The organism is Polynucleobacter sp. 30F-ANTBAC (assembly GCF_018882385.1).
Classification (GTDB): domain Bacteria; phylum Pseudomonadota; class Gammaproteobacteria; order Burkholderiales; family Burkholderiaceae; genus Polynucleobacter.
This window is the reverse complement of sequence record NZ_JACVON010000002.1, coordinates 288,358-519,043: the sequence shown is the minus strand read 5'-3', so window position 1 is coordinate 519,043 and position 230,686 is coordinate 288,358. Positions and strand designations below refer to the sequence as shown.

Annotated in this window: 205 protein-coding genes and 1 pseudogene (2 of these 206 running past the window's edge); 75 read left to right on the top strand and 131 right to left on the bottom strand. The window is 43.0% G+C overall.

Going from position 1 to position 230,686, the window contains the following annotated elements:
• The 4 genes in view from ICN28_RS08115 to ICN28_RS08100 are tightly spaced (at most 22 nt apart) and all read right to left on the bottom strand, a layout consistent with a single transcriptional unit that may run on beyond the window.
• Positions 1 to 337: the 5' portion of a hypothetical protein gene (locus tag ICN28_RS08115; RefSeq protein ID WP_216287709.1), read on the bottom strand. 611 nt of this gene lie to the left of the window's left edge; the window shows 337 of its 948 coding nt (coding positions 1-337); the start codon lies at positions 335 to 337; its stop codon lies off the left edge, out of view.
• Positions 334 to 1,635 (bottom strand): glycosyltransferase family 2 protein, encoded by a 1,302-nt coding sequence (locus ICN28_RS08110; protein WP_216287706.1) that lies wholly within the window; start codon positions 1,633 to 1,635, stop codon positions 334 to 336. The genes ICN28_RS08115 and ICN28_RS08110 overlap by 4 nt, the downstream gene beginning before the upstream one ends.
• 22 nt (positions 1,636 to 1,657) lie before the next feature.
• Positions 1,658 to 2,485 (bottom strand): GGDEF domain-containing protein, encoded by an 828-nt coding sequence (locus tag ICN28_RS08105; RefSeq protein ID WP_216287704.1) that lies wholly within the window; start codon positions 2,483 to 2,485, stop codon positions 1,658 to 1,660.
• A gap of 3 nt (positions 2,486 to 2,488) precedes the next feature.
• Positions 2,489 to 4,108: an HD domain-containing phosphohydrolase gene (locus tag ICN28_RS08100; RefSeq protein ID WP_216287702.1), complete on the bottom strand. Its 1,620-nt coding sequence runs from the start codon at positions 4,106 to 4,108 to the stop codon at positions 2,489 to 2,491.
• A 268-nt stretch (positions 4,109 to 4,376) separates the two neighbouring features.
• Here ICN28_RS08100 and ICN28_RS08095 point away from each other — a divergent pair, with 268 nt between their 5' ends.
• Genes ICN28_RS08095 through ICN28_RS08085 form a run of 3 tightly spaced genes read left to right on the top strand, consistent with a single transcriptional unit; the run spans position 4,377 to position 7,472 of the window.
• A complete protein-coding gene (locus ICN28_RS08095; RefSeq protein WP_216287700.1) occupies positions 4,377 to 5,504 on the top strand; it encodes an acyl-CoA dehydrogenase family protein in 1,128 nt (375 codons plus the stop codon).
• On the top strand, positions 5,501 to 6,676 hold the full coding sequence (locus ICN28_RS08090; protein ID WP_216287698.1) for an acyl-CoA dehydrogenase family protein: 1,176 nt from the start codon (positions 5,501 to 5,503) through the stop codon (positions 6,674 to 6,676). The genes ICN28_RS08095 and ICN28_RS08090 overlap by 4 nt, the downstream gene beginning before the upstream one ends.
• 16 nt (positions 6,677 to 6,692) lie before the next feature.
• On the top strand, positions 6,693 to 7,472 hold the full coding sequence (locus tag ICN28_RS08085; RefSeq protein ID WP_216287697.1) for a DUF2889 domain-containing protein: 780 nt from the start codon (positions 6,693 to 6,695) through the stop codon (positions 7,470 to 7,472).
• 17 nt (positions 7,473 to 7,489) lie between these two features.
• Here ICN28_RS08085 and ICN28_RS08080 read toward each other — a convergent pair whose 3' ends face one another.
• The 5 genes from ICN28_RS08080 to ICN28_RS08060 form a co-directional block, all read right to left on the bottom strand.
• Positions 7,490 to 8,248, bottom strand: a complete 759-nt coding sequence (locus ICN28_RS08080; protein ID WP_216287691.1) for a glucose 1-dehydrogenase — start codon at positions 8,246 to 8,248, stop codon at positions 7,490 to 7,492.
• Positions 8,249 to 8,296: 48 nt separating this feature from the next.
• Positions 8,297 to 8,773 carry a cache domain-containing protein gene (locus ICN28_RS08075; protein ID WP_216287688.1) on the bottom strand — a complete coding sequence of 159 codons (477 nt, stop codon included), beginning with the start codon at positions 8,771 to 8,773 and terminating at the stop codon, positions 8,297 to 8,299.
• A gap of 61 nt (positions 8,774 to 8,834) precedes the next feature.
• Positions 8,835 to 10,346 carry an amidase gene (locus tag ICN28_RS08070; protein WP_370626473.1) on the bottom strand — a complete coding sequence of 504 codons (1,512 nt, stop codon included), beginning with the start codon at positions 10,344 to 10,346 and terminating at the stop codon, positions 8,835 to 8,837.
• Between the two features lie 44 nt (positions 10,347 to 10,390).
• A complete protein-coding gene (locus ICN28_RS08065; protein WP_216287687.1) occupies positions 10,391 to 11,326 on the bottom strand; it encodes an electron transfer flavoprotein subunit alpha/FixB family protein in 936 nt (311 codons plus the stop codon).
• Positions 11,327 to 12,076: an electron transfer flavoprotein subunit beta/FixA family protein gene (locus ICN28_RS08060; RefSeq protein WP_216287685.1), complete on the bottom strand. Its 750-nt coding sequence runs from the start codon at positions 12,074 to 12,076 to the stop codon at positions 11,327 to 11,329.
• A 174-nt stretch (positions 12,077 to 12,250) separates the two neighbouring features.
• Here ICN28_RS08060 and ICN28_RS08055 point away from each other — a divergent pair, with 174 nt between their 5' ends.
• The 3 genes from ICN28_RS08055 to ICN28_RS08045 are packed head-to-tail and all read left to right on the top strand — an operon-like array spanning position 12,251 to position 15,134.
• Positions 12,251 to 13,402, top strand: coding sequence for a hypothetical protein (locus ICN28_RS08055; RefSeq protein WP_216287683.1), 1,152 nt, complete (start codon positions 12,251 to 12,253; stop codon positions 13,400 to 13,402).
• A 2-nt stretch (positions 13,403 to 13,404) separates the two neighbouring features.
• Positions 13,405 to 14,445 carry a phosphotransferase family protein gene (locus ICN28_RS08050; RefSeq protein ID WP_216287681.1) on the top strand — a complete coding sequence of 347 codons (1,041 nt, stop codon included), beginning with the start codon at positions 13,405 to 13,407 and terminating at the stop codon, positions 14,443 to 14,445.
• A gap of 2 nt (positions 14,446 to 14,447) precedes the next feature.
• Entirely contained in the window at positions 14,448 to 15,134 is a 687-nt protein-coding gene (locus ICN28_RS08045) for a hypothetical protein (protein WP_216287679.1), read from the top strand.
• A 4-nt stretch (positions 15,135 to 15,138) separates the two neighbouring features.
• Here the strand turns inward: ICN28_RS08045 and ICN28_RS08040 are convergent, their stop codons facing one another.
• The 16 genes from ICN28_RS08040 to ICN28_RS07965 all read right to left on the bottom strand — a co-directional run bounded on the left by ICN28_RS08040 (position 15,139) and on the right by ICN28_RS07965 (position 33,367).
• Positions 15,139 to 16,233: a Rieske 2Fe-2S domain-containing protein gene (locus ICN28_RS08040; RefSeq protein ID WP_216287676.1), complete on the bottom strand. Its 1,095-nt coding sequence runs from the start codon at positions 16,231 to 16,233 to the stop codon at positions 15,139 to 15,141.
• 25 nt (positions 16,234 to 16,258) lie between these two features.
• Positions 16,259 to 17,029: an SDR family oxidoreductase gene (locus tag ICN28_RS08035; protein WP_216287673.1), complete on the bottom strand. Its 771-nt coding sequence runs from the start codon at positions 17,027 to 17,029 to the stop codon at positions 16,259 to 16,261.
• A gap of 11 nt (positions 17,030 to 17,040) precedes the next feature.
• Positions 17,041 to 18,216, bottom strand: coding sequence for an acyl-CoA dehydrogenase family protein (locus ICN28_RS08030; protein WP_216287671.1), 1,176 nt, complete (start codon positions 18,214 to 18,216; stop codon positions 17,041 to 17,043).
• A gap of 31 nt (positions 18,217 to 18,247) precedes the next feature.
• On the bottom strand, positions 18,248 to 19,114 hold the full coding sequence (locus ICN28_RS08025; protein ID WP_255536193.1) for an alpha/beta fold hydrolase: 867 nt from the start codon (positions 19,112 to 19,114) through the stop codon (positions 18,248 to 18,250).
• Between the two features lie 31 nt (positions 19,115 to 19,145).
• Complete coding sequence (locus ICN28_RS08020; protein WP_216287670.1) at positions 19,146 to 19,994, bottom strand: SDR family NAD(P)-dependent oxidoreductase; 849 nt, start codon at positions 19,992 to 19,994, stop codon at positions 19,146 to 19,148.
• Positions 19,991 to 21,589 (bottom strand): AMP-binding protein, encoded by a 1,599-nt coding sequence (locus ICN28_RS08015; protein ID WP_216287661.1) that lies wholly within the window; start codon positions 21,587 to 21,589, stop codon positions 19,991 to 19,993. Before ICN28_RS08015 ends, ICN28_RS08020 begins: the two co-directional genes overlap by 4 nt.
• Positions 21,590 to 22,780, bottom strand: coding sequence for a CaiB/BaiF CoA-transferase family protein (locus ICN28_RS08010; protein ID WP_216287658.1), 1,191 nt, complete (start codon positions 22,778 to 22,780; stop codon positions 21,590 to 21,592).
• A 10-nt stretch (positions 22,781 to 22,790) separates the two neighbouring features.
• On the bottom strand, positions 22,791 to 23,738 hold the full coding sequence (locus ICN28_RS08005) for an OB-fold domain-containing protein (RefSeq protein ID WP_216287656.1): 948 nt from the start codon (positions 23,736 to 23,738) through the stop codon (positions 22,791 to 22,793).
• Positions 23,739 to 24,950, bottom strand: coding sequence for a thiolase family protein (locus ICN28_RS08000; RefSeq protein WP_216287649.1), 1,212 nt, complete (start codon positions 24,948 to 24,950; stop codon positions 23,739 to 23,741).
• A gap of 230 nt (positions 24,951 to 25,180) precedes the next feature.
• A complete protein-coding gene (locus ICN28_RS07995) occupies positions 25,181 to 27,502 on the bottom strand; it encodes a TonB-dependent receptor (protein WP_216287647.1) in 2,322 nt (773 codons plus the stop codon).
• A 166-nt stretch (positions 27,503 to 27,668) separates the two neighbouring features.
• Positions 27,669 to 28,847: an acyl-CoA dehydrogenase family protein gene (locus ICN28_RS07990; RefSeq protein WP_216287645.1), complete on the bottom strand. Its 1,179-nt coding sequence runs from the start codon at positions 28,845 to 28,847 to the stop codon at positions 27,669 to 27,671.
• Entirely contained in the window at positions 28,847 to 30,025 is a 1,179-nt protein-coding gene (locus tag ICN28_RS07985; protein WP_216287644.1) for a lipid-transfer protein, read from the bottom strand. Before ICN28_RS07985 ends, ICN28_RS07990 begins: the two co-directional genes overlap by 1 nt.
• A 15-nt stretch (positions 30,026 to 30,040) precedes the next feature.
• Positions 30,041 to 30,460: a MaoC family dehydratase gene (locus ICN28_RS07980; protein ID WP_255536192.1), complete on the bottom strand. Its 420-nt coding sequence runs from the start codon at positions 30,458 to 30,460 to the stop codon at positions 30,041 to 30,043.
• Positions 30,432 to 31,562 (bottom strand): acyl-CoA dehydrogenase family protein, encoded by a 1,131-nt coding sequence (locus ICN28_RS07975; protein WP_216287643.1) that lies wholly within the window; start codon positions 31,560 to 31,562, stop codon positions 30,432 to 30,434. The genes ICN28_RS07980 and ICN28_RS07975 overlap by 29 nt, the downstream gene beginning before the upstream one ends.
• Before the next feature lie 11 nt (positions 31,563 to 31,573).
• Entirely contained in the window at positions 31,574 to 32,557 is a 984-nt protein-coding gene (locus ICN28_RS07970) for a bifunctional MaoC family dehydratase N-terminal/OB-fold nucleic acid binding domain-containing protein (RefSeq protein WP_255536191.1), read from the bottom strand.
• A gap of 33 nt (positions 32,558 to 32,590) precedes the next feature.
• Positions 32,591 to 33,367, bottom strand: a complete 777-nt coding sequence (locus tag ICN28_RS07965) for an SDR family oxidoreductase (protein ID WP_216287642.1) — start codon at positions 33,365 to 33,367, stop codon at positions 32,591 to 32,593.
• 147 nt (positions 33,368 to 33,514) lie between these two features.
• Between ICN28_RS07965 and ICN28_RS07960 the strand changes: the two genes are divergently transcribed.
• A complete protein-coding gene (locus tag ICN28_RS07960; protein WP_216287641.1) occupies positions 33,515 to 35,137 on the top strand; it encodes a GMC family oxidoreductase in 1,623 nt (540 codons plus the stop codon).
• A 13-nt stretch (positions 35,138 to 35,150) separates the two neighbouring features.
• The gene (locus ICN28_RS07955; protein WP_216287640.1) at positions 35,151 to 36,566 is read left to right on the top strand and encodes a coniferyl aldehyde dehydrogenase; all 1,416 of its coding nucleotides are present in this window, start codon (positions 35,151 to 35,153) and stop codon (positions 36,564 to 36,566) included.
• Here ICN28_RS07955 and ICN28_RS07950 read toward each other — a convergent pair.
• From ICN28_RS07950 to ICN28_RS07935, 4 genes are all read right to left on the bottom strand, one after another.
• Positions 36,555 to 37,004, bottom strand: coding sequence for a nuclear transport factor 2 family protein (locus tag ICN28_RS07950; RefSeq protein ID WP_216287639.1), 450 nt, complete (start codon positions 37,002 to 37,004; stop codon positions 36,555 to 36,557). The two genes, ICN28_RS07955 and ICN28_RS07950, sit on opposite strands and share 12 nt — an antisense overlap.
• 20 nt (positions 37,005 to 37,024) lie before the next feature.
• Positions 37,025 to 38,665: an FAD-binding protein gene (locus ICN28_RS07945; protein WP_216287637.1), complete on the bottom strand. Its 1,641-nt coding sequence runs from the start codon at positions 38,663 to 38,665 to the stop codon at positions 37,025 to 37,027.
• A 22-nt stretch (positions 38,666 to 38,687) separates the two neighbouring features.
• Entirely contained in the window at positions 38,688 to 40,382 is a 1,695-nt protein-coding gene (locus tag ICN28_RS07940; RefSeq protein ID WP_216862394.1) for an FAD-binding protein, read from the bottom strand.
• Between the two features lie 75 nt (positions 40,383 to 40,457).
• Positions 40,458 to 41,645 carry an acyl-CoA dehydrogenase family protein gene (locus ICN28_RS07935; RefSeq protein WP_216287635.1) on the bottom strand — a complete coding sequence of 396 codons (1,188 nt, stop codon included), beginning with the start codon at positions 41,643 to 41,645 and terminating at the stop codon, positions 40,458 to 40,460.
• A gap of 230 nt (positions 41,646 to 41,875) precedes the next feature.
• On the opposite strand from ICN28_RS07935, the gene ICN28_RS07930 reads away from it, so the two are divergent.
• A complete protein-coding gene (locus ICN28_RS07930) occupies positions 41,876 to 43,168 on the top strand; it encodes an MFS transporter (protein ID WP_216287633.1) in 1,293 nt (430 codons plus the stop codon).
• Between the two features lie 7 nt (positions 43,169 to 43,175).
• Positions 43,176 to 45,305, top strand: coding sequence for an FAD-dependent oxidoreductase (locus tag ICN28_RS07925; protein ID WP_216287632.1), 2,130 nt, complete (start codon positions 43,176 to 43,178; stop codon positions 45,303 to 45,305).
• A gap of 2 nt (positions 45,306 to 45,307) precedes the next feature.
• On the opposite strand, the gene ICN28_RS07920 is transcribed toward ICN28_RS07925, so the two are convergent.
• From ICN28_RS07920 to ICN28_RS07880, 9 genes are read right to left on the bottom strand one after another with little or no spacing between them, the layout of a single operon-like run.
• Positions 45,308 to 45,835 (bottom strand): hypothetical protein, encoded by a 528-nt coding sequence (locus ICN28_RS07920; RefSeq protein WP_216287630.1) that lies wholly within the window; start codon positions 45,833 to 45,835, stop codon positions 45,308 to 45,310.
• Complete coding sequence (locus ICN28_RS07915; protein WP_216287628.1) at positions 45,828 to 48,005, bottom strand: 3-hydroxyacyl-CoA dehydrogenase NAD-binding domain-containing protein; 2,178 nt, start codon at positions 48,003 to 48,005, stop codon at positions 45,828 to 45,830. Before ICN28_RS07915 ends, ICN28_RS07920 begins: the two co-directional genes overlap by 8 nt.
• A gap of 14 nt (positions 48,006 to 48,019) precedes the next feature.
• Positions 48,020 to 49,228, bottom strand: a complete 1,209-nt coding sequence (locus ICN28_RS07910) for an acetyl-CoA C-acetyltransferase (RefSeq protein ID WP_216287626.1) — start codon at positions 49,226 to 49,228, stop codon at positions 48,020 to 48,022.
• Positions 49,229 to 49,230: 2 nt separating this feature from the next.
• Positions 49,231 to 50,940: a class I adenylate-forming enzyme family protein gene (locus ICN28_RS07905; protein ID WP_216287624.1), complete on the bottom strand. Its 1,710-nt coding sequence runs from the start codon at positions 50,938 to 50,940 to the stop codon at positions 49,231 to 49,233.
• Entirely contained in the window at positions 50,940 to 51,701 is a 762-nt protein-coding gene (locus tag ICN28_RS07900; protein WP_216287623.1) for an SDR family oxidoreductase, read from the bottom strand. The genes ICN28_RS07905 and ICN28_RS07900 overlap by 1 nt, the downstream gene beginning before the upstream one ends.
• Before the next feature lie 9 nt (positions 51,702 to 51,710).
• Positions 51,711 to 52,838 carry an acyl-CoA dehydrogenase family protein gene (locus tag ICN28_RS07895; protein ID WP_216287622.1) on the bottom strand — a complete coding sequence of 376 codons (1,128 nt, stop codon included), beginning with the start codon at positions 52,836 to 52,838 and terminating at the stop codon, positions 51,711 to 51,713.
• The gene (locus ICN28_RS07890; protein WP_216287621.1) at positions 52,838 to 54,052 is read right to left on the bottom strand and encodes an acyl-CoA dehydrogenase family protein; all 1,215 of its coding nucleotides are present in this window, start codon (positions 54,050 to 54,052) and stop codon (positions 52,838 to 52,840) included. The genes ICN28_RS07895 and ICN28_RS07890 overlap by 1 nt, the downstream gene beginning before the upstream one ends.
• A gap of 2 nt (positions 54,053 to 54,054) precedes the next feature.
• A complete protein-coding gene (locus tag ICN28_RS07885; protein ID WP_216287620.1) occupies positions 54,055 to 55,131 on the bottom strand; it encodes an MBL fold metallo-hydrolase in 1,077 nt (358 codons plus the stop codon).
• Positions 55,128 to 56,972, bottom strand: coding sequence for a long-chain-acyl-CoA synthetase (locus ICN28_RS07880; protein ID WP_255536190.1), 1,845 nt, complete (start codon positions 56,970 to 56,972; stop codon positions 55,128 to 55,130). The genes ICN28_RS07885 and ICN28_RS07880 overlap by 4 nt, the downstream gene beginning before the upstream one ends.
• 147 nt (positions 56,973 to 57,119) lie before the next feature.
• Between ICN28_RS07880 and ICN28_RS07875 the strand changes: the two genes are divergently transcribed.
• From ICN28_RS07875 to ICN28_RS07865, 3 genes are read left to right on the top strand one after another with little or no spacing between them, the layout of a single operon-like run.
• Positions 57,120 to 57,905: an enoyl-CoA hydratase gene (locus tag ICN28_RS07875; RefSeq protein WP_216287616.1), complete on the top strand. Its 786-nt coding sequence runs from the start codon at positions 57,120 to 57,122 to the stop codon at positions 57,903 to 57,905.
• A complete protein-coding gene (locus ICN28_RS07870; protein WP_216287615.1) occupies positions 57,883 to 58,689 on the top strand; it encodes an SDR family oxidoreductase in 807 nt (268 codons plus the stop codon). The genes ICN28_RS07875 and ICN28_RS07870 overlap by 23 nt, the downstream gene beginning before the upstream one ends.
• Positions 58,690 to 58,701: 12 nt before the next feature.
• Entirely contained in the window at positions 58,702 to 59,502 is an 801-nt protein-coding gene (locus ICN28_RS07865; protein ID WP_216287614.1) for an enoyl-CoA hydratase-related protein, read from the top strand.
• Here the strand turns inward: ICN28_RS07865 and ICN28_RS07860 are convergent, their stop codons facing one another.
• The 8 genes from ICN28_RS07860 to ICN28_RS07825 form a co-directional block, all read right to left on the bottom strand.
• Positions 59,503 to 60,570, bottom strand: coding sequence for an alkene reductase (locus ICN28_RS07860; RefSeq protein ID WP_216862393.1), 1,068 nt, complete (start codon positions 60,568 to 60,570; stop codon positions 59,503 to 59,505). It lies immediately after the preceding gene.
• 2 nt (positions 60,571 to 60,572) lie between these two features.
• Entirely contained in the window at positions 60,573 to 61,211 is a 639-nt protein-coding gene (locus ICN28_RS07855; protein WP_216287613.1) for a nuclear transport factor 2 family protein, read from the bottom strand.
• A 1-nt stretch (position 61,212) separates the two neighbouring features.
• A complete protein-coding gene (locus tag ICN28_RS07850; RefSeq protein ID WP_216287612.1) occupies positions 61,213 to 61,986 on the bottom strand; it encodes an SDR family NAD(P)-dependent oxidoreductase in 774 nt (257 codons plus the stop codon).
• A gap of 9 nt (positions 61,987 to 61,995) precedes the next feature.
• On the bottom strand, positions 61,996 to 62,820 hold the full coding sequence (locus tag ICN28_RS07845; protein WP_216287610.1) for an SDR family NAD(P)-dependent oxidoreductase: 825 nt from the start codon (positions 62,818 to 62,820) through the stop codon (positions 61,996 to 61,998).
• A gap of 96 nt (positions 62,821 to 62,916) precedes the next feature.
• On the bottom strand, positions 62,917 to 63,996 hold the full coding sequence (locus ICN28_RS07840) for a formylglycine-generating enzyme family protein (protein ID WP_255536188.1): 1,080 nt from the start codon (positions 63,994 to 63,996) through the stop codon (positions 62,917 to 62,919).
• Between the two features lie 8 nt (positions 63,997 to 64,004).
• Positions 64,005 to 65,462 (bottom strand): arylsulfatase, encoded by a 1,458-nt coding sequence (locus ICN28_RS07835; protein WP_216287608.1) that lies wholly within the window; start codon positions 65,460 to 65,462, stop codon positions 64,005 to 64,007.
• Between the two features lie 27 nt (positions 65,463 to 65,489).
• A complete protein-coding gene (locus ICN28_RS07830; RefSeq protein ID WP_216287606.1) occupies positions 65,490 to 67,073 on the bottom strand; it encodes an AMP-binding protein in 1,584 nt (527 codons plus the stop codon).
• 8 nt (positions 67,074 to 67,081) lie between these two features.
• Positions 67,082 to 68,101 (bottom strand): ferredoxin--NADP reductase, encoded by a 1,020-nt coding sequence (locus tag ICN28_RS07825; RefSeq protein ID WP_216287604.1) that lies wholly within the window; start codon positions 68,099 to 68,101, stop codon positions 67,082 to 67,084.
• 129 nt (positions 68,102 to 68,230) lie between these two features.
• On the opposite strand from ICN28_RS07825, the gene ICN28_RS07820 reads away from it, so the two are divergent.
• The gene (locus ICN28_RS07820) at positions 68,231 to 69,553 is read left to right on the top strand and encodes an MFS transporter (protein ID WP_216287602.1); all 1,323 of its coding nucleotides are present in this window, start codon (positions 68,231 to 68,233) and stop codon (positions 69,551 to 69,553) included.
• On the opposite strand, the gene ICN28_RS07815 is transcribed toward ICN28_RS07820, so the two are convergent.
• The 14 genes from ICN28_RS07815 to ICN28_RS07750 are packed head-to-tail and all read right to left on the bottom strand — an operon-like array spanning position 69,550 to position 82,960.
• Entirely contained in the window at positions 69,550 to 70,734 is a 1,185-nt protein-coding gene (locus tag ICN28_RS07815) for a helix-turn-helix transcriptional regulator (RefSeq protein WP_216287599.1), read from the bottom strand. The two genes, ICN28_RS07820 and ICN28_RS07815, sit on opposite strands and share 4 nt — an antisense overlap.
• A 48-nt stretch (positions 70,735 to 70,782) precedes the next feature.
• A complete protein-coding gene (locus tag ICN28_RS07810; RefSeq protein WP_216287598.1) occupies positions 70,783 to 71,985 on the bottom strand; it encodes an acetyl-CoA C-acyltransferase in 1,203 nt (400 codons plus the stop codon).
• A gap of 14 nt (positions 71,986 to 71,999) precedes the next feature.
• Positions 72,000 to 72,473 carry a MaoC family dehydratase gene (locus tag ICN28_RS07805; protein ID WP_216287596.1) on the bottom strand — a complete coding sequence of 158 codons (474 nt, stop codon included), beginning with the start codon at positions 72,471 to 72,473 and terminating at the stop codon, positions 72,000 to 72,002.
• Entirely contained in the window at positions 72,466 to 73,251 is a 786-nt protein-coding gene (locus ICN28_RS07800; protein ID WP_216288193.1) for an SDR family oxidoreductase, read from the bottom strand. The genes ICN28_RS07805 and ICN28_RS07800 overlap by 8 nt, the downstream gene beginning before the upstream one ends.
• A 10-nt stretch (positions 73,252 to 73,261) precedes the next feature.
• Positions 73,262 to 74,143, bottom strand: coding sequence for an SDR family oxidoreductase (locus ICN28_RS07795; protein ID WP_216287595.1), 882 nt, complete (start codon positions 74,141 to 74,143; stop codon positions 73,262 to 73,264).
• A gap of 12 nt (positions 74,144 to 74,155) precedes the next feature.
• The gene (locus ICN28_RS07790; protein WP_216287593.1) at positions 74,156 to 75,307 is read right to left on the bottom strand and encodes an acetyl-CoA C-acetyltransferase; all 1,152 of its coding nucleotides are present in this window, start codon (positions 75,305 to 75,307) and stop codon (positions 74,156 to 74,158) included.
• Positions 75,307 to 76,380, bottom strand: coding sequence for an acyl-CoA dehydrogenase family protein (locus tag ICN28_RS07785; protein WP_216287590.1), 1,074 nt, complete (start codon positions 76,378 to 76,380; stop codon positions 75,307 to 75,309). The genes ICN28_RS07790 and ICN28_RS07785 overlap by 1 nt, the downstream gene beginning before the upstream one ends.
• A 14-nt stretch (positions 76,381 to 76,394) precedes the next feature.
• Positions 76,395 to 77,570, bottom strand: coding sequence for an acyl-CoA dehydrogenase family protein (locus tag ICN28_RS07780; RefSeq protein ID WP_216287588.1), 1,176 nt, complete (start codon positions 77,568 to 77,570; stop codon positions 76,395 to 76,397).
• A 24-nt stretch (positions 77,571 to 77,594) separates the two neighbouring features.
• Positions 77,595 to 78,350 (bottom strand): enoyl-CoA hydratase family protein, encoded by a 756-nt coding sequence (locus tag ICN28_RS07775; RefSeq protein ID WP_216287585.1) that lies wholly within the window; start codon positions 78,348 to 78,350, stop codon positions 77,595 to 77,597.
• 2 nt (positions 78,351 to 78,352) lie between these two features.
• Entirely contained in the window at positions 78,353 to 79,438 is a 1,086-nt protein-coding gene (locus ICN28_RS07770) for a nitronate monooxygenase family protein (protein ID WP_216287583.1), read from the bottom strand.
• Positions 79,435 to 80,334, bottom strand: a complete 900-nt coding sequence (locus ICN28_RS07765) for an enoyl-CoA hydratase (RefSeq protein WP_216287581.1) — start codon at positions 80,332 to 80,334, stop codon at positions 79,435 to 79,437. The genes ICN28_RS07770 and ICN28_RS07765 overlap by 4 nt, the downstream gene beginning before the upstream one ends.
• A gap of 45 nt (positions 80,335 to 80,379) precedes the next feature.
• Positions 80,380 to 81,186 carry a CoA-transferase subunit beta gene (locus ICN28_RS07760; protein ID WP_216287579.1) on the bottom strand — a complete coding sequence of 269 codons (807 nt, stop codon included), beginning with the start codon at positions 81,184 to 81,186 and terminating at the stop codon, positions 80,380 to 80,382.
• An 8-nt stretch (positions 81,187 to 81,194) separates the two neighbouring features.
• Entirely contained in the window at positions 81,195 to 82,070 is an 876-nt protein-coding gene (locus tag ICN28_RS07755) for a CoA transferase subunit A (RefSeq protein WP_216287577.1), read from the bottom strand.
• Positions 82,071 to 82,075: 5 nt separating this feature from the next.
• A complete protein-coding gene (locus ICN28_RS07750) occupies positions 82,076 to 82,960 on the bottom strand; it encodes a VOC family protein (protein ID WP_216287575.1) in 885 nt (294 codons plus the stop codon).
• A gap of 135 nt (positions 82,961 to 83,095) precedes the next feature.
• On the opposite strand from ICN28_RS07750, the gene ICN28_RS07745 reads away from it, so the two are divergent.
• Both ICN28_RS07745 and ICN28_RS07740 read left to right on the top strand, forming a co-directional pair.
• Positions 83,096 to 84,055: a flavin reductase family protein gene (locus ICN28_RS07745; protein ID WP_216287573.1), complete on the top strand. Its 960-nt coding sequence runs from the start codon at positions 83,096 to 83,098 to the stop codon at positions 84,053 to 84,055.
• Between the two features lie 4 nt (positions 84,056 to 84,059).
• Positions 84,060 to 84,821 (top strand): SDR family NAD(P)-dependent oxidoreductase, encoded by a 762-nt coding sequence (locus tag ICN28_RS07740; RefSeq protein WP_255536186.1) that lies wholly within the window; start codon positions 84,060 to 84,062, stop codon positions 84,819 to 84,821.
• A 12-nt stretch (positions 84,822 to 84,833) separates the two neighbouring features.
• On the opposite strand, the gene ICN28_RS07735 is transcribed toward ICN28_RS07740, so the two are convergent.
• From ICN28_RS07735 to ICN28_RS07710, 6 genes are read right to left on the bottom strand one after another with little or no spacing between them, the layout of a single operon-like run.
• Positions 84,834 to 85,985, bottom strand: coding sequence for an MFS transporter (locus ICN28_RS07735; RefSeq protein WP_216287571.1), 1,152 nt, complete (start codon positions 85,983 to 85,985; stop codon positions 84,834 to 84,836).
• 1 nt (position 85,986) lies between these two features.
• The gene (locus ICN28_RS07730; RefSeq protein ID WP_216287570.1) at positions 85,987 to 87,003 is read right to left on the bottom strand and encodes a tol-pal system YbgF family protein; all 1,017 of its coding nucleotides are present in this window, start codon (positions 87,001 to 87,003) and stop codon (positions 85,987 to 85,989) included.
• Positions 86,987 to 87,412 (bottom strand): biopolymer transporter ExbD, encoded by a 426-nt coding sequence (locus tag ICN28_RS07725; RefSeq protein ID WP_216287564.1) that lies wholly within the window; start codon positions 87,410 to 87,412, stop codon positions 86,987 to 86,989. Before ICN28_RS07725 ends, ICN28_RS07730 begins: the two co-directional genes overlap by 17 nt.
• 13 nt (positions 87,413 to 87,425) lie before the next feature.
• Positions 87,426 to 87,851 (bottom strand): biopolymer transporter ExbD, encoded by a 426-nt coding sequence (locus ICN28_RS07720; protein WP_216287562.1) that lies wholly within the window; start codon positions 87,849 to 87,851, stop codon positions 87,426 to 87,428.
• A 15-nt stretch (positions 87,852 to 87,866) separates the two neighbouring features.
• Complete coding sequence (locus ICN28_RS07715; RefSeq protein WP_216287561.1) at positions 87,867 to 88,691, bottom strand: MotA/TolQ/ExbB proton channel family protein; 825 nt, start codon at positions 88,689 to 88,691, stop codon at positions 87,867 to 87,869.
• 27 nt (positions 88,692 to 88,718) lie between these two features.
• The gene (locus ICN28_RS07710; protein WP_216287560.1) at positions 88,719 to 89,291 is read right to left on the bottom strand and encodes an energy transducer TonB; all 573 of its coding nucleotides are present in this window, start codon (positions 89,289 to 89,291) and stop codon (positions 88,719 to 88,721) included.
• Between the two features lie 373 nt (positions 89,292 to 89,664).
• Between ICN28_RS07710 and senB the strand changes: the two genes are divergently transcribed.
• Positions 89,665 to 90,636, top strand: coding sequence for a selenoneine biosynthesis selenosugar synthase SenB (gene senB / locus ICN28_RS07705; protein WP_216287559.1), 972 nt, complete (start codon positions 89,665 to 89,667; stop codon positions 90,634 to 90,636).
• 10 nt (positions 90,637 to 90,646) lie between these two features.
• Here senB and selD read toward each other — a convergent pair whose 3' ends face one another.
• Positions 90,647 to 91,687 carry a selenide, water dikinase SelD gene (gene selD, locus ICN28_RS07700; protein WP_216287558.1) on the bottom strand — a complete coding sequence of 347 codons (1,041 nt, stop codon included), beginning with the start codon at positions 91,685 to 91,687 and terminating at the stop codon, positions 90,647 to 90,649.
• Positions 91,688 to 91,926: 239 nt separating this feature from the next.
• A complete protein-coding gene (locus ICN28_RS07695; protein WP_216287556.1) occupies positions 91,927 to 92,271 on the bottom strand; it encodes a thioredoxin family protein in 345 nt (114 codons plus the stop codon).
• A 27-nt stretch (positions 92,272 to 92,298) separates the two neighbouring features.
• Between ICN28_RS07695 and ICN28_RS07690 the strand changes: the two genes are divergently transcribed.
• Positions 92,299 to 92,664, top strand: coding sequence for a sirohydrochlorin chelatase (locus ICN28_RS07690; protein ID WP_216287555.1), 366 nt, complete (start codon positions 92,299 to 92,301; stop codon positions 92,662 to 92,664).
• Here the strand turns inward: ICN28_RS07690 and cobA are convergent.
• The 24 genes from cobA to rpsU form a co-directional block, all read right to left on the bottom strand.
• Positions 92,590 to 93,348 carry a uroporphyrinogen-III C-methyltransferase gene (gene cobA / locus ICN28_RS07685; RefSeq protein ID WP_216287554.1) on the bottom strand — a complete coding sequence of 253 codons (759 nt, stop codon included), beginning with the start codon at positions 93,346 to 93,348 and terminating at the stop codon, positions 92,590 to 92,592. The genes ICN28_RS07690 and cobA overlap by 75 nt on opposite strands.
• Positions 93,349 to 94,686: a sulfate adenylyltransferase subunit 1 gene (locus ICN28_RS07680; RefSeq protein WP_216287553.1), complete on the bottom strand. Its 1,338-nt coding sequence runs from the start codon at positions 94,684 to 94,686 to the stop codon at positions 93,349 to 93,351.
• On the bottom strand, positions 94,686 to 95,615 hold the full coding sequence (gene cysD, locus ICN28_RS07675) for a sulfate adenylyltransferase subunit CysD (RefSeq protein WP_216287552.1): 930 nt from the start codon (positions 95,613 to 95,615) through the stop codon (positions 94,686 to 94,688). The genes ICN28_RS07680 and cysD overlap by 1 nt, the downstream gene beginning before the upstream one ends.
• Before the next feature lie 5 nt (positions 95,616 to 95,620).
• Positions 95,621 to 96,349, bottom strand: a complete 729-nt coding sequence (locus ICN28_RS07670) for a phosphoadenylyl-sulfate reductase (protein ID WP_216287551.1) — start codon at positions 96,347 to 96,349, stop codon at positions 95,621 to 95,623.
• Complete coding sequence (locus ICN28_RS07665; protein WP_216287549.1) at positions 96,339 to 96,878, bottom strand: DUF934 domain-containing protein; 540 nt, start codon at positions 96,876 to 96,878, stop codon at positions 96,339 to 96,341. The genes ICN28_RS07670 and ICN28_RS07665 overlap by 11 nt, the downstream gene beginning before the upstream one ends.
• Entirely contained in the window at positions 96,871 to 98,583 is a 1,713-nt protein-coding gene (locus ICN28_RS07660; RefSeq protein ID WP_216288191.1) for a nitrite/sulfite reductase, read from the bottom strand. The genes ICN28_RS07665 and ICN28_RS07660 overlap by 8 nt, the downstream gene beginning before the upstream one ends.
• Before the next feature lie 18 nt (positions 98,584 to 98,601).
• Entirely contained in the window at positions 98,602 to 99,378 is a 777-nt protein-coding gene (locus tag ICN28_RS07655; RefSeq protein WP_216287548.1) for a ferredoxin--NADP reductase, read from the bottom strand.
• Between the two features lie 9 nt (positions 99,379 to 99,387).
• Complete coding sequence (locus ICN28_RS07650; RefSeq protein WP_216287547.1) at positions 99,388 to 100,356, bottom strand: sulfite exporter TauE/SafE family protein; 969 nt, start codon at positions 100,354 to 100,356, stop codon at positions 99,388 to 99,390.
• A gap of 351 nt (positions 100,357 to 100,707) precedes the next feature.
• Positions 100,708 to 101,778: a Fic family protein gene (locus ICN28_RS07645; RefSeq protein WP_216287546.1), complete on the bottom strand. Its 1,071-nt coding sequence runs from the start codon at positions 101,776 to 101,778 to the stop codon at positions 100,708 to 100,710.
• A gap of 423 nt (positions 101,779 to 102,201) precedes the next feature.
• Entirely contained in the window at positions 102,202 to 103,068 is an 867-nt protein-coding gene (locus tag ICN28_RS07640; protein ID WP_255536183.1) for a nucleotidyl transferase AbiEii/AbiGii toxin family protein, read from the bottom strand.
• A 74-nt stretch (positions 103,069 to 103,142) separates the two neighbouring features.
• Complete coding sequence (locus tag ICN28_RS07635) at positions 103,143 to 103,787, bottom strand: DUF6088 family protein (RefSeq protein WP_223146593.1); 645 nt, start codon at positions 103,785 to 103,787, stop codon at positions 103,143 to 103,145.
• Positions 103,788 to 104,143: 356 nt separating this feature from the next.
• Positions 104,144 to 105,061 carry a GIY-YIG nuclease family protein gene (locus ICN28_RS07630; RefSeq protein WP_216287543.1) on the bottom strand — a complete coding sequence of 306 codons (918 nt, stop codon included), beginning with the start codon at positions 105,059 to 105,061 and terminating at the stop codon, positions 104,144 to 104,146.
• Between the two features lie 16 nt (positions 105,062 to 105,077).
• Positions 105,078 to 108,056 carry a type I restriction endonuclease subunit R gene (locus ICN28_RS07625; protein WP_216287541.1) on the bottom strand — a complete coding sequence of 993 codons (2,979 nt, stop codon included), beginning with the start codon at positions 108,054 to 108,056 and terminating at the stop codon, positions 105,078 to 105,080.
• A 2-nt stretch (positions 108,057 to 108,058) separates the two neighbouring features.
• A complete protein-coding gene (locus ICN28_RS09680; RefSeq protein ID WP_216287540.1) occupies positions 108,059 to 109,366 on the bottom strand; it encodes a restriction endonuclease subunit S in 1,308 nt (435 codons plus the stop codon).
• On the bottom strand, positions 109,363 to 111,135 hold the full coding sequence (locus ICN28_RS07615; RefSeq protein WP_216287539.1) for a class I SAM-dependent DNA methyltransferase: 1,773 nt from the start codon (positions 111,133 to 111,135) through the stop codon (positions 109,363 to 109,365). The genes ICN28_RS09680 and ICN28_RS07615 overlap by 4 nt, the downstream gene beginning before the upstream one ends.
• Positions 111,136 to 111,393: 258 nt before the next feature.
• Positions 111,394 to 111,897, bottom strand: coding sequence for a hypothetical protein (locus tag ICN28_RS07610; RefSeq protein WP_216287536.1), 504 nt, complete (start codon positions 111,895 to 111,897; stop codon positions 111,394 to 111,396).
• 11 nt (positions 111,898 to 111,908) lie between these two features.
• The gene (locus ICN28_RS07605) at positions 111,909 to 112,529 is read right to left on the bottom strand and encodes a hypothetical protein (RefSeq protein ID WP_216287534.1); all 621 of its coding nucleotides are present in this window, start codon (positions 112,527 to 112,529) and stop codon (positions 111,909 to 111,911) included.
• Between the two features lie 364 nt (positions 112,530 to 112,893).
• Complete coding sequence (locus ICN28_RS07600) at positions 112,894 to 113,985, bottom strand: hypothetical protein (protein ID WP_216287532.1); 1,092 nt, start codon at positions 113,983 to 113,985, stop codon at positions 112,894 to 112,896.
• Positions 113,986 to 114,257: 272 nt separating this feature from the next.
• Positions 114,258 to 114,668, bottom strand: a complete 411-nt coding sequence (locus tag ICN28_RS07595) for a hypothetical protein (protein WP_216287530.1) — start codon at positions 114,666 to 114,668, stop codon at positions 114,258 to 114,260.
• Positions 114,643 to 115,536 carry a hypothetical protein gene (locus ICN28_RS07590; RefSeq protein WP_216287528.1) on the bottom strand — a complete coding sequence of 298 codons (894 nt, stop codon included), beginning with the start codon at positions 115,534 to 115,536 and terminating at the stop codon, positions 114,643 to 114,645. The genes ICN28_RS07595 and ICN28_RS07590 overlap by 26 nt, the downstream gene beginning before the upstream one ends.
• A 764-nt stretch (positions 115,537 to 116,300) precedes the next feature.
• Positions 116,301 to 118,838: an RNA polymerase sigma factor RpoD gene (gene rpoD / locus ICN28_RS07585; protein WP_216287526.1), complete on the bottom strand. Its 2,538-nt coding sequence runs from the start codon at positions 118,836 to 118,838 to the stop codon at positions 116,301 to 116,303.
• 116 nt (positions 118,839 to 118,954) lie between these two features.
• The gene (gene dnaG / locus ICN28_RS07580) at positions 118,955 to 120,808 is read right to left on the bottom strand and encodes a DNA primase (protein WP_216287522.1); all 1,854 of its coding nucleotides are present in this window, start codon (positions 120,806 to 120,808) and stop codon (positions 118,955 to 118,957) included.
• A gap of 40 nt (positions 120,809 to 120,848) precedes the next feature.
• A complete protein-coding gene (locus ICN28_RS07575; RefSeq protein WP_216287521.1) occupies positions 120,849 to 121,295 on the bottom strand; it encodes a GatB/YqeY domain-containing protein in 447 nt (148 codons plus the stop codon).
• Between the two features lie 89 nt (positions 121,296 to 121,384).
• Positions 121,385 to 121,597: a 30S ribosomal protein S21 gene (rpsU, locus tag ICN28_RS07570; protein ID WP_216287520.1), complete on the bottom strand. Its 213-nt coding sequence runs from the start codon at positions 121,595 to 121,597 to the stop codon at positions 121,385 to 121,387.
• A 78-nt stretch (positions 121,598 to 121,675) separates the two neighbouring features.
• Here rpsU and tsaD point away from each other — a divergent pair, with 78 nt between their 5' ends.
• The gene (tsaD, locus tag ICN28_RS07565; RefSeq protein WP_216287518.1) at positions 121,676 to 122,734 is read left to right on the top strand and encodes a tRNA (adenosine(37)-N6)-threonylcarbamoyltransferase complex transferase subunit TsaD; all 1,059 of its coding nucleotides are present in this window, start codon (positions 121,676 to 121,678) and stop codon (positions 122,732 to 122,734) included.
• Here tsaD and folE2 read toward each other — a convergent pair.
• The 4 genes from folE2 to xseB all read right to left on the bottom strand — a co-directional run bounded on the left by folE2 (position 122,726) and on the right by xseB (position 126,626).
• Positions 122,726 to 123,556 (bottom strand): GTP cyclohydrolase FolE2, encoded by an 831-nt coding sequence (gene folE2 / locus ICN28_RS07560; RefSeq protein WP_255536182.1) that lies wholly within the window; start codon positions 123,554 to 123,556, stop codon positions 122,726 to 122,728. The two genes, tsaD and folE2, sit on opposite strands and share 9 nt — an antisense overlap.
• Before the next feature lie 69 nt (positions 123,557 to 123,625).
• A complete protein-coding gene (gene dxs, locus ICN28_RS07555; RefSeq protein WP_216287516.1) occupies positions 123,626 to 125,506 on the bottom strand; it encodes a 1-deoxy-D-xylulose-5-phosphate synthase in 1,881 nt (626 codons plus the stop codon).
• Positions 125,506 to 126,405: a polyprenyl synthetase family protein gene (locus ICN28_RS07550; RefSeq protein ID WP_255536181.1), complete on the bottom strand. Its 900-nt coding sequence runs from the start codon at positions 126,403 to 126,405 to the stop codon at positions 125,506 to 125,508. Before ICN28_RS07550 ends, dxs begins: the two co-directional genes overlap by 1 nt.
• 2 nt (positions 126,406 to 126,407) lie before the next feature.
• Entirely contained in the window at positions 126,408 to 126,626 is a 219-nt protein-coding gene (gene xseB, locus ICN28_RS07545; protein ID WP_216287514.1) for an exodeoxyribonuclease VII small subunit, read from the bottom strand.
• A 153-nt stretch (positions 126,627 to 126,779) separates the two neighbouring features.
• On the opposite strand from xseB, the gene ICN28_RS07540 reads away from it, so the two are divergent.
• Complete coding sequence (locus ICN28_RS07540) at positions 126,780 to 127,889, top strand: aromatic ring-hydroxylating dioxygenase subunit alpha (protein WP_216287513.1); 1,110 nt, start codon at positions 126,780 to 126,782, stop codon at positions 127,887 to 127,889.
• Between the two features lie 9 nt (positions 127,890 to 127,898).
• Positions 127,899 to 128,735: a sulfurtransferase gene (locus tag ICN28_RS07535; RefSeq protein WP_216287511.1), complete on the top strand. Its 837-nt coding sequence runs from the start codon at positions 127,899 to 127,901 to the stop codon at positions 128,733 to 128,735.
• 10 nt (positions 128,736 to 128,745) lie between these two features.
• Here the strand turns inward: ICN28_RS07535 and ICN28_RS07530 are convergent, their stop codons facing one another.
• From ICN28_RS07530 to polA, 3 genes are all read right to left on the bottom strand, one after another.
• Entirely contained in the window at positions 128,746 to 129,534 is a 789-nt protein-coding gene (locus tag ICN28_RS07530) for a ZIP family metal transporter (protein WP_216287509.1), read from the bottom strand.
• Positions 129,531 to 130,436: a dienelactone hydrolase family protein gene (locus ICN28_RS07525; protein ID WP_216287507.1), complete on the bottom strand. Its 906-nt coding sequence runs from the start codon at positions 130,434 to 130,436 to the stop codon at positions 129,531 to 129,533. The genes ICN28_RS07530 and ICN28_RS07525 overlap by 4 nt, the downstream gene beginning before the upstream one ends.
• A 147-nt stretch (positions 130,437 to 130,583) precedes the next feature.
• The gene (polA, locus tag ICN28_RS07520) at positions 130,584 to 133,379 is read right to left on the bottom strand and encodes a DNA polymerase I (protein ID WP_216287505.1); all 2,796 of its coding nucleotides are present in this window, start codon (positions 133,377 to 133,379) and stop codon (positions 130,584 to 130,586) included.
• Between the two features lie 21 nt (positions 133,380 to 133,400).
• Here polA and ICN28_RS07515 point away from each other — a divergent pair, with 21 nt between their 5' ends.
• The 3 genes from ICN28_RS07515 to ICN28_RS07505 are packed head-to-tail and all read left to right on the top strand — an operon-like array spanning position 133,401 to position 135,619.
• On the top strand, positions 133,401 to 133,805 hold the full coding sequence (locus tag ICN28_RS07515; RefSeq protein ID WP_216287503.1) for a hypothetical protein: 405 nt from the start codon (positions 133,401 to 133,403) through the stop codon (positions 133,803 to 133,805).
• Between the two features lie 6 nt (positions 133,806 to 133,811).
• A complete protein-coding gene (locus tag ICN28_RS07510; protein WP_216287500.1) occupies positions 133,812 to 134,810 on the top strand; it encodes a homoserine kinase in 999 nt (332 codons plus the stop codon).
• Between the two features lie 14 nt (positions 134,811 to 134,824).
• Positions 134,825 to 135,619 carry a BPSS1780 family membrane protein gene (locus ICN28_RS07505; RefSeq protein WP_216287498.1) on the top strand — a complete coding sequence of 265 codons (795 nt, stop codon included), beginning with the start codon at positions 134,825 to 134,827 and terminating at the stop codon, positions 135,617 to 135,619.
• 84 nt (positions 135,620 to 135,703) lie between these two features.
• On the opposite strand, the gene ICN28_RS07500 is transcribed toward ICN28_RS07505, so the two are convergent.
• Positions 135,704 to 138,001, bottom strand: a complete 2,298-nt coding sequence (locus ICN28_RS07500) for a UvrD-helicase domain-containing protein (protein ID WP_216287496.1) — start codon at positions 137,999 to 138,001, stop codon at positions 135,704 to 135,706.
• A 40-nt stretch (positions 138,002 to 138,041) separates the two neighbouring features.
• Here ICN28_RS07500 and ICN28_RS07495 point away from each other — a divergent pair, with 40 nt between their 5' ends.
• Both ICN28_RS07495 and galU read left to right on the top strand, forming a co-directional pair.
• Positions 138,042 to 140,903, top strand: a complete 2,862-nt coding sequence (locus tag ICN28_RS07495) for a valine--tRNA ligase (protein WP_216287494.1) — start codon at positions 138,042 to 138,044, stop codon at positions 140,901 to 140,903.
• 1 nt (position 140,904) lies between these two features.
• Positions 140,905 to 141,777: a UTP--glucose-1-phosphate uridylyltransferase GalU gene (gene galU / locus ICN28_RS07490; protein WP_216287490.1), complete on the top strand. Its 873-nt coding sequence runs from the start codon at positions 140,905 to 140,907 to the stop codon at positions 141,775 to 141,777.
• Positions 141,778 to 141,912: 135 nt separating this feature from the next.
• Here galU and ICN28_RS07485 read toward each other — a convergent pair whose 3' ends face one another.
• Both ICN28_RS07485 and alaS read right to left on the bottom strand, forming a co-directional pair.
• The gene (locus tag ICN28_RS07485) at positions 141,913 to 142,152 is read right to left on the bottom strand and encodes a sulfurtransferase TusA family protein (RefSeq protein WP_216287489.1); all 240 of its coding nucleotides are present in this window, start codon (positions 142,150 to 142,152) and stop codon (positions 141,913 to 141,915) included.
• Entirely contained in the window at positions 142,149 to 144,776 is a 2,628-nt protein-coding gene (gene alaS / locus ICN28_RS07480) for an alanine--tRNA ligase (protein ID WP_216287488.1), read from the bottom strand. The genes ICN28_RS07485 and alaS overlap by 4 nt, the downstream gene beginning before the upstream one ends.
• A 128-nt stretch (positions 144,777 to 144,904) precedes the next feature.
• Between alaS and ICN28_RS07475 the strand changes: the two genes are divergently transcribed.
• The 3 genes from ICN28_RS07475 to ICN28_RS07465 are packed head-to-tail and all read left to right on the top strand — an operon-like array spanning position 144,905 to position 148,684.
• Positions 144,905 to 145,366, top strand: a complete 462-nt coding sequence (locus ICN28_RS07475; RefSeq protein WP_216287486.1) for a tripartite tricarboxylate transporter TctB family protein — start codon at positions 144,905 to 144,907, stop codon at positions 145,364 to 145,366.
• 18 nt (positions 145,367 to 145,384) lie between these two features.
• A complete protein-coding gene (locus tag ICN28_RS07470) occupies positions 145,385 to 146,887 on the top strand; it encodes a tripartite tricarboxylate transporter permease (protein ID WP_216287484.1) in 1,503 nt (500 codons plus the stop codon).
• A gap of 15 nt (positions 146,888 to 146,902) precedes the next feature.
• The gene (locus tag ICN28_RS07465) at positions 146,903 to 148,684 is read left to right on the top strand and encodes a glutamine--tRNA ligase/YqeY domain fusion protein (protein WP_216287482.1); all 1,782 of its coding nucleotides are present in this window, start codon (positions 146,903 to 146,905) and stop codon (positions 148,682 to 148,684) included.
• Here ICN28_RS07465 and ICN28_RS07460 read toward each other — a convergent pair.
• Positions 148,665 to 149,552, bottom strand: coding sequence for an SDR family oxidoreductase (locus tag ICN28_RS07460; RefSeq protein ID WP_216287480.1), 888 nt, complete (start codon positions 149,550 to 149,552; stop codon positions 148,665 to 148,667). The genes ICN28_RS07465 and ICN28_RS07460 overlap by 20 nt on opposite strands.
• Positions 149,553 to 149,587: 35 nt before the next feature.
• Here ICN28_RS07460 and ICN28_RS07455 point away from each other — a divergent pair, with 35 nt between their 5' ends.
• Positions 149,588 to 150,652, top strand: a complete 1,065-nt coding sequence (locus ICN28_RS07455; protein WP_216287478.1) for a 2Fe-2S iron-sulfur cluster-binding protein — start codon at positions 149,588 to 149,590, stop codon at positions 150,650 to 150,652.
• Positions 150,653 to 150,676: 24 nt separating this feature from the next.
• Positions 150,677 to 151,873 (top strand): acetylornithine transaminase, encoded by a 1,197-nt coding sequence (locus tag ICN28_RS07450; protein ID WP_216287476.1) that lies wholly within the window; start codon positions 150,677 to 150,679, stop codon positions 151,871 to 151,873.
• 71 nt (positions 151,874 to 151,944) lie between these two features.
• On the opposite strand, the gene ispH is transcribed toward ICN28_RS07450, so the two are convergent.
• Both ispH and ICN28_RS07440 read right to left on the bottom strand, forming a co-directional pair.
• On the bottom strand, positions 151,945 to 152,916 hold the full coding sequence (ispH, locus tag ICN28_RS07445) for a 4-hydroxy-3-methylbut-2-enyl diphosphate reductase (RefSeq protein ID WP_216287474.1): 972 nt from the start codon (positions 152,914 to 152,916) through the stop codon (positions 151,945 to 151,947).
• Positions 152,917 to 152,919: 3 nt separating this feature from the next.
• The gene (locus tag ICN28_RS07440; protein ID WP_216288186.1) at positions 152,920 to 153,384 is read right to left on the bottom strand and encodes a peptidylprolyl isomerase; all 465 of its coding nucleotides are present in this window, start codon (positions 153,382 to 153,384) and stop codon (positions 152,920 to 152,922) included.
• Between ICN28_RS07440 and radC the strand changes: the two genes are divergently transcribed.
• The 3 genes from radC (at position 153,271) to rpmG (ending at position 154,659) form a co-directional block, all read left to right on the top strand.
• Complete coding sequence (gene radC, locus ICN28_RS07435; protein ID WP_370626482.1) at positions 153,271 to 154,101, top strand: DNA repair protein RadC; 831 nt, start codon at positions 153,271 to 153,273, stop codon at positions 154,099 to 154,101. The two genes, ICN28_RS07440 and radC, sit on opposite strands and share 114 nt — an antisense overlap.
• Positions 154,102 to 154,246: 145 nt before the next feature.
• Positions 154,247 to 154,480, top strand: a complete 234-nt coding sequence (rpmB, locus tag ICN28_RS07430) for a 50S ribosomal protein L28 (RefSeq protein ID WP_216287469.1) — start codon at positions 154,247 to 154,249, stop codon at positions 154,478 to 154,480.
• A gap of 11 nt (positions 154,481 to 154,491) precedes the next feature.
• Entirely contained in the window at positions 154,492 to 154,659 is a 168-nt protein-coding gene (gene rpmG, locus ICN28_RS07425) for a 50S ribosomal protein L33 (protein ID WP_088813097.1), read from the top strand.
• Positions 154,660 to 154,758: 99 nt separating this feature from the next.
• Here the strand turns inward: rpmG and ICN28_RS07420 are convergent, their stop codons facing one another.
• The 3 genes from ICN28_RS07420 to purN form a co-directional block, all read right to left on the bottom strand.
• On the bottom strand, positions 154,759 to 155,958 hold the full coding sequence (locus tag ICN28_RS07420) for a fatty acid desaturase (RefSeq protein WP_216287468.1): 1,200 nt from the start codon (positions 155,956 to 155,958) through the stop codon (positions 154,759 to 154,761).
• A 147-nt stretch (positions 155,959 to 156,105) separates the two neighbouring features.
• Complete coding sequence (locus ICN28_RS07415) at positions 156,106 to 157,467, bottom strand: RsmB/NOP family class I SAM-dependent RNA methyltransferase (protein WP_216287467.1); 1,362 nt, start codon at positions 157,465 to 157,467, stop codon at positions 156,106 to 156,108.
• Between the two features lie 4 nt (positions 157,468 to 157,471).
• The gene (purN, locus tag ICN28_RS07410) at positions 157,472 to 158,110 is read right to left on the bottom strand and encodes a phosphoribosylglycinamide formyltransferase (protein WP_216287466.1); all 639 of its coding nucleotides are present in this window, start codon (positions 158,108 to 158,110) and stop codon (positions 157,472 to 157,474) included.
• 27 nt (positions 158,111 to 158,137) lie between these two features.
• On the opposite strand from purN, the gene ICN28_RS07405 reads away from it, so the two are divergent.
• Genes ICN28_RS07405 through dut form a run of 5 tightly spaced genes read left to right on the top strand, consistent with a single transcriptional unit; the run spans position 158,138 to position 164,131 of the window.
• On the top strand, positions 158,138 to 159,088 hold the full coding sequence (locus ICN28_RS07405; protein ID WP_216287465.1) for a bifunctional riboflavin kinase/FAD synthetase: 951 nt from the start codon (positions 158,138 to 158,140) through the stop codon (positions 159,086 to 159,088).
• Entirely contained in the window at positions 159,081 to 161,942 is a 2,862-nt protein-coding gene (gene ileS / locus ICN28_RS07400; RefSeq protein ID WP_216287464.1) for an isoleucine--tRNA ligase, read from the top strand. Before ICN28_RS07405 ends, ileS begins: the two co-directional genes overlap by 8 nt.
• A gap of 20 nt (positions 161,943 to 161,962) precedes the next feature.
• Positions 161,963 to 162,454: a signal peptidase II gene (lspA, locus tag ICN28_RS07395; protein ID WP_216287463.1), complete on the top strand. Its 492-nt coding sequence runs from the start codon at positions 161,963 to 161,965 to the stop codon at positions 162,452 to 162,454.
• A gap of 17 nt (positions 162,455 to 162,471) precedes the next feature.
• A complete protein-coding gene (coaBC, locus tag ICN28_RS07390) occupies positions 162,472 to 163,680 on the top strand; it encodes a bifunctional phosphopantothenoylcysteine decarboxylase/phosphopantothenate--cysteine ligase CoaBC (protein WP_216287462.1) in 1,209 nt (402 codons plus the stop codon).
• 1 nt (position 163,681) lies between these two features.
• The gene (gene dut / locus ICN28_RS07385; protein ID WP_216287461.1) at positions 163,682 to 164,131 is read left to right on the top strand and encodes a dUTP diphosphatase; all 450 of its coding nucleotides are present in this window, start codon (positions 163,682 to 163,684) and stop codon (positions 164,129 to 164,131) included.
• Between the two features lie 26 nt (positions 164,132 to 164,157).
• Here dut and clpA read toward each other — a convergent pair whose 3' ends face one another.
• Positions 164,158 to 166,467, bottom strand: a complete 2,310-nt coding sequence (clpA, locus tag ICN28_RS07380; protein ID WP_216287459.1) for an ATP-dependent Clp protease ATP-binding subunit ClpA — start codon at positions 166,465 to 166,467, stop codon at positions 164,158 to 164,160.
• The gene (gene clpS / locus ICN28_RS07375; protein ID WP_255536210.1) at positions 166,464 to 166,742 is read right to left on the bottom strand and encodes an ATP-dependent Clp protease adapter ClpS; all 279 of its coding nucleotides are present in this window, start codon (positions 166,740 to 166,742) and stop codon (positions 166,464 to 166,466) included. Before clpS ends, clpA begins: the two co-directional genes overlap by 4 nt.
• 208 nt (positions 166,743 to 166,950) lie before the next feature.
• Between clpS and ICN28_RS07370 the strand changes: the two genes are divergently transcribed.
• Positions 166,951 to 167,391: a DUF192 domain-containing protein gene (locus ICN28_RS07370; protein WP_216287455.1), complete on the top strand. Its 441-nt coding sequence runs from the start codon at positions 166,951 to 166,953 to the stop codon at positions 167,389 to 167,391.
• 3 nt (positions 167,392 to 167,394) lie between these two features.
• Here the strand turns inward: ICN28_RS07370 and ICN28_RS07365 are convergent, their stop codons facing one another.
• The 3 genes from ICN28_RS07365 to argF are packed head-to-tail and all read right to left on the bottom strand — an operon-like array spanning position 167,395 to position 169,907.
• Positions 167,395 to 167,700, bottom strand: a complete 306-nt coding sequence (locus tag ICN28_RS07365) for a pyrimidine/purine nucleoside phosphorylase (protein WP_216287454.1) — start codon at positions 167,698 to 167,700, stop codon at positions 167,395 to 167,397.
• Positions 167,701 to 167,716: 16 nt separating this feature from the next.
• Positions 167,717 to 168,946 carry an argininosuccinate synthase gene (locus tag ICN28_RS07360; RefSeq protein WP_216287453.1) on the bottom strand — a complete coding sequence of 410 codons (1,230 nt, stop codon included), beginning with the start codon at positions 168,944 to 168,946 and terminating at the stop codon, positions 167,717 to 167,719.
• Between the two features lie 34 nt (positions 168,947 to 168,980).
• Entirely contained in the window at positions 168,981 to 169,907 is a 927-nt protein-coding gene (gene argF, locus ICN28_RS07355; protein ID WP_370626470.1) for an ornithine carbamoyltransferase, read from the bottom strand.
• A gap of 104 nt (positions 169,908 to 170,011) precedes the next feature.
• On the opposite strand from argF, the gene ICN28_RS07350 reads away from it, so the two are divergent.
• Positions 170,012 to 170,320 carry a DUF3579 domain-containing protein gene (locus tag ICN28_RS07350; RefSeq protein ID WP_370626469.1) on the top strand — a complete coding sequence of 103 codons (309 nt, stop codon included), beginning with the start codon at positions 170,012 to 170,014 and terminating at the stop codon, positions 170,318 to 170,320.
• A gap of 54 nt (positions 170,321 to 170,374) precedes the next feature.
• On the opposite strand, the gene rpsT is transcribed toward ICN28_RS07350, so the two are convergent.
• Positions 170,375 to 170,641, bottom strand: a complete 267-nt coding sequence (gene rpsT, locus ICN28_RS07345; protein ID WP_216287452.1) for a 30S ribosomal protein S20 — start codon at positions 170,639 to 170,641, stop codon at positions 170,375 to 170,377.
• Between the two features lie 95 nt (positions 170,642 to 170,736).
• On the opposite strand from rpsT, the gene murJ reads away from it, so the two are divergent.
• The 4 genes from murJ to miaA are packed head-to-tail and all read left to right on the top strand — an operon-like array spanning position 170,737 to position 175,918.
• The gene (gene murJ, locus ICN28_RS07340; RefSeq protein ID WP_216287451.1) at positions 170,737 to 172,293 is read left to right on the top strand and encodes a murein biosynthesis integral membrane protein MurJ; all 1,557 of its coding nucleotides are present in this window, start codon (positions 170,737 to 170,739) and stop codon (positions 172,291 to 172,293) included.
• 10 nt (positions 172,294 to 172,303) lie between these two features.
• Complete coding sequence (locus ICN28_RS07335) at positions 172,304 to 173,146, top strand: SirB1 family protein (protein ID WP_216287450.1); 843 nt, start codon at positions 172,304 to 172,306, stop codon at positions 173,144 to 173,146.
• 13 nt (positions 173,147 to 173,159) lie between these two features.
• Complete coding sequence (gene mutL / locus ICN28_RS07330; RefSeq protein ID WP_216287449.1) at positions 173,160 to 174,947, top strand: DNA mismatch repair endonuclease MutL; 1,788 nt, start codon at positions 173,160 to 173,162, stop codon at positions 174,945 to 174,947.
• Complete coding sequence (miaA, locus tag ICN28_RS07325) at positions 174,929 to 175,918, top strand: tRNA (adenosine(37)-N6)-dimethylallyltransferase MiaA (RefSeq protein ID WP_370626481.1); 990 nt, start codon at positions 174,929 to 174,931, stop codon at positions 175,916 to 175,918. The genes mutL and miaA overlap by 19 nt, the downstream gene beginning before the upstream one ends.
• Positions 175,919 to 175,935: 17 nt before the next feature.
• Here the strand turns inward: miaA and purM are convergent, their stop codons facing one another.
• On the bottom strand, positions 175,936 to 176,988 hold the full coding sequence (gene purM / locus ICN28_RS07320) for a phosphoribosylformylglycinamidine cyclo-ligase (protein WP_216287446.1): 1,053 nt from the start codon (positions 176,986 to 176,988) through the stop codon (positions 175,936 to 175,938).
• A gap of 31 nt (positions 176,989 to 177,019) precedes the next feature.
• On the opposite strand from purM, the gene ICN28_RS07315 reads away from it, so the two are divergent.
• The 6 genes from ICN28_RS07315 to panB are packed head-to-tail and all read left to right on the top strand — an operon-like array spanning position 177,020 to position 182,295.
• Positions 177,020 to 178,039, top strand: coding sequence for an AI-2E family transporter (locus ICN28_RS07315; RefSeq protein WP_216287444.1), 1,020 nt, complete (start codon positions 177,020 to 177,022; stop codon positions 178,037 to 178,039).
• A gap of 16 nt (positions 178,040 to 178,055) precedes the next feature.
• The gene (gene hda / locus ICN28_RS07310; protein WP_216287441.1) at positions 178,056 to 178,826 is read left to right on the top strand and encodes a DnaA regulatory inactivator Hda; all 771 of its coding nucleotides are present in this window, start codon (positions 178,056 to 178,058) and stop codon (positions 178,824 to 178,826) included.
• A 14-nt stretch (positions 178,827 to 178,840) separates the two neighbouring features.
• Positions 178,841 to 179,521 (top strand): HAD family phosphatase, encoded by a 681-nt coding sequence (locus tag ICN28_RS07305; RefSeq protein ID WP_216287439.1) that lies wholly within the window; start codon positions 178,841 to 178,843, stop codon positions 179,519 to 179,521.
• A complete protein-coding gene (gene pcnB / locus ICN28_RS07300; protein ID WP_216287437.1) occupies positions 179,518 to 180,915 on the top strand; it encodes a polynucleotide adenylyltransferase PcnB in 1,398 nt (465 codons plus the stop codon). The genes ICN28_RS07305 and pcnB overlap by 4 nt, the downstream gene beginning before the upstream one ends.
• 39 nt (positions 180,916 to 180,954) lie before the next feature.
• Complete coding sequence (gene folK / locus ICN28_RS07295) at positions 180,955 to 181,458, top strand: 2-amino-4-hydroxy-6-hydroxymethyldihydropteridine diphosphokinase (RefSeq protein WP_216287436.1); 504 nt, start codon at positions 180,955 to 180,957, stop codon at positions 181,456 to 181,458.
• Between the two features lie 9 nt (positions 181,459 to 181,467).
• Positions 181,468 to 182,295, top strand: coding sequence for a 3-methyl-2-oxobutanoate hydroxymethyltransferase (gene panB, locus ICN28_RS07290; RefSeq protein ID WP_216287434.1), 828 nt, complete (start codon positions 181,468 to 181,470; stop codon positions 182,293 to 182,295).
• Positions 182,296 to 182,302: 7 nt separating this feature from the next.
• Here the strand turns inward: panB and dnaJ are convergent, their stop codons facing one another.
• The 5 genes from dnaJ to hrcA form a co-directional block, all read right to left on the bottom strand.
• A complete protein-coding gene (dnaJ, locus tag ICN28_RS07285) occupies positions 182,303 to 183,436 on the bottom strand; it encodes a molecular chaperone DnaJ (protein ID WP_216287431.1) in 1,134 nt (377 codons plus the stop codon).
• A 9-nt stretch (positions 183,437 to 183,445) separates the two neighbouring features.
• On the bottom strand, positions 183,446 to 185,368 hold the full coding sequence (gene dnaK, locus ICN28_RS07280; protein WP_216287429.1) for a molecular chaperone DnaK: 1,923 nt from the start codon (positions 185,366 to 185,368) through the stop codon (positions 183,446 to 183,448).
• Between the two features lie 64 nt (positions 185,369 to 185,432).
• Complete coding sequence (gene grpE, locus ICN28_RS07275; RefSeq protein WP_216287427.1) at positions 185,433 to 185,990, bottom strand: nucleotide exchange factor GrpE; 558 nt, start codon at positions 185,988 to 185,990, stop codon at positions 185,433 to 185,435.
• A 121-nt stretch (positions 185,991 to 186,111) separates the two neighbouring features.
• The gene (hemH, locus tag ICN28_RS07270; protein WP_216287425.1) at positions 186,112 to 187,218 is read right to left on the bottom strand and encodes a ferrochelatase; all 1,107 of its coding nucleotides are present in this window, start codon (positions 187,216 to 187,218) and stop codon (positions 186,112 to 186,114) included.
• A gap of 97 nt (positions 187,219 to 187,315) precedes the next feature.
• Positions 187,316 to 188,341, bottom strand: coding sequence for a heat-inducible transcriptional repressor HrcA (gene hrcA / locus ICN28_RS07265; RefSeq protein WP_216288183.1), 1,026 nt, complete (start codon positions 188,339 to 188,341; stop codon positions 187,316 to 187,318).
• Between the two features lie 43 nt (positions 188,342 to 188,384).
• On the opposite strand from hrcA, the gene ICN28_RS07260 reads away from it, so the two are divergent.
• Positions 188,385 to 189,290, top strand: coding sequence for an NAD kinase (locus tag ICN28_RS07260; protein ID WP_216287424.1), 906 nt, complete (start codon positions 188,385 to 188,387; stop codon positions 189,288 to 189,290).
• Positions 189,291 to 189,292: 2 nt separating this feature from the next.
• On the top strand, positions 189,293 to 190,960 hold the full coding sequence (gene recN, locus ICN28_RS07255) for a DNA repair protein RecN (RefSeq protein ID WP_216287423.1): 1,668 nt from the start codon (positions 189,293 to 189,295) through the stop codon (positions 190,958 to 190,960).
• Here recN and glnE read toward each other — a convergent pair.
• A complete protein-coding gene (gene glnE, locus ICN28_RS07250; RefSeq protein ID WP_216287422.1) occupies positions 190,949 to 193,744 on the bottom strand; it encodes a bifunctional [glutamate--ammonia ligase]-adenylyl-L-tyrosine phosphorylase/[glutamate--ammonia-ligase] adenylyltransferase in 2,796 nt (931 codons plus the stop codon). The two genes, recN and glnE, sit on opposite strands and share 12 nt — an antisense overlap.
• Before the next feature lie 52 nt (positions 193,745 to 193,796).
• Here glnE and ICN28_RS07245 point away from each other — a divergent pair, with 52 nt between their 5' ends.
• The 4 genes from ICN28_RS07245 to ICN28_RS07230 all read left to right on the top strand — a co-directional run bounded on the left by ICN28_RS07245 (position 193,797) and on the right by ICN28_RS07230 (position 201,507).
• Positions 193,797 to 197,867, top strand: a complete 4,071-nt coding sequence (locus tag ICN28_RS07245; protein ID WP_216287421.1) for a YhdP family protein — start codon at positions 193,797 to 193,799, stop codon at positions 197,865 to 197,867.
• Between the two features lie 9 nt (positions 197,868 to 197,876).
• Positions 197,877 to 198,698 carry a carbon-nitrogen hydrolase family protein gene (locus ICN28_RS07240; protein ID WP_216287420.1) on the top strand — a complete coding sequence of 274 codons (822 nt, stop codon included), beginning with the start codon at positions 197,877 to 197,879 and terminating at the stop codon, positions 198,696 to 198,698.
• Positions 198,699 to 198,705: 7 nt separating this feature from the next.
• A complete protein-coding gene (gene tldD, locus ICN28_RS07235) occupies positions 198,706 to 200,187 on the top strand; it encodes a metalloprotease TldD (RefSeq protein ID WP_216287419.1) in 1,482 nt (493 codons plus the stop codon).
• 195 nt (positions 200,188 to 200,382) lie between these two features.
• Entirely contained in the window at positions 200,383 to 201,507 is a 1,125-nt protein-coding gene (locus tag ICN28_RS07230; RefSeq protein WP_216287418.1) for a 3-deoxy-7-phosphoheptulonate synthase, read from the top strand.
• 48 nt (positions 201,508 to 201,555) lie between these two features.
• Here the strand turns inward: ICN28_RS07230 and ICN28_RS07225 are convergent, their stop codons facing one another.
• Positions 201,556 to 202,122, bottom strand: coding sequence for a cob(I)yrinic acid a,c-diamide adenosyltransferase (locus tag ICN28_RS07225; protein WP_216287416.1), 567 nt, complete (start codon positions 202,120 to 202,122; stop codon positions 201,556 to 201,558).
• Between the two features lie 57 nt (positions 202,123 to 202,179).
• On the opposite strand from ICN28_RS07225, the gene ICN28_RS07220 reads away from it, so the two are divergent.
• From ICN28_RS07220 to proC, 5 genes are read left to right on the top strand one after another with little or no spacing between them, the layout of a single operon-like run.
• Positions 202,180 to 203,673, top strand: coding sequence for an FAD-linked oxidase C-terminal domain-containing protein (locus tag ICN28_RS07220; protein WP_216287415.1), 1,494 nt, complete (start codon positions 202,180 to 202,182; stop codon positions 203,671 to 203,673).
• Positions 203,673 to 204,773 (top strand): glycolate oxidase subunit GlcE, encoded by a 1,101-nt coding sequence (gene glcE, locus ICN28_RS07215; protein WP_216287414.1) that lies wholly within the window; start codon positions 203,673 to 203,675, stop codon positions 204,771 to 204,773. The genes ICN28_RS07220 and glcE overlap by 1 nt, the downstream gene beginning before the upstream one ends.
• 1 nt (position 204,774) lies before the next feature.
• Positions 204,775 to 206,067, top strand: coding sequence for a glycolate oxidase subunit GlcF (glcF, locus tag ICN28_RS07210; RefSeq protein ID WP_216287413.1), 1,293 nt, complete (start codon positions 204,775 to 204,777; stop codon positions 206,065 to 206,067).
• Positions 206,048 to 206,761 carry a YggS family pyridoxal phosphate-dependent enzyme gene (locus tag ICN28_RS07205; RefSeq protein WP_216287412.1) on the top strand — a complete coding sequence of 238 codons (714 nt, stop codon included), beginning with the start codon at positions 206,048 to 206,050 and terminating at the stop codon, positions 206,759 to 206,761. Before glcF ends, ICN28_RS07205 begins: the two co-directional genes overlap by 20 nt.
• Complete coding sequence (proC, locus tag ICN28_RS07200) at positions 206,758 to 207,603, top strand: pyrroline-5-carboxylate reductase (protein WP_216287411.1); 846 nt, start codon at positions 206,758 to 206,760, stop codon at positions 207,601 to 207,603. Before ICN28_RS07205 ends, proC begins: the two co-directional genes overlap by 4 nt.
• Before the next feature lie 3 nt (positions 207,604 to 207,606).
• Here proC and ubiA read toward each other — a convergent pair whose 3' ends face one another.
• From ubiA to recG, 3 genes and pseudogenes are all read right to left on the bottom strand, one after another.
• Positions 207,607 to 208,458: a 4-hydroxybenzoate octaprenyltransferase gene (ubiA, locus tag ICN28_RS07195; protein WP_216288182.1), complete on the bottom strand. Its 852-nt coding sequence runs from the start codon at positions 208,456 to 208,458 to the stop codon at positions 207,607 to 207,609.
• Positions 208,458 to 209,375 (bottom strand): LysR substrate-binding domain-containing protein, encoded by a 918-nt coding sequence (locus ICN28_RS07190; RefSeq protein WP_216287409.1) that lies wholly within the window; start codon positions 209,373 to 209,375, stop codon positions 208,458 to 208,460. Before ICN28_RS07190 ends, ubiA begins: the two co-directional genes overlap by 1 nt.
• A gap of 12 nt (positions 209,376 to 209,387) precedes the next feature.
• Positions 209,388 to 211,493: pseudogene (gene recG / locus ICN28_RS07185) on the bottom strand (ATP-dependent DNA helicase RecG); the annotation flags it as partial.
• Here recG and queA point away from each other — a divergent pair.
• From queA to secF, 5 genes are read left to right on the top strand one after another with little or no spacing between them, the layout of a single operon-like run.
• On the top strand, positions 211,490 to 212,530 hold the full coding sequence (queA, locus tag ICN28_RS07180; protein ID WP_216287406.1) for a tRNA preQ1(34) S-adenosylmethionine ribosyltransferase-isomerase QueA: 1,041 nt from the start codon (positions 211,490 to 211,492) through the stop codon (positions 212,528 to 212,530). The pseudogene recG and the gene queA overlap by 4 nt on opposite strands.
• Positions 212,527 to 213,681, top strand: a complete 1,155-nt coding sequence (gene tgt, locus ICN28_RS07175) for a tRNA guanosine(34) transglycosylase Tgt (RefSeq protein ID WP_216287403.1) — start codon at positions 212,527 to 212,529, stop codon at positions 213,679 to 213,681. Before queA ends, tgt begins: the two co-directional genes overlap by 4 nt.
• A gap of 29 nt (positions 213,682 to 213,710) precedes the next feature.
• Positions 213,711 to 214,031 (top strand): preprotein translocase subunit YajC, encoded by a 321-nt coding sequence (gene yajC, locus ICN28_RS07170; protein ID WP_216287401.1) that lies wholly within the window; start codon positions 213,711 to 213,713, stop codon positions 214,029 to 214,031.
• 11 nt (positions 214,032 to 214,042) lie between these two features.
• Positions 214,043 to 215,899 carry a protein translocase subunit SecD gene (gene secD, locus ICN28_RS07165; RefSeq protein WP_216287399.1) on the top strand — a complete coding sequence of 619 codons (1,857 nt, stop codon included), beginning with the start codon at positions 214,043 to 214,045 and terminating at the stop codon, positions 215,897 to 215,899.
• A gap of 14 nt (positions 215,900 to 215,913) precedes the next feature.
• Positions 215,914 to 216,891, top strand: a complete 978-nt coding sequence (gene secF / locus ICN28_RS07160) for a protein translocase subunit SecF (RefSeq protein ID WP_216287397.1) — start codon at positions 215,914 to 215,916, stop codon at positions 216,889 to 216,891.
• A gap of 72 nt (positions 216,892 to 216,963) precedes the next feature.
• Here secF and aroQ read toward each other — a convergent pair whose 3' ends face one another.
• From aroQ to purB, 3 genes are all read right to left on the bottom strand, one after another.
• The gene (gene aroQ, locus ICN28_RS07155; protein ID WP_216287395.1) at positions 216,964 to 217,413 is read right to left on the bottom strand and encodes a type II 3-dehydroquinate dehydratase; all 450 of its coding nucleotides are present in this window, start codon (positions 217,411 to 217,413) and stop codon (positions 216,964 to 216,966) included.
• A 77-nt stretch (positions 217,414 to 217,490) separates the two neighbouring features.
• Positions 217,491 to 218,813 (bottom strand): 3-deoxy-D-manno-octulosonic acid transferase, encoded by a 1,323-nt coding sequence (locus ICN28_RS07150; protein WP_255536177.1) that lies wholly within the window; start codon positions 218,811 to 218,813, stop codon positions 217,491 to 217,493.
• A gap of 23 nt (positions 218,814 to 218,836) precedes the next feature.
• Positions 218,837 to 220,216, bottom strand: coding sequence for an adenylosuccinate lyase (gene purB / locus ICN28_RS07145; RefSeq protein ID WP_216287393.1), 1,380 nt, complete (start codon positions 220,214 to 220,216; stop codon positions 218,837 to 218,839).
• 80 nt (positions 220,217 to 220,296) lie between these two features.
• On the opposite strand from purB, the gene ICN28_RS07140 reads away from it, so the two are divergent.
• The gene (locus ICN28_RS07140; protein WP_216287391.1) at positions 220,297 to 220,908 is read left to right on the top strand and encodes a glutathione S-transferase family protein; all 612 of its coding nucleotides are present in this window, start codon (positions 220,297 to 220,299) and stop codon (positions 220,906 to 220,908) included.
• A 20-nt stretch (positions 220,909 to 220,928) separates the two neighbouring features.
• On the opposite strand, the gene mnmA is transcribed toward ICN28_RS07140, so the two are convergent.
• Positions 220,929 to 222,053 (bottom strand): tRNA 2-thiouridine(34) synthase MnmA, encoded by a 1,125-nt coding sequence (gene mnmA, locus ICN28_RS07135; protein ID WP_216287388.1) that lies wholly within the window; start codon positions 222,051 to 222,053, stop codon positions 220,929 to 220,931.
• Positions 222,054 to 222,207: 154 nt separating this feature from the next.
• Here mnmA and ICN28_RS07130 point away from each other — a divergent pair, with 154 nt between their 5' ends.
• The 4 genes from ICN28_RS07130 to ICN28_RS07115 all read left to right on the top strand — a co-directional run bounded on the left by ICN28_RS07130 (position 222,208) and on the right by ICN28_RS07115 (position 225,373).
• Complete coding sequence (locus tag ICN28_RS07130) at positions 222,208 to 223,341, top strand: Re/Si-specific NAD(P)(+) transhydrogenase subunit alpha (protein WP_216287386.1); 1,134 nt, start codon at positions 222,208 to 222,210, stop codon at positions 223,339 to 223,341.
• Positions 223,342 to 223,358: 17 nt separating this feature from the next.
• Entirely contained in the window at positions 223,359 to 223,673 is a 315-nt protein-coding gene (locus ICN28_RS07125) for an NAD(P) transhydrogenase subunit alpha (protein WP_216287384.1), read from the top strand.
• Positions 223,670 to 225,112 (top strand): NAD(P)(+) transhydrogenase (Re/Si-specific) subunit beta, encoded by a 1,443-nt coding sequence (locus tag ICN28_RS07120; protein ID WP_216287383.1) that lies wholly within the window; start codon positions 223,670 to 223,672, stop codon positions 225,110 to 225,112. The genes ICN28_RS07125 and ICN28_RS07120 overlap by 4 nt, the downstream gene beginning before the upstream one ends.
• Positions 225,113 to 225,178: 66 nt before the next feature.
• Positions 225,179 to 225,373, top strand: coding sequence for a hypothetical protein (locus tag ICN28_RS07115; RefSeq protein ID WP_216287382.1), 195 nt, complete (start codon positions 225,179 to 225,181; stop codon positions 225,371 to 225,373).
• A gap of 65 nt (positions 225,374 to 225,438) precedes the next feature.
• Here the strand turns inward: ICN28_RS07115 and groL are convergent, their stop codons facing one another.
• Both groL and groES read right to left on the bottom strand, forming a co-directional pair.
• Positions 225,439 to 227,091, bottom strand: coding sequence for a chaperonin GroEL (gene groL / locus ICN28_RS07110; protein ID WP_216287381.1), 1,653 nt, complete (start codon positions 227,089 to 227,091; stop codon positions 225,439 to 225,441).
• Between the two features lie 29 nt (positions 227,092 to 227,120).
• A complete protein-coding gene (groES, locus tag ICN28_RS07105; RefSeq protein WP_216287380.1) occupies positions 227,121 to 227,411 on the bottom strand; it encodes a co-chaperone GroES in 291 nt (96 codons plus the stop codon).
• Between the two features lie 272 nt (positions 227,412 to 227,683).
• On the opposite strand from groES, the gene ICN28_RS07100 reads away from it, so the two are divergent.
• The 3 genes in view from ICN28_RS07100 to ICN28_RS07090 are tightly spaced (at most 1 nt apart) and all read left to right on the top strand, a layout consistent with a single transcriptional unit that may run on beyond the window.
• Positions 227,684 to 228,535, top strand: coding sequence for a hypothetical protein (locus tag ICN28_RS07100; RefSeq protein ID WP_216287379.1), 852 nt, complete (start codon positions 227,684 to 227,686; stop codon positions 228,533 to 228,535).
• Positions 228,532 to 229,155 carry a response regulator transcription factor gene (locus ICN28_RS07095; protein ID WP_216287378.1) on the top strand — a complete coding sequence of 208 codons (624 nt, stop codon included), beginning with the start codon at positions 228,532 to 228,534 and terminating at the stop codon, positions 229,153 to 229,155. The genes ICN28_RS07100 and ICN28_RS07095 overlap by 4 nt, the downstream gene beginning before the upstream one ends.
• A gap of 1 nt (position 229,156) precedes the next feature.
• Positions 229,157 to 230,686 carry the 5' portion of an ATP-binding protein gene (locus ICN28_RS07090; protein WP_216287377.1) on the top strand. 54 nt of this gene lie beyond the right edge of the window, so 1,530 of the gene's 1,584 nt are visible here — the first part of the coding sequence; the start codon lies at positions 229,157 to 229,159; its stop codon lies beyond the right edge, outside the window.

The following is a 230,686-nucleotide window of genomic DNA, read 5'->3' as shown; positions in this document are numbered from 1 at the left end:
AGCTACTGACTCCAAGACTTGCCACACTTCCCAATCCAGATGCCGAGTTAATCGATCGCTGAACCAAGCTAACTTGTCCACCACTCTTAGCCCACTCAGGATTGGAATAGCGATTAGAGCTTGCTTGAATACCCAAATACTCTTGACCACTCTTATAAAAAGGAAGAAGGCCTGTTCCCACTTTAGTGACACTAAAATGATCGCTATCTTGAGAAGCAAAGATAGTTGGCGCCATCAAACCCCATGGTTCTTTTGCTTCTTCTGCCAGAAGTGACAGAGAGCTCAGAGATAACAGCAACCCCAACAGAAACTGAGGTGAGTTTTTAATGATGATCATTTTGTACCCCACACTTTTTTAAATCCTAAAAATTCAACAAAATACCCCAGCACTGCAGCTGGCTGCAAAATAATGTTGTAAGGGAGTAGATAGATCAGAAACCCAATAATATTTCTTCTGACATGCAAACCTTGCTCCATGAACATCTTACTTTCAGTTCGGAACATCAACCAATTAATCAGCAGTGCAATTGGAAATAAACTTAAGGTCATCGGTCCCACTATCCAATAGTGCCCCACTAATGCGAGCACCAAACCTGGCAAGAAGCCAAATGTAAATGCAATATCCATGAATGGGAAAAATAGATCCCACCAAATAAAGAAAGTCGATAGCTGCGGTTTTAGCAAAATTTTAGGATGATGCTTAAACGCTTCAATCATGCCCCTTGCCCACCTCTGACGCTGACGAACAAGGCCCATTAAAGTATTAGGAACAATTGTAAAAATAACAGCGTCTTCACAATAACCAACTCGATAACCCTTTTCCAATAATGCCCAAGTAAGGACAATATCCTCGCCAACCGTTCGTGGCCAGCCACCAATTTCATTTAATGCATCTTTGTCATAAATAGAGAAGCAACCCTGAGCAACCAAGGTGCCCTGATTGAGTGATTGAACGCGCTTAACTGTAGCAATTCCCTGGAAATAGTCCCACTCCTGAGATTGCGTTAACCAGTTGTCTCGTGAATTGCGAACCAAAGTTGTACCAGCAACAGCGCGTGTATGAGCAGGGTCACTCGCATAACGCTCTACAATCCTGATTAAGGCATCCTTAAACAAGAAAGAATCTGCATCAATCGTCACAATTTTGCTGTGCGTGGCTTTAGCTAAGCCAATGTTTAAAGCTGCTGCCTTACCTTGGTTGGCATTTAACTGAATTAACTTAACCCAGTTTCTATCCGTACTGAATGCTTTAACAATAGCACTGGTTTGATCGCGGGAGCCATCATCAATCACAATGACTTCAAGATTGCCGGGGTAGGCTTGCCTCTCAATACTATCGAGAGTTTCTAGAATATATTTTTCTTCGTTGTAACAGGCTATTAAAAGAGATAGATCTGGATATGTATCCAATTTCTTTCGCAATGGGCGCTTATCAAAAAGTAGGCTCGAGAACATAAATGCATTCATAAATCCGGGAACTATGGCAATGAATGCAATTAAGAAAGCCGCAATGGGTTGACCAACCAATAATGAAAGATCATCAAACCAATACCGACTTGCCCAAATAGAAAAAGAACACCACATCACCGCAATGAATAACGCAGATGAAAATTTAGACCTAACACTAACGTACATAGCTACCCCATTAATTTATAAATTACTCGTGCCAACATTTTGTTTGATTACGTCCTGCTTGTTTTGCCTGATACATAGCAAGATCCGCACGTCTGGAGTACTTTTTCATGATTTCATGAGCCAGACCTTCACGCTCTCCACCTGGCTGATAAATCGCAATGCCTAGACTGATTTGAATTGTTATATTTTGATCTTGCACTTGGGCACACACCAAATCTGAAACACCCTGACGAATCCGCTCAGCCACCACCAAAGCATCTTTCTGATTAGTCTCTGGAAGCATAATGAGAAACTCTTCACCACCTATACGGCCAAATGCATCAATCGATCGTAACTGAGACATGCAATAGAGGGATAGCTTTTTAAGAACCTGATCACCCACTGGGTGGCCAAAAGTATCGTTAACACGCTTAAAGTGATCAATATCTAACATCACAAACGCAATGGGGTGTTTAGTACGATCTGATTTTTTAATTTCTTGAATAATTTGGGACTCGATCTCTAGGCGACTTAAGGCGCCAGTTAAGTGATCGTGTTTGGAAATTTTTTCCAACTTTTCTCTTTGTTCATCTAAGGTGATAAATAGTCGCTGCAATCCAACTACGCCAAGCCACAGACAAACTGATATGGATAAGTAAAAAGAAGCATTTGTAAGGCTGAAATTATTTCGGATACAGCAATCCAACAAGTAATACAACTTATCACCAAGGATAACTAGTAGACCAAGAGGCATAAACATGATGCCAAAAGCAAAGGCTTTGAATTTTTTAAGTATCCAGAAAGATGAAATGATGCTGTATATCTGAATACAAATGGCAGCAATATAAAGACTAATAACAAAGTACTTCAATGCTTAATGCTCCAGAAGTTTTTTAATTAAAACCTGATCACCAAATAAATCCAAAGCCACTTGAACAACAGCTTCATCCAAACAAGTACCAGAGAGTCGTTTGACCTCATCAAAAGTCACCTCCAAGCTTCTGGCAGGTCGGTAGGGTCTATGGGATGCCATTGCTTCAATCGTATCGGCAACAGCCAAGATCTTCGCTTCCAAAAGGATTTGATCTCCTTTGAGTCCTAATGGGTATCCAGATCCATCAATGCGTTCATGATGCTGCCTCACCATATCGGCAATCGGCCAATGAAAGGGGACATCTTTTAATATTTGGTATCCAGATTCCACATGCCCCTGCATCATTTTTCTTTCTAAATCACTTAAGGCCGTTGGCTTGGTTAAAATTTCCGAAGGGATGGCCACTTTGCCGATATCGTGAACCATGCCAGCCATGTGAAGACCTTGCAAGCGATCCTGACTGAGCCCCATCTTTTCTCCAATTAATACAGCAATCTCGGCCACTCTTTTTTGGTGGCCAGCAGTATAGGGATCTCGCCATTCCATTGTTTTTGACATCGCTGCAATCGTTGACTCTAAGGCTAAAGTTAGTTGATGCTCTGCGGCCTGACGCTCTTTCATTTCAAGAGCTAAGTCTTGTCGATGCTTAATCGCTCGCAAGCCATAACCAACTTCATCTGCTAAATTTTCAAATAACTGAATTTCACTATCACTGAATGCGTTAGCAATTTTTGAATAGACAGCCAACGCACCAATTGTTTTAGTCTCGTCATGTATGGGTATTGCTACTACACACCTGATGCCATAGGTTTTTGCTCGGTCGCGCCAAGGAATAAACCGTGGATCTTCTTCGGTATCCAAAATAATTGTTGCCACGCCAGTTCGAATGCATTGCCCCACAGGCCCTTTGCCAGTTAGGGTTTTATCAGACCAACTAACTTGAATTCCATCGGCATAGGCCTTAGCAGAACCTTCCATACCAGCAACGCGCACAGTCATTTGCTCATCATGCTCCGCCATCCCCACCCAAGCCATCACATAAGGAGCTTCTTTCACAATAGCAGAGCAAACATCCTTAATAAGGGTTGCCTCATCGTCCGCTCTTGATAGCGCAATAGCAGCATGGGCATAAGCCAATACCGCCCAATTCTGTTTCTCCAATAGTGCTTTAGAAACCCTGAGCTCTTCCTCGGACTTTCTGCGGTCTGAAATATCTCTGATGTTGCATTGAATGACCGTATCACCGTTAACATGATAGGCATTGCTCACAAACTCAACAGCCAAAATTTTGCCATTCTTATGTTTTAGCGGTAAGTCCTCATAGCGAACATAACCCTTATCATGCAACTCTTTGAATGCTAACTTGGCCGCCTCTTTATCAACAAAAGGACCAATCTCCCATAACTGTTTGCCGATCAATTCCTCTTTAGAGTACCCAAGAAAGTCCGTTATGAAGGGGTTAGCGTCTTCGATGACCCCTGTTGCAAAATCAAGAATCAGAATGCCATCCTGGGCCGTTTCAAAAAGTCGCAAATATCTGAGGGATAAATCTGACTTTTGCCCTGATTGAGCACTTTTAGGAGGGCTAGGCTTAGATGGTATTTCTGGTTGATTTGACATAATCTAAGTTTACGCCTTTTAAAGAATTACCCCTAAAGTTCACATCTCCAATTTGATCAAATCAGGGTAAGGTGGCTTTAGCCCAGTTTGAATTGATAATTTAAATAAAAAAGAGTAGTTGACCGAGCTATTTAAGGTGCCAGCAGGCCCTTGTAGTCTGACTAGACGATGCCCAATTTACTCTTAAGATTAAGATAATTATTAAAGGCGCCATAATCATCTTGCAACTAAAAATAATCACTATAAATTTATCAACAATCCACCCATAATGAATCTAACACCAACGAGCGAACAACTACTCATTATCGATAGCGCCACTAGCTTCTTAGAAAAGCAAAGTGATATGAAAGCCGTTCGAAATATTAGTGAAAATAGCGACGGATTTGATCAAGATTTATGGGATCAAATGAATGAGCTTGGCTGGTGTAATTTATTACTACCCGATGATATTGGCGGCATGGGTATGGGCTATGTCGAAATGTGCCTACTTCAGGAAAAGCTGGGGCAGTATTTAACTTGCTCCCCATTCTTTGATAGTTCAGTTTTATCAACGATAGTACTTCTATCGCATTCAGACAAAAAGAGTTCGGCAGAGACCCTATCGGATCTTTCAGAAGGTAAAGCAATTGTTAGCTTTGCTCTTCCTCATTTAAATAAAAGTAGTAAAAATCAAGTTAAAAAAAGTGCAACCGGCTGGTTACTTAACGGGCAGTGGTCTCACATTGGATCTCTACCTAGCGCTGACAAAGTGCTATTAACAGCAAAAGATGAACAAGGTCAGGAGCATTTATTTTTAATAGATGCTTCATCCACAGGTTTTAATTCTGTAGAACAGAAGACTCTGGATTTGACACAACGTAATGGTTGTCTTTTTGCTGAAAATGCCAATCTACCTGAGACAGCGCATCTTGCAATGATGAATGCCCCAGATTACTTGCAACGCGATCTTTGTTTCGCCAGTATTGGTTTAGCTGCTGAACAGGTAGGCATTGCCCAAAAAGCACTTGATTTAACTCTAAAGTATGTTGGAGAGAGATCGCAGTTTGGTAAAACTATTTCGGGCTTCCAAGCCGTGAAACACCGTTGCGCTCAAATGTCAGTCGAACTTGAAAGCTCAAGATCTGCTGTTTACGGAGCTGCGTGCATGGCCGATACAAAGCCATCTAACGACACCCTCCTATTTTATGGGGCACAAGCATTTGTAGAAGCTACTAAGGCGGCCATATATTGCACCGAAGAATCGATTCAATTACATGGCGGCATGGGGTTCACCTGGGAATTTGACCTGCATCGATTGCTCAAAAGAGCCCAATATAACTCTCAACGTTTATTGCCTATCTCTTGGTGGCAAGAAAAAGTAGCTGCTTTATTACTGGATCAGGAAATTTCATTATGAATCTAGAAGAAACATCATCTGAAAAATTATTCCGTGAAGAAGTAAGATCTTGGATGGCATCTCATCTTTGTGATGAATATGAACAGTTAAGAAATGCTGCTGGTTTTGGCTATCCAGGCTTTGATGCCGATCTCGCGAAAAAATGGGAACAACAGCTGGCTTTAGGAAAATGGATAGGCCTAGGTTGGAAAAAAGAGTTTGGCGGAAGAGAGCTTCCTTTATCTCATGAAATTATTTTTCATGAGGAATATGTCCGCTGCGGAGGTCCGGGAAGAATTGGTCATATTGGCGAGCACCTGTTAGCTCCAACACTCATGGAGTACGGTACAGCTCTTCAGCAAGAGCGTTTTCTGCCAGGCGTTTTAAATGGGACAGCCTATTGGGCTCAAGGATACTCAGAGCCTGGTGCTGGATCTGATTTGGCAGCCATTAGAACTAAAGGCGAAATAGACCCTAACAATGGTGACTGGGTCATCAATGGCCAAAAGATTTGGACCTCCTGGGCTCACGAAGCCGACTGGATTTTTGTTTTAGCTCGAACTGAAGCCAATTCTGAGCGTCATAAAGGATTAACACTCTTACTCGTCCCATTGGATCAACCCGGAATTGAAATTAGGCCCATCAAACAAATTACTGGGGGCTCTGAGTTTAATGAAGTGTTTTTTGATAATGCTAGAACGGAAGGTAGTCTTCACCTTGGCTCTCCGGGAGATGGCTGGAAAGTAGCCATGGCATTGTTAGCCTACGAGCGTGGCGTTTCAACATTAGGTCAGCAAGCACAATTCAAAAGAGAACTTGGTCAATTAATTGAATTTGCCAAACATAATGGAATGGCCAACGATCCTATATTTAGACAAAAAATTGCTTCTTTGGCTCTTGGTTTAGAAACTCTTAGAAGTCATGCCTTAAGGGTTTCAGACCCAAACTCTGACGAAAGAGCGACCAGTATTTCTAAATACTTATGGTCAAACTGGAGAAGAGATTTAGGAAAACTTGCCATTAACGTCATTGGCCTAGAATTAGGTAGTCATGAGCAACCTAATCATCAGGCCATTAATTTAGAACAAATTTGGTTAAACAGTAAATCAGACACCATTTATGCTGGCAGCAATGAAATTCAATTAAATATTATTGCTGAAAGAAGCTTAAAAATGCCACGTGATGCCAGATAGATGTTAAAAAGACACTATGAATAACGTTTACCCTGAGACGATCTACAACCCTAACTATGGAAAAGCCATTTTTAGAAGATCTATCAAACTAAAAAAACAAGATCGTCTAGTTATTGCGGGTTTAGAAGATACAGTACACGCCTGTAAATTGTATGTACATCATGATGGTAAGTTGATTACTGATGTGCAAGCTGAGTGGTTCAGACACCCCATGAAAAAATGTCCCGAATCAGCAGCGCAATTGAAAAAATTTATTGGTCAAGAGTTAACAGTTGAAAGAGCTAAATTTAGAGCTTACCAAGACCCCAAATGGCAATGCACTCACCTGCATGATCTTCTTGGATTATCAGTTAGCCATGCGCTTGGGGAAGCTAATAATCGAACTTACAGCATTCAAATTCCTGACTTTAATGAAGGGCAAACTGTTGCTCAAGTAAAGCTGGATGGGCAAGTCATGCACGCTTGGCTAATCAACCAATCTAGCATTGTTGAACCTGCAGAAATGTCAGGAAAACCATACTTGGCTGGCTTTGGAAAATGGGCAGCAACTGCTTTTGATGGTGACTTTTTAGAGGCCGCATTTGTTTTACAAATGGGTATTTTTGTCTCTAATTCAGGAAGATATGACATGCAGGCTATGGCAAAGAAATATGCCACTATTCCTATTGTGGCGCCTGGTCAATTAGGTACTTGCTTTACTTTTCAAGCCGAGCATCAAAAAGATTCACTACCAACACATATCATCAAAGACTTCAGTTCAACACCCGATGAGATGTTGAAATTCTTAGATGATTAATTCATAGATCTAAATAATTAATCACCCATGATAAATTGACCACTGTCGATTCTTAGCTCGATACCATTAACACCCCTTGACTCATCGCTAGCAAGATACAAAATACCATTTGCAATATCAAGTGGTTGATGCATCCGATTCATAGGATCTATATCAATGGTGAATTGCGCAGCATCGACACCCTCAGGCATAGTGGCTCTCGTCATATCAGTCAAAATGCCATCAGGATGAACAGAATTACATCTAATTCGATACTTCATGGTTCTACAATAAGACGCAATACTTCGTGTTAATGCCGCTACAGCGCCCTTGGATGCACAATAAGCAGCAAATTGACTCATTCCAGCAATTGCGGCAAAAGAGGAGAGATTAATGATCGATCCACCACCCGTTGACTTCATGGCATTCACTGCATACTTAGAACCCAAAAAAACACTTTGGGCATTCACCGTCATAATTTTTTGAAAATTTTCTAGGCTTTCTTGATCAATAGGGTTTCTCATCAAAATACCAGCGTTATTAACCAATATGTTGACAGCGGAAAATTTAGCTATGGTCTGATCAAATATACTTTTCCAGTCATCTTCTTTCGTTACGTCACCTTTAATAAATATTGTCGATGAACCAAGTCTCTCAGCAAGGGCCTTACCTTTTTCCTCTTGAAGATCAACGATGGCAACTTTGGCGCCTTCTTTAACCATCAACTCAACTGTTGCTTGACCAACACCAACTGCTCCACCAGTCACAATTGCCACTTTGCCATCAAGACGCGCCATAACTACTCCTTTAAAAGATTACTAATGCACTATTCCGCTAAAACTAAATTAGTTATAAAAACCAACCGCAACAATATATTTACCTACAACCTCAAAACGAGTTGTTTTGGCTTGTAATTTATTAGATGATGGATTCTTCCAGACATAGCTAATTTGCCCGCTATCTTTTTGCTTAGCCATTGCCAACATTTCTTGGATAATAAAACGATTATCAGGATCTAATAACACTTTGGCATCCGTTCCAACGAGCCCTGCTGCAACACCATGCGCATAAAATAATCCATCCTCTTTACCAACCACAAACACATATAACTCGCCCTTAACAAACTCGCCTTTCGGGTTATTAATAGCTGGAAATGCGCCTTTACCCTCTTTACCAACTTTTTTAATAGCCTTTAAAAGCAGTTGCTCAGCATCTGCTCGTGATTCACTTGATGGACTGGGAACTTGAGCTTGAGCAACGGAATATAGACTGCTTATCAATACAAAGCTTGCTAGAAAAATTGATCTAATAAAACTCAACATATAACCACCTTTCATATCAATCGATAATTTGAATACTTGGCTATTCTCCCATATGGGTTCATCAGATATTGGGATATTTATTGATCCATGGCAAAGATAGCTCTAACTGTCTGGCTAATCTTAATAAAACATGTTCTTCGCCATACCTGCCAGCAAACATGGATCCAATTGGCAATCCTGATTGACTCCAAAACAAGGGTACTGACATGGCAGGCTGACCCGTTGCGTTATATAAACTTGAATAAGATGCAAATGCCATTGCGCCTTTGACAAAAGACTCAAATGGCTGATTGAGAGATAACTCTCCGAGCTTGGGGGTTAGGCTTGAAAATACGGGGGACAATATCAGGTCATACTTGACCATAAACTGATCCATTTGCAAACCAGTGATATCTAACTGCTGACGTGCATTGTATAAATCCACAGAGCCGGCCTGCTTGGCTTTTTCAACAGCCCGCATAGTCAAGGGCTCTAAATCATCAGGAGTTACAGCACGACCCAAAACCTTTTCTCGAGCTTTAACGGCACTCAACATACCGGCACCTGTCAAAAATCCAAAGCTACCTAAAAATCCTTGATAGTCGATGGGTAATCTAACTGGTTCTACAATATGTCCAATTGATTCGCATAATTTAGCCGTCTTTTGCATCGCAAGATCAACTTCAGGATCAACAGGTAATCCTAGTGGATTTTTATCAAGCCAACCAATTCTTAATTTTCTGTAATTTTTAGGATTAGAGATATCTTTTAAAAAAGAATTCACAAAATCCTTAGGTTGAACTCTCGAACCAAATTCTGGACCGTGAGAAATATCTAAAAACGCAGCAGAATCTCTCACAGTTCTGGACACAACGTGGGGTGCACTCAAACCCAACCAACCTTCAAGTGCATTAGGCCCCATCGGTAACCTAGCTCTACTTGGTTTAAGTCCAAATAAACCGCAACAAGCTGCTGGGATTCGAATAGAGCCGCCCCCATCCGTTGCGTGGGCAACTGGCAAAACTCCTGCAGCAACTGCTGCTGCGGCACCGCCAGAAGATCCCCCTGTGCTGTATTCTAAATTCCAAGGGTTTCTTGTTGCCCCCCATAAAACTGATTCCGTTGTTGGTGTTCCACCAAACTCTGGAGAAGCGGTTTTTCCGAAGAAAATCAAACCAGCTTTTTTGTAACGCTTAACCAATGTACTGTCCACATTTGATTGAACGTCATGGAAAAATTTAGATCCATTGCTGGTTTTTGTTCCTGCAAGATGCGTGTTGAGATCTTTTAATAAAAAAGGAACCCCAGCAAACACACCTTCTACTTTTTCAGTTAATTGTTTTCTAGCGTAATCCTCATGCCAATACGTAATAGCATTTAATTTGGGATTAACTTCCCTAGCGCGCTGCAAAGCAAGATCTAAAACAGCAGTTGGCGCAATTTCTTTTTTCTTAATGAGTTCAGCTAAAGCAAGAGCATCGAGTTTTCGATACTCCGCAAAAGACATGTGCGATGAAGATTTAGACCAAGATACTGGGGCTACAGTGGATAGTGAAACTAAACCACTTACCTGCAAAAATCTTCTTTTATTCACCGCACACTCCTTTGAGTGATTAATTTAAAAAACTGCTAAGTGTATTAACCCAACTCAGCAATTAATTCTGGTACCGCTGTAAATAGATCAGCCACCAAACCATAATCAGCAACGCTAAATATAGGTGCTTCTGGATCTTTATTAATCGCAACAATCACTTTTGAATCTTTCATGCCAGCCAAATGCTGAATAGCGCCAGAGATGCCAACCGCCACATAAAGTTGAGGAGCAACAATTTTTCCAGTTTGACCAACTTGATAATCATTGGGCACAAAACCAGCATCAACAGCTGCACGAGATGCACCCATAGCCGCACCTAATTTATCGGCCAAAGGCTCCATAACAGCTCTAAATTGCTCACTAGAACCTAAAGCACGTCCTCCAGATACAATAATTTTTGCCGCAGTTAACTCAGGACGATCCGACTTACTAACTTCCTTGCCAATAAAGCTTGATTGACCTGCATCAGCAACAACAGAACCCAGCTCAATAGTTGCTGAACCACCTGAAGCAGGTGCCGCATCAAATCCGGTTGTACGAACTGTAATAACTTTTACTGCATCAGTTGCTTGCACAGTAGCAATAGCATTGCCGGCATAAATTGGGCGCTCAAACGTATCAACAGATAAAACTTTTGTAACATCTGATATTTGCGCAACATCTAATTTTGCAGCCACTCTAGGTAATACATTTTTACCAATGGCCGTTGCAGGCGCAAGAATATGAGAATAAGTTGATGCAATAGCTAGGACTTGATTGGCCAAATTCTCACTGAGCTGATGTTCTAAATGTGCGGCATCAATGTGGATAACTTTAGTCACACCATTGATTTGTGATGCAGCTGTTGCGGCAGGACTAGCCTGATATCCAGCGACCAATACATGCACCTCTGCACCACAAGCGAGAGCAGCTGTCACTGTATTTAATGTGGCTGGTTTTAAAGATTGATTATCGTGTTCTGCGATTACGAGCGAAGTCATTTAGATCACCTTTGCTTCATTTTTTAGTTTTTCAACCAATGTCTTAACATCAGCTACCATCACACCTGCACTGCGCTTAGGTGGCTCTTCTACTTTAATAGTCTTAATACGGGGTGCCACATCAACACCTAAGTCTTCTGGCTTGACTGTGTCCAAAGGTTTTTTCTTGGCCTTCATGATGTTAGGTAATGTGACATAACGCGGTTCGTTCAAGCGCAAGTCAGTGGTTACCACAGCAGGCAATGTCAATGCCAAGGTCTCTAAACCACCATCAATCTCGCGAGTGACAGTCGCTTTTCCATCAGCAACTTGAACTTTTGAAGCAAAGGTAGCCTGAGGTAAACCTAATAAGGCAGCCAACATTTGACCGGTTTGATTGCTGTCATCATCAATTGCCTGCTTACCTAAGAACATTAATTGAGGCTGCTCTTTATCCACAAGAGCTTTTAAAATTTTAGCAACGGCCAAGGGCTGTAAATCAGCATCCGTCTCAACCAAAATACCTCTATCAGCGCCGATAGCCATAGCTGTTCTGAGAGTTTCCTGGCAAGCTGCAACGCCACAAGAAACAGCAATCACTTCGGTGGCCACTCCAGCCTCTTTCAGGCGAACGGCTTCTTCAACGGCGATTTCGTCAAAAGGGTTCATACTCATCTTGACGTTAGCAATATCAACACCAGTCTGATCTGATTTAACCCGAACTTTAACGTTGTAATCAACGACTCTTTTAACAGCAACTAATATTTTCATAATATATAAATTGTTTTAAATAATCAGTTCTTAGGATAAACCCTTAAAAGTCCGTTTTCATCATCCATTTAGACCATATTGAAGAAAAATTAAAAATTGTCCAAACTCCCCATTTACCCCCAAAAAATCATCAGCTATTCTACAAAAATGGAAAGCTCTAGGGAAAGTTGAAAAATGAATTCAGGGACTATCGGTGGACTAATCGCAGCAGATGAGGGCTTTACACATCAAATTGTTGATACTTTTTCAACTGTTTTACAAAGTGATTACTCATGGACGGAAAAGGTTTGTGGAACTTTAGGTGCCAAAGACGGTTCTTTACAGATTAGCTTTGGATTTGGCAAATACACAAACAGGAATGTTGTAGACGCCTATGCCGGGATCTCAAGAAATCTGGAGCAGTGGACAATCAGAGCTAGTAGATCACTCAATAGCGATGTTGACACCATTAATGTTGGTCCAATTAAATATGAAATTATTGAGCCACTAAATAGTATTCGAGTCACTCTCGAAAAAAACTCTGTTCACAACATTTCTTTTGATGTAACCCTAACCGGGGTTTTACCTTGTCAACTTGAGGAGCGGGAGGATCGAAGAGTTCTAAGTGGCATAAGGCATTCAGCCAATCAAATTCGTTACCATCAAATAGGCTTAGCCTCAGGTTGGGTAGAGATTGATCACCAACGGACAGAAATTAACCCAGACGACTGGTTTATGGTGAGAGATCATTCATGGGGCATAAGGCCTGGTGTTGGCAATCCAATGACAGATTTAGAAGAAGAAAATCCTGATGGTAATGCCAGCGTTGATATATTAGCCCTATGGAACCCCATGCTACTCGTCAATCGTGATGGTGAGTATTCAGGCCTATTTCAATACTACCTCCAGTACAGAAGCCCTCAATTTAAATTAGAAAAGTTGCAAGGTAATAAAGAATTTCAGAATCTACCCGCAGTTCAAATTAGCTCAATGAAGCCTCATCTGAAATTTAACCCCCATAATTTCAGATTATTGAATGGTCATTTTGACATCAACTTTACTGACGGCTCCACATCGAAGCTTAATTTTAAAAAAATCAGTGATACCGGCTTCCACTTAGGTGCAGGACTTTACTTAGGATTTGATGGCAAGCACCACGGATCTTGGCGTGGCCCGCTCCATATTGAAGGCGAGTATTTTGAGGATTGCTCAACGAAAGAGAATGCTCAGAGACTCAATCAATTTAGAGATTGTTTAATAGAAGTTTGGGATGAAGCATCCGGTCTAGAAGGCTGGGGTATCTGCCAAAGCTTTATCAAAGGGAACTGGCCTGAATTTGACATCTAACTATGCAAACAAAATTAACAAATTGGTTACAGTCGCAACTACAAGACAATACTTTAAAAATTATTGATTTCTCCAAGCCAACTGCTGGTGCATCAAATGAAACATTAATACTTAAAGTTAGTCATCAAGTTAATGGGGCTTTGGCAGAAAAAGGAATGGTTCTTAGACTGGCTAGTAGCGAAATCAGCTTGTTTGAGACATATGACCTAAATTTTCAGTATAAAGTTCAGCAGCATTTATCAAAAAGCAAACTTCCGATACCCAAATTAGTTGGGAATTTTGAAAGTGACCTAGACGTTCTTGGTAGAGAATTTTATGTCATGGAAATGATAGAAGGTCGAGTTCCTAATGAAAATCCTCTTTATCATTCTGAAGGCTGGCTTCATACACTAACACACAGTGAAATAGAAGATCTCTGGTTGTCTGGCGTAGGCATGACTGGAGAAATTAATGGGCTAGATTGGCGGCAATATGGTCTTGAGTTTCTACTTAAGGACACCCTTGAAAAAAATTTACTCCAAAGCAAACTCACAGAACTAGAGCGCTATCTTGATTGGACTGAAAGCTTAGCTAGACCTTACCCATCCATTAGGATGGGTTTAGACTGGTTAAAGTTACATCAGCCGTCTTCAGAACCGACTGCCTTATGTTGGGGTGATGCAAAGCTCGGAAATTGCTTATTTAAGGGAACAAAATGTGTTGCCGCTCTTGACTGGGAGGGTGCCAATTTAGGAAACCCTGTTAGCGACCTAGCTTGGTGGCTGATTCTTGATCATGCACTCTCCTATGGCTACGGCGTACCAAGACTAGCAGGTCTTCCAAGCAAAGAAATTACCATAAAACACTGGGAAAAGCACTCTGGGTTTGAGGCAAACCACTTACCCTACTATGAAATGTTTGCTGCCGTTAAGTTCTCAATCATTATGGCAAGGAGTGGAAAAATTTGGATGGACAAAGGGTGGATGAGCCATGAACTTGAGTTTGATATAAACAATGGGGCACATAAAGTGATGAGTGATTTACTATCATCAAAAGAAAAATAGCCATGGCCAGTCACTTAATCTACCTTCCCAAAAGGAATCCTAAGCTCTCCATCAATCAATTTATCACTGCTTGGAAAGAGCATTCTGAGCTCGGTAAATCATGTCTTAATGTTAGAAAATTGATTAAGAGTGCCAAGCAATGCGCTCGGATTGGCTACCCCACGATCGAGGGCGTAAGTGAAGCCTACGACGGACTAGCTATTTTAAGTCTGGCAGATGGGGTTCAATCATCGGATATCTGGGATGACTCTGAAGTTTTAAGCATCATGAAACCTGATGAGCTAAGAGTTTTTGATGACTATGTCAAAAACTTCACTCTTGAAGCCAACTGCATTTTTTCCAAATATCCACTGGAGCAATCTCATCAACACTGCCTGATTCAATTACTGACCCTCGATGAGTATCAATCATCTGAAGAGCTAACTCATGAATTACGCGCACACCTGATTCATCAATCCTCAAATAATGAATCATCTTTCATCAAGCAAAAGACAGTTTATTTAGTGACGCACCAACCATCACGCCAATTTAACTATGATGTTGTCATTGCAACATGGTTTGACTCAGAAAAAGATGCCCTACTCTTCGTAGATAAAAAAAATCTCTCAGCAAGTCATCTGTTTGCTGAGAGATTTTTAATTAAACAAGAAATCAAACTTTTACTGTCTGTAACCCACAACAGAACTTAATCACTTATTTGGCGACACCATCCGTATAAGGCGTTGCCCCCTGAGGAATGTAATACCCCTCTGAGCGATCAAGGAATTCTTGTTTATTGGCTCTTGGATTAAAGAATTGCTTGTACCAGAGACGAACTCGAGCAAATGGTCCGTCACTCGGAATAAACATACCATTCAAACAAGCTTCTTTATTAGCCCAAACCTCAAAGTCTTGCTCGAAAGCCAAGCGGCTAGCAACTTGGAATGCTCTCGCATCGATCGTATCAGTCACTGTTGCTTCCTTATTGGCAGACTTCACCATTAAAGCGTGCCACACCTTAATAACACCATCATCAACTGGCGTATGTGTAATCATCAGAATCGCCTCAGCATAACCCGTCATATCTGAAATCAACATGCCTGGACCGTGATAAGAAGTTAATGTGTGCAAAATAGGGCTAACGCCATCAGCACCCACTAGAGTTCTATGAGGCCCACACTGTCTTTGAGTCGCCACATGTCCCTTGAACTCATTCTCATACTTCTGAACCGTTGAACCATGAATAGGACTTAAATGACCATAATCGGCGATGTTATCAACCACTTCTTGGGGATGTTGGTTTAATAAACCCAAATGATCATATTGCCAACGAACCCACTGTGGATCATTCCACTCAGATCGAACAGGAAGATCCCACTCTGGCTCTCCATTTTCAGGGTCATACCAAATCCAAACAGCACCCATTTCTTCACGAACAGTCCAAGATTTTACGCAAGCAGCTTCTGGGATTGGGCCTGTGTGGTAAGGAATATCATCGCACTTACCGGCTGAGTTAAATCTCCAGGCGTGATATGGGCAACGAATAGAGTCGCCCTCAATATTGGTGCCGCCACCGTCAATCATGACGTACGAGGTTGTGTTCTTGGCCAAATGAGTTTTCATATGCGGGCAATAAGCATCTAATAAAATTGCTTTACCAGAAGCCTTGCCTCTATAAATCACAAAGTCACGCCCAAAAAATCGAACTGCAACAGCTTTCGGTTGATTTAACTCTTCAGAGTCAGCAATCATGAACCAACCACGTGGGTAGGTGAATTCACCCAAACGATATTCTTTTGTTGTTGCCATTTAGATCTCCAAAAATAATTAAAACTTAAAAGCTATTCGGGCGAATCATTGCATCCATACCGCCATCAATAAACAACATCGTGCCACTTATGTAACCAGCATCAGAGGAAAGCAAAAATTTAACCAATTTTGCAACCTCATCAACCTCTCCTACACGCCCTAGCGGAGGCACAAAGTTACGTATAGCCTCGCCATATTTTGGATCATCCATACCCGCTTGTAAAAGCGGCGTTTGAATGGCGCCAGGGGCAACAGCGTTAATTCTAACGCCCGCACGACCCCAAGGTATTGATTTGGATCTAACGTATCTTGTTAAGGCATTTTTAGAGCTGGCATAGGCCAAATGGCCAATATTTTGCGCATCCAATAGTTGACATACTTTTGCTTCATCATGCTTTGCATATTCCTCTAGAATTGGCAAATTAATCATGTCTGGCTGAGCAGCCGCCACTGAAGAGATCACAACGGCTGATGAATTTTTTGTTTTGGATAAAACATCAAATAAACCATCAATAAAAGCTGTTGCTCCGAAGTAGTTCACTTTGGCAATTAAGGATGGAGGATTAACACTTGAGCCAAGACCAGCGCAAAGAACCAATCCATCTAATTGGCCATTAGCCCATGCAATGGATGCATCAACACCTTTTTGACGACCTTCAGGCGTTGATAAATCAGCTGAAAAATCAGAGTTTTTCAAATCAATACCAAACACCTGATCACCATTAGCTTTGAGCATTTGAGCAATTTCAGCTCCCATGCCTGATCCAGCACCCGTAATTACAATTTTTCTCGACATAAATACTCCAATTAACCTAAGTAACCAAACTGTTTAGCTGCTAAATCCAACATAATTTCTTCTGAACCACCAGGTATTGCATTAGCTCTTACTTCACGATAAATGCGTTCAACCTTAGAACCCCTGATGTAGCTGGCACCGCCCAAAATTTGACAAGCCTCACGAGCACAATACTCGAGTGCTTGTGTTGCATGCACCTTGAGTAAAGCAATCTCACCGCCATGTGCTTTGCCTTTTTGCAAAGCCATTGTGCAACGATCAGACCAAACTTGAGTTGAGTAAATTTTCTGCGTCATCATGGCTAACTTTTGACGAATAACCTGATGTTGTACCAGCGGCTTACCAAAAGTTTCTCTCATCTTGGCCCACTCCAGCGCCTCTTCTAAACAGACCATCGAGAATGCATTGGAGGAGTTTGCAATACCCAAACGCTCTCCATTGAAGTTTTTCATCATTCCAAGGAATGCCCCACCTTCAGGACCAATTAAATTTTCCTCAGGAACTTCAACGTTATCAAAATAAAGAGTTGCCGTGTCAGAACAATGCCAACCCATTTTTTGTAATTTTGTATGCTCAAGCCCTTTCATTCCTTTTTCTAAAAGAAGTAAGCTAATGCCTGAAGGTCCCGGCCCGCCAGTTCGAACGGCAGTTACAAAAAAGTCAGCACGGGTACCACCCGTAATAAATGTTTTAGAACCATTAACAATGTATTTATTGCCTTGTTTAACAGCAGTTGTTTTCAATGCAGCAACATCAGAACCACCTGACGGCTCTGTAACGGCTAATGAAAGTAATTTCTCACCCGCTAAAACTGGAGGAATAACTCGTTTCTTTAAGGCCTCACTACCAATAGCCAAAATAGCCCCAACACCCACAGTAAAGACCAATAAACCAGCATGCAAGCCACCGGCACCAACAGCTGCTAATTCAAAGCCTGTGACGTTGTTATGAAAATGATCTATACCTTCAGAAATGCCACCGTACTCTTCGGGGAAGCCCAAACCCAAGATACCCACGTCTCCAGCCTTCTTAAAAAGCTCTAAAGGAAGTAGCTCATCTGCTTCCCATTGATCGATGTTAGGAGCAATTTCTTTAGTTACAAATTTTTTAACTGTATCCGCCCACTCTTCGTGGCTATCTGTATAGTAATCGCACTGAGCGCGCCAATCATCAAAAAACTTAGGCATTAAATTCTCCTAAAAAATGAAACGTGTTAATTTAAGAATTTGTTAAAAAGTCAACGCATTGTCTGTTGAACAAGTCTTTGTGTTCCAACATCACCCAGTGACCACAACGATTCATCATCACAAAATGTATTTTTTGACATCCTCTTAACATTTTGTCAGATCCTGTATAGGGATTGAATTTATCGTTGATACCCCAAAAGCCTAGGATAGGGCATTTGATCTCACCTAATCGAGGTTCCATATTGGCAACTCGCATTGTCGTAAATAGGTTTTTAGGTTGTATTAATGCAACCTCTAAACGTTGCTTTAATAAATCTTCTGGAATCAAACTAGCGTCATACATCTGAAGCGACATGACTTTGCGCATACTATCTAAACTCATTGGTCCAGCATTGAAGGTCTCAACCATTTTGCTAACACCTTCCATAGCAAAATAAGCTTCCCTATCTTCCACACCGCCAGGAGCCATCATGATCATGCGATCAACACCTTCAGGATACTTTAAGGTGTATGCAAGAGAAATAGCACCACCAAGAGAGTTGCCTAACAATGTGAAATTTTTAAGCCCTAGCTTATCAACAAACCCCTTAACAGCAGCGACAAAAAAATCATCTGTATATTCTGCATCTTCAGGTTTATCAGACCGACCAAACCCTGGAAAATCTAAGCCCAAACAACGAAATCCTTTTTCAACAAAATATGGGAAGTTTTGGCTAAAGTTTACCCAAGCACCAGCACCAGGTCCCGCACCGTGAAGAAAAATCACCACCGGGCCTGAACCCTGATCGTAATAGTGAAGTTTGAGCCCACTATCAAGCTCAACATATTTACCTTCAGGAATCATCATATCCCTTGCCACCTTTAGAAATTTGGATAAATAATCATGACCGATAGCCATCGAAAACTCATCGTCTTAACAGACTAAAGGACTACCAGTTGATGATTTTTTGTTCTAGCGCAAATGGCTGACATTCAATCATTTGTCTTTGAAAATCAATAGCTAAGGGTGAGCTTGCCAGCCATAAAATAACTGCTGCAGGCACCTCAGGCGGAGCACTGCCATATCGCTTAGCCAGCTCAGGATTACCCCCCATCGTTGCTAGTAGCGTATCGGTACTCACCACACCTGGATTAAGCGTAAAAGCTTGAATGCCTTGGTGCCCATGCTCCGTGGTGATGACCCCAGCCATTCGACCAAAGGCCGCCTTTCCAGCTCCATAGGCATAACCCCATCCACCTTTGCCAGCGGGTAAAGGTGGATCACGATGCCCGGCACCTGAGGTGATATTGATAATTCGTCCATTTTTCTGATGAATCATCTGCACCAGTATTTTTTGTGTCAGATAAACCTGAGCATGGATATAACCCTGAGCGACCCTATCCAAAGTACTCATCTGAATATCTAAAAACGGGAGATTAATATCGCTACCCTGATAAATAGCATTATTTACTAAAACATCCATTCTGGACGTGCTAGCCAGCGCCATCTCTGCAGCAGCTTTCACGGAGTCCATACTCAGCAAGTCCATCTTGATGACAACACACTCCGCCCCAGCTTGACGCACACTCTCAGCTGTACTATTCAAACTGCCAGATAGAGGGTGACCACTTACATCCGTCACTGAATAGTCATTTTTTTGACCCTCATACTCCGTTCTAGCAGTGATGATGAGATCAAATCCCGCTTTCGCAAAAGCTATAGCAGTGGCTCTTCCAATACCACGACTGGCGCCAGTCACCATGGCAACTGGTCGCTGACCAGATAGGGTCACAGTCATTTGGCGAGCATTTCAACAACTAAATTTTTTGCCCAGCGGTAATCTGCTTTGCCGTTAGCACCTCTGACAATTTCATCAATAAAGAGAATATTTTTAGGTACTTTGTAACCCGACAATTGCTTCCTAGCAGTTTCTATAATTTGTTCAGGTGTTACATCAAAACCCGGCTTTTTACTCACTAGAGCGACGACCTTATTGCCCCATCGCTCATCAGGAATACCCACCACATTCACATCTTTAACACCATCACAAGCTCGAACAACCAGCTCAACCTCCTCAACAAAAACTTTTTCTCCGCCGGTGTTAATGCATAGCGAATCTCTTCCTAAAATGGTGATACTGCCATCAGAAGAGCGCTTGGCCGTGTCACCCAATAAAACATAACGCTGACCATTAAACTGAACAAAGGTAGTGGCAGTTTTCTTCTCATCCCCCCAGTAGCCCAGGGGAATAGATCCTGTTTTAGCCAAAATACCTAACTCACCAACTTCGGCTTCACGAACACCATCCACAATCACTTTCAAAAATGGGTTAGGTGGCATTGTCATGAAACCATCGCCATCCTTTGGCTTTGCTCCAGCACCAATAACACCAGCTTCGGAGGATCCCATGCCATCTCCAATAACAGCTCCAGCTGGAAGATGCTTGAGGATGCGATCTTTAAGACGCTGTGATAAAACTGCCCCGCCATTTCCAAAATAATAGAGGTTAGGTAACTTCCAATGCCCAGGATTTGCATTCAACTCATCCAGTAAAGGCGCTGCCATCGCATCCCCTACAACATTCAGCATAGCTATTTTTTCTTGATCAATCAGATCCAAAATATGCTTGGGATTAAATTCTTTTTGGTCATTAAGTACTAGAGTGATACCTGATAATAGGCTGATAAAACTTGCCCAAAAAGCAGCACCATGCATCAGAGGGGCAATCGCCATATAAGGCCCAGATTGCACTTTAAGAATTCTCTCACCTAACTCTTCAGGCTTAGAAATCGGACCATCTTTAAAGAACATGGCGCCACCAGCAAAAGCCCCATAGAACAGGGCCTTATGCTCCCACATAACACCCTTGGGCATTCCGGTTGTACCTCCGGTATAAAGCAAAGAAATATCTTCATCCCTTAATTGAACCGGCACAAATGTCAAATCATTTGCACGAATATCTTCCATAGTTGGTCTATTGCTAAGACCCTTTTGGCCATCGATGACAGCCAGTGAAATCTGAGGATTCTTAAGGAGCACTTTCTCAACTCGCTCAGACAGCACATCAGAAAATATAATGACTTTAGCCTTTGAATCTTTGTATAGATAATCTAATTCATCTTCAAGGTAACGGTAATTAATATTAAATGGAATAGCCCCTAACTTACAGGCCGCTAAGTAGCATTCTACATAAGCCGTACTGTTATAAAGTTGTAGACCAACCGTGTCACCTCTTGTTACCCCTTGCGACTGAAACCAGGCAGCAATTTTATTAATGCGGTTAGCCATCACGTGATAAGTGACTCTATCTTGACCATAAACGATAGCGAGCTTATCTGGAACTGCTTGAGCTGCTATATCAAATAGATCAGCCAAACTAAAGGTTTTTAACATTTAAAATACTCCTGCTGATTTGAGTTGAGCTAAACCTTCCTCTGAATAGCCCAATTGTTTTAATAACTCGATAGTGTCAGTACCAAGCTCGGGTGCTTGACGTTCCAGTTCAAAATCGTACGAACTCATCTTTACTGGGAAGGCAAATTGTGTATAGGGGTGACCTAAGTCATCCACCGAATCAATCACCATCCCACGATCTTTCATAAGAGCTTGCTCTGTTGCTTCCTTGATATTTAATACAGGGGTTACACAGGCATCCACATCTTTAAATACATCAATCCACTCTGACAAGGTTTTTGTTTTGATCACACCGGCAATGTCTGCAATCACCTCATCCGAACTTTGACCATATAAATGACCTTTTGCTAATAAATCAGTTCTGTTAATAGTTTCACAGAAATTTTTCCAAAACTTGAACTCAATAGCTCCCACTGCTAACCAACGTCCGTCAGCTGTTGGATAAGTTTGATAAGCTGCAATACCACCGGTTAAGGTCGTTGTACCGGGCTTAGGTGGCTGTCCTGCCATTTTCCACGCCGCTAAATTCATGAGGGTTAACGACAACAAACTATCTGTCATCGATACATCAAGATACCTACCTTGCTGATTTAATTTTGCATCAACCAAAGCAGCGCAAATACTCATGGCAGCAGTAAGAGAACCCCCGGCTAAGTCTGCCGCTTGAAATCCCCCCGGAATAGGTTGGCCATTTTTTAGAGCTGTTTGCTCCAAAACGCCACTCAAGGCTTGGTAATTGATGTCATGCCCACCCATGAGGGCCATAGGGCCATCTTGACCATATCCAGAAATAGAGCAATAAACGATAGCCGGCTGAATTTTCTTAATGGTGTCGTAATCAAAACCTAATTTTTTGGCAACGCCAGGTCTAAAACCTTCAACCAATACATCCGCAGAAGCACACAGATCTTTGAGCGCCTGAAGGCCAGCTTCTGTTCGCAAATCCAATGCCACAGATTTTTTATTGCGATTCAGTGGCAAGAACATTGGAGCACGACGATTTGTGACGCCAGGAGGCAACTCCCTTGTCATGTCACCGCCATTAGCGCTCGCCACATCCTCAATCCGAATAACTTCAGCGCCCATGTCAGCCAGATGTAAAGTGCACATCGGACCAGGCAATAACTTTGTAAAATCAATAATGCGTATGCCGCTTAAAGGTTTTTTCATATGCGTATCTTTACATGTAAAGCATGACCAAATCATTGATGACGCTAGGTCTGTCATGACCCACAATATGCGTGCAAATCTCTAAAGTGACTTGCGTACCAGATTTAACTTGTGAAACTGTTTTAACCCTGGATCTTGCATGGATCTTGACACCACTTGGAACAGGGCTTGGGAAGCGCAAACGATCTGAGCCATAGTTCACAATATTATTAAATCCAGTCACTTCATAAGCCATAGGAATCTTTAAGCGAGACATCAAAATTTGAACCAAAGCTCCATGAGCAATGGTAGTACCAAATGGACTGTCCTTTTTTGATCTCTCAGGGTCCGTATGAATCCAATAATCATCACCGGACAACTTAGCAAATTCATTAATGAGATTTTGATCAACTGTTAATTGATTACTCCAAGGACTGAATTCCTCAGATATCAATGACTCCATCGCAGAGATATCATCAAAACGGATTTTCTTTAGCTCTGAGGTAACCGTTTCCCTCACTTCTTCAATTACTTCAGCAGTATCAAAATGTTTTAACTCAACATTTTTATCCACGCCGGTGAATTTCAATAAGGTTTTATCTGCAGTGACATGATGAAAAACCGGCTTCAACTTCATGCCGACCTTCACTTCATTCTCAGACAATCCTACCAAGACAGTGTTCATACGAACCCCCTCTTGCAACTCAACCACCGCTAACATTTGAGGCATTTCATCAGAGAACTCTGGCAAAGTTGGAACTCTAGAAATCGTATAGGTATACAAAGTAGCTTGCCCGCTAACTTCTTTAAAGCTAACGTGATTAGACCAACAATGTGTGCAATGTTTTCTTGGATAAAAAAACCAACCACCGCAATCATCACATTGTTGAATGAGTATTTTTTGACTATTTAATCCATTCCAAAAAGTTTCAGAAATGGGTGTTGGGTAAGGTAATGGTTTGATATAGCTTGTCGTCATTTAAGCCCCCTGCAAGATCAATGCGCCCTGCTCACTCATAACACCACCCGTTCCTGTAACAAATGCGTTATCGCATTTCTTTAATTGACGAGCGCCTGCTCGTCCCTGAATCTGAGTGACAGCCTCAATCACTTGAGACATGCCACCAGCTGAACCACTTTGGCCAAAGCTTAACTGGCCACCGTGTGTATTTAACGGGAAATCGCCTTGGTAAGTTAAGTTATGCTCTTTAACAAAACGGAAGCCCTCTCCTTTAGGAGCAAAGCCAGCATCTTCTAAACTCAATAACACTGTAATGGTGTAGCAATCATAAATTTGCGCACAATGAATATCAGAGCGAGAAAGGCCGGATGTTTTAAATGCAAAATCTGATGCCGGTCCAACTGGTGTATACAACATATCTTTTGCATAAGTTGGTGACTTGTAACCCAAATGCTCACCAAAGCCAGTGACAAACGCAGGACGGTTTTTAGATTTAGCAACCAATTCTTTGGAAGCCACAATCACAGCTGCACCTCCAGCAACTGGCATCACAATTTCTAATACATGCAATGGATCAGCCACCATACGACTCGCTAACACTTCATCCACTGACAACGTTTTACCGTAAAAAATAGCTTCTGGATTAGCTTGCGCATTAAAACGCTGATCAACTGCAATCTTAGCTGCAGCCGCCGCATCGTAACCATGCATGGCTGCGTAGCGTTGCGCAATCATGGCATAACCCGTGTTTTGACCCATATGACCATAAGGTAAATCAAATTCAGCTTCAGGTGCGCCATAAGCCGTACTATGTCCACCAAAACGCATGGCTTTCATCATCCAAGATGGATCTTCTTGAGGGCCTAAGGGTGCCATACGCATTGGAATCACGCATAAGACCGCTTGACATAAACCTGCCTCAATTGCCTTAGCAGCTCGCCAAATCATGGATACAGAGGTTGTACCGCCCATATCTACAACTTCGGCAAAATTAACCCGAATACCCAAGTACTCTGCTGCCATAGCAGGAACAAAGCTAGATGCCTCATGAAACTGCGGACCATTGATCACAAGACCGTCAATATCACTGGCTTTTAAACCGCTATCTCTTAGCGCTTGCCCAGCCAAATCAGCCACCTGCTCCAAATGAAACATTTGGGGAGCCGTTTGGTATTTTTCAGGTTTGTATTGCGCAAAGCCAACAATGGCTGCATCACCTTTGATTCCCATAAAGATCCTATTTTTGAATAATTAACTCTATTTAAAAGCACAACTGCCATTCAAGCATCATCACTTTGGACGATAAGTCGCCGCCAGGTTTAATGAATCCAAGAACAAAGCCCTATTAATGAAGGCTTATTTTCATCAAGTCACTCAGCATAAACTTGATTCAGAAATAAAAAAAGCGCCACTTGCGTGGCGCTTTAAATGGAGACACTTCTTTACGAATGACTACTTGATTACCACTTGTAGTTAAATGACGCACCAATTGTTCTTGGTGCTGACCAGTAACCAACTTGGTAGTAACCAGATACGTCCATCATGTTTTGCATAACTTGCTTATCAGTTAAGTTTTTAACCCATAATGAAGCTTCTGCTTTACCTGGACCACCTACAGGAATCTCAGCCAAACTCAAGCGCGCATTGATTGTTCCCAATGAAGGCATTTTTGAGTCTTCTGCATAGTTACCTGGCATGGCATTAGCAGCAGTCATAGACTTATTGGCTGTGTAGTTGTAGTAAGAAGCAACATATCTGTACTCAACCATACCTTTAAGCTTACCAAACTCAGTATTAGCAAGTTTTGTATCGGCATTGAGGTTAAAAGTATGTTTAGGGGCATAAGCAACAACTAAGTTACTAGCAGCATTAACAGTTGCTCCAGTAAGTCCAGCAGTCATGAATGTGTCGTACTCAGCATGTAAATAACCATAACCAGCGGTTAGCTTCGTATCGTTCGTTACACGCATTGCACCTTCCAACTCAATACCTTTATAAGTTGATGCGCCAGCATTGCTAATAATTGGAGATGTTGAACCAACTGGCAATGTTGAAACGTGTTGATCATCTAACTTAGCCAAGAATACGGTTGCAGCGTACGAAGCAGCACCATTGGCTCCCTTTGCACCCACCTCATAACTTGTGGATTTTTCAGGCTGGAATGGATCTGTTGGACCTTTTACACCTTGAGCTTGTTGAGCTGATGTTGGAATTGCTGCTTCCAGCGGGAATCCACCACTCTTGAAACCTTTTGCAATACGGCCGAATACCATATTGTTAGGGTCAAGTTTATAACTTAACGCAACAGTAGGAGTATAGGCAGTAAATTTAGCCTCGCCTGTGCCGGTCAAAGCAATAACTGGGGTATAAGGAGCACCATCAACATAGTTTTGGTTAGCGCCATTTGTTCTATCATATGAGCCAGTTTTAGTTTCTTCGGTATAACGCAAACCTGGGGTTATTGTCATATTTTCATTGATCTTAAAGTCAGCCTGTCCATAAACAGCCTTAGCTTCTGTACCTACGTTAAAGTTGCTTTGACCACGTTTAATCGATAATGGTGAGAATGAGTAAAATCCACCAATCTGGTTCTGAACAGTTCGACCATTATCTTTAAAGTAATACAAGCCCCCCACATAATTAATATCTTTAGCAGAGCCAATTAACTGAACTTCATGAGAATGAGTCTGATAATTTGTATCTCTAATACCAGCAAAAACGTTAACTGGAGTTCCGTCATAGTCAGCAACATCGTGGTAAGTCATATCACGATAGCTACCAATGTATTTAATTGTATTACTTGCATCGACTGCTGTTTCAGCAATCCAGGTATGACCAGTTACTTTTAAATTTTGATTAGGAATCAAACCTGGTGTAGACGAAGTTGATGCTGGCACACCAGACTGAAGATAAGGAGTCATTGCAGCACCCAAACCTGGGTTAAAGTAGGCTGGGTAACAGCCTGGAACGGTTACATACGAGCAATAGCCAGTTTTCTTTGTTAAGGACATTGGAGTCGTTGACTCATTGATATCACTACGATCTAATGAGTAGAAGAACTTTGTGTCTTTTGAGATATCAAACTTTGCATTAAGTTTGAAAGCTTCACGATCACGATTACCCCATTTTTCTGAGGCATTTGGGTTAGCCAACCAACCATCTTGCTTTTCTTTACGAGCAGCAATGGTTAAGCTTAATGTATTGTCGATTTTTGGCAAGTCAATAGAAACTTTCTCTACACGACGACCGTAATTACCCACTTCAAAACCAACGTTACCGGAGAACTCACCACTTGGCTGACGCGTCACAAAGTTAACCGCACCACCTGTTGTGTTTCTACCGAACAATGTACCTTGAGGTCCGCGCAATACCTCTACACGCTCCAAGTCAACCATGTCCAATAGAGAACCTTGGTTCTTACCAACGAATACACCATCTACGTAAATACCAACACCTGGGTCTGCCCAGATAGATGGCTGGCCACTACCAAGACCACGAATAGATGATGTTGAAATTAATCCTGAAACAGGAGCCGCTACCACGTTTAAGTTGGGTACTGCACCTTGCAAATCTGCCGCGCCTTCAATCTTACGATCTTCTAAGGCTTGACCTGAAATTGCTGTAATTGAAATAGGCACATCTTGAATACGCTCTGTTCTCTTCTGTGCAGATACAACCACCTCTTCCAATGCCTGTTGTGCAAATGCGTTACCTGCAAATGCTACAGAAATCAAGAAAGGAAGTGTACGTAATGTAAATTTCGTAACTTGCTGACTCTTCATTTATCTCTCCTAGGTTTAAAAAGGCGGTAAAACTTTTTCCGCACGTTGACAGTGTCTATTTCAACCCCCCCTATAACATCGTCCATTTGAGTTATACGAGGGGTGAATGTTGTTTTTTTGACTTAGGTATTTCCCTACTAGGGATACCACTTAGATGGTGTTGAATTTATCGAATTGTGCGAGGCATACCCAAGCCAAATTGGGCAATGAGTTCACGTTGAATTTCATTGGTGCCGCCACCAAAAGTTAACATCGGCGCGCCTCGTGTTTCGTAATCCAATTCACCATACAAAATTGCAGCAGCTGAATCAGAATTAATTAATCCCACACTACCAACGATCTCCATGAGCTTATGAAGCACGTCAATATTCGTTTCTGCCCCATAAACCTTGGTTGCAGAGGCTAGAGCCACATCCATTTTATTGTTTTCAAGATCATTAGCAATCCGGAAATTAATTAAACGCATCGCCTCTAATCGTGCATAGCATTCTGCAAGCGCAGCTCTAACCCATGGTTTATCAATAGCACGCTGACCATTTTCATCAGGAGCTTTTGCCCAATGGAATACTCTTGTATATGGCCCAAATACTTTATCTGACCATGAACCTAAACCTAGACGCTCATGATTTAACTGAGCTGTAATTAATTTCCAACCGCCGTTAAGCTCGCCAACCAACATCTCTGCCGGAACTTTAACGTCGTCATAATAAGTAGCAGCAGTCGGATTAGCAGTAGTCGGAATTAGGGTGTGAGAAAAACCCTCTGCTTTGGTATCAACAATTAGAATTGATACACCTTTATGTCTTGGAAGATTCTGGTCAGTTCTAGCAGCCAACCATACATAGTCAGCATCGTGCGCACCAGATGTCCAAAGCTTATTTCCATTCACCACAAAATGATCAATTGGAGAACCAACTGGCTGCGCTGAGGTTTTCATAACAGCCAAATCACTACCAGCGCCAGGCTCAGAATATCCAATAGCAAAGAATATTTCGCCAGCAGCGATTCCTGGTAGGAAAGTTTTTTTATGAAAATCTGTTCCAGATTCCATCAAAGCAGGACCAACGGTGCTGATGGTCACAAACGGTAACGGCGCCCCTGCAATATTAGCCTCTTCAAAGAAAACTAACTGCTCAGTTGCAGCATAACCTTGTCCACCAAACGCTTTTGGCCAACCTACAGCTAACCAACCATCTGAACCCATTTGTTTTACGAGTCTTCGATATTCGGTACCGCCTTCTGAACCCCTCAATTTCACACGAATCTCAGGACTCATTAAAGTTTTAAAGTAATCACGAATCTTCATTCGCAATTGATATTGCTCTGGGGTTAGATCAATAAACATTATGCAACTCCAAGAATTAAACCGCTTGTAGGAACACCTGTTCCAGCAGTGACTAATACATTGCTCACATCTTTAACTTGATTCACTGAATGACCGCGAACCTGACGAACACCTTCTGCAATACCATTCATACCGTGAATGTATGCTTCGCCCAACTGACCACCATGTGTATTGATAGGTAGCTGACCACCTCTGGCATGATGACCCGCACGAATAAAGTCTTTGGCTTCACCTCGCTTACAAAAGCCAAACTCCTCTAACTGAGGCAAAACAAACGGTGTGAAGTGATCATAAATAACTGCCGTTTGAATATCTTTAGGTCCTAACCCACTTTGCGCATAAAGTTGCTTAGCAACTAAGCCCATCTCTGGTAAACCAGTAATGTCATCTCGGAAATAAGAGGTCATGATTTGCTGACCATCACTAATGCCTTGTGCAGCACCTTTGATATAAACAGGTTTTTGCTTGAGATCTTTTGCACGATCCACAGAGGTAATGATCATCGCAACCGCACCATCAGACTCTTGGCAACAATCTAGCAAACGTAGAGGCTCACAAATCCACTTGGAGTTCTGATGCTCCTCAAGAGTAATAGGCTTGTTGTAAAAGAAGGCCGCTGGATTAGTTGCTGCAAAATCTCTAACAGCTACTGATACTCTGCCAAAGTCTTCAGAGGTAGCGCCATAGGTATGCATATAGCGTTGAGCAAACATTCCCACCCAAGAAGCAGGCGTGTGAAAACCATGTGGCATATACCAACCATAGTTCACATTTTCAAAAATAGGGGTTGAAGCAAAACCATAGCTTCCACTACCAAAGCGATACCATGATCGCTCGTTCATGGCTCGGTAAACCACCACCGTCTTAGCAATACCAGTTGCCACAGCCATCGCCGCATGAAGCACAGGGGCGCATGCCGCACCACCGCCATGAGGAATTTGAGAAAAGAAACTCACATTTTTGGCACCGAGTAATCTGGCAATCTCGTACTCTGGCACCTTATCAACTGTGTAGCTAGAAAAGCCATCCACTTCAGATGGGTCAATTCCGGCATCATCTAATGCTGCTAAGGTAGCCTCTAAAGCCAAACGCAATTCTGTTCTTCCTGAGTTCTTTGAAAACTCAGTAGCCCCTAAACCAACGATAGCAGCACTTTTGGAAATTAAATGTGATGACATTGATCTATCCTTTATTTACTGCAAGATGACACAAGCTGTGCCAGTAACGTGATTACCCATACCGTTCTTACCCTTCAAAGAAACTGTAACGGACTTCGCTTGAGGATTTAAATCAGACACCTCACCAGTCAACACCATCGTGTCACCAGGATAATTAGGGATACCCAATTTAATTTTGATTGACTTAAAGATAGCCTGAGGTCCAGCCCATTCTTCAACAAATTTCTCGACCAAACCATTGGTTGTCAAAATATTCATAAAAATATGAGGCGAACCCAAAGCCTTGGCTGCTTCAAGATCATGGTGCCCAGGGAAATAGTCTCGAGTAGCGATTGCTCCTCCAGCAATTAATGGAACCGTAATTGGGATGGATAAAGCTGGCAACTGATCGCCAAGCTTTACGTCATTAAACTTTTTGGTGTTCATCAAGGTCATATTTCCATCCTAGATTATTGTTATTAGCCAACCAATCGCCAAGTCGCTCTAGATGAGCACCTGTACTGCCTAGAGCAATTGACAATGCTCTGCTCCAGTACAAGAAACGATGAATCGGGTATGTTCTATCAACGCCAATACCGCCATGCACGTGTTGTGCAAGATGTCCTACACGATGACCCGCTAAATTAGCCAAGTACTTCGTTGCATATGCTTGAGGCGTGCAGTCATAACCCTGATCAAGACGCCAAACCAATTGATAAAGGGAGGTACGCAATACCTCGCAATCAATAAAGCAATCAGCCAAAGTCATCTGTACAGCCTGGAATGAACCAATTGCACGTTCAAACTGTTGGCGCTCAGAGGTGTAAGTAACAGCGCGTGCAACTTGGCCTGTCAAAACACCCAACTGCAGCGCTGACAAACAAGCAATCGCTCTTTGCTCAATCCAAGCAAAAGCTTCTTGAGGCAAGATAGAAACTGACACATTAGAAAACTCTACGGTAGCAACCCCTTCATAGAATTGGCTTCTACCACTCACTTTTGTGATACCTGACGCATTGAGATCTTCAACAAGTACCAACTGAGGTTGCCCAGCAACTGATACTGTCAAGATTGCCGATTGGGCTGTGTCACCTAATGGCACAGCAATCACTTTGCCACTTAACAAGCCTGTTTGCTGATTCTCAGCTTTTAAATGCAAATGGTGGCCCTGACTTTCATAATGGGCATCCAAGCTGAGAGTACCTAAAGACTCACCAGCCACCATTTTCTCAATTAAAGATTTTTTATCATTTCCTAGAAAACGACTAATGGCAAGGGTTGCCAATTGGTGGCGCCACAAAGGCACCTGACCCAAATGTTTTCCTTGAGGAATTAATACTGCCAATAAATCTTGCATTCCTAAGCCACTGCCACCCTGATCTTCAGGAATCAAAAGTGCGTGTAGCCCAGTTTCAACAACCTTATTCCAGATATCAAATCTCATGGCATCGGCGCTCTCATCATGAGCAGCCATTGCAGCATCACTTCCAAAATCGCCAAACAAGCTTTCCGCTAATTCAGAAATTGCTAGTTGGTCTTCGCTAAACTTAAAATCCATATGGCTTCCGATCAAATAACAGGCTTAAATAATGGCAAGGTAATATCACCTTGATCTGTTTCAACCACTTTAAATACAACCTCTACCCTAGTACCAATTTTGATATTTTTTGGGTCAACATCAACAAGCCCACCAACAATACGAGTTCCCTCATCGAGCTGGATCAAGGCAATTGGATTCGGATAATCAAATGGCGGAACTTCTGGGTAGTGCATCACTACGAAAGAGTAAATCTCACCAAGTCCTTTAGACGTTAGCGTGTCCCATTCAAAAGAATGGCACGATGGGCATGATGGCCCTGGAGGATGTCTTAGGGTGCCACATGATTTGCAACGCTGAATCAATAACTTACCTTCTTTGGCACCTTCCCAAAAAAACTTCGTATCATCACTAACACCAGGTGCAGGACGCATGATTTTAGGAATGCCTGATGGCTGATCATCTGCTTTTTTTGGTGCCGCAGCATTTGCTGGCTTGAACTTAAATACTCTAAAAAGTAATTCGCCGACCTTTTCATCACCACTCGGTTTTTCAGAAAAGTAGGTCATGATTAAAGTAACAAAAAAACCAGTTCCTAAAGCGGTTGTTTTCTCATCCCCAATATCTGCCAATCGAGTGGTGTAATAAATACTCTCTCCAACAGATAGGTAACGATCAAAATCCAACTCAGAATTAACCGCTACAACAGCTGGGTAACCATGAGATTCGATGATTTTTAGAACCTCGTAGGGGTTTTCTTTGGTTGATCCAGGGGCATAGTTATTGATGTGGAGACCTTCCATGCACCAAACTTGAAGCATGGCCGGCGGCACTGTCAAATGACCATGAGCTGAATTTTCAGCATAGCTAGAATCATAGTAAGAAGGGTTATCTATACCCATCATTTCACACCATTGTCGAGCCATAGGACTATTAACAGGATCCCATGAATTCACACGTCCGTATTGCTTTCCAACCATGGCTTTTACGCCATCAAACCAAGTTGCCTGACTCAAGTCAAATCTCCTTGAAGTAATTCAATAAAGTAATTAATTATTAGCAGCGCCTAAAAAAGCAGGCTTTTCACCGCCACCATGCAACAAAATATTGCTTCCGCTGATATAGGAAGCGCCTTCAGATGAGGCAAACATGCAGGCATCCGCTACATCTTCTGGCGTTGCCATACGTCCTAAAGGTATGGTTGCTGATACAGCAGCGATACCTTTTTCATCCCCATAATGCAAATGAGATTGCTCTGTCTTAACAAGACCAGGGCTAACTGTTACAACCCGAACTTTAGGAGCCCACTCAACCGCTAAAGATTCGACTAATTTAAGAATGCCTGCCTTGGCAGCACCATAAGCGGCTGTTCCAGGAGAAGGTCGTAGAGCACTGATGCTACCAATGAAAATAATCACGCCACCATGGGTATTTCTTTGCATCAATCGATTGGCTTGCTGAGCCACATGCAAGGGTGCTAACAAGTTAAGCTTAATAATGCCTTCATGAAATCTTGGGGAAGCATCCGCTGCTAGCGCATAAGGACTTCCTCCAGCATTGTTGATAACAATGTCCAATTTGCCATATTTTTTATCAATAAAATCAAACATGGCAACCAAAGCATCGGCATCCCTGACATCTACCGCATAGAAATCAAGCTTCTTTTCTTTTAGGATCACTGCTTGTTCGTCGCTCAGATTTCGACCACAAACGACCACTTGAGCACCCTGAAGAGCATAGGATGCTGCAATAACCAAGCCAATTCCTCGAGTACCGCCAGTGACGAGGACGACCTTACCTATAATATCTGCCTGAGTTGTATTCATAAAAGCTCGATTTTTTTTCTAGATTCATTGATTTACCATTTAATTCTAGCGATCAAACCTCGGTTTAACCTCACCCAAACAGACGATAACGGCAATTCTCATTAGTGGAATAATCATTTCAAACCATTTAAGAAGGTACAACTTGAAATGAACTCACATTTTGACTTTATTATTATTGGAGGAGGCTCTGCCGGCTGTGTTTTGGCGGCAAGATTAACCGAAAACCCCAATAACCAGGTTCTCTTATTAGACGCAGGGGATGGGGGCGATGATTTACTCGTCAAAATGCCTGCTGGATGGGGAAAAATTGGCGATAACCCTAAATATTCATGGTTATTTAAAACTTCGCCCGAACCCCACCTGAACCAAAGACAAATTGATATCCCAAGAGGTAAGGTTTTAGGTGGATGCTCTGCCATTAACGGGATGATTTATATCAGAGGCCAACGTGAAGATTACGACATAGACTGGAAAAATGCAGGTGTCGATGGATGGAGTTGGGAAGATAATTTACCTTATTTCATTAAATCTGAAAAACAAACCGAATATGCCAATTTAGATGGGCATGGCTATGATGGTCCGATGATTATTTCAGAGGTCACTCATAAACACCCCGTTAGCCAATTCATCATTGACGCAGGTCGTCAAGCAGGACTGCCATTATTAAAAGATTTTAATAATGGCAATCAAGAGGGTATTGGCTACTATCAAACCATGACTCATAAAAAAGAGCGTTGGTCTGCAGCCAAAGGATTTCTAACACTGGCAAAGGCAAGAAAAAACTTTACCCTAGTAACCAAAGCTCATGTTGATAAGCTCATCATTAAAGATAAAAAAGCAATTGGTGTGAGTTATATCAAAAAGAATCAACGCTTTGATTGCTTTAACCGTCAAGAAACTTTACTGTGCGCTGGCGCTCTCGGCTCTCCATCTATTCTGATGCGCTCGGGCATTGGCGATCCTGAAAAACTCCGTTCATTAGGCATCCCTATAGAACACGCCAATGCTCATGTTGGTAAGAATCTTCACGATCACTTAATTATCCCAATTGTCTATAAATTAAAAAATCATCAATACAGCCTTAATAAAAACCTTCAACCCATCAATCTCATCAAAGAGACCTTTAAGTATTTATTCCAAAGAACAGGCGCATTGACTTCGTGCGCTGCAGAAGTTGGTATATTTTGTAAAAGTAATCCCAGTTTATCCAGACCTGATTTACAGTTTCACTGCCTACCATTTAGCGGGGATCTTGAAACAGCTGCTAAAACAGGCAAGAAAGTTTCAGATCAGTTCCCAGGTATCACTTTGGCGCCCTGTCAAACAAGGCCAAGTTCAAGAGGTTCAATAGAAATAACTGGCAAAGATATCAATGCCCCAATCAAGATGAACTTCAACTACCTCGATACAGAGTTAGATCAACAAGTGACGATCGCCGGTATGCGTTGGTCAAGAAAAATTGCAGAGCAAGTTGCATTGAAAGGCATTGATGCTCAAGAAGTCGGGGCCAGCGCATCAGCCAAGACAGATGAGGAGTATCTAGCCGTTGCTAAGCAGCATGGTCTGACAGCCCACCATCCAGTAGGTAGTTGCAGAATGGGGCAAGATGCTGATGCAGTTGTCAATAATCGCCTCCAATTAAATGGCATCAGCAACCTTAGAGTGGTTGATGCTTCGGTTATCCCAAGTGTTACATCTGGCAACACACATGCCCCAACAACCATGATTGCCGAACGAGCAGCCGACTTTATCTTAAAAAAAATTAACTAAGAAGGAGTAACAAATGACAAATTTAAATATCACAACAGTTCTAGAAAATCAAAAACAAGCTTTTATTAATGAAGGGCCAGTCTCCCTAGCCGTTCGAACTAAAAGAATTCAAACAACCATCGATCTTCTCATCAAATATCAAAAAGAGTTAACAGATGCTATGAGCGCCGACTTTGGCGGTCGCCACCCTGGATTCTCTCTGATGAATGATGTCTTGGGTAGCTTAAGCTCCCTCAAACATGCCCGAGAAAAATGTGGCACTTGGATGACCTCAGAAAAACGTGCTCCTTTTAGCCCCTATGATCAAATGGGCGCTGATGCTTGGGTGATGTATCAACCCAAGGGAAGCGTTGGCATTATTGGCACATGGAATGCCCCTCTTTACACTTTATTTGCACCATTGGCGTATGTATTTGCAGCTGGCAATCGAGCCATTCTCAAACCATCCGAGGTTTCCGAGAATACATCTGCCGTTATTGCAAAAGCCGTGGCAGAAATGTTTGACCCACTAGAGTTGGCTTGCATGGAGGGAGATGCCCAGTTTGCAAGCGAATTTACCAATCAAGCATTTGATCATATCGTTTTTACTGGCAGCACAGCGGTTGGCAAATTGGTGATGCAAAATGCAGCAAAGAATCTTGTGCCAGTCACATTAGAACTGGGCGGCAAATCACCAACAATCATTGGCAAAACAGCTGATATTGATGTATCCGCCTGGAGAATTAGTGCAGCAAAATCTTCTAACAACGGTCAACTTTGTGTGAACCCTGACATCACTTATGTCCCAAGTGAAAAGCTAGATGCATTCATAGCTGCCATGAAGAAAAACACCAATGACATCTTTCCATCGATTGCGAACAACCCTGACATTACTGGCATCATCAATCAAAAACATTTGCAAAGGATTGAAGGCTATGTTGGCGACGCCAAGAAAAAAGGTGCTCGAATTGAAGAATTAACTGAATCTGTTACTGATACCAATAATAGAAAACGTGGTTTACGATTAGTGATCAATCCAGGCAAAGATACTCAAATTATGCAAGAAGAGATTTTTGGGCCAGCCATGATCATTCAAACATACGACGATATCAAGCAAGTTGTCGCTGACATTAATTCAAGACCAAGACCTTTAGCACTATATTATTTTGGTCAGGATACTCAAGAACAAGATTTCGTTTTAGGTCACACCATCTCTGGCGGCGTATCGATTAACGAGGCCATGATGCATGCAGCTATGCAAGATGCACCTTTCGGAGGAGTTGGAGCATCAGGTATGGGACATTATCACGGCAAAGAAGGCTTTTTAGAGTTCAGTCACATTCGAACAGTATTCAAAGCAGGTGATATCGACCCTAGAAAAGAATGGGGTGCAGTGCCACCTTACCCAGAATGGTTAGAAGGTGGCATGCAACAACAACTAGTTCCTTAATTGGAAATCTTTTAAATGTAAAGAAAGATCACCTGCAAAATCTATATGGGTATAGTCTCTATGAGACCATACCCATTTTTCATTTTGAAGCTGAAATTCATCGTAATATCGGCCACTCAAGATTAGACGAATCACTTGATTTTGGTCAGGTTGAAACACATTGAAATAAGACTTCACTTTGGCCAAACCGGATAATTCATCGATTTGAATAATCGGGTTTGTGATCACATGCTTGGTTCTAGGCGTTCCACATGGATAAAGAATGATGATTTTTTTCCATAGAGCCAATAACTCATCTTTACCAATAAACTGATCTTTTCGTGATGAAATTTTTATTTGAGCATGACTAAACATATCAGCAGCCAGATTAAGCTGACCGTTATCAATATATTCAGCATACTGAAATAATAAGTTGCTAATCAGTTGCGCATGATTCATAGATGCCTAGCAAATAGTTATCACTGACCTTTGCCAAGAATCGCTCGAGCACATCGGCGCCCAGAGAATATGCAGTCAGCCAAGGATAGTCCGCTGATATATAAGTTCGATGGCACACCAACTGCTGCACGACCTGCAGCATATAAGCCTAGAATCTCAGTACCATCGTCTCTCTTCACACGGCCCGTTAATTCATTTACTTTTAGACCACCTAAAGTTAATGAGCCCAATGGGAAAAATTTATTTCTCGTACCAATATTGAGCGCGTAATAAGGGGGTTTCACAAGAGCTTGGGTATAAGCCGCAGACTTTCCTAAAGGATCTTTTTGACCATTTTGAATTGCTTGATTGTATTGAGTGAATGATTGCGTCAGCTCGTTTGGATCCATTTTTAAACGAAGCGCCAACTCTTCTGGAGTTTTTGCTTTAACCACGCCCAAATACATCAACATCAAAGCTGGCGCCCACTGAAACCACCACATCTTGCCAAAAATAATATTTTTCAAAGAGTCCCAGCGTAACTTAGAGTCCAAAAGCAACCAGGCCTTACCTTCATTATTCTCACAAATATGGTATCCCAAGGTTGCACCATAAACCTCTTCGTTAAAAATTCTTTTACCAGTTTTATTAACAACAATACCTTTTGGCCAAGTAGCTGGCGGATTAATAAATCGCCAAGCAGATATTGTGCTCATCCGATCAATGGCCGCATTCACACCAAGACCTAAGCGAACTGCACTACCATCACAACCGGTTGCGCCAATCTTGAAATTTTTAGTGTATTTAGGTGCATATTTTTCAAGCATTTCTTTATTGAAAATAAAACCGCCTGTAGAAAGAACAACACCGGATGAGCCACGGATGAATATTTTTTCAGAAAATTTATTTTCAAGATCAGCAATTTCACGTCTTAATTGATCCGCTGTTTTAGGTCGTGTATTTTGAATCGCCTCTGCTTTGGTAGCCAACTTTTGATGTCTTAATGTTTGGGGATGTCCAGGAGGCATTCTCCAGGCCTCAACACCAATCACCTGCTGGGTATCTTTTAATAAGATCAGTCTCGATACTCTAGTTTGGGTCAGAGGAATGACCCCTTTTTTAAGACATGCTTCCTTGAGCTTGGCATATAAAACCACACCGCCATGACCCTTTCCTACTGTGCGATGACCTCTCGGTGCAGGAGGGTGATCCCCCATGTGTGAAGGAACCGTTTCATTACCTGAGTAATAAAGATAATAGCCATCGGCCGGATAAGATGTTTTACCTCCTGGCGGCATCGTATGAGTGTAGGGTGCTCCATGAGACTCCAGCCACTCTAAATTTCCTTTACTATCATCACAAAACTTCTTGAGAGTGTCATCAGAAACCACACCCAATGTTTCATGCTTCAAGTAATCAAACATGGCTTCCGGCGTGTCTGCAAATCCGGCTTTCACCTGATGACTTGTTCCGCCACCTGCATAAACAACCCCACCACTTTTTGCGCTTGCACCACCACCATTAAATCTATCAATAACGATAACGCTAGCGCTCTGCTCCAAGCTTTCTAAAGCTGTTGCTGCTCCTGCAGCCCCCCAACCAACGACTAAAACATCAGCTTGCTGATGCCATTTGATCTCAGCTACAGAGGAAACATATTGGGGTTCAAGTATTTCAGTCATAAGATTACTCAAAAAATATTAATTAGATAGCTTTTGAAGCCATATGATCTGCAGCGATCATGCCAAATGTCATAGCTGGGCCTAATGTCGATCCAGCTCCTGGGTATGATGTTCCCATCACAGAAGATGACGTATTTCCGATGGCATACAAACCTTTAATTGGCTCACCATTTTTTAATACCTGAGCAAATTCGTTAGTAAGTAAGCCACCTTTGGTGCCGATATCACCTGGATCAAGTTTCATGGCATAAAAGGGGCCCTTCTTGATTGGTGCCAAACAAGGATTGGGTTTGACATTGCTATCGCCATAATAGGTATCAAATGGGTTACCGCCCCTTTGGAAATCTTCATCAATACCGGTTGCGGCGTAATGGTTCATCTTCCCAACAGTCGTTACGAGACCCTTTGTATCAATTTTTATTTTTTCTGACAACTCTTCAAGAGTGTCAGCTTTCCATAAAACAGTATTCCACCATTCTTTTTTAACTCTCATGTCCGGCATGATTTGAGCGGGCATGATAGGTCCCATGGCGTAATGGAATCTGTAATGCGCATCAAAAATAACCCATGCGGGTATGCATGAGCCAGTCTTTTGATGATTTTCATACATGGCATGACCAAACTCTAAGTATGGCGAGGCCTCATTAATAAAACGCTCACCAAGACCATTCACAACGATGGCACCAGGAAACGCTCTTTCTGCAAAAACGCCGCGTTGCTTTTCTTCTTTAGGCACATAAATCGTTGGACACCACCAAGCCCAATTTAATAAATCAGTATCAACACCTATATTTTGAGCAGCCGTTAAGCTGGCACCAGTATTGTTATTAATTGGCGTAGCACTCCAAGCATGATTCGTTGGTTGCGGTAAATATTTCTCTCTGAGGGCCTGATTTCTCTCGAAACCTCCCGCTCCTAAAATAACGCCTTTGTTGGCATTAATAGTGATTTCTTTATCTTCTTTTTGTGCGATAACACCCTTAACTGAACCATCGTCAGCCAAGATAAAATCTTTAAAGTCGGTACTCAACCACAGCGGGATATTTCTATCCATCATGCTTCGACGTAAAGCACTAACCAAAGAACTGCCTAATGCTGAGCGGCGATCACGATTTAATCCGCGCTTTTTACGCCAGCCACTATCAAATTTATAGCGCAACATTGCCCACAAAACTAATAGTCGCCAGCCTCTCTCTTTTGCCATCACTTTATGGGCTTGACGCGCATTCCAAGCAATTTTCCCCATCAACAACGTTGTAGGCGATGCTGGCTGGAGGTTATGAATCTCATCACCAAGACTATCCACATCAAATAACTCAGGATCTAGACTTCTGCCCCCTGGCAAGGAACCTGGTAAGTGCTGATAGTAATCAGGATATCTCTCAGCAACTTCATATTTTACACGCGTATCAGTTTCTAAATAGAGCGCCATCTCTGGAGATTTTGTGATGTACGCCTCAACTCTAGCACTATCAACCCTATCACCAATTGCAGCATTTAAATATGTTCGAACCAATTCAACGCTATCTTTGCCACCTTTTCTCTTAAATTGATGGTTGTTAGGTATCCAAATACCCCCACCAGAGATGGCTGAAGTACCACCATAGTATTTTGATTTTTCAATAACTAAAACTGATTGGCCTTTATCATGCGCACGAATCGCTGCCAACATAGCGCCAGCGCCGGATCCAACAATCACAACATCATAATTATTCATATCAATCAATATTCAGAATTTTATAAAAATGCCGGGGATTCCCCGGCATAAGTTTTACAAGAATGCTTTAAAACCTTAAACGTATGGATCAGGATTAGGCAATCCCAATACAACAGCACCATATGCACGAGCATGAGAAGTAAAGTTATTTGAGATATGACCTCTTGCTTGATGGACATCTCTAAATATTCTTCCCACTGGGCTATCGCTGTATAAACCAGAAGCAGCCATTGAACGCATTAAGTTACTAACTTGCTCACAGCAAACATTAGCAACATAAGACGCATGGTATCTATACAACAAGCGCTTCTCAACAGGCGGCAACTCATTCTTCACCGCGTAATCCATTAAGTCGTCATAGTTTCTCTCTAAAACTAACTTTAATGAATCCGCTGTACAAATAGCCTCAGTAACAACTTGTTGGGCCAATGGATCTTCCGCTGTCTTATTACCGTGTTTACCAACGTGCGCTTTTGAATAATTAATAAATTCGTTAATAGCACCATCAAGGCCACCGATACATGCTGTAGAAACAGCGCGCGTAAAGACTGATGCGAATGACATGTTGTAAATTGGATTGGTATTTTCAATACGTCCTGGCGTGTCTTCGATGGAAGTGCTGTTTGTTCTTTGAACGAAATCATGAGGAACAAAAGTACCTTTCACTTCCACATCATGACTTCCACTACCGCGAATACCCAATGTATCCCAATTTTTATGAATCTCAACAGCAGATTTATGAATCAAGAACGTACCGTGTTCTGGATTGCGTCCATTACCAGCAGGAATAATACCGCCTAGTAAAAACCATTCTGCATGCTCACAACAGCTTGAGAATCCCCAGCGACCACTCACCTCATAGCCACCCTCAACAGGGTTAACTTTCGCTACAGGCATATAAGTTGAGGCAACTAATGTTGTGTCATCTTTACCCCAGATTGTTTCTTGAACTTTTACTGGATATCTTGCAATTTGCCAAGGATGAACACCCATCACGCCATAAATCCATGCAGTTGACATGCAGGATTCAGCTAAAATTCTTTGGACATGGTAAAAAACGCGGGGATCCAGCTCGTAACCGCCCCAAGCTTTTGGTTGCATGACCTTAAAAAGGCCAGTAGCCTTCATTTCAGCAATTGTCTCATCTGAGATTCTGCACTCTTGATCAGCTTTTAACGCGCGATCACGAAGTTTTGGAGCAAGAGCACGAGCTGCTTCTATGAGCTTCATCTCGTTTTTTAAATTTTCTGGTGAACGATCCATTTTGATATCCCCTTGTGATAATTAACAATTAAAGTTAATTTAGAGTCATCTTAGCTAGATTGAAATAAGTTTGCATAACTCAAACAGACTAAGTTTTAAATAATTCTTAACTTTAGAATCTATCTCATCAGCTTTTAAAGTATCTCAAATGAATGGGGGTATTTCAAAGCCTATTGTTACCTTACAAAAGGATAAAATGTTGCAATGCCGCAAAATTGGGGATGGCGTCGATGAGTAGCCGTCTGAATCAATCCTATTGGTATCTGGCGATTATCATTTTGATCTATATGGTGACTTTTTCTGGCCGCCAGATACTTTCTGTCTCAATCGAGTCTATCAAATTAGAGTTTCAGGTCAGTGACACCCTCATTGGCGTTGTGACAGGTCCTGCGTTTGCTTTTATTTTTGCCCTATCTGGTTTACCTATGGGGCGACTATCGGATCGGATCAATCGATCCAAAATGATTGTTATCATTTTAGGTATTTGGACCTTTTTAAGCACATTAGGAGCTCTTGCTGGGTCTTTTTGGCTGTTAATTCTCAGTCGAATGGGTATTGCAAGCGTAGAAGCAGGCATCAACCCCACTTCCATGTCCCTGATCAGTGACATTTTCCCCCCGGAAAAAAGATCATTTGCAATTAGTCTCTACACAGTAGCGCCAACCATTTCTGCAGTTGTAGGCTTAGGTATTGGTGGCTGGCTGGTGTCAACTCAAGGCTGGCGCTTTACATTCCTGGCCTTATCCGCTTGTGCACTGTTACTAACTATTGCCAGCATCATCTGGTTAAAAGAACCCCAACATATTAAAGATCGTGAAAAAAACATCGGCGATGTTAATTTCTTTGAATCCGTAAAAATGGCGTGGAAAATCCCCTCATTTAAATGGATAGCGCTTGCAGCAGGTCTAACAAGTATTGCTGGCTATTCTTTTGGAATGTGGAGCAGTGTATTTCTTGTTCGCAGTCATGGTTTATCCATTGCTCAATCTGGCGCAGTTGGTGGTCTTTTGTTTGGATTAACTGCGGCAGCAGGCACTCTCACTGGTGGCAGTTTATGTGATCGACTCATCAAAAGAAGTCAAGAGTGGCAAATCGGTGTTCCTATTATTGGTCTTGCTATTTCAACGATCGTTGGCATCATTTATTTTCAATTCCCAACGGATACGTATTTCAATGTTGGCGATAACAAAATACCTTATGCGGTATTTTTTGGGATGCTCTATAGCTTTTTTAATGTTTGGTGGGCTGCACCTATTTATGCAGCAGCCACCCACTTGTCGCCCAATAATATGCGCTCATTTACATTAGCGATTCTCTCGCTTTGTACGATCTTATTAGGCGTTGGCGTTGGACCTCTTTTAGTTGGCTTGATTAGTGATTTACTAGAACCCACCTTCACCAATCACTCTCTCAGACATGCCATGACCATCATACTTTTTACCCAGCTATTGGGCATTGCATTTTTCTTCAAATCTAAAAAGATGTACTCCACCCATATCAATCAACAAAAACTAACCGAGTAAATTATTCATGCCTTATTCAAATATATTCAAATCTGGCCATATTGGAAAAATGGAGCTAGCCAATCGTATTGTGATGGCACCCATGGGCTCAAACTACGCAGAGACTGATGGCACCTGTGGTGAAAGGATTCAATCCTATTACGAAGCAAGAGCAGCTGGAGGCGCTGGTCTTCTAATAATGGGGGTTGTGTCAGTAGGTTTTCCGCATGGTACTGCAGAGCCTTACCAAGTAGGTATATCCGATGACAAGTACATTCCCGGTCTCTCTGAGATTACTAGAAGAGTTCATGCGCATGGATCAAAAATTGCTGTTCAACTACAACATGCCGGAAAAACTTCTGTTAGAGATATTGTTGAAGGTAGACCACTACTAGTTCCATCAATTCCTCCGCACCAAAAATCAGACATGATGTTGTCTGTTACTCCTGATGAAATAGCGCGCTTTGTTAGACCAAATAAGCCACCTGAAATTAGAGTGATGGAGCAAGAGGATATTCAAAAAGTGATCTCTTGGTTCACAGAAGCCGCCATACGTGCCAAGAAATCTGGATTTGACGGAATAGAAATACATGCAGCTCACTCGTATGTCATAGCTGGCTTTTTATCTGCCTACTACAACCACAGAACAGATGAATATGGTGGCCCAATTGAAAACCGAGCACGTCTATTGTTAGAGGTGATTCAATCCGTTAGAACAGCCGTTGGTCCTGACTTCCCAGTGTGGATCAGATTAGATGCTTATGAATTAAGAACGCCAGGTGGCATTACTCTAGAAGACGCGAAAATAGTTGCCAAAATGGCTGAGGAAGCTGGAGTGGATGCCATACATGTTTCAGCATACGCAACTATCACAACAGGTTCTGCTTTTACGGAAGCGCCTTTGGTTCATCAACCAGGTGGCTTTCTTAATTGGGCGAGTGAAATCAAGAAAATTGTCTCCATTCCCATTATCACTGCCGGAAGAATAGACCAAGAATTAGGTGAATCTGCCATAAAAAATGGGCAAACGGATTTTATTGCTCTCGGCAGAAAACTTCTAGCAGATCCAGAACTTCCAAATAAGTGGAAACAAGGAGATATCAAGGGAGTGAGACCTTGTATTTATTGCTATACATGTGTCAGTGAAATTTTCGTCAATGAACGTGTCAGATGTGCGGTCAATGTGGCAACAGGTCATGAATTTGAATGGCCCGTCACATTCACGGAAAAACCTAAAAAAGTCATCATTATTGGTGGTGGGCCAGCGGGCATGGAAGCAGCAAGAGTTGCAGCCCAGAGAGGTCACCAAGTCACGCTAGTTGAGAAAACCAATCAATTAGGTGGAACACTGAATATTGCAGCCATGGCTTATTCAGAAAATGGCCTGCTATTGGATTACCTCATCAACCAGATGCGTCACCCCAATATCCAAGTCAAACTGAATACCTCCATCAGTGTGCAAGAAATCCTGAAGGAAAAACCAGATGAAGTCATGGTAGCGACAGGAGCAAAATACCAATCCACACAAGCCCTTTCAAAAAATCAAAAGAATGCATGGGATGGTGAGTTGCTGAGATCCTTGCTAAGTAGCGAAAGCATGGGGAAAGAGCTAAGTGCACGATTACCTATCTGGGCACAATTAGGTTTAAGTATCGCGAAGTTAAGTGGGTTGACTAAGAGTTATAAAGTACTCCAACGCCTTTCTAAGATTTGGTTGCCTTTTGGTAAAAACATCGTCATTGTGGGTGGCGGTCTTGTGGGCTGTGAACTCGCCGAGTTACTTGTTGAACGCAATAGAAAAGTCACCATTCTGGAAGACGGTACACATTTTGCCAAAGAGATTGCCATTGTTAGACGCTGGAAAGTTCTAGACTATCTAAAAGCAGAAAACGTCACCCTACTGAGCCAACATCAACTGACATCCATCCAGGCAAATAGTCTCAAGGCTTTTGATGCGAAAAATCAAAAGGAAGTTCAAATTTCTTTTGATGATGTCATCATTGCCAACAACTCAGTAACTGGAAGAAACATTAATTCTGATTTTGAGAAATCTTTAATTGAAAATAATGTTCGCGTTACCAATCTTGGCGATTATGAGAATTTAGGATATATCAGCAATGCCATGGCAACCGGCTTTCAGGCGGGTCGTAGCTGCTAATCCTATTTAGAAAAGTCGTCATTTAAAACCTGTGTCCTCACCATCACCGAATAGGCGGTGATAGGTGAGGTTATTGCGGCTAAAAAACCCGCAATACATGCGACCAATATCCCATATTCAGTCACATTAAGAACAATATTAGCGAGGTATGTTCTTAATAACTCAACAACAACATATGTGATCGAGGCCATTACGCAACCAAGTAAGACCCCCCAAACCCAATAAGACTGTTTAGCAATAGTTAATAGGTAATCATTTTTCAAAGGGGGCACAAAGAAAGTCTGACCTGATCGGATCATCCGCATAACAACTTGCGTGTTAATGATTGTCAAAATAAAGGGTAACAAAAAAGAGGTGATCACTAAACCAACAGCCACCCCTTCTTCACCAAAAAATCGGATCGACTCAGACCCTTGCTTAATTAATATAGCAATCAGGCCATTAATCAGCATGTTTGTTAAACCGCTAATTAATGCCTGATCTACCAATAGGTAATGACTCAGCGTTTTTTGGGCTAAATGATTAGCCATTTAGCAAAACGCTGGTTGGCCCATAAAAAGTTTTTTTATTCTTAGCCATCAATCTTAAAGATTCAGGAACCCCAAATCGATCTTCGCCAAAACTCTTAGCCAACTGATCACAACGACTGATCACATGATCCAGACCCAAGGTGTCCATCATTGAATACGGGCCACCCAAGTAAATAGGGAAACCAACTCCTAGACAAGCACCCACATCGCCATCTGCAGGGTGATCAATCACCTTCTCTGAAAAACACTTAGCAGCATCCACTAACTGCGAAAATAAAAGACGCTCTTTGACTTCAGCCAATGATGGCTGAGCACTCTCCTCTTTTAGCTTCCAAATAGAATGAAGACCAGGCCAAATTGATTTACCGCCATCAGCAGCGTATTCATAGAAACCTTTTCCATTTTTACGCCCAAATCTCTCATGTCCCTCAACCAACGTTGTGATGACGGCTAAAGATGAACCTGGCTTGTAATCGGGCCCCAAATCTTTCTTGGCTTGCTGCCCCGCATGATGGGCCAAATCAAGACCTACTTCGTCAGAAACAGCCAATGGTCCAATGGCCATACCAGCTGATTTAGCAGCTTGCTCAACAAGAGCAGGGGACACACCCTCAGAGACCATTGTGACACCCTCATTGATCATGGCTCCAAAGAAACGGCTCGTAAAGAATCCGCGACTATCATTAACTAATATAGGAGTTTTTCTTAGTTGGCCAACAAAATCCATTGCATAAGCCAATGTTGCAGGAGATGTTTTTTCTCCTTTAATAATTTCAACCAGAGGCATTCTTTCAACTGGCGAGAAGAAATGCAAACCAATAAATTGAGTAGGTTCAAAATAGGTGGTTGCTAAGCCTGAAATAGGTAGAGCAGATGTATTTGATGCCATTACTGCGTCTTTAGACATGAATTCAGCTGCTTTTCTATACACTTCAGCTTTAACATCTCGATCTTCGAAAACAGCTTCAACAACGATACTAACCTCAGCTAAGGTGGCGTAGTCTGTTGTTGGATGGATTCTAGAGAGAATCTCAGCAATCTTTTCTTCTTTAATTCGACCCTTTTCAAGATCACGCTTCATTTTATTTTCAGCGTAGCTTTTACCTTTTTCTGCAGCAGCCAAGTCTCGATCAATTAAATAAACATTCAAACCTGACTGAGCAGCAACGTAAGCTAATCCAGCCCCCATCAAACCCGCACCAATGACGCCAATTTTTTCGTGCTTTTTCTTTTCAACGTCTTTGGGGCGGCGACTTAATTTATCCGCCTCGGATTTATTCAAGAAAATAGTACGGATCATATTTCCAGAGACAGGGTCTAAATTGAGTTTCACGAAATATTTGCACTCAACTTTAATAGCCGTATCCATTGGCAACTGCATGCCTTCATAAATACAAGAAAGAATGGCTCTAGGAGCAGGTAAGTTATGTTGAGTTGACGCCTGTACAGACGCATTTGTACCCACAAAGAACTGGGCAATATTCGGTTGCATAGGGCTTGAACCGCCTGGGATCTGAAACTTCTCTTTATCCCATGCTTGCTTAGCCATTGGATTATCCAATACCCATTGCTTAGCCACTTTCATCAAATCATCTGCAGGTACTACTTGAGTAATCAAGCCTAGCTCTAATGCTTTTTTGGCATTTAATTGAGAACCTTGCAACAGTAAAGGCAATGATTTTTCAACACCTAGTAAACGTAAATAGCGTTGTGTTCCACCAGCACCTGGCAACAAACCAACACCAATCTCTGGCAAACCAACCATAATGCCTTTTTTGTCAGAAACGATACGAGCATGGCACGCCAATGCAATCTCAAATCCACCGCCTAAAGCTGCACCATCAATGGCGGCAACAAATGACTTGCCAGATGTTTCTAATTTTCTTAAAAAAGATGAAAAATCAAAACATCTCTTAAAGAAGTCTTCAGGGTCCTTCTTCTCATAAAGTGAAGCTTCAAGAACCTTAAGGTCAGCACCTGCAACAAAAGATGATTTAGCTGAGCTAATAATGACGCCTTTTACAGAATCGTCTTGAATGGCTTGATTAACAGACTCTTTAAATCCATCAATAAATTGTTGATCCATCACATTGGCAGCTGAATTAGGTTGATCAATCACAATTGAACAAACACCATCTGCATCTACAGAATATTTAAAGTAACTTGTCATTTTTTTACTCACCATCAAATACGTTCAATAATTGTTGCAGTACCCATACCAGCACCGACACAAAGAGTGGCTAACCCTGTAGAAACTTGGCGACGCTCCATTTCATCCAACAAGGTTCCTAAAATCATAGCTCCCGTAGCGCCCAAAGGATGGCCCATAGCAATAGCACCGCCGTTCACATTCATACGATCATGAGGAACAGACATCGCATCCATAAAGCGCAGCACAACAGCTGAGAAAGCTTCATTGAGCTCCCATAAATCGATATCAGATACCGCCATACCAGCGCGCTTCAAAGCTCTCTCAGCTGCGAAACTTGGCCCCGTTAACATAATGGTTGGCTCACTACCAATCGAGGCGAATGATCTAATTCGTGCTCTTGGCTTGATGCCCAATCGATCGCCCAACTCACGATTACCTAATAAAATTGCTGCAGAACCATCCACAATGCCAGAACTATTACCAGCATGGTGAACATGATCAATCTTTTCAACAAGTGGGTAAACTTGTTGAGCAATGGTATTAAAACCTGCTTTCTGCCCCATCATCGCAAATGAAGGCTTTAAGGCCGCAAGACTATCAACCGTAGTCTCAGGTCGAATAGTCTCATCACGAGACGCAATAGTTAGTCCAATCACATCTTTAACTGCAATAACTGATCGATCGAAATAACCTTTGCCCCATGCCATGCTGGCGCGACGATGGCTCTCTGCTGCATAAGCATCACAGTCAGATCGACTGTAACCATACTTGGTTGCAAGCAAATCAGCACTGATACCTTGCATAATGAAATGCGTATTGAATGCCACATCAGGGTCTAAAGCCCAAGCACCGCCATCAGCCCCCATAGGCACTCTGGACATGCTCTCTACACCACCACCAACAGCAGCATCTGCTTGACCTGCCATGATCTTTGCAGCAGCGATATTCACTGCCTCAAGACCAGATGCGCAATAACGATTCACTTGAACCCCTGGGACACTCTGGTCATAACCGGCATTGAGTGCAGCGATTCGGGTGATGTTTCCTCCCTGCTCTCCAACCGCAACAACACAGCCAAAAATAATATCTTCGATTAACTTAGTATCTAACTTATTTCTATCGCGTAAATTTTGCAAGGTTTGAGTAGCCAATTGAATGGGCGTAATCTCATGAAGACACCCATCAGACTTCCCTTTTCCTCGCGGCGTACGAACGTGATCGTAAATAAAAACATCAGACATTGTTATTGCACCTTTCCACTTAAATATTCTTCTCTAATTTCTCTTTTTAATAATTTCCCGGCAGCACTTCTTGGCAATGCATTTGTCCTGATCTCTATATGCTTAGGGATTTTGTAATTTGCCAGCTTAGCCTCAAGAAATAATTTCAAACTAGGTTCATCGATTGTGGAGGTTGGTTTAATGGCCACACAAGCCATTACTGCCTCACCATATTTTTCATCAGGTATAGAGAAAACAACTGCTTCAACAACGTCCTCGTTGGAATACAAGCAGTCCTCAACTTCAAGGGCTGATACCTTTTCGCCACCTTTATTGATAATCTCTTTGATACGATCAACAATGAACAAAAAACCATCTGCATCAACATAACCCACATCGCCACTGTGATACCACGAATCAACGATCGCATCAGCAGTAGCTTTTTCATTACCCCAATAGGAAGTCATATTGGCAAGACTGCGAATACAAATTTCCCCAGGCTGACCATCATCTAAGATCTCATTTGCAGCACTCAAGCACTTAACTTCAACAATTGGTGAGATGATTCCAGCAGATTTTGGCTTAACCAAATACAGATCTCCGGAAGCCTGAGCTCCAATACCATTTGTTTCAGTTGCCCCATACCCAATACCCAACATCCCCATCTTTTGAACTTCTTGCATATCATCGAGTAATTTGGAAGAGGCAGCACCGCCGCCCAAACCAAGTGCGAATAAGCTTGAACGATCAATTTTTGAAAATTTAGGGTGTCCCAATAGCTCTTGAATCATGGCGGGAGAACCATTTAACTGCGTCACTTTTTCAGATTCAATTAAATCAATAATATTTTCAACATCCCATTTCCAGGCAATGAGCAACTTTCTACCCGTTAGCAATGCAAAAAAGAATTGAGCATGCAATCCACTCACATGAAAGAACGGGACAGTAACCAAAGCCGTAGGATTAATACCGGAGGTCATAAACGATTTAATTTTCTCTGGGGAGAGCATCGCTGCTAACGCAGAGTTAAATTGAATATTCCACAAAGATTGAACGATCGATCGATGGGTTGAAAGAGCGCCCTTGGGGTGACTGGTTGTTCCAGATGTGTACATTAATAATGCAAAATCTCCCGGGGCAATTTCCACCGGATTTAATGACTCTGCTGACGCCAATAACTCGCTATATAAATAATTGTGAGTGCTTGATTGATCTTCTGAAGAGCCCTCAACTAATATTGAATTAACATGCAGTCCTTCAAGATCTTTACAGACCAAATCATGTCGTGCCTTATCAAGAAAAACTATTTTTGGTTGGGCATCTTTGAGCCCAAAAATAATTTCATCTCTTTTCCCCCAGCTATTAATCGGCACCAGAATAGCGCCAAGCTTTATGGTTGCCCAAGCTGCAACAAGCCACTCTGGTCGATTGCGCATAGCAATCGCAACTCGATCTCCCTTTTGAATTCCTAATTGTTGCATTCCGGCAGCTAGGCGGTCTGCTTCTTCAAAAAATTCTTCAAACGTATATCTTTGAGACTCCCATGCTAAAAACTCTTTTGGACCAAACTGTTGTCTAGCAGATGAAAGTAATTCAATTAAATTATGTGGCGCTTTAGGGAAATAAGGATAGGTTTGACTATCAACTTCAATCTCTCCCAACTCAAATGGAGATCCAGCACCTAATAATTGTTTTTTTGTTTGCGTTAATTGGTCTAATAAATTTTGCATCATTAACCTCCAATGGAGAGTCCGCCACCATTAACAGCTAAAACCTGGCCTGTAATCCACTTTGCATCTGGAGAGGCAAGGAATGCTGCAGCTGCGCCAACATCTTCTGGGGCACCAAGAACTCTCATTGGCACGGTTCGAAGTGAAGCCTCCATCACTTCAGGAGAGATATCACCACCATTATTCATGGTGCCAAGCGTTAAGGCATTGACAGTGACACCTTTAGGCCCAAACTCATGAGCCAAATGACGAGTTAATCCAAGAACACCCGATTTAGCAGCGCCGTATACAGCCACTCCCAATGAGAGACCTACTCTGCCAGCATCTGATGAAACCGTAATAATTCTTCCCCAACCTCGCTCACACATTCCAGGAGCAAATACATGTGCGCAATTCATCACGCCATATAAATTAACTCCCACATAGGCAGACCATTCAGCAGGGGTCGTTTGAAGAAACTTTTTCAAACGGATTGTTTCACTTCCCATATTTCCGGCATTATTAACAAGAATATCAACTTGCCCAACTTGAGCAGCCGCAGCTTTGACTTGATCATAATTTGTGACATCAAAAGGTAGTGCGCTTGCCTGTAAACCCATCTCGCGGATCTTTGCAACAGTTGCCTCCGCTCTTTCTGGGAAGTAATCATTGACCAAGACAGTAGCGCCCTGCTTAGCTAAACGCATGGCAATACCCACACCCATACCTTGCCCTGCACCAGTCACCAAAGCAACCTTACCGCTTAAATCAATAAATGTATTCACAACAAACCTTTATAAATTAATTAGACTGGCGTAGCGGGCTTGATGAAACTCAACATCCCCTAATGAAGCCTGAGCAACACGTGCTCTCTTTAAATAAAAACCAAGATCGTATTCATCAGTCACACCAATGCCACCATGCAACTGAATGGCTTCATTCGTAACTAACTCAGCAACGCTAGAACTTAAGGCTTTAGCAAGAGATACCAACTTTGGCATTTCAGAATCCTTAGCATCAATTGCCTCAAAAGCAGCCTTAACTGTACTTCTAGCCAATTCAATTTGCGTATACATCAATGCAGCACGATGTTGAAGAGCTTGAAAGCTTGCAATCGGCCTATCAAACTGAATTCTTTGCTTCATATACTCGATCGTCATATCGAATACCGTTTGAGTAATACCCAACAGCTCTCCAGATAAGCAAGCACGACCTTTATCTAAAGCCAGATCTAATGCTGCTTTTGCAGATAAAGCTCCTGATAATTTATCTGCTTGCTTAACAGCCACTTGATCAAATTGAACATTAGCCATATTTCTATGGTCAATCGATCTGAAAGGGCTCACTGTGATTCCTGGAGTATTGGCATGGACTATCCAAAGAGATAGCTCAGTGTCACCATCTTCAATAGCACTCACAATATAGTGAGTAGCGCCCACAGCGCCAAAACAGAAAACTTTTTTTCCAGACAAAGTGTAAGTGTCACCCGATTTCTTAACCACTGTAGCAACTGAGTGAGGGGCATGCCGATGGAATTCATCAATAGCAAGACTCCAATGATCCTCACCAGAGATTAACCTCTCTAAATACTGGCTTATTTGGTCTGGATTTGCTCCATTCAATAAGCATTCTCCTGAGAGAACTGTCTGATTTAGAAGTGGGGAGGCAGCTAAAGTAATGCCAGACACCTCAAAAATAGAGCCCAAGCCTTGATAACTAAAACCTAAACCGCCAACCTCTTCAGGAAATGGTATGGCACTCCAACCCATCTCAATCATTTGTTGCCACACTTTGGGGTCATAACCAAGACCTTTAGGATTTGCCCTTAGATCACGCACTTTAGCTACGGGTGAATGTTGTGCAAAAAAATCCTTGGCGGTATCAGTTAGCAATACCTCTTCTTCGGTAAGTACTAAGCTCATTATTTTGCCTCCCAATCAGGAAGTCCTAAAACTCGTTTAGAAATAATATTTAATTGAATTTCTGAAGTGCCTCCTGCAATGGCAATTGTTTTCGAAATTAACCATCGGTTAGTGAATGCCAACTCTTCCTCAGTAAATTCTTCATACCCACCTTCGTTATCCCAGCCTAAACCTCGATAACCCATCATATTGAGAACATCCTCTAATCTCTTTTTCTCAAGTTCAGCGCTAATATATTTAAAACTGCTGGCTAAACCACTGACATTCATACCTGCTCGACCCTCTTCAAAAGCTCTTCTAGTGGTTAACTTATAAGCATGATCAGCCATTAATCCAGAAACAATAGATGATTTAAGTGCTGACGTAACATGAGCACCTTCAGGCCCCTGTAAATACCTTTTAACAAGTGCTAAATAATCAAAATCTGGTGCGCCGCCATCATCAAACTTTGACATGGCTTTTCTTTCAAACTGCAACAGACGTTTTGCTACAGTCCAACCGCCATTAAGCGGGCCAATTAAATTTCTTTTAGGGATTCGGACTTGATCAAAAAATATTTGGCAAAAGTGAGAAGAACCACTAATCATTTCAATCGGCTTAATATTCACACCAGGCAGCTTTAAGTCGAGCACAACAAAACTAATACCTTCTTGTTTAGAAGCTGCTGGATCTGTTCTGACCAACATATAAATACAGTCAGAGTGATTGCCATGGGATGTCCAAATTTTACTGCCATTGATAATGAAGTCATCACCATCAAGCACTGCGGTCGTTTTTAGACTTGCCAAATCAGAACCCGCATTGGGCTCCGAGAAGCCCTGACACCAGCGAACTTTTCCCTGAGTCATGGGCAACAAAAATTCTTTCTTTTGCTCTTCAGTACCAAACTCCAATACAACAGGGCCTAACATCCATATGCCTAAATTGATTTGAGGGACTCTGCACCTCAATTTCCGCATCTCTTGCTCTAACACCCTATTTTCATCAGGGTTCAGACCTCCGCCACCAAACTCTTTAGGCCAATCAGGGGCGAACCAACCCTTATCACGCATCCTCTCAAACCAAATCTTTTGATCATCTGACTGGAACTCAACGTGCGAACCACCCCAGACTATTTGATCTTCGGTTAAAGGAGTTCTTAAGGACTGTGGACAATTAGCGTCTAACCATTGACGCACTTCCGCTCTAAATTCTTCTAGTTGATTATTTGACATATTTATTCATGTGCCTGAAAAAGAGGTTTTTCTTGCTGAGGTGGCAAGTTATTTGTAGAGTACCTCAATAGATTTTCATCATCTTCGATGACAGAGAGTTGATCCATTTCAACCAAGTAATTTAAATGAGCCAAAGCCTCTCCCGTTGCCAAAAATTTATCAATCGGTGTTGGCAATCTTGGAAACATTAAATTCGTCACATCCATTACTTTTTTAGAACCATCAAGGCAATAGTTGGTAATTTTTTCTAAAGCACTCATGTGGTGAAGCTTGAGCTCAGCCAATCTGGCATGCAATCCTACGAAAGGCAATTGATGCGACGGCAATACCAAGCAGTCCTCCGGGAAAACTTTCAGGCTATCTAACGAATCTAGCCAATTTTTTAAAGGATTGGCGTTAGGCTCGGATGGTGAAACGCAAACATTGGATGTGATTTTTGGTAAAACTTGATCGCCCGATATCAAAACATTTATAGAGTCAGAATATAAACAAACATGCTCGGGCGAATGTCCAGAACCTATAAATACTTGCCAGCGATGCTTACCAATCGTTATAAAGTCACCTTCACTTAATCGATAGTAAGTAAATGGCAATACTGGCATGTAATTTGTATTACTTAACATGTCCAAAAGTGCTTTAAATTCAGCCGGCTCCATACCAGCTTTAATACAATAATCACCATAACTAGCAGGCATCTTGTCTTTTTTATCGCTCATATGCTTCATCGCAATCAGCGTCAAAAATTCAGTGTTACTCATGTAGAGTTTTGCACCAAAACGCTCAACCAACCAGCCAGACATCCCAGTATGGTCATTGTGATAGTGCGTGCAGATAATCCCTTTGAGAGGGCTTTCAGAAAAATATTTTGCTGCGATTTCTTCCCATAAACTTTTTGTCATGGATGTATTCAAGCCAGTATCAATCACCCACCAGCCATCATGGTCGCGCAATAAGTACAAGTTGATGTGATCCAACTTAAACGGCATGGGCATCCGCAACCAAAAAACATCTTCAGCTACTTCAATCAACTCCGTTGGAAGCGGAGGCTTACTGAATGGATACGCCAATGCCTTTGTCATGCCAACTGCTTATTTAATGGAGCAAGTTCCTTATAACCAGCTTTTTCAAGAGCTGCTGCTGAATATGGAACATAACATCTACCTTTTTCATCAATGACATACAACTGATCATCGAATAGATTTGGGTTGTAGGAGTGCTTCTGTAAATCTACCTTTCTAAGCTTATAAGTACCCGTCATATCCATTTGCTTATTAATCCTCACAAATTGAGGCAAAGCATATCGAGGTAAATGATTGGCGGCAAACTCATAGAATGCAACCGGGTCAAAGCTTGCATCGGGATTTAACATCAAAGCTACCATGCCAGCACGACCCTCATAACCCGGAATCTCTACACCGTAAACTGTTGAAAAGAGAATGCCAGGAAAACCCTCAAGAACGGCTTGGACTTCTAGAGTAGAAACGTTTTCACTTTTCCATCTAAAGGTATCACCAATTCGATCTACAAAATAACAGTACCCATCTTCATCATATTTAAGAAGGTCGCCTGAACTCCACCACTTATCGCCCTCACTAAAAACATTTCGAAGAATCTTTTTTTCCGTGGCCTCTTTTGATGTATATCCTTCAAAACGGCCACCACCAGTCATAGGACTCTCAACAATATAAGCAATTGCCTCTCCCACTTCCCCAGGTTGACATGGGATATAAAACCCGGCGGCATTCTTAGGATGGGTATTGGTATCTTGATCATACTTAACAATACGTAAATTGGTCTTTTCCCAATAGGGAACTCGCCCACAGGATCCCACCTTATTGTCAAAGTTTAAGGTGTTAGCATTTCCCTCAGTTGAACCCCAACTCTCGTAAACATTCTTTATGCCAAAACGATTGATGAACTGGTTCCAATTGTCTTTTGTTAAACCTGTTCCAGTCATTTTGACTAGCGTATGCCCTCGATCATTCGGGCTTTCTGGTTGGCTTAATAAATACCGACAAATTTCACCAACATATTGGCAAGAGGTAACGCCATACTTCCTAACATCTGGCCAGAATTGCCTTAGACTAAATTTTCTTCGAAGCGCTATAGCAGCACCAGACACGAGAGCTGTTGATGTCAAAGATGTCGCTGCCGCACCGTGGTACAACGGTAAGAAACAGTAAAAAACATCTTTGTCATTAGACTCTAAAACGACCTCCATCACTGCACCGGCCATCATCCACCGCATATGACTTGTAATAGCCGCTTTGGGTAACCCGGTTGTCCCAGAAGTAAAAATATACAAAGCCACTTCTTCTGCCGTGATATGGGCTCTCATAGCTCGATCTGGATTATCAATAGCTGCGCCATGAGCTAACTGCGTGATATTCCTGTCTGATAACTTGATCTGCGAATCAGTAATTGAACACTCAGGATCCTCTACGCGCCAGATAGGAACTTCAATATGAGTAAATTGTTTTTCAAAGTTAGTGATGCACTCATCCCCAACCAAAACACATAGTGATTCACTTTCCTTTACCGCGTGCTCCAAGGGCAAACCCTTTAGATTGGTATTCAGAAAAGAAACTCTCAATCCGAGCTTCATAGCAGCAAACCAAACCCAGTAAAAATGGGGCCGATTTTCTAAACATATTGAAATAGTTTGAGAAGCTTTGAGGCCTAACTTTAAAAAAGTATGAGCAAATTGATTGATAATCTCATTAGCTTGCTGATAGGTGTACACCTCATCGCCATAGTACAAGAAGACCTTAGCACTGTGCTTTTTGACCTGCTCTTCCCATCGGTCAGCAGTGGTGTATAGATCCAGGGGCTTTACCCGGTCAGCAGCAGCAGATCGACTGTCTAATTTAGCCTGTGTTTGGTCTTTAGGGACCATGAAGTCGACTTGGTTGACTGTCATTTGATTTTTTTCTTAATTGACTGAGCTATTTTATTAAAGTTGACACTACTTTGATGGAATAAAACGCTTCCATCTTCGTCCAGATGGACGATGACTCAAAATAGGCGATACTTGAAAGTACTAAATATAAAATCTTAGGCAATATTCATGAATTTAGCTGATTTAAAGTACGTTTTATATACCGAGCCCGAGCCATCTATTGCAATGGTTCAATTAAATAGGCCAGACGTCACCAATGCCTTGAGCTTAGAGCTTCAAGCTGAAATTTCAGCTATTTTTGAAAAGATTAATAAAAACGACTCTATCAGGGCCGTTGTTTTAACCGGGGGGCAAGCTAATTTTGCTGCTGGCGGAGATATCAACAGCCTTTCGGGCTGTGGCCCTATCGAAATTTACAAACGTCATACTGAATTAGTTTGGGCTCCCATTCAAAATTGCCCCAAACCAGTTATTGCAGCAGTGAATGGTTACGCCCTTGGTGGTGGTTGTGAGTTAGCAATGCACTGCGACATCATCATTGCCGGAGAAAGTGCCTTATTTGGCCAGCCTGAAATCAAAATTGGCATCATGCCAGGAATTGGTGGAACTCAAAGGTTACTGAGGGCAGTTGGCAAGTTTCAAGCCATGAAAATGCTTTTAACAGGTAAACCTATTTCAGCCAATGAGGCTCGCTTAGTAGGTTTAGTCAGCGAAGTTGTACCCGATGACCAAACAGTTGATTTGGCTCTAAAAATGGCTAAAACGATTGCCAGAATGCCACCTTTAGCCGTTGCTCAAATCAAAGAAGTAGTGAGCATGGGCTTGGATATGCCCTTAGAAAGCGCCCTTCTGCTTGAGAGAAAGGCCAACCAGCTGCTATTTTCAACCAAAGATCAAAAAGAAGGAATGGCCGCCTTTATTGAAAAAAGAGATGCCAAATTTAATGGTGACTAACCTGGATTCAAAAGTCCCCCCTCATCATTTGGCGGGTAAACATGTCTTTATAGCTGGTGGCACCAGAGGCTTCATGCTTGACATGGCAAAGGATTTTGCAAAATTGGGCTGTTCTGTGACTGTTGGCAGTAGAAATGAACAAAATTGCTCCAATGCACAAAAAGAGTTGAATGCCATTAATCCAAAAACTCAGGCAATTCCATTTGACGTCAGAAATTATGACGATGTGACAGCGGCACTCAAGAACTCCTTTGACCTTTACGGCGCTTTTGATGTTGTGATTGCTGCCCAGGCTGGCAACTTTCAAGCACCAGCAAACCAAATCAGTGCCAATGGCTTTAAAACAATCATTGAGATTGATCTAATTGGAACATTTAATTTATTTCGCGGTAGCTGGGATTTTTTAAAAAAACCAGGGGCCTCGTTGATAGCCATTTCAACACCTTCCGCTAAGCAACCCGTTACTAATCAAGCGCACGTCTGCTCAGCAAAAGCGGGCATCAATATGTTAATTAAGTGCTTGGCGCTTGAGTGGGGAGTCAGTGGTGTTAGGGTCAACGGCATCTCTCCGGGACCGGTCAAGAATAGTTTTGGTATGGATCAAGTAATTGCTGCCTCTCGAGAAGTCCAAGAAAGAGTTTTATCCATGGTTCCACTTGGACGCTACGCAGAGTCATCAGAAATATCAAAGCTAGGACAATTTTTAGCCTCTGAAGAATCCTCTTATATCACTGGCACCATTTTGGATATTGATGGTGGCATGCAACTCAATATGCACTCTTAAGGAATTTAATTCATGAATTCATATCAATTCTTAAATGTTAAGAAAGAATCAAAAGTTTTAACCTTAACCATTAATCGTCCAGATCAGATGAATGCGATTAATACTGAACTCAATCATGAATTAGAAGATGCCTTCAATTATTTCGCGAATGATGATGAGTTATGGGTTGCTGTTTTAAGAGGTGCGGGCTCAAAAGCTTTTTCAGCAGGCGGGGATATTAAAGCGATGTCCGAGGCTGCCAATGGAGGAAAGCCTTACATTGTTCCTAAAACTGGCTATGGTGGACTCACCGATCGGCATAATTTAAATAAACCTATCATTGCTGCAGTTAACGGATTAGCCATGGGTGGTGGTTTTGAAATTGCATTAGCTTGTGACTTAATTATTGCAGCCGATCATGCAACGTTTGCATTACCTGAGCCATTGATTGGTTTAGTTGCTTACGCAGGTGGTATGCACCGTCTTTATAGGCAAATTGGTACAAAACGAGCAATGCAATTACTCCTTTGCTCCGAAACCATTGATGCTAAAACAGCCTTAGACTGGGGCCTTATCAATGAGGTAGTGCCACTTGAAAAACTAGATGAAACAGTGAATGCAAAAGTGCAATCCATTCTGAGATCAGCCCCCCTAGCCATTCAAGCTACAAAAGCTTGCGTCAATCAAGGGGCTAACTTAAGTCTTGAAGAAGCACTCGCTCTTCAAGAGAACAAAGGCTACCCTGAATTAGAAAAAATGAGAAACAGTCAAGATATTCTTGAAGGTATCAAAGCATTTACTGAGAAAAGAAAGCCTCAGTGGCAGGGTAAGTAATTATCCAGAAAAAGTAGGGTAATCGCTATAACCCTTAGCGCCATCCGTATAGAGTGTTTTTCTGTCAAATTTTGCAAGAGCTTGGCCTGATCTGATTCTACTTACTAGATCAGGGTTACCAATAAAAGATCTTGCAAAAGAAACAGCATCACCTAAGCCAGCCTCTAGAGCATTTTCAGCAGTCTCAGGGGTAAACCCGTCATTCAAAATAATCGCGCCGCTAAAGTGCTCTTTTGCCAGTTTAAAAGCGTCTATATTAGGCAATGGGGATTTCATGATGTGCAAATATGCCCACGGTAGATGAGTAATGCTTTTTAACAAGTGAGTGTAAGTTGCTATCGGATCAGGATCATCAATATCATTAAAGGGATTACCAGGACAGATCCTTAGCCCAACCTTCTCAGCGCCAATCGCATTGGCCATTGATAGCATGCACTCAATAGGGAATCGTAAACGGCCTTCTAAATGACCGCCGTATTCATCTTGCCTCAAGTTGCTATTAACACCAATAAATTGCATCGGCAAATACCCGCTCGTGCAATGGAATTCAACACCTGCAAAACCGGCAGCAATGGCATTTTTAGCAGCTACCCCATACTGAATAATTGCCTCTTGCACTTCGTTGCTACTCAAGGCTTCTGGCATATCAAATTGCTGCATCCCAGCAGCATCTGTCCAAACTTCACCAGCGGCCAATACCGCTGATGGTCCGACTGTGCGAACGCCAGGATAAGGTTTATTGTGCACCGAACTAATTCTGCCACCATGCATGAGCTGCAATACCGCCAATCCATCATTGGCTGTAATAGCGCGATTAACTTTGGCCCAGCCGTCTATTTGCTCATCAGACCAAATACCAGGCATTCTGATGTATGAAACGCCCTCTGGTGCTGGTGATGTGCCTTCAACAACAATCAAACCAGCTTCAGCTCTTTGAGAATAGTACTGAGCCATGACTTCAGTAGGAATGGACGTCACTGTCGCTCTATTACGCGTCATAGGCGCCATCACAATTCTGTTTTTTAGAGTCAATGCTCCAAACTTGGCTGGTTCAAATAGTTTTTTCATTATTAACGAACTTTAATTTTTGGAGCCGCAGAGTTACGTCTCATTTTCTTTAAAAAACCATCCCATGGAGCTGGTTCTGCCACTTCTGGAAGATGATCCTTTGAAGGAGTGTGAGCCCAAAACTCACCCCAAGATGGGAATAAGCCATGGAATGTTCCCTCATAATGATCTCTACCTGGCCAACGCATTTTGTTGTCACCAATAGGAGGTTTATTCAGATCAGTGGCATACCAATAACACGGTAAACGACGCCTAAAATACCAGCGACCATCCATTCTCTCGTAGTCATCCCAGTAAAGCATTTGCATGATGACCCACTCACCATCCGCCTCGTGCTCGTTCTTAGAATAGACAACACCGATGGCATGATCAGCATCGATCATTTCAATGATGTGCTGACCAATATGATGCGATGTACCTGTAAATTGATGCCTCAACGTATCATCCACCCATGCCTTAAGGTGTGCTCTTCCAGTTTTTTCTTTGCCAACACGGATGTCTGGTGCAAATAATCCGACATGAGCATCTAGATCTCTCATATCCAACGACAAAGAGTACTTACCGGCAAGTTGTCTAATTTCTTCGATCGACTCAAGTCGATCGATTCTTTTTTGTAAATCAGACAGGTTTATTTCGCTCATATTATTCCAATACGGTGTAGAGCTCTGCGCTACGGCCACCATCTACTGGAATGCTAGCACCCGTAATGTAGGAAGATTCATCAGATGCTAAAAATAAAATTGCATTTGCCAACTCTTCAGGATGTCCTACTCGCTTGAGTGGAATTAACTTTTCAGTATTTGACTTTGCCTTTTGATCAGAAAGCATACCGGATGTAGCAGGAGTATCAACGACACCAGGAATAATGGAATTGCAACGTATACCTGATGGACCAACTTCAGCAGCAACCGCTTTAGTAAAGTTAATAATAGCGGCTTTGGCTGCAGAATAACCAGCCATCCAAGCCATACCAAATAAGCCACAAATGGATGACATATTAATAATCGAACCGCTACCCTGAGGCTTCATCACCTTTAAAGCTGCGCGTGTCGCCCAAAACGTGCCATCTACAGTCGTTGAGAAATTAGACTTCCAATCCTCAGTAGAGGTCGTTTCAATAGCCCCCCAAGAGTAAGCCATGGCATTATTAACAAGGATATCTAATCGTCCATATTTTTTGGCGGTTGCCTCAATGGCTTGAGTGATTTCAGCTTCATGACTCACATCCGCTTGAACGGCTTCAATCTTGCCACCTAATTTTTCAACAGCAGCAACTACCTCATGAAGAGCATCCAATTTTCTTCCGCAAATAACTACTTGAGCACCTTCTTGCGCAAATCGAATGGCAGTTGAACGACCAATACCAGAACTCCCACCGGTTACAAAGGCAACCTTGCCAGATAATCTATTACCCATCACTAATCCTTATTTAAAGTATGAGCCGCCGTTGGCAACAATATCCTGGCCTGTAATCATGGCAGCCTCATCAGAAGCCACAAAACAAACAACATTGGCAATATCTTGAGGTTCAGCCATTCTGCCAAGTGGAATAGCTGCAATCATTGAATTGATCCAATCTTGACCAACAGATTGCATCATCGGTGTATTGGTTGGTCCAGGAACGACGTTATTAACTCGAATACCTCTAGGACCCAGTTCGCGCGCCAAACTCTTGGCCATACCATGAAGCGCTGCCTTTGAGGTGACATAGTGAAGACCACCTTCTCCAGACATTGCTGAAGTGCTAGAAATATTAACAATAGCCCCTTTAGTGCTTGACTTAACCATTAAGCGGACAGCTTCACGAGTGAAATAGAAGGCACCGTGTAAGTTGACATTTAACACCCCATGCCAGCCTTCATCTTCCATATCAATAATAAGATCCGGGTAAACAGTTGGAGCTTCACCTTTTGCCATTTGAGCACCACGTTCTGCTAAGCGTGACATAAGCTTATCAAAACCATCATTCTTTGATGATCCAATACCAGCATTGTTAACAAGCACATCTACCTTGCCATAAGTCTCATCGATTTCAGCAAATAATTTCTTCACGGCAGCACTGTCGCCAACGTTTAAAGCTCTTGCCATACTTTTACCTGCTCCACCTGAAGCAATGGTTTCTGTTGCTGCGTCTAGATTAATATCAACGGCGATAACAGAGGCACCCTCTTTAGCAAAAGTCTGAGCAATTGCTCGCCCCATACCTTGTCCTGCGCCAGTAACCACCACAACTTTATTTGAAAATCTCATAAGAACCTCTTGATTAACATTTTGGATATATCAAGTATCTTAATACGTAAGGCTTGATTCATCGTCTAATTAGACTAGCCACACCAAAATCAAAGGCTAAGCTGAAACAGCCACCCTAAATCCTAAGTGCGACATGCTATTAAATGGATCACACCCTCGTCTAGCGCTTGGTCTGTAACTTAGGCAATACGCCTCATTACAAAGAAAAGAACCGCCTCGAATGACCCGCTTAGGGGCTGCTATAGGTGCTACCTGATCATCCGGATCGAAGCTATCAGAGGGGCCCTGAGGGTTTTTGATTGAATTTAACTTCGATTGCTGAAGAAAGGCATCAGATCGGTACCAGTCAGCAGTCCATTGCCAAGCATTACCGGTCATATCAAATAATCCATAACCATTGGCAGGAAATGTACCAACAGATTGAGTTCCAACCGCCCCACCGGCCTTAGGATTGACAACCAAATTCGAACCTTGAGCCAGAGCTTCCCCTTCCCAAATATTCGTCATTGGCTTACCCCCTGGGGAAAGTTCATCTCCCCAGGCATAGGTCGCTTGATTTAAACCGCCACGAGCAGCATATTCCCACTCTGCCTCTGTTGGCAGTCTAGCACCCGCCCATTCTGCATAGGCCAGCGCATCAACATAAGAGATTTGAACAACAGGGTGATCACCTTTATTCTGAATGGAACTCTGAGGGCCATAGGGGTGGCGCCAATTTGCACCCGGAACGAATCTCCACCAACGACTATAGTCCTCATATCTTTTGGGCTTAGTTGAACCAACAAAAACCATACCGCCTGCTTGCAAAAAATGAGCTGGCGGCTTAGGGGTATTGGGAGGTAGCTGGACCTTTAAAGTTTCCCAGTCGGGTAGTTTTTCAGCGGTAGTGACGTATAAGGTTTCTTTGACGAATAAAGCAAATTCATCATTGGTTACATGAGTTTTACTGATCCAAAAGCTACTCAAATCAACACGGTGTATTGGCTTTTCATTTTTTTGAGCATACTTACTCTCACTACCCATTAAAAAATGGCCGGCTGGAATCAGCGCCATGCCATTCTTTTTGGTGTTGGGAGTTACGGCTCCTAACTTATTTTGACTCAATAAAGTTAAATAGCCAGTTGCCGCAACTAAGCCTACACCACCTAATACCGTTAGCGTTTGTCTTTTATTCAAAAGAATTGTTACTTCGTGTTTTCCATGCCGCCGCGCAAAGATCCTCCAGCCTGCCTTGGAGGAAACTGCTTTAATGAGATAAGGTGGTCTGTAATGATGTCTCTGAAAACGCCACCAACCCACGCTTTTTTCATTGTGAACTCATTATTCTTGGCGCCCACTTGTCTTTCATAAGGATCCATTCTTAAGTTGAACATATTGAAGCCATCACGATAGTAATCAAAGAAACCATTACGTTCTTTTGATACCGTTTTCCAATAATTCCAACGAATCCCCACTATATTAGACTCAACATAGTAAACATAACTTTCTCTCGCGCTAGGCGTCTTGCTCTCACGATCAGTCCAATGCTGCAAATTATTCACGCCATCAATCTTAACTTTATGAGACTCTAATAGTTTAGCCGCCACATTATCAACACCTGCAGCAGCAGTTAAAGTTGAAAATAAATCCATATGACTTTGCAAACCATTGGAGACACTACCGGCTGGTATTTTTCCTGGCCATCTAATTAAAGTAGGAACGCGATAAGCACCTTCCCAACTAGATGCTTTCTCACCATGAAAGGGAGTTGTACCGCCATCAGGCCACCAAGCACTCATAGGGCCATTATCAGAAGTGAAAATCACAATCGTATTCTTTGCCTGCCCCAATCGATCCAATTCCGCTAGTAACTTCCCTACTTGATCATCCAGCTCCAGCATGCCAGCACCAAATAAATCATCTTCTGAAGAGAACTTGGCTGCTCTCTTAATAAACTCAGGGCGCACACGTGTATTGATATGCATGCGCGTTGGGTTATACCAAACAAAAAATGGTTTCTTTTCAGATACAGCCTTCTTCATAAAGCTAGTGGAGTGCTTTAAGAATTCATCATCAACAGTTTCCATTCGCTTTCTAGTTAATGGCCCTGTATCAATAATCGACCCGTCCGCTTTAGAATGGATAACGCCGCGTGGCTTGTATTTGGCCAACTTCTCATGCGGATACTCAAGCTGCTCAGGTTCTTCCTCCGTATTTAAGTGGTATAAATTTCCATAGAATTCATCAAACCCATGGTTAGTTGGTAGATGCTTATCAAGATCTCCAAGGTGATTCTTTCCAAATTGGCCTGTGGCGTACCCAACCTCTTTTAAAACTTTGGCAAGTGTTGGGTCTTTTTTATCGATTCCAATAGGTGAACCAGGAAGTCCGACAGTATGAAGGCCAGTACGGATCGGATATTGCCCAGTAAGAAATGCAGCTCGACCTGGAGTACAACTGGGTTCAGCGTAGTGGTCCGTAAACAATCGTCCTTCTTTTGCGATCCTGTCAATATTAGGAGTTGGCATCATCATGCCATGAGAATAAGCCCCGATATTTGTAGGGCCCACATCATCGGCCATGATGACCAATATATTGGGCTTATCTGCGGCGACAGCAACAGCACTGGTTAACAATAGAAAAAAGCTTAATATATTTTTCATCTGAGATCCTTTTATTAACCTTAACAATTAATGTGAAACTACGCTTTTCTTTAACTCTTCTTTTGCAACTTTACCAGCAGCATTAAGTGGCAACTCGGAAATAAACTGAATAATTCTTGGCGATTTATAGTTGGCCATATTCATCCGACACCAATCCAATAAATCTTTTTCAACCATGAAGACGTCTGGTTTTAATACAACAAAAGCCTTGCCTACTTCACCCATTCTTTCATCCGGAATGCCAATAACAGCAACCTGTGCAATGCCTTCGTGCATCAGCATTATTTTTTCTATTTCTGCAGGATAACAATTAAACCCGCCAGAAATATACATATTTTTTAACCGATCAGTAATCCTCAAATTACCATCGCAGTCAAGCACACCAACGTCTCCCGTATGCAACCAACCTTCATCATCAATTGCCTCATGGGTGGCGTGAGGATCATTAAAGTAGCCTTGCATCACGTTGTAGCCACGAATGTAAATTTCACCTGGCTCATCCACATTAGCCGTTGTACCATCAGGGCAAACACATTTCAGCTCAACGCCGGGAAGTGCTTTTCCACTGGTATTAGCAATTGTTTCATCACTCGATTTAGGGTCACAAACAGTAGCAACCCCGCTACATTCCGTTAAACCATAAGCAGTGGTGACAATGTTAAATTTAAGAATATCCCTCATATCTCTAATTAAGCTAGGAGGAATAGTCGCTGCGCCGGTCACTGCAACTCTCAGGCTACTAATATCAAAGTCACTCAACCCCTCGTGCTCAATCATGCTGAAGAATAACGTTGGCGGACCTGGAAGGAAACTTATTTGCTCATCCTGAATAATTTGCAGCACTTTATGAACATCAAATGTTGCCATTGGATAAATGCAAGCACCTCTAATAATCGCTGACAGCCAACCAGCCTTATATCCAAAAGCATGGAAGAACGGATTAACAATAAGATATTTATCATCACTTGTTAAACCAACCACCTTTGACCACTCAGTAAAGGCTTGAATGTTTTGACGATGGGATGAAAGAACCCCTTTGGGAGATCCTGTTGTACCTGATGTGAACATCAAATCAGAGCAACTATCCGCCTCAATTTTTTCGGCAAATAACTGGACAACGACCATGTCCTTTGGACTGACCCCCGCCAACAAATGATTCATAAGAATTTCAGAAGGTGCAGTAGAGGTCTGTGAGCCAGAAGCAAAACTCCAACTCACAATATGCTTTAATGATTTTGGCTTATTAGCAGATACGATTTCGGCGAAATTATTATCTAAAAATCCATTGGCGCAAAATAAAACCTTTGAACCACTTCTCTCAAGAATGTCATTAATTTCAAATGACTTCATCCTCGTATTAATTGGCAATAAAACGGCACCCGCCGCATGAATACCTAAGGCAACATAAATCCATTCAATACTATTGGGAGCCAATAAAGCGACTCTATCTCCAGGAACAACGCCAAGCGTTCTCAATGCACTGGCTACACGAACTGTAAGGGTTAGCAATTCTGAATAAGTGATTTTTTTATCATTTTCAGAGACTGCAACCTTATTGGGCCATTTTTTTGCGGCGTCTAATAAAACTGAAAAGCTAGTTAATGGGCTCATTTAATCTCTTAAGAAAATTTCACAACAAGATGTTCAGTGGTGGCAAGAGATTTGCAAGCCACAACCCAACCGGCCGCCTTATCTTTATCGGATAAGCAATCCTGGGTGAGCATATTGACCTCACCCACTTCTACTTTGCACATGCATGAAGAGCAAACGCCTTCTCGACATGAATAAGGTGCAACAACACCATTTCTCAACATGGCATCCAGTAAAAATTCATTAGGCAAGCCCTCGATATCATGAGTTTCCCCATCAAGAAGTACCTTTAAGTGATAAGAAATACCATCACTTAAAACGGGCTTAACTGAAGCCCCTTCATCGGGTAGCGATATAAATCGCTCAACATGAATGAGGTTTGAATCAATATTCAAATCGAGCAATGTATTCTCGACCAAACTCATGAAAGGGCCTGGACCACAAATAAATATTTCACCCGTTACCTGCGCTGGTAAAAAGCTTTTTATAGAATCAGCCGTTGCATAACCATTCACATCATCTAACCAATAATGAATCTCTAAGCGCTGATCATATTGCTCCAATAAGCGATCGAGTTCTTCTTTGAAAATAATAGAATTTTTATCTTTATTCGCGTAGAACACTTTGATTTTGCCAAGACCTTGACTCAAGCTAGACTTCAAGATCGACATAATCGGAGTTACTCCACTACCGCCAGCAAATAAAATGAAATCGCCATTTAAATTCTGAGGTGTGAAAATCCCTGCAGGAGGCAAGACCTCCACTTCATCACCTACTTTTAAAGTGTCACAGATCCAATTGGATGCGTGCCCACCTTGAACCCGTTTCACAGATACTTTTAGATCTGAATCTGTAAAGGGTGAACTGGCTAACGAATAACATCTCGGGGCAAAACCAGTGCCACGAGGAATTCTCAAGGTCAAAAACTGACCTGGTTGATAACTAAAACCCCCTTCACTTTGGTCCGGGATAGAAAATACCAAAGACTTACTATCAGCTGTTTCGTTGATTAAATCTTTGATTTTTAAGGGAATGTATGAAAAACTCATTTGTTTAAAGTTATCTATTATGAGATGCTAAATTAAGGGTTGATAGGGAAATTTGCTTCGTCTGAATGGACGATGAGTCCCAATAATAAGAAGTTCATCCTTCGATAACCATAACTAATAAGTGTATATATGTCAGACATTGACTCACAATCCAACAAAATTCCGGCTCACGCCCACTACACCTTACTTTTACTGTTACTTACATATGTATTTAACTATGTTGACAGAAATATCATCAATGTCTTGATCGAGCCAATTAAAGCGGAGTTTGGGGTCAGCGATACAGTCTTAGGACTTGTTTCAGGACTTCTTTTTGCTCTTTTTTACGCTGTTATGGGCTTATTTATGGGAAGACTGTCCGATAAGTACAGTCGATCAAAGTTAATGGGGATTTACTGCGTTTCTTGGAGCGCATTGACCATGTTGTGCGGCGCTGCAGTGACATTCACACACCTAGCTTTTGCCCGTATTGGAGTGGCTGTCACCGAGGCAGGCTCTGCCCCTACATCTCTTTCAATGATCGCTGACTTGTACCCACCAAGACGTAGGTCCTTTGCCATAGGCGTTTGGTCCATTGGCTCTCATATTGGCGCCCTCATTGGTATGGCATTTGGTGGTTGGGTAGCCTATCAATACGGTTGGCGCGCCGCATTCCTGGCTGTTGGTTTACCTGGCATCTTGCTTGGCTTACTCATTTACTTCACCGTCAAAGAACCAACCAGAGGGAAATGGGACGTTGCACAAAAGACTGAAGCAAAACAACCTCAAGAACCGATATGGCGTAACGTTAAATCTCTATTGAAAAATAAAACATATGCGGGCATTTGTTTGGGTTGTGCTGTTGCGGCCTTACAGGCTTACTCCGTAGGTATATGGGGAACAAGCTTCTTAATGAGATCACATGGCATGACCGTCCAAGCTGCAGGTCTTTTATTAGGTTTAGTAGCCGTTGCTGGAGCAATGCTTGGAACCGTCTTCTCAGGCTGGCTAACAGACTATCTAGCGGCAAAAGATAGCGGTTGGCAAATCGGGGTACCAGCAGTTGGCTTGCTGATCGCAACACCTGCCGGTATTGCTTACTTTTTATGGCCAGCAGATACGCTTTTCCAAGTAGGTGCTGTTGCTGTTCCTACGGCAGCTATTTTTGCAGTGATCCATGGGTTTTTTACAACATGGTGGATCGCCCCCAATATGGCAGCCATTAGCCAATTGATTCCATCAACCAATCGTGCTTTTGCAAATGCTTTCTTTTTACTAGCGTTTACCTTCGCTGGTATGGGCATAGGTCCGATTATTGTGGGTGTTCTGAGCGATCTATTTGAAAGCACTTACCAAATCGAAGCCCTAAGATATGCGATGGTTGTTATTGTTTGCACTGCATTCTTATCTGCCATCATATTGGCGCTTAATATTAAAGGCTATAAAAAAGCCCTTGCAGAAAAAGACTTTTAAATATCGATATCAAATGTATCCATCGGCGTGGAAGTCTGTCCCAAGGCTACCACGCTGTTGAGCAACAATCGAACCAACTCAGTCTGTCTTCGTACCCCAGTTTTAGCAAAAATCGATCTTAAGTGCGCTCTAGCTGTATTCCTTCGTATATTCAGTAATTCAGCAGCTTCATCCAAAGACAAGCCATTGGCAAGTTCTATGGCCAAAGTAGCTTCTGCTGGCGTGAAGTGGAATAACTGCTGGGTAATCTTGGCAGGTGCCTGTGTCTTAATTTCTGGATCTCTAATAAAAATAACCAAGCTTGGTTGATTCTTACTTCCCGACCATGACTGGATCGGTAATTTTTGAATAATAATTCCTAAGCTCTGATGCCCCATTGCTCTTGAAATCGACATAGCCCACACCCCAGAGCTATTTTTAAGATCTTCTTTGGGAGACAAAGCATCGTTAATAATTTTAGTCAGCTCTTTATTCTCGGTTGCATTGACTGCATGCAAGCGACCACCTGAGTTTTTAAGACCATCGGATGTTTGCAGTAATGCCTGAGCAATGGTGTTTGAACTCATGATTCGGCCATTTTGGTCAACTGTTACCGTTCCAACCGATAAGCTACCAATGGCTTGGCTATACAACTGCTTTAATTGTTCACTCGTATCTAATTTAGACTGGATATAGAGTGCTTTAGATAAATGCGGGATCAGCATGCTGCAAATGTCTTTAGCATCTTGATTAAACATTTCGCGACCAATTGAGCGCGTAACCCTTAATTTATAACCGCTTCGATCCTTGGTTTCTAAATCGATTCCCATCACGTGATGGACACCACGAGGTTCGCACCACTGTTTATAGTAATCTGACTCTTTCCATGTGGCTTCAGACATGATGTCGTTGACAGTGAAAATTTTTCCAACGGGCAGATTAACAAATGGGCTATTAAGATTGCTGTACCACTCAAGGGCAGTCACAAAACCACCACCGTGATCGGAGTCGAGACCCGCATTAACCATCAAACCAGGGTCTGAATGGTTAACCGGGCGAATGATTAAGGTGGCAAAATTAGCATCAAGTAATTCTCTAATTGAGTTAAGGCATGCCACCCAGTGTTTAGGTTGCATGGCGGCGTCGTAGATCGACTCTACGATTTCCGCATACTCATTTAAAGATAATTTCTTCTTAGTCAAAATTCCGCCATTTTTTATTAGTATAGTCCAGCGCTAATTTAGCCTAGGTTAATTCGTTTCAAATAGGGCCGCTGCCCCCATTCCTCCACCAATACACATGCTCACTACGACATACTTAACACCTCGACGGCGACCTTCGAGCAGAGCATGCCCAACCATTCTGGAGCCAGACATGCCAAATGGATGGCCAATTGAAATAGCTCCACCATTCACATTTAACTTATCGTCTGAAATACCTAATACTTTCTTGCAGTAAATAACTTGCGAAGCAAATGCTTCATTGATTTCCCACAAACCAATGTCGGAAACTTTTAAGTTGTGTGCTTTTAAGAGTTTGGGAATCGCCAAGGCTGGTCCAATGCCCATTTCATCAGCAGGACATCCAGCTAGCGCCAATCCTCTGTAAAAGCCAAGCGGCTCAATACCAAGATCAGCAGCCATTTTGGCTGACATCAAAACAGAGGCAGATGCACCATCAGATAATTGAGAAGCATTTCCAGCAGTTATGAACTCGCCTTGCTTAACCCATTGCCCATCTTTCCAGATAGGCTTTAAATTCGCGAGACTTTCCAAAGTGGTATCTGCACGATTACCTTCATCCTTCGACAAGGTAACACTTTCTTTACCTAAAGCTTGACCTTCTTTATCAAACAATTGGCGCTCAACAGTAATTGGAACGATTTCATCATCAAATAAGCCTTTAGCTTGTGCAGCAGCTACTCTTTGCTGACTTGAGAAAGAATATTCATCTTGCTCTGATCGGCTAATGTTATATCTCTTAGCGACAAGTTCAGCAGTTTCAATCATTGGAATATAGGCGGTAGGATACACATCTAGCACAGCCTTTGATTGAGCACGATAAGCGTTCTTATATTTATTTTGGACCAATGAAATTGACTCAAGCCCGCCCGCAACAAGGACGTCACGCTCACCCACCATAATATCTTTTGCTGCATTTGATATAGCAATCAGTCCGGATGCACACATACGATCTAGAGACATACCTGGAACACTATCAGGCAAACCAGCGGTATAAACCGATAAACGGCCGACTGTATAACCTTGAGTTCCCTGCTGAGCTGCAATTCCTAAAATTACATCCTCCACTAAAGCAGGATCTATCTTTGCCTTGGTGATGGCAGCCTTGATAACGTGCCCACCAATTACTGGAGCCTCAGTATCATTTAAAGCCCCTCTAAAGGCTTTACCAATTCCAGTTCGAGCTGTAGAAACAATTGCAACATCACGCATGAGAATTCCTTTAATTATTCAAAATAATATCGACTAATGGTGTCGATAATGCAGGCAGGTTTAACCTCGCCATCAATCTCCACCGTCACTCTAATAGTCGCTTGTACAGCTTTTTCACTAATGACATCTACTGACATCGTTTTAGCAACACCTCTAATTTTTGAGCCGCACTTAACTGGCAGAGGGAAACGAACTTTATCAACGCCATAATTAATTCCCATTGTTAAATTTTTCAATTGAATTATTTGAGGTAAAAAATAATTCACCAATGAGAGTGTTAAATAGCCGTGGGCGATAGTTGTCCCATAAGGACCCGATTTTGCTTTTTCTGGATCAACGTGGATCCATTGATGATCACCAGTCGCGGAGGCAAACTGATTGATTCGATCTTGATCGATTAAAAGCCAATCACTTGCGCCCAATTCTTTATCAACGGATTGAATGACATCATCAGCGCAAGAAAAAACAGTTGGTATATCTTTATGCATGCTGAGAACTAACTGAGATAGTTTCACCAACCATGTATGAAGCATAATCGCTGGCCAAGAACACCATCACATTAGCGACCTCCCAAACTTCAGCTGCTCGCCCAAAAGCTTCTTTGCTAGCCAATTGCTTTAATAAATCTTCACTTGATGCTTTCTTTAAGAACTCGTGCAACGCAATGGATGGAGAAACTGCATTAATACGAACACCATGCTCAGCCGCTTCCAAAGCGCTGCAACGGGTCAATGCCATCACGCCAGCTTTAGCAGCAGCATAATGGGCTTGACCCTTTTGGGCTCTCCAACCAAGAACAGAGGCATTATTAACAATCACACCACTCTTACGAGATTGCATATATGGCAACATGGCTCTTGTCATTCGAAAAGTTCCATTGAGGGTTACATCAATGACTCTCAACCATTCTTCATCAAGCATATCCACGACATTTTTCTCGCCGCCAAGGCCCGCATTGTTAATTAAAATATCTACTCCACCCATGGCTTTTTCAGCAGCAGCAACAAGCGCCTGAACTTCTGACTCAACCACCACATTGCAGAGCATGCTGTGAACTTCAGTTAAGCCAGTTTCTGACTTAATCGCCTCAACAGCAGCCTCAAGCCTCTTCGGATGCACATCGGAGATAAATAAAGAGCGACAACCCTCTTCGGCAAACCTTTTTGCCGCAGAAAACCCAATACCCGCACCAGCAGCAGCTGTAATTAAAACTGACTTGCCTTTAGCAAGTTGATGTCCTTCGACATATTTAGGAACTTGAATCATCATAAATACCTTAACTTCCCCATACTTTTTGAGCGGGTTTAGATTGTTTGATTAATTGATCAACGACCGCTGTCAACTCAGTACTTTCCCAACGTGACCCACCTTTTTTCAATGCAGGACCAGACTTCCAACCTTCACAGATACAAATTCTGTCGCCATCAACTTCGAATATTTGACCGCTCACATGCTTGGAAGATTCACTCACTAACCAAGCTACAAAACTTGCCACGTTTGCTGGATCATAATGATCAAAGCTACCATCCTCTGGTTTCTTAACAAGATCTGGCATGCCAGCTAAGGTCATTGCTGTTCTCGCCGCAGGAGCAAGGGCGTTGGCAGTAATCCCATACCTCGCCAACTCTGAAGCTTGCACCAAAGTTAAAGTAGCTATGCCACCTTTGGCTGCTGCGTAATTTGACTGACCTATCGATCCCTGTAATCCCGCACCTGAGCTTGTATTAATAATTCTCGCATCCACAGGATTTCCTGCCTTAGAAAGGTCTCGCCAATAATTTGCTAATGTATTTGCTAAACAGAAATGTCCGCGCATGTGTACACGAACAACCATATCCCAATCTTCTTCAGTTAACCCAACAAACATCTTGTCACGAAGAACGCCTGCATTATTAACAAGAGCATGAACTGTATTAAATTGGTCAACCGTTGCACGAACAATTTTTTCTGCGCCGGCTATCGTTGTAATGTCATCACCATTAGCTAGGCCACGGCCACCAAGAGCGGCTATTTCAGCAACCACTTCTTGTGCTGCCTCCAAGCGAATATCGTTAACTACGACACTAGCACCTTGACTAGCCAACTCAAGAGCATATGCCTTTCCTAGTCCAGCACCTGCGCCTGTAATGATGACGACTCTATCTTTGCAAAAATTCATCTTTAAAACCTTTTATAAACGCTCAATAATTGTTACGTTGGCTTGCCCACCACCTTCACACATCGTTTGCAAACCATATTTACCACCGGATCGCTCTAACTCGTGAAGCAGAGTTGTCATCAATCTTGCACCAGTAGCACCCAGAGGGTGTCCAAGGGCAATGGCGCCACCGTTGACGTTGGTTTTCTCATGAGAATATCCAGTCTCTTTCAACCAAGCCATCACTACGGATGCAAAAGCCTCATTGATTTCAACTCGGTCAATATCATCCAACTTAAACCCTGATTTTTTTAGCGCCTTGAATGTGGCCGGAATGGGAGCCCTCAAATGCCAAATAGGATCATCAGCCAATACACTCATGTGAGCAATTCGAGCTCGCGGAGTTAAGTTGTATCTTTTTAAAGCTGCTTCAGAAACAATTAACAAGGCAGCAGAAGCATCACACGTTTGACTTGATACTGCCGCTGTAATTTTTTCATACTCAGGCATAACAGGCTCTAATTCAGCCATTTTTGCCAGACTTGTTATACGTGGAGTTTCATCAACAGTGAGCCCATTAATAGGTGATATCTCTCTCTCGAAATATTTTTTTTCAATCGCATTTAATGCGCGACGGTGACTTTCTAAAGAAAATTCTTCCAAATCTTCTCTCGAGCAATTCCAATGATCAGCAATAATTTGGGCAGCATAAAACTGATTGACTGGTGAATCCCCAAATCTCGCTTTCCAACCCTGACTTCCTGAAAATGGGTCACTAAAACCTAACGGTTGCCCCGCCAACATGGCAGAGGAAATTGGGATTTTCGTCATTGTCTGAACACCACCAGCCAATACAACATCCATGGTTCCACTCATCACAGCCTGAGCTGCAAAATGTACGGCTTGCTGTGAGGACCCGCATTGTCTATCAACCGTTGTGCCAGGCACGTGCATGGCCATACCCGCTGCCAACCAAGAAGTTCGAGCTATATCCCCGGCAAGAGATCCAATAGTATCCACACAACCAAAAATGACGTCGTCATAATCTTCTGATGGAATAGCATTACGATTCACTAATTCTCTAATGACATGTGCACCTAAATCAGCCCCATGCACTTCAGCAAGCGAACCTTTTCTTCTCCCCGTAGGTGTACGGAGCGCATCAACAATATAAGCTTGGTTCATCAATTACCTTGAAAGTTATTAGCTGGACTTAAATCCACGCCGTCTGAAAGCATCCATTGAGAAATTCTCTTTTTATGGAAGCCGCGATTTCCCCAACTAGCATCAAGGGCCCAGGCTCGCTTCATAAACATTTGTAAATCAACTTCCCAGGTGTATCCCATAGCGCCATGAACTTGTATCGCCTGTTTGGCAGATAACCAAGCAGTTTTTGCTGCAGCTAACTTGGCGTGAGAAATATTAATTGAACTCAAGGGCTGTTGATTAACGAAACTATAAGCAGCTCTTGTATAAACTGGTTTAGCAAACTCTAGTTGAATAGCAACATCTGCAAGGTGATGCTTAACCGCTTGGAATGATCCTATTGCCTTACCAAATTGCTTCCTGTTAGATGTGTAATCAATGGATGCGTCTAACATTCTTTGCGACAATCCTAGTAGCTGGCCAGTAATTGCTAAATTTGCACGATTTAGAGTTCTATCAGAAATTTCTGTAGCGTCAGGTCCCTTTAAATGACATGAGTCCTGAGTAGGCGTCCACTTCATGGCGTACAACCTTCTCGATAAATCAATGGAATGGCTTTGATCTACCTCATAATCTTTTCTTGGAACGATATGTATTTCGTCATTAGTGAAAACAATCACCAAGTCAGCAATTGCCGCATCGCACACTAGCGGGTTGATTGGATGGGATATCGCAATTCGAGCGGACCCATCAACGATTTTAGTAAGCCAGTTTTGATAAAAGGAGGCGTTAGAAGGGTTCTTTTGCAATAGGTCAGAAAAGATGCCGGCTGATATATAAGCTGTATCAATCAACGAGTCTGGGATAGCAAAATAGCCTAGCTCTTGGTGAATCAAACACCAGTCAATATCGCCCATACCAAGACCACCAAACTCTTCAGCTACAGATATAGATGTTAAGCCTTGTTCCGTGAACTTTTTCCTTAAGTCGGGTGATCGCCCTGCATCACCAGCCCATATCTCCCGCAATACTTCAGGCGCAGCCTCGACCATTAGAAATTTTCTAACAACATCTCTAAAAACTAATTGATCATCAGTAAAATTAAAATTCATTTTTATATTCCCAATTAACGCGGCATACCGAGCAAACGTTCTGCAATGATATTTCTCTGAATCTCATTTGAACCTGCATAAATTGGACCAGCTTGAGAAAATAAAAAGCCATCCAGCCACTGATCTGGATCCACACCTGAATTAGACCAATAATTTGAATCAGGCAATATTTCAGCCTCCGAACCTAAAATTCTCATTGCTAGCGTATGCATGTCCAGATCCATCTCTGACCAAAATACTTTATTAGCGCTTGATTCAGCACCAATCGAAACTCCGCTGAGATAACGACTAACACTTCTATATGCATTCAACATGTAAGCCTGGCTATCCATCCAAGCTGATGACAAGTTATCAAATAAGACCGGATCATCTTCCAATCTTCTGATATCTGACTTAGCCAAAGAGGCCAGTTTTTGAACAGTCTTCTGAAAGCGTGCCGGCGATCTTAGGAGCAAACCGCGTTCAAAACCAGCAGTAGCCATTGCAACCTGCCAACCTTGACCTTCTTCACCAATCAAACAGTCCTCAGGGACAAAAACATCATCAAAAAATATTTCAGCAAAGGCAGCCTTGCCATTTAATGCTCGTATGGGTCTGATTGTGACGCCCTCAGCATCAAGAGGCACCATGATGTAAGTTAAGCCATGATGTCGCTCTGAACCTGGATCAGTTCTGAAAATTCCAAATGCCCAATTAGCAAATAGGGCTCTGGTAGACCATATCTTTTGCCCATTAATTAAGTATCCATCTCCGTGTCTAACCGCTTTTGAACGAATAGCAGCCATATCAGAGCCGGCATTAGGCTCAGACCATGCTTGAGCCCACATATCTTGGCAACTTGCCATTCTTGGCAAGATTGTTTCTTTTTGCTTATCAGTTCCAAACTCCATCAAAGTGGGGCCTAAAAGTAATAAGCCATTTTGATTAATCCTAAATGGCGCATCAGATGCGTAATATTCCTCTTCAAAAATGAGCCAATCAAATAAATCACGGTCACTACCTCCCCATTTTTTGGGCCATGTCACCATGCTATAACCAGCTTCAGCTAAAACAGCCTCCCACTCTTTATGCTGATTAAATCCATCCTGGGTATCGTAGCTCTCGAAATTATTTTTTGGCTTATTTTTTGCAAGCCAAGCTCTAACTTCTTGCCTAAATTCCTGCTGTGACTTTGTAAATTGAAGGTTCATAATTTATAAAAGAGGTAATTTTGATTAAAATTTAACTTCGCGCTTTTCAACAAATGCACGTCTAGTTTCTGATGAATCTGGGCTCATATAGGCTTGCATCGTAAATCCTTGTTCCCAACGGTACTTACTCTCAAGATTGCCATCTTCCACACCATTCAATGCTTCCTTGGCTAAACGGATCATCGTTGGACTTTTCAGCGCAATTTTCTCTGCAATTTCAAGCGCAGCTCCTCTTAGCTGATCCTTGGGGACAATTTTCTCAATAAATCCATAGCGATCAGCTTGTGCGGCAGTTACCTTCTCACCAGTAAAGAACATATAGCGAACCTTTTGCACTGGGAATAATCTCTGAAGATGCGCACCTCCACCCATGGCACCCCTATCAACCTCTGGCAGTGCAAAAGTGGCGCACTCTGAGGCCACAACAATATCAGCCGCACCGGTAATACCAATACCACCGCCCAATACAAATCCATGAACTGCAACAACAACTGGCACAGGATTTAAATGAATGGCTTTAAAGGTTTCATAATTACCGCGATTGACTTCAGTAATGAGACTGTCATCGGCATCCAACTCTTTAATATCAACACCGGCGCAAAATCCCTTGCCCTCAGCTCTAATAACAATCACTCTAGTTATAGGATTCTTTCCTAAAGCCTCAATTTCAGCAGCTAACCCAAGCCACCCGGCAGAGTTAAGCGCATTCACTGGTGGTTGATTAATGACCAACTCCATAACGCCGCTCGCATGAACTACCGTACTAAATGGTGCACTCATTTCTAAACTCCTGATTGATACTTCTTATATAGTTCGTCTAAGCATGTATTGGCCTCAAGCATGATTTCTTGAATCAACTCTTCACAGCTCAAAACTTTTTCAATTGCAGCAGCAACCTGCCCAGATGGCAACAGTCCTTCATCAGGGCGCCCATCCACCATTGAACGTTGTATTAGGATAGGTTGATTGGCCGACATAATGACTTGCGAAAGGGTCGCGGGATCATCTTTAATCGCCTTAAATAAAACACCAACCATATGCTGAGTTGTCATGCCGGTTTGATTTTTCCACTTCCAAGCACTCAATAAAGCGATGAATAATTTTTTCAAAGGGCTAGATTTTTCAAGCGACCGAACCAAATCATTTTCAATCATTCGATGCCTTAAACCATCGACTGCAAGAGTTACTTTGATGTCATCAACATCATTAACAGCCAAGTATTTCTTCATGGTTAGTGCTGGTGTAGGCGAGTCACTGGTCATCATAAAACGAGTACCCATTGCAATACCGGCTGCACCAGATGCCAATGCACCAGCTAAACCTCTACCAGTGCTATAACCACCAGCAGCAATGACAGGCACATTTACAGCACTTAAAACTTGTGGCAAAAGAATAGAAGAGGGTACGCTACCAGTGTGACCGCCACCTTCTCCACCTTGAATAGTAATTAAATCGGCGCCCAACTCAACAGCCTTCACTGCATGCTTTACAGCACCTACAGTAGGAATACATAAAACCCCTGCATCTTTGAAGCGTTGAATCGTTTGTTTATTAGGGCCGCGGCCATAGCTGACAGCTTTTAATTTGTACTTAATGGCTAAGTCAATGCATTGGGCTGCATTTTCTTGAAACATATGAAAATTTAAACCAAAGTTATTAGAACCCGTGGCCTCAATAACTTTTTTGATTTCACCTTCAAGCTGATCAGGCTCTATCGTAGCTCCAGCCAAAAATCCAAAGCCTCCAGCCTTTGTGGTTGCACTGACTAAGTTTGCATCAGATACCCACCCCATCGCAGTTTGCACAATTGGATATTTACATCCCAGCTTTTTCGTCAACTCAGTTGCGATGAATGAAGGAGCGCTCATGATTGTGAATCCGCTTCTTTTTTATTGGTCTTTACCATTTTTTTGGCGTCGTACCCGCCCAAATTATTGCCAGAAACTAATTCATTATGGCAATGCGCATAATGATGCCAAGCAAATACCGCATCCATTGCTTGACGTTTACCAGCCAAATCTTCAACGTGATTAATTGCCTGCTTAGTTAAAGCCAAACCCATTCTTGGTTGCTCGGCAATTTTTTGAGCATATTCATAGGTGATTTTTTCAAGCTCATCAAGTTTAACTACTCGATTAACCATCCCCATCTCATAGGCACGTTGCGCCCCCATGCGTCCACCTAAAAATAAAAACTCTTTAGCAATTCTTGGATTTAACTCATAAGGATGTGCAAAATACTCCACTCCCGGTATACCCATTCTGACTACTGGATCCTGAAAAAATGATTCCTCAGAGGCAATAATCAAATCGCAAACCCATGCCAACATCAAACCACCAGCAACACAAGCACCATGAACCATTGCAATGGTTGGCTTAGGAATGTCTCTCCATCTGCGACACATATTCAAATAGACTTCTTGCTCTCGAGCATACAAGAACTCACCACCAGGTTTATTCGTGTGATCCCACCACATGCTGACGCGAGGCATTTCTTTATTGATATCTCTACCCGGCGTACCAATATCATGACCAGCAGAAAAATGTTTTCCTTCACCCCTTAAAACAATGACTTTAACCAAGTCATCATCCACTGCTTTTCTAAAACAAGCATCCAATGCATAGGTCATTTGTGAATTTTGAGCGTTATTAAATGTTGGCCTATTCATGCGAATAACTGCCACACCATTTATCACTTCATATAAAACTGGTTCATCAGTTTCATACTGAGATTCATCATTTCGTGTAACTAAAGGCCCAACCATATTTTCATCACTCACAATTTTCAACCCAGTAAATATGCTAACTAATTAACTTTCTCTGGCGCTCCCCGCTGGATTGCCCTTAATGATTGAAGCTCTAAACTGATGAGGATCTAAATGCTGGATAAGCTCTAGTTGCTCTTTAGTTGGAGCTGGAGTTTCATGCATATCAGGAGACTTCATTAATTCAAAACCTGTTTCTGATTGCACCTGCTCAAAACTTACACCAGGATGCAATGAAACAACTTGAATTGATTTATTTTGTCCGCCAAAATTCATGACACATAAATTAGTAATGATCGTATTTAATTCCATGCCCACTGGATATTCGCCATTTGGCCAACGCTCCGGGTTGTAGCCTGCCCCAGAAACCATATCCACCTGACCAGATACAAAGCTTCTTTTACTATGATTCGGCATGAAGAAAGAGTTTTTGTGATTAATACTATTTCCTGGCAAACCTCTGACGCCCAAAATTGCAGTTTTTGGTTTTTCATACGACCCAACGCAGGATAAATTCGTCTGACCATATTGATCTACTTGAGTTGGCCCAATCATGACATGCCTCTGACCGCGCCAAACAATATCAAAAATTCTTGAGAAATCTGCATTCCCAGAATATTTAGCTTGATAACCCGCCAATGGTCCCGATTTAGGACCCAATGGCACAGGTTCCTCAATTAAGCGAGCTTCACTATCCGTCATCATTAATTCAGGCGAATGAGTTAATTTAGCAATTGAAGCAGCCAATCTTGGCCCCGGACCAATGCCGTTGGCTAAAACCTCGCCATTACCACGCCAAACTTCTGATGCTGCGCATATCATTAACTCTGCCAAAGAAAAATTTGTACTCATTTTTTCCCTTAAAAAGATGGTAAAGCTAATTTATTAATTTTTTCAAGACCGCCATTTTTCTCAAGATAAGCGTTCTCACCTGAGGCAATATAAGCCTCGAAATATTTTTGGTAACCGTCATCTTGTTCAGCAAAACCGCTATATTCTTTCAGGTGCGCCATGTCCCAACCGTAATTTGGTGCTGAAATAGTTGGGTGTGCACCACAAGGCGTATGAACAACGGATTTAACCAAACTTCTTTCGAATAAGTTCTTATCAGCATCGGATGAATAACTATGGTCCATTCGCTCAACTAATTCATCACATGAAACGATAGTTGCTTGAGCTGCTCTTGCAAAAAGATCATCAAAAAATGGATCGGCGCCTAATGTTTGAGTATTACCCAAACGATCTGCTCTTGTAACATGAATGAGTGCTACATCAAGATTAAGCGCAGGCATTGCAACTAGATTTTCTTGATCATCATAGGGTGATTTAACCAATTTAATATTGGCATGTTTGAGAACATCAGTTCCCAAACCACATCGAGTTGGTAAAAATGGTAAACGCATACCAGCAGCTCTTAAGCCCCAGTGCAACATACCCTCATCCAACTCAACTGCCTTAAAACTTCCAGCTTCACGTGCACGACGCCAATGAGCTTCTAGAGGTATAGCATCTAAAGAAACAAATCCATAAATAAGTTCTTTAACCTTACCTGCTGCACAAAGTAGACCTGCATCAGGGCCACCATATGTCACAACAGTTAGGTCTTTGACGGGGCTTCTCAAAATCTCTCTAATAAGAGCCATTGGTTTACGTCTAGGACCCCAACCACCAATACCAATTGTCATACCATCTTTAATAAGCGATATGGCTTCTGAAGCTGTATTTACTTTATTCATAATGATCAACGCCCCACACTAAAGTCGTGACCCCATAAACTCACTGTCGTAAATTCATGGACCGAGTGATCCTTCCAATCCAACTCCAAACCACCATAGCCATACTCAATATCAAATCCTGTTGGGGTTTTCATATAGAAAGAAATCATTCGGTCATTGGTATGCTGACCAAGGGTAGCAGAGAGCTTTGTGTCATATTTCTTCATTCTATCCATGGCGTATCCAACTTCAACCATCGACTCAACCTCAACCATCACATGCACACACTTAGATAGCACATCGAATGCTGCCAAGGCCAAACTATGGTGACGCGAATTTTTACAATGGAAGAAATAAATTGGAATGGCTGGCGCTGCAGGATCCGGCCTGAAATTAAAAATATCTGAAATCCCAAAGCCTAGTACTTTAGTAACAAAGTCTAAAGTCTCTTCAAATTTAGGAGCAGGAAGGACGGTATGCCCCATACCTGAGGACTCAGTGAGGAACTTAGATACACCTACAGGTGATATAAATCTTAAAAAGTCTGATTTATGCCCCCAAAATAACTCATGTCTATTGCCCGATGGATCAGAAAGATAGATCAGCTGCTGAACCATACGACTGTCAGCTAAAGCTTGATCTCCATGGGTATATTTGATCTTTAAATGATCTAACTCGGCTAAAGCAGCATCAAAGTCTTCTTTTCCAGGCAACTCCCAACCAGAAGCTTGGTAGCAATTAGAGTTACCTTTAACAATCAAAAACCGATAAGGTCTTTCGTCCATTTTGACATGCAAAGTGTCATTATTTGGCTGATTGACGGCCATTCCCAATACATTTTCGGCATAATCAGCCCATTGAGTCAACTCTTGATGCTCAACAACAACATATCCTAGCTGGCAGATATTCATATCACCCTCACTTATCCGTTTATACCTTAAATTATGTTAAGTTGAATACCTGGTGTCATCGTCCAGGCAGACGATGACACCATAGTCTCAGGTACGGAAACTACCTAAAATCGCCTAATTACTGTAAGAATTCATATGAATGATAAAACTGTTCAAATTGACCCAAAAGCCCTTAGACAGGCATTAGGGGCTTTCACCACTGGGGTGACAATTATTACCACCAGATCCCCAACTGGAGAGCCTGTAGGCATTACCGCTAACAGCTTTAGTTCTGTGTCTCTAGACCCGCCGTTAGTCTTATGGAGTCTCGCACGCACTGCCCATAGTTTAGGCTCGTTTAGTCAATCAAGCCATTGGAACGTTCATGTCTTGTCTATGGAGCAAGAAGACCTATCCAATCGCTTTGCAAAGGCCGGAGAGAACAAGTTTGCTGGTCTTGAATTAGATACGGGCATTAGCGATTCGCCATTACTAACAAACTGCTCAGCACGTTTCCAATGTAAAAAAGCTTTTGAATATGATGGTGGAGACCACATCATTTTTGTTGGCGAGGTTTTAGGCTTTGATAAGAGTGATCGCCCCCCTATTGCTTATGCTTCAGGTAATTACGCAATCCCTACAAAGAAGACAAATACCAAATTAAGTAACAGCACAACTCAATACAGTTCACCCTACAGTGAAGACCTGTTAGGGTATCTACTAGGTAGGGCTCACTACCAAATGCTCGCTAGGATGAGAGTTGTTTATACAAAATACGGTATTGACGAGTCAGATTTCTTCATTATTTCCACACTGATGATTCGCTCACAGTTGAACCTGCAAGACCTGAATAAATATTTACATTACATTGGTGATGTCAATAAAGATAATCTAATGAAACTAAGCCAATTAGGCTTGGTTCAAAATATCAATGACCTGTTTTCCCTAACGTCTGAAGGTATTGTTGCTGGTAGAGAATTTGTTAAAGCTGCCAACCAGGTTGAAGCACACCTTTCTGAAAATATTGGCGAAACAGATACGCTTGCCATGAAATCATTATTAAAACGAGTCATCCTGGCTACTGACCCAGGATTACCCCCACTTTGGGATGAATAAGCAGATGAATCAGCTTGAGAATAAGGTTGCGCTAGTTACTGGGGCAGGCAAAGGAATTGGTAAGGCGATAGCCATAGAACTAGCCAAGGCAGGGGCCAACGTTGCCTGTCTTGCAAGAACGTTGCAGGATGTTGAAGAAACTGCTTTAGAGATCAGAAATTTAGGCCGTCAAAGTATTGCAATCAGTGCAGATGTCCTAGATGACGATGCAAGAATTGCAGCAGTCAATCAAGTTGTAGAGTCTTTGGGTGGTATAGATATCCTCATTAATAATGCAGGAGGCGGAGGACCTAACTCAATCAAAAAACTATCCGTTAAAGATTTTGATCATTACTTAAAATTTAATGTCACAACTGCCTATGCATTTATTAAACATAGCCTGCCATATCTTGAAAAATCAGAAGCAGGTTGCATCATTAATATATCGTCAGCTGCAGGAAGACTAATTCAACCTCACTTTTCAGCATACGGAACAGCTAAAGCAGCACTCGATCAATTAACTAGACAACTAGCTCAGGACTTTGGCGCTAAAGGCATACGAGTGAATGCTATTGCACCAGGCCCCATTAGGACAGATGCACTAGCTTCAGTCCTAACCCCAGAAATTGAAAAAGGTATGACCAAATTTATACCTTTACAAAAAATTGGAGAACCCGAAGATATTGCCAATGCTGCAGTGTTCTTAGCATCTCCTGCTGCCAAATGGATTACTGGCAAGATTTTAGATGTTGATGGAGGCATGGAAGTATCCTCCTGGGGCGGCTAAGCTCTCAGGGCTTTACTCGACTGAGAGCTTTCTTGATGAGTAATACATCATGGGAATACACGCTGTTATTGTTGCAAAAATCAGTAAATACATATAACCATAACTAGACACCAAGTGCCCAGCTATGGCTGGACCCAGAGTTCCAGCAAATGCAAAGGCTGCCGGAACCAAAATAATTGCTTTATTACTTCGATCAGATCTAGCAATAGCAGCAGTTTGATATACACAACTGACCGTCAAGAAGAATTCCCAAATCCATGCGCCAGCGGCATAGGTTACAAGACCGCCTGACATGCTCAATAAATACAAACCCAAAGCAAGCCCAAGGAAAGAAATGACATGAGGGATTTTCAGGCCAAATCTTGCACCAATTAAGCCAACGGACAATGCTGATACAGCTCCAAGAACTTTGACAACGGCTAAAACAAAAGATATCTGAGACTCTGAGATACCTTGAATAACGGCAAATTGACCCAGAAATGCCCAAATACCAATCTGCCCCACTGCAAAACCAATAAAAGTAAGCAGTCCCAACCACCCTGCTTGACTAATTCTAGTAATACCCAAATCCTGCTCACTTTGATGGGCAATTCTGGAAGCATCTGTCGGCAACTTTAAGACACTGAAACTCAAAACAATATAAACCAAGACCATCAAACCAATGGCCCCTGGATAACTATATTGATTGATAGCATAAGGCATCAAAAAGAAGACACCCGCGGCACAAATCAACTCTATTGCTTGCCGAGTGCCAAGAGCCTTTTCTTTATCATCCAATGCTGAAGCAACCCGCATCCCAAGACATGTCATGGTTGCAGCAAAAAAACCAATAATCGCCCAGGTAAGATAAATAAGATAAACATCATTACCAGTTAAATTGGCACTTAATACAAAGCTAGCAATTGATAGCCCAATACCAAGCAATGTTAGTTTTTTCCAATTCAACTTTTCTAACCAGAGAGGAGCACTTAAGGTAGCGAGGCAGTAGCCTCCCAAATAAGAAGATCCAAAGTAACCAAGTTGTTCAGGGCTAAATTTAAAATATATAAAAACTGAATTAATAATTTGCGGCAATACATTGAATGGTAAGCCACCAATTGCCGAAACCAAAGCCGCTCCAATAAGAGCTGATCGATAATCTATTTTTGAGTGAGTCTGGTTCATTCTATTTTGATTGACTGAGATAAATATTCCACAACTTAGCTAACTCAGAAGCTCCTGTAGGGCCACTAATAGATGAAAAAATGCTTCTTGCTTTTGGAATATCACCAGCCCAGTATGCCGCTAAACCATACTCCAACAAGGCTTCTGATGATTTCTTGTTAGGTTTTGATTTTGCTAACTCCATCAACTCTAGGCCTTTGGTCATTTCACCATGCAAAGCATAATTGAAGCCTACATTATGCAAAGCAAAACCATCCGTCATTTTCTTGGCACGCTCTTCTAATGCGGTGTTGAGTGATTTTTTATCCTCAACTGATTTCTTCTCCAAAGAATTTTTTAGTTGCTTATGACTAGCAGACTTTGGCCCAACGCCTAATTTTTGAGAGTCAAAGCCACTTTTAACAATCGCAAAGGCCTCTGCTGGGAAGCCAGCCTTATCAGACATCAAGGCCATCTCAATATAATCAGCCTCCTCCAATAAAGCGCCAACCTCACGCTGCAATCGAAATGCCTCTAATTGCATTGCCTCACTAAATTGATGTTTTTTACTAACTCTAAGAATTAAATCAGACCAATATTCCTTTCGAGGAAAAAACTGAACTAACTGCTGCAATGTCGTTGTGTACCCATCAAAATCTTTAAGTTTTACTTGTGAATCAGCTAATAAAAGCAGCTGGCTTTCCGCTTGAGGCTTGCCGGAGAAATGCTCAATGCTCTTTTTTTGATGAGATATTGCTTTCTCGTAATCTTTTGATTGGTAGGCAAAATACGCTGCCATATCATGAGCTTTACCTAATGACTCAGGCTTCATGCCACCGAGCTTGAATGCTGCCTCTATTGACTGCAACGCTTCAGGATATTTCTTTTGATCAGCATAACTTTGAACATCTTTTAAATGCTCTGCTAAATTCTTTTCTTGAGCAAATACCACTGAAGTATTTAATGCTAAAGATAAAAAAAATGCCCCAAAAAAGATTTGGGGCATTTTGTTAAATTCAAAATTAAAAATATTTTTCATTACCAACAATTCCAATTTTAGTTAAACCCTGACGTTGAGCAGCAGCCATCACGCCAGAAACACTTTCATAACTAGATTGACCATCTGGACGAAGATGAATTTCAGGCTGATTCGCTTCGCTAGCCATACTCTTGAACTTCATCTCCAAATCACTAGGTCCGTAAACCTTACCATCCAACTTGACTTCACCTGCTTTACTAACATCAATTTTGACAATAACAGGAGGCGCCTTAGGTGTTGGAGGAGTTCCAACTGGCATATTCATATTGACAGCATGAAATTGCATTGGAATTGTGATAATCAACATGATTAACAAAACTAAAAGCACATCGATTAGCGGTGTTGTATTGATATCAATCAATACTTCTGGTTCAGCTGATGAACCACCGGATCCAATATTCATTCCCATAATTTACCCTCTATCAACCTTTTGGAGGAGGTTCAATAATAAAACTTATTTTGGCAATGCCAGCTCTCTGGCAAGCAACGATCACCTTACCGATACTTTCATATTTTGTGAAACGATCTCCACGAATATGAACTTCTGGTTGCGGTGTAAGAACAGAAACTTGCTTTAACTTTTCAACAAGATCGGCTTTTTCTTTTAAATGAAGATCATTCCAAAAAACATCGCCCTTGCTATTAACTGCAATATTCACATCACCAAATTTAGACTCTCTGGCCACATTGGAGTCTTTTGGAAGTTGTACTCCATGGGTTTGAATTGCAACTGGAATCGTAATCAAAAAGATGATTAAGAGCACCAACATCACATCAACAAGGGGCGTTGTGTTGATGGTTGAAATTGCCTCATCTTCGTGACTAGCCTCATTTAAACTCATTCCCATGGCTAACTCCTCTAATTACTTACGACCAGCTTGACGCATAACAATCAAGTTAGCACCATTAGCAAACAACTTAATACTTTCTGCAACCAACTTATTACGACGAACAAGCCAGTTATAGATCAATACAGCAGGAACAGCCACTGCCAAACCAATCGCAGTCATAATCAATGCTTCACCAACTGGGCCAGCCACTTTATCAATGGATGCCTGACCAGAAACTCCGATTGCTGTTAGAGCATGGTAAATACCCCAAACAGTACCGAATAATCCAACGAAAGGTGCAGTAGATCCAACCGTTGCAAGAACTGTTAGGCCGTCTTGCATTCTATTTTGAACAACTTCAACAGCCTTCTGTGAAGCAAATCCTTGCCATGAGTAATTATCAAGCTCAGATCCAACTTTACCGTCTCGATCTTTAGCAGCACCGTCTATTATTTTTGCAATATAGGTATAGGCATTATCTTCAGGAAGATTGGAGATAACAGATCCTAGTTCCTTAGCTGCATCAACTGACTCTAATGCTTGCTCAGTGACCAATAAAACTTTTTTCTGTTCTTTAAATTTGGTGTAGAAAACATACCATGTCATTACAGACATGATGACCAAGATAAGCAATGTAACTTTTGAAACAACGTCACCTTGCTTGATCATTGCACCTAGACCATATGGGTTTTCTACTTCAATTTTTTGCGCTGGCATAGGAGGTGGCTGTGGTGTATCAGCAGACACAGCTTGCGTGGCTTGCGCACTAACATCTTGAACATAAGTTAAAGGTGAAACAACTGCCAACGCCAACATCATCGCTAGCAAGTTCCTTTGAAACCATTTAAAACTCAACATATCAACCCCTTATTACATTTAATAAAATTAATCTAAACGCCAAACGTAGTTCATGCTGCCCCAGGCTAGAACCGACTTACCATTAAGGGTTCCAGGTCTAAATGAACACAAACTAAGAGCTTTTCTCGCGGCCTCATCAAGTCGAGCATACCCGCTTGATTTTTGAATTGCACTCTCGACCACCTTGCCATCGATGCCAACCAAAAATCTTAATGTCACAACACCTTCTTCGCCTAGGCGTTTCGCTGCTGCCGGATACTCTGGCTTAGAACAGCTCCGAGCCGCATCAATGACAGGCGCAGTATTTGGGTTCACGGTAATAGCATTACCTGAAGAAGCAACGTTCACGTTCACTTCAGCTGCAATCATTGGAGGCGGTGGCGGTGGCGGCGGTAAATTCTTTGGAGGTGGAGGTTTATCCTTAGGGATCTCTTTCACCTCATCGATAATTTTAGTTTCCAATGGTTTTTGCATCATATCAATAGACTTTCTTGCCAAGCTAAAAGCCAGAAGAAATGCAAAAACAATGTGCAAAACAACAACAAGACCAAGACTCTTTTTGGTTCGGTGTGGCTTCCATTGTGCAGAAAGATTATTCATATGCTTAACTAAAAATTTCGTTGGATTGAATTTAGAATTCTTAAGAAAACATAACATCGTCTTTTAGGACTAGCTATTGTAATTTTTAGGTTAAAAACCAAAAAATCATATTTTTTAAAATTTAACCCTAAGGGTTTTCACTAATTCAATTGGTTGCTGAAATCAAAAATTGGAACTAAAAAAAGTTGCAATTGATAAAACCCAAGTCAATAGGCAATTTATTAACAATATCATGCATTTGTCTGGCTATAGCTTAGTTATCGGGGTTTAATACTTTTCTTTAGTTATAACCTTCAAAAATAACAATCCTATGCAGATAACCCCACTTGGAAAGTATTGTTAACATCTTTCATTCGTATTTCTTTAAAGAGTATTGATCATCCCACCCCCTATTGAAATCGTTACTCCTGCTCTAGCTGGAAGTTTGCATGGCAACCGTATCACCGCATTGCGCTGGCAAGGGCATTTAAGGCAGCTGGGTTATCAAGTTGCCATATCCAATGAATGGTCGGGCAGTTGTGCCGATTTGCTGATTGCTTTGCACGCATTTAGAAGCCATGCATCCATTATCAAATTTCACGAGTCATTCCCTGAGAAACCCATTGCCCTCATCATGACAGGCACTGATTTGTATCGAGACATGCCTTTACATTCTGAAGTGGTCCAGTCGATGGAAATAGCGGATGCGATTGTTATTTTGCAAGCAGCAGCATTGGAGATGATTCCTGCACACCTGCAGTCAAAAGTTCATGTTATTTACCAATCCACCAAGCCTATCAAACGCAAAGCTCTTTTGAAAAGAACCTTTTTAGTCACTGTGATTGGCCACCTAAGACCAGAAAAAGATCCGTTCTGTACCGCTCGAAGTCTTCAATATCTACCACCAGAGAGCGCGATCAACGTCTTGCACTTAGGCAAGGCCATGAGCGCTGATATGCGTCAGTTAGCAAAGTCCTATCACGCCCAGCTAGAAGGCTACCAGTGGCTTGATGAGCTGAGCCATAGCGAGACAATGCAACAACTCTCTCGCTGTCACCTGATGGTCATTTCAAGCCTTATGGAAGGTGGCGCTCATGTGGTGACAGAAGCTATCGCTATCGGGGTTCCTGTCATTGCCTCAGATATACCTGGTAATCGTGGGTTATTGGGAGATGACTACCCTGGCTACTATCCAGCAGGCGATGAACAAGCCTTAGCGGAGATGCTGCAAAAAGCTGAGAATGAACCTACTTTTTATCAATCTTTAGAAAACCACATCAAGAAAAGGGGGCAGTATGTACGGCCCCAACTTGAAAGAATCAGCATTCAATCGCTTATGGAGATGCTTTTAAAGAAGATCAATTGATTGACTTTCTTTAAGCTACTGAAAGTCCTGATCCTTCAGCAAAGCATCCGATCTTTTTAGCACTACCAAAATCACCTGCTTGCAAGATAGCCAGAACGTCTTGCTCCACTTCTGGAGCACAAGAAATTAATAAACCACCACTGGTTTGTGGATCTGTTAACAAATTCTGCTGCCATAAGCCTAAGCTATCGGCCAATTTAACTTCAGAGCCATATCCCGCCCAATTGCGTGTTGATGCTCCGGTAAAGATATTCTGCTGAACCAACTGAATAGCTTCCGCGACCACGGGGATAGCATCCCACTCGAGCTTTGCCTCTAATTTTGCACCTCGGGCTAGCTCCAAAAGGTGCCCCGCCAAACCAAAACCAGTTACATCGGTTAAAGCATGAACACCCTCTAACTGCGCCAATGCCATACCTGGCTTATTAAGCTTGGTCGTTAAAGCAATCATTTCGCGATAGCCAGCTTCTGACAGTTGCTCTTTTTTAAGTGCTGCCGAAAGAATACCCACGCCTAATGGTTTACTCAAAATAATGCTATCGCCTGCTTTGGCACCACTATTGCGTTTAAGTTTCTTGGGATCTACAACACCAATAGCGACCAATCCATAGATAGGCTCAACCGTATCAATCGAATGCCCACCAGCAATCATGATTCCCGCATCAGCACAAACTGATTCACCACCGGCAGTAATTTTTTGAATAACCTCTAATGGCAAAACATTGATTGGCATACCCAGCAGTGCCAACGCAAATAGAGGTTGCGCACCCATGGCATAAATATCAGAAATAGCATTAGTAGCAGCAATCCGACCAAACTCAAATGGATCATCCACGATTGGCATGAAGAAGTCTGTTGTTGCAACGATCGCTTGATGTTCGTTAATCTGGTAAACAGCGGCATCTTCATTGTTGTCCGAGCCTGCAAGCAAGGCAGAAGGAAGATTTCGAATTGGCGAAGCTTTTAGGATATCGCTTAAGACACCAGGTGCAATTTTGCAACCGCAACCACCACCATGAGAAAGAGACGTAAGACGACCGTTATAAGACATAAATGCTCAATGAAATAGAATGCGTTGAACCACGAAGAGGTTAAATTGGTAATACCAGTAGCTTACTTAATTTTGAAAAACTACCAACTCAGAGGTTGGCATTTATTTTTTAGTGCGCCCTCGCCGACGTGAACTCCGAATCGAAAACGATGAGAATAGTATACCGAACTTAATCTCCATAGATAGGGTCTTTACAAGCGCCAAGAAAACCCACAAATTGATTTAAAGGTTGCAAAGGGTCACTTAATTAACCGCTCTCTAACAAGCTCTCCAAGCTTACGATATTGGAGAATTGGTGGATGCTTAGATACAGCTGATATCAACGGAGGTAAGGCATCTTGCTTTGCATCGATACTTCCAAAAAAAAGAACACCACTATCATCTAGGATGACAATCGTTGGAAATGTCTCAACACTTAAATCATCTGCAATAGCTTCAAAATCATCCACATCTACCCAGATTGGTTTTGGCTCAAGATCACTTGAAATCATGTTTTTGTAATTACTGCAAACTCCACACCAAGATGCACAAACAATTAATACCTTCAGTGATTGATCGCTTGAGATATCTTTTAATGAATCCATAATTAACTTTTAAATTACAATCAAAAGATGACAAAAAATGCAATCATCCTTTTCAGCCACGGCGCCAGAGACCCAAGGTGGAAAGAACCCATCATCAATGTTCAAAAATTAATTCAAGCTCAAAATCCTGACCTGATCGTTGAACTCGCATTTTTAGAATTAATGACCCCCAGTCTTGAAGAATTAATTGCTGACTTCTCCTCAAAGAATATGACTGAGGTCACTTTAGTTCCAATTTTCTTTGGTCAAGGTGGACATATCAGAGAGGATTTACCTAAGCTCATTGACGCTTGTCGTCAGAAATACCCTCTTCTCAACTTAACCATAAAGCCGGCTGTCGGAGAAAACCTCGGAGTTCTGCAAGCGATTGCCAAATACTGCACCGACCAGTAACAAGGCCGGTGACTCTGAATTAAACCAATTATTGGCTTGACCTTGAGACATTTCATGAAGAGTCAAAGCCAAGGAGCGCTCCTTCTGAGTGCTGATTGATTCAATGATTTGTACAGGTGTTGATTTTGGTCGCCCTTGCTTTAGCAATTGCTCAGCTAACTGAACTGAATTAGAACGCCCCATATAAATCACTAACGTGTCAGCGTTCGGCAATAAGGCCTCTTGCTCATTTTCCGCTTTAACTTGGGTATAAAAAGCCACACTCCTTGAAACACCTCTTAAAGTCAGAGATTGTTTCAATGATGCTGAGGCTGCCAAAGCAGCCGTAATTCCAGGTACAACCTCCACTTCAACACCAATACCTTCTAATGCAGAGATTTCTTCATCAGCACGCCCAAAAATCATGGGGTCACCACCCTTGAGTCGAACAATGTGTTTGTACTTTCTACTTGCATCTATTAGCCGTTTATTGATGAACGATTGCGCCGCCGAGTGCTTGCCGCAACGTTTACCAACTGGCACCAAGATGGCTTGCTGGCAATACTGAAGCATCTCAGGATCCACCAAAGCATCATGAAACACAATGTCAGCTGTCTGAAGCAACCTCATGCCACGCACAGTGATTAAATCAGCAGCGCCAGGTCCTGCTCCGACGAGATAAACTTTTCCTAATGATTGACTCATTTACAGCGCCTCCCGAATCATGCCAGCAGCCACAGTATGATTGGTTGCCTCATCAATCAAAACGAAGGATCCAGTAGCTAAGGACTCATCAAATAAATCAGCAGCAATCGGTTTTTGCAAGGCAAGCTCTACTTGACCAATCATATTGACACCCAGTAGATCTACTTCAACAGCTTGAGACAACGTTTCAATATCTAAAATCTGAATAATGTTTTTTACTTTTGCAAAGACCGTATTGGTCGTGTGCCTTAATATGTACTTTCTTGATGTAGATAAGGCATCTTGATCTAACCAACAAATATCAGCAATCAGTTGCTTGGTCAGAAGATCTGAAGCCTTGTCTTGCGCAACAACCATGTCACCACGCGACACATCCACATCTTCGACAAAGGTCATAGCAATAACATCCCCTGCTTTTGCTATATCAACGCTTTGGTTTTGGCTAAAGCTGTCAACGCCATTGGAAATATAAATCTCTGCGACAGTGGCTGATGAGCCTGCCGGAAGAATCGTTACGGATTCTCCTTGGCGAATCTCACCGGATTCAACCCGCCCCAAATAACCCCTGAAGTCCTCTGCGGCACTTCCATCTTGACGGGCAACATATTGAACGGGAAACCTCAATTGTGAGCCTGATTTCTCAGATGTAACATCAAGCCCCTCCAACCACTCAAGCAAAGTTGGCCCCTCATACCAGTTAAAGTTTTTTGAGGGGCTGACAATGTTGTCCCCAAGCAAGGCAGAAACAGGGAAAACTTTCGGAGTTGGCAACTTTAAGGTCTTTGCCAAATTTAGAATTTCATTCTGAATTTTTTTGAATACTTCTTTATCAAAATTCAACAAGTCAATTTTGTTCACAGCAACGGCTATATGCTTCAACCCCAACATTTTGACAATAGCAGCATGACGCTTAGTTTGCGCCAACAAACTGATACTAGCTGTGCTTGTATCTAAACGCGTAGCATCCACTAGCAAAATCGCTACATCGGCTTGCGAAGCCCCTGTGACCATATTGCGAGTGTATTGCTCATGACCAGGGGCATCAGCAACAATGAACTTCCTTTTAACTGTTGAGAAATAACGGTATGCAACATCAATGGTGATGCCCTGCTCACGCTCAGCCTCAAGACCATCAGTTAATAGAGCTAAATCGATCGCGGCATCAGACGCCGTCACTCGAGAATGCTTGGTTTTAGAGAGTGCCTGAATCTGATCAGTCAAAACAGCTTTGGTGTCATAAAGTAGACGCCCAATCAAAGTACTCTTACCATCATCCACGCTGCCACAAGTGATAAATCGAACTACCCCATGCGTATTTTTGTTGTGAAGTTGTTCCATCAGAAGTACCCCTCTTTCTTGCGACGCTCCATAGATGCTTCACTGGTTTGATCATCCATGCGTGTAGCACCACGTTCAGTAATTTCTGAAAGCACTGTTTCAGCAATAATTTTTTCAGGTGAATTGGCCTCACTGATCACTGGGCATGTACAACTGATGTCACCCACAGTACGGAATCGAACACTGAGGATTTCACTGGTTTCATCAGCTTGCTTCGGCGTTAGCGGAGTTACAGGAACCAATAAGCCATGCTTCTTAACGACCTCTCGCTGGTGCGCATAGTAAATACTTGGTAATGCTAATTTTTCTCGGGCGATGTACTGCCAAACATCAAGTTCTGTCCAATTAGAAATTGGGAAAACTCGCATGTTTTCACCTTTGGCAATACGTGCGTTATAAAGACTCCAAAGTTCAGGTCTTTGCGCCTTTGGATCCCACTGACCAAACTCATCTCTGAATGAAAAGACTCTCTCTTTGGCTCTGGCTTTTTCTTCATCACGTCTAGCACCACCCATCAAAGCATCAAACTCATGCTTTTCGATTGCCTCTAGGAGCGTCACGGCCTGAGCAGCATTGCGAGAATCCGTACTTTTTCTTAATTTAACGCTGCCTTTTTGAATAGACTCCTCAACATACTCAACAATAAGATCAGAGCTCGTTTGTTGAACAATTTCATCTCTAAATTGAATGACTTCTGAGTAGTTATGGCCTGTATCAATATGCAACAAAGGAAACGGCAAACGAATTGGACGCGCCCCAAAGCGAAAAGCTTTTCTGGCCAAATGAAACATCACAATTGAATCTTTTCCGCCAGAAAACAACATGGCAGGTCGGCTGGCTTGTGAAATCAGCTCACGAATAATGTAAATTGACTCAGCTTCAAGCCAATCTAAATGTTCATTATTTAATTTTGTTTGTTCTTGTGTCATGATTTTTATTTCAGATGCAATCCGCACTCTTTACTTTCTTTGTTTAACCACCACCAACGCCCTGCTCTCAAATCTTCATCGGAACGAATAGCCCTCGTACAGGGTTCACACCCAATGCTTGGATAACCTTGTTGATGCAATGGATGCAATGGGACCTTTTGCCAAGCCAAATAACCCCATAATTCATCATCAGTCCAATCAAAAATGGGATTGAATTTTGGAATACCTCTAACTTCATCCAACTCCTGAAATGCCAATTCATTCCTGGTCACCGATTGAGAGCGTCTTAATCCTGTGATCCAAGCATCGGCGCCATTCAAGCTCAACTCAAGTGGCTTCACTTTTCTGACATAACAACACTTCTTCTTGGCTTCTTCACTTTCATAAAAGCCATTCAAACCATGCTGAGCTATGAATTCTTCAACATCTTGAGCTTGAGGCTCTACCGCATTAATTGACAGACCATAGTGACTTTCAACGGTCTTTTTCATCTCAACGGTCTCAGCGTGAAGACGACCTGTAAAGAGAGTAAAAATATGGATCGACTTGGCGCTTTTTGCAATTCCATCAGTCACAGCCATGTCCTCAGCTGCCAAACTGGTTGCAAAGCGAATATCACTATATTGACTGCTGATGTTTATCAGACGCTCTTCCAATTTTTTTTGCAAGCTTGAAAGATGGTTTTCAGGCAACTCTATTTTTGGAATCTGCCACAAAGAAGCATTAGCTGACATGATTTTTTCCACCTAATTGATCACGGCTTGCGCGCCAGTCGTTTTGAAGTCGATGATGAATGATTTCAAATTGCTCCAAGGCCACCGCTTCATCCTGATCCGCTCTTAGTAAGAAGCTATCAAAACCAACTTTTGCCATTTGTAATAGTTGATCGATTAATACATCACCAATAGCCCGTAATTCACCTTGCCAACCCAGTCTCTCTCTGAGTATGGCTGCATGACTGAAACCTCGACCATCTCTAAAGATGGGGAAATCAACAGCAATGATGGACCAAAATTTCATTCCAGCCAGAATAACGTCTCGATGAACTGCCAAATCAGCATCACTGGCGATCCAGACACCTAATTCACCAGCCAAATACTTGGCCTGAATCTCTGCAGACCATGAGTGATCAAGCCAATACTGAAATGGCACCAAATGGGGACCCGCACCCAACGGTTCTTGAGTATCTACAGGAAGAATTCGCCATTGGTTTTCTACAACTTGGGCAACCCCACCCTTTTGATAACGTATGAGCTTAGCCATGCGCATCCTCTCCAATCTTGTTATTTTTGTCTTTTTTCTCTTTATTGGCGTAGACCCTAGTTTTAAATGGCTCCACTCCCACACGGCGATAGGTCTGTATAAAAGATTCTTCTGGTTCACGTAATTCAATGTAGACCTGAATCAAGTCACTTATGACATCAGGCATATCACTGGCAAAGAATGAGGGGCCAATCACTTTGCCGATGGCCGCTTGCAGTCCTTGCTCACCACCCAAAGTAACTTGATACCATTCCTGACCATCTTTATCGACACCCAAAATGCCAATATTGCCAACGTGGTGATGACCGCAAGAATTAATGCATCCTGAGATATTGAGTGTGATATCACCAATATCGAATAGATAATCTAAGTCATCAAATCTCTTTTGAATGTCATTGGCAATTGGAATTGATTTGGCATTTGCTAATGAACAGAAATCTCCACCAGGGCAGGCAATGATGTCCGTCAGTAAGCCAATATTAGGCAAAGCCAAGCCTAAAGATTTAGCTTCTTTCCACAACTCATATAAACGCGTTTCCTCAACATCTGCCAAGACCAAGTTTTGCTCGTGGGTTGAGCGTATCAAACCAAAACTGTATTGATCTGCCAAATTTGAAATTTTGATCATCTGAGATGAATCAATATCACCTGGCGCAACAGTTCCATGTGGTTTTAAAGACAACAAAACACTGGCATAGCCTGCGATTTGATGTTTTTTAACGTTTCTTTCAAGCCATCGAGTGAACGATGTTCTCTCTGATTCAGGTGCTTGTAAAACAATCTCCCCCTCATTTAAAGATGGGAGAGTTTTGTAAGACGGCTTAACAAAATACTGAGCGACTTGACTCCACTCTTCTTGGGTGAAAGCTTGATGGCCACCCTGCCAAAATTGATACTCTTCATTAACTTGACGAGTGAATTCCTCAACCCCAAGAGCTTTTAAGAGGATCTTAATTCTAGCTTTGTATAAATTATCACGACGTCCATGCAAGTTATAAACACGCAAGACTGCAGAGATATAGTTTGGTAAATCTTGCCAAGGCAATCCATGATGAATGATAGTTCCAATAATAGGAGTACGACCCATCCCGCCGCCGACCAGAACATCGGCGACCAGCTTTCCTTCCTCATTATTTCTCAAGAAGAGACCTAAATCGTGAGCAGCAACAATGGCTCGATCTTCTTTAGAAGAACTGACTGCAATCTTGAATTTTCTTGGGAGAAAAGCAAACTCTGGATGAAGCGTTGACCATTGACGCAATAACTCACAAATTGGGCGAGGATCAACAATTTCATCAGCAGCCACACCAGCAAATGGATCACTGGTGATATTACGAACACAGTTACCCGAGGTTTGGATGGCATGCATCTGCACAGTGGCCAAATCCGCAAGAATGGCTGGGGTATCTTCTAACTTAAGCCAGTTGAATTGGATATTTTGACGGGTTGTGAAATGACCGTAGCCACGATCATATTTGTCAGCAATTTGAGCAAACATGCGCATTTGTTGACTGTTGAATAGGCCATACGGGATCGCAATTCGCAACATGTAGGCATGACGCTGCAAGTAGAGTCCATTTTGAAGACGCAAAGGACGAAACTCTTCTTCGGGAAGAGTGCCTTGCAAGCGTCTTTCAACTTGCCCTCTAAACTGCTTGACGCGATCATCAACAATGCTTTGATCAATGGGGTTGTATTGGTACATATCTATTTTTCCAATCAATCAAGATTCAACAAATGCACGTTCGTATACATAATCACCCAAACGACCCAAGCTTGGTGAGACCTTGAAGCCTTTGGCATCGAGCATTTCTGAGATCTCCTTGAGCATTGATGGGCTGCCGCAAATCATGCCGCGATCGTTCGCTGGATCTAATGGTGGTAAACCAATATCCTTGAACAACTGACCATTTTCAATCGCAGTAGTCAAACGACCCGTGTGCTTGAATGCTTCTCTCGTCACTGTTGGGTAGTAGATCAATTTTTCACGCACCATCTCACCCAAGAACTCATCATTTGGTAATTCATTTTTGATGTAATCTTCATAAGCCAACTCGCTGACCAACCGCACCCCATGAATCAACACTACTTTTTCAAAGCGTTCATAAGTATCAGGATCACGGATGATGCTCATGAATGGCGCTAGACCTGTGCCTGTACTAAATAAGTAAAGATTCTTACCTGGGTTCAAATCATCAATCACCAAAGTACCCACAGACTTTTCGCTGACTAAAATTGGGTCACCTACTTTGATATTTTGTAAACGTGAAGTTAATGGCCCGTTTTCAACTTTGATGCTCAAAAACTCAAGATCCTCCTCGTAATTGGCACTTGCCACACTGTAGGCTCGCACTAAGGGCTTGCCCTCAACTTCCAAGCCAATCATTAAAAAATGGCCGTTGCGAAAGCGCAGACTTTTATTTCTGGTAGTAGTAAAACTAAATAGTGTGTCATTCCAATGCTTAACGCTGGTAACTGTTTCTTTAGAATATTTGGCCATTGCTTTAACTCACACTAAAGTTTTATACAAATTGAAAGCACTTAAGCTTGAGATCAAAAGACCTACTGAAACCAATAGAGCCTTGACTGATAATTTACTGGTCAAATAAGCGGCGAAAGGTGCGGCAAATAATCCACCAAAGATCAAACCAGCAACAAGTACCCAATGATCAATTCCACCCAGCAATAAAAAGCTTGTACCCGTTGCAAGAGCAACAAAGAATTCCGCTGTATTAACAGTACCAATGGTTTTTCTTGGATTATTGCCCTGACCAATCAGTGAGGATGTCACAACTGGGCCCCATCCACCACCACCGACAGCATCAAGAAAGCCTCCGCTCACAGCTAACTTTCTAACGTGCTGCAAATCTTCAGTAGGTTTCTCTTTAACCACTTTGAACGCTTTTCTCAAAATGATTACACCCATGATTAATAAATATGCAGTAACAAAAGGTTTTAGTAGTTTTCCATTAATTGAAGTTAAAAAAATGACTCCAGCCACGCCACCCAAAACCCCAGGTATCACAATTTTTTTAAATAATTCTTTATCAACGTTTCCAAACTTAATATGCGAAACACCGGATATGGCTGTTGTAAAAATTTCCGCCACATGAACTGCACCCGATGCTGCTGCTGGTGATGCACCAATTCCTAAAAGAAAAGAATTTGAAGTTACTCCATAAGCCATCCCGAGTGCACCATCAACAATTTGTGCTGCCAAACCCACACCTACTGCAAGCCAAAAATATTCTGATGTCAACAAAGCTGCTAATGAAGTAGCTAGAGAATGTCTAACATGATGATCAGCTTGACTAAACCAGTAGCCCGCCAAAGACATTGCTATTAAGAACCCCACTAAAAGCATGCGTCTATCTGGTAAAACCAGAGTCGATGTCTTCTCTACGGGGGGCAAACCAATTGATAAATGTTCTTGATTCTCTGGAGTATCAGAGATGTTGGTATGTCTATTTGTACGCATGGCGCCACCTACTTAATGAATTAGGTGGAACTATAGCCATAACTATATATTACATAAAATAATATTTAATTACTATATCATTACTTTAGGTAATATAAACGGGGGTTTTGTGTATGTTTATCTCATTACTCAAACGCATACATCTATTTCCATTGGTTTCGCAGTTGGTTATAGAGCAGGCTTTATTACACACCGCCACACAGAAAAGAAAAATGACTTAGCGTTCTCACGCTAAGTCATTGATTTGTTGGTGGGCCCTCGCGGACTTGAACCGCGGACCAAATGATTCACACAACAATGCTTACTAAATCAGTTCAATTTAGACCCTCATTCACTCAAAATTCTGGGATTTTAAGTCAAGAGAATTTGATTGAGGGCAATATTTATATAGTAATTAATACGACCAACTTTTCTCTTTTCTAAAAATCCACCCTCCGCTAACACATCTAGATATTTTGTAGCTGTTAATCTCGAAACATTCAAATCACGCATAACAAACTCAATCTTTGTATATGGATGAGTAAATAGATTATTAATTAAGTCCTGACTATAAAACTTATACCGCTCTCTAATACGATGCTTATAGTCATACAAAGCCGCTTTTATGTTATTGATTTTTTTGATAGTCTGCTTTGATGTATCTCTGACAGCTTCTAGCATATAAAGAACCCATTCTTCCCAAGCATCATCATCTCGTACAGCCTGCAAGAGCCGATAATATTCGGACTTATTGCGCACTATATAGTTACTCAAATATAGAACCGGTATATTAAGTAGCTGCTCTTTTACTAGATAGAGTACGTTAATAATTCTTCCTGTACGACCATTACCGTCATAAAAAGGATGAATACTTTCAAATTGGTGATGAATCAAAGCCATTTTGATTAATGGATCAACTTGATAGAGATTTGAATCGTTGATAAAACGCTCAAGCTGGTTCATTAATTGAATAATTTCATTTGGATCTTGAGGGGGCTCATAAACAGTATGACCCTGAGAGTTTTTCAAACTTGTTCCAGGTAACTTTCTATAACCAGCGTTATTTTTCTCAAGTTCTGCCTGAATTAAAACAATATGATTACTAGTCAATAAATCTGTTTCAGATATCTGCTTAAAACCAATCCGAAGCGCTTGTCGATAACGTAAAACCTCTTTAGCCGCTGAGCCATCGACTGACTCTGGTAAAAGATCATCTCTAAAAAGCTCATCGTGAGTAGTTACGATGTTTTCAATTTCAGAACTATCTTTCGCCTCTTGTAGACCAAGTGTATTAATTAAAATCCCCTGATTAGGAATGGATGCTGCCACACCCTTAAGCTCAGCCAGCCAGCGACTACTCTCAGCCAATTTTTTTAAAATTGCTGGCGCATCAAATCTTGAGGTATCTAAGGTCTCAAGCGGCAGTATTTTAGGTGTATGCATATTCCTTCAATATATATAGAAAATTTATATTTTTATACATGTTAACATCAGTATGTATAAAAAAGAGCAATTTTTATGAAATGATGGCTATTTGTTGTCTATAAATATGGCAATCAAAAAAGAAAAATGACCTAGCGTTTTCACGCTAAGTCATTGATTTGTTGGTGGGCCCTCGCGGACTTGAACCGCGGACCAAAGGATTATGAGAACAGACAACCAAAGAAAACCACTAGATTTTCATGAGGTTACAGTGTCTCATTATCAGTGAGCAAGCTCTTGTGTGAATAATTAAGCGAGATATGAAAAATCGCTAACTCACTCTTTGGTTTTTAAAACTAATGAATATTAGGAGCAACCACTCAACACTTGGTTGTTCCCACGTCAAATCACCTTACGATTACTTATTCCCAAAAGGTTAATTACTTACAAAACCTTTAGGTGCTCCTCAATTCGCTTTAACAGTTCAGTAAAGCTTGGTTGGCCTTTGTAATATAGGCTAGCTACTTTTTGATACTCAGACTCAAGTAGCTTTCGGTCGTCAGCGTTGTTTAAAAGAAAAGCTGGATTCTGAGCAATGATCAAATTATCCGACTTAGGGAATCTCTCTTGCTTCCTGGTGTGATATCGATCAGTTTTAACAAAATCTAAAGTAGGCCGGTAATCTAGCAGGCAATACACATCGTAGTAATGTCTTAAAAAATTCTTAGGAAACCCCTTGCCGTCCTTGTACTGACGATACTTTGTAGAAATGGTTTGCAGCTTTTCTACAAAAGTATATTCAGGCAAATAACACAAAACATTTTTTGCTCTATTGTCATCAATATCTTTAACATACCGAATTGCATAGTCATATGCCCATGATGAAATATCCACAGCTTTGTTGGGCGCCGTATCGTCAAATCCCAACTCCAATAACACGCCATCCTTTAATCCACTCAACGATGGTGTTGCAGATAGGTAAGTTAAACGAACTCCACCACTGCGCATTTTTTCTTTATCATCAAATGCATGATCTCGTACAACATCTCGTATGCCAGAAATCTTCAAGTTGCTTGCAACCCAATCATAATAGTCAGATCGTGATTTTATGTGCGCTTCTTTATCTTGATTTTTACCAGTCTTAACATCTATACCTATTGGTGGATCGATGCGAATATCAATATCTTCCGAAAAGCGATGGATGAGTCCAAACCCTTTGGATAACGAGGTTCCACCTTTTAATTCAAATGTGAATCCTTGCTGCTGCAATCCCCATAAGCAATGCATGATCCAATAGTCTTTTTCAACCAAGGTGGGATCAATACTCATCGCGTCTGATACAGCCGCAATCAGATCTTTAAAATCTTTATGGTCATGCAACAGCATTATGTGCACGCTCTTTGGGGATGGCGCAACCAAGATGAAACCCGCTTCTTAGTCCTTCCCGCACCATAAGCGCTAACCATTTTTTGCAATTTAACAGTTTCAAACTTTGCTAACTGCTGCTCCGCCTTAGTCAATACATCGCTTTTATTCTCAGCAAGCGAATCCAGGTTATTTAATAGATCTACTAGTAAGAACTCTTTATCTACTTTTTTTGGGAAGCGTGGCTTTACCCGAAACTCAAAACTTCTATTGCCCAATTGAAAAACGCCATGACGCTTATGGTTATAAACAACCGTCTTGTTATAGAGCTGGGTTGTTCCTAGGCCCAAAGAGTTATAACTATTAGGCGAGAGTAATAAAAAGTTCTCATCTTTTAAAAAAGCCTCTACTAGATCATCATCTTTTGGAGGCACTCTACCAAATGCTGAGGATTTGGGGGCGTAATACAGTCCTTGGGCAAGCTTTTCTAAATCACCTGCATCCACTAATTGCTTTAAATGACGGTCAACTGCATTAGATTCGTCTAAAAGCTCTTCTCTTCTATAGACATGCCCCTTCTTCAAATACGAGCGCAGCCTTCCCAAGGCACCATCTTCAGGCTTAGGGCGGACATTTGAAAACGATTTGACTAAGATATTTTGCATGATTTTTTATTGAAATTTCATGCACATATTAGCATGCCCAGCAAATTGGAGCAACCGAATGCCTAGCCGTAGCTTACAGTACAGTACTGTACTTATGTACAGCACTGTAAGTAGCGATATTGCCATACCTGGCTATGCTCGCGCTGATAGAGGGTTAGATTGCGGTGTATTAATTGATGTGTAGTTTCTTTCTTAGTTGACATACACATAATTTAGCTTCAGAGATAAGCTAGAGCAACCAAACTGGCAAGAAAACCAGTGTCAATTTAGCCAAAATAAATTAAAGCTATTGTATTTTCGGAATGAAGCTAGGCTTAATAGAGTAAAGATTTACACTTGGAAAACCATCAAAGCTATTAAGCTCGCCCTCTAGCTTTTCTAATTAAATCCCCAAGGCTAGTTCCATCAATTGAAACCCATCGATCGGCATTCGAAGTCCTACCTCTTACAACAGCACATGCAGCAGATCCAGAGGAAAAGTATTGATCATCTGTAAAAAATGCCTTTCCATCTTCTACTTTAATAATTCCTGACTCAACCAATTGTCGTCTTTGACCAGCATATGCAGGGCTTTGAAGCTCAAATGATGCCTGAACTGGTTCCATCGCTTGACTACCTTTTTTAACTATTACTCCGCTATCAACTATTTCCAGCGTTGAGTCTAAATTACGCCAATTCATCTTAAATTGCATACCCTTCGGCAAAGATGAATAAAGACCTGCTCTCTTGCCTTCAGATCCATCTGCAATGTCTATCTGGTCATCTTCTTGAGCAACAGCATCTTCTTCTTCCCTTAATTCAAGCTGGTGAAAACCTAATAATGGAAGAATCAAGAGAATATCGTTCAAGAAGTTTTCAGCAAATGCATGCTCTGATTCAGATAATGCTGGAGCAATAGGCATATTTCCATTCTCTAGTGCAGCTTTACCTGCTTCCTTAGCTATCTGGACCAAACGAGACTCAAGATGCTGAACATGAGCTTTATTTAAGCGACCCGCTTCAGAATTAAAGAAGATAGCTTTTCTCCAGAAATCCTTTTGGCGTACATGAGATTCAAGGCGTGGGCCAACAGGATCACCCTCACCAATATAAATCTTTCCACCGCCGATTAGTATGTAAACGCCGGGCTGCTGAAATTCTTTTCGGCCCTTAACTTCGCCAATAAGTCCACGCGGAAATATCGTGGCTTTACCAAGCCAATTATTCATTGAGGCTACTAAGACACCATCAGGATCACCAGAGGGTACAAAAACTTCCAACGTAAATGGTCTCATAGCTACCTTTATATATTTAAAGACCTAACCCAGTCTCAAGCCTAACTTTATTAGCTCTTAGCAATAATGAAGCTAGCCTTCTCCATGAATCTTGATCTGAGGTCATAATATTATCTAAATCTTTCTCAGACTCACGTACTTCCGCCATCCTATCGAAAAGTCTGTCTGCAAAAGTGTCTAAAGACACATCTACCGGATTGATTTTAATAACTGCACTCATTTCATTCGCAACTTTTTCAGCTTGAATACCAATGCGAATGATGTCATCCTCGGTAAATTCTGTGCCATGTTTATCATTGAATTCTTTAATAATTTCAGAAAGCTCTTTTTCATCATTCTCAGTAGGCTTAGTATTAACGCCAAAAGCAGAGATAGGTGGTAAAGATTTTGAGCTACCAGCGTAAGGAGTTGCCGAACCTTTTTCACTCTCCTCAATCCGTAGCTTGGTTAAACGAATCATTTCATCAGTTAATTCAGAACCGTCATCAGTCTTATTGTTTTTAAGCTTTTTACCAAGCCATGTTGCGTACCAATATAAAGATTCAAGTTTGACGTCGGCAACTGGATAGACCTGAATAATGAAGCTATAAAAACGGCAATAACTCTTTATGGCCTGCCTAAATTCATCTTGAGATGGAATATCGGCAACGTTATAGCTATTTACAGCTTGATTGACGATACCCTCTAAGGTGGCCCTATCGCCGGTGGTTACCTCAGGTTTTGACAGTATTTGAGCAAAATCATCTACAGACTCTTGGTCAACAAATCCTGACTCCATAATCAGTGACTTAAGCTCATAAATCTGCTCAGGATCTGTTAAGCCCTCCAATTCAGTGATATCAAAGTAGACCTTAAAAGCCTCTTTAATATCTTCAATCGTATTTTGAAAATCCAAAATATAGATACTTTCAGCGGTCTTGCCTGGGAAGGTTCTATTGGCACGGGTTAAAGTTTGAACACATTGCAGGCCATCTAATTTACGGTCAATATACATTGCGCAAATCTTCGGCTGATCAAAACCAGTCTGATATTTGTTGGCCACAACTAATATCTGATAAAGATTAGTATCGAACTGCTCTGGCAAATCTTTTTCTGAGAACCCGTTAAGTCCAGGCTCTGTATATGTTTGACCGTCAACGAATAAGTCGCCAGAAAACGCAATGATGGCATCCAAACCTTTGCATTCATCTTTATGATCTATGATGTAGCCTTTGATAGCTTCGTAGTGTCTAAAAGCATGTTCGCGGCTTTGACAAACAACCATAGCCTTTGCTTGATCATTTAATTCATTTTTTACGTGCTTATTGAAGTGCTCAACAATGACTGCTGCTTTCTGGTTAATCGTAGTTAATGAAACGTACCTAGCAACCTTACGTTTAGCTTTTGCACCCTTAAACCTTGGGTCATCTTCAATAGTCTTTTCTAACTCGTAATAGCTTTTGTATGTTCTATAGTTTTGCAGAACATCTAAAATAAAGCCCTCCTCAACGGCTTGGCGCATTGAGTATTCATGAAATGGATGCGGAATTGCATCAACAGACTCTCTAGTACCAAATATTTCAAGTGTTGTATTTTTTGGAGTAGCGGTAAACGCCAAATAACTAATGTTGTCACGCTTTTGCTTCGATGCTTGAGCCTTAGCAATCTCATCACCAAGAGCCTCGACGTCAGACTGGTCGCCAAGAGCTTCTTGTACTCCTTGAGCTGATTTACCAGATTGCGAAGAATGCGCCTCATCAATAATGACCGCAAAACGCTTACCAGTCATAGCATTCATAGCGGAAATAGTCTCAGTAGAGAACTTCTGAATTGTGGTCACAATTATCTTTTTGCCACCCTCAAGAGCTTCACGCAACTGAGCGGAAGTTTTATCTACTGTCTCAATGTAAGCATTGCTAATACCGAGTTTACGAATTGCTTTTTGTAGCTGACCATCAAGAACACGTCTATCGGAAATAATGACTACCGAATCAAAGATATTTTTATCCTCTTTGTTATGTAGTTTTGCAAGACCTGCTGCAACCCAAGAAATAGTCCATGTTTTGCCTGAGCCTGGAGAGTGTTGAATAAGATATTTTTGACCCGAGCTCTTTTCTTTGGCATCGGCCAAAAGTTTTCTAACGGCATCTATTTGATGGAATCTTGGAAAAATAAGAACGTCACCGTCTTTTTGGGCCAGATTACCAATAATGTCTAAAAGCACGTCCCTAGAAAAAATAGCTTTTTGGTCGCCTAGGTCTTTATATAGATATGCAGTTTTAAATTCATCCTTGATGGCGCCATTGCCAGAACGACCATCATTACCGCGGTTTAACGGCAAAAATACAGTCTTGCCATTGTTTAACTTGGTGGTCATTCCCGCTTCATCTGTATCAACGGCTACGTGGACCAAAACTCTGCCAGAGGCCAATAAAGTCTCACCAGCTGGCTTTCTATCGTATTTGTACTGACGAATAGCGTCTTGAATTGTTTGGCCAGTTAAAGCATTTTTGAGCTCAACGGTTGCAACGGGGATTCCATTAAGGAATAGAACAACATCGATTGAATTGTTTTTACCTTTTTCACCCCTGTCTTTCACAGAGTAATAAACCTGACGAATTACGCTTAATAAATTAGCCTCATAAAGCTTTTCTAAATTTGGATTAATGTTGCTTGCAGGCTTGAAGTAGCAAAGTTTAATTACTGCTCCCCAGGTAAATTGAATACCTTCACGCAATACGGTAACTATGTCAGAGCTTTTAAGCTTTTTATCAACCTCTTTGCAAAACATCTCTTCAACTTTCGATCCAAACTTTGACTCCATTAGCGCCCATGACTCTGGCTGAGTTTGTTTAACAAAATTGACAAGCAATTGCGAGTCCAGAGCTAAATCTGGCCTGTAATCCGAATTTGCACGCTCAATGTAACCTTGATTTGTAATGAGCTGCTCCACGAAATGCTGTTCGAATGCTTCTTCTGTATGAAGCTTTACTTTAGCAATAGTTTTTTTAATCATTTTTATGCCAGCCCTCTTACATTAATTTTTCCAGTAACAGCTGCTGAAATTAGACTTGAGCGGCGCTCTTTCAGAAGTGATATTGAGGCATAGGCAGCCTTGACCAAGATATCAATTTTTTCAAGTTTCTTAGAAATTGCACAAACAATTTTTTCTTGCTCATGCAAAGGGGGTACAGGAATTGTAAGATTGCGAATCTGCTCGAAATTTAAACCCTCTCTTCCAGAGCCATTTTGAATGTAATCAAAATATTTTTTGGAAAATGAAGCTTTAAGCAACATTGAAAGATATGCTGGACTTAATAGAGATTTTTCCGGCACTCTGATAATGCAAACATGCTGATTAACATTTGCAGCGCTAAAGTTTTTTGGAACAATGCAGGTTCTACCAATAGATGCACCGGTAATATTCAAAAGTACATCATTTGGAGATACTCTTGAAGAAGAAAGATCTTTGTCAATCTCTTTACTTATATAAACCACATCATCCAAACGTAGCCCGTCATCATAAATATTCTGACTTCGTAAAAACATAACTCCAGAGCTGACGTACACACTTCCACCACCTGAAGGTGTCTTGCCGCTACTAACTTTTTCTGCGAAAAATTTAAGTTTACTAATACCCCATAAATTTGGAATGTGCCCCAGAAAAATATCGTTTGAGTTCTTTAATGTCGCCCCCGATGTTCCCTTTGTTGAAAGTTCAGAAATAGTGGCCTGCTTGCTTTCCTCTAAATGCTCAATCAGCTTTTCCTGATTTTGAATCAGTTCATTAATCTTTGCTATTTCGCGGTCTAGGAAATCGGCTATTTGACCTTGATTCTGAATTGAGGGTAGATAAACTTTTATTGTAGAGATGTCATCTGCGCTTACGGCTTTGAAAGTAGAACCAGTAGAAACTGAATTTAAATAATCAATCGAATTTTTTAAGAAATAACCTAAAAAGCCAGGGTGAGTTTTATCAACTATGGGTCTAATGGCAGCAACCCCTCTGCCTATGCCATATGATTGGTCAGAAAAATTCATCTCCCCAACAGGAGCTCTTACCGAGATTAACCAATCTCCTTTTCGCGAAGATTTAACCTCTGAAGAACACCAATTTAGTGGGTTTGGTGTTTTGAATCCAAATTCAGCGCACCCCTGAAGAAAAGGAATGCCAAGCCCTTCCTGATTAACATCCGAAGAATGAGGAGATTGCCCGGCTATAACATTCGCAATATTCTTAAGTCTGTAATCAATCCATTCGGATGGAATATTGCCAATCCATTCAATGCCACTATTTTTATAGTTCTTATAGGGTGAATACTTCACTCAGCCACCTCATTCAACAGCGCCTGAATTTCAGAAGTCACTTTTTTCAAATCAGCATCAATCTCAGCCAATGAGCGAGGGGGCTTGTATTCATAAAAATGGCGTGTAAATGGAATTTCATAGCCAACCTTAGACTTGGATTCATCAATCCAAGCATCGAGGGCATGAGGCAATACCTCACGTTTGAAATACTCTTGTATATCTTCTTTTAACGGTACGTTTTCAGTATCTCGTAAATTAGGGTCCGCTTGAGGTTGACCTTTTGTTTTCCCTTTTATTGATAAAACAATATTTCCGAATTTGTCTCGTAATGGTCGCTCGACAGTGATCGTTGTGTATCCAAAATCATCACCATCAAAATCTTTAATAAATTTAGATGGTTTATTTGAGTAGAAAAGCTCAACAATTTTGTCTACTGTTTCAGAGCTTAATTGCTTACGCTTAGAACCCATGGATTTGCGCATTTGCTCCCAAAATTCTGGGCCTGAGGCATCTAAGAGTCGAATTTTTCCTTCGCGCTCAGCGTGTTTGCGGTTATTGAGAATCCAAATATAGGTTGAAATTCCCGTGTTGTAGAACATATCGGTTGGCAAGCCAATAATTCCTTCAAGCAAGTCATTTTCAATAATCCATTTGCGGATATCGGACTCACCGGAACCGCTGCCGCCAGTAAAAAGCGGTGAGCCATTAAGAACAATTCCCGCGCGACCACCCATCTCATCATCACGCAATTTGCTAATGAAATGCTGGACAAATAAAAGCTGTCCATCATTAATTCTTGGTAAACCTGCACCAAACCGTCCAGCAAAACCTTTTTCTGCCTCAGCCTCTACTGCAAGCTTGGCATCTTTCCAATCATTGCCATATGGTGGATTTGCCATACAAAAGTGGAATTTCTTATCTGAATGCTGGTCATTCTTGAGCGTATCTCCAAGCTTAATACGCAAGGGGTCTTGGCCCTTAAGTAGCATATCGGTTACGCAAACCGCATAGCCATCATCGGTTAACTGTTGACCATAGAGCTCAACAATCATGGATGGATTCAGGTTTTTAGCTTCAATCTCAGCAACAGAGAGCATGCCACCAGTTCCGCAAGTACCGTCATAGAAAGTTCTAATAACGCCTTCGCCCTGAACCGCTTCTCTATCGTTATTCAGCAGCAATTTTGCAATTAATGTAACGATTTCACGTGGCGTGTAATGCGAGCCAGCTTCTTCAGCAGTTTTCTCACCAAACTTACGGATAAGCTCTTCATACAGATAGCCCATCTCAAGGTTAGAAATATTTTCTGGATGCAAATCCATCTGCGTAATCTTTTCAAAAACGCTATACAAGCGGTCTTTCTCCTCAAGCTTTGCCAACTTGAATGGAAGCTCAAATCGCTTAATAAAAACGTCTTGCAAAAACTCTGGAAATCCATTGATATAGTCAATTAGATTACTATAAAGGTGCTTAGGATCTTGATTTCTAAGCTCAAGCATTGTGAATGGAGCTGTGTTGTATACCTTAAGACCCAAACCAGTTGATTTGGCTAAGAGCTTTTCTTGCATCTCTTTGGTTGCGTCAGGATTAAGCCTTTGGGCAGCCTCCAAAACCTTTTGCTTTGACGGCTCAAGAACACAATCTAGACGGCGGAGTACCATAAATGGCAAGATGGTGTTTTTAACATCACCCTTTGTAGGCAAGGCAGTCCACAAACTATCAGCAATAGACCATGCGTCATTACCTAATTGGCTAACTGTTGCTGAAATATTGCCTGAATCAGTCATTTAAATTGCTTTCTTAAAATCACCATACTTTACAAAATTAACCAAAATACTAACTGGTTATAGTAATTCATTACACTTTAAGAAGAAACTATTAATTCTCATAAACATAACTTTAATTAATTCAAAAAATAGCTACCCTAAGGTACCCATTTTCTTTTCTGATGGTCTCACGCAGACAGCAACCTTCCGTCATAAGCTCAAATCTTGAGCTCAACTAGTATTTAGGGAAATTTTTAAACTTTACTTAAATTATTGACCTTAACTGGATACGCAATACTTTTGATACAAATCCTGCAAAAGCTTACCTTCAATATGAACAGACTCCTTCCATCCAATTGTGTGGCTTTTAAATAGGCTGTAATCATCATTTAATAGCGGTATATATTCAGGCACAAATCCGTCTTTATTTTCACCAGGGCCACAAATTATGGTCTTATCAGCCTCAAGCCATATTTCAAAAAATTCTTCTTGGGAAACAGGATTATCAGGACTAAGTAGTTTTTTACTAGTTTCTATTCGAGGCTTAATATGGGCTCTTGTTAATCCCTGCTTGGATTTATATCTAAATCCACACTCCTTATAAATCTCTAGAGCAGCTTTAGTAATACCAATTACATGCCAAGACCAATGCCTACCCCCCATTACTGTTGTTAGCTCAGTATTTGACTGTGGCAAAGTAAAAAAGTTGGGATCACTCTTGTGAGCATTAAATATAGCCAGGTATTTCCCGTAAAGGGATTTTTTTTGAGTTTCGTTGATCATTCTAAAAATTCTTATTTGGCTTTTACAAACAATTTCATCTCATATAGCTTTTGAATTGCACTTTGCTCTAGATCCATTCTGCCAGATACCTGAACTATCTGAATGAAAGCCAATAATGCAAACATCTGCCCCATTCTTAAAACCTCAATGATCTCTTCATCCAGGTAGTTTGGATCAATAGCATTACCTTTAACCCTTCTAGCAATCTGATGAATACCTCCGTGGGTATAGCTATTCATAGCTGCCCAAGCTTGGTTTTTTAAATCTGACAGAGTTCCACTCTTAAAAGCATCTAGTTTTTCAACTTTTGAAAGAATTAAATCAAAATTCCTAGCGTATTCATCTCGCTCAAACGCAGCTAATTCCGTATCAGAAGCACAATCTTTTAACCACACAGCCCTAACAAATACCTCAAAGATTGATCGCACTAAAGCAAAAGCAGATCCATATGCCCGCTTTTCAATTGAGGCCGTAATGCCAGTGAAATAGTCTAGAACCACATCAAAGGCTGAGATTGCTAGTAAGAATCTTCTAGTTTTAGGTAGCGGCACTCCATCTAATTGCCTAAAGAGCCACGTATGCAGATCTCTGGATCCTTGAAGGGTTTGCTCCTGCGTTTTATTGGCTTCCATTGTGTCAGTTTAGGTTAGAACAATCTGATTAGATGAATTACTGCGGAGTTTGCGGGGTGACTGTTACTTTAAGTAACGCTTAATTTACTGACCTCTTGAAACTTCATTTCTAACAATTGGCTCAAAAATGAGAATGAGCTACAAAATCTAAATTCATCACCCCATCTATCACTGGCACTATATTTGCGCTTGTGGGTATTTCTTTCTGCTCAAAACGTCCAGCCTGATAAACCCGTGGTCCCGCAAAAACAATCTCTAAAAATTGCAGATTCAATCTCGAGAGCTAAGTTTTTAGTATCGTCTTTAAGCAGTTCAGAATATCTGCTCTCCATAAAATCTAAAAAAATAAACCATACTTTCGTATTCAATTTTTTAATTGAGTTAAAGCTTTAATAAGCTGATCAATAAATTTCTGATCCGTTAGTTTGGAAAAGAATTCTTCCAAAGGATGCCCATGATCAGATTTTGAATTCTGAATTACTCGAACAGGGTTGTCCCCAAAATTCTTAATAACTGTTTCGAGTAATTTTTTAGACAATTCCAAATCAGCGCCATCGGATTCAACAATTTCCTTTTTATGCGCTTCAAACGCTAAGGCTGTAGCTTTCTTATATTCATAATCTTGTTGAAGTTTGGTCAACATACCCATTTGACGAGCACAAAACCAACCCAACCAAACTAGTGGTGCAGCAATAGCGAGCCCTGATAATGCACCCCAATCATGACCCATAGTTTGGAATGCTTGAGCATTTTTGATGCCGACACAAACAAGGCCTATAACGGCTATCAAAAAACCAGCCCCAAAGAGTAATCTCTCCTTGGTAAATTGTTTAACCGCATCGGCAAATGCCTCAGACAATCCTTGTTTATTTAGATCTGCAGTCGCTTTTTTAATCTTTAAATTTGCTTCTTGCAGATTCTTGGTTGCATCGGAAATTTCTTTTTTTGCATCATTAACATGAGATGCAAAATCTTCAACTTTGGCCGCCCCATTAGAAATACTTTCAAATGAGCTGTCTACTTCTTTTCTTATAGCTTCAATTTCAGATGCAGCCAAGGTGCTAGATGGAATATTAAATTTGGTGAACTCACCTAAATCACGCCTCATTGCAGGTATTAATACAAAAGCTAGTTGAGATAACTCTCTAGATAGATTCAGAAATCCAGATGAATTAAGAAACCAATTGACCCCATTATTTTTTGAATTATTTAACGCATCCCTCATTGCGTTTAAAAGAGTTACAACCTGCTTTTCGTAAACAATATCGATGCTTTTATCCTGAGAATCAATAACAAGCTTCCATGAACTCCAAGGCAACTCAATTTCAGATACCTCAATATCAGAATATCCAAATTGACCGATTCTTATCTCATTTGGGCGATTAACCTTAATATGTTCCAAGAAGCCATTCCATGCCTCAACTAGTTGCTCGTAGGGTGTTTGTGCGCTCTTCATATAAATCTCAATATTTTTTATAACCAACCTTAATCATGCATGATTTTTACTTGCGACGTAAGGTTTTTGGACAAAAAAATACCAACCCGAAAGTTGGTATTTTCATTTTTGGTGGGCCCTCGCGGACTTGAACCGCGGACCAAAGGATTCCGGTTTGTGTTGCTTTCACAACTCCCTGGACTATGCCTTCACCAAATTTGGCACTATTTACTACGCAACACTTGCCCAGAATATCTGACCTTAGCCCTAGACTGTTGTTTAAAAAGACACAATTAATCCCTATTTTTTGAGGCAATTAATTGAACTAAGTCATATAAATCAGATGGGTCAGCATTAGCAAACTCGGGCAAGGAACTAATCTCAATGCACGCATCTTCTACTGAAAAACCATTATCAAGTAGCAGATCAAATATTGTGGATTCGATAATATCCTTGCCGTCAACAAGAATGGACTTAAGCATATCCCCATTTCGATATGCTGTATTTCTAGCATTCTCTATGAGATCAGCCACATTTTGAATATCTTTTCCAAAAGGCTCTCCTTTTTTAAAAGACACTTCAAATTCTTCATCTTGGTCTAAAACCAACGATTTTTTAGTTCCTAAAATTATTATCTTTACATCAGATGTACATACGCTCACTTTAGCCCCTTTGCAATCATTCCTCAATGGCATATATGCCATTGAAATACCCCTTACTAGACCAACGCCCTTCTTGTCCTATTGGATCCCAGCAAGTGGTCCTAACCCTTCTTCCCTTTAATTCCAAGGCTTTATTCGTCACAGAATAGGTTGGATCCCAAGTAGCTAATTTCATGTGCTTCGTAGATCCATCACCCATTATCAATATTGTGCAGTCGGAACCAAAGTAATCTTGATGCTCTTTCACATCAACTAAAGTATCTGGCAAAGACAAAGTAGCTGTCTTGCCTTGACTTTGCGCCAGGGCTAATTCCTTTTGATATCTTTCTTTTTCTGCAGATTCAAGCTCTAGCTTCTTCTCTAAAACATTATTCATTTCTAATGCAGTAGCTAACTCTTCTTGAATCTTATTTTTTTCAGCAATAATTTTTGCTGCATTTTCTTCAATTTGGTCTACCATAATCTTGATAGATTCTATTTCTGCTTGACTCATCTTCTTTGCCAAGAGCTCAACAACATCTGAATGCTTTTTAATTTCACCTCTAAGATAAAGAGGGTGATATTTCACTAAATCTTGGGGCGTTAACTTGCCATCTTTCCTTAACGCTCGGATAACTTCAGAGAGCGTATATTCTGTATCACGATCATCATTTCTCCATGCTGTAACGAGCGTACTCTGCGCCTTACCGTTGTCTACAACCACGAAATAGCCATGCATTAAGTTTTCAGAACTCGGGAGTTTTATTTTTGCCTCATAAATAAATCTATCTTTATATTTTTCGTCGGGCTTAATCAATTTTTCTTGAACAAGCTCGAGCACAACATCATCTGAAAAATGATAACCAAATCTCAATGGAAGAGAATCACAATTTGCATGCCCTCTTTTTTCAACTAGAATTTTTATTGTCATGTGATGATTCGCCGAGACCTGTTATGAGAATTTATTTCTAAAAATTATTATCACTATGCCCGTTAATATGAGGAAGTGTCAACGCTTCTCGCTTTTAGATAGTTTAGCTGGGATTAATTACTATTTTTGCTCACTAAGCTATTTTTAGGTAATTAAATTGCTTAATAAAAAAATTAATATGATCTATTACTAAATCTGCTGGTCGCGAGAGCATCAACCGTTACTTTAAGTAACGCTCAAATAAAAAAGCCACTCCGAAGAGTGGCTTTTGAACTACTGGTGGGCCCTCGCGGACTTGAACCGCGGACCAAAGGATTCCGGTTTGTGTTGCTTTCACAACTCCCTGGACTATGCCTTCACCATATCTTTCGACTTAGGTGGGTGCCGTCTAGTCTCTACACCTTCAACAGCACTTTCATACTGAAGCTTGGCTCGGCGTTGGCTTATCTTGCGACTTAGCTTTCTCCGAATTTGACACCATTCACACAGCGACTTTCGTCATCTGGTGCACAACGCTTTGGCTATGAGTCCTCTGCTCTAACCAGCTGAGCTAAGGGCCCTAAAACTTTACAAATTACTGCTAAAACTGCTGTTTACTACACACCTCTCAAAACCGCTTGGTGTGTAGTCGATGTGTAGTGAATTTTAACCACTTGAAACACCGTTAACCTCTTGAAATCGAAGAGCGTTTTACTACAAGGCTCTCCGGGCTTCTTTCTTATGAGTCCTCTGCTCTAACCAACTGAGCTAAGGGCCCTTATGGATTAATCTTCCTCTAAGAAGCTCTTTAGTTTGTCGCTTCTACTTGGATGACGCATTTTACGCAAAGCTTTAGCCTCTATTTGACGAATACGCTCACGCGTCACGTCAAACTGCTTACCTACCTCTTCCAAAGTATGGTCTGTACTCATTTCAATACCGAAACGCATACGAAGTACTTTTGCTTCACGTGGCGTTAATGAATCAAGAATGTCTTTAACCACGTCACGCATAGAATCATGCAAAGCAGCTTCTTGCGGTGCTAATGTATTCGTATCTTCAATGAAGTCACCAAGATTTGAATCAGCATCATCACCAATCGGCGTTTCCATTGAGATAGGCTCTTTAGCAATCTTCATGATTTTGCGAATCTTATCTTCAGGAATCTCCATCTTAGCGGCCAATGTTGCTGCATCTGGCTCAGAACCAGTTTCTTGCAAAATTTGACGGCTGATACGGTTCATCTTGTTGATCGTCTCAATCATATGAACTGGAATACGGATCGTACGGGCTTGGTCAGCAATCGAACGAGTGATAGCCTGACGGATCCACCATGTTGCATAAGTTGAGAACTTATAACCACGACGGTATTCAAACTTATCAACGGCTTTCATCAAACCAATGTTGCCCTCTTGAATCAAATCCAAGAATTGCAAGCCACGGTTGGTGTATTTCTTAGCGATTGAGATCACCAAACGTAAGTTGGCAACGGTCATCTCACGCTTCGCAGCACGAGCACGCTTCTCACCATCGTTCATTTTCTTGTTCACTTCTTTTAACTCTGGAAGTGGCAAGACAACGTTCGTTTGAATATCAATCAGCTTTTGTTGCATCTCTTGAACAGCAGGAACGTTACGCTCCAAGATGGCAGCATAAGACTTGCCGTCTTTTAGTAGCGCAGCAGTCCACTTCAAGTTCAGTGCATTCTTTGGTAATGCGGCTAAAACTTCACCACGCGGCACACCTACTTTATCAACCAATACACGAACCAAGCCACGCTCTAAAGCCCAAACCTGATCAACCTGCTTACGCATCGTGTCACAAAGTTTTTCAACAGATTTAGCAGTTAAGCGGAAACCCATCAACTCATTACGAATGGATTCTTGTGCTTTTTTGTATGCTGGTGAGTTGTAGCCTTCTTTTTCATGCGCCTTACGCATTTTGTCGAACTGTGAACGAATCACAGCGAACTTCACTAATGAAAGTTGCTTTAATTCCTCAAGTTGCTTAGCGGATGCAGTATTACCACCGCCGCCACCGCCGCCTTCATCTTCACCTTCTTCGCCTTCTTCTTCGTCAAGATTTTCTTCTTCCTCTACAGCAGTCATCGGAATGTCTTCTGCATTAGGATCCACTAGGCCATCAACGAACTCGTCGATTTCCATAGTGCCTTCTTCAATCTTGGTGACGTTATCTAGAATTTCAGAGATCGTCACTGGACAAGCTGATAGTGCCATCACCATTTCTTTAAGACCGGCTTCGATCTTCTTGGCAATCACAATCTCGCCTTCACGAGTCAACAAATCAACTGTACCCATCTCACGCATGTACATACGTACGGGGTCTGTTGTACGACCGAACTCTGAGTCTACTGTTGATAAAGCTGCTTCAGCTTCTTCTTCAGCTTCTTCTTCTGTCGTTGCTGAAGGAGCGTTCTCGTTCAACAACAATGTTTCTGCATCAGGCGCTTGTTCGTAAACAGTAATACTGATATCGCTTAACAAGCTAATCAATGTTTCTAATGAATCAGAATCAGAGATTTCATCTGACATCACGTCATTGATCTCACCGTGCGTGAGGTAGCCACGTGACTTACCCATCTTGATCAAATGCTTCAATCGAGCACGGCGCAACTCTTGCTGCTCTTCGCTACCTAATTTTTGTGCATTGAACTCTTGTAACAAGGCCTTTTCTTTGGCTTTGCGATCACGTGCTTTTTGACGATCCGTACGGTTATCCACATTTGGATCAACTGGCTCAACTGGCTTTGGTTTACGACCACGAGTTTTCTTTGGTTGTTCAGCAAGCTCTTCCGTTGGATTTGCAGCAAGTTCCTCAGCTTCTTTGGCTTTCAATGCAGCTTTAATTTCTTTAGCGGTTTGCTTGATCTCTTTAGCTGGTTTCTCAGCTTTCACTGGCTTAACTGCTGCTTTAGTAACTTTTTCTGGCTTAGCGGCTACCTTCACTGCCTTAGCATCAGGTTTCTTGGCCACTGGCGCTACTTTTTTCGCTGGCGCTTTAGCCAGTGTTTTCGCAACTGGCTTTTTAGCAACCGGTGCTGATTTTTTTACTGGGGCTACTTTTTTAGCCGGTGCTTTAGCAACAGGCTTCTTAACAACCGCTTTTTTAGGGGCTGGGGCTGCTTTTTTAACTGGCTTAGCTACCTTCTTAGCGGCAGGCGCTACTTTTTTCGCTGGCGCTTTAGCTGCAGGCTTCTTGGCAGCAGGGGCAACCTTCTTAACTGGCTTAGCTGGAGCTTTCTTAGGGGCAGCTTTCTTGACTACTGCCTTGGAAATCGTTTTTTTGGTTTTAGTTGCTGGCATAATGTTAGTACTCACTCACTTTAATGGCTAAGAAGTTACAGAACTGCTAACTTGTTGAATTTTATTGGAAATTCGAAAACCCTCAATTATAGTCGGTGACCAATGGTTTTTCCAGATTATTTAAGTTTTGCCATTAATAGACGATATAGCGCTTTGTCTTCGTCTTTGGCCTTACCACTCGCAATGCGAGCGGCAATCTCTGTCATTTGATCTTTCAGATCGAGTTGCTCTAGTTTTTTGAGAGTTCCCTCAAAGTCTTCTTTAGCCGCATCCTCGGTTAATTCAGTGCTCATGATTCTGTCACGCAAAATGGCATAGGACTTAGCAAAGGCTGTTTTTTCCAATTGCTCCTGAAAAACAGCAAATCCAACATTTGGCGGCATGGCTTCGCATTGCAAGATTAAATCTTCCATCAAGAGCATGGCTTTATCAGAGCGCTTTTTGGCTGAAGCCAAAATATGGCGCTTCTGCTCAGCACTCAACTCTCTAGCTAGAGCAGGATATTGCAAAATAATTCTTAAGATTTGTTCTGCTAAATCTGTTGGGGCAGTGGGCGGTGGACCTTTAGGAATTTGAGTTTTTTTATTCCAAGGCTTCTTACCATTGGCGTTGCTTGCGGTTTGCATATAACTATCAGAGGGCTGACTCACCATGGTTGGTGCTGGGCGTTGATCAACCACTGATTTAAGACCGCAAAAGTTCTCAAGCTCGGCCGATGTAATCCCAATTTTTTGAGCCAACTCACGAACCAATTGCGCTCTTAAAGCGATTGCTGGCATCGCTAACAACATGGGCTTGGCCGCATGCTGTGTTTGAGCACGCCCTTCCGGGGTATTCCAGTCATGACCTTCGTTAGCCACATGAATAAAGAAAGAAGACAGAGGCATGGCTTGGCTAATCGCTTGCTCAAAAGCCTCCGCACCTTTTTCTCGAACAAAACTATCTGGATCGTGCTCTTCTGGCAAAAAGAGAAATTTAACTTCTTTGTCATCGGCCATCATCGGCAAACAAGCCTCTAAAGCTCTCTTGGCTGCACGTTGACCGGCTGAATCACCATCGAATGAAAAAACAATCCGATCCGATTGGCGCATGAGAGAGCGCACATGATTTGAAGTACAAGCGGTTCCTAAAGTAGCAACGCCATTGGCAAATCCTAATTGCGCCAAGGCCACCACATCCATATAACCTTCACAGACAATCACATAACCTTTGTCTCGAATAGCTTGTCGTGCTTCAAACAAACCGTACAAGGTATTACCTTTTGAGAATAAAGGCGTCTCAGGTGAATTTAAATATTTAGGCTCTCCAGCATCCAAGATCCTGCCACCAAAGGCGATCACTTGCCCTTTTGGATTGCGAATGGGAAACATGATGCGATCCCGAAAACGATCGTATCTTTTTGATTCTGACTGAATAACCAAGCCTGCCTCTACCAACACATTGGCTAAAGCATCTTCACCATAAGTACCAAAAACTGCTTCTAGTCCCTGCCAAGCATCTGGGGCGTAGCCCATACCAAAACGCTTGGCAATCTCACCGCTCAAACCACGGCGCTTCAGATAGTCAATGGCTTTAGGTGCGCCTTTGAGTTGCTGTTTATACCAATCGGCTGCAGGCCCCATTACTTCGCTTAACGCCAATGCTTGTTTTTGTTTGGCAAGATCTTGGGGTCGACGTTCTTCGCGTGGCACTGTTAAACCTGCTGAGCGCGCAAGTTCTTCAATCGCATCAACGTACGTTAAACCAGAGTGTTCCATCATAAAACTGATGGCTGAACCATGAGCACCACAACCAAAGCAGTGATAAAACTGCTTCGTAGGAGAGACGCTAAATGATGGCGACTTTTCATTATGAAAAGGGCAAAGACCTTGGTAGTTCGCACCCGCTTTTTTGAGAGTGACATGACGCCCCACCACTTCGACGATATCGACGCGGTTTAATAAATCAGCAATAAATGACTGAGGAATCATGCGGGGCTAAATAAGAAATTATTCTTAATGTCGAATACTCTTATTTTGTCAGAGCAGCTTTAACTTGTGTAGACACCATACCCATATCCGCCTTACCAGCCAACAGGGCTTTGACAGCACCCATGACCTTACCCATATCCTGAGGTCCTGCTGCACCAACCTCTTTTACAACTTGAGCCACAGCAGCAATCACTTCCGCTTCAGACATTTGTGCGGGCATATAAGCTTGTAAAACTACTAACTCTGCTTGCTCAATCGCAACCAAATCATCACGTTTAGCTGTTTGAAATTGAGAAATAGAATCTTTGCGCTGCTTGATAAGTTTTTCAACAATGGCGATCACCATCCCATCATCTAACTCAACACGCTCATCCACTTCTTTTTGCTTCATAGCAGCTAGCAGTAAACGAATGGTTCCCAAGCGACCAGTATCTTTGGCACGCATGGCGTTTTTCATATCTTCAGTAATTTGTTCTTTTAAGCTCATCTTCACTCCTCAAATGAAAAAACCCACTGCGGGATAACCGTCAGTGGGTTTGTCGTATCCCAAGGCTAGAAATCCAGCCTGAGAAAGAATTAGTACATTTTCTTAGGCAACATCTGGCTGCGAATACGCTTGTAATGGCGTTTTGCAGCAGCAGCTTTCAAGCGCTTACGCTCAGCTGTTGGCTTTTCGTAGAACTCACGAGCGCGCAAATCAGTCAAAAGACCGTTTTTTTCAATTGTGCGCTTGAAACGGCGTAGTGCTACTTCAAATGGTTCGTTTTCGCGTAGGCGGATAGTTGTCATGCTGTAGTTCTCTATAAAGTTCTGAAAAAAAGTCAGAAAAAACTGTAAAACGAGATTGTAGCACGGCAAAATACAGTCATGCGAGTACTTGGTATAGAAACTTCTTGTGACGAAACGGGCGTGGCCATCGTTGACACCGCCCCCTGGGAGGCTGGACAGCCTGCGGGCAAGGGTTTATTGGGCCAAGCGCTCTACTCTCAAATTGCCATGCACGTGGATTATGGCGGCGTAGTCCCAGAATTAGCCTCACGGGACCATATTAAAAGAGTTATACCCCTTATAAATCAATCACTTAAAGAATCCAATAGCACTTTGAGCGAAATTGATGCCATCGCCTACACCCAAGGCCCTGGTCTAGCCGGTGCCCTGTTGGTAGGAGCCTCAGTGGCTAAAGGGCTTGCCTTAGCCCTGGATAAGCCGGTTTTAGGGATTCACCACCTAGAAGGTCACCTTTTATCGCCTTTATTGGCGGATGACGCCAATATTCAGTTTCCATTTGTGGCTTTATTGGTTTCTGGTGGTCATACCCAGCTAATGGAAGTCACGGGGGTTGGCGAGTACGCTATTTTGGGGGAAACCTTGGATGATGCCGCTGGAGAAGCTTTTGATAAAACCGCCAAATTATTAGGCTTAAGTTATCCAGGCGGCCCCGCGGTTTCTGCCTTAGCAAAACTAGGCCAATCCGATCACTATCAATTTCCAAGACCCATGAAACATTCTGGCGACTTGGATTTTTCTTTTGCAGGCCTAAAAACTTCCGTACTGACTCAAGTTAAAAAACTGCAACTGAATAGCCCGCTCACAAAAGCAGATCATGCCGATATTGCAAGAGGCTTTGTAGATGCCATTGTCGAGGTCTTAGTCAGCAAGTCGATTCAGGCACTTAAAAAATCGGGCATGAAAACCTTAGTTGTCGCAGGTGGCGTGGGTGCCAATGAACAACTGCGCCAAGCATTAGCCATAGCTTGTGAAAAAGAAGGGGCCACCGTTCACTACCCACCGCTGCATCTTTGCACGGATAACGGTGCCATGATTGCATTTGCTGGAGCCATGAGACTGAAAAAAAATCCCCAATTAGCTCAAAAGCATTGGGGATTTGATGTTCGGCCTAGATGGCCACTAGATCAGTTACTCTGATCGAATCAAAGCGTAAGCACTGTGGTTATGAATCGATTCAAAGTTTTCCGCCTCAACCACAAAAGACTGAACTCTTGCATCGCTCTTCAAACGACCCGCAACATCTCTCACCAAATCTTCGACAAACTTAGGATTGTCATAAGCACGTTCAGTGACATATTTCTCATCAGGTCGCTTGAGAAGACCCCATAACTCGCATGAAGCTTCCGCTTCAGCAATCTTGACCAATGCTTCGATACTTAAATCCGCGCTTGGCGCCAACTCAACAGTCATCGTGACATGAGAGCGCTGATTATGAGCGCCATATTCTGAAATTTGTTTCGAGCATGGGCACAAACTAGTGACAGGCACAACTACTTGCAAACTCAATGAAACATTGACTTGATTATTTATTTTTGTGGCACGAGCCAACCACGTCACATCGTAGTCCATCAAACTTTGCACACCCGATACTGGTGCTGTCTTATTAATAAAGTGGGTGTACTTCAATGAAATCTGACCAGCCTCAGCCTCTAACAAGGGCAACATCTTGCCAGCCATTAATTTCATTTGCTGCGCATCTAAAGGCGCATTGTGATCTTGAAGAAGCGCAATAAAACGAGACATGTGCGTCCCTTTTTGATCTGCTGGCAAAGAAACATCTAAATCAATCATGGCGACGCTTGGCTGAATACTATCCAAAGTTTTAACTTGAATAGGATGACGCACCCCACGAATACCTACACGATCAATCACGATGTTGCGATGATCAATAGAAGACTGCACATCCGCCATCGCACAGGTATTTGAAGATTCTGAAGAGTTAGTGTTTTTAGTATTCATATTTATATTGTCATGCAATTTGATGCCGTTTGCTTAATAGGGTTAATAGATGGCAGACAGATTGATAATTTAATCCAACTGCTCAAGTCTGACCTTAATGGATTGAGTAATCCCAGCCACGTCTAACCCACATTCTTTCATGAGCAAAGCGTGCTCGCCATGATCCACAAAACGATCCGGCAAACCAAGTAACAACGACGGGACTTGGATCCCAGCTGCTGCCAGCGCTTCCAAGCAGGCGCTACCGGCACCACCACCAATAGCTCCCTCTTCAAGAGTGACAATCAAATCATGATCTTTGGCTAGGGAACAAACCAACTCAGCATCCAATGGTTTGATAAATCTCATATTAGCGACTGTGGCATCCAATTCATTAGCTACTTCCAAGGCGGGATAGAGCAAAGTACCAAATGCCAAGATGGCTACTTTTTTGTTTTTTGAACCTTGGCTTTGGCGACGAATTTCACCCTTACCTAAAGGTAATTCTTTCAACTCAGAACCCACTGTGGCACCAACACCCGCGCCCCTTGGATAGCGAACAGCTGATGGGTGATCTTGCTTAAAAGCAGTTGTTAATAAGTCTCGACACTCTGCTTCATCAGCCGGCGCCATTAGCAACATATTCGGTATACAACGGATATACGGGATGTCATATGCTCCAGCATGCGTTGCCCCATCGGCGCCCACTAAACCAGAACGATCCAAGGCAAACACAACGGGCAAGTCTTGCAAGGCCACATCATGAATGAGTTGGTCATACCCGCGCTGAAGGAACGTGGAGTAGATCGCAACAACTGGCTTCATACCCTCACATGCCATACCACCGGCAAACGTCACGGCGTGCTGTTCAGCAATACCGACATCAAAATAACGATCAGGGTAACGACTCTCAAACTCCACCATGCCAGAGCCTTCACGCATAGCTGGCGTAATACCGACCAAGCGCTTATCAGCCGCTGCCATGTCGCACAACCAATCACCAAATACTTGGGTGAATGTTTTTTTGGTGGCAGTTGCTTTAGCAATACCTTGGCTCGGATCAAATTTACCGGGACCGTGATACAAAATGGGATCAGCTTCTGCAAGCTTATAACCTTGACCTTTTTTAGTCACCACATGCAAAAACTGTGGGCCTTCACCATTTAAAGCCAAACGTCGCACGTTTTCTAAAGTAGGCACCAAAGAATCTAAATCGTGCCCATCAATCGGACCAATATAATTAAAACCAAATTCTTCAAAAATAGTACCCGGCACAACCATGCCTTTGGCGTGCTCTTCTAAGCGTTTTGCAAACTCACGCAAAGGTGGCGCAATGGATAGAACACTATCCAAACCTTTTTTAGTGGTGGCATAAAAACGACCACTCATTAATCTAGCTAAATAACGATTCAATGCACCCACAGCTGGGGAAATCGACATATCGTTGTCATTAAGAACAACAACGAGCGGCAAGTCTTTATGAATCCCACCATTATTAAGGGCTTCAAAGGCCATACCCGCCGTCATCGCGCCATCACCAATCACCGCAACAGCCACTCTTTTTTCACCCTGAGCTTTAGCTCCAAGAGCCATACCAATCGCAGCAGAAATACTGGTTGAAGAATGAGCTGTACCAAATGTGTCGTACTCACTCTCATCGCGCCGAGGGAAGCCGGAGATGCCACCATATTGGCGAAGTGTGCTCATGCGATCACGACGACCTGTCAAAATTTTGTGCGGGTAGCTTTGATGGCCCACATCCCAAATCAAACGATCGTAGGGTGTTTGCAAAACGTAATGCAAGGCGACAGTTAATTCAACCGTTCCCAAATTAGAAGATAAATGACCGCCCGTTTGAGAAACTGATTCCACTAAAAATTCACGTAACTCTTCCGCCAGACCAGGCAACTGATCACGGCTCAATAGTCGCAAATCTTTTGGCGAATTAATAGTTTTTAATAAATCAGTCATTAACTTTCTCTGTGCTGTACTTTATGAGCTATCAATCTTAACAATTGAGCATTTTCACCCCAAACGCTAAGACTCGCTATGGCATCGTCATATAACTTCTCAGAAAATGCTTTGGCATCTGTCAAACCCATTAAAGAAACAAAGGTTGGCTTGTTAGCTGCAGCGTCTTTGCCAGCGGTTTTACCCAATGTTTGACTATCCGAGCTAGCATCCAAAATATCATCTACGACCTGGAACAAAAGACCCAAAGAACTAGCAAACTCATCTAACTTCAGCAAATCTGGTTGACTAAGTTCAGCAACCACGCCGCCCATTTGTACGGAACTTCGAAGCAAGGCCCCGGTTTTAAGGCGATGCATGGTCTCTAAACTATCTCTACTAAGAGGTTTGCCAACACTCTCCAAATCAATTGCTTGACCACCCGCCATACCATCCAATCCACCTGATTGAGCAAGATGAGAGATCACCGTAACTTTTTGGCGATCATTGAGCGCACTGTCAGCAATCAAGCTAAATGCCATGGATTGCAGAGCATCACCAACCAATAAGGCGGTTGATTCGTTATAGACCTTGTGAACCGTGGCACGTCCGCGACGCAAATCGTCATCATCCATGCACGGCATGTCATCATGAACTAATGAGTAAGTGTGAAATAACTCCACAGCAACGGCACAAGCATCAATACCTGGAATTTGGTCTAACGGCTTACCTGAAAGGCTAGCAGTGGCATACACCAATAGAGGGCGAATTCTCTTGCCGCCTCCTGTAGCTGCGTAGATCATGGCCTCTTTTAAGCCGCCAGCCTTGAGTGCTAAATGCCGGAAAGAATCCGCAATGGCTTGATCCACTCGTTGGGTGGACTGCTCTAGCCAAGCTGCGTTATGTGGCTCAAATGTCAAAATTAACCTTGAAATGTTTTTACTTGTTGCTCGACCTGCTCAAGAACCTGTTGGCAATGCTTAAGCAACTCCGCACCGCGCTTGTAAGCGCCCAAGGTGTCCTCTAAAGAGAGTTTGCCTGACTCCATCTTGGCAATAAGCCCCTCCAACTCAGCAACAGCCTCTTCGTAACGAAGTTGCGGATCAACAGTTGTTGCTTCGGAAGCTGATTTTTTAGGCATAAAACCCCTTTAATTTGATCGAAAACAATTTACCAAGAGATTTTAAGGCTTTAGGCATGGGTATAATCAATTTTCCTTTCCAATATCGACCTGTCGATGGTTGGATTGGTTGTTCCGCTTAGCTTCGGCTGACTTTTTTTCGGGGTGGGAAGAATGACTAATCTGGCTGCCGCGCAGAATCTTGCGCCATCCAAACTACAACTACCAGTATCAGCATACTTTGATGCTGAGCTGTACGCACGTGAAATCGAATTGCTTTTTAAGCAAGGACCTGGCTATGTTGGTCACGAACTCATGGTGCCAGAGATTGGCGACTATCAAACTTTAAGGTCCGAAAACGAAGGGCGTGTTTTAGTTAGAAATTCCGAAGGCATTGAACTTTTGTCGAATGTCTGCCGTCATCGCCAAGCCATTATGCTAAATGGCAAAGGCCATGTTGAAAATATTGTTTGCCCCCTTCATCGCTGGACTTACAAAACAGATGGCACATTACTTGGCGCACCTCACTTTGATGAACAACCCTGCTTAAACTTGGGTAAAAGCCCCTTGCAAAACTGGCAAGGTCTGCTTTTTGAAGGCCCTCGCGATGTGCATAAAGACTTGCAAAGCATGGGTGTTTCAAAAGATTTGGATTTTTCTGGTTATGTTTTAGACCATGTCGAAGTTCATGAGTGCAATTACAACTGGAAGACTTTCATTGAGGTTTACTTAGAGGACTACCACGTCGTTCCTTTCCACCCTGGTCTTGGTAAATTTGTTTCTTGTGAAGATTTAGAGTGGCAATTTAGCGATTGGTACAGCGTTCAAACAGTTGGCATCCACAAAGGTTTGCAACAAGCAGGCTCAGCAACTTATCAGCGCTGGCATGAAGCTGTTTTAAGACACCATCAAGGTCAAGTGCCTAAACACGGTGCGATCTGGCTTACCTACTACCCTAACATCATGGTGGAGTGGTACCCAGGAGTTCTGTGCGTCTCAACGCTACAACCAATGGGCCCCAATAAAACTCGCAACATCGTTGAGTTCTACTACCCAGAAGAACTTGCTTTATTTGAACGTGAATTCATAGAAGCAGAAAGAGCTGCCTACATGGAGACCTGCGTCGAAGATGATGAAATCGCCGAACGCATGGATGCTGGTCGAAAAGCATTGCTCGAGCGCGGTGTTAACGAAGTTGGTCCATATCAAAGCCCCATGGAAGATGGCATGCAACACTTCCATGAGTGGTATAGAAAAGTGATGTCTTACGAATCATCTCAATAAAGGATTGGTATGTCTCTTATCAGTGCGAGCGAATTAAAACAATGGCTTGATGGTGACGAAGATTTTTTACTATTCGACTGCCGATTTGATTTAGTCAATCCAGAGGTGGGTTATCAATCCTACCTAGAAGGTCATATCCCTAAAGCTATTTTTGTCGATACCGACCATGATTTAGCAAGCCAAAAGAATGGTCAAAATGGCAGACACCCTCTACCCTCGATCGAACAGTGGCAAAAAACATATGCGGAATTAGGCATCACACCAGCAAAAAAAATAGTCATTTATGACAACCAAGGCGGAACATTTGCTGTGCGTCTTTGGTGGATGTTGCAAACAGTTGGACAAAAAAATATCTTTTTATTAAATGGTGGTTACCCAGCTTGGCTTCGCGCTGAGTACGCTACAGAAACTCATGAAAACTTAAGAGTCGCAGCACCTGAGACAAAACTTCAAAACTATCAAAATTTAGTTTTGGTTGAGGAAGTTGAAAAAAACATCACCAGCCCACAATTTACTATTTTGGATGCCCGCGCTAACGATCGCTTCCATGGTCAGAATGAAGTTCTGGACCCGGTGGGCGGGCATATTCCCGGTGCCATCAATCGCTGCTTCAGAGACAACCTAGAGCCCAACGGGGAGTTTAAAGATATCGCAACCCTTAAAAAAGAATACAACACCCTACTTAATCAAATTGCTAGCGAAAAAGTGGTGCATCAATGTGGCTCAGGCATTACAGCCTGTCATAACTTGTTTGTGATGGAATTGATTGGCCTGAAGGGCTCATCTATTTATGCAGGTAGTTGGAGTGAGTGGTGTGCAAACCCCAACCGACCAATAGAGAAATAACCCTGGCTTTTTAGTGTGCATGTCCCACGTGGGTTAACTCTGAGATAGCAAGAACTAATAAAACTCCTAAAAGAATCAAGGCAACTTGCTCAATTGACTCTTTAAGTTTGGGTCTTTTGTGCATTTGTGGCATCAAGTCACTTACAGCAATGTATATAAAGCTACTTGATGCAAGGACGATGACATAAGGGATTAATACTTCTGCTGCATCCAAGAAGAAATAGCCTAGAACACCACCAACCACTGCCATCAAACTGGAAATGAGGTTGTAAAGTAAAGCACGTGCTTTTGAGAATCCTGCATTTAATAAAACAATGAAGTCGCCTACTTCTTGTGGAATCTCATGAAGAGCAATCGCGACAGCCGTCAAAATACCAATTTGTGGATCAATCAAGAATGCTGCTGCGATCAAGATGCCATCAGCAAAGTTATGCAAACTATCACCCAATAGGATCACCAAGCCACTCTTCCCAGCCGACTCAGCATCGTGACCATGATGATGACCATGACCATCGTGCTCATGGTGGTGGCTATGCCTTAATAAGGCTGCTTTTTCCAAGACAAAAAATCCAAGCAGACCAGCCATCAAAGCAATAAATAAGGATGGGATATCCACATCATGCGAAGTGAAAGCCTCGGGTAATGAATGTAACAACGCCGTTGCTAATAAAACCCCAACGGATAAACTAACCATTTTGTCGACCATACGCGACAAAATGGTGAGTGACAGACTAGCTGCCGCTGCAATACTCAATATCCCAGCCGCCGTTGTGGCCAAGATAATCCAAAGTAAGGTCATACAACTCCTTGCTGCTTAAACCAAGCCAAACATTTCGCCCAACCATCCTTAGCAGGGCCCTCACGATAGGTCGCTCGATAGTCAGCATGGAACGCATGCGGAGCATCTGGATAAACCTCAAACGTGCTGGCTTGTGCAGCTTTGTTATTTTTAGCTGCTGCTAGCGCTTGCTTCATGAGCTCCACACTCTCCAATGAAATACCTGTATCAGCTGCTCCATAGAGGCCCAATACTGGCGCCTTCATCTCTGCCGCATGATCAATCGGATGACTTGGGCTGTTCGGTGTTTTATCACCTACCAAACGACCGTACCATGCAACACCCGCTCTGACCTGAGGTAATTTAGCACTGGACAACCATGTCACACGACCACCCCAACAGAAACCTGTAATACCGACACGCTTCACATCGCCACCATTTTTAGCAGCCCAATCAATAGCTCCCTGAACATCCGCTAAAACTTGATCATCCGATGTTTTACCAACGATCTCTTTTAAAATTTCAGCCATAGTCCCCAAAGTATTAGGGTCACCAGCACGAGCAAAAAACTCTGGCGCAATCGCCAGATAACCTTGCTTAGCAAAACGTCTTGCCACATCAGCAATGTATTCATGAACACCAAAAATCTCACTAGCCACAATCACAACAGGCAAACCATTCTTAGGTGTTGTTTTGGGTCTGGCGACATAAGCAGGAACTGAGAAACCCTGAACAGTGAACTCAACATCTTGGGCTGCAATGCCTTCAAAGTCAGTTTTAATGGCTTGAGCCATCACAGGCTCAGCGGCAGCAACATAACCGACACCCATTGACGTGACAGCAGCAGATTTCAAAAAATCGCGGCGATTGGTTGCAGAAGGGTTGATTAAAGATTGAGCTTCTTTGATTAAGTTTTTATCCATAGTCATCTCCATTCGTTCAGTTATAAGTTAGTCTGCTTTTGCAAATTATCTAATACTTGCCACTTTTTATTTTTTATGTGGTTTTATTGATTTACTTCATTATCTAAATTTATTACTTATTTTTTCATTTAACTGTCTTAATCTCAATTAATGAGCTTCTTCCCAATTAGCTCCTACACCCACTTCCACCAGCAATGGTACCTTTAACTGGGCCACTTCGGTCATTAATCGAGGTAGATTTTGCTTAACCAATTCAAGTTCATCTTGCGGCACTTCTAAAACCAATTCATCGTGAACTTGTAACAGCATTCTTGTAGCAAGCTTCTCTTGCTCAATCCAGACCTGAACCGCAATCATGGCCAATTTAATCAAGTCTGCCGCAGTGCCTTGCATCGGCGCATTGATCGCTGCACGCTCTGCACCTTGACGCCTCATGCCGTTCGCACTCCTAATCTCGGGTAACCACAAACGGCGCCCAAATACCGTCTCCACATAACCCAATTCTTTGGCAGAAACACGTGTTTGAGCCATATAGTCGGCAACGCCAGGATATCTTGCAAAGTAGGTATCAATGTATTGCTGCGCAGCGGATCTCTCGATACCAAGATTACCGGCCAAACCAAAGGCACTCATGCCATAAATCAAACCAAAGTTAATGACCTTGGCGTAACGACGTTGTTCTGAGGTGACTTCTTTGAGGTCGACATGGAACATTTCAGCAGCAGTAGCTTTATGAATATCTTCACCAGCAGCAAAAGCTTTAAGTAGACTTTCGTCCTCCGCAATGTGCGCCATGATCCTTAATTCAATTTGCGAATAGTCAGCAGAAACCATCACCGCACCAGGCTTTGCAATAAATGCTTCTCTAATCTTGCGCCCCTCTTCTGTGCGCACTGGAATATTTTGCAAATTAGGATCACTAGAGGCCAAGCGTCCCGTCACAGCAACTGCCTGAGAGTAACTCGTATGCACTCTGCCTGTTGTTGGATTCACCATTCTTGGCAATTTTTCAATGTAAGTGGATTGCAGCTTAGCCAAACTTCTGTAATCCAAAATACGTGCTGGAAGCGGGTAATTTTCAGCAAGCTTTTGCAATACTTCTTCATCGGTCGAAGGAGCACCCAAAGGCGTCTTCTTAATAACTGGTAACTCTAATTTACCGAAAAGTATTTCTGCAATTTGCTTGGGTGACTGTATATTAAAAGGCTGCCCTGCCAATTCATGGATCTGCTTTTCCAGTTCAAGCAAGCGTTGACCCACCACTTGAGCTTGAGCTGCCAATTTAGGCACATCAATCAAAATACCGTTTCGCTCCATCACACCCAAAGCATGCATCGCAGGCATCTCAATATCACGGTAGATTTTTAAAAGCTTAGCATCCGCTGCAATCGCAGGATACATAGCGTGATGCAGTCGCAAAGTGATATCTGCATCTTCGGCTGCGTAGTTAGTAGCCGTTTCTAAATTAACTTGGTCAAATGTAATTTGGTGCACACCTTTGCCACAAACTTCTTCGTAAGTCGTCGTTTTTTCACCCAAGTGCCTTTGTGCCAAACTATCCATATCATGGCTACGATGCGATTCAAGCACATACGACTGCAAGAGGGTGTCATGCTCAACACCCTTAAGGACGATACCCTCATTGGCAAAAATATGAGTGTCGTATTTTAGGTTTTGACCAAGTTTTTTGTATTGCTCGCCCTCTAACCAAGGTTTTAGTTGATCGAGGACCCACGCCTTTTCTAGCTGATCTTCATTAGTGGTGTGAGCTAGAGGAATGTAACAAGCCTCTCCGGGAGCAACAGCTAATGAAATGCCGACCAAACTCACGCGTAAGGCATCCAAACCTGTGGTTTCGGTATCAATACACGTTAAGGAAGACTCCTGAATTTTTTGCAGCCACAACTTAAAGTCTGCTTCTTTAGTGATGCAGCTGTAATGCCTTGCAAGCACCTCTTGAGGTTGATCCGCCACAAAACCTAACTGATCTCCCGTAGCCACTGACTGAGAGGTGGCAGCGCTATCCGCTTGAGGCTTTTTATCAACAGCGGCCTTCGAAGAAGCTGGAGTCGAACTACCACTGGATCGATCCAAATCACGTAATAAAGATTTAAATCCAAACTCTGTAAATAGCTCTCTTAAAGTTTCTTTATCCTCTCCTTTGGCATGCAAGTCGTGCAATCCAATAAGATGCTCAGAAAGATCACAATCAATTTTGACTGTCACCAACTCACGAGCCTTTGGCAACCAATCCAAACTGGCTCTTAAATTTTCACCAACAACACCCTTCACCTCGGAAGAGCGTTTCATTAACTCATCTAAAGTACCAAATTCATTTAACCATTTCACAGCTGTTTTAGGGCCCGCTTTGGGGACACCGGGAACGTTATCCACCGTATCACCCATGATGGATAAGTAATCCACAATTCTTTCCGGTAAAACACCAAACTTGTTTAAAACACCATCCGTGTCTAAACGTTCCTCTGTCATGGTATTGATCAAACTAATGCCAGGCTCCACCAACTGAGCCAGATCTTTATCTCCAGTTGAGATCAGAACAGTCCAGTTCTGGGCTTTGGCTTGCTTAGCTAAAGTACCAATCACATCATCTGCCTCAATCCCTGACACGGATAACACGGGCCAACCCATAGCTTTAACAACTTTGTGAATGGCTTCAATCTGCATCGCCAAGTCTTCAGGCATCGAGGAGCGATTCGCTTTGTACTCAGGGTACATTTCATCTCTGAAAGTTTTACCCTTAGCATCAAATACACAAGCGATATGATCAGCGTCTAACTCCGTCCGAGCGCGCCTCATCATGTTGACCATACCCTGAATAGCACCGGTCGGAAATCCTTGCGGATTGCGTAAATCTGGCATGGCATGAAAGGCACGGTAAAGGTAGCTAGAACCGTCAACTAGCAAAAGGCGATGTGTAGACATCCCACAATCGTACAATTAAGCATGACTACTTACACACTTTCTTCATTTATGAGCGCCAAAAATCTCTCATTTAAGCTCGCTTTAACAGCCACATTTTCAATTTTTATCCTTTCATCACAAGGACTTAGCGCTCAAGGAGCGCAGGCATTAAGTGCTGAAGAATTAAAAAAGATCAATGAGCAACCAATCAGCAATGCGGTTAAAAATAATGCAGAAACTGGTAAAGCTGCCCCAAAAAAGCCAAGTTTTGAACACAAAGAAGCTGATGGCACGAGTATTAAAGAATATAAGGAAAGTGGTAAGCCAACCGAAGTTGTTGTGGAAGGCGCCCTTGGCACGTATGAAATGACAGCTCCAAATGACTCAAGTAATCCTAAGCGTGAACAAGACATGATCCGCGTTCCCACTATCCGAATGCCCTTTTAAACCACTATGGCCGTCTTTACTCCCGTTAGCTTGGATGAAGTCAACGTTTGGTTAGATCAAAACTACCAGCTTGGCAAAGCCATCGAAATCAAAGGTATCAGCTCCGGCATCGAGAACTCTAATTTTTTTCTAAGTATTGATAAAAATGGTACTCGTGAAGAATATGTTCTTACCTTGTTTGAACGCCTATCTCAGGAGCAGTTACCTTACTACTTGGAATTGATGGAGCACTTAGCTCTGAAAGGGATCACGGTACCCGCCCCCGTTAGAGATCAACAAAAAAATATTCTGGGCTTCATCAATGGCAAACCTGCGACCATTGTTTCAAGACTAACAGGCGCATCTCGATTAAATCCTGAGCCAGTGCACTGCGAAGCTGTCGGCCATATGCTGGCACGCATGCACCTTGCTGGTCAGGACTTTCACTTGTCACAACCTAATTTACGAAGCCTACCTTGGTGGCAAGAAACTATTCCTAAGGTCTTAGAGCACCTGAGTGATGCCCAAAAGGCATTGATCACAACTGAGCTTCAGGAACAAACTCATTTCTTTAACAGTGCCGATTACGCTCAACTGCCTGAGGGCCCAAGTCATTGTGATTTATTTAGAGACAATGTTTTATTTGATAACTCCAGCGGCAAAGACCAATTAGGCGGCTTCTTTGATTTTTATTTCGCTGGTAACGATAAATGGTTGTTTGATCTAGCGGTTACTGTGAATGACTGGTGTATTGATCTTCAGACAGGTAAGTTGGATTCGCCTCGAGCTAACGGATTACTTGAACACTATCAAGCTGTACGCCCACTCAATCATGTTGAAATAGAATCTTGGCCCATGATGTTGCGAGCAGCAGCTTTAAGATTTTGGATTTCAAGACTGTGGGACTTTTACCTTCCGCGAGAAGCAGAAATGTTGACGCCACATGACCCTACACATTTTGAGAGAATTCTAAAATTGCGTCGAGAGTATCCTACTAACATTACGCCAATTAATCTCAAGAAATAAATTAAACGACATCTATGCTACTTAATCAAACAAAAGCCACCGACGGGTATTTATGGATTCGACAAGGCTTATGGTTATTTAAAAAGAATCCTTTAACGTTCTTGATGTTGGTTTTTCTTTATATCTTCATTGCGCAGTTTGCGATCTTAATTCCGGTATTTGGTGTATTTCTGGTTCTTCTATTGACTCCAGCTTTAACAGTAGGATTCATGACTGCTTGCCAAAGAGTGATTCGTGGAGAGCGTGTGTTTCCTACGATTTATTTGGTAGGCTTAAGAGAGCATGGTCCTGTTATTCGAAAAAACCTTTTAGGTCTTGGCACAATTTACGCATTCTTGGTTCTAATTCTCAGTCTCATTGCCAGTGCTTTTATTGATTTTCAACAACTAATTCCTCTTCTAACAGAACAGAATCCTCCAACCATCCGAGAAGTCAAAGATCTCTACTTTGGTCTTGGTGTGGGTGTTTTGTTATATATACCTGTTGCCATGGTGATGTGGTTTGCACCGGTCTTAATTGTTTGGGAAAAAATGTCTGTTGCTCAGGCTTTATTCTCAAGCTGGGTAGCTTGCTGGTCAAATCGCGCTGCTTTTATTTTCTATTTGTTGATTTGGGCAGTTTTCATTGTTGTCGTACCTTTTTTAATTGAAGCCTTCTTAGATGGAATCGGTCTAAGAGTTGCGATTCCATTCCTTATTCCACCGTATTCAATGGCAGCCTTAACGGTGATGTACTGCTCATTCTTTGCCACTTGGAAGGCTTGCTTCAATAAAGAACTCGCTGAGCCCACAGAACAATCTGTTAACTAAAAATACTGATCAGCTACTGATCATCAAGAAAAATAAAGGCGCTTAAAGCGCCTTTATTTACTTGGTTGGTTAATTTTGTATTGATCAATCAATTGCAGTTAATTTAGCAATCGCAAGTTGCAGCCATTTAGGGCCGTGTCGGTTGAAGTTGACTTGCGCCTTGGCTTCATCACCAGAGCCTTCAATTGCCAGAATACGGCCTTCGCCGAACTTCGTATGGAAGACACTTTGACCAACTCTAAAACCATGCCCATTATCTTTACGTGGCAAGCTACTGATAGGTGTGGTGATGGCGCTAGCCATTGAACGTGGCGTGGTTGCTGCACGCCCACCCCAATCACTTCCTTCCGACCAAGAAGGCATTCTGGTTGTGGTGGTGCCACCCCAACGAGCGTCTTTATTTTTAGGCGTTAGATGCTTAAGTGATTCTGCAGGTAACTCATCCAAGAAACGTGAAGGCAAGTTGTAGCGCACTTGTCCATGCAGAAGTCGAGATTGCGTGTGAGACAAGAACAACCTTTCTTTGGCTCGAGTGATCGCCACATACATCAAGCGACGCTCTTCTTCCAAACCATCCTCTTCATTCACACTATTCTCATGAGGGAATAAGCCTTCTTCAAGACCCGTAATAAAGACATTGGTAAATTCCAAACCTTTGGCAGCATGAACTGTCATAAGTTGCACCGCATCCTGACCTGCTTGAGCTTGGTTGTCGCCCGCTTCTAATGAAGCATGCGCTAAGAAACCAGCTAGAGGCGACATTTCAACCACCACTTCAGTTTCCGAGGTTCCGGCCGCCGTATCTTGAGGAATACCTTCTTCAGCCACAAAGGCTGTGGCTGCATTAACTAATTCTTGCAAGTTCTCTACGCGGTCTTGCCCTTCACGCTCCGTTAAGTAGTGCTGAATTAAACCGCTGTTTTGAATCACGTAATCCACAGTCTCAGGCAATGTGTAATGACGGGTGGCATCTCTCATATGATCAATCAGCCTGACAAACGCTGAAATCGAACTGCCCGCCTTACCATCCAAATAAGGTGCTGCCGCATAAAAAGAACAATTGTTCAATTTAGCGCTATCTTGCAAAGTTTCAATACTTTTAGCACCAATACCCCTGGTTGGGAAATTAACAACTCTCGAAAATGATGTGTCGTCGTTAGGGTTCTCTAAAAGACGAAGGTAGGCTAAGGCATGTTTAATTTCAGCGCGCTCGAAGAATCGCAAACCACCATAAACACGGTATGGAATGCCCGCTGAAAATAATCCATGCTCAATAATTCGAGACTGAGCATTACTTCTATAAAGAATCGCTGTTTCGCTTCTAGTACTGCCGGTATTAATCAGACTCTTGATCTCATCCACCATCCAAGCAGCCTCAGTCCCATCCGTTGCTGCCTCATAAACTCGAACAGGCTCACCATGGCCTGCGTCGGTTCGTAAGTTCTTACCTAAACGCTCGGTGTTGTTAGCAATTAGATGGTTAGCGGCATCAAGAATATGCCCAAATGAACGATAGTTTTGCTCTAGCTTAACTAAGTGCGGTTTGAAATGTCTTTCAAATAAACGCATGTTCTCCACATCGGCTCCACGGAAAGCGTAAATACTTTGATCATCATCACCCACAGCAAAAACAGAACTTGGGTTGGATGAGCCATAACCCGATATCAGCTTTAACCAGGCATATTGCAAAGCATTCGTATCCTGAAACTCATCAACCAAAATATGACGGAAGCGTTCTTGATAATGCTCGCGAATCGCTTGATGATGTTTAAGGAGCTCATAACTTCGCAAAAGAAGCTCCGCAAAATCCACCACGCCTTCGCGCTGACATTGCTCTTCATACGCTTGATAAAGCTCGACCATCGCATTTTGGAACGAGTCACCTCGGTCCATATCCTTGGAGCGCATGCCCTTTTCTTTAGCGTGAGCAATAAAGTACTGAAGTTGCTTAGGCGGGTATTTTTCATCGTCAATTTTGAGAGACTTCAACAGCCTCTTAATAGCCGATAGTTGATCTTGCGTATCCAAAATCTGGAAAGTCGAAGGCAAACCAGCATCTTTATGATGGGCTCTCAATAAACGGTTACAGAGTCCGTGGAAGGTACCCACCCACATACCGCGGGTATTGATCGGCATCATCACTGAAAGTCGGGTCAACATCTCTTTTGCGGCTTTATTGGTGAAGGTAACCGCCAAAATGCCGGCAGGTGACGCCTGAGATGTCTGAATTAACCAAGCAATTCGGGTGGTCAGAACTTTGGTCTTGCCACTACCTGCTCCGGCCAAGATCATGGCAGACTGGGCATTTCCAGCCTCATTAACAGGCGGCAAGGTCACCGCTTCATACTGTTCTGGATTGAGATTATTAAGAATATTCGTCACATGTGCCTTTAGGTTCAACAAAAAATTATAATTGCAGCTTATGTCTAAAAATCTTTCTGATCTCGCTAAATCTTTCGAACCCTCCAACATCGAGGCCCAATGGGGTCCTGAGTGGGAAAAAAGGGGTATTGCCACCGCCACTTTGGACGACCAAAAGGCCAGTTTTTGTATCCAGCTGCCTCCGCCCAACGTCACAGGCACCCTTCATATGGGCCACGCCTTCAATCAAACGATCATGGATGGCTTAGCCAGACATGCTCGAATGAGCGGCAAAAACACCTTATGGGTTCCAGGCACTGACCATGCTGGTATCGCTACCCAGATCGTAGTTGAAAGACAGCTAGATGCTCAAAAGGTCTCTAGACACGATTTAGGGCGCGAAAAGTTCTTGGAGAAGGTCTGGGCATGGAAAGAACAATCGGGCTCCACCATCACCCGTCAAATACGTCGCCTAGGGGCATCCATTGATTGGAGCCGTGAATATTTCACAATGGACGACAAAATGTCTCAAGCCGTTGTTGAGGTCTTTGTTAGCCTATACGAGCAAGGTTTGATTTATAGAGGCAAGCGCCTTGTCAATTGGGACCCCATTCTTGGAACAGCCGTTTCAGACTTAGAAGTAGAGAGCGAAGAAGAACAAGGCTCCATGTGGCACATTCGCTACCCCTTAACCGATGGTTCGGGTCATTTAACGGTAGCCACCACTCGACCAGAAACCATGCTGGGCGACGTCGCTGTAATGGTCCACCCAGAGGATGAGCGTTATAAGCATTTAATTGGTCAAACCGTCAACTTACCTTTATCTGACCGGAAGATTCCGATCATTGCAGATGATTATGTTGACCCAGCATTTGGAACTGGCGTGGTGAAAGTTACGCCGGCTCATGACTTTAATGACTATGCCGTTGGTTTACGTCACCAACTAGAAATGATCAACATCCTAACCTTGGATGCCAAGATCAATGATCAAGCACCTCAAAAGTATCAAGGCCTGGATCGCTTTGATGCCAGAAAACTCATCGTTGCTGATTTAGAGTCTCTAAGCTTATTGGAAAAAGTGCAACCTCACACCCTCATGGTGCCAAGAGGTGACAGAACCAAATCGGTCATTGAGCCTATGCTCACGGATCAATGGTTTGTGGCGATGTCAAAGCCAACCGAACATAACTTATACCGCCCTGGTAAATCGATTGCCGAAGCTGCTCTGGATGCCGTGAAGTGCGGTGACGTGAAGTTTGTTCCAGAGAACTGGACAACCACTTACAACCAGTGGCTTGAAGGTATCCAGGATTGGTGTATCTCTCGTCAACTATGGTGGGGGCATCAAATTCCAGCTTGGTATCAAGACGATGGCAAGATTGTGGTTGCTCGCACCGAAGAGGAAGCTCAGGCCAAAGCTAAAGCCAATGGCTACACAGGTTCTCTACGTCGCGACGATGACGTGCTCGATACTTGGTTTAGCTCAGCCTTAGTGCCATTTTCATCATTAGGTTGGCCTAATAAAACTCCTGAACTAGCCCACTTCTTACCTTCATCTGCTCTAGTAACGGGTTTCGATATTATTTTCTTCTGGGTTGCCCGCATGGTCATGATGACCTGCCACTTCACCGGCAAGATTCCTTTTGAAACAGTTTATGTTCACGGCTTGGTAAGAGATGCTGAAGGACAAAAAATGAGTAAGTCCAAAGGCAATACCTTGGACCCTATCGATCTAATTGATGGCATTGATCTTGAAACTCTTTTAGCAAAACGTACAACAGGCTTGATGAATCCTAAGCAAGCCGAAAGCATTACCAAAAAGACGAAGAAAGAGTTCCCGGATGGTATCCCTGCATTTGGTACAGATGCATTGCGATTTACATTTGCATCAATGGCTACTCTTGGTCGCAGCATCAACTTTGATCAAAAGCGCTGCGAAGGTTACAGAAACTTCTGCAACAAACTTTGGAACGCCACACGATTTGTTTTGATGAACTGCCCAGGTACACCAGAGGACAACGGCATTGCTGAATGCGTGGGTGACTGCGGTCCAGAAGGTTACTTGGATTTTTCACCAGCTGATCGCTGGATTGTTTCGTTGCTGCAACGAGTGGAAGCTGATATTGATAAAGGTTTTAAAGATTACCGCTTTGACAATATCTCCACATCGATTTATCAATTTGTTTGGGATGAGTATTGTGACTGGTACCTCGAGCTCGCTAAGGTACAAATTCAAAATGGCACGCCAGCACAGCAAAGAGCAACGCGTAGAACGCTTTTGAGAGTATTAGAAACGATCTTACGTTTAGCTCACCCAGTTATTCCTTTTATTACAGAAGAACTATGGCAAATTGTTGCGCCGATTTCAGGTAAATCGTTAGAGTCACAAGAAAAACAAACGATCGCTCTTCAGCCCTACCCAATAGCCCAACCTCAAAAGATTGATGAAAAGAGTGAAGCCTGGGTTGCAGAAATAAAAGCGCTCGTCGATGCTTGCCGCAATTTACGTGGTGAGATGCAAATCTCTCCTGCCCTACGTGTTCCACTCTATGTATCTGGTAATGCAGCTTACTTAAAAGTAGCAGCACCTTATATCCAAGCCTTAGCCAAACTTTCAGAGGTCAAGATTTATGAGGATGAGGCACAGCTTGAAGCGGATGGTGCTGGTGCACCAGTAGCGATTGTGGGTAATACTAAAATTTTGCTAAAAGTTGAGATCGATGCCGCTGCTGAAAAGCAACGTCTTGGAAAAGAAATCGATCGCATTAACGGTGAAATTGCAAAAGCAAATGCCAAGTTAAATAATGAGAGCTTTGTGGCGCGAGCACCAGAGGCTGTTGTAGCGCAAGAAAAGCAACGTCTTGCTGAATTTGAGTCTCTCGTTGAAAAGCTAAAGAGCCAATTAAATCGTTTACCATCCTAATATGACTAATCCAATCACCAAAGCCGTCTTTCCTGTTGCAGGTCTAGGCACACGCTTCTTACCTGCAACAAAAGCAAGCCCTAAAGAAATGTTGAATGTCGTGGATAAGCCGCTCATTCAATATGCGGTTGAAGAAGCGATGGCAGCCGGCATCACTGAAATGATTTTTGTGACTGGTCGCAGCAAGCGCGCCATCGAAGATCACTTTGATAAAGCTTATGAATTGGAAGCTGAATTAGAGGCCAAGAACAAGCAAGAGCTACTCCAATTGGTTCGTAGCATCAAGCCAAGCCACGTTGACTGCGTCTATGTTCGTCAACCTGAAGCTCTTGGTTTAGGGCATGCCGTTCTATGTGCGGAAAAATTGATCAGAGATGAAGCTTTCGCCGTTATCTTGGCCGATGACTTATTGGACAGCCCTGTGCCAGTTATGAAACAAATGGTTGATCAATATCAGCACTACCGTAGCTCAATATTGGGTGTTGAGAAAATCTCTCCAGAACAAAGCAAATCTTATGGCGTGATCGATGGCAAAGTTTTTGAAGATCGTATCTACAAACTGAATGGCATTGTTGAGAAACCTGAGCCTGCTAACGCACCTTCGAACTTGGGCGTTGTTGGTCGATACATCTTATCTTCAAGAATCTTCGATCACATTAGAAATATCAAACCAGGCGCTGGTGGTGAGCTTCAGTTAACTGATGCCATCCAATCTTTATTGAGTCAAGAGCAGGTTTTAGCCTATGAATACGAAGGTGTTCGCTATGACTGCGGTAGCAAGTTGGGTTACCTCAAAGCAACCGTTGATTTTGCGCTTCGTCACCCAGAAGTAAAAGACGGATTTAAAGAGTTCTTAAAAACTCGCAGCCAATAAAGCGTATCGATTGATCTTCTGCCTCACTCACTTAATGAGTGAGGCTTTAAATAAAAAGGCTCGATTAATTCCTTAATCGAGCCTTTTGCGTTTCTGGTGTTTCTAGTTTTTCTACTTTGGCTTATCTATTTTTAATTAGCGACGCTTTAAATAAAAAACAAACGCCTCGCCCACTTTTTCTTGAGCCAACAAATCATTTCCGGTTTGCTTAGCAAACACCGGAAAATCAGTGGAAGAACCGGTATCTGTTGCAGTCACTTTAAGTATTTCACCACTCTGCATTTCCGCAAGCGCCTTCTTAGCTCTCAAGATCGGTAACGGGCAAGTTAAACCGGTCGCATCTACCTCTTTATCAATTTGCGATGGCGCGCTCATAGACGCTCCGCTACCCAAGCTTGAACACTCTGAAGTGCAGATGGCAAACCCTTAGGGTCTGTTCCGCCTGCCATGGCCATATCCGGCTTACCGCCACCTTTACCACCAACTTGTTGAGCAACAAAGTTCACCAAGTCGCCAGCTTTCACTTTAGCGATCGCATCAGCCGTCACACCTGCAGCCAACTGAACCTTGCCATCTTGAACAGAGGCTAAAACAATTGTTGCTGACTTTAGCTTGTTTTTAAGTTGGTCCAAAGTCTCTCTTAAAACCTTAGCATCAGCGCCCTCTAATTGAGCAGCAAGCACTTTAATACCCTTGATCTCAATGGCTTGAGACATGAGGTCATCACCTTGGCTAGCCGCTAGTTTGGAACCTAAGCGCTCGAGTTCTTTTTCGAGAGCACGGGCATGATCTTGCAACTGCGTAATACGTTGCTGTAGATCACTTGGGGTTGCTTTGAGTGCTGCAGCCAACTGGTTCACTTGCGTATCCAATTTCTGGAGGTAGGCCAAAGCGCGATCACCAGCAATGGCTTCTACTCTTCGAATACCTGCTGCTACACCGCTCTCAGCCAAGATTTTGAAAACACCGATATCACCTGTACGCTGCACATGAGTACCGCCACAAAGCTCTTTGGATGACCCAATTTCGAGAACGCGAACAGTCTCACCGTACTTCTCGCCAAACAACATCATGGCACCGGTTTTCTGCGCATCATCCAAGCTCATCACTTTTGCAGAGGCTTGTGCATTCGCTAAGATTTCAGCATTAACCAAGTCTTCGACTTGCTTGATCTCAGCCGCAGTCATTGGTGCAGTATGAGTGAAGTCAAAACGAGTTTTATCAGGATCAACTAAGGATCCTTTTTGCTGCACATGAGCACCTAGAACTTCACGCAAAGCTTTGTGCATCAAGTGAGTGGCACTGTGATGACGAATAGTGCGTAAACGACGCTCAGCATTCACCTTGGCGCCCAATTGATCACCCACCTTAATCTCACCCTCAGCAACTTGGCCATGATGACCAAAAACGTCCGCTTGAATTTTAAGAGTGTCTTCCACCTCAAATAAGCTCGATGCATTACGAAGCTCACCCGCATCACCAACCTGACCTCCAGATTCGGCATAGAAAGGCGTCTTATCTAAAACCACCACAGCACTATCACCAGCTTTAATGCTTTGAACTTGGCTACCGTCTACATACAAAGCCAACACGTTGGCTGAGTCTTGATTTAATGAGTCATAGCCATAGAAAGTGGTGGGCGCACCAGCGTACTCAAGGCCTTGAGCCATTTTGAATTTGCCAGCAGCTCTAGCTTGCTCTCGCTGACGATTCATGGCTATTTCGAAACCAGCATCATCAACAGTGACATCACGCTCTCGACATACGTCTGCCGTTAAATCCAGCGGGAATCCAAATGTGTCATGCAACTTAAATGCAGTTTCACCATCGATCACCTTCGTACCGGTCGCAAGGGCTGATTCCAAAATCTCCATGCCATTAGCAATCGTTTGGAAAAAACGCTCTTCTTCCTGTCTTAAAACTTCCGTAACACGCGCTTCATTAGCTCTTAATTCAGGATAGGCTTCACCCATCTCTTTAACGAGTGCACTAACAATTTTATGAAAGAATGGTGCGCGAGCACCTAGCTTGTAACCGTGACGAATAGCACGGCGCGTAATACGACGCAGAACATATCCACGTCCAGCATTACCAGGAATCACACCATCCACCACTGTAAAAGTACATGCACGAATATGATCAGCAATGACTTTTAGCGAAGGACTGTTAGCGTCACACTGACCCGCACCAGCACCATCCACAGCTGCCTTAGCGGCATTTAACAAATTAACGAAAAGATCGATCTCATAATTAGAATGCACATGCTGTAAAACAGCCGCAATACGCTCCAAGCCCATACCTGTATCCACGCTAGGCTTTGGCAAGGGGTGCATGACACCGTCTTCATCACGATTGAACTGCATGAAAACGTTATTCCAAATCTCAATGTAGCGATCACCATCTTCATTAGGGCTTCCAGGAGGACCTCCAGGTACATCTTCTCCATGATCAAAGAAAATTTCCGTACAAGGTCCACAAGGACCTGTATCGCCCATCATCCAGAAATTATCAGAAGCGTAACGACCACCTTTATTGTCACCAATGCGAACAATGCGCTCAGCTGGAACACCTACTTCTTTACTCCAGATTTCATAAGCTTCATCGTCTTCTGCATACACAGTCACCCATAGCTTCTCAGGAGGAAGCTTGTAAACCGTGGTGAGCAATTCCCAGGCATAACTGATCGCATCACGCTTGAAATAGTCGCCAAATGAGAAATTACCCAACATCTCAAAAAAAGTATGGTGACGGGCTGTGTAGCCAACGTTATCTAAGTCATTGTGCTTACCACCCGCTCGGATACACTTTTGAGCAGTGGTTGCTCTCGTGTACGGGCGCTTATCAAAGCCCAAGAAAACATCTTTGAATTGGTTCATACCTGCATTGGTGAATAGCAGGGTTGGATCATCCCCGGGAACAACCGGACTAGACGAGACAACTTGATGCCCCTTGGATTCAAAGAACTTTAGGAAATTTTCGCGTATTTGAGTAACTTTCATGACCATAATTATGACTCAGAGAGGCTTATCTAGCGTAAACCCTGACCAATTAAAATTTCGCCCAACCTTTAGGAAAGCTTACAATCGAGCTCTGAGACATTTTTTACAAAAAAATAGAGGGTTTTAGTATGCAAGTTCGCAGTCAAAAAGACTTTGCTTCAGGTTTGTTGTTTGTTGCAATTGGCGCAGGATTTTCCTACGTTGCAACAACGTACAGTATGGGGACATCAGCAAAAATGGGGCCAGGTTTCTTCCCATTTTGGTTAGGTTTATTACTTTCAGTGCTTGGTGCGATTATTACCATGACCGCTATGTCACAGAAGTCTCATGTGGACACGCTCGAAAAATGGCATTGGCCCTCAATTATTTGGGTTCTAGGCTCGGTTGTGTTTTTTGGTCTCGTATTGGCTCATTTAGGGCTAATGCTCTCGATATTGGCACTTGTATTTATTTCAGCTATGGCTAGCCATGAGTTTCACTGGAAAGGCACCATCGTTAACGCCATCATCTTGAATGTAATTGCCTACATTGCTTTCATCTGGGGACTGAAGCTTCAGTTCCAGGTGTGGCCAACTATCTTTACCGCTTAAACCCCTAGGAGTATTGAAATGGAATTACTAGATAATTTAGCCCTAGGCTTTAGCACTGCTTTAACCTATCAAAATCTACTTTACTGTTTAATTGGCTGCATATTAGGTACGCTGATTGGCGTTCTACCAGGCCTTGGCCCTATCGCGACGATTGCGATGCTTTTGCCTGCCACATACGCATTGCCACCTGTAGCCGCCCTCATTATGTTGGCAGGTATTTACTACGGTGCTCAATACGGTGGATCTACAACCGCCATCCTAGTTAATATTCCTGGCGAATCGGCATCCGTTGTGACCGCTATTGATGGTTATCAGATGGCTAGGCGCGGTCGTGCTGGTGTAGCTTTATTTACAGCAGGTTTCGGCTCATTCTTTGCTGGCTGCGTTGCCACATTAGTTTTGGCAGCTTTTGCTGTACCCCTATCTGAATTAGCTTTCAAATTTGGTCCCGCAGAATACTTTTCACTGATGGTTCTTGGCCTGATTGGTGCAGTTGTTTTGGCATCAGGTTCATTGATTAAAGCGATTGCTATGATTGTTTTAGGTTTGTTATTGGGCCTCGTTGGAACAGACGTTAACTCCGGTACAGCACGTTACTCATTTGATATTCCACAAATGACTGATGGTATTGGTTTCGTTGCTGTGGCAATGGGCATGTTTGGCTTTGCTGAAATCATGAACAACCTTTCACAAAAAGAAGCGCGCGAGACTTTCTTAGATAAAGTCACAAATTTGTGGCCCAACAAAACTGACTTCAAGCGCATGATGCCTTCTATTTTGCGCGGCACAACTATCGGGTCAATATTGGGTGTTCTTCCAGGTGGCGGCGCGCCTCTTGCAGCCTTCTCAGCCTACTCTCTAGAAAAGAAAACTTCTAAGTACAGCGCTGAGTTTGGTAAAGGTGCGATTGAAGGTGTTGCCGGTCCGGAATCTGCCAACAATGCAGCATCACAAACATCTTTCATTCCTTTGTTAACTCTTGGTATCCCACCTAATGCTGTGATGGCATTGATGGTTGGCGCGATGACCATTCATAACATTCAACCTGGTCCACAGGTCATGTCATCTAATCCTGCTCTTTTCTGGGGATTGATTGCCTCAATGTGGATTGGTAACTTGATGTTAATCATCTTGAACCTTCCGCTGATTGGCGTTTGGGTGAAGCTATTAACAATCCCATACAAACATCTCTATCCAGCAATCTTAGTATTTTGTTGTATTGGCGTTTATACAGTCAACAACACAACCTTTGATATCTATTTAACAGTGTTATTTGGCATTCTTGGCTACCTATTTACCAAGCTTGGTTGCGAGGCGGCACCTCTTCTCTTGGGCTTTGTATTAGGTCCTATGATGGAAGAATATTTCCGTCGTGCCATGCTCCTTTCCAGAGGCGACTACACGGTGTTCTTCTCACGCCCTCTATCCCTAGGCTTGTTAATTGCTGCTGCATTATTGGTTCTTATTGTGATGCTTCCGGCGGTTAAGAAAACACGAGAAGAAGCTTTCGTCGAAGAATAAATCTACAATACGGGTATGTCTGAAAAGAAGAACCCAAATCCTTCAAAATTCGAGACCCTAGAGGTCTCGAATTTTTTGCGCCAAATCATTGATGCTGACTTAGCCAGCGGTAAGCATGCCCAGCGACAAGATCAAGCTGGTCAGGTACTGCCAAGCGTGATCACCCGCTTTCCGCCTGAGCCTAATGGTTATCTCCATATTGGCCACGCAAAAAGTATCTGCTTAAATTTTGGCTTAGCCAAAGACTATGGCCATGCTCCTAATGGTGCTCGCTGCCATTTGCGTTTTGATGACACCAACCCTAGCAAAGAAGAAACAGAATATGTGGATAGCATCATTGATGCAGTCCATTGGCTTGGCTTTGACTGGGCTCAGGATGGGGTAACCCACCAACACTACGCTAGCGACTACTTTGACCAGTTATATGCCTTTGCTGAGACCTTGATTGAAGGGGGCAAAGCCTATATTGATAGCCAGTCAGCTGATGAAATCCATAAAAATCGTGGCAACTTTGGTCAACTAGGCACCAATAGCCCATTCAGAAATCGCAGTAGCACTGAGAATCTTGAATTATTTAGAGACATGAAGTCTGGAAAATATCCAGATGGCGCCCACGTTTTAAGACTCAAAATTGATATGTCGCACCCTAATATCGTGATGCGCGACCCGGTGATTTATCGAATTCGTCACGCCCATCACCATAGAACAGGTGATAAGTGGTGCATCTACCCTCTTTATGACTTCACGCACTGTATTTCCGATGCGATTGAAAACATCACGCATTCAATCTGTACGCTCGAATTTGAAAACAATCGCCCTCTCTACGACTGGGTTCTAAATGCCCTCAAAGAGGCAGGTGTTTTCAAAGATCCGCTACCCAAACAATATGAGTTTGCACGCTTAAATCTGACCTACGCGATCACAAGCAAACGTAAATTACTGCAATTGGTAGAAGAGAAGCGCGTTGACGGCTGGGATGATCCGCGCATGCCAACCATTGTAGGTATCCGACGCCGCGGCTTCACACCTGAAAGTATCCGCTTGTTCTGTGAGCGAATTGGTGTTTCTAAAGCGGATAGTTGGATCGATATGTCCGTTTTAGAGCAGGCACTGCGCGATGATCTAGATGCGAAAGCTGAGAGAGCCTTTGCCGTACTTAAGCCACTCAAGTTAATCTTAGATAACTTTGATGATCAAGCGGAAGAGGCATGCTCAGCGCCCAAGCACCCTCACCATGAAGATTGGGGTCGTCGAGAATTCACCCTCAGCAAAGAGTTGTGGATTGAAGAAGATGATTTCATGGCAGAACCTATTAAAGGATTCTTTAGGCTATATCCACCAAAGGATGGTCAACCTGGCAGCCGCGTGCGCTTACGCCATGGTTTTGTCATTGAGTGCACTGGCTACGACACAGATGCCCAAGGCAAGATTACTGCTGTTCATGCGCAATACTTCCCTGATAGCAAGAGCGGTACGCCCGAATCCAATAACTACAAAGTTAAAGGTAATCTTCACTGGGTGAATGCCAAAAATGCTATCAAGGCAGAAGTGCGCATTTACGATCGTTTATTTACAGATCCGCACCCTGATAGTGGTGATAAAAACTTCTTAGATGCTATGAATCCAAACTCTAAAGAAGTTATCACCGCCTATTTGGAAGCGGGACTGGGTCATATCCCAGCAGAACAACGTTTCCAGTTTGAGCGTCACGGTTACTTTGTAGCGGATCGCATTGATCATAGTGATCAAACACCCGTTTTCAATTTCTGCGTTGGCCTTAAAGATAACTGGAAGTAGAACTCAGAAAGCTCTCAACCGTGGGGTACTGAAGGCGGAAACGTAACTCATCTAAACGATGATTCTGAATACGTCTTGATTCACTCATGAATGACAGCAACATAGGGTCGACAATTTTTGCCAAATCCACTCTTTTTAATCTTGGTGGTTTGGTAAGACTGAAAGTCTGGGCAACCAAGTCAAAGTAGTCGCCCATCTTCATTTGGCTATCATCGCAAGCATTGATTAAGCGTTGTGCTGGCGCTCTGTTCATTGCATAAACAATCAACCTTGCCAGATCATCTGCATGGATATGGTTGGTATAGACATCTTCTTCAGCAGACAAAGCAGGAGATTGTTTTTTTAAACGCTCAATCGGTAGACGATCACCGGCATAAATGCCAGGAACCCGCAGGATGCTGGTTTTAACCCCTTCAGAGAGGCCCCAAGAACGGATTTGAGCCTCAGCAGAGACTCTTCGTATAGCCCGGGCACTAGTAGGGTTAGTTGGACGTGTTTCATCAATAACGTCACCACCACAGTCCCCATAGACCCCTGTCGTACTAATATATGTCAGTTGCCTGATAAATCCCCTGTGCTGGGCTAAAATCCTGAGTAAGTTGCGCGTTCGTGTGTCTACTTGGCCCTGATTAGGTGGGGGTGCCAAATGGATGACTTGCTGAGCCAGCTGCGATAAACGCCATAAGGTAGTAGGTTGGTCTAAATTTCCATGGATTGGAATAGCACCTGCTTCTCTTAATGAGTTAACCCTATCCAAAGATGACGTCAGGGCAAATACCCGATACCGATTCTTTAAAAGAGATAGCAATCGCAGGCCCACGTCGCCGCAGCCAATGATTAATATTCTAGGTTTACCGAAACGTTGCATGTGCTCAATCGTAATGCTTTAAAAAAGGAAAGTCAGTGTCTTATCAAATTACCATTAAAAATAGTGGAAAAACATTTACCGCTAACAGCGATGAAACAGTTTTAGAGGCTGCTCTGAAACAAGGCATTAATTTACCTTATGGCTGCAAAAACGGTGCTTGCGGCTCATGCAAAGGAAAAGTTGAATCAGGCCAAGTGACACATGGCAACCACAGTGAAAAAGCCCTACCCCCTGAAGAAGCATTCAATGGTGCCGCTCTATTTTGCTGCGCCAAAGCTCAATCTGACTGTGTGATTGATGTTAAAGAAGTTGAAGGCGCAGGCGATATTGCCATCAAAAAGGTTCCTTGCCGCGTGAGTAGCTTAGATCGAGTAACAGATGATGTGGTGATTGTGAAGCTACAACTACCAGCTACTGAAAAGTTTCAGTTCCTAGCGGGGCAATATATCGAATTCCTTCTTAAAGATAAGCGTCGCGCTTACTCTTTGGCAAGCGCCCCTCATGAAGAAGGCCCGATTGAGTTACACATCCGACACATGCCAGGCGGTTCATTTACCGATTTTGTATTTGGCACAGCAGAATCAGGCACGATGATGAAAGAAAAAGACATCTTGCGCTTTGAAGGTCCGCTCGGCAGCTTTATTTTGCGTGACTCAGAAAAGCCCATCATTTTTATTGCATCTGGTACCGGGTTTGCTCCGATTAGAGGCATGATTGAACACATGCGTCACGAGGGCATTCAACGTCCGATGAAGCTTTACTGGGGTGGTCGTCGTCCAAAAGATTTTTATCGCCATGAGCTCTGCTTATCTTGGGCAAAAGAGATCCCAGGATTTGAATACATCCCTGTCGCATCCGATGCCTTACCAGAAGATAACTGGACAGGAAGAACTGGTTTTGTTCATCAAGCAGCGATGGCAGATAATCCTGACATGTCTGGCTATCAGGTTTACGCTTGTGGTGCGCCGATTGTTGTTGAATCAGCAAAGAACGATTTCGTTGCAAAATGCCAATTACCAGACGATGAGTTTTATGCCGATGCATTTACATCTGCAGCAGATTTAGCTAAAAAAGCAGCTCTTAGTACAACTGCCTCTTAATCAATAAAGGTTTTCTAGATAACTATGAACACAACAGCTCAAAGCAAAATTGATACTCACTCAGTGATGTACATCACTAAGCGACCAGAAATTATGTTTGTTGAAGGTCATGGGTCATGGTTAGTTGATGACCATGGCAAAAAGTATCTTGATTTCTTGCAAGGTTGGGCTGTTAACTGCTTAGGTCACTCCAACCCCGGCATCATTGAAGCGCTTGACGCCCAGGCTAGAAAAGTAATTAATCCAAGCCCTGCTTTTTACAATCAACCCATGATTGAGTTAGCTAACTTGCTAACCAGTCACAGCTGCTTTAATAAAGTTTTCTTTGCTAACAGCGGCGCTGAAGCGAATGAAGGCGCTATCAAATTAGCGCGCAAGTGGGGCAAGCTGCATAAAAATCACGCTTACGAAATCATCACGTTTAATCACAGCTTCCACGGCAGAACCTTAGCTACTATGAGTGCTTCTGGCAAAGAAGGTTGGGATACGATGTTTGCACCGCAAGTACCTGGCTTTCCTAAAGCAGAATTGAATGATCTTGCCTCAGTTGAGAAACTGATCACTGATAAAACCGTTGCCGTTATGCTTGAACCGGTTCAAGGTGAAGGCGGCGTGATCCCAGCTAGCCATGAATTTATGCGTGACCTCAGAGCTCTTACCAAGAAAAACAATATCCTATTAATTGTTGATGAAGTTCAAGCCGGATGTGGTCGAACAGGAAAGTTATTTGCTCACCAACTTTATGACATCACGCCCGACATCATGACACTTGGCAAAGGCATTGGGGGCGGTGTCCCTTTGGCAGCCTTGTTAGCAACTGATGAAGTAGCTTGTTTTGAACCCGGCGATCAGGGCGGCACCTATAACGGTAATCCATTAATGACCGCAGTTGGTTGCAGTGTTATCAACCAATTGATAGCACCTGGATTTTTAGAAGAAGTTCAAGCCAAGGGTGCTTACTTGAGAGAGTTATTACTCAAACTAAGTTATGAGCTAGGTCTGGATGGCGAACGCGGTGAAGGCTTATTAAGAGCCCTCAAACTCAAAAGTGATATTGGCCCAGAGATTGTTGAGCGCGCTCGCAATCTTGAGCCTATTGGATTACTCCTTAATTCACCTCGCCCTAACCTATTGCGCTTCATGCCTGCATTGAACATTAGTCGTGAAGAGCTAAAGCAAATGGTTGATATGCTGAAAGAAATTATTCAATCAATTAAATAAGCTTCAATCGATCAGTAATAAAAAAACGCCTCAACTAACAAAAGTGAGGCGTTTTTTATGAGCCATACATCTTAAGATAAGCCTTTAGGCAATGGGAATGCTGTGTTCTCAATAATGCCGTCAAGCACTCGTACGTTTCGCGGCCCCATTTCTTTTATACGTTCAATGATGGATTGCGCCAAACTTTCAGGGGCTGATGCACCTGCCGTTAATCCAATACGTTTTTTATTAAGAAACCATTCCGGTTCGAGCTGGCTGGGATGATCCACCATGTAGGAAACAACCCCCAACTTTTCAGACAATTCTCTCAAGCGATTAGAGTTAGAGCTATTAGGGCTCCCCACCACAATCACTAGATCAACTTGTGGTGCCATAAATTTAACTGCGTCTTGGCGATTTTGGGTAGCGTAGCAAATGTCTTGTTTTTTAGGTTGAGCGATATCTGGAAATTTCTTCTTTAAAGCATCAACAATTTCCTTGGTCTCATCAACCGATAACGTTGTTTGAGTCACATAGGCAACTTTACTTGTTGCCGGCAATGCAAGTAACTCAACATCCTGAACGTTTTCCACGAGTTCGATGCCATCTGGTGCCTGGCCCATGGTGCCCTCAACTTCAGGATGACCTCGATGACCAATCATGATGATATGCAGACCTTCTCTGCGCATTTTGCTCACTTCAACATGCACCTTCGTAACCAAAGGACAAGTTGCGTCAAATATTTTCAAACCGCGCTCTTCTGCCTCTTGCCTCACTGCAGGAGCTACTCCATGAGCGCTAAAAATAACGGTATTACCTGGGGGTACTTCACTCAAGTCATCAATGAAGACCGCACCTCTAGCACGCAGATCATTGACAACATAGGCGTTATGCACAATTTCATGACGCACATAAATAGGCGCCCCAAATTTCTGCAAAGCTTGTTCAACAATCGTAATTGCTCGATCAACCCCTGCACAAAATCCTCTCGGTTGAGCCAAGAGAATTTCACTAGCAGCGCTATCGCTGCCAACGTGATTCAGGGATTGATCCGTAGGATTCATTTATTAAAGAATGCCTATGATTTCAACTTCAAACTGAATTGTTTTTCCAGCCAATGGATGATTGAAATCAAACATGGCCGAATCTTCATTAATAGACACCAATGTGCCAGAATACTTTGCGCCATTAGGCGCATTGAACTCAATCATATCGCCAGGCAAATACTCTTCTTCTGGCGAACTATTTTCTTTCAATGTTGCCAAAGAAATCTCTCTGATCAAATCTGGATTCTTTACGCCAAATGCAGCCTCAGGCTCCAACGTGAAAGTTTTTCTTTCGCCATCAGCCATACCAATCATGACCTCTTCCAAACTCGGAGAGAACTGTCCTGTGCCCATCATCAAAGTCGCGGGCTTATCCTCAAAAGTATTGATCAAATCACCGCCCTCAGGAAGGATGATCCGATAGTTCAGAGTCAAGAAAGATGTTGCGGTAACTACGGCACCGCCGGCCACATTTGTATTCGTCATCATGCCATTTTAACTACCCTTGAGAAATCTGTTCAAACAATAAAAAATGAAGCCACAGAAGGACCTCGTCCTAGGGAGAAGCTGCTTTCTAGCGGGCCAGACAACATGACTGACGCTGAACTACTCGCTATTCTTCTAAGAACCGGTAGCCAGGGTGAAAACTCTCTAAACTTATCCAGGCGCCTTCTGAATGAATTTGGCTCGATCAGCGCCCTCTTGAATGCCAGCTACAAAGATTTACATCCGTTTAAAGGAATTGGTGTGGCCAAGTGGTCTCAACTCAAGGTGATCTATGAATTGGTTCAAAGAAGCTTTCTAGAAAAATTACAGCAACAGAATGTTTTATCTTCTACAGGTTTAGTAAAAAACTACCTAATTTCTTTAATTGGTCACAAAGAACATGAGGTTTTTGTCTGCCTCTATCTTGATAACCATCTCCGCTTAATTAGTTGTCACGAGATATTTAGAGGGTCAATTGATGAAACAACCGTCCACATTAGGGAAATTGCTAAAGAATGTTTACTGAGAAATGCCAGTTATTTAATCATTGCCCACAACCACCCAAGTGGTCACCTAGACCCCAGTGAGGCAGATCTGACTTTAACGCACTCGTTACACAAGGCCCTCCAATTAATTGAAATTCAGTTGCTTGACCACTGCATCGTTGCTAGGCATGGGGCTGTATCCTTAATGGACCTAAAAATAATGCCTAAATAATCATCAAAACGGTAGTGAGCACTAACTTTATTTAATGTTTATTTGAATTATTTTTTGATTTATTAGTAAATAAACACCCAAGAGAGTGGAATACTTTTGAACCACCTGCTACAATCTTTTCTTTTCGCACTTTAAGGAGCGTGTCATGGCGAGAGTATGCCAAGTCACAGGGAAGAAGCCGATGGTCGGCAACAATGTTTCCCACGCAAACAATAAGACTAAACGTCGCTTTTTGCCAAACTTGCAAAATCGTCGTTTTTGGGTTGAATCAGAAAACCGTTGGGTGAGCTTACGCATCGCCAACGCCGGTCTTCGCATGATCGATAAAGTAGGCATTGACGCTGTATTAGCGGATTTGCGTGCTCGCGGTGAAATCTAAGGAGCAGCAAAATGGCTAAAGGTGGACGCGAAAAAATCAAGTTAGAGTCGACAGCTGGTACAGGTCACTTCTACACAACGACAAAAAACAAACGTAACATGCCTGAGAAAATGGAAATCATGAAGTTTGATCCAAAAGCTCGTAAGCACGTTTCATACAAAGAAACAAAGATTAAGTAATTAACCTTTGCTTCAAAAATAAAGCCCGCTTCTAGCGGGCTTTATTTTTTGCTTCTGATTAAGGGCTAACCTCGAATGGAAGTTAGCCGCTTAAGTCACTTAGATCGTATAGCGACGTAGGCGCAATGAGAAGTCTTTAAGACCTGTCATGCCGCTGCTCTCAGCTCTTTGGCACCAAGCTTGTAACTGAGCAGTTAACTGCTCTTTCGTGACGTGTGAACGTTCCCATAATGAAGCAAGTTCACGACGCATCTCAACCATTAACTTGACTGACTTATTGGTCAAAATAAGATTTTCAAGGCGCTGCTTCTCATTAGCCGTTAACTTAGCCTCATCTTTGTATAACCAAAGATGCTGATCACCGTACTGGCTAGCTAATTCACGAACACGCACAACTTCAGCATCAAAGGTCTGGCGCAATGCTTTTGAATAACGCGCCATGACTTCATAACGGTTAGCAATAACTGCCTGCAAAGTCTTTTCTGAAGCCGCAGAAACCTCAGTCAGAATAGGCTTAGGAGGCAATTTCTTCACTGTAGCCAATCCCAATATCTCTAAAGTTCGTATGTAAGCCCAACCAATATCAAACTCGTACCACTTATTGGATAGCTTAGCGCTAGTGGCATAAGTATGATGGTTATTGTGTAACTCTTCGCCACCAATCAAAATGCCCCACGGAAACACATTGGTCGAGGCGTCCACGCAGTCGTAGTTGCGATAACCCCAATAGTGTCCAATACCATTAATAATGCCAGCGGCTGTAATTGGAATCCACAACATCTGAACGGCCCATACAGTAACGCCCAATACGCCAAAAAGAATCACATCAATGATGAGCATCAAGGCAACACCTTGCCACTGATACTTGGAATATAAATTCTTTTCAATCCAGTCATCCGGCGTACCGTGACCAAATTTCTCAATCGTTTCTTTGTTCTTGGCTTCAGCACGATACAACTCCGCACCTCGAGATAAGACTGTCTCGATACCTAGAATCTGCGGGCTATGAGGATCATCGACTGTTTCGCACTTAGCGTGATGCTTGCGATGAATCGCAGCCCACTGTTTAGTTACCATACCAGTGGTTAACCATAACCAGAAGCGGAAAAAATGAGAGGGGATCGCATGCAACTCTAATGCGCGATGAGCCTGGCAACGATGCAAAAAGATCGTCACGCTAGCAATAGTGATGTGGGTCAGCAATAAGGTGATCAATAGCACTTGCCACCATGACCAATTTAAATAGCCATTAGCCAAACCGTTTAAAACAAAATCCCTTGTACTTTCTAACCAAGCCATGCGGCGGTTCCTCTCAATTAACTTAAGAGTCTATTTTAACAAGTATTTGGATTTTTTTAAAAGGAAGTGAAAAAGTCTTGATGAAGATCATGTTTTTTAGAAACAAATTAACGCCAATTAATAAAAATTAGCGTTAATTATCTAAAATTAGGCTTTTCTCTCTAAGATGGCGCCAAAAAAGCCATCCGTGCCGTGAATATGCGGGAATAGCTGCCAGTAACTGGATCCTTCGCTTGCTCCAATTGGCAAATCACCCATCATTGGGAAGCTGCCTTTTAGTACATCTTTAGGATCTTTTAGCTCAAAATTCTCATTTTTAGCTAAAAAAGCCTCGACCACACCTTGGTTTTCTTGCTGAATCAAACTGCAGGTTGCATACACGATGCGACCACCTGGTTTTAACAAGCGAGCCGCTGAGGTCAGAATAGAAAGCTGTTTTTGAGTCAATTCAGCAACACTTTGAGGAGATTGGCGCCACTTTAAGTCTGGATTGCGACGCAAAGTCCCTAAACCGCTACAGGGCGCATCGACTAAGACACGATCAATCTTGCCCGCCAAGCGCTTCACCTTGGCATCATTTTCATTATCAATCCATACTGGATGCACGTTCGACAAGCCACTCTTGGCTAGACGAGGCTTCAAGTTAGCTAAGCGCTTCTCTGACACATCAAAGGCATATAGTCGGCCACTGGATCGCATCATGGCACCAAGGGATAGGGTTTTACCGCCAGCACCAGCACAGAAATCCACCACCATCTCACCACGTTTAGGCTCTAAAAGCATACTTAGTAGCTGACTACCCTCATCTTGAACTTCAACCAACCCTTTTTTGAAGAATTCTTGAGTTTGTAAGGCAGGCTTACCCTTTAAACGCACTCCATTTGGTGCGTAGGGTGTCGGTTCAGCCGTGTAACGGCCACCAAGGTCATTTAAAAGGGCTAGAAGCTCTTCTCGCTGAGCTTTGATGGTGTTGACACGTAAATCCAAAGGCGCAGCCTTGAGCATCGCTTCTGCCAAAGGTAAGCATTCATTTTTAGGAACGGATGAGCCTAACGCACTCCAAATCCATTCAGGCAGATTAACCCGGGTCAATACCGCCAAAGTGTCGCGTTCAATCATGCCAAAACGCTTGAGCCACTCAACCTCATTTGGCTGAACCACAAAGGCCAAGTCCGCTAAGGCGCTCTCGGCGCGATTACCAGTACCTAAACCACTCTCAATCAGAGTGACAAATAGAGCTAACAGGGCTAAGCGACGACCCAAAGGACCTGCCCCACTCTCAGCAAACTGAGAAATCTCCGTCTTACGACGAATAAATGCAAACGACGCCTCAGCAATTAAAGCGCGATCTCGATTACCCAAACGGGGTTGAGAACGGAAATAGCGGCTAACAACCATGTCAGCTGGGTGGGCAAAACGCATTAACTCTGCAATAACAACAGATAGATGCTCAACGTGTTGTGGCAAGGCTTTTGCCCTTGAGGCCACGGCTTTTGAATCAATAGCCATTAATTTACTTATCCTGCGATACGAGTAACTGAGACTCTGGTGGACTAACCAAAACGCGGTTTTGATCAATAGAAATGCGATTATCAATGAACCAGCGCACAGCGCGAGGATAAATGATGTGCTCTTGTTTTAAAACACGCTGCGCCAGGGTGTCCGGAGTGTCCCCAGAAACCACTGGAACAGAGGCCTGAAGGACGATCGGACCATGATCTAGAGCCTCAGTGACAAAGTGGACGGTTGCCCCATGCTCTTGCACACCAGCCTCCAAAGCCTGCTCATGAGTCGCCAAACCTGGGAAAAGCGGCAATAAAGAGGGGTGAATATTGAGTAAGCGACCCTCGTAATGCTGCACAAAGTCGGCCGTCAAGATCCTCATAAACCCAGCCAAAACCACCAAATCAGGCTGATACGTATCAATTAGCTTGATTAATGCGGCATCAAACGCCTGTCGACTTTCGAACTGGCGATGATCCAAAGACTCGGCTGGAATGTTGTGAGACCTAGCAAAATCAAGGCCTCCAGCGTCTGGACGGTTCGAAATAACCGCTGAAATTTTAGCTGGCCAGGCCTCTTTTTGAGCGGCACGAACGATGGCTTCCATATTGGAACCACGTCCTGAAATAAGAATAACAATTGAAGTCATGCCCACCAATATAATTCATACCGTAACGTGAAAGTAATTAGAGGCATCCCTCCTGTCGCAAATTGGACCCCCTGCGCCCTAACCATCGGTAATTTTGATGGCGTGCATCGGGGGCATCAGGCATTGCTCAAAAAATTAGTTGAAACAGCAAAAGAACAAAATATTCCATCTTGCGTGATGACCTTTGAGCCTCACCCTATTGAATACTTTGCCCCAGAAAAAGCTCCTGCAAGAATTTTAAGTTTGCGAGATAAGCTAGAAGCACTTGCTGAAGTGGGTATTGATAAAGTGTGGGTGATTCACTTCAATCAAGACTTTGCCAATCTGAGCCCCGAAGAATTTGTTAAAAATATCTTAGTCGATGGATTGCAAGTGCAATCCATCTTGATCGGCGATGACTTTCACTATGGAGCTAAAAGAGCTGGTAATTTCTCCAGCTTAGTTGAAGCTGGGATCCAGTATGGATTTAGCGTGGCGAGTATGCCCACTCTTGAGGAAAATCAAGTACGCATTTCCAGTTCAGCTACCAGAAGCTCCCTAGCCCAAGGAAACCTCAAGTTAGCTCGCCAATTATTAGGTAGACCCTACATGCTGAGCGGTCACGTGCTCCACGGTCAGAAATTAGGCCGCACCTTGGGCTTCCCTACCTTGAATATCTCTTTGGCTAATAAAACACATCCAAGAAAGCCTGCCGCACAAGGTATTTTTATCGCACAAGTACACGGCTTAAGCGACAATCCATTACCAGCTGTTGCAAGCCTTGGTCAAAGACCTACGGTTGATGATTCAGGAAGATACTTACTAGAAGTTCATATCTTTAATTTCAAACAATTTGTGTACGGAAAATTAGTGCGCATCGAATTGATTGAGAAAATAAGAGATGAAGAAAAATACAACGATTTGGAAACATTACAAAACGCCATCAACCAAGATGCAGCTATAGCAAAAAATTACTTTGAAATAACCGACCATGTCTGAAAATAAAAAAAATTCTTACCCCGTTAACTTACTTGATACCGCATTTCCAATGCGGGGCGATCTACCCAAACGTGAACCACTTTGGGTAAAAGAGTGGCAAGAAAAAAAGATTTACCAAAAAATCAGAGAAGCCAAGGCGGGCAAAAAGAAATTTATTCTTCACGATGGCCCTCCTTATGCCAATGGCGATATTCACATTGGCCATGCTGTTAACAAAATCTTAAAAGATATGATCGTTAAAGCCAAAGGCTTTTCCGGTCATGACGCGCTATATGTCCCAGGCTGGGATTGCCACGGCATGCCGATTGAAATTCAAATTGAAAAACAGTTTGGCAAGCATCTGCCTACTGCAGAAGTTCAAGCAAAGGCACGCGCTTACGCACAAGTTCAAGTCGATAAGCAGAAAAAAGATTTTGAGCGCTTGGGTGTTTTAGGCGATTGGCAAAACCCATACCTCACGATGGATTACAAAAATGAAGCCGATGAAATTCGTGCGCTGGGCAAAATTTTTGAAAAAGGCTATGTCTATAGAGGCTTAAAACCAGTTAACTGGTGTTTTGATTGCGGCTCTGCTTTGGCTGAGGCTGAAGTGGAATACCAAGACAAAGTAGACCTAGCTGTTGATGTGGGATTTGCTTTCCCAGAAGATCAACTCAGCTTGATTGCAAAAGCCTTTGGTTTGAGTAGCTTACCTAAAAATGAAGGCATGGCCGTGATATGGACCACGACACCATGGACCATTCCTTCTAACCAGGCACTCAATGCTCACCCTGAAATTGAATACGCATTGGTTGATACCGCGAGAGGATTACTCATCCTCGCTAAAGATCGCATTGAAGCTTGCTTAAAAGACTATGAACTAGAAGGTCAAGTCATTGGCACTTGCCTGGGTCAGGCGCTGGCGGGCCTAGAGTTCCATCACCCATTAGCTAAAGCAGATAAAGGCTTTGACAGACGATCACCTATTTACTTGGCTGATTACGTCACAATCGATAGCGGTACTGGCTTAGTGCACTGCGCACCAGCTTATGGTGAAGAAGACTTTAAGTCATGCAAATCAAACGGGCTTAAAGATCAAGATATTTTGAACCCCGTGATGGGCGATGGCGTTTACGCTTCTTGGTTGCCTTTGTTTGCAGGCTTGTCCATCTGGAAGGCCAACCCTCAAATTGTTGAGACGCTTCAACAGGCAGGCTCATTGCTTCACTCAGCCAAACTCAATCACTCTTACATGCACTGCTGGAGACATAAAACTCCGGTCGTCTATCGCGCTACAGCGCAATGGTTTGCGAGCATGGATAAAAAACCGCATGAAGGGGCCAGTCTTCGTGAAACAGCTCTAGCCGGTATTGAGACAACTGAATTCTTCCCGGCATGGGGTAAGCAGCGCTTAAGCAGCATGATTGCTAATCGCCCAGATTGGACCCTATCAAGACAACGTCAATGGGGTGTCCCCATGGCCTTTTTGGTACATAAGGAAACGGGTGAGCCTCATCCTCGCACACCTGAGTTACTTGAAAAAGTTGCCGCTCGAGTTGAAAAAGAAGGCATCGAAGCATGGCAAGCCATGGATGTTCAAGAATTGCTTGGCGATGAAGCCGCCATGTATGAAAAAAATAAAGATACCTTGGACGTTTGGTTTGACTCAGGCACAACGCACTGGCACGTGATTCGTGGCTCTCACGCCTCAACCTTATCCGATGCATCTAGAGACAACCCGGAAGGCCGTTGGGCAGATCTTTACCTAGAAGGCTCAGATCAACATCGTGGTTGGTTCCACTCATCACTTTTAACCGGCGCCATGTTAGATGGCAAACCACCTTATAAAGCACTTCTGACACACGGCTTCACGGTCGACGGTCAGGGACGCAAGATGAGTAAATCGATTGGCAATGTGATCGCCCCTCAAGAAGTGGCTGACAAGATGGGCGCTGAAATTATTCGTCTATGGGTTGCATCAACAGATTACTCAGGCGAAATGACCATCTCTGATGAAATTCTGAAGCGCGTTGTTGAAAGCTACCGTCGCATCCGAAATACATTGCGATTCTTATTGGCCAACTTATCTGACTTTGATATCAAACAGCACCATATGGATAGCAAGGATTGGTTAGAGATTGACCAATATGCATTAGCCCTCACTGCTTCTGTTCAAAAAGATTTGATGGCGCATTACGATAAATATGAATTCCATCCAGCGGTATCTCGATTGATGACCTTCTGCTCTGAAGATATGGGTGGATTCTATTTAGACATCCTCAAAGATCGTCTGTATACATTGCCAGCCGATGCAACAGCCAGACGTTCCGCTCAAAATGCTTTATTCCACATCACCCAATCTTTCCTAAGATTGATGGCACCATTCTTGTCATTTACTGCAGAAGAAGCTTGGAAGATCTTTGATCATCAAACCAATAGCAAAGACACCATTTTTACTGAAGAGTTCCATCAACTGCCAAACATTGGCAATGCGGCAGAACTTTTAGTTAAGTGGGATCGCATCCGAGCGATGCGCTCAGACATCACAAAAGCGATTGAGTTTGAACGAGAAGCTGGCAAGGTCGGATCCTCTCTTCAAGCAGAGATCCACATCATTGCACCAAGTGCAGATGCTGCATTACTAGCTTCACTGGGTGAGGATCTGCGCTTCATCACCATCACATCGAGTGCCACCATTGAAGCAAAAGCAGATGCTACAGAATTACAGGTTGTCGTCCGCTCATCTGAACATCAAAAATGCGGTCGCTGCTGGCACTATCGAGATGATGTGGGCCATGATGAGCAACATCCTAGTTTGTGCGGTCGTTGCACCAGCAATCTTTTCGGTAGCGGCGAAACTCGCCACATTGCTTAAAAGCACCTTAGGAGAACGACTTGGCCTCATATAAATCAAACAACAAGCAATCTTTATTGTTATGGCTTGGTTTATCCAGTTTTCTTTTGATACTTGATCAACTAACAAAGATCATTGCAAAAAATAACTTATTTGAGGGTGTGTCACAGCCAGTAACCAGCTTCTTAAACTGGACTTTGGTTTATAACTCAGGGGCAGCGTTTTCCTTTTTAGCTCAGGCTGGCGGTTGGCAGCGATGGTTTTTCACAGGCGTTGGCATCATTGCTGCATTAGTGATGATTTGGTTAATTCGTAAAAACTGTCATCAAACTATTTTTTCACTAGCCTTGAGTTTGATTCTAAGTGGCGCTATTGGGAATGTGATTGACCGAGTTCTTTATGGTGCTGTTGTTGATTTTGTTGACCTTCACTACATGGGTTGGCATTGGCCCGCTTTTAATATTGCTGATAGCGCCATCACGATTGGCGTCATTCTTCTCATCATTGATGAGATCAAACGCGTCAACAAATAAGAAGGTTCATTCAAATTATGAATTCTCTACAAGGTAAAAAAATACTCCTAGCTATGTCTGGGGGCATTGCCGCATTCAAAGTGGCTGAATTGGCGCGGTCATTGATTCAAGAAGGCGCTGAAGTTCAAGTGGCAATGAGTGAAGCGGCCACTCATTTCATGACACCCGTTACGATGCAAGCGCTGACAGGTAAACCGGTTTATGTGAGCCAATGGGATGCTCGCATTCCCAATAACATGGCCCATATTGAGCTGTCTCGACAAGCCGATGTTATTTTGATTGCTCCAGCTAGCGCAGACTTAATGGCTAAAATTTCTTTAGGCTTAGCGGATGATCTGATTAGTACAATTTGCCTGGCTAAAGAGTGCCCTCTTATTGTTGTTCCTGCGATGAATAAACAAATGTGGGACAACCCAGCAACCCAAAGAAATGTCGCTCAGCTCGATAAGGATGGCGTTACCGTCTTAGGGCCAACCAGTGGCTCACAGGCTTGTGGTGAGAATGGTATGGGGCGCATGCTCGAAGCCCATCAAATTCTTGAGGGAGTTATTTCTTTTTTTCAAGAAAAAGTATTAAAAGGTAAAAAAGTACTCATTACTGCTGGCCCTACCTATGAGGCCATTGATCCCGTTAGAGGCATTACCAATAAGAGTTCGGGCAAGATGGGATTTGCTTTAGCGCAGGCCGCATTAGAAGCAGGCGCCGAGGTTCATTTAATTGCAGGACCTTGCCACCTCAACACGCCCCTTGAATTTACTGGCAAGATTCAACGTACAAACGTTACCAGTGCAAAAGAGATGCATAGTGCCGTGATGAGTGACTTAACAGCGGATGTTTTCTTTTCCGTTGCAGCAGTGGCAGATTGGCATGTCAAAAATGCCAGCGCGCAGAAAATCAAAAAAGAAGTGGCTGGCTCAAATACTCCAACACTTGAGTTTGAATTAAATCCAGACATCTTGGCATCCGTTGCAGAGTCAGCGGCTAAGAATAAAAAACCCTATTGTGTCGGCTTTGCTGCTGAAACGAATGACTTAGAACGGCATGCCCAAGAAAAACGGATAAAGAAAAATATCCCTATGCTAGTTGCGAATATTGGTCCTGATACGTTTGGGCTAGATGAGAATGAGCTGCTCGTTATAGAAGAAAGTAGTTCTCAGCGCTTTGAAAAAGCCGACAAATTACATTTATCACGTCAATTAATCCGTCTTATTTCTAAAAAAATCTAATATGAAAAAACTACAAGTAAAGATTCTCGATGCCCGAATGAAAAACAATCTGCCGCAGTATGCAACTGCGGGTAGTGCAGGTTTGGATTTAAGAGCTTGCCTCGATGAAGCCATCACGATTGAGCCCGGTCAGACTGTATTGGTACCCACGGGTTTATCTATCTACCTAGATGACCCAGGCTATGCCGCCTTGATTCTGCCACGCTCAGGCTTAGGTCACAAACATGGAATCGTTCTTGGTAATTTAGTAGGTTTAATTGATTCAGACTACCAAGGTCAACTCATGGTGAGCACTTGGAATCGTGGTCAAACCGCTTTTAAATTAGAGCCTATGGAACGTTTAGCACAGTTGGTCATTGTGCCAGTGGCTCAGGTTGAATGGTCAGAAGTAGAAGAGTTCACCGCCAGCGAAAGAGGTGCTGGCGGCTTTGGAAGTACAGGACGAGCCTAAGCAGGCTATTTAGACTGCAGAACAGATTAAATCTGTTCTGCCTCTGTTTTACCTGATGAGACTTTTTTAACAGCAGATCTTACGGGTGCTTCAAAATCCAAATGGACTTTTTCTTCAGCATCCATATCCACCACCACATGGCCACCATTGGCTAACTTACCAAATAGCAACTCATCCGCCAAAGCTTTTCTAACCAGATCCTGAATCAAGCGCTGCATTGGTCTTGCACCCATTAATGGATCAAAACCATGCTTCGCCAAATAAGTTCGTAGATTCTCAGTAAAGCTTGCATCCACCTTCTTCTCATGCAACTGCTCTTCAAGTTGCATCAAGAACTTATCCACCACTCGTAAGATGATGCTTTCATCCAAGGCTTTGAAGCCCACAATTGCATCGAGACGGTTGCGGAACTCAGGCGTAAAGGTGCGTTTGATGTCACCCATCTCGTCACCAGCTTGTCGTGCATTGGTGAAACCAATGGATGACTTCTGCATGGCTTCAGCACCAGCATTGGTGGTCATGATGATGATCACATTTCTGAAATCAGCCTTGCGACCATTGTTATCCGTCAAAGTGCCATGATCCATCACCTGCAACAAGATATTAAAAATATCTGGGTGAGCTTTTTCAATTTCATCTAATAAAAGAACGCAATGAGGCTTCTTATTGACTGCTTCCGTTAAGAGGCCACCTTGATCAAAGCCAACATAACCTGGGGGCGCACCAATTAAACGGCTCACAGCATGTCTTTCCATGTACTCCGACATGTCAAAACGAATCAACTCGATGCCCATAATGAATGCCAACTGTTTGGCTACCTCAGTTTTACCAACACCCGTTGGACCTGAGAATAAGAATGAACCAATTGGCTTATCGTCTTTACCCAAACCTGCGCGTGACATCTTGATAGCCGATGCCAACACCTCAATCGCTGGCTCTTGACCAAACACCACACTCTTAAGATCGCGATCTAAAGTTTGCAACTTACTGCGATCATCCACAGAAACTGATTGTGGCGGAATGCGTGCAATCTTAGCCACAATGTCTTCGATCTCTTGACGACCAATGGTTTTCTTTTGTTTAGACTTTGGCAAAATACGCTGGGCAGCACCGGCTTCATCAATCACATCAATAGCCTTATCAGGCAAATGACGATCATTGATATAACGACCTGATAATTCTGCCGCAGCCGTCAAAGCCGCTTGAGCATACTTAACACCATGATGCTCTTCAAACTTAGATTTCAAACCACGCAGAATTTGAACTGTTTGATCAACACTCGGCTCTAAAACATCTACCTTTTGGAAACGACGTGACAAGGCGGCATCTTTTTCAAAAATACCGCGGTACTCGTTAAAAGTGGTTGCCCCGATACACTTCATCTGACCGCTTGAAAGCGCAGGCTTGAGCAAGTTGCTAGCATCTAGCGTTCCACCCGAAGCAGCGCCTGCTCCAATCAATGTGTGGATTTCATCAATGAATAAAATCGCGTCTGGATTGTCTTTTAAATTTTTAAGAACATCTTTTAAGCGCTGCTCAAAATCGCCACGGTACTTAGTGCCTGCTAATAGGGCACCCATATCCAAGGAGTAAACAACCGCTTTTGATAAAACTTCGGGAACATCACTTTGGGTGATTCTCCAGGCAAGCCCCTCTGCAATAGCAGTTTTACCGACGCCAGCCTCACCCACTAATAATGGGTTATTTTTACGGCGGCGGCATAAGATCTGGATCACACGCTCTACTTCACCCTCACGACCAATCAATGGATCGATACGGCCTTGTTTAGCTAATACGTTGAGATTCTGGGTGTACTGCTCTAAAGGGCTATCTTTGCCACCAGAACTAGCTTCACCACCTTCAGCGCTAGACTCATTGGTTTTTGGCACCTCAGCTTGATCCTTGCGAATGCCGTGGCTGATGTAGTTAACAATATCTAAGCGAGTTAGTCCTTGCTGCTGCAAGTAATAAACAGCATGCGAATCTTTCTCACCAAAAATAGCAACCAAGACGTTAGCACCCGTTACCTCTTTCTTACCATTAGAGGTGGATTGAACATGCATGATGGCGCGCTGGATAACGCGCTGAAAGCCTAAAGTGGGTTGAGTATCTACTTCAGCCGATCCTGGTACCAGTGGAGTATTGTCATTAATGAAGTTTTTAAGATTACTCTTAATGTCATCAATATTGACAGCGCAAGCTTTTAAAACATCTGCCGCTGTTGCGTTATCCAATAACGCACAGAGCAAGTGCTCAACGGTAATAAACTCGTGACGGGATGCTCTCGCATCTACGAATGCCATATGTAGGGTTACTTCTAATTCTTGAGCAATCATGCTTCCTCCATCGTGCATTGCAAAGGGTGCCCGGCTTCACGGGATCTGTCTACCACTTGTTCTACTTTTGTCGCTGCAACATCTTTGGTGTAAACACCACAAACGCCCTTACCCTCAAGGTGAACCTGCAACATAATTCTTGTTGCACTCTCTTGATCTTTATGAAAATACTCTTGAATCACCATGACGACAAATTCCATCGGGGTGTAATCGTCATTCAATAAAACCACTCGATACATCTTCGGTGGCTGCACGCGCTCTGTTTGACGATCCATGACCGTCGCTTGATCATCCGCAATTCCTGGGAAATCGATACGGCTCGGGGATTTAGGTTTTTGACTCATATTTCCTATTCTAAACACAAGTTTGATATTTGGTATTGAGATTAATTACTAGGGATATTCATAGGTCTATTGGCTTTCCTAACAGCCAACTTGAATCTGATAAAGTGGTAGCCATTCACTGACTCAAGCTCGAATTACTATGCCTCATTTAGCCAGATTACTTATATCCGCATTATTCATTTACACCAGTCATGTGGGGGGTATATCTGCCCAAAGTATGCCTAGAGCAGAGCTGCAAGTAGGTCTTCATAAAATCACTGCTGAAGTAGCTTCAAATCAGGCCGAAAGGCAGCTGGGTCTCATGAATAGAAATTTTTTACCTTCGGATGAAGGAATGCTTTTTATTTTTGAAAGCACTGCGACTCATTGCTTTTGGATGAGGAATACCAAAATACCCCTATCCATCGCATTTATTGATCAAAGCGGGGAAATTGTGAATATAGAAGAAATGCAGGCAATGACTGAAACCAATCATTGCCCATCTAAACCAATCAGATTTGCCTTAGAAATGAACCAGGCTTGGTTTTCTAAAAAAGATATCTTGCCTGGGCATACCGTTTCAGGTCTACCCAAGCGCTAGATCTTAGCCGAAATGGCAAACGTAATGAACAGCTTGTTCAGCACGAATAACAAAGTAGCCGCCAGCCTCAACTGTCCATGATTGACCAGCAGTAAATGCTTGCTCTGGAGCGCCATTGATACTTACATGAGCAGTGCCATCCACTACGTCCATCACTTCTTTCGTGGTGAGATCAAAGCGCAAGGTGCTTGGCAAAATAACGCCAACTGACTTACGTTCACCACTTGGCAACGTCACTGTATGAGAAACACACTTACCATCAAAAAAGACATTCGCTTTTTTTCCAACTGAAACTTGATCAAATTGCATAACTTATCCTAAAAAATTAAGAACCACGTTTAATACGTGCATTGGCAGCAATACGCATACGCAATGCATTTAACTTGATGAATCCACCAGCATCTGCCTGATTGTACGCACCACCATCATCGTCAAAAGTAGCAATATTTTGGTCAAACAATGTATTCACTGAATCACGCGCTACAACTGTCACAGAGCCCTTGTATAACTTCACTCGGACAAAACCACTAACGCTTTGTTGCGTATGGTCAATTAATGTCTGTAGAGCAACACGCTCTGGCGCCCACCAGTAGCCGTTGTAAATCATGCTGGCATAGCGAGGCATCAAATCATCTTTCAAGTGAGCCACTTCACGATCTAAAGTGATACTTTCGATACCGCGGTGCGCTTTTAGAAGAATGGCGCCACCAGGAGTTTCATAACATCCACGGCTCTTCATGCCAACGTAACGGTTTTCTACAAGATCCAAACGGCCAATACCATGCGAACCACCGATTCTATTGAGCTCAGCCAGCATCTCATGAGCTTTATAACGCTTGCCGTTAATTCCAACCGCATCACCACGCTCGAACTCAATATCCAAGTACTCAGGCGCATCTGGTGCCTGCTCCGGTGAAACAGTCCAACGCCACATTGACTCCTCAGCCTCAGCTTTTGGATCTTCTAGATGGCGACCTTCGTAACTGATGTGCAATAAGTTTGCATCCATTGAATAAGGTGCACCGCCTTGCTTGTGCTTCATTTCAACAGGAATGCCATGCTTTTCAGCATAGGCTAATAATTTTTCACGAGACAAAAGATCCCACTCACGCCAAGGTGCAATCACCTTGATTGATGGATCCAATGAGTAATAACCTAACTCAAAACGAACCTGGTCATTACCTTTACCTGTTGCGCCATGCGATACAGAATCAGCACCTGTTTTATGCGCAATCTCAATTTGACGCTTAGCAATCAAAGGACGGGCAATGGATGTACCTAATAGATACTCGCCTTCATAGATCGTATTGGCACGGAACATAGGGAACACAAAATCCCTAACAAACTCTTCGCGCAAGTCATCAATAAAAATATTTTCTGGCTTAATGCCAAACTGAAGTGCTTTTGCACGAGCAGGCTCTAACTCTTCACCTTGGCCCAAATCTGCTGTGAATGTAACGATTTCACATTGATACGTATCTTGAAGCCACTTCAAAATCACACTGGTATCTAAACCGCCTGAATAAGCTAGAACAACTTTTTTAATGTCTGACATATTTATCTACGTTAAATTAAATTTTTAATAAAAATTACAACTTGCCACACAGCAAGAATTCCATCAGCGCTTTTTGAACATGCAAGCGATTTTCAGCCTCATCCCAAACAACACTTTGCGACCCATCAATCACAGAAGCAGCAACTTCTTCACCTCTATGTGCCGGTAAACAATGCATGAAAAGAGCATCTGCATGAGCAGCCGCCATCAACTCGTCGGTCACCATCCAGTTTTTAAATGCCTTTAAACGAGCTTGGTTCTCATCTTCGTAACCCATGCTAGTCCACACATCGGTAGTAACTAAATCAGCCCCTTTGCAAGCATCCAAGGGGTTTTGAAAGACCGTTAAATGTTTCTTAGCCTGTGCACTAAGTAATTTTTCATCCAACTGATAACCTGGTGGCGCAGAGAAATTCACTTTGAAATCTAAGATTTCAGCAGCCTGTACCCAGGTGTAGGCCATATTATTGGCATCACCAATCCAGGCAATTGTTTTGCCTTTGATATCTGCGCGATGTTCTACAAATGTAAAGATATCTGCCAAAACTTGGCAAGGATGGTATTCGTTAGTGAGGCCATTGATTACTGGCACTCTGGAATTAGATGCAAAACGCTCAATGATGTCTTGTCCGAATGTCCGAATCATGATGATATCGGTCATTCTTGAAATCACTTGAGCCGCATCTTCTACAGGCTCACCACGACCAAGCTGGGTATCTTTGGTGTTTAAGAAGACGGCATGACCACCCAATTGGTGAATACCTGCTTCAAAAGATAAACGTGTACGTGTGGAATTTTTTTCAAAAATCATTGCAAGCGTTCGATCGTGCAATGGATGCCAAGTCTCATATCTTTTGAACTTGGCTTTTAGAAACTCAGCTCGCTGAAGTAAATAAGCGTACTCATCCGCGCTGAAATCAGCAAATTGTAGGTAGTGCCTGACTGGAATATTCGACAACATAGCTATTCACGCCTAATTAATTCAAATATCTATTCAACAAGGGTTCAGACTGATAAAATCTAGGGGTTATCCCGAATTTCAACTATTTATACAGCAAAGACATCGTGACGACCAAACAATTCTTTATCCAAGGTCTTACTCACGATGGCAAACCATTCAGACCCAGTGATTGGGCTGAGAGACTTTGCGGCGTTATGGCCCAGTTCCGACCTGACGGCGACACAAGCGACCCTCGCTTCACCTACTCACCCTACGTCAAACCCGTCAATATTGCCGGTATCAAATGCGTGGTGGTGGATGAAAGGCTCAATGAAATTGAGCCAAAAGCCATGGATTTCGTCAAAAACTTCGCTAAAGACAATAATCTACCTATTGTTGAAGCCTGCGAAATACCTACAAAATCACCTAACTAAAAATAAAAAACCCGCTCCGTACTAGGGAACGGGCTCATTTTTAACCTAAATAAATTAGGCTGTCATGCCTTTAATAGCTGCAGATAAGCGAGATTTTGTTCTCGCAGCAGTGTTTTTATGCACTACTTTTTTATCAGCAATCTTATCGATTGTTGCCTGCGCAGCCTGGAAAACCTTAGCTGCAGCATCTTTATCACCTGCGTCAACGGCTTTACGCACAGTCTTGATAGCTGTACGAAGACGTGAACGCAAGCTTGAGTTGTGTTCATTTTGAGAAACTGCCTGGCGGGCACGTTTACGAGCTTGGGCGGTATTTGCCATGTTTGTAACCTTTAGGGGTATTGCCAAAAGAAAAAGATTATAACTTATCCTGAGCAAGGCTACCACCCCTGCCAGAAATCTGTAAAACTACGCCTGTGAATTTATTATCTGCAGCCGCCAAAATAAGTAGCCTAACGATGCTATCCCGCATCACAGGGCTACTGAGAGAAACACTGATTGCCCGTACCTACGGGGCTTCCGAGTGGACTGACGCCTTTAATGTGGCCTTTAGAATCCCCAATTTACTCCGGAGACTGTTCGCAGAAGGCGCTTTTTCTCAGGCATTTGTGCCAGTTTTGGGTGAAACATCGACAAAAGAGGGCCAAGAAGGCACCTTTTTGATGGTTTCTGCCATTGCAACCATCTTATTTTGGTCTTTGATCCTGACTGTTTTAGTAGGTGTTATAGGCGCCCCTTGGCTTATTTTCATCATTGCCTCGGGTTTTAACGATAGCGGCGCCCATGAGGCTAGCGTAGTTCTCACCAGGATCATGTTCCCCTATATTGGCCTCATTTCTATGGTGTCGCTCTCAGCGGGCATCCTAAATACCTATAAAAAATTCGCCATACCGGCCTTTACCCCTGTTTTACTCAATTTATCGATGATTTTTTCATCATGGTTGCTGTCACCCTATTTTGAGACGCCCATCTATGCCTTAGGTATTGGTGTTATTTTGGGCGGGATCACGCAGTTAGCCATTCAAATCCCAGCACTTAAAAAAATTGGCTTGTTACCTAAAATTAGCTTTGGCTGGGGCAATATCAAAAATGCCTGGAACCATCCAGGGGCCAAAAAAGTTTTAAAACTGATGTTGCCCGCTTTATTTGCAGTTTCTGTTGCTCAACTGTCGTTAATCATTAATACCAACATTGCCTCACACTTAACTGCGGGCAGCGTTTCATGGTTATCGTATGCCGACAGATTGATGGAATTCCCAACAGCGCTCTTGGGCGTGGCGATTGCCACAGTTTTACTGCCTAGCTTAAGTCGCGCTAACACGCTGCAAGATGACGCTCAAATTGCAAAATTAATGGATTGGGGTTTAAAGCTCACATTCATGTTGGCTGCACCTGCTGCAATGGCATTACTGGTATTTGGTCAACCACTCGCCGCAGTGCTTTATCACTACGGGCAATTTAATGCTCTTGATGTGGCTATGACGCGACAAGCTTTGGGCGCTTATGGCGTTGGTTTGGTTGGCTTGATTCTGATCAAAATTTTAGCGCCCGCCTACTACTCAAGACAGGACATTAAAACCCCGGTCAAGATTGCTATTCGTGTATTGGTGTTAACTCAATTAGCCAACATCATTTTAGTGCCTTGGCTCAACCATACTGGTCTAGCACTATCCATTGGATTAGGCGCCATACTTAATGCCGCTATGCTTTGGAGAGGTCTCAACCAGAAAGGGATCTTGCTTAAGAATGCTGGATGGCTCAAATTCTTTATAAGATTACTGATTGCTCTTGCAGCTGTCACCGTTGTTTTTTATTTTGGCGCCCAGCAGCATGACTGGATTGAGCTTCGCAATACGCCAATGATTAGAATAGGATGGCTCTTCATTTGGTTAACCTTTGCTGCAATTGTCTATTTAGGCAGCTTATGGATTACCGGCTTTAGAACCAAAGATTTTTTATACCAAGCAAAATAAGCTGACTTATATGCCAACACAACAATTAGATTACTTTGCCTCTCTGGTGATAGATGATGATCACTTCCCGTTGACTGAGGCGGCGATCGCTGTCGCGCAACATGCATACCCTGATCTCATTATTCAGAATGTCATGGATGAGCTCGATTTACTCGGCGACAAAGTCAAGCAACGCATCACCTCTGAAATGCAAGATATTCAAAAGCTCCAAATACTTAAAAATTACTTCTATCAAGAATTAGGTTTTGGACCAAACCGCAACGACTACTACGATCCAGATAACTCTTATTTACACAGTGTTTTCGAAACCAGAAGAGGTATTCCAATTTCTTTAGCTTTGATTTTTATGGAACTGGGTCAACAGCTGGATCTCAATATCAAAGGCGTCTCTTTCCCCAATCACTTCATGGTGCGCGTTTCACTAACTCAGGGCCAAGTCATTATGGATCCACTAACTGGCACATCTTTATCAAAACATGAGCTGCAAGAAATGCTAGACCCTTATTTGGATGCTCAAGGCTATCGCGGTGAGTTGCAGTTGCCTCTTAGCGTATTTTTGAGATCATCTAGCTCAAGAGAAATTCTCTCAAGATTTTTAAGAAACTTAAAAGCGATCTACACCCAGCAAGAACGTTGGGAAAGACTTTTGGGCATTCAACAACGCTTGGTTATTTTGTTACCGAATGCCGTTGAAGAAGTCAGAGATCGAGGCCTTGCTTTGGCTCAATTGGATTACATCAGACCTGCTATTGAAGATATGCAGAAATATGTCGATGAATGCGCTGATGCGAGTGATCTCGATGAAATCAGAGAGCAAATCATTGAATTAGAACAACAGTACCGTCACCACTAGAAACCGTAGATTCATGAGACAAGCAATCGCAGCACTACCGGATACTCTGATCAGCCAAATTGCGGCTGGTGAAGTGGTTGAACGTCCTGCATCGGTTGTTAAAGAAGTTTTAGAAAATGCGATTGATGCCGGATCAAGTGCCATCATTATTCGATTAGAAGAAGGTGGTTGCCAAAGAATCTCCATACAAGATGACGGTCAAGGCATCCGCCATACAGAACTTCCTCTAGCCGTTCAAAGACATGCCACCAGCAAAATTCGATCGCTTCATGATTTAGAGTCAGTTGGCTCACTTGGGTTTCGAGGTGAGGCACTGGCCTCTATTGCATCGGTTGCTAGATTGTCGATTACAACGCGCACCAGCGAAGATGACCATGCCTGGCAAATCCATGTGAATGGCGGTCAAACGGTGGGAGAGGTCAGCCCATCATCCGGCCCCACAGGCACAACCATTGATGTGCAAGATCTTTACTTCAACACCCCTGCTCGACGTAAATTCTTAAAAAGTGCTGCGACAGAATTAGGGCATTGTTTAGATGTGATTCGTCGTATTGCTTTATCCCGACCAGATATTGCTTTTGCTATCTGGCATAACGGTAAAGTTCTAGAGCGCTGGTCTCATGGCAATATTGAACAACGAGTTGATGCAATCTTAGGTAAAGAATTCCACGAAGCCAGAATTCCTCTAGAGAGTATTTCGGGTCCCTTAACTCTGCGTGGTTTCATCAGTCAGCCCACAGCCAGCAGAGCAAGAGCAGATCAACAATTTAGTTACGTTAACGGACGATTTGTGCGCGATAAAGTGGTGCAGCATGCCATTCGTAGCGCCTATCAAGACGTCTTGCATGGTGACAGACAACCTATGATTGTTCTATCGCTTGATATTGACCCTAATCTGGTTGATGTGAACGTTCACCCTGCCAAAACTGAAGTGCGCTTCAGAGAAGGCGGCGCCGTCCATCAATTCATTTACAAAGCTATTCAAAACGCATTGGCAACCTCAGCGGGTCACATCAACCGATCTCATGATGATGCAACAGGTCTTATTTCAGATAGCTTAAGCCAGCCTGCTATGTCTTCTATACCAGCCTGGAATCCACAGATCAGCAATCAGTACTTGCCGCTCAATCAGAATCAAAAAAGTAGCATTGATAGCTTTTTCTCAACGATCAATCATGCCGAAAGATTGCATCCGGAACAGAATAACGAGTCACCATCTGATTTACCTTTAGGGCATGCACTTGCTCAGATCCATGGCATTTATATTTTGGCGCAAAACCAACATGGCTTAGTTCTGGTTGATATGCATGCCGCACACGAGCGTGTTTTATATGAAAAATTAAAGCAAGATTTAGCGACTGGTATCAAAGTACAACAGCTATTGGTACCCATTGTGATGCACGCCTCTGAACTGGAGGTTAGCAAAGCGGAAGAGCATCGCCTAACTCTAGAAAAATTAGGTTTTGATGTAGCCACACTATCGCCCACCCAATTAGCCATCAGAACTATTCCCACACTTTTACAACGATCTGAGCCAGTTAACTTACTCAGAAATTTACTAAGCGAATTGGATCTCACCGGTTCAAAAGCAGTAATTGATGCTGCACAACATGAGCGCCTTGCTACTCAAGCATGCCATGCAGCTGTCAGAGCTCATCGAGCACTAACACTCACTGAAATGGATGCGTTATTACGACAGATGGAGCAGACTGAACGCGCTGATCAATGCAATCACGGTCGTCCAACTTGGGTACAACTCAGTATTCAAGATTTAGATAAATTATTTTTACGCGGTCGTTAGTCTTGAATCAAGCTGTCATAGCGATTGTGGGACCAACTGCTAGCGGAAAAAGTGCTATGAGTATGCGCTTCGCGCGGACTGCTAAAAAATATGGTCGCACCGTAGAAATTATCAGCATGGACTCTGCTTTGGTTTACAAAGGGATGGATATCGGCACCGCCAAACCCAGCATCTCAGAAATGACTGAAGTGATTCATCATGGTATTGATATTGCCAATCCAGAAGATCCTTATTCAGCTGCTAAATTTGCCAAAGATGCTAAACAGTGGATACAAGCGATACGTGAACGAGGCAACCTCCCTATCATCGTTGGTGGAACGATGTTGTACTGGAGAGCGCTCGCTCATGGTTTATCGGACATGCCCACCGCCTCCCCTGAAATACGCGCAGCTCTGGAGCTTCAAGCTACCGAACAAGGTTGGCATGCCATTCATGCTGAATTAGCCAAGGTGGATCCTGAGACAGCTGCTCGCCTTGAAAAAAATGATGCACAACGGGTTCAAAGAGCGCTTGAAATTTATCTGCAAAGCGGCAAACCTATGTCCGCCTGGTTAAAAGAAGAGCCCAAAGAAACTGGTCGAGGAGATTCAGATAGCCCCTTGCACTTGAGGCTACTATCCATTGAACCCTCTGATCGATCGGTCCTGCATGAGCGTATTGCGCAACGTTTTGAGATCATGATGTCTCAAGGTTTTTTAGATGAAATGCGCCAACTTAGAGCAAACTCAAAACTTAACCCGGATCTACCGTCAATGAGAGCAGTAGGCTACAGACAAGCCTGGCAATATCTTGATGGAATAATTGATTTACAAGAATTAAAAGATCAATCGATTGCCGCTACACGTCAGTTAGCAAAACGTCAATTAACTTGGTTGCGCGGCATGCATGATCGAGAAATTTTTGATCCACTCTTGGAGTCAGAGATGGATCGGTGTGAGCAAGTGTGTCTCGCTCACTACCAACTACAGTAACCGTACCTCAACGATCGTTAAACAACAATCGTTTGATGAGCGCCTGCCGGTCTAGCGACTACCTCACCTAACTGGTAAACAGTTTCACCAGTAGACTCCAACTGAGCTTTTGCAGCAGCGGCATCAGCAGCATTCAAAATCACCACCATACCAACGCCACAGTTAAATACACGGTGCATCTCAGCATCTTCAACGCCACCTTCTTTTTGCAGCCACTGGAATAACGGTGGCAACTGCCATGCAGTTTGATGCAAAACAGCTTGAGTATTTTCTGGCAATACGCGAGGCACGTTCTCAACCAAACCGCCACCCGTAATATGCGCCATGCCTTTAACGTTGATCTTAGCCATCAACGCCAACATGGATTTCACATAAATTCTTGTTGGGGCCATCACCACATCACTCAAGCTACGACCATGAAAATCATCGCTTGGCTTAGCACCCGCACGCTCAATAATTTTTCTGATCAAGGAGTAACCATTTGAATGGGCACCACTCGATGCCAAACCGAGGATGACATCTCCCGGAGCAATCGTCGCACCTGTAATCATGGTTGATTTTTCAACTGCGCCCACAGCAAAACCAGCCAAGTCATACTCACCCTCTGGGTACATGCCTGGCATTTCCGCAGTTTCGCCACCAATCAGCGCACAACCGGCTAACTCACAACCCAAAGCTATACCGCCAACTACCGTAGCGGCCGTATCCACTGACAACTTACCGCAAGCAAAATAATCTAAGAAAAATAGGGGCTCAGCGCCTTGCACCAGAATATCGTTAACGCTCATCGCCACCAAATCTTGACCGACGGTGTCATGACGATTCCAATCAAAAGCTAACTTAAGCTTGGTACCCACACCATCCGTACCTGAAACAAGAACGGGCTCCTTGTAGCGCTTAGGCACCTCAAAAAGGGCGCCAAAGCCACCGATACCGGCCAAAACGCCGTCACGCATGGTTTTCTTGGCCAAAGGCTTGATACGCTCAACTAAAGCGTCGCCTGCCTCCATATCTACACCCGCATCGCGGTAAGAAAGTCCTTGAGATTTTGAAGAATTTTGATCTGACATGGCTATAAGTGTATTTGAATCAGTAGAATCTATGAATTCTAGTGGATACGCAAAACCTATGGTCTCTTTATTAACAACTTTCTTAGCGGCATTTATCTTGGCTTATGTGCTCAGACCCCTATCTGTTAGGCTTCAAAGCCTTCATTTGGGCAAGATATTCTCTGCAATTTTGTCTGTTTTTATTGGATTTTTTGCTATTTCCGGGTTAATTATTCTGTTTTTAAGCATTTTGCAAAAGGAATTACCCGCTCTAAGGGAACAATTCCCCGTTTGGCTCTCACAAACTCAAAAAGCGATTCAGCCTATTTTCGACTCGCTACTGATCAACGTTGATGTCAAAAAAATTCATAGTGTCTTGGAAGAGCGCATCAGCTCACAGCTCTCAGACAATGCCGACACCCTCATTAGCTCTGGTTTATCAACCGTGCTGAACTCAGGGCAAAGTTTATTGGCCAGCATCTTCGGCTTGGTACTTATTATTTTTATTGTGTTCTACCTTCTCACAGAGTGGGATGAGTTTTTTAACAAATTAACTCCCATCATTCCCGCGAGATGGCTTCAACAAGTCACGATAATTGTGAAAGAAATTGACGATCTCTTGTCTCAGTACTTAAGGGGTCAATTAATTGTGATCGCAGTTTTATCTGTTTATTACTGTGCTGGACTCTATGCGCTAGGTGTCACAGGAGCCCTTGCACTTGGTCTACTGACTGGGGTGGCCATCTTTATCCCCTATATTGGATATGGCGCCGCACTGGTTCTAGCGCTACTTTCAGCCACCCTTCAAGCTGAAGCCGGGGTGAGTGTTCTGGCTGTTCTAGCGCTTTATATTGCTGGACAAACAATTGAAAGCTTTTTCTTAACCCCTAAGTTAGTCGGGGAACGTATTGGTCTGCACCCCGTCTTGGTTGTTTTTGCCTTAATCTTATTTGGTGGATGGTTTGGGTTTTTTGGAGTACTGCTAGCATTACCTCTTAGCGCTATTGCTCTTGTACTCAGTCGACATGCTATGCAGAGTTATAAAAATACAAACTGGTATAAAAATAACTAAGCCTTTTGATCAATTAATGACTTTACCCTCTTCACCTCCATCCCATCGTTTGCCGCGCCAAATTGCATTGGATTTGGGATGCGTGCCTGAAGCCAGCTTAGAGAACTTCATTGCAACAGGAAATGAAAATTTACTGGGTATGCTAACGGAGCTCAAACTATCTTTTCAAGCCGACCCCAAAGCCACTCCACTCAAAGCTGAACAACGAATGATTCATGTATGGGGAGAAAGTGGCTCTGGCCGATCACACATTCTTGAGGCCATGAAGTTACTGGCGCATGATCATGGTCAACAGGCATGGGTTTTACATCATGACAGCAGTCAAGATGATTGGCGCCAAGTGGCAGCCTTGATTCTAGAAAATCCTCAAGCGATTACTGTTTTATGCGTTGATGATGTTGATGCGTTAGATGAATTTGCTCAAGGGGCTCTCTTTAGGATTCATAACCTCATCCGTGAATCATCCTCACAAGTTTTGCTAACGAGCAGCCAAGTGCCTCCAGCTAACCTGGAGTTAAGAGATGATTTAAGAACTCGCCTTGCCTGGGGTTTGGTCTTTCAAATGCATGCGCTCTCTGATGAGGAAAAGTTGAATGCACTCGAACAAGCTGCACTTGCGCGCGGCTTGCAACTATCTGGCGATGTACCTCCATGGCTACTGCGCCACTTTCATCGGGATATGTCCAGCTTGATGTCTTTATTGGATGCCTTAGATACTTACTCTCTCGAAACCAAACGGGCTATTACCCTCCCGTTGGTAAAAGAACTACTCGCTCTGAAAAATTGAGCATAATTGCATAAATGACACAACTTGCCTTATTCGATTTAGACCACACACTTCTTCCCATTGATAGCGACCATGAATGGGGACGCTTTTTAGTTAAAACAGGGGTGGTCGATGCCGCCTATTACGCCTCTGAAAATGAGCGTTTTTATAACGACTACAAAGCAGGTCGTTTAGATATTTTTGCTTTTTTAGCATTTGCGCTAAAACCTCTTGCCGAACACTCCAGAGAGCAGCTCAATACTTGGCATGATGCCTTTATGAATGAGATCATCCGCCCTAATATTCGCCCCAGCGCTCTAGCTCTTGTTAAAAAGCACCAAGATCAAGGTGACTTATGTTGCGTTGTCACGGCGACAAATAGTTTTGTAACTCGCCCCATCGTTCATGCATTTGGCATTAGCCACCTCATTGCGACCGAACCTGAAGTGCTTGGTGACCCGTCAACTGGTCGTTTCTCAGGAAAAGTTGCAGGCATCCCCAACTTCAGAGAAGGCAAAGTGGTCAGGGTAGAAGATTGGCTGAAACAGCAAGGTTTAAGCTGGTCTGCATTAACTGAGAGTTACTTTTACTCGGATTCAATCAATGACTTACCTCTGATGGAAAAAGTATCCATTGCAATGCCAACCAACCCAGATGACAGCTTAAGAAAGAAAGCTCTTGAAAATAACTGGCCTGTATTGGAGTTATTTAAATGATTCGTCGCTTCATTGATCGCATTCTTAGTAAGCCAAATAAACAAAAAAGCTTAATGCACGGTCACGGCTTAACACCCAAGAAAATTCTAAAGCGCTCTCACCATATTAATCCAGAGCTACTATCTAAAAATGCGGTTAAGGTCACTCATGTTTTACAAGATGCAGGCTTTGATGCCTACATTGTTGGCGGTGCAGTTAGAGATTTATTGTTAGGTATTGCCCCAAAAGATTTTGACGTTGCAACCAATGCAACCCCTGATCAAGTGCAAAAACTTTTCAGACGCTCAAGACTCATTGGTCGTCGCTTCCAAATTGTTCACGTCACGTTTTATGGCAAAGATAGGCCGGAAATCATTGAGGTTTCCACATTTAGAGCCCATGTTCAAGCTGAAGATGCCCATGTAGCAGCCAACGGTCGGATTTTGAGAGATAACGTCTGGGGGAGTCAAGGAGAAGATGCTACTCGTCGAGATTTCACCATCAATGCCATGTATTACGACCCTCAAACAGAAACTGTGTTGGATTATCACGGCGGCATGCAAGATATTGAGGCTCGAACTTTACGCATGATTGGGGAACCTAGTCAGCGATACAGAGAAGACCCTGTTCGCATGTTGCGCGCGATTCGATTTGCAGCAAAAACAGGATTTAAGATTCAAGCAGATACACTGGCACCCATTGAAAAATTGGGAGATCTCATACAGGACGTTCCAAGCTCTCGCTTATTTGATGAAATTCTCAAATTACTGATGTCTGGGCATGCATGGGCCTCATTACAGGGCTTAAAAGACGTTGGGCTTCATCAGAAGATACTTCCGCTGATCGATGCCATTTTAGAAAATGAAGACCGCTCTATTTTCGTCAAGAAATCCTTAGACAATACCGATCTAAGAGTTCATGAGGGCAAGCCTGTCTCGCCAGGATTCTTATTTGCCAGCCTCCTTTGGCATGATGTTCAATATGCATGGACTCACTACGAAAACGATGGGATGCCTAGTGTGCCAGCTTTGCATGCGGCGATTGATGAGGTATTTGAATCTCAGAAAGCTTTCCTGGGCATGCAACGTCGTCATGAAGCAGATATGCGTGAAATTTGGACTATGCAGCCGAGACTTGAAAAAAGAGTGGGGCGCTATCCTTACCGTTTAATTGAAACGGCTAAATTCAGGGCTGGCTATGACTTCCTATTATTGCGCTGCGAAATTGGCGAAATCCCCCATGAATTAGGTCAATGGTGGACAGACTTTTGGCAAGGTGACGACCTAATTCGTCAAGATTTGATGGCCCTTGTCAAAACACAGGCACCGGACTCTAACTCGCCAGCGCCCAAGAGAAAAAGAAGGCGAACTCGATCAAAAATTGCCAAACCAGCAGCTCCTGAGCAAACTAACTAAAAAAAAGATAAAGTACGGTAATTAATAAGGGGAAGTTACATGGCATTGGCCTTCATTGGTCTTGGCGGCAATATAGGTGATACCAAACAGTTCATCACAGATGCCATTGTGTGTTTAGCTCAAAATCCTGAGCTAAAGGTTAAAACACGCAGTTGCCTCTACCAAAGCGCTCCCGTCAATGCATCAGGTAATGATTTTATTAATGCGGTTATTTCAATTGAGACCAAGTTAACCCCTGAAGACTTATTAACGATCTGCCAAACCATTGAGTTTTCATTTGGACGCGAAAGACCTTTTGTTAACGCGCCAAGAACTCTTGATCTAGATGTCTTAGCTTACGACGCAGTTTCTATCCAAGAAGAGAACTTGATCATTCCTCATCCAAGAATGGTTGAAAGAGCTTTTGTGCTTCTTCCATTACTGGAAATTGCCCCTGATTTAGAGCTCCCAGGATTTGGAAAATTATCTCAATACGTTGGCAACGTTGCTCATCAACGGATTGAAAAGGTAAAGGGCTGCAACTGCCCCACCCAACATCACTAAGGTAAAAAAATGGCTTACTTACAAGAAAAAAATGCCGCTCGTTCTGCAAAAAGCATTACCCAATTACATACCATGCATCAATCTGGAGAAAAGATTGCTATGCTCACCGCCTATGAATCAAGCTTTGCAGCATTACTAGACCACGCAGGCATTGATGCGATCCTAGTTGGGGATTCATTAGGTAATGTTATTCAAGGTCATAGCACCACCACACCTGTAACAATTGCGGATATGGCGTACCACACGCAATGTGTCTCACGAGGGAATCAGGCTGCTTTTGTCATAGCTGATATGCCATTTGGCTCTTACTCAACCCCTGAGCAAGCCATGGACAATGCTGCTACTTTGATGCGTGCTGGCGCACAAATGGTCAAACTGGAAGGTGGTGAATGGCTAGCTGAGACAGTTAAGTTTCTTGTTCAGAGAAGCGTTCCTGTTTGCGGCCATCTTGGCCTATTGCCTCAATCGATTCATACCCTTGGAGGATTCAAGGTACAGGGTAAATCTCCTGAGGCTGCTCAGCAGCTGGTAGCAGATGCTATCGCTCTCGAGTCTGCGGGTGCACAAATGATTGTGTTAGAGGCTATCCCCTCAGAACTTGGATCCAGAGTCACTCAATCCATCAATATTCCAACGATCGGCATTGGGGCTGGGCCCGATTGCTCAGGTCAGGTTTTAGTCATGCACGATATGTTGGGTGCTTTTCCTGGTCGCTCACCGAAGTTTGTAAAAAACTTTTTGGAAGGTCAGCCCTCGATTGAGGCTGCTGTAAAAGCTTATGTTGAAGCAGTCAAGGCCGGAACTTTCCCGAGCCCTGAACACTGCTTCAAAGCTTAACTACGATTCAATTAAAAAAATCTTTGACTCTATCAAGCCAGCCTTTTTGCTGAGGGCTATGTTTAGCTCCACCTGCTTTTAAGCTGTCATCAAACTGCTTTAATAAGTCTTTTTGCGCCTGAGTTAACTTAACAGGTGTTTCGACTTGCACGTGGATGTAAAGATCACCTGGCAAGCTTGTTCGAAGACTCTTAATACCTTTTGAGCGCAACCGGAATGTACGGCCGCTCTGAGTTCCCTCAGGAACATCAAACGTTGCTTTACCAGACAATGTTGGCACTTCAATCTCGCCACCCAAAATGGCATCGACAAATGAGATTGGCATCTTGCAATGCAAATCATCACCATCTCTTTCAAATACTGGGTGTGGCTTGATATGAACCTCAACATACAGGTCACCGCTAGGTCCACCATTAACACCTGGCTCACCATTGCCACTAGAGCGAATGCGCATGCCATCATCGATACCAGCTGGAATTTTGACCTCTAAAGTCTTTTGTGACTTTATCTTCCCAGCGCCATGGCATTTTTTACAAGGCTTAGGAATATAGCTACCTGAGCCACTGCAACGAGGGCACGTTTGCTGCATAGAAAAAAATCCCTGCGCAACCCTAACCTGACCAGCACCATTACATGTGGTGCATGTTTCAACTTTCGAACCTGGTTCAGCACCGCTTCCATGACAAGGCTCGCAATTAGACCAACTCGGCACACGAATTTGAGTATCGTGACCATTAGCAGCTTCTTCTAATGAAATCTCCATGCTGTAGCGCAAGTCTGCACCACGGTAAACCTGAGGGCCACCACGACTTTGAGAGCCCCCACCAAAGATATCGCCAAAGATATCTCCGAAAGCATCTGAGAACCCACCAAAACCTTGTCCACCACCACCGCCAAAACCACCCATATTAGGGTCAACGCCGGCGTGACCATACTGGTCATAAGCAGCGCGCTTTTGAGGGTCTGACAGCATTTCATAGGCTTCTTTAGCCTCTTTGAATTTAGCTTCAGCTTCCTTGTTATCAGGATTGCGGTCTGGGTGATATTTCATAGCCATTTTCCGATAAGATTTTTTAATCTCATCGTCGGTGGCACTCCGAGCTACACCCAGAATTTCATAAAAGTCGCGCTTGTTAGACAAAACTATTCCTTACTTCTTATCGTTTACTTCCTTGAAATCGGCATCAACGACATTGTCGTCCTTAGGCTTAGCATTATCACCGTTTGGCTGAGCAGCTTGCTCTTTTTCAGCCATCGCAGCATAAACTTTTTCACCCAACTTCTGACTAGCTTTACCCAACTCTTCAGTTTTAGCAGTAATGGCATCCTTATCAGCACCTTTAGCAGCTTCTTCCAAGTCTTTTAATGCAGCCTCAATTTTTTCTTTTTCATCAGCCTCTAGAGAAGCGCCGTGCTCTTCCATGGCTTTCTTAGTTGAGTGAACAAGAGCTTCCGCCGTATTGCGAGCATCAACCAACTCACGCAACTTACGATCTTCTTCTGCATTCACTTCAGCATCTTTCACCATGCTAGCAATTTCTTCCTCAGATAAACCTGAGTTAGCTTTAATAGTGATTTTGTTTTCTTTACCAGTAGCCTTATCTTTAGCGCCAACGTGCAAGATACCGTTCGCATCGATATCAAATGACACTTCAATTTGTGGCGTACCACGAGATGCTGGAGCAATACCTTCTAAGTTGAATTCACCTAATACTTTATTGGCAACAGCCATCTCGCGCTCACCCTGGAATACTTTAATCGTCACCGCAGGTTGATTGTCTTCAGCTGTTGAGAAAACTTGAGCATGTTTTGTTGGGATCGTTGTGTTCTTTTTGATCATCTTCGTCATCACACCGCCCAAAGTCTCAATACCCAATGAGAGAGGTGTCACATCCAATAACAGAACGTCGGTACGATCACCAGAAAGAACCGCGCCTTGAATCGCTGCACCAGCGGCAACAGCCTCATCCGGGTTAACGTCCTTACGTGGCTCTTGACCAAAGAACTCCTTAACCTTTTCTTGTACTTTTGGCATACGTGTCATACCACCAACCAAAATCACGTCTTGGATGTCGCCAATAGAAACGCCAGCGTCTTTAATCGCGATACGGCATGGCTCAATTGTTCTAGCAATTAGATCTTCTACAAGTGACTCTAATTTAGCGCGAGTCATTTTGATATTTAAATGCTTCGGACCGGATGCATCAGCTGTGATGTATGGCAAATTGATATCTGATTGTTGGCTTGATGACAACTCAATCTTTGCCTTCTCAGCAGCCTCTTTCAAACGCTGGAGAGCTAGTACATCTTTAGATAGATCAACACCTTGTTCTTTTTTGAACTCAGCAATGATGAAATCAATGATGCGCTGGTCAAAATCTTCACCGCCCAAGAAAGTGTCGCCGTTCGTTGAAAGCACTTCAAACTGCTTCTCACCATCCACATCAGCAATCTCAATAATTGAAACGTCAAATGTTCCACCGCCCAAGTCATAAACAGCAATCTTACGATCGCCTTTTTCTTGTTTATCCAAGCCAAAAGCTAATGCCGCTGCAGTAGGCTCGTTAATGATGCGCTTCACTTCCAAGCCAGCAATACGACCTGCATCCTTAGTTGCTTGACGCTGACTATCATTAAAGTAAGCCGGCACTGTAATAACGGCCTCAGTCACTTCCTCACCCAAATAATCTTCGGCTGTTTTCTTCATCTTACGAAGAACTTCCGCTGAAATTTGTGGAGGCGCCATTTTCTTGCCACGAACCTCTACCCATGCATCACCGTTATCAGCCTTAGCAATGGTGTATGGCATCAAATCGATATCTTTTTGAACTTCTTTTTCATCGAACTTACGACCAATCAAGCGCTTAACCGCATACAAGGTATTGCGAGGATTGGTGACTGATTGACGCTTGGCTGGCGCACCAACCAGGATCTCACCATCTTCCATGTAGGCGATGATCGAAGGAGTTGTACGAGCACCTTCTGCGTTTTCAATTACTTTAGGTACGTTACCTTCTAAAACAGATACACATGAATTCGTTGTACCCAAGTCAATACCGATAATCTTAGCCATGCTTAACTCCTAAATAATGTTTATATATTCAATATGGGGATCAATGCTGATAATTCAATACCGTTTACTTGGGTTGACTGACAGTCACCAAAGCCGGTCTCAAAATACGATCAGCGATTAAATAACCTTTTTGCAATACGGTAACAACCGTATTCGCCTCTTGCTCATGGGGCACCATGGCAATAGCCTGATGACGATGTGGATCAAACTTCTCACCAACAGGATTGATCTCTTGAACGCGGCCTTTTTCTAATGCAGACATTAACTGCTTAAGCGTTAATTCAATACCCTCTTTCATCTTGGCAGAATCTTCACCGTTATCCGATAGCGCCGCAGTCAAACTATCTAGAACTGGTAATAGGCTCTCAGCAAATCCCTCAATAGCAAATTTGTGGGCTTTAGCAACCTCTTCCATCGATCTTCTACGTGCATTTTCAACTTCTGCCTTAGCGCGCAAAAATTGATCTTGATGCTCTTGGATCTGAGCTTGCAGACTCACAATTAACTCTTCAGGAGTCAAAGGTGCAGCGGGACCACTGCCCGATACCGCATCATCCGCCGTTAGCGAATCTGCAGATTTATTTGTATCTTCTTGATTTTCTTGATTTTTATCTTGATTCATCGATTTTTATCCCTCTAACAAGTACCCATATGGGGATAAAAAGGATGGCTTCAAGAGCCTCCGTTAGAAATATTTTTATCTAATGGAGATCTTCTCAGTCACTTTTGCGACTAGCTACCTCTTAGTTTGATGTGCTAGCCAATAAATCAGCCGCTCTCTTTTGGCTCAAGGCCAAACTTTCAGCAGATTCATTGCTCAAAGGCCAAGAACCTAAATGCTCCATGGCTATTTGAGTTAAACCAGTCACCCAAGGTTGGGCATCATTTAAACAGGGAATGTAGTTGTATTCTTGACCGCCAGCATGCATGAAATCTTCTTGAACTTCCATGGCAATTTCCTCAAGAGTTTCCAAGCAGTCCGCTGGAAAACCAGGACAAAAAATATCCAATCGGCGAGTCTTCTTCTCTCCCAGTAATTTGACGGTAGGAGCTGTATAAGGTTTTAACCATTCTGCTTTACCAAAACGAGACTGAAAAGTGACCATTGCCTCATCAGCACTCAAACCAAGAGCCTCACGCAAAAGGCGCCCCGTCTTATGGCACTCACAATGGTAAGGGTCACCCTTGTCCAGAGTTCGCTTAGGTACACCATGAAATGAGAAAAGTAATTTATCACCAGCTGCAAAATCAGGGCGACCACGTTGAACCCATGATGCCTCCACTTGTTGCTTGAGTGCTTGGATATAAGCAGGATGATCATGGTAGTGCTTCACAATCCGCAACTCAGGCTGATTGCGCCATGAGCCCAGTATTCTGAAAATCTCATCAAAAGTTGATGCAGTCGTTGTTGCAGAATATTGCGGGTACAAAGGTAAAACCAAAAGACGCTCCATACCTGCATCTTTCATGCGCTCAAGCACAGACTCCAAACTAGGGTTGCCATAACGCATCGCCATTTCAACCATCACCTCATGACCCTGTGCTTCAAGAGACTTCTTAAGCGCGTCGGCTTGTTTTTTTGAATAGATCAATAGAGGCGAACCTGATGGCTGACCATCCTTGCCATGAAGCCAAATGCTGGCATATTTTTTTGCAGATGCACCTGATCGAATCGGCAAAATAATGAGGTTCAAAATGCACCACCAAATGATCTTCGGAATTTCAACAACCCGAGGATCCGATAAAAATTGCTTCAAGTAAGGCTTAACAGCTTTTGCTGTTGGTGCATCAGGCGTACCTAAATTAACCACCAAAATAGCAGTGCGTTGCGCTGGGCGTTGAATAGCCATGATTTGTCTCTCAATACTCTTTAGTTATTTTTGTTAATTTTTGATAATACTTGTTACGTAAAAATTTATTTATTTTGCTTGTCGATTTTTTGCTGATTTATTTTTTATAGATACCGCTGCTTAAAGCACCTGAGAGCAGTTTGGCCGTGATATCAACAATTGGGATCACGCGCTCATAGGCCATACGAGTTGGGCCTATCACGCCCAAGGTACCTACAATGCGCCCATCAACGCTATACGGAGCAGTGATGACAGCCATATCTTCCATTGGAACTAGCGCACTCTCACCACCAATAAAAACTTGAATACCTTCAGCTCTTGAGGACACATCCAATAATTGAAGTAAGCCGGTTTTTTCTTCAAACATGCCAAATAACTGCTTGAGCTTCACCATATCAGAAGAGAGATCGCCCACATTTAATAATCGGCGCTCTCCAGAAATGACCATCCCTGACTCTGCATCCGCATTTTCAGCACCCGCCTTAAGAGCCGCTTCCATCAAGGAGGCAATGCCTGCTCGCAAGCCCTCTAACTCATGACGAAGCCGCTCTTTCACTTCAAAAAAGCTAAGGCCCGCAAATTGACTATTTAAATAATTAGCAGCCTCCACCAACTCAGAAGAGTTGTAATCACGATCCGTTAGGATGATTCGATTCTGTACGTCACCGTCTGGGGTTACCAAAATCAACAAAATACGCTTTTCCGATAACCTCAAAAATTCGATTTGTTTGAATAACTCGGAGCGTCTTGGCGTTAGTACAACACCCGCAAAATTGGATAAATTGGATAAAACCTGGGCAGCAGCTGTGACGACACGTTGAGGTGCATCCGCCTGAATAGCATCCTGCGCCTCATGAGCCATCACCTCTTCAATAGGCTTGACCGTCAACATGGTGTCAACGAATAAGCGGTATCCCTTGGGCGTTGGCACCCTGCCTGCCGAGGTATGAGGACTAGCAACAAACCCCATATCCTCTAAGTCGGCCATAACGTTACGAATGGTGGCTGCAGACAAGTCTAAGCCCGAGAACTTTGAGAGCGCACGTGATCCAACCGGCTGACCATCCGCAATATAGTGCTCAATCAAAGTTTTTAAGAGGCTTTTTGAACGTTCATCCATGATTTAGTAATTGTAGGGCTATTAGGGCTATGGTTTAATCAACAACATGTCAAATCTTAAGACAAATCACGCAGAATGCCACTTTAAAAAAATAGCCTTGGTTGGCAAATACCAGGCTGAAGGGTTTGCGCACATGCTCAGCGAGCTAGCAAAGACCCTTAAATCATTGGGCTGCGAGGTTTACCTAGAGTCTGAAACAGCTGAAAACTCTGCCTTAACCAACCTCCAAAGCATCAAAACCTCTGATTTTCAAGGGCAAATTGACTTGGTGATTGTTTTAGGAGGCGATGGCACCATGCTCGGTGTTGCCCGCCAAATTGCCGGGATGGATGTGCCACTGATTGGTATCAATATGGGCACCTTAGGCTACATGACTGATATTCCCCTAAAAGATGTGCAATCTGTCTTGGGAGAAATGCTCAATGGTCACTTTACAGAGGATATTCGGCACTTACTAGAAGCTCAAGTATTAAGAGGTCAAAAAGCTATCGGTAACGGCTTGGCTTTAAACGATGTGGTGGTAAATCGTTCTGGCATTTCAGGCATGCTTGAATTAACGGTGCGCGTTAATGATCAATTCATGTACAACCAACGATCTGATGGTTTGATCGTGGCGACCCCAACAGGCTCCACAGCCTATGCCATGTCTGCTGGTGGACCTATTTTGCACCCCTCAGTCGCTGGCGTTGTACTCGCACCTATCGCACCTCACTCACTATCTAATCGCCCGATTGTTTTGCCAAACGACAGCACTATTTTTATTGAATTAATTGGCGGAAAGGATGTGAGCGTTAACTTTGACATGCAAGCATTAACGCACCTACAAATTGGCGACAAAATAAAGATTAGCCGCTCACAAAAAACAGTCACCCTACTTCATCCCATTGATCATAGTGAATACAAGGCACTAAGACAGAAGCTTCATTGGAATGAATATCCTTCATCGTTTTAAATATGCTTAGAAGTCTTAATATCCGTGACTTTGTCATTGTTGACACGCTTGATATTGATCTTGAGCAGGGTTTCACCGTGCTCACTGGTGAAACAGGTGCCGGAAAATCCATCCTATTGGATGCACTCGCACTTGTACTTGGTGAACGAGCAGATGCGAGCCAAATTAGAGAAGGTAAAACCAAAGCAGAAATTTCTGCCATTTTTTCTCTAAGCGAGTCGCTCCAAAAAATCATTAATCAATGGCTAGATGAACAGGGCTTCTCATCCGAGGATGATGGTGCCACCCTCATTCTTAAAAGAATCATTGAGACATCCGGTAGAAGCCGCGCCTTTATTAATGGCAGCGCTGCAACCCTTAACCAAGCAAAAGAGTTAGGTAGTTACCTCGTTGATATTCATGGGCAACACGCACACCAACTGCTTCTTAAGACAGGTGCGCAACGCGACCTATTGGATAACCAAGCCAAGCTTTGGCCGATGGTGGCAGAAGTTAAAAAACTTTATCAAAATTGGCAAGGCGCCAAAAAACAATTAGAGCTAGCTATTCATGCCGGCGAGAACTTACAGAAAGAGCATGAGCGCTTATCTTGGCAACTCGAAGAACTTGATAACTTGTCTCCCAAGGTTGGCGAATGGGCTGAAGTTGAAGCCGAGCACTCTCGCTTAGCGAATGCGTCCAGATTAATAGAAGGTTCTCAGAAAGCGCTTCACCTGATTCAAGAGCAAGAAGGTCATGCGGAGGAACTACTTTCTAAAGCATTCAATGAATTAACTGATCTAGCAAAACTGGACGCTCATTTAGATGACGCCAAAATTGCTATCGAATCAGCTCAAATCCAATTGACAGAAGCCAGTCACAGCCTGAATCGTTACCTTCAGAAAATTGATGTAGACCCTGATCGTCTTAAAGAAATCGAGGAGCGCTTAAAAGAGCTTCACAATGCCTCTAAAAAATTCAAGTGCCTCCCAGAGGATCTTCCTCAGGTTTGGGAAGATATCCAAGAAAAAGTAACAGCCATTAAAGATTCTCAAGACTTGGCAACGCTAGAGGCAAATCTTAAAACTACAGAAACCCATTACCGCAAAGAAGCCAAAGTATTGAGCCAAGCCCGCGCCAAAGCATCCAAGATTCTTGAGAAAGCGGTCACGGATGCCATGCAAGACTTATCCATGGCGGGTGGCGTATTTAGTATCCAGATAGATGAGTTAGCGGATGGAAGTCCCCACGGCTTAGAGCAAATTGAATTTCTCGTAGCGGGTCATCCGGGTGTCACGCCCAAACCTTTGTCCAAAGTTGCATCAGGCGGTGAACTCGCTCGTATCAGCCTTGCCATTAGCGTGATTACTTCAGAAGCTAGCCAAATACCTACTTTGATTTTTGATGAGGTAGATTCAGGCATCGGTGGTGCAGTCGCAGAGACTGTGGGCAAGCGTATGAAAGAGCTGGGGCAAGCCCATCAAGTCTTATGTGTCACGCATTTAGCTCAAGTTGCTGCTCAAGGTCACCAACATTGGAAAGTATCGAAGCACAGCGCATCCAATCAAACTGTTTCTCAAATTACTAGCCTGAATAGACAAGAACGAGTTGAAGAAATAGCAAGAATGTTGGGGGGTGCCGAAATTACTGAAACCACCCGCCGTCACGCACGAGAACTTCTAGGCGCTTAAGACTTTTTGCCAAAGCTTGGTGACAGCCTCTCTTGAAGACAATAGAGCCATATCCATATCATCTGGGTTAATTCTCGTCTTGTCAGCCCCATCCAAGCGGATGCGATGCTGATGTTCGCGATACACCCGATAAGCTTGCGCCACCTCTTGAGCCTCACCTTGCTGAATCAAACCTTCATCAGCTGCAATACCTAATAATGCGATATTGCCAAGATTACCCAAAAGATTTTTATGCTGATAGCTAAACCGCAACACCAAATATTGCACAATAAACTCAATATCAACCATGCCACCACTGTCATGTTTGATGTCAAACTGACCGGAATCATTGGGATGACCTTCGCTAACTTTTTTCCGCATGGAAATAATTTCTTGCTTTAGCTCTTGCTCTTCCCTCTGCTGAGATAACACTGTTGCTCGTATTTCCTCAAACTGCTGACCAATCTTTATATCACCCGCACAAAATCGTGCCCTTGTTAGAGCTTGATGCTCCCATAACCAAGCTGCATTATCCCCCTCACGAAGCTGATAACGTTTGAATGAATCGATACTGGTAACCAATAGGCCAGCAGCACCATTAGGCCTTAAACGCGTATCGATTTCAAACAGGACACCCGCTGAAGTGGCAGTGGTTAACCAAGCAATGAGGCGCCTAGCAAACATGGCATATCGCTCAGTTGCACCCTGATCAGAATCCGGAGCATCATGGAGAAAAACAATATCCAGATCCGAGGCGTAACCTAGCTCTTTGCCACCTAGCTTGCCGTAGGCAATCACGGCAAAGGCCGGGGGAACCAAAGAGTTGAGATCGTATTTTTTAGCAATGATCGGCCAAACCCTTTCTAAAGTCAGACTCAAAATTAGATCTGCCAAGGCAGATAAACGATCACTGACTCTTTCAATCGGCAAAGGCTGCTCACGACCAATCCCCAACTCTGCCAGCAATGTGAGGAATGTCTCTGTGTGATGCACCTGCCTCAAAATATCCATCGATAACTCAGATGGATCACCGTGCTCCGCAGCATCATCGAGCAAAATATTTGTCTCAGCTCTTAATTTTGTCCAGTAAATCGCCGGGTGATCTTCCGGAGAATATTGACCAGGCCCCGTTAATAAATCATCTAGCAAGTGCGGATGCTTAATTAAGTAATCAGAACCCCACTTTGAAGCAGATATCAATGCGATCAGATGATCCAAAATATGAGGGTACTCTGATAGCAAGGCCAAGTAGGATGAGCGCCTAGAAATTGAATCCAAAAGGTTCATCATTCTCACCATCACTGCATCAGATTTTTCAATACTCCATTGACGCTTTTGAATATGGCTCGAAGAATTTGCCATTAGTTGAATGAATCTTCGTCTTGATGTATCACTCAACAATCGTTGACGAGCGCTGCCACACCAAGCCTCCCACATTTCCAACAATAAAGGGTAATTGCTTGGAGGTGACCAAGTGGCCACTAACTCATCTTCACTCTCAGTTTCTGCACTGTGCTTTTTCAAAACGAATGCATTACCAAATAAATTGGCAACATTGGTCCGATGATTGGCTAAAGTCGCTCTGAAATCTTCTAGACTGTGATGCCCCATTGATAAAGCAATACGCTCTTGCGATGAATCATCTGCCGGCAAGTGATGCGTTTGAGCATCTTCCCAATACTGCAAACGGTGTTCCAACTTTCTTAAATACAAATAAGCATCTGTTAAAGAACTGAGATCAGCTGATGAAATCAATTGCCTGTCATGAACCGCCACAAGAACCTCCAGGGTTGGTCTGATGCGTAAGCCAGGATCTTGACCACCACGAACCAACTGGAACATTTGAGCCATAAATTCAATTTCTCTAATTCCACCACGCCCCAACTTAATATCCGCAGCTCTTTCTGGGTAAGATAAGGTTCTTTTTTCCGCCTCTTGCTGTATTTGAGCGTGAAGCTGGCGAATCGCTGCGATCACGCCAAAATCTAAATATCGTCGATACACAAAAGGCTTAACTAAGTCATGCAAACCTTTTTGAAATCTTGCGTGAGCTGGAGAATCCTCCGACGGGGAAATCATCCGCCCTTTGATCCAAGCATAACGCTCCCACTCACGGCCTTGAACGCTAAAGTACTCCTCTAACATCGCCAAACTACATACCAACGGACCCGAATCCCCATTGGGCCTCAAACGCATATCAACGCGGAAGACAAATCCTTCTGGCTTAACTTCACTCAATAAAGCGATAAATTTTTTACCAAGGCGTTCATACCACTCATGATTAGAAATACTTTTAATTCCACCCTGGGTATCGCCATCTTCTTCATAGAGAAAGACCAGATCAATATCCGACGAGACGTTCAGTTCTCGACCACCTAACTTACCCATTCCAACAACCATTAAAGGTAAATATTGACCGCTAGCATCTAGAGGCTCACCTACTAGCGCTCTCATATCTTGACGAAGTGCTTCCAAACCTATTTCAGTGACTTTTTCAGCAAATAGAGTCATAGCTTGGGTCACTTCCGGCACATCAGCATCGTGACTAAGGTCTCGCAAAGCCAGCAACAGCATTAACTGCTGCCTAGCCAACCTAAGTTGCGCACCCAAGAGCGTTAAATCAAGCGTTGGAGCACTCAGCATCTGAGCGCTTGGGCCAAGAATTCTGTCGATTTCAGCTGAATCTACAGGGCTAGAGCCTGAATCTAAGAGCTGGCCTATCCATTGGGGTTGAGCATTAATCCAGCGAGTGGCGTAGGCGGAATTCTCTAAAAGAACTGAAATTTTCTTATTATTTAAGGTCATAGGTATCATGTTATCGCTATCAATACCCCTTCGGCTACAGCATAATTACAAAATGTCATGGTTATTCATCTCCACCACACTAGATAAGCTTCGCCAACTTCGAGTTAGCGAAGAAAAACGGTCTATTTGGAAAAAAAGACTTCTTTGGTTACTGGCCTTATCTAGCCTAGGAGTTATCTTCACTCACTTAATCGTTCGATTCTATTTCTGGCCTTTAGTTGAAAAGAATAAATCTGAATTTGAAAAAGTATTAAGTCAAAATCTTGGTGCAGAACTCAGAATTGAAGAGATTAAGACCGATTGGGAGTTTTTATGGCCCGCCTTCAAAATCAAAAATATTACGATTCATAGATCTCAACAATCTAACGAACCGCCACTACTAAGCATTCCTGAAATTACCGGCAATTTATCTTGGGAATCCTTATGGGAACTACAGCCTCATTTTCATGATCTCAAATTTGAAAACGCTCGCATTCATGCCAAGCGTGATATTCATGGCGATTGGGATATAGCAGGAATCAAGCTAGCAAAGAATTCAGCTGGATTTAAAGCCGGCAACTGGATCTTTGATCAAGATAGCATGCAAGCAAATAATGCAGAAATTGTTTGGCTAGACCAACAAAATCAGTCCACTGAACATCATATTCAAATTGATAGTCTTAATCTAAAAAATACCTGGTTCAAGCACCAGATTAGCTTGGTACTGCGAACCCCTTGGAACGAGGGCGTTGCAAAAGTTGATGCCCAGTTCAGACATAATTTATTGGGTGACGCTGGAAACTGGAGAGATTGGAATGGTTCCATTGACTGGTCCGCTCTCAATTTAGATCTCAGGAAAATTAACGCCACAATTGGCAGCGATATAAAAATTGTTGACGGCTTTCTAAATAGTGCCGGTAAAACTTACCTTAGCAGCGGCATGCTCGATGGTGGAACAACAGATCTTCAATTTAAGAATTTGCACTTCGAATGGGCTCGAATTGGGCAGCCCTTAAAAATAATGAGTCTAGAAGCTCAAATTGTGCAAGAAACATACGGCAATAAAATCTCAATGACTGCCCCCAAATTAAATTGGCAGATCGACTCCAAATCCGAAAAACAAGAACTAAACGATATAAGTTTTTACTGGAAAGCTGCGCCTAATATTAATTTAGTTTCACAGGCTGGCATCAAAGCACCAAGCATCAATATTGAACTCGTAGAACAGTTAGCCAAACAGTTTCCATTACCAAAAGATATTCAACAGTTCATTAATGACTATCAACCCACAGGTCATCTTGAAAATTTAGACGCTAATTGGCACGCAGAAGCTAGCCGTCTTCCATTCAGAATATCAATACCTGGGTTTAATGAATCCAACTACAAGGTTTCATTTGACTTTAACCACTTATTTTTAAAACCCGTTAACACCAACAATTTAGGGCTATCCAACTTCTCAGGAAAAATATTTGCCACAGAGCTTGGTGGAGAGGTAAGCATCAATAACGAAAAGAGCTCTGCGGTATTGCCACAAATTCTTGAGAATGATCAACTGGACTTCAATAAAGCAACAGGTGTTATCAAATGGGTTAAAAATGATGACGCTTGGGACTATGCTCTGAAAAACATAGCCATTGAAAATGATGACGTCTCACTTCAGTTTGATGCTGCATATCAACCCCGAACAAAAAATCGGCAAGAATATCTCAGCATCAACGGCAATATTGAGAGCGCCAAAGTATTTAACCTGACTCGCTATTTCCCCGCAGCCATGTCCAAAGATGCTCGCGACTACATTCGCGGAGCACTCAAGTCGGGCTTCGTTAAAAATGGAACACTCAAGATCAGCGGGCAACCTCAACACATTCCTTTTAGCGCAAATCACCCAGGCACATTCAATCTCAACCTTCCAGTTGTCGATGTGGAATTTCATCCAGCATCAGCCAGCATTTTTGGCCAAGGCCAATGGTCTCCATTCTCCAAAGTTAACGGCATAGTTAAGCTACAAGGGCCTCAGCTCAACGTGGATTTCAATGAAGCTTTATTTGAGAGCGTTCAACTCAGCAATGTCCATGGCAAGGTATTAGATGTAACAAGTAAAAATGCCCTTTTAGAAATTAATGGGCATGCTGCAGGTCACAGCCAAGATTTACTTAATTACTACCTCCTTAGCCCATCAGGTCAAAACTTAAAGAGCTCTTTTGACGGAATATCAATTTCAGGTCAATCTAATTTAAAGATTGATATCGCCTTACCACTTGCAAACACTAATAAGACAACCATCAAAGGTGAGCTAAACCTACAAAACAATATCGTTAATTTAGATAAAAAATTAGATATCACCCATATCACTGGCGACATACTTTTTTCTGAAGAAAATATTAGCTCTAGGAATTTAAAAGCAAAAGCATTGGGCGGTGAAATTCTTATCAGCAATGCTAGTAGCCTACCTTGGTCGGAACAACCTCTAATGAAAGTTAAAGGTAGCGTCCAAGTTGATCAACTGCTAACAGCATTGACGCCCCAAGATACCAACAACTCAATAAAGACTATTTATAACCAGGTTAACGGCCCAATTGTATTCGACGGCGACCTCCTGATATCTTCAAGTGGTTACAAACTCAACTTGGGCTTACAGCTCAAACAATTTAGCTCAGCTCTACCTGCACCATTTAACAAGAAAACTGGCGCTACTCTTAATGGCAATTTTTATTTAAGCAATATTAATAAAGATTCAAATTCAAAGCATATTGGCGCCATTAAAATTGGCAAATTAATTGAAGCCCCTTTTGACATAGATACAAACAATAATTTGCGCGCCAACCTTGGCGTCAACACTGTAGGGAAAATTCCTGAGTCAGGGATGTCAGCCAATATCAAACTTGATCAATTAGATATCGATGAATGGGATAAATGGGTCACCAAATATTTACCTAGCAATACCTCTTCTAAGAAAAATAAATCAGCTGCTCCAGTTTTAAGGTCATTGACTGCAGACTTGAAAAAAGTTCAGCTCTCTAAAAAAGAATTTAATAACGTTAACCTAACAGCCAGCTACATTAATAATCTATGGCAAGGTCAAATTGATTCCCCTTTTGCGACAGGTCTGCTGACCTGGCAAGCAGCCCAGCCTGACATACCTTACGGCAAGTTAACAGCTCGCTTAAGGAAGTTAACTTTTGAAAAAAATCCCAGCACTGAACCTGGTAAAAAAACTATTAATAGCCGGGCCGAAAGGATTCCAGCCATGGATATTACGGCTGAAAATTTAACCTACAACAACCATGACTATGGCGCACTGCAGCTGATTGCAAAAAATAATAGGAGCGACTGGTTAATTGAGAAATTAAGTCTTAAAAATGAAAATGCCTCTGTTCTTGCATCGGGTCGCTGGCAACTGCCCCAAGAGGGCAAGAACGCTGGAAATACCTTCATCAATTTTGATCTGGATATTGATGATGGTGGCAAGCTGTTAGATAAGCTCGGCTTTCCAAAAACAATTGACAGCGGCTCTGGTAAGTTAGTTGGTAATCTCAACTGGGAAGGCGCCCCACATCAATTTGATGTTCAGTCCCTTCAAGCAGACATCTCACTTGACCTTGCCAAAGGAACTATTCTTCAAGTTGATCCAGGAGTTGCTCGTCTTTTAGGGGTTCTTAGTTATCAAGGGTTAACACGTTTGGCAACACTCGATATTGGCGGAGTTCTAAAACCAATGGTGACACAAGGTACGCCTTTTGATCGAATAACCTCACAAGGCAAGGTGCTCAACGGCATCGCGAATATCAAAGATCTCAGCATTAAGGGGCCTCAGGGAAATGTTCGTTTAACAGGCAACGCCAATTTAGTTAATGAAACCCAAGATATGCGTATTACTGTGGTTCCGAACCTCAATGCAGGTTCAGCCTCCGTGGCTTACACCTTTGTTAACCCCATCATTGGTCTAAGCACCCTCATTGGACAATATTTGATTGCTGACGAGGTCAGCAAGTTATTTCAATTAGATTACCTTGTTCAAGGTACTTGGGCAGCCCCTCAAGTGATTCCTCTTGACAACAAAGGTCGCCCTCTCGATGCGAATGCCCTTAAAGAGATTCGGGATAAATCATTACTACGACAACAACAAAACCCGAATAAGAAATAGAATAAGGGCATGACGCCTAATCAATTGAAAGTTGCCAGCATCCAAATGGTATCCGCTCCTTCTGTGGATACCAATTTAGCTAGCGCAAAAAAACTTATTGAAGAAGCCCAATCACTTGGAGCTGAACTTGTCGTTTTGCCTGAGTATTTTTGCCTCATGGGTCATCATGAATCCGACAAAAATCTCATTAAAGAAGAGTTTGAGCAAGGGCCTATTCAAACTCAACTGAGCTCGATTGCCCAACTTAACAATATTTACTTGGTGGCAGGAACTATTCCACTAAGAGCCCAGGATGAAACCAAAGTAAGAAACACCACGCTGGTGTTTGCACCTGACGGAAAAATTATTTCCAGATACGACAAAATTCACTTATTTGGATTTAAAAAAGGTGAAGAAGAATACCAAGAATCACGGACCATTGAAGCAGGGCAAGTGCCGCAATCCTTTGTCATCCATAAAAATGGTGTTGATTGGAAATTTGGTCTATCCATTTGCTATGACATTCGCTTCCCAGAGCTCTACCGCTCAATAGGCGCAGTGGACTGCCACATCATCCCAGCAGCCTTCACTCACACAACAGGTAAAGCCCACTGGGAAGTATTGCTGAGAGCCCGCGCCATTGAAAATCAATGCTATGTTCTAGCTAGCGCCCAAGGCGGGCAACATGAAAATGGTCGCTCCACTTGGGGGCAGAGTATGCTCATAGATCCTTGGGGTGAAATTCAATCCCAGATAGCTCAAGAGCAAGGGGTAGTTATGGGCACACTAGATAAAAATATGACGCAAAAAATTCGAACTCAATTACCTGCTCTTTTGCACCGTACTTTATAAGAACCCTATGAATACACATTTAGCTTTAGAAAACGCCATCAACCTCAGCAGGGCCGACTCACTTAAGATCGCTAAAGATATTTTGTTGGCTCCGGCAGGTATTTCTGAAAATGACCTACAAAAAACGTTGGCATTAATGCATACACATCACTTAGATGATGCTGATCTTTACTTTCAAAGAACTTATAACGAATCATGGAGCCTAGAAGAAGGTATTGTTAAATCTGGCACTTTCAGCATTGACCAAGGTGTTGGGGTTAGAGCTGTCAGCCATGACAAAACAGCATTTGCTTACTCTGATGAAATTAGTGCTGCAGCTCTCAAAAAAGCAGCTGAAGCAACTCGAGTGATTGGCGCAGGAAATAATAAAACGTACATTAGCCCAGCATGGTCCAATCCCAAAACACACGCTCTTTATCAATCAGCGAACCCTCTTGATAGTTTGAATGCAAAAGCAAAAATTGCTCTTTTAGAAGATATTGAAAGAAAAGCCAAAGCCAAAGACCCTCGCATCGTACAAGTGATGGCAGGCCTTGCAGCGGAACACGATGTTGTTTTAGTAGCAAGAGCTAATGGCGTTTTAGCAGCTGACATCAGACCTTTGGTGCGCGTTTCAATCACCGTTATTGCCGAGCAAAATGGTCGACGTGAAGTAGGTTCATCGGGTGGTGGCGGCCGTTTTGATTATCACTTTTTTGTTCAAGAGAAAATTGATCATTGGATTGATGAGGCGGTTAGATCTGCCTTAGTCAATCTTGATTCACGACCAGCTCCCGCAGGATCGATGACAGTCGTTCTTGGTCCCGGTTGGCCAGGTGTTCTTTTGCATGAAGCCATAGGTCACGGTCTTGAAGGAGACTTTAATCGTAAAGGATCATCTGCCTTTACCGGAAAGATTGGGCAAAGAGTTGCGGCTAAAGGCGTTACTGTTGTTGACGATGGCACAATCGCCGGTCGACGTGGCTCATTATCCATTGATGATGAAGGCAATCCAACTCAATGCACAACCCTCATTGAGGATGGCATCTTAAAGGGCTACATTCAGGATAGCTTAAATGCTCGCCTCATGAATATGCCAGTCACCGGTAATGCTAGACGTGAAAGCTATGCCTCCCTACCCATGCCAAGAATGACCAACACCTATATGCTCAACGGAAGTGATGATCCTGAAGAAATTATCGGCAGCATTAAAAAAGGTCTTTACGCCGTCAATTTTGGTGGAGGTCAAGTTGATATCACCAGCGGTAAGTTTGTGTTCTCAGCCAGCGAAGCCTACTGGGTGGAAAACGGCAAAATTCAATACCCAGTTAAAGGCGCAACAATCATTGGCAACGGTCCTGAATCACTGAAAGATATCAGCATGATCGGAAATGACATGAATTTAGATAGCGGCATTGGGGTTTGCGGCAAAGACGGTCAAAGCGTTCCAGTAGGGGTTGGTCAACCCACCCTCAGAATCAACAATATGACCGTTGGGGGCACAGCTTAATTCAGCGTCACAAAACTGTGCTACATTAGCTACATGTCTGCAAATAAATCCTATTTCTTTTACTTTTGGTTCTCAGCCCAAGGCGGTCGAGAGGCAGAAATTCAAGCATAAGTTTCCTGCACTCAAATTAACCGCCGACGATAACGGCGGTTTTTTTTTACATATTTAAGTATCTAGCAATAAGGAGTTAATGAAATGATTGATAAAGCACTCAGTAACAGAGACAGTTGGTATGCAAGTGTCGATAAGACATCAGAAACAGATGATGCGCGCATACAAAACATCACGGTTCTTCCACCGCCAGAGCACCTCATTCGTTTCTTTCCCATCCAAGGTACGGCTGTTGAGACTTTAATTGGTCAAACTCGTCAAAAGATTCGCGACATCATGCACGGTAAAGATGATCGACTCTTGGTCATCATTGGACCTTGTTCAATTCACGACCCAAAAGCGGCACTAGAGTACGCTCACAAATTACTAGCTCTTAGAGAGCAATATGCGGACGATCTTGAAATCGTTATGCGCGTTTATTTTGAGAAACCTCGCACAACCGTTGGTTGGAAGGGTCTCATCAATGATCCGTACCTTGATGAAAGCTATCGTATTGATGAAGGCTTGCGTATGGCACGCCACCTCTTAATAGAAATCAACCGGATGGGCATGCCCGCAGGTAGTGAATTCCTAGATGTCATCTCCCCGCAATACATTGGAGACTTGATTTCTTGGGGCGCGATTGGTGCCAGAACAACAGAAAGCCAAATTCATCGTGAGCTTGCATCAGGCATTTCAGCGCCGATTGGATTTAAAAACGGCACCGACGGCAATATTAAGATTGCAACAGACGCTATCCAATCCGCTAGCAGACCGCACCACTTTTTATCTGTTCACAAAAATGGCCAGGTTGCCATCGTTGAAACAAAAGGCAACAGTGATTGTCACGTTATTTTGCGCGGCGGCAAAACAACTAACTATGATGCGGAAAGCGTTGCTAAAGCATGTGCAGAGCTTGAAGCATCCAAGTTACCAGGCTCTTTGATGGTGGATTGCTCTCACGCTAACTCTAGCAAGCAACATGAACGCCAAATTGAAGTTGCCAAAGATATTGCTGGTCAACTATCGACAGGTTCAAAACAAATTTTTGGCGTCATGGTTGAAAGCCACATCAATGGTGGGGCTCAAAAGTTCACTCCGGGTAAAGATGATCCTCGCGCATTGAAATATGCAACGAGCATCACTGATGCGTGTATCGGTTGGGACGACTCATTGAACACTTTAGAAATTTTAGCCAATGGCGTCAGACAACGTCGCAACAAAAAGTAATATCTAAAGATCGTTACCTTTGGTAACAGCCAAATAAAAAAAGACCCCTTACTTGGGGTCTTTTTTATGGCGCCAAAGAGTATCTGATTCGCCTGCCTCTTTATTGAGAACTCTTGCTAAAACGAACAATAAATCAGATAGGCGATTGACATACTGCCTTGGCGTGTCATGAATCGCTTCATGACGCCCTAACTTCACAATGGATCGCTCAGCACGTCGACACACTGTTCTGCACACATGAGCTTGCGCTGCTGCACGAGTGCCCCCAGGCAAAATAAATTCGGCTAAACGAGGTAAGGTTGCGTTGTACTTATTCAACCAGGTATCTAACTGAAGTACCTGCTCCTCTTTAAGTAAGGTGTAATTAGGAATACATAATTCCCCACCCAGATCAAATAAATCATGTTGAACTTGCGAAAAGAGGTCTTTTAGCTCTGCAGCCACACTCTCGGGTAAACCCTCGGTGATTAAAACACCTATTTCAGAGTTCAGTTCATCGACGTCCCCCATCGCACAAATGCGCAAATGGTCTTTATCTACGCGCTGCCCATCACCTAAACCAGTGGTTCCAGTATCACCCGTACGAGTCGCAATTTGAGTCAATCTATTAGCCATATACCTCATTATATGGAAATGGATAGAATAGCGTTAAACCACTAGAAATAGAGACAAATGACAACGACCCTCGACTCGCCTAAACAGGCCACGCTTCTTAAGCAGGAAGAGCTTGTAAAAGCCCTCAAACCAGTGCTACCAGCCCATGCGCTACTTTGGGAGCCAGAGGACACCATCCCTTATGAATGTGATGGTTTGGCCGCTTACAGGCAAATGCCTTTGGCGGTTGCCCTTCCTGAGACAGAAGCCCAAGCTGTCGCAGTCATTAAAGTTTGCCAAAGACTTGAGGTTCCCATTGTGCCGCGTGGTTCAGGTACTGGTTTGTCAGGTGGCGCGATGCCCATCGCCCAAGGCTTGGTTCTATCTTTAGCTAAATTTAAGAAAATTATCAAAGTTGATCCAATTGCAAGAACAGCAGTTGTGCAACCTGGCGTACGAAATCTAGCGATTTCAGAGGCAGTAGCGCAACACGGTCTTTACTATGCACCAGACCCGTCCTCACAAATTGCCTGCTCTATTGGCGGCAACGTTAGCGAAAACTCAGGCGGTGTTCATTGTCTTAAATATGGTTTAACACTCCACAATATTCTTAAAGTCCGAGCCATTTTGATGAATGGTGAAGTGGTTGAATTTGGCAGCCTAGCGCCAGATGCTCCAGGCCTAGATCTTCTATCCATCTTGGTGGGAAGCGAAGGTATGTTGGCTGTTATTACAGAAGTCACTGTTAAATTAGTTCCAAAACCTCAGTTGGCGCAAGTCATCATGGCAAGCTTTGATGATGTAGGTAAAGGTGGTAATGCAGTAGCTGCCATTATCGCCGCAGGCATTATTCCAGCTGGGTTAGAAATGATGGATAAAGCTGCCACAAGAGCCGTTGAAGAATTTGTTCACGCAGGCTATGACGTGAATGCAGAAGCGATTCTTTTGTGCGAATCAGATGGAACGCCCGAAGAGGTGGCGGAAGAAATCGAACGCATGACTCAAGTACTCAATCAATGCGGCGCTATTCGAATCCAAGTTTCTCAAAGTGAATCCGAAAGATTGAAATTTTGGAGTGGGCGCAAGAATGCTTTCCCAGCAGCAGGTCGTATTTCTCCGGATTACTACTGCATGGATGGCACCATTCCAAGACAGCACATTGCCACACTTTTAAAACGCATCCAAGAAATGGAAACCAAGTATCAACTTCGCTGTATGAACGTGTTTCATGCAGGAGATGGCAACATGCATCCACTCATTCTATTTAATGGTTCGGATGAAGATGAATGGCACCGCGCAGAAGAGTTTGGTAGCGACATTCTGGAAACCTGCGTCGAGTTAGGTGGCACGATCACAGGCGAACACGGTGTCGGTATTGAAAAGATTAACTCCATGTGTGTTCAGTTTGGTGAGTTAGAAAGAGAATTATTTTGGGGTGTGAAGGCTGCATTTGATCCGCAAAAACTTCTTAACCCCGATAAAGCGATTCCAACCTTGCACCGTTGTGCAGAATACGGGCGCATGAGAATTACAGGCGGAGTTCTACCGCATCCTGAATTGGAGCGCTTCTAATGAGTGAAACTATCATCAAGCAGTTTCAAGAAAAAATTACTACCGCAAGCCAAAAAGGCCAAGTGATTCGCATCACGGGCTCGGGCTCAAAAGATTGGTATGGCAATAACTTAAAAGGTGAAACCTTAACAACCAAAGAGTACTCAGGGATATTAAGTTATCAACCGGATGAATTAGTTATTACCGTTAAATCTGGCACTTCTTTAAAAGAAGTAGAACAAGCGCTTGCTGAAAAAAATCAACAATTTGCCTTTGAACCACCCCACTTTGGTCCTGGCGCAACGATTGGCGGCATGATTGCAGCTGGCTTAGCTGGGCCTGGACGAGTCAGTGTTGGCGGCTTAAGAGACTTTGTGCTGGGCGCGAAGATCATGAACGGTCAAGGACAAGTGATGGATTTTGGTGGCACAGTCATGAAAAACGTTGCAGGCTATGACGTATCCAGACTAATGCCAAGCTCAATGGGTACATTGGCCTTACTTTTAGATGTCTCCATCAAGGTCTTGCCTAAAGCTGCAGCGACTGCCACCGTTAGTGTTGCCATGGAGCAATCCGAAGCAATTCATTTGATGAACCTACTGGCTAGTCAACCATGGCCGTTGAATGCGAGCGCATGGCTTGGGGAAAAAGCGGGCATGCTCTATTTACGTTTAAGCGGGGCTAAAGCTGCCGTGCAATCCGCCATCACCTCATTTGCAAAAACATACGGTATGCAACAAATCGATGCGGAAGAAGCTGCTGCATTTTGGACCAGTCTTCGTGAACAAACGCACCCGTGGTTTAAAAACAGTCTTGAAGAAAATTTATGGCGTGTGGCTCTGCCATCCACAACAGACACCTTAAATCTTGGAGGTGAGACCTTCATTGAATGGCACGGCGGTCAACGTTGGTACAAGGGCTCTTTTGAGCCCGGTACGATCAAAGACTTGGCACAATCTTTAGGTGGTCATGCAAGTATCTTTAAAGCCAAAAATAAAAATGCGCAGATGCTAAGCTCACTCAAAGATCACCCTCTAACAGCTGCTTTAGTCAGCGTAGAAGATCGCTTAAGAAAAACGTTTGACCCTCAGGGTGTATTTGCTACAGGAAGGTTAATTTAATATGCAAACCGAATTAGCCTCTCAATATATTGGCACCCCCGATGGGGAAATGGCTCAAAGCATTTTGAGCAAATGCGTGCATTGCGGTTTTTGTACAGCCACCTGCCCGACTTACCAGTTACTTGGCGATGAATTAGATGGTCCAAGAGGACGAATTTATCTCATCAAGCAAATTGCTGAAGGCAGACCCGCCACAGAAAAGACAAGAGAACATTTAGACCGCTGCCTCACCTGTAGGAATTGCGAAAGTACCTGTCCTAGCGGTGTTGATTACGGTCATCTAATTGATATTGGTCGCAAATGGGTTGAGGAACAAACACCCGAGAGACCTCTTTTTGAAAAGCTATTACGTAAGGCTTTGGCCAATGGCTTAACCAACAAACATTTATTTAATGCCAGCATGCGCTTGGGCCGTCTATTTAGACCCTTGATGCCAGCGGTGATCCAACAAAAAATACCTCAGGGCAAAGCGCCAGGGGTACGCCCTGCTGGAGGCCTTCATACTCAAAAGATGTTGATGCTAGAAGGTTGCGTTCAACCAGGCATGCTACCAAATATTAATAATGCAACGGTCCGAGTATTGAATCGTGTAGGTGTTGATGTGCTGTCTGCAGCCAAAGCTGGTTGCTGTGGTGCACTCAAATACCACCTAAATGAGCAAGAGGCTGGTTTAGCAGATATGCGTCGCAACATTGATGCTTGGTGGCCTTACATTGCTGGCACGGCCCCAGAGTGCCAAGGGCACAAAGTAACAGCATTGATCATGAATGCTTCAGGTTGCGGCGTCACAGTGAAAGAATATGGTCACATCTTGCGCGATGATCCTGCGTATGCTGAAAAAGCAAAAACAGTCTCAAGCCTTTGTAAAGATTTGGTTGAGATATTGCCAAGCTATACCGATGCACTTAAAAAACACCTTGGCAATAAGACTCAAGCAGGGGTTGTTTACCATCCGCCTTGCACACTCCAACATGGCCAAAAGATCAAAGGTCAATTAGAGAGCTTCTTAGGTCAATTAGGCATCAAGACAAATTTGTGTGAGGACAGCCATCTTTGTTGTGGATCAGCTGGAACGTATTCGATACTTCAAGCAGACTTATCAAAACAGCTCAAGCAACAAAAGTTAGATAACCTTCAACAGGCTGTCAAAAAGCATGAGGCTGACCGGATTGTGTCTGCCAACATTGGCTGTATTACCCATCTACAGAATCAAGAAACATCGGTAGAACATTGGATTGAGCTAATCGATGGGATATTGGAGCAAAATGGAGGGTATGACCTCCATAAAAGCTAACTTAGCCGATGTTTTAGAGCGCCTCTCAGAAGCAGCCATTGCTTCTGGGCGCTCTCCAACAGATATCCATCTTTTAGCAGTTTCCAAAACATTTCCTGCCAATGATGTGAGATTGGCTTTTGAAGCCGGTCAAAAAGCATTTGGGGAAAACTATGTTCAAGAAGGCGTTGCCAAAATTTCTGATTTAAGTGACATCAGAAATCAAATTCAATGGCACTTTATTGGCCCCCTTCAAAGCAATAAATCAAAAGATGTTGCTGAAAATTTTGACTGGGTGCACAGCATTGATCGTTTAAAAATTGCGCAACGCCTGAATGATCAAAGACCTGATCATCTCCCTCCTTTAAATGTTTGCGTCCAAGTGAACATCAGTGGCGAAGCAAGTAAAAGTGGCGTAGAGCCTTCAGAATTAGTTGACCTATGTCTCGCTATTGCAGTGATGCCAAAAATTCGCCTAAGAGGCTTAATGAGCATCCCAGAGCCCACCGATAATGAAACGCAACAGAAAGCTGACCACAAACAACTCTTTCATTTGTTTCAAGAATTAAAAAACAACCCCCTACTTCAATCCTTATCAGCTGATTTAGATACCCTCTCCATGGGCATGTCTTCGGATATGGCAGCGGCTATCGCAGAAGGTAGTACGATGGTACGTATTGGCACAGCGATTTTTGGCAAAAGAACTTATTTATGACATCTTTATCAAACTTAAAAATTGTATTCATTGGTGGCGGCAACATGGCCAGCGCCTTAATCGGCGGCCTCATTCAAAAAGGCGCGCAAGCATCCCATATTGCAGTCGCAGATCCATTTGAACCCACCAGAAAATCATTAGAGACTAACTTTGAAGTTAGTACCGGTTTGAACATTCAAGGACTCTCTGAAAAAATTCAGAAAGCTGACATCTTGGTCTTAGCAGTTAAACCCCAACAATTTAAAGAAGCTGCTGCTGAGTTGGCCATGGTGTTTAAAGAGTGTGCGAACAAGCCTTTATGTTTGAGCGTGGCTGCTGGCATCCGCACTCAGGACATGGCTAGATGGCTCGGGCACGATCGATTGATCCGCGCCATGCCTAATACACCAGCACTCATTAGCCAAGGTATGACTGGCTTATATGCCAGCCCACAAGCCACTCCTGATGATCGCGCTCATGCAGAGAGCATCTGTCTTGCCGTCGGAAAGATCACTTGGGTATCTGATGAGAAACAAATAGATGACATCACTGCAGTCTCAGGAAGCGGTCCAGCTTATGTGTTTGCATTTATTGAGGCTCTTGAAAAGGCAGCGATAGCACAAGACCTGACTCAAGATCAGGCTCGCTTATTGGCCATTCAAACTGTTTTAGGTGCAGCCACCTTGGCTTCTCAGTCTACCGACTCACCTGGAACGTTACGCGAAAAAGTAACCTCAAAAGGCGGCACAACTTATGCAGCACTTCAGGTACTAGAGCAAAAGAATTGGTCAGAAATCATCGCGCAAGCAGTCGCTGCTGCTAGTGCTCGTGGCGCTGAAATGGGAAAAGAGTTCGGGCAATAAACCCTAGTTTTGCGAGCTAGCAATCGCTATAAAAAAAAGTGCTCCTAGCCAATTATTCTGTAAAAAGGCTTGAAAGCACTTGGCGCGATCATGCGTTCTGATCAACTGAAAATAATGAAACACCAACCCTAAACCAGCCAACCAAAAAACCCAAAAAATAGTGCTGAAGTTTTGCGAGATAGCGATGTAGGCGAATCCTGCAAAAAATAGCCCATAGCAGGCTAAAACAGCCATCACATCATACGAGCCAAAAGTAATGGCCGAGGTCTTAATACCAAGCTTCAGATCATCATTCTTATCCACCATGGCATAAGCTGTATCGTAAGCAATAGCCCACGCTATATTAGCTAACACCAATACCCATGCATAAGACGGTATCTCATTTTGAACTGCCGCAAAGGACATCGGTATACCAAACGAAAAAGCGATACCCAAAACCGCTTGAGGCATTGCAAAGAATCGTTTTGTAAACGGGTAAATAATCGCCACCATGAGTGCGGGAAACGATAACAACTTAGTAAATGTATTTAATGGCAAGATGAGTAGAAATGCCACTAGAGCCAAAACAGCCGCCACCATTAAAGCTTCCCAGGGTTTAATCCTTCCAGAAGTTAAAGGTCGATTTTCTGTTCGCTCAACATGCCGATCAAAATCTCTATCTGCAAAATCATTAATAGCGCAACCAGCACTTCTCATCAAAAAAGTACCTACGATAAAAATTAACAAATAAGAAAAGCTTGGGTGACCATCGGTTGCCAACCACAAACCCCAAAGAGTTGGCCATAAAACTAACAGCGTGCCTATTGGCTTATCAAACCGAATAAGCGCGAGATAGTCTGCCAACTTGCCAGACATCATAAATAATCAACTCCAGATAAACCGGATGACTTAATTGCATCAGCCAAGGCATACATAGCTGTAGATCTGGCATAACTTTTTCGCCAAGCTAAGACCACGCGTCTCTTAGGTGTTGGTGCTGCAAAAGGTACATATTTAATGAGGCTATTAGGGTTTACTTGATCATTAACAGATGTAATAGGAAAAACACTAATGCCAATGCCACCGGCTACCATTTGTCGAATGGTCTCTAACGATGACCCCTCAAAACCACTCAAATCTTCACTACGTTGTGTTCTTTGCATATCAGGGCAAATATCCAATACATGATCACGGAAACAATGTCCCTGACCCAATAGGAGTGTTGCTTGAGACTGTAAGTCAGCGTGTTGAATCACCGGTGTACTTTCCCAAGGATGACCTACGGGAATAGCCACCACCAAGCTCTCATCATATAAAGGAATAACTTCTAGACCACTTTCAGAAAAAGGTTCGGCCAAGATGGCCGCATCAATATCCCCTTGCTTGAGTAGCTCTAGCAATCGAACCGTAAAGTTCTCCTGCAAATAGAGAGGCATTTTGGGTAGCACCTCTCGACTTTTAGAAATCAACTTAGGCAATAAGTAAGGCGCGATGGTGTAAATCGTGCCCAATCTCACCGGCCCTGAAAGAGGATCTTGACCATGCTGAGCCAAGTGCTTGATGACTTGCGCTTCTTCCAAAACTTTTTGAGCTTGATGAATAATCTCTTGACCCAAGGCTGTAATGGTTAGCTCAGCACCCGACCTTTCAAAAATCTGAACACTCAGTTCATCCTCAAGCTTTTTGATGGCCACGGAAAGTGTCGGTTGAGAAACAAAACATGCTTCAGCAGCTCTGCCAAAGTGTCGCTCCCTGGCCACCGCCACAATATATCTAAATTCGGTAAGTGTCATAACGAGAGGATATCAAGCTTTTAAGAAATCAGCACGATGCCCCAACCATCGCTCCAAATGCTTTTGACTGACCTCTGGATAGTGATTCAATAACTGAACCGATAGTGCTTTTGTTTTTTCTATCAGGTCATGTTCATTTTGCAGATCAACAAAACGCAACATGCCATCACCCGACTGCTTTGCACCTAACAACTCCCCAGGGCCCCTTAATGCCAAATCTTTCTCAGCAATAACAAAACCGTCTTGAGTTTCTCTTAGCGTTTGAAGTCGCTCTTTAGCCGCCATCGACAATTGGGAGCTATACAAAAGAATACAAATGGATTGAGCTGAACCACGGCCCACTCGTCCACGAAGTTGATGCAACTGGGAATAACCAAATCTCTCAGCGTGCTCAATCACCATGAGCGATGCATTGGGCACATCAACACCTACCTCGATAACCGTCGTTGCCACCAGCACCTTAATCTCCCCAGCAACAAAGGCTTGCATAACGGCATTTTTTTCATCCGCCTTTAGGCGCCCATGAACAAGGCCGACTTGAATACCGGGTAAAGCTTGCTGCAATGATTCATAGGTGTCCACTGCAGTTTGCAACTGCAGAACCTCTGACTCTTCAATCAATGGGCAAACCCAGTAAATTTGGCGCCCCAACTTGAGCTGCTCCGATAACCCAGCAACAACCTCATCACGCCGATCACTTTTAATTAACTTGGTGACAACCGGCGTTCTTCCCGGGGGCAACTCATCAATCACCGAAACTTCTAAATCTGCATAAAACGTCATCGCCAGAGTTCTTGGGATAGGCGTTGCAGACATCATCAGCTGATGACAATCTATTTCAACATCATCAATTTTTTGTTGGAGTTGTAAGCGTTGCTTCACACCAAAACGATGTTGCTCATCAATCACAGCCAACCCTAGTCGAGCAAACTCAACCCCTTCTTGAATCAATGCATGAGTACCAATAACCAAGCGACCCTCACCACTGGCAATCGCAGCTTGAGCTGCTTTTTTATCTTTGGCCTTTAAGGAACCTGTTAACCAAACTATCTCTATACCCATCGGCTCCAGCCAAGCCGATAACTTTCTGTAATGCTGCTCAGCCAAGATCTCTGTAGGCGCCATGATGGCTGCCTGGTACCCATGATCCAAACAGTGCATGGCCGCTAATGCGGCAATGATGGTCTTTCCACTGCCCACATCCCCTTGTAACAACCTATTCATTGGGTAGGGTTGCGCTAAGTCAGCAAGTAAATCTTGCCAAACTCTTTGTTGCGCCCCAGTTAACTGGAAAGGCAATTGAAGTAAAAACTTTTCCAAGATCCCATCTTTTTTGGGCTTGAGATTCATTTGCACAGAACGACGACTCAAGCGTTTAGCTCTGGCCTGCTGCAATGAAATTTGTTGCGCGAGCAACTCCTCAATTTGAATTCTGCGCCAAGCCGGATGAGTGCGATTCTGTATCGATTCCATATCATCGCTGCGACTTGGGTGATGCAATGTATGAATGGCTTGCCATAAATTTGGCAAATCCAAACCAGGAAAACAATTCTTTAAGATGTCCTTGGGAAATATTTCTGAAAATAAGGACTCTAAATTTGCATCTTTAAATGCTTTATCAATCGCTTTACGAATACTTAACTGACTAACCCCCGCCGTCGTTGAATAGACAGGCGTTAAGTTGTTAGGCAAAGGCGCATCAGGTGGCAATGCTTTAACGACTGGATGAACCATCTCAGGCCCATAGTAACCATCGCGCACATCACCTCGAACGCGCAAATGCTGACCCACTGCCATTTGCTTTTGCTGGCTAGGGTAGAAATTCAACCATCGTAAAAATAATTCATTGCCCGCATCATCTTTAATAACGACCAGCAACTGTCTTCGAGGGCGATACATCACCTCTTGGCGGATCACATAACCTTGAACTTGAGCTGAGATAACCCCAAAACTATTAATAACTGAGGCAATCGTTGATAATTTGGTTTCATCCTCGTAGCGAATAGGCAAGTGCAAGGCACAGTCCAAAGAGGAATGCAGACCTAACTTTTCGAGAGGATTTGAACTAGATTTACTAACCATGTTTAGAATCTTACTGTTCCTACGGTATCTCGATGCGACTTTCTGACTTTAATTACAACTTACCGCCTGAGCTGATAGCCCAGCACCCACTTCCAGATAGAACGGCTAGCCGGCTTCTAGTCCTTGGAAATGAGTCCCATGGGCAAACTGCATTAGCAGATCAACAATTTACTGATGTGGTTGATTTAATTCAATCCAATGACTTATTGATCTTTAACGACACCAAAGTTATTCCAGCAAGGCTCTTTGGCAAAAAGGATAGTGGTGGTGCAGTTGAAGTCTTGCTTGAAAGAGTGACTGGCTCAGATACGGCTATCACCCAAATTAGAGCCTCCAAGTCACCTAAACCAGGCGCCACGCTTCTTATGGGTGACTCTGAAGATCCATTCACCATTGAGGTAATTGGTCGCCATGATGGCACTCAAAGTCCATTTTTTGAGGTGCGCTTTTCTGGACCTTGCATTCCTTTACTTGAAAAGCATGGTCATTTACCGCTCCCCCCTTACATTACACACACCCCGGATGAGGTGGATCAACAACGGTATCAAACGGTCGTTGCCAAAAATCCAGGCGCAGTTGCAGCACCTACTGCAGGCTTGCACTTTGACAAGAAGATCTTGGATGTTCTAGCCCAAAAAGGGGTTCGCCACACCACTCTCACACTTCATGTAGGCGCCGGCACTTTTAGCCCTGTTAGAACGGAAGACTTATCCCAACATCAAATGCATAGCGAATGGTTTTCAGTACCGCCCCAAACTCAGGAACTCATTCGTCAAACCCAAGCATCCGGTGGTCGAGTTATTGCTGTTGGCACTACCAGCTTAAGAGCACTGGAATCAGCTGCAGCATTGGGCATTAATGAAGGTGAAACAAAACTTTTCATAACGCCCGGTTACCAATTCAAGGTAGTGGATCGTTTGATCACCAATTTTCATCTACCGTCCTCAACGCTTCTCATGTTAGTGAGTGCCTTTGCAGGATATGAAAACATCAAAAAAGCATATGATCATGCTATCCAACAACAATATCGCTTCTTTAGTTATGGCGATGCTATGTTTTTAAGCCGCCTATGAAACCTCTTAGCTTTGAACTCATCAAAAAAGATGCTCGCACGCATGCCAGACGTGGGCGCGTGAACTTACCTCACGGGGCCGTTGAAACCCCTATTTTTATGCCGGTAGGAACCTACGGCACAGTCAAGGGTATGACCCCTAGAGATCTTGAAGAGGCCAAAGCCCAAATTATCTTGGGCAATACATTTCACTTATGGTTAAGACCAGGCTTGGATGTTATTTCTAAACACAAGGGGCTTCATGATTTCATGGGCTGGCAAAAGCCCATCCTGACCGACTCAGGCGGGTTTCAGGTGTTTAGCTTGGGGGCACTCAGAAAAATTACCGAAGATGGCGTGACCTTCGCTTCTCCAGTCAATGGCGATAAGCTATTTATGTCGCCTGAAGTCTCTATGGAAATTCAGGCTGTTTTAAACAGTGATATCGCCATGCAGTTTGATGAATGCACACCTTATGAAACGAATGGTGTTCGGACAGATGAAGCCACTGTTCGAAAGTCACTTGAGCTGTCTTTACGCTGGGGGGATCGCTCGATTAAAAGATTTAGAGAGCTTGAGACTGGCAATGCCTTATTTGGCATCATTCAGGGCGGTATGTTTGAAAACCTAAGGGAAGTCTCTCTAGCGGGGGTCAGAGAGCAAGATTTTGATGGTATCGCTATTGGTGGCTTATCCGTTGGAGAGCCTAAACCTGAATTTGAGCGCATTTTGTCTCATATTGGCCCTCAGTTACCCCCTGAAAAACCTCACTATCTGATGGGCGTTGGCACACCGGAAGATTTGGTTTTAGGTGTTAGCCAAGGGATCGACATGTTTGATTGCGTCATGCCCACGCGAAATGCCCGTAATGGCTGGTTATTTACACGCTTTGGGGATTTAAAGCTCCGGAATGCAACGTTTAAAGACGATACAAGGCCTCTCGACCCAACGTGCACCTGCTATACCTGCAGAAACTTCTCCAGGTCGTATCTTCACCACCTTCAAAAAGCCAATGAAATCCTTGGATCTCAACTTAATACGATCCATAACATTCACTATTACCTCAATTTAATGTCTGAAATTCGGGCTGCTTTGGATCAAGATCAATTCCCTGAGTTCATCAAGGAATTCCACGAAAAACGCCAAATTGGCGTGATTGAAGCAACAGGGTAAAATTCTCCTTTCTACTTGGAGGATAAATAATGTTTATTAGTAACGCTTATGCACAAACTGCCGGCGGTGAAGCTGGCGGCATTATGGGCTTCTTGCCTTTGATTTTGATGTTTGTGGTTTTGTATTTCGTGATGATTCGCCCACAAATGAAACGCCAAAAAGAAGTTAAATTGATGATTGAAGCTTTGGCTGTTGGCGACGAAGTTGTTACTGCTGGTGGCTTGATGGGTAAAGTGACTCATATTAAAGATCAATACATCACTGTTGAATTAGTACCTGGCACAGAAGTGAAAATGCAGAGAAATGCAGTGACTGCTGTATTGCCCAAAGGCACCATTAAAGCTATCTAAGAAAGCTAAGCATGAACCGTTACCCGCTGTGGAAGTACCTTGTTATCGTAGTTGCTCTATTAATTGGAGGAACCTACACCATCCCAAACTTTTTTGGGGAAGCTCCAGCTGTACAAATCTCAGCGGGTAAAGCCACTGTCAAGATTGATTTGGCGACACAAGAACGGGTAACAAAACTGCTTGCTCAAGCCAATATCGAGACAAAAGGTATTCAATTTGAACGAGCTGGCAACAACGGCACAATCAAAATTCGATTGACCAATACCGATAATCAACTTAAAGCTAAAGATGTTTTACAAAAGTCTTTAAATCCGGATGGCAATGATCCTACATACGTTGTTGCTCTCAACCTTATTTCAAATACACCAGCATGGTTAAGCTCCATGGGTGCTATGCCAATGTATCTTGGTCTTGATCTTCGTGGTGGCGTTCACTTCCTACTACAAGTAGATATGCGTGGCGCCCTACAAAAGAAGCTTGAAAGCCTAACTACCGATACGCGCTCGCAATTACGCGAAAAGTCTATTCGCCACAATGGCATTGAACGTCAAAATGATCAAATCGTTGTTCGCTTTCCTAACCAAGACGATGCAAGCGCAGCAAGACTTCATCTCACTAAAAATTTAATTGATTTAGATTTCAACGTTGAAAAATCAGCCGATGGATTCAGATTAGTTGGTAAATTTAAAGATAGCGCACTTAAAGAAGTGCAAGAAAACGCCGTCAAACAAAACATCACCACCTTGCATAACCGCGTCAATGAACTTGGCGTTGCTGAACCTGTGATTCAGCAACAAGGTCAAGATCGCATTATTGTTCAGTTACCTGGCGTTCAAGACACAGCCCGTGCTAAGGATATTATTGGTCGCACAGCCACCCTGGAGTCTCGCTTAGCTGACCCTGTTAAAACTTACCTCCTATCAGGTGAGACACCCCCTCCAGGAGCTGATGTTTTTAAAACTGGCGACGGTCGTCAAGTTGTATTCAAACGCTCTGTAATTTTTAGCGGGGATCGTATTACTAGCGCCTCCGCAGGATTTGACTCCAATCAGCGTCCAGCCGTTAGCATCACACTTGATTCTGTGGGCGGTCGTGTAATGCAGGAAATAACTCGTGAAAACATTGGTAAGCCAATGGGCATGATCTTGTTTGAAAAAGGTCGCGGCGAAGTATTAACAGTCGCCACCATTCAAGGCGAGTTTGGTGCCAAATTCCAAATTACAGGTCAACCTAGCACGGAAAGTGCTAATGACTTAGCCCTTCTGCTCAGAGCAGGTTCTTTGGCAGCCCCAATGGAAATCATTGAAGAACGTACCATCGGACCAAGCCTTGGCGCTGATAACATCGCTAAAGGCTTTAACTCGGTTATCTACGGGTTCTGCGCCATCGCTATTTTCATGATCGCCTACTACCTTCTGTTTGGCGCTTTTTCGGTTATTGCCTTAGCCGTTAACCTTTTCTTATTGGTAGCGCTTCTTTCGATGCTCCAAGCCACACTCACCTTGCCAGGTATTGCTGCGATGGCACTTGCCCTAGGTATGGCGATCGACTCCAACGTCTTAATTAATGAACGCATTCGTGAAGAGTTAAGAGCCGGAGCTACACCACAAGCAGCGATTGCAACGGGTTTTGATCGTGCTTGGGGAACTATTCTTGACTCCAACATCACGACTCTTATCGCAGGTATTGCTCTATTAGCTTTTGGCTCTGGCCCAGTAAGAGGTTTTGCTGTAGTTCATAGTCTAGGTATTTTGACGTCGATGTTCTCTGCTGTTTTCTTTGCAAGAGGCATTGCCAATCTTTGGTACGGTCGTCAGAAGAAGTTACAGAAAATATCAATTGGCCAAGTTTGGCGCCCAACTGAATAAAAGGAATCAAGACCATGGAATTTTTCCGCATCCGTCGTGATATCCCATTTATGCGCCATGCTTTGGTGCTAAATTTGATTTCCGCCTTAACGTTTTTTGCTGCTGTATTTTTCTTAGCTTACAAAGGTCTTCATTTGTCCGTTGAGTTTACAGGTGGCACAGTGATGGAGATCAGCTACTCCCAAGCCGCTCCTTTAGACTCGATCAGGAGCGACTTAACCAAGCTAGGCTACCAAGATGTTCAGGTGCAAAACTTTGGTAGCTCTAAGGACGTTTTAATTCGTTTACCGCTCCAAAAAAATGCTGCTGGCGAAGCAATCTCATCATCACAACAAAGCGGTGTTGTTTTGGAAACCCTCAAGGCATCCCATGCTGACGTCTCCCTCAAACGTGTCGAGTTTGTGGGGCCTCAAGTGGGTAAAGAACTTGCCACAGATGGTCTACTAGCCCTGCTATTTGTTGTGTTGGGCATTGTTATTTACCTATCCATTCGGTTTGAGTGGAAATTTGCTCTAGCCGGCATCATCGCCAACCTCCATGACGTTGTGATCATTCTTGGCTTTTTTGCATTCTTCCAGTGGGAATTTTCACTATCTGTTCTAGCTGCTGTTCTGGCTGTTTTAGGTTACTCCGTCAATGAGTCTGTAGTTATTTTTGACCGTATTCGTGAAAACTTCCGCAAACATAGAAAAATGAGCACGATTGCTGTTATTGATAATGCGATCACCAGCACCACGAGTAGAACAATCATTACGCACGGCAGTACGCAAATGATGGTGTTAGCCATGTTGCTATTTGGCGGCCCAACCCTTTACTACTTCTCATTAGCTCTAACGATCGGTATCTTGTTTGGTATTTACTCTTCTGTTTTCGTGGCAGCAGCTTTAGCCATGTGGTTAGGTGTTAAACGCGAAGACCTCATTAAGGTCGATAGTAAAACCGCTAACGACAACCAAAAACCGGACGATCCGAACTTTGGGGCACAGGTTTAATAAAAAAGGAGACTTCGGTCTCCTTTTTTATTGTTCTTACTCGAACATTCCTTTAACTTGAAACGGTAGAGGCTAGGGTCTAGAAATCAGTGCCTCGATTGCCATACCGTAACCAGATATACCAAAACCAGCCAATACACCGACAGCAACGGGAGAAACGTAGGACTGATGACGGAAGGCTTCACGGGCATATACATTTGAAATATGCACCTCAATGACTGGTAACCCACCCACACCAGCAATCGCATCATGCAATGCAATCGACGTATGCGTATAAGCACCTGGATTAAAAACAACGCCCTTTAGCTCGCCAGCCTTAAATAATTTGCCAGCCTCATGAATTTTTTCAATTAACTCACCCTCATGATTGCTTTGAAAAAAATCAACGGCGTAGTGATGTTTATTAGCCATCTCTGAGCACAAAGCTTCGACATCAGCCAATGTTTTATCACCGTACTTTTCAGGCTCTCTGGTACCCAATAAATTGAGATTGGGGCCATTCATTACAAGGATTTTTTTCATGATTTGTGCCTCATATGGAGTAATTAAGGATCATTCTACTTGACTCATTCAAAGCAGCTAAATATGTCAAAACTCATTTATTTGCTGGCTGTGGAGTATGTCTTAATAACTGAGAGGATTTTTTGAGTGGCGCCCACGTGTTGACCAGCAAAGTCAATTGCATTGGCGCTCATTTTTTCACGCAAAACATCATTCTGAATCAGCGCACCTATAACGGCAGAAAGCTCTTGTACATTCCCCACCCTCACAGCTGCATTTTGTTCAATCGCATCAAAGCTGGCTTGCTGGAAATTAAACGTGTGTTCACCCAAAATAATGGGGCGTCCTAAGCCACAAGCCTCAATAAAGTTTTGTCCGCCCAAAGGTTGAAGACTGCCACCCATCACCACGAGATCGGATAAGGCGTAATAAAAACCCATCTCCCCCATCGAGTCACCCAACACGATGGCTCCTCTTTGTAGAGCAGCAGCCAATTGCTCATCACTGAGTTGCGATCTTTTAACAACATCCAGTTTTTGGTGAAGGATTTCTTGATAAACCTCTTCAAACCGTTGCGGATGTCTTGGCACAATCAACAATCGGGCATATTCCGACACCCCTGGAAATTGTTTCAAGAACTCTAGCCATGCTTGAATAACCATTTTTTCTTCACCTTCTCGAGTGCTAGCAGCACAAAGAATGCGAGAAGAGCTTGGCAATATTTTTCTAACTTGAAGTGCCCGATCAATCTGAGAAGCATTCAACTCAACATCAAATTTCAGGTTACCGGTCACAGTCACATTGGATAAGCCAAGCGACTCATAGCGCTTAGCGTCTAAAGTTGTTTGAGCCAAAATCCGACTGAATAAACCATAAATAGCCGATCCAGCAGAGCCAAATTTTGCAACGCGTTGAGCGCTTCTTTCTGACAACCTGGCATTTACAAGCAGCACAGGTATATTTAATCGACGAGCTTTTAAAACCAAATTAGGCCAAACCTCAGTCTCCATAATCAAACCAAGTTTGGGAGAAAACACTCTGAAAAATGCAGCCACTAAAAAAGAGATGTCATACGGTAGATACACTTGCTGGAGTTGCCCAGCAGCAATCTCATCTGAATAAATATCAGCCCCGGTTGCTCGCCCAGTGGGGGTCATATGGGTCAGGAGTACTTGGTTTCCATCTTGAATGAGCGCTTTAACCAAGGGAGCTGCAGCACGCGTTTCACCCACGGAAACGGCATGAACCCACACGCTACCATTGCTGATCTTGTTATCAAAAATGCCAAGGCGCTCAGAAATGTTTTCTCGATAAGCTCTCTGGATGCGACCTTTCCAAAAAAGTCGCAACAAAGCAATTGGTAAAGCCAAATACCAAAGAAACTCATAGAGCCACAGAATGGCTTGAGTCAACCAACTCAATGAAACTCTATGATTCTCTAATTTCACTTCTTAAGACGTTCCGCCAACTCAACTGCTTTACCAACATAACTGGCTGGCGTCATTTCTAATAGAGATTTTTTTGCATCTGCCGGAATATCTAAGCCCTGAATAAAAGTCTTGAGACCTTCAGGTGTAATGCCTTTGCCGCGCGTTAATTCCTTTAACTGCTCATAAGGATTAGGCACGCCAAAACGACGCATGACTGTTTGAACAGGCTCAGCCAAAACTTCCCAGCAGTTATCCAAATCTTCGGCTAAACGCGATGGATTCGTTTCTAACTTACCAAGACCGCGAAGAGCGCTGTCATAAGCCAATAAGCTATGACCCAGAGCAGTACCTAAGTTACGTAAAACTGTTGAGTCAGTTAAATCACGCTGCCAACGTGACACGGGCAGCTTCTCAGACAAATGCTTCAATAAGGCATTAGCAATGCCCAGGTTACCTTCTGAGTTTTCAAAATCAATTGGATTAACTTTGTGAGGCATGGTGGAAGAACCAATCTCACCAGCCTTGGTTTTTTGCTTGAAGTACCCAACAGAGATATAACCCCAAATATCACGGTTCATATCTAACAAAATAGTATTGGCACGCGCAATCGCGTCAAACAACTCCGCCATGTAATCGTGCGGCTCAATTTGAATGGTGTAAGGATTAAATTCCAACCCCAAACGCTTTTCAATCACCTCTTTTGAGAACGCCTCCCAATCTACATTTGGATAAGCCGACAAGTGAGCGTTGTAGTTACCGACAGCACCATTCATTTTCCCAAGGAAAGATACTTTTTCAATATTGCTAATCGCACGCTCAAGTCTTTTTGCAATGTTAGCCATCTCTTTACCCAAGGTTGTTGGGGATGCTGGCTGACCATGCGTACGGGATAACATCGGCACGGATGCATTCGAAAGTGCTAAAGCTGTTAAAGCCGCCAATACTTCTTTTAATTTTGGCAAGATGACTTCTTTGCGAGCACCAGTCAACATCAAACCATGTGATGTGTTATTGATATCTTCTGAGGTACAGGCAAAGTGAATAAACTCACTGGCTTTTTCAAGTTCTGCTTGGCCCGCGACTTTTTCTTTCATCCAGTACTCAACCGCTTTGACGTCGTGGTTGGTAACAGCCTCAATGGCCTTGATTCGTTCTGCATCAGCGTCTGAGAAATTATCTACCAATGCCAAAAGTACTTTCTCTGCAGATTGGCTGAAACTAGGAAAATCTGGCAGTTTGGCCTGGGATAGAGCAATTAACCAATGAACCTCTACACGGACGCGCTGTTTCATGAAGGCGGCTTCTGATAACCAAGGGCGCAAAGCATCGGTTTTCGAGGCGTAACGCCCGTCTAATGGGGAAAGAGCGCTTAAAGTAGAGAGTTGAGTAGTCACAGCTAAATCCTAAAAAAATCACTTAAAACGTGATTTTAGTCCTTCTGCGAAGGAAGGGCGAAATAGCTATACTTGCGCCCATGAAACTTATTGGATCCCTCACCAGCCCCTATGTCCGCAAGGTTAGGATTGTCTTCTCTGAAAAGAAGATTGAACTCCCTTTTGCTCTTGAAAATGTATGGGCGCAAGAGACCCAAATCATGGAAAACAACCCGCTAGGTAAGATCCCTTGCCTGGTTTTAGATGATGGTGAGCCTATTTTTGACTCAAGGGTTATTGTTGAATATGCCGATACTCTAAGTCCGGTTAACCGACTTATCCCTGACTCTGGCAAAGAACGTGCAGCAGTCAAAACTTGGGAAGCTTTAGCAGATGGCATTTTGGATGCCTCAATTCTGGCTAGATTAGAAAAGACTTGGCGCCCAGAGAATGAACAATCTCAAGCCTGGTATGACCGCCAAATGGGTAAAGTCCATACTGCACTAGCTGCACTATCCAAAAATATCGGAAATAACGAATGGTGTTTTTCTAACAAACTTAGCTTGGCAGATATTGCAGTCGGTTGCGCCCTAGATTACTTGGTCTTTAGATTCCCAGAATTAGAGTGGCAGAAACAATATGAGAACCTCAATCGTTTCTACTTAAAAATGATGAGCCGACCAGCATTTTCTGAAACGTCACCACCACAGTAATTTTTAAGCATTTCCAATACTTAGGCAGTAATGATGCCGCCGCCTAAGCAGCGCTGTCCATCATATAGAACAGCCGATTGCCCTGGTGTGACAGCCCACTGGGCTTCATCGAAACTCAATGAGAACGACTCTGGATTGAGGCTGCTCAAGACACACGGCCCATCAACTTGTCTGTATCTAGTTTTCGCTGTGTAAGCCCCTAAAGCTGGCGGCGTATCGGAGGTCCAACTGATTTGAGATGCTACAAGCGTGGGCTTTAATAACCACGGATGCTCGTGCCCTTGAACAATAAAGAGTGTATTACTCGCCATGTCTTTCTTCGCTACAAACCAAGGGTCGCCATTGCCATCTTTACTACCACCCATGCCAATACCCTTACGTTGCCCCAAGGTGTAAAAGGCCAAGCCTATATGCTCACCAACAACTTGACCGTCTTCGATCTTAATAGGACCCGGTTGATTGGGTAAATAACGATTCAAAAAATCTCTGAACGGTCGCTCGCCAATAAAACAAATACCCGTGGAATCTTTTTTAGCAGCATTAGGCAAACCAATACTTTGAGCAATTTCTCGAACCAATGTTTTTCTGATACCGCCCAGGGGGAAAATCACATGCTTTAACTGTTGTTGACTTAAACGATACAGAAAGTAACTTTGATCTTTGGTTTCATCGATTGCTTTTAAGAGGTGCACCTCATCCTGAACCCTAGCTGTTTGAGCATAGTGGCCTGTCGCAATTGCTTCTGCCCCCAAGCTCATCGCATGATCTAAAAACGCTTTGAACTTAATTTCTGCATTACATAAAACATCCGGATTAGGCGTGCGCCCAGCTGAATACTCTCTTAAAAATTCAGCAAAAACTCGATCTTTGTATTCATGAGCAAAATTAACGGCCTCAACATCGATTCCAATCAAATCAGCGACAGAAACGACATCCAACCAGTCTTGGCGTGAAGAACAATATTCACTGTTGTCATCATCCTCCCAGTTTTTCATGAACAAGCCAATGACCTTGTACCCTTGCTGCTTCAAAATCCACGCAGCAACAGATGAATCAACTCCACCAGACATACCAATCACAACTGTGGCAGGAGGGAGCACAGGTGCAGATTGCAAAAAACCAGGATCAATTAGTGGAATTGTCATAAGTGTATTTAAAATAAATTACCGCCTCATTTAAAAAAGACTTATCAAAATAGCTCAAATTAGGATATTTTGAGAAATAAGGGCTAAATGAGGTTAGAAAAAAAGTCTAAGTTATAGTAATCTTAACCCTTTATAAAATAACAGGGAGAATCCCATGCGCATTGGCGTGCCCTTAGAAACTCAGGCTAACGAAACGCGCGTTGCTGCCACACCAGAAACTGTGAAGAAATTCATTAGTAGCGGTCATACAGTTGTCGTTCAAAGTGGCGCAGGAACTGCTAGTAGTCAACCCGATTCAGCATACGAAGCAGTTGGTGCAACGATTGGTTCAGCAAGTGATGCACTTGGTGCTGAATTAGTTCTTAAAGTCAGAGCCCCTAACAGCTCTGAATTAGCACAAATGCAAACAAATGCTGTTTTACTCGGCATGCTTGATCCGTTTGATAACGCGAATAATGCAGCTATGGCAGCCAAAGGCATTACTGCTTTTGCTTTGGAGGCAGCACCACGTACAACTCGCGCTCAAAGTCTTGACGTTTTATCTTCTCAAGCCAACATTGCTGGTTACAAAGCTGTGATGGTTGCAGCCAATGAATATCAGCGCTTCATGCCGATGTTAATGACTGCAGCAGGTACCGTTAAAGCTGCTCGCGTATTAATTCTAGGTGCTGGTGTAGCAGGTCTTCAAGCGATTGCTACAGCCAAGCGTTTAGGTGCAGTGATTGAAGCTTCCGACGTTCGCCCTGCAGCAAAAGAACAAATTGAATCATTGGGTGCTAAGTTTGTTGATGTGCCTTATGAAACAGATGAAGAGCGTGAAATTGCTCAAGGCGTCGGTGGTTATGCTCGCCCAATGCCCGCTTCTTGGATGCAACGTCAAGCAGCACTTGTTGCAGAACGTGCCAAACAAGCAGATATCGTGATTGCTACAGCGCTTATCCCAGGTCGTAAAGCTCCAACGCTTCTTCATGCTGAAACAGTTCAGCAAATGAAGCCAGGCTCTGTGGTGATCGATTTGGCAGCCGGTAAAGGTGAAAACGGTGCAGGCAACTGCCCACTCACTGAAACTGACAAAATTGTTGTGAAACATGGCGTCAAATTAGTTGGTTACACCAACTTAGCCAGCATGGTCTCAGCAGATGCTTCTGCGCTATATGCTCGTAACTTGATGGATTTCATGAAACTCATCATTAATTCAGAAGCAAAACTTGCTATCCCAACTGATGACGATATCGTTACTGCCTGCTTGATGTGTCAAAGCGGTCAAGTGATTCGTCAGAACGCTTAAGGTCTCAAAGGAAAATCATGGACGCTATTAGCCCAACAATTTACAACCTGATTATTTTCGTTCTTGCCATCTACGTTGGTTACCACGTAGTTTGGAACGTTACCCCAGCACTTCATACGCCTTTAATGGCTGTGACCAATGCTATCTCCGCCATCATTATTGTTGGCGCGATGCTAGCTGCTGCCCTAACAGAAGGCGCCCTTGGTAAAACAATGGGTACTGTTGCGGTAGCTCTTGCTGCTGTCAACGTATTTGGTGGTTTCTTGGTAACAAGACGCATGCTTGAAATGTTCAAGAAAAAAGAGAAAAAAGTTAAAGGAGAAACAGCATGAGTTTAAATCTCGTTACGCTTCTCTATTTAGTAGCTTCTATCTGTTTTATTCAAGCTCTAAAAGGTTTATCTCATCCAACCACCTCTATCAAAGGTAATCTCTTTGGCATGGTTGGTATGGCGATAGCGATTGTTACAACAGTTGGTTTAGTCATGATGTTGGCTCAACAATCAGCTGCCTCTGGCATGGCTTATGTTTTAGGTGGCCTAGTTATTGGTGGCGGCGCTGGCGCGATCATGGCTAACCGCGTTGAAATGACTAAGATGCCTGAGCTAGTAGCTTTCATGCACAGCATGATTGGTCTTGCAGCGGTTTGCATCGCTGTAGCAGCTGTTGCTGAACCGCATGCCTTTGGCATTGTGGCTGCAGGCGAGCCAATTCCTCTTGGCAATCGCTTAGAGTTATTTATTGGTACTTTCGTCGGTGCCATTACTTTCTCAGGCTCGGTGATTGCCTTTGGTAAGTTATCTGGCAAATACAAGTTCCGTTTATTCCAAGGCGCTCCTGTTACATTCCCTGGTCAACACATGTTGAACCTAGTGCTTGCGATCATCATGATTGGCAGCGGTGTGATGTTTGCAATTGCTCCAGGATCTGAACCAGCTTGGAACTACTTCGTTGTTATGACTGTTGTAGCGTTCATCCTTGGTGTATTGATCATCATCCCAATTGGTGGTGCTGATATGCCAGTGGTTGTATCAATGCTGAACTCCTACTCAGGCTGGGCTGCAGCAGGTATTGGTTTCTCATTGAACAATTCAATGCTCATCGTTGCAGGCTCATTAGTGGGCTCATCAGGCGCGATCTTGTCTTACATCATGTGTAAGGCGATGAACCGCTCATTCTTCAACGTGATCTTAGGTGGCTTTGGTGGCGATACCGGTGGTGCAGCTGCTGCTGGCTCACAAGAGCAACGTAACGTTAAATCTGGTTCAGCTGATGATGCAGCTTTCTTGATGACCAATGCTGAAACAGTGATCATTGTTCCAGGTTACGGTTTAGCTGTTGCTCGTGCTCAGCATGCTCTGAAAGAACTTACAGAGAAGCTTACTCACGCAGGCGTTACCGTGAAGTATGCGATTCACCCTGTAGCGGGTCGTATGCCTGGTCACATGAACGTTCTTTTGGCAGAAGCTGAAGTTCCATACGATCAAGTATTCGAAATGGAAGATATCAACACAGAATTTGGTCAGGCTGACGTTGTATTGATCTTGGGTGCTAACGACGTGGTGAACCCTGCCGCTAGAACACCTGGTAGCCCTATCTTTGGTATGCCTATCCTAGAGGCTTACAAAGCTAAGACTGTGATCGTTAACAAGCGCTCTATGGCTTCTGGTTATGCTGGTTTAGATAACGAGTTGTTCTACATGGACAAAACAATGATGGTCTTCGGTGATGCGAAGAAAGTTATTGAAGACATGGTCAAAGCTGTTGAGTAAACAGTCACGACTGATTAAAGAACCGCCTTCGGGCGGTTTTTTATTGCCTACTTTTTAAGATGTGATTTGTTGAGTATGATCTTGGATATGAACATCAAGAAACGTTTATCCCTTGCCCAGATGAAAAGACAGGCTTTAATGAAAGCTGGTATCGCACCTAGCTCTTATGGCGAGAAGAAAAGAACTCAAGTGGTCTTAAGTAAAAAGACTAAAGCAAGTAGCCGCAAACAGAAACACAAGCACCTTCATAATTTGCACTAAGGATGTGGATGGAGGTATAAAAAAAGGCACCGCATGCGGTGCCTTTTCCATGAGCTGGGGCTCAATTACATCATACCGCCCATACCACCCATACCGCCGCCCATGCCGCCCATATCAGGCATACCGCCTGGTGCGTCGTCTTTTGGCGTATCAACAACAGCGCAATCCGTTGTCAACAACAAGCCAGCAACAGAAGCTGCGTTAATCAATGCAGTCTTAGTTACTTTAGCTGGGTCAATCACACCCATTTCAACCATATCACCGTATTCACCAGAAGCAGCGTTATAACCATAATTGCCTTTACCAGCAGCTACGTTATTAACAACAACACTTGCCTCGTCGCCTGCGTTTGAAACAATGGTACGTAATGGCTCTTCCATCGCACGTAATACGATGCTGATACCAGCGTCTTGATCAGGATTGTCACCCTTAAGGTTCATGATCGCTTGCTTAGCGCGAACTAGAGCAACACCACCACCAGCAACAATACCTTCTTCAACCGCTGCGCGTGTTGCATGCAATGCATCATCCACACGTGCTTTCTTTTCTTTCATTTCAACTTCAGTAGCAGCACCAACGCGTAGAACTGCAACACCGCCTGCTAATTTAGCAACGCGCTCTTGTAGTTTTTCACGATCGTAGTCGCTAGTTGCTTCTTCGATTTGTGCACGAATCTGCTTAACGCGAGATTCAATGTTCTTAGCATCACCAGCACCGTCAATAATCGTTGTGTTTTCTTTACCGATTTCAACACGCTTAGCTTGGCCTAGATCATCCAAAGTTGCTTTTTCTAATGTCAAACCAACTTCTTCAGCAATCACTTGACCACCAGTCAAGATAGCGATGTCTTCAAGCATAGCTTTACGACGATCACCAAAGCCTGGAGCCTTAACAGCACAAGTCTTCAAAATGCCACGGATGTTGTTCACTACCAATGTTGCCAATGCTTCGCCTTCGATATCTTCAGCAATGATCAACAATGGACGACCTGATTTAGCCACTTGCTCCAATACTGGCAACAAGTCACGGATATTGCTGATCTTCTTGTCGAACAACAAAATGAATGGGTTTTCTAAAACAGCCACTTGCTTCTCAGGGTTGCTGATGAAGTATGGTGAAAGGTAACCGCGGTCAAACTGCATACCTTCAACAACATCTAACTCATCGGCCAATGATTTACCGTCTTCAACAGTAATCACACCTTCTTTACCCACTTTTTCCATTGCCTCAGCAATACGCTCACCAATGCTGTAGTCGCTGTTTGCAGAGATAGAACCTACTTGAGCGATTTCTTTAGTTGTGGTGCAAGGCTTGCTGATTTTTGTAATTTGCTCGATAGCTGCAGTCACTGCTTTATCGATACCACGCTTAAGGTCCATTGGGTTGTGGCCTGAAACCACAAACTTCATACCTTCACGAACGATTGACTGAGCCAATACGGTTGCAGTTGTTGTACCGTCACCAGCGTTATCCGCTGTTTTAGATGCAACTTCCTTTACCATCTGTGCACCCATGTTTTGTAGCTTGTCTTTAAGCTCAATCTCTTTAGCAACAGACACACCGTCTTTTGTTACTAATGGGCCACCAAATGAACGCTCTAGAACAACGTTACGACCTTTAGGTCCTAGAGTTACTTTAACTGCGTTAGCCAAAATGTTAACGCCTTCGACCATACGCGTACGCGCGCTATCGCCAAAAAATACATCTTTTGCTGCCATGTGAATTCCTTTCGATGTCTCTAATTAAATTACTTCTGAACAACAGCCATGATGTCTTCTTCACGCATCACTAGAAGCTCATTGCCATCAACTTTCACTGTTTGACCTGCATATTTACCAAACAAAACACGATCACCGACTTTAACGTCTAGAGGGATTGATTTGCCTGCGTCATCTTTCTTACCTGTGCCTACTGCAAGAATTTCACCTTGATCAGGCTTCTCTGCAGCTGTTTCAGGAATAACAAGACCTGATGCAGTTTTCGTTTCGTTGTCCAAACGCTTGATGATCACACGATCATGCAAAGGGCGTAGATTCATATTGACTCCTTCAATAGGTTAGTAAGCGTTAACTTATTAGTTAGCAAAAACAATTAATTATAATTTCCATAACAAGTTTTAATATTTTATTAGCACTCTATATGGTTGAGTGCTAATTATAGGGATGCTACCCCGCCTTTTCAAGGGTTGCAGTTCACTCCCAGGTTAAAAAAAGTTAAATCACAGCAGCAGCAAAGCCCAGCAAGAGGCTGAAATACTCCCTTTACATGCGCAAATTAAGTGTAACTAATTGATTTTTATTGGATTTATATATGACACCAAAATCACGTTTGTATTCTCTAGTTAGAAATTGGAGTAAAAAGCCTCAGCGATCAGTGAGAGATATCAGCCCCCATCAGACCTATAAACTCTCTGAGGAGCCTGAGAATGAACAATTGCTTCAATGGTCAAAAGCTCAAGAGCTCTCTTTTGAGCTCGTGCTATCGACACAAGATGAATGCATCCAGGCGGTCATCATGCAATCCATCCAAGAATCCCTCTTAGATGATGTGATTCGAGTCTTTCATCAAGGTGTTCAGGCAGCTGCCTATTGGCATAGCTTTGCGAAACCGACTCCCATCATGTTTCCACTCAAGGTGGAATGGCTAATGAACCCCAATGTGATGGCAGGCATCCAAAATGCCCTGTTTAACTGCCACCTCCCCATCGGATTAATTCAAATAGGCATCGTTGATAGAGCAGCAGCGCAGCAAACCTTATCCCTACAAGACGCCATCATTAAATTGCAAAGGATGGGCATCTTATTGCACCTTCTCAATTTTGAAGGTGCAGAAGAGGATTGCCAACTGATCCACGATCACTCATTTACACACATTCATTTAAAAGACTCGCTGATTCGACAAGCAATTCCGGGGAGCCTTTGCGAGAAGAAATTAATTCATCTCAATCAGATGATTCATAGCTATGGATCTCAATCGGTTGCAGGTCCTATCAAACTTCTGCACGACAAATCAGTAGCCAAAAAGCACATCATGGATGCCTATTACGGCCCCCACATCATGCCAGCGATGACATTGCATCAAGTTATCAAATTAGGAAATCGAAGACAAGAAAAAATAGTGGCCAAGAGTCTGGTTAAAAAAGATAGTCAGTCCATCGTATGAGAAAAAAAGTGCTATTGGTCGACGACCACCCCGCCATGCTGTGGGCTTTAAAAAATATGCTTTCTGACTCGGTTCATTTTGACATCATTGGCGAGGCTACCAATGGTGAAGAGTGCATTGAATTTTCAAGAAATCAAAAAGCAGACTTGATTATTTTAGATATCGATATGCCTCAAACGGACGGCTTAGAGGTTATCAAAAGGCTAAAAATAATTTCACCAAAATCCAGAGTCTTGGTTGTATCTAGTCTTGATCCACAAATCTATGGCGGAAGAATTAGAACCATTGGAGGTCATGGCTTCATCAACAAAACAGCTAATTCAGACATCATCATGGCGGCCTGTATTGCAGTGTCGCAAGGCTACACTTTCTTCCATACAAACCAAAGTGGGCAAGAACTAAGTAGCGATGAAGAAATTATTTCATCATTCTCACCAAGAGAGTTTCAAGTTTTGAAATACTTGGCTGATGGCTATAGTAATTGTGATATTTCAGAATTTCTTCACATTAGCAATAAAACAGTATCGACATATAAAAACAGGATCTATCGAAAATTAGGCGTTAATAACATTGCGGAACTGATCGCTTTCTGCAGAAATAACAAGGTTGTAGACATCTAATATGCTCACAGACATTGAAAAGGTTGCAAGCCTACTAACGATTGCGTGCGTCTATTTAATTTATAAAAATAAAAAAGCATTCAAACTTATTGATCAGCTAAAGGATCAAACAGCGTCTCTCAGGGAACTGAATCAATATAAAGGGGAAGCGCTGTCCAATATTAGCCATGAAATAAGAACCCCTATCAGTGCGATCTTAGGTGTACAAGAAAAGATACTGAGGGGCAAAGCCCTCCCAGCTCATGAAGAGAAAATATTAGCGAGTGCACATGCTTCCACCCACTCCATGCTCGACATCCTCAATCAAGTATTGGATGCTGAAAAAATTGCAAAAGGTAAATTGCAATTGGAGGAAGAGCCTTGCGATGTCAAAAATCTTCTAAAACACATTGAACGAACTTTCGCAGAAACCATCAATAAATCAAAAGTTACATTTGAAACAAGCATTTGCTCCGAAATAGCCGATAGCTTATTAGTTGACGGAACAAGACTAGGTCAAATTCTTCACAACCTATTAAGCAATGCCATTAAGCAGACAGCAGAAGGTCAAATTACATTGGTGACGAGAGTCATTGCCAATGATCATTTTGGTCAAGTTATATATTTTGAAATTGCTGACACTGGATCAGGCATGAATCTAGAAGACATTGATCGTTTAAGACAACCATACGAACAAAATCAACAACCTGTATATCAGTTTTCCAAGCTGGGATCAGGTTTAGGACTACCCATTACAGATCAGCTTTTAAAACTCATGGGGAGTTCATTAATCATTGAGTCAGCTCCTAATCTGGGCAGTAGCTTTAGCTTTTCATTGTCACTTAGACGATCCATTGATCAACCCAAATATGGATCCATCAAGTCAACACAAGGTGCACCAATGAATTCAGTTCCACTGAACCAAACAGTTCTGGTTGTAGATGACCACACCCCCAGTAGATTAATTACAGAATCACAATTTAAAGATATGGGTTACTGTGTTCATAGCGTCCCGGATGCTGCTACAGCAATGACTCTAATGAATAATCATTCATTTGATATGGTGGTGACTGATTTCTCAATGCCCGGTATGAGCGGTCATGAATTGGCTAAATTAGTGAGACATTCAGAGCAGGGTCGTCATATTCAGATTTATGGCATTACAGCTCATACAGATGGCTCCAAAGAGCTACTGAATGAACTCTGCCAGTTTGACAATATCTTAATCAAACCAGCCTCCATCAAAGACTGGCAACGAGAGATTCATTTAAAAATAACCTACAGGCAAAATCTAGAAAAAATAACTAGCAATGATCCAAAAATATATAAGATTATTGCTGAAGAGGTTTTGATGCATCAAAGCTCTGCGTTAAACCTACTCCTACCCCTTCTATCCGAAACAACCAATACATCGAGTGCAATTGAAATTTCACAATTGGCACACAAGCTTTTAGGTGGCGCAAAACTAATGAATGATGAGAGCCTGATCAAAATTTGTGAGCGCATGAATAAAAATCATAAGCTCATCAACGCCAGTTCTATAAGTGACTTA

Coding starts and splice junctions, on each gene's coding strand:
- cobA (WP_216287554.1), bottom strand. CDS start 93,348: ATGAGTCAATCATTAGGAAAAGTTTATCTCGTCGGAGCAGGACCTGGC.
- ICN28_RS08045 (WP_216287679.1), top strand. CDS start 14,448: ATGGCCAGTCACTTAATCTACCTTCCCAAAAGGAATCCTAAGCTCTCC.
- ICN28_RS07575 (WP_216287521.1), bottom strand. CDS start 121,295: ATGAGCTTAAAAGAACAAATTACTGAAGATATGAAAAACGCCATGCGT.
- ICN28_RS08015 (WP_216287661.1), bottom strand. CDS start 21,589: ATGTTAAAAACCTTTAGTTTGGCTGATCTATTTGATATAGCAGCTCAA.
- folE2 (WP_255536182.1), bottom strand. CDS start 123,556: ATGAATACTAAAAACACTAACTCTTCAGAATCTTCAAATACCTGTGCG.
- rpmG (WP_088813097.1), top strand. CDS start 154,492: ATGGCTAAAGGTGGACGCGAAAAAATCAAGTTAGAGTCGACAGCTGGT.
- ICN28_RS07610 (WP_216287536.1), bottom strand. CDS start 111,897: ATGATCAACGAAACTCAAAAAAAATCCCTTTACGGGAAATACCTGGCT.
- tgt (WP_216287403.1), top strand. CDS start 212,527: ATGAAACCTCTTAGCTTTGAACTCATCAAAAAAGATGCTCGCACGCAT.
- coaBC (WP_216287462.1), top strand. CDS start 162,472: ATGAATTCTCTACAAGGTAAAAAAATACTCCTAGCTATGTCTGGGGGC.
- ICN28_RS07460 (WP_216287480.1), bottom strand. CDS start 149,552: ATGCAACGTTTCGGTAAACCTAGAATATTAATCATTGGCTGCGGCGAC.
- folK (WP_216287436.1), top strand. CDS start 180,955: ATGGCATTGGCCTTCATTGGTCTTGGCGGCAATATAGGTGATACCAAA.
- secD (WP_216287399.1), top strand. CDS start 214,043: ATGAACCGTTACCCGCTGTGGAAGTACCTTGTTATCGTAGTTGCTCTA.
- ICN28_RS07860 (WP_216862393.1), bottom strand. CDS start 60,570: ATGAAAAAACTATTTGAACCAGCCAAGTTTGGAGCATTGACTCTAAAA.
- ICN28_RS07975 (WP_216287643.1), bottom strand. CDS start 31,562: ATGGATTTTAAGTTTAGCGAAGACCAACTAGCAATTTCTGAATTAGCG.
- ICN28_RS07660 (WP_216288191.1), bottom strand. CDS start 98,583: ATGTACCAATACAACCCCATTGATCAAAGCATTGTTGATGATCGCGTC.
- ICN28_RS07505 (WP_216287498.1), top strand. CDS start 134,825: ATGCTACTTAATCAAACAAAAGCCACCGACGGGTATTTATGGATTCGA.
- ICN28_RS07680 (WP_216287553.1), bottom strand. CDS start 94,686: ATGGAACAACTTCACAACAAAAATACGCATGGGGTAGTTCGATTTATC.
- ICN28_RS07805 (WP_216287596.1), bottom strand. CDS start 72,473: ATGCATAAAGATATACCAACTGTTTTTTCTTGCGCTGATGATGTCATT.
- ICN28_RS07990 (WP_216287645.1), bottom strand. CDS start 28,847: ATGTTTATTGATCTAACCCCAGAGCAATATCAATTGCGAATGAAGATT.
- ICN28_RS07720 (WP_216287562.1), bottom strand. CDS start 87,851: ATGGGAATGAGTTTAAATGAGGCTAGTCACGAAGATGAGGCAATTTCA.
- ICN28_RS07935 (WP_216287635.1), bottom strand. CDS start 41,645: ATGGATCGTTCACCAGAAAATTTAAAAAACGAGATGAAGCTCATAGAA.
- ICN28_RS07960 (WP_216287641.1), top strand. CDS start 33,515: ATGAACTCACATTTTGACTTTATTATTATTGGAGGAGGCTCTGCCGGC.
- ICN28_RS07880 (WP_255536190.1), bottom strand. CDS start 56,972: ATGACAGTCAACCAAGTCGACTTCATGGTCCCTAAAGACCAAACACAG.
- ICN28_RS07905 (WP_216287624.1), bottom strand. CDS start 50,940: ATGATGCAAAATTTATTAGACCAATTAACGCAAACAAAAAAACAATTA.
- ICN28_RS07630 (WP_216287543.1), bottom strand. CDS start 105,061: ATGAGACCATTTACGTTGGAAGTTTTTGTACCCTCTGGTGATCCTGAT.
- ICN28_RS07535 (WP_216287511.1), top strand. CDS start 127,899: ATGTCTCTTATCAGTGCGAGCGAATTAAAACAATGGCTTGATGGTGAC.
- ICN28_RS07240 (WP_216287420.1), top strand. CDS start 197,877: ATGACGCCTAATCAATTGAAAGTTGCCAGCATCCAAATGGTATCCGCT.
- pcnB (WP_216287437.1), top strand. CDS start 179,518: ATGATTCGTCGCTTCATTGATCGCATTCTTAGTAAGCCAAATAAACAA.
- ICN28_RS08075 (WP_216287688.1), bottom strand. CDS start 8,773: ATGTTGAGTTTTATTAGATCAATTTTTCTAGCAAGCTTTGTATTGATA.
- ICN28_RS07370 (WP_216287455.1), top strand. CDS start 166,951: ATGCCTCATTTAGCCAGATTACTTATATCCGCATTATTCATTTACACC.
- ICN28_RS07525 (WP_216287507.1), bottom strand. CDS start 130,436: ATGGATAAAAACTTAATCAAAGAAGCTCAATCTTTAATCAACCCTTCT.
- ICN28_RS07690 (WP_216287555.1), top strand. CDS start 92,299: ATGACAAAAAATGCAATCATCCTTTTCAGCCACGGCGCCAGAGACCCA.
- ICN28_RS07800 (WP_216288193.1), bottom strand. CDS start 73,251: ATGATTCAAGTTCCTAAATATGTCGAAGGACATCAACTTGCTAAAGGC.
- glnE (WP_216287422.1), bottom strand. CDS start 193,744: ATGACCTTAAATAATAAGAAAATTTCAGTTCTTTTAGAGAATTCCGCC.
- ICN28_RS07245 (WP_216287421.1), top strand. CDS start 193,797: ATGTCATGGTTATTCATCTCCACCACACTAGATAAGCTTCGCCAACTT.
- ICN28_RS07875 (WP_216287616.1), top strand. CDS start 57,120: ATGAATTTAGCTGATTTAAAGTACGTTTTATATACCGAGCCCGAGCCA.
- ICN28_RS07415 (WP_216287467.1), bottom strand. CDS start 157,467: ATGGCTATTGATTCAAAAGCCGTGGCCTCAAGGGCAAAAGCCTTGCCA.
- ICN28_RS07495 (WP_216287494.1), top strand. CDS start 138,042: ATGTCTAAAAATCTTTCTGATCTCGCTAAATCTTTCGAACCCTCCAAC.
- ICN28_RS07365 (WP_216287454.1), bottom strand. CDS start 167,700: ATGCAATTTGATCAAGTTTCAGTTGGAAAAAAAGCGAATGTCTTTTTT.
- ICN28_RS08065 (WP_216287687.1), bottom strand. CDS start 11,326: ATGACTTCGCTCGTAATCGCAGAACACGATAATCAATCTTTAAAACCA.
- ICN28_RS08085 (WP_216287697.1), top strand. CDS start 6,693: ATGAATAACGTTTACCCTGAGACGATCTACAACCCTAACTATGGAAAA.
- purN (WP_216287466.1), bottom strand. CDS start 158,110: ATGACTTCAATTGTTATTCTTATTTCAGGACGTGGTTCCAATATGGAA.
- yajC (WP_216287401.1), top strand. CDS start 213,711: ATGTTTATTAGTAACGCTTATGCACAAACTGCCGGCGGTGAAGCTGGC.
- ICN28_RS07730 (WP_216287570.1), bottom strand. CDS start 87,003: ATGAAAAATATTTTTAATTTTGAATTTAACAAAATGCCCCAAATCTTT.
- ubiA (WP_216288182.1), bottom strand. CDS start 208,458: ATGTCTGGCAAGTTGGCAGACTATCTCGCGCTTATTCGGTTTGATAAG.
- ICN28_RS07750 (WP_216287575.1), bottom strand. CDS start 82,960: ATGAATATCTGCCAGCTAGGATATGTTGTTGTTGAGCATCAAGAGTTG.
- ICN28_RS07475 (WP_216287486.1), top strand. CDS start 144,905: ATGCAAGTTCGCAGTCAAAAAGACTTTGCTTCAGGTTTGTTGTTTGTT.
- ICN28_RS08005 (WP_216287656.1), bottom strand. CDS start 23,738: ATGACGACAAGCTATATCAAACCATTACCTTACCCAACACCCATTTCT.
- ICN28_RS07695 (WP_216287556.1), bottom strand. CDS start 92,271: ATGGATTCATTAAAAGATATCTCAAGCGATCAATCACTGAAGGTATTA.
- dut (WP_216287461.1), top strand. CDS start 163,682: ATGAAAAAACTACAAGTAAAGATTCTCGATGCCCGAATGAAAAACAAT.
- hemH (WP_216287425.1), bottom strand. CDS start 187,218: ATGGCTATTCAACGCCCAGCGCAACGCACTGCTATTTTGGTGGTTAAT.
- ICN28_RS07995 (WP_216287647.1), bottom strand. CDS start 27,502: ATGAAGAGTCAGCAAGTTACGAAATTTACATTACGTACACTTCCTTTC.
- purM (WP_216287446.1), bottom strand. CDS start 176,988: ATGTCAGATCAAAATTCTTCAAAATCTCAAGGACTTTCTTACCGCGAT.
- ICN28_RS07945 (WP_216287637.1), bottom strand. CDS start 38,665: ATGACTGAAATACTTGAACCCCAATATGTTTCCTCTGTAGCTGAGATC.
- ICN28_RS07420 (WP_216287468.1), bottom strand. CDS start 155,958: ATGGCTTGGTTAGAAAGTACAAGGGATTTTGTTTTAAACGGTTTGGCT.
- xseB (WP_216287514.1), bottom strand. CDS start 126,626: ATGCCTAAAAAATCAGCTTCCGAAGCAACAACTGTTGATCCGCAACTT.
- ICN28_RS07915 (WP_216287628.1), bottom strand. CDS start 48,005: ATGACAAGTTACTTTAAATATTCTGTAGATGCAGATGGTGTTTGTTCA.
- ICN28_RS07510 (WP_216287500.1), top strand. CDS start 133,812: ATGGCCGTCTTTACTCCCGTTAGCTTGGATGAAGTCAACGTTTGGTTA.
- ICN28_RS07205 (WP_216287412.1), top strand. CDS start 206,048: ATGACCTCCATAAAAGCTAACTTAGCCGATGTTTTAGAGCGCCTCTCA.
- mutL (WP_216287449.1), top strand. CDS start 173,160: ATGAGACAAGCAATCGCAGCACTACCGGATACTCTGATCAGCCAAATT.
- ICN28_RS07795 (WP_216287595.1), bottom strand. CDS start 74,143: ATGAATTTTTGCAAAGATAGAGTCGTCATCATTACAGGCGCAGGTGCT.
- grpE (WP_216287427.1), bottom strand. CDS start 185,990: ATGAATCAAGATAAAAATCAAGAAAATCAAGAAGATACAAATAAATCT.
- ICN28_RS07955 (WP_216287640.1), top strand. CDS start 35,151: ATGACAAATTTAAATATCACAACAGTTCTAGAAAATCAAAAACAAGCT.
- ICN28_RS07745 (WP_216287573.1), top strand. CDS start 83,096: ATGAATGATAAAACTGTTCAAATTGACCCAAAAGCCCTTAGACAGGCA.
- queA (WP_216287406.1), top strand. CDS start 211,490: ATGCGACTTTCTGACTTTAATTACAACTTACCGCCTGAGCTGATAGCC.
- ICN28_RS07665 (WP_216287549.1), bottom strand. CDS start 96,878: ATGGCTAAGCTCATACGTTATCAAAAGGGTGGGGTTGCCCAAGTTGTA.
- ICN28_RS07130 (WP_216287386.1), top strand. CDS start 222,208: ATGCGCATTGGCGTGCCCTTAGAAACTCAGGCTAACGAAACGCGCGTT.
- ICN28_RS08050 (WP_216287681.1), top strand. CDS start 13,405: ATGCAAACAAAATTAACAAATTGGTTACAGTCGCAACTACAAGACAAT.
- rpmB (WP_216287469.1), top strand. CDS start 154,247: ATGGCGAGAGTATGCCAAGTCACAGGGAAGAAGCCGATGGTCGGCAAC.
- ICN28_RS07190 (WP_216287409.1), bottom strand. CDS start 209,375: ATGACACTTACCGAATTTAGATATATTGTGGCGGTGGCCAGGGAGCGA.
- ICN28_RS07600 (WP_216287532.1), bottom strand. CDS start 113,985: ATGAAGAGCGCACAAACACCCTACGAGCAACTAGTTGAGGCATGGAAT.
- selD (WP_216287558.1), bottom strand. CDS start 91,687: ATGTCTTATAACGGTCGTCTTACGTCTCTTTCTCATGGTGGTGGTTGC.
- ICN28_RS07760 (WP_216287579.1), bottom strand. CDS start 81,186: ATGAGTACAAATTTTTCTTTGGCAGAGTTAATGATATGCGCAGCATCA.
- ICN28_RS08060 (WP_216287685.1), bottom strand. CDS start 12,076: ATGAAAATATTAGTTGCTGTTAAAAGAGTCGTTGATTACAACGTTAAA.
- ICN28_RS07770 (WP_216287583.1), bottom strand. CDS start 79,438: ATGAGCGCTCCTTCATTCATCGCAACTGAGTTGACGAAAAAGCTGGGA.
- ICN28_RS07465 (WP_216287482.1), top strand. CDS start 146,903: ATGTCTGAAAAGAAGAACCCAAATCCTTCAAAATTCGAGACCCTAGAG.
- ICN28_RS07655 (WP_216287548.1), bottom strand. CDS start 99,378: ATGGCCAAATATTCTAAAGAAACAGTTACCAGCGTTAAGCATTGGAAT.
- ICN28_RS07440 (WP_216288186.1), bottom strand. CDS start 153,384: ATGACGAATACAAATGTGGCCGGCGGTGCCGTAGTTACCGCAACATCT.
- ispH (WP_216287474.1), bottom strand. CDS start 152,916: ATGAATCCTACGGATCAATCCCTGAATCACGTTGGCAGCGATAGCGCT.
- tsaD (WP_216287518.1), top strand. CDS start 121,676: ATGCGAGTACTTGGTATAGAAACTTCTTGTGACGAAACGGGCGTGGCC.
- ICN28_RS08010 (WP_216287658.1), bottom strand. CDS start 22,780: ATGAAAAAACCTTTAAGCGGCATACGCATTATTGATTTTACAAAGTTA.
- ICN28_RS07470 (WP_216287484.1), top strand. CDS start 145,385: ATGGAATTACTAGATAATTTAGCCCTAGGCTTTAGCACTGCTTTAACC.
- mnmA (WP_216287388.1), bottom strand. CDS start 222,053: ATGACAATTCCACTAATTGATCCTGGTTTTTTGCAATCTGCACCTGTG.
- ICN28_RS07305 (WP_216287439.1), top strand. CDS start 178,841: ATGACACAACTTGCCTTATTCGATTTAGACCACACACTTCTTCCCATT.
- ICN28_RS08020 (WP_216287670.1), bottom strand. CDS start 19,994: ATGACTGTGACCCTATCTGGTCAGCGACCAGTTGCCATGGTGACTGGC.
- ICN28_RS07715 (WP_216287561.1), bottom strand. CDS start 88,691: ATGTTGAGTTTTAAATGGTTTCAAAGGAACTTGCTAGCGATGATGTTG.
- ICN28_RS07540 (WP_216287513.1), top strand. CDS start 126,780: ATGACTAATCTGGCTGCCGCGCAGAATCTTGCGCCATCCAAACTACAA.
- ICN28_RS07940 (WP_216862394.1), bottom strand. CDS start 40,382: ATGAATAATTATGATGTTGTGATTGTTGGATCCGGCGCTGGCGCTATG.
- clpA (WP_216287459.1), bottom strand. CDS start 166,467: ATGATTGCTCAAGAATTAGAAGTAACCCTACATATGGCATTCGTAGAT.
- ICN28_RS07315 (WP_216287444.1), top strand. CDS start 177,020: ATGAATTCTAGTGGATACGCAAAACCTATGGTCTCTTTATTAACAACT.
- ICN28_RS07615 (WP_216287539.1), bottom strand. CDS start 111,135: ATGACTGATTCAGGCAATATTTCAGCAACAGTTAGCCAATTAGGTAAT.
- ICN28_RS07625 (WP_216287541.1), bottom strand. CDS start 108,056: ATGATTAAAAAAACTATTGCTAAAGTAAAGCTTCATACAGAAGAAGCA.
- ICN28_RS07260 (WP_216287424.1), top strand. CDS start 188,385: ATGTCAAATCTTAAGACAAATCACGCAGAATGCCACTTTAAAAAAATA.
- ICN28_RS07515 (WP_216287503.1), top strand. CDS start 133,401: ATGACTACTTACACACTTTCTTCATTTATGAGCGCCAAAAATCTCTCA.
- ICN28_RS07230 (WP_216287418.1), top strand. CDS start 200,383: ATGATTGATAAAGCACTCAGTAACAGAGACAGTTGGTATGCAAGTGTC.
- ICN28_RS07650 (WP_216287547.1), bottom strand. CDS start 100,356: ATGCGTACAAATAGACATACCAACATCTCTGATACTCCAGAGAATCAA.
- ICN28_RS08090 (WP_216287698.1), top strand. CDS start 5,501: ATGAATCTAGAAGAAACATCATCTGAAAAATTATTCCGTGAAGAAGTA.
- ICN28_RS07865 (WP_216287614.1), top strand. CDS start 58,702: ATGAATTCATATCAATTCTTAAATGTTAAGAAAGAATCAAAAGTTTTA.
- ICN28_RS07850 (WP_216287612.1), bottom strand. CDS start 61,986: ATGGGTAATAGATTATCTGGCAAGGTTGCCTTTGTAACCGGTGGGAGT.
- dxs (WP_216287516.1), bottom strand. CDS start 125,506: ATGACTGATTTATTAAAAACTATTAATTCGCCAAAAGATTTGCGACTA.
- ICN28_RS07735 (WP_216287571.1), bottom strand. CDS start 85,985: ATGAACCAGACTCACTCAAAAATAGATTATCGATCAGCTCTTATTGGA.
- rpoD (WP_216287526.1), bottom strand. CDS start 118,838: ATGCCAGCAACTAAAACCAAAAAAACGATTTCCAAGGCAGTAGTCAAG.
- ileS (WP_216287464.1), top strand. CDS start 159,081: ATGTCTGAAAATAAAAAAAATTCTTACCCCGTTAACTTACTTGATACC.
- ICN28_RS07335 (WP_216287450.1), top strand. CDS start 172,304: ATGCCAACACAACAATTAGATTACTTTGCCTCTCTGGTGATAGATGAT.
- ICN28_RS07125 (WP_216287384.1), top strand. CDS start 223,359: ATGGACGCTATTAGCCCAACAATTTACAACCTGATTATTTTCGTTCTT.
- ICN28_RS07790 (WP_216287593.1), bottom strand. CDS start 75,307: ATGAACCAAGCTTATATTGTTGATGCGCTCCGTACACCTACGGGGAGA.
- ICN28_RS07825 (WP_216287604.1), bottom strand. CDS start 68,101: ATGAGTTTTTCATACATTCCCTTAAAAATCAAAGATTTAATCAACGAA.
- ICN28_RS07710 (WP_216287560.1), bottom strand. CDS start 89,291: ATGAATAATCTTTCTGCACAATGGAAGCCACACCGAACCAAAAAGAGT.
- ICN28_RS07635 (WP_223146593.1), bottom strand. CDS start 103,787: ATGCAAAATATCTTAGTCAAATCGTTTTCAAATGTCCGCCCTAAGCCT.
- panB (WP_216287434.1), top strand. CDS start 181,468: ATGGCTTACTTACAAGAAAAAAATGCCGCTCGTTCTGCAAAAAGCATT.
- ICN28_RS07965 (WP_216287642.1), bottom strand. CDS start 33,367: ATGAATACAACTCAGGCAGATATTATAGGTAAGGTCGTCCTCGTCACT.
- ICN28_RS07920 (WP_216287630.1), bottom strand. CDS start 45,835: ATGGCTAATCATTTAGCCCAAAAAACGCTGAGTCATTACCTATTGGTA.
- ICN28_RS07855 (WP_216287613.1), bottom strand. CDS start 61,211: ATGAGCGAAATAAACCTGTCTGATTTACAAAAAAGAATCGATCGACTT.
- ICN28_RS08100 (WP_216287702.1), bottom strand. CDS start 4,108: ATGTCAAATCAACCAGAAATACCATCTAAGCCTAGCCCTCCTAAAAGT.
- ICN28_RS07095 (WP_216287378.1), top strand. CDS start 228,532: ATGAGAAAAAAAGTGCTATTGGTCGACGACCACCCCGCCATGCTGTGG.
- ICN28_RS07835 (WP_216287608.1), bottom strand. CDS start 65,462: ATGAAAAATATATTAAGCTTTTTTCTATTGTTAACCAGTGCTGTTGCT.
- tldD (WP_216287419.1), top strand. CDS start 198,706: ATGAATACACATTTAGCTTTAGAAAACGCCATCAACCTCAGCAGGGCC.
- dnaK (WP_216287429.1), bottom strand. CDS start 185,368: ATGGCTAAGATTATCGGTATTGACTTGGGTACAACGAATTCATGTGTA.
- polA (WP_216287505.1), bottom strand. CDS start 133,379: ATGTCTACACATCGCCTTTTGCTAGTTGACGGTTCTAGCTACCTTTAC.
- ICN28_RS08035 (WP_216287673.1), bottom strand. CDS start 17,029: ATGTCGAGAAAAATTGTAATTACGGGTGCTGGATCAGGCATGGGAGCT.
- ICN28_RS07530 (WP_216287509.1), bottom strand. CDS start 129,534: ATGACCTTACTTTGGATTATCTTGGCCACAACGGCGGCTGGGATATTG.
- rpsU (WP_216287520.1), bottom strand. CDS start 121,597: ATGACAACTATCCGCCTACGCGAAAACGAACCATTTGAAGTAGCACTA.
- argF (WP_370626470.1), bottom strand. CDS start 169,907: ATGTTGTCGAATATTCCAGTCAGGCACTACCTACAATTTGCTGATTTC.
- ICN28_RS07670 (WP_216287551.1), bottom strand. CDS start 96,349: ATGTCAGCTAATGCTTCTTTGTGGCAGATTCCAAAAATAGAGTTGCCT.
- ICN28_RS08110 (WP_216287706.1), bottom strand. CDS start 1,635: ATGTACGTTAGTGTTAGGTCTAAATTTTCATCTGCGTTATTCATTGCG.
- ICN28_RS07120 (WP_216287383.1), top strand. CDS start 223,670: ATGAGTTTAAATCTCGTTACGCTTCTCTATTTAGTAGCTTCTATCTGT.
- clpS (WP_255536210.1), bottom strand. CDS start 166,742: ATGGATCGTCAAACAGAGCGCGTGCAGCCACCGAAGATGTATCGAGTG.
- glcE (WP_216287414.1), top strand. CDS start 203,673: ATGAGTGAAACTATCATCAAGCAGTTTCAAGAAAAAATTACTACCGCA.
- alaS (WP_216287488.1), bottom strand. CDS start 144,776: ATGAAAGTTACTCAAATACGCGAAAATTTCCTAAAGTTCTTTGAATCC.
- ICN28_RS07605 (WP_216287534.1), bottom strand. CDS start 112,529: ATGGAAGCCAATAAAACGCAGGAGCAAACCCTTCAAGGATCCAGAGAT.
- ICN28_RS07925 (WP_216287632.1), top strand. CDS start 43,176: ATGCCTTATTCAAATATATTCAAATCTGGCCATATTGGAAAAATGGAG.
- ICN28_RS07740 (WP_255536186.1), top strand. CDS start 84,060: ATGAATCAGCTTGAGAATAAGGTTGCGCTAGTTACTGGGGCAGGCAAA.
- ICN28_RS07890 (WP_216287621.1), bottom strand. CDS start 54,052: ATGTCAAATAATCAACTAGAAGAATTTAGAGCGGAAGTGCGTCAATGG.
- ICN28_RS07755 (WP_216287577.1), bottom strand. CDS start 82,070: ATGAATAAAGTAAATACAGCTTCAGAAGCCATATCGCTTATTAAAGAT.
- hda (WP_216287441.1), top strand. CDS start 178,056: ATGACTTTACCCTCTTCACCTCCATCCCATCGTTTGCCGCGCCAAATT.
- ICN28_RS07845 (WP_216287610.1), bottom strand. CDS start 62,820: ATGAGATTTTCAAATAAAGTTGTGGTGGTTACTGGCGCAGGACAAGGT.
- ICN28_RS08080 (WP_216287691.1), bottom strand. CDS start 8,248: ATGGCGCGTCTTGATGGCAAAGTGGCAATTGTGACTGGTGGAGCAGTT.
- aroQ (WP_216287395.1), bottom strand. CDS start 217,413: ATGAAAAAAATCCTTGTAATGAATGGCCCCAATCTCAATTTATTGGGT.
- ICN28_RS07895 (WP_216287622.1), bottom strand. CDS start 52,838: ATGAGCTTAGTACTTACCGAAGAAGAGGTATTGCTAACTGATACCGCC.
- ICN28_RS07450 (WP_216287476.1), top strand. CDS start 150,677: ATGAACACAACAGCTCAAAGCAAAATTGATACTCACTCAGTGATGTAC.
- ICN28_RS08000 (WP_216287649.1), bottom strand. CDS start 24,950: ATGGGAATCAAAGGTGATGCAGCCATTGTTGGCTTTGCGCAATACAAA.
- ICN28_RS08025 (WP_255536193.1), bottom strand. CDS start 19,114: ATGGCTATCGGTCATGATTATTTATCCAAATTTCTAAAGGTGGCAAGG.
- ICN28_RS08040 (WP_216287676.1), bottom strand. CDS start 16,233: ATGGCAACAACAAAAGAATATCGTTTGGGTGAATTCACCTACCCACGT.
- ICN28_RS07100 (WP_216287379.1), top strand. CDS start 227,684: ATGACACCAAAATCACGTTTGTATTCTCTAGTTAGAAATTGGAGTAAA.
- ICN28_RS08095 (WP_216287700.1), top strand. CDS start 4,377: ATGAATCTAACACCAACGAGCGAACAACTACTCATTATCGATAGCGCC.
- ICN28_RS07785 (WP_216287590.1), bottom strand. CDS start 76,380: ATGAATTTTAATTTTACTGATGATCAATTAGTTTTTAGAGATGTTGTT.
- ICN28_RS08055 (WP_216287683.1), top strand. CDS start 12,251: ATGAATTCAGGGACTATCGGTGGACTAATCGCAGCAGATGAGGGCTTT.
- ICN28_RS07220 (WP_216287415.1), top strand. CDS start 202,180: ATGACAACGACCCTCGACTCGCCTAAACAGGCCACGCTTCTTAAGCAG.
- ICN28_RS07360 (WP_216287453.1), bottom strand. CDS start 168,946: ATGTCAGACATTAAAAAAGTTGTTCTAGCTTATTCAGGCGGTTTAGAT.
- ICN28_RS07885 (WP_216287620.1), bottom strand. CDS start 55,131: ATGACAAAGGCATTGGCGTATCCATTCAGTAAGCCTCCGCTTCCAACG.
- secF (WP_216287397.1), top strand. CDS start 215,914: ATGGAATTTTTCCGCATCCGTCGTGATATCCCATTTATGCGCCATGCT.
- ICN28_RS07595 (WP_216287530.1), bottom strand. CDS start 114,668: ATGGCATATATGCCATTGAGGAATGATTGCAAAGGGGCTAAAGTGAGC.
- ICN28_RS07775 (WP_216287585.1), bottom strand. CDS start 78,350: ATGAGTGCACCATTTAGTACGGTAGTTCATGCGAGCGGCGTTATGGAG.
- groES (WP_216287380.1), bottom strand. CDS start 227,411: ATGAATCTACGCCCTTTGCATGATCGTGTGATCATCAAGCGTTTGGAC.
- ICN28_RS07910 (WP_216287626.1), bottom strand. CDS start 49,228: ATGTCTGATGTTTTTATTTACGATCACGTTCGTACGCCGCGAGGAAAA.
- galU (WP_216287490.1), top strand. CDS start 140,905: ATGACTAATCCAATCACCAAAGCCGTCTTTCCTGTTGCAGGTCTAGGC.
- ICN28_RS07780 (WP_216287588.1), bottom strand. CDS start 77,570: ATGAACCTTCAATTTACAAAGTCACAGCAGGAATTTAGGCAAGAAGTT.
- ICN28_RS07810 (WP_216287598.1), bottom strand. CDS start 71,985: ATGCGTGATGTTGCAATTGTTTCTACAGCTCGAACTGGAATTGGTAAA.
- ICN28_RS07645 (WP_216287546.1), bottom strand. CDS start 101,778: ATGCATACACCTAAAATACTGCCGCTTGAGACCTTAGATACCTCAAGA.
- ICN28_RS07225 (WP_216287416.1), bottom strand. CDS start 202,122: ATGGCTAATAGATTGACTCAAATTGCGACTCGTACGGGTGATACTGGA.
- proC (WP_216287411.1), top strand. CDS start 206,758: ATGACATCTTTATCAAACTTAAAAATTGTATTCATTGGTGGCGGCAAC.
- ICN28_RS08030 (WP_216287671.1), bottom strand. CDS start 18,216: ATGCCTAAGTTTTTTGATGATTGGCGCGCTCAGTGCGATTACTATACA.
- ICN28_RS07870 (WP_216287615.1), top strand. CDS start 57,883: ATGCCAAATTTAATGGTGACTAACCTGGATTCAAAAGTCCCCCCTCAT.
- ICN28_RS07980 (WP_255536192.1), bottom strand. CDS start 30,460: ATGACCTTGATGAACACCAAAAAGTTTAATGACGTAAAGCTTGGCGAT.
- ICN28_RS07725 (WP_216287564.1), bottom strand. CDS start 87,412: ATGGGAATGAATATTGGATCCGGTGGTTCATCAGCTGAACCAGAAGTA.
- ICN28_RS07485 (WP_216287489.1), bottom strand. CDS start 142,152: ATGAGCGCGCCATCGCAAATTGATAAAGAGGTAGATGCGACCGGTTTA.
- rpsT (WP_216287452.1), bottom strand. CDS start 170,641: ATGGCAAATACCGCCCAAGCTCGTAAACGTGCCCGCCAGGCAGTTTCT.
- ICN28_RS07140 (WP_216287391.1), top strand. CDS start 220,297: ATGAAACTTATTGGATCCCTCACCAGCCCCTATGTCCGCAAGGTTAGG.
- ICN28_RS07985 (WP_216287644.1), bottom strand. CDS start 30,025: ATGTCATCACATTTAATTTCCAAAAGTGCTGCTATCGTTGGTTTAGGG.
- ICN28_RS07830 (WP_216287606.1), bottom strand. CDS start 67,073: ATGAGCCCATTAACTAGCTTTTCAGTTTTATTAGACGCCGCAAAAAAA.
- glcF (WP_216287413.1), top strand. CDS start 204,775: ATGCAAACCGAATTAGCCTCTCAATATATTGGCACCCCCGATGGGGAA.
- ICN28_RS07930 (WP_216287633.1), top strand. CDS start 41,876: ATGAGTAGCCGTCTGAATCAATCCTATTGGTATCTGGCGATTATCATT.
- groL (WP_216287381.1), bottom strand. CDS start 227,091: ATGGCAGCAAAAGATGTATTTTTTGGCGATAGCGCGCGTACGCGTATG.
- dnaG (WP_216287522.1), bottom strand. CDS start 120,808: ATGATTCCTCAGTCATTTATTGCTGATTTATTAAACCGCGTCGATATC.
- ICN28_RS07820 (WP_216287602.1), top strand. CDS start 68,231: ATGTCAGACATTGACTCACAATCCAACAAAATTCCGGCTCACGCCCAC.
- ICN28_RS07765 (WP_216287581.1), bottom strand. CDS start 80,334: ATGGTTGGGCCTTTAGTTACACGAAATGATGAATCTCAGTATGAAACT.
- ICN28_RS07950 (WP_216287639.1), bottom strand. CDS start 37,004: ATGAATCATGCGCAACTGATTAGCAACTTATTATTTCAGTATGCTGAA.
- cysD (WP_216287552.1), bottom strand. CDS start 95,615: ATGACACAAGAACAAACAAAATTAAATAATGAACATTTAGATTGGCTT.
- ICN28_RS07590 (WP_216287528.1), bottom strand. CDS start 115,536: ATGACAATAAAAATTCTAGTTGAAAAAAGAGGGCATGCAAATTGTGAT.
- recN (WP_216287423.1), top strand. CDS start 189,293: ATGCTTAGAAGTCTTAATATCCGTGACTTTGTCATTGTTGACACGCTT.